227 protein-coding genes and 1 pseudogene (1 of these 228 only partly in view) are annotated in these 219,933 nt (G+C 72.3%); 114 read left to right on the forward strand and 114 right to left on the reverse strand.

Translation table 11 applies throughout. The annotated features are described in order from the left end of the window. Window positions 1-135 precede the first annotated feature (135 nt). Both ABFJ78_RS38275 and ABFJ78_RS38280 read right to left on the reverse strand, forming a co-directional pair. A complete protein-coding gene (locus ABFJ78_RS38275; protein ID WP_436392597.1) occupies window positions 136-1,179 on the reverse strand; it encodes a LacI family DNA-binding transcriptional regulator in 1,044 nt (347 codons plus the stop codon). An 80-nt stretch (window positions 1,180-1,259) separates the two neighbouring features. Further along, window positions 1,260-1,475: a hypothetical protein gene (locus ABFJ78_RS38280; protein ID WP_436392336.1), complete on the reverse strand. Its 216-nt coding sequence runs from the start codon at window positions 1,473-1,475 to the stop codon at window positions 1,260-1,262. A 105-nt stretch (window positions 1,476-1,580) separates the two neighbouring features. Here ABFJ78_RS38280 and ABFJ78_RS38285 point away from each other — a divergent pair, with 105 nt between their 5' ends. The 3 genes and pseudogenes from ABFJ78_RS38285 to ABFJ78_RS38295 form a co-directional block, all read left to right on the forward strand. After that, a complete protein-coding gene (locus ABFJ78_RS38285) occupies window positions 1,581-2,153 on the forward strand; it encodes an RNA polymerase sigma factor (RefSeq protein ID WP_436392337.1) in 573 nt (190 codons plus the stop codon). After that, window positions 2,146-3,249, forward strand: a complete 1,104-nt coding sequence (locus tag ABFJ78_RS38290; protein WP_436392338.1) for a CU044_5270 family protein — start codon at window positions 2,146-2,148, stop codon at window positions 3,247-3,249. The genes ABFJ78_RS38285 and ABFJ78_RS38290 overlap by 8 nt, the downstream gene beginning before the upstream one ends. 105 nt (window positions 3,250-3,354) lie before the next feature. Further along, window positions 3,355-4,101 (forward strand): annotated as a pseudogene (locus ABFJ78_RS38295) (TSUP family transporter); the annotation flags it as partial. 150 nt (window positions 4,102-4,251) lie between these two features. Here the strand turns inward: ABFJ78_RS38295 and ABFJ78_RS38300 are convergent. Then, entirely contained in the window at window positions 4,252-4,902 is a 651-nt protein-coding gene (locus tag ABFJ78_RS38300; RefSeq protein ID WP_436392339.1) for a helix-turn-helix transcriptional regulator, read from the reverse strand. 87 nt (window positions 4,903-4,989) lie between these two features. Between ABFJ78_RS38300 and folE the strand changes: the two genes are divergently transcribed. Together folE and ABFJ78_RS38310 are read left to right on the forward strand one after the other, a co-directional pair. Then, window positions 4,990-5,610, forward strand: coding sequence for a GTP cyclohydrolase I FolE (gene folE / locus ABFJ78_RS38305; RefSeq protein ID WP_436392340.1), 621 nt, complete (start codon window positions 4,990-4,992; stop codon window positions 5,608-5,610). Then, window positions 5,610-6,815, forward strand: coding sequence for an NAD(P)/FAD-dependent oxidoreductase (locus ABFJ78_RS38310; RefSeq protein WP_436392341.1), 1,206 nt, complete (start codon window positions 5,610-5,612; stop codon window positions 6,813-6,815). Before folE ends, ABFJ78_RS38310 begins: the two co-directional genes overlap by 1 nt. Before the next feature lie 63 nt (window positions 6,816-6,878). Here the strand turns inward: ABFJ78_RS38310 and ABFJ78_RS38315 are convergent, their stop codons facing one another. The 4 genes from ABFJ78_RS38315 to ABFJ78_RS38330 form a co-directional block, all read right to left on the reverse strand. Then, entirely contained in the window at window positions 6,879-7,313 is a 435-nt protein-coding gene (locus ABFJ78_RS38315; protein ID WP_436392342.1) for a hypothetical protein, read from the reverse strand. Window positions 7,314-7,421: 108 nt separating this feature from the next. Continuing rightward, window positions 7,422-8,081, reverse strand: a complete 660-nt coding sequence (locus ABFJ78_RS38320) for a response regulator (protein ID WP_372664719.1) — start codon at window positions 8,079-8,081, stop codon at window positions 7,422-7,424. Next, window positions 8,078-9,583, reverse strand: coding sequence for a GAF domain-containing sensor histidine kinase (locus ABFJ78_RS38325; RefSeq protein WP_436392598.1), 1,506 nt, complete (start codon window positions 9,581-9,583; stop codon window positions 8,078-8,080). The genes ABFJ78_RS38320 and ABFJ78_RS38325 overlap by 4 nt, the downstream gene beginning before the upstream one ends. Before the next feature lie 146 nt (window positions 9,584-9,729). Beyond that, window positions 9,730-10,134, reverse strand: a complete 405-nt coding sequence (locus tag ABFJ78_RS38330; protein WP_436392343.1) for a pyridoxamine 5'-phosphate oxidase family protein — start codon at window positions 10,132-10,134, stop codon at window positions 9,730-9,732. 235 nt (window positions 10,135-10,369) lie between these two features. On the opposite strand from ABFJ78_RS38330, the gene ABFJ78_RS38335 reads away from it, so the two are divergent. Continuing rightward, on the forward strand, window positions 10,370-10,978 hold the full coding sequence (locus ABFJ78_RS38335) for a sigma-70 family RNA polymerase sigma factor (RefSeq protein ID WP_372664717.1): 609 nt from the start codon (window positions 10,370-10,372) through the stop codon (window positions 10,976-10,978). A 92-nt stretch (window positions 10,979-11,070) separates the two neighbouring features. Next, window positions 11,071-11,586 (forward strand): AAA family ATPase, encoded by a 516-nt coding sequence (locus tag ABFJ78_RS38340; RefSeq protein WP_436392344.1) that lies wholly within the window; start codon window positions 11,071-11,073, stop codon window positions 11,584-11,586. Here the strand turns inward: ABFJ78_RS38340 and ABFJ78_RS38345 are convergent. Together ABFJ78_RS38345 and ABFJ78_RS38350 are read right to left on the reverse strand one after the other, a co-directional pair. Continuing rightward, window positions 11,555-12,949 (reverse strand): MFS transporter, encoded by a 1,395-nt coding sequence (locus ABFJ78_RS38345; protein WP_436392345.1) that lies wholly within the window; start codon window positions 12,947-12,949, stop codon window positions 11,555-11,557. The two genes, ABFJ78_RS38340 and ABFJ78_RS38345, sit on opposite strands and share 32 nt — an antisense overlap. A gap of 147 nt (window positions 12,950-13,096) precedes the next feature. Next, a complete protein-coding gene (locus tag ABFJ78_RS38350; protein WP_436392346.1) occupies window positions 13,097-13,891 on the reverse strand; it encodes an IclR family transcriptional regulator in 795 nt (264 codons plus the stop codon). Window positions 13,892-14,006: 115 nt separating this feature from the next. On the opposite strand from ABFJ78_RS38350, the gene ABFJ78_RS38355 reads away from it, so the two are divergent. Continuing rightward, the gene (locus tag ABFJ78_RS38355) at window positions 14,007-15,215 is read left to right on the forward strand and encodes a CaiB/BaiF CoA transferase family protein (RefSeq protein ID WP_436392347.1); all 1,209 of its coding nucleotides are present in this window, start codon (window positions 14,007-14,009) and stop codon (window positions 15,213-15,215) included. Further along, the gene (locus ABFJ78_RS38360; RefSeq protein ID WP_436392348.1) at window positions 15,215-16,114 is read left to right on the forward strand and encodes a hydroxymethylglutaryl-CoA lyase; all 900 of its coding nucleotides are present in this window, start codon (window positions 15,215-15,217) and stop codon (window positions 16,112-16,114) included. The genes ABFJ78_RS38355 and ABFJ78_RS38360 overlap by 1 nt, the downstream gene beginning before the upstream one ends. A 254-nt stretch (window positions 16,115-16,368) precedes the next feature. On the opposite strand, the gene speB is transcribed toward ABFJ78_RS38360, so the two are convergent. Next, window positions 16,369-17,397 (reverse strand): agmatinase, encoded by a 1,029-nt coding sequence (gene speB / locus ABFJ78_RS38365; protein ID WP_436392349.1) that lies wholly within the window; start codon window positions 17,395-17,397, stop codon window positions 16,369-16,371. Window positions 17,398-17,950: 553 nt separating this feature from the next. On the opposite strand from speB, the gene ABFJ78_RS38370 reads away from it, so the two are divergent. Both ABFJ78_RS38370 and ABFJ78_RS38375 read left to right on the forward strand, forming a co-directional pair. After that, a complete protein-coding gene (locus tag ABFJ78_RS38370; RefSeq protein WP_436392350.1) occupies window positions 17,951-19,384 on the forward strand; it encodes a DUF1996 domain-containing protein in 1,434 nt (477 codons plus the stop codon). Window positions 19,385-19,450: 66 nt separating this feature from the next. Next, complete coding sequence (locus tag ABFJ78_RS38375; protein WP_436392351.1) at window positions 19,451-19,801, forward strand: MmcQ/YjbR family DNA-binding protein; 351 nt, start codon at window positions 19,451-19,453, stop codon at window positions 19,799-19,801. Here the strand turns inward: ABFJ78_RS38375 and ABFJ78_RS38380 are convergent. Beyond that, the gene (locus tag ABFJ78_RS38380; protein ID WP_436392352.1) at window positions 19,777-20,985 is read right to left on the reverse strand and encodes an MFS transporter; all 1,209 of its coding nucleotides are present in this window, start codon (window positions 20,983-20,985) and stop codon (window positions 19,777-19,779) included. The genes ABFJ78_RS38375 and ABFJ78_RS38380 overlap by 25 nt on opposite strands. 75 nt (window positions 20,986-21,060) lie before the next feature. Here ABFJ78_RS38380 and ABFJ78_RS38385 point away from each other — a divergent pair, with 75 nt between their 5' ends. Next, window positions 21,061-21,591, forward strand: a complete 531-nt coding sequence (locus ABFJ78_RS38385) for an ArsR/SmtB family transcription factor (protein WP_436392353.1) — start codon at window positions 21,061-21,063, stop codon at window positions 21,589-21,591. A gap of 297 nt (window positions 21,592-21,888) precedes the next feature. Here ABFJ78_RS38385 and ABFJ78_RS38390 read toward each other — a convergent pair whose 3' ends face one another. The 8 genes from ABFJ78_RS38390 to ABFJ78_RS38425 all read right to left on the reverse strand — a co-directional run bounded on the left by ABFJ78_RS38390 (window position 21,889) and on the right by ABFJ78_RS38425 (window position 31,196). After that, the gene (locus tag ABFJ78_RS38390) at window positions 21,889-22,659 is read right to left on the reverse strand and encodes a hypothetical protein (RefSeq protein WP_436392354.1); all 771 of its coding nucleotides are present in this window, start codon (window positions 22,657-22,659) and stop codon (window positions 21,889-21,891) included. Between the two features lie 139 nt (window positions 22,660-22,798). Then, a complete protein-coding gene (locus ABFJ78_RS38395; RefSeq protein WP_436392355.1) occupies window positions 22,799-24,238 on the reverse strand; it encodes a glycoside hydrolase family 3 protein in 1,440 nt (479 codons plus the stop codon). 3 nt (window positions 24,239-24,241) lie between these two features. Next, window positions 24,242-25,072, reverse strand: coding sequence for a carbohydrate ABC transporter permease (locus ABFJ78_RS38400; RefSeq protein ID WP_436392356.1), 831 nt, complete (start codon window positions 25,070-25,072; stop codon window positions 24,242-24,244). Next, a complete protein-coding gene (locus ABFJ78_RS38405; RefSeq protein ID WP_436392357.1) occupies window positions 25,069-26,055 on the reverse strand; it encodes a carbohydrate ABC transporter permease in 987 nt (328 codons plus the stop codon). The genes ABFJ78_RS38400 and ABFJ78_RS38405 overlap by 4 nt, the downstream gene beginning before the upstream one ends. Beyond that, window positions 26,052-27,356 carry a sugar ABC transporter substrate-binding protein gene (locus tag ABFJ78_RS38410; protein WP_436392358.1) on the reverse strand — a complete coding sequence of 435 codons (1,305 nt, stop codon included), beginning with the start codon at window positions 27,354-27,356 and terminating at the stop codon, window positions 26,052-26,054. The genes ABFJ78_RS38405 and ABFJ78_RS38410 overlap by 4 nt, the downstream gene beginning before the upstream one ends. Window positions 27,357-27,688: 332 nt before the next feature. Continuing rightward, entirely contained in the window at window positions 27,689-29,488 is a 1,800-nt protein-coding gene (locus tag ABFJ78_RS38415; RefSeq protein WP_436392359.1) for a TIM barrel protein, read from the reverse strand. After that, on the reverse strand, window positions 29,478-30,326 hold the full coding sequence (locus ABFJ78_RS38420) for a shikimate dehydrogenase (protein WP_436392360.1): 849 nt from the start codon (window positions 30,324-30,326) through the stop codon (window positions 29,478-29,480). Before ABFJ78_RS38420 ends, ABFJ78_RS38415 begins: the two co-directional genes overlap by 11 nt. A gap of 291 nt (window positions 30,327-30,617) precedes the next feature. Beyond that, window positions 30,618-31,196: an FHA domain-containing protein gene (locus ABFJ78_RS38425; protein WP_436392361.1), complete on the reverse strand. Its 579-nt coding sequence runs from the start codon at window positions 31,194-31,196 to the stop codon at window positions 30,618-30,620. A gap of 151 nt (window positions 31,197-31,347) precedes the next feature. Here ABFJ78_RS38425 and ABFJ78_RS38430 point away from each other — a divergent pair, with 151 nt between their 5' ends. Further along, a complete protein-coding gene (locus tag ABFJ78_RS38430; RefSeq protein WP_436392362.1) occupies window positions 31,348-32,844 on the forward strand; it encodes a CBS domain-containing protein in 1,497 nt (498 codons plus the stop codon). Window positions 32,845-32,850: 6 nt separating this feature from the next. On the opposite strand, the gene ABFJ78_RS38435 is transcribed toward ABFJ78_RS38430, so the two are convergent. Both ABFJ78_RS38435 and ABFJ78_RS38440 read right to left on the reverse strand, forming a co-directional pair. Next, window positions 32,851-34,950 carry a (Fe-S)-binding protein gene (locus ABFJ78_RS38435; protein WP_436392363.1) on the reverse strand — a complete coding sequence of 700 codons (2,100 nt, stop codon included), beginning with the start codon at window positions 34,948-34,950 and terminating at the stop codon, window positions 32,851-32,853. A gap of 31 nt (window positions 34,951-34,981) precedes the next feature. After that, window positions 34,982-35,401: a hypothetical protein gene (locus ABFJ78_RS38440; protein ID WP_364458182.1), complete on the reverse strand. Its 420-nt coding sequence runs from the start codon at window positions 35,399-35,401 to the stop codon at window positions 34,982-34,984. A 218-nt stretch (window positions 35,402-35,619) separates the two neighbouring features. Between ABFJ78_RS38440 and ABFJ78_RS38445 the strand changes: the two genes are divergently transcribed. After that, entirely contained in the window at window positions 35,620-36,282 is a 663-nt protein-coding gene (locus ABFJ78_RS38445) for a nitroreductase family protein (protein ID WP_436392364.1), read from the forward strand. A gap of 4 nt (window positions 36,283-36,286) precedes the next feature. Here the strand turns inward: ABFJ78_RS38445 and ABFJ78_RS38450 are convergent, their stop codons facing one another. From ABFJ78_RS38450 to ABFJ78_RS38460, 3 genes are all read right to left on the reverse strand, one after another. Further along, on the reverse strand, window positions 36,287-38,386 hold the full coding sequence (locus tag ABFJ78_RS38450) for a putative bifunctional diguanylate cyclase/phosphodiesterase (RefSeq protein WP_436392365.1): 2,100 nt from the start codon (window positions 38,384-38,386) through the stop codon (window positions 36,287-36,289). An 89-nt stretch (window positions 38,387-38,475) separates the two neighbouring features. Further along, on the reverse strand, window positions 38,476-39,567 hold the full coding sequence (locus tag ABFJ78_RS38455; protein ID WP_436392366.1) for an alpha/beta hydrolase: 1,092 nt from the start codon (window positions 39,565-39,567) through the stop codon (window positions 38,476-38,478). Window positions 39,568-39,634: 67 nt separating this feature from the next. Further along, window positions 39,635-40,957, reverse strand: a complete 1,323-nt coding sequence (locus ABFJ78_RS38460; protein ID WP_436392367.1) for a cytochrome P450 — start codon at window positions 40,955-40,957, stop codon at window positions 39,635-39,637. A gap of 117 nt (window positions 40,958-41,074) precedes the next feature. Between ABFJ78_RS38460 and ABFJ78_RS38465 the strand changes: the two genes are divergently transcribed. After that, window positions 41,075-41,890, forward strand: coding sequence for an SAM-dependent methyltransferase (locus ABFJ78_RS38465; protein WP_436392368.1), 816 nt, complete (start codon window positions 41,075-41,077; stop codon window positions 41,888-41,890). Here the strand turns inward: ABFJ78_RS38465 and ABFJ78_RS38470 are convergent, their stop codons facing one another. Next, entirely contained in the window at window positions 41,891-44,809 is a 2,919-nt protein-coding gene (locus ABFJ78_RS38470) for a glycoside hydrolase family 3 C-terminal domain-containing protein (RefSeq protein WP_436392369.1), read from the reverse strand. A 348-nt stretch (window positions 44,810-45,157) separates the two neighbouring features. Here ABFJ78_RS38470 and ABFJ78_RS38475 point away from each other — a divergent pair, with 348 nt between their 5' ends. Genes ABFJ78_RS38475 through ABFJ78_RS38495 form a run of 5 tightly spaced genes read left to right on the forward strand, consistent with a single transcriptional unit; the run spans window position 45,158 to window position 51,189 of the window. Then, the gene (locus ABFJ78_RS38475) at window positions 45,158-46,165 is read left to right on the forward strand and encodes a LacI family DNA-binding transcriptional regulator (protein ID WP_436392370.1); all 1,008 of its coding nucleotides are present in this window, start codon (window positions 45,158-45,160) and stop codon (window positions 46,163-46,165) included. Window positions 46,166-46,199: 34 nt separating this feature from the next. Beyond that, window positions 46,200-47,429 carry a sugar ABC transporter substrate-binding protein gene (locus tag ABFJ78_RS38480; protein ID WP_436392371.1) on the forward strand — a complete coding sequence of 410 codons (1,230 nt, stop codon included), beginning with the start codon at window positions 46,200-46,202 and terminating at the stop codon, window positions 47,427-47,429. After that, on the forward strand, window positions 47,426-48,364 hold the full coding sequence (locus ABFJ78_RS38485; RefSeq protein ID WP_436392372.1) for a carbohydrate ABC transporter permease: 939 nt from the start codon (window positions 47,426-47,428) through the stop codon (window positions 48,362-48,364). Before ABFJ78_RS38480 ends, ABFJ78_RS38485 begins: the two co-directional genes overlap by 4 nt. Then, window positions 48,361-49,176, forward strand: a complete 816-nt coding sequence (locus ABFJ78_RS38490) for a carbohydrate ABC transporter permease (protein WP_436392373.1) — start codon at window positions 48,361-48,363, stop codon at window positions 49,174-49,176. The genes ABFJ78_RS38485 and ABFJ78_RS38490 overlap by 4 nt, the downstream gene beginning before the upstream one ends. A 9-nt stretch (window positions 49,177-49,185) precedes the next feature. Beyond that, window positions 49,186-51,189, forward strand: coding sequence for a glycoside hydrolase family 31 protein (locus ABFJ78_RS38495; protein WP_436392375.1), 2,004 nt, complete (start codon window positions 49,186-49,188; stop codon window positions 51,187-51,189). 39 nt (window positions 51,190-51,228) lie between these two features. On the opposite strand, the gene ABFJ78_RS38500 is transcribed toward ABFJ78_RS38495, so the two are convergent. Then, complete coding sequence (locus tag ABFJ78_RS38500; RefSeq protein WP_436392376.1) at window positions 51,229-52,170, reverse strand: pentapeptide repeat-containing protein; 942 nt, start codon at window positions 52,168-52,170, stop codon at window positions 51,229-51,231. Between the two features lie 54 nt (window positions 52,171-52,224). On the opposite strand from ABFJ78_RS38500, the gene ABFJ78_RS38505 reads away from it, so the two are divergent. Beyond that, window positions 52,225-52,830: a TetR/AcrR family transcriptional regulator gene (locus ABFJ78_RS38505; protein WP_436392377.1), complete on the forward strand. Its 606-nt coding sequence runs from the start codon at window positions 52,225-52,227 to the stop codon at window positions 52,828-52,830. Window positions 52,831-52,851: 21 nt separating this feature from the next. Here ABFJ78_RS38505 and ABFJ78_RS38510 read toward each other — a convergent pair whose 3' ends face one another. Continuing rightward, window positions 52,852-53,409, reverse strand: coding sequence for a YceI family protein (locus ABFJ78_RS38510; protein ID WP_436392378.1), 558 nt, complete (start codon window positions 53,407-53,409; stop codon window positions 52,852-52,854). A gap of 108 nt (window positions 53,410-53,517) precedes the next feature. Here ABFJ78_RS38510 and ABFJ78_RS38515 point away from each other — a divergent pair, with 108 nt between their 5' ends. The 3 genes from ABFJ78_RS38515 to ABFJ78_RS38525 are packed head-to-tail and all read left to right on the forward strand — an operon-like array spanning window position 53,518 to window position 55,791. Then, the gene (locus ABFJ78_RS38515; protein WP_436392379.1) at window positions 53,518-53,994 is read left to right on the forward strand and encodes a MarR family winged helix-turn-helix transcriptional regulator; all 477 of its coding nucleotides are present in this window, start codon (window positions 53,518-53,520) and stop codon (window positions 53,992-53,994) included. A gap of 8 nt (window positions 53,995-54,002) precedes the next feature. Then, window positions 54,003-54,986, forward strand: a complete 984-nt coding sequence (locus ABFJ78_RS38520; RefSeq protein WP_436392380.1) for a glutathione S-transferase family protein — start codon at window positions 54,003-54,005, stop codon at window positions 54,984-54,986. A 22-nt stretch (window positions 54,987-55,008) separates the two neighbouring features. Continuing rightward, a complete protein-coding gene (locus tag ABFJ78_RS38525) occupies window positions 55,009-55,791 on the forward strand; it encodes an SDR family NAD(P)-dependent oxidoreductase (RefSeq protein WP_436392381.1) in 783 nt (260 codons plus the stop codon). Here ABFJ78_RS38525 and ABFJ78_RS38530 read toward each other — a convergent pair. Continuing rightward, window positions 55,788-56,708 carry a helix-turn-helix transcriptional regulator gene (locus ABFJ78_RS38530; RefSeq protein WP_436392382.1) on the reverse strand — a complete coding sequence of 307 codons (921 nt, stop codon included), beginning with the start codon at window positions 56,706-56,708 and terminating at the stop codon, window positions 55,788-55,790. The genes ABFJ78_RS38525 and ABFJ78_RS38530 overlap by 4 nt on opposite strands. Before the next feature lie 61 nt (window positions 56,709-56,769). On the opposite strand from ABFJ78_RS38530, the gene ABFJ78_RS38535 reads away from it, so the two are divergent. Further along, window positions 56,770-57,912: an epoxide hydrolase family protein gene (locus tag ABFJ78_RS38535; RefSeq protein WP_436392383.1), complete on the forward strand. Its 1,143-nt coding sequence runs from the start codon at window positions 56,770-56,772 to the stop codon at window positions 57,910-57,912. On the opposite strand, the gene ABFJ78_RS38540 is transcribed toward ABFJ78_RS38535, so the two are convergent. Together ABFJ78_RS38540 and ABFJ78_RS38545 are read right to left on the reverse strand one after the other, a co-directional pair. Beyond that, the gene (locus ABFJ78_RS38540) at window positions 57,909-58,409 is read right to left on the reverse strand and encodes a TetR/AcrR family transcriptional regulator (protein ID WP_436392384.1); all 501 of its coding nucleotides are present in this window, start codon (window positions 58,407-58,409) and stop codon (window positions 57,909-57,911) included. The two genes, ABFJ78_RS38535 and ABFJ78_RS38540, sit on opposite strands and share 4 nt — an antisense overlap. After that, window positions 58,342-58,995 carry an N-acetyltransferase family protein gene (locus tag ABFJ78_RS38545; protein WP_436392385.1) on the reverse strand — a complete coding sequence of 218 codons (654 nt, stop codon included), beginning with the start codon at window positions 58,993-58,995 and terminating at the stop codon, window positions 58,342-58,344. The genes ABFJ78_RS38540 and ABFJ78_RS38545 overlap by 68 nt, the downstream gene beginning before the upstream one ends. A 257-nt stretch (window positions 58,996-59,252) precedes the next feature. Here ABFJ78_RS38545 and rox point away from each other — a divergent pair, with 257 nt between their 5' ends. The 3 genes from rox (at window position 59,253) to ABFJ78_RS38560 (ending at window position 64,092) form a co-directional block, all read left to right on the forward strand. Then, window positions 59,253-60,680: a rifampin monooxygenase gene (gene rox, locus ABFJ78_RS38550; RefSeq protein WP_436392386.1), complete on the forward strand. Its 1,428-nt coding sequence runs from the start codon at window positions 59,253-59,255 to the stop codon at window positions 60,678-60,680. 29 nt (window positions 60,681-60,709) lie between these two features. Continuing rightward, on the forward strand, window positions 60,710-62,866 hold the full coding sequence (gene helR, locus ABFJ78_RS38555; protein WP_436392387.1) for an RNA polymerase recycling motor ATPase HelR: 2,157 nt from the start codon (window positions 60,710-60,712) through the stop codon (window positions 62,864-62,866). 626 nt (window positions 62,867-63,492) lie between these two features. Next, entirely contained in the window at window positions 63,493-64,092 is a 600-nt protein-coding gene (locus ABFJ78_RS38560; protein ID WP_436392388.1) for a hypothetical protein, read from the forward strand. Between the two features lie 156 nt (window positions 64,093-64,248). On the opposite strand, the gene groL is transcribed toward ABFJ78_RS38560, so the two are convergent. The 9 genes from groL to ABFJ78_RS38605 form a co-directional block, all read right to left on the reverse strand. Beyond that, entirely contained in the window at window positions 64,249-65,940 is a 1,692-nt protein-coding gene (gene groL / locus ABFJ78_RS38565; RefSeq protein ID WP_086674768.1) for a chaperonin GroEL, read from the reverse strand. An 11-nt stretch (window positions 65,941-65,951) separates the two neighbouring features. After that, entirely contained in the window at window positions 65,952-66,977 is a 1,026-nt protein-coding gene (locus tag ABFJ78_RS38570; RefSeq protein ID WP_436392389.1) for an NAD(P)-dependent alcohol dehydrogenase, read from the reverse strand. Beyond that, window positions 66,974-67,672 (reverse strand): iron-sulfur cluster assembly protein, encoded by a 699-nt coding sequence (locus ABFJ78_RS38575; protein WP_436392390.1) that lies wholly within the window; start codon window positions 67,670-67,672, stop codon window positions 66,974-66,976. Before ABFJ78_RS38575 ends, ABFJ78_RS38570 begins: the two co-directional genes overlap by 4 nt. Next, window positions 67,669-68,706 (reverse strand): amidohydrolase family protein, encoded by a 1,038-nt coding sequence (locus tag ABFJ78_RS38580; protein WP_436392391.1) that lies wholly within the window; start codon window positions 68,704-68,706, stop codon window positions 67,669-67,671. Before ABFJ78_RS38580 ends, ABFJ78_RS38575 begins: the two co-directional genes overlap by 4 nt. Before the next feature lie 40 nt (window positions 68,707-68,746). Beyond that, window positions 68,747-69,118, reverse strand: coding sequence for a propane 2-monooxygenase effector subunit MimD (gene mimD / locus ABFJ78_RS38585; protein ID WP_436392392.1), 372 nt, complete (start codon window positions 69,116-69,118; stop codon window positions 68,747-68,749). Beyond that, entirely contained in the window at window positions 69,115-70,284 is a 1,170-nt protein-coding gene (locus ABFJ78_RS38590; RefSeq protein ID WP_372664670.1) for a toluene hydroxylase, read from the reverse strand. Before ABFJ78_RS38590 ends, mimD begins: the two co-directional genes overlap by 4 nt. 8 nt (window positions 70,285-70,292) lie before the next feature. Further along, window positions 70,293-71,321: an NADH:ubiquinone reductase (Na(+)-transporting) subunit F gene (locus ABFJ78_RS38595; RefSeq protein ID WP_436392393.1), complete on the reverse strand. Its 1,029-nt coding sequence runs from the start codon at window positions 71,319-71,321 to the stop codon at window positions 70,293-70,295. 280 nt (window positions 71,322-71,601) lie between these two features. Further along, the gene (locus ABFJ78_RS38600) at window positions 71,602-73,254 is read right to left on the reverse strand and encodes a methane monooxygenase (RefSeq protein ID WP_400906012.1); all 1,653 of its coding nucleotides are present in this window, start codon (window positions 73,252-73,254) and stop codon (window positions 71,602-71,604) included. Window positions 73,255-73,361: 107 nt separating this feature from the next. Then, window positions 73,362-73,610 (reverse strand): hypothetical protein, encoded by a 249-nt coding sequence (locus ABFJ78_RS38605; RefSeq protein ID WP_436392394.1) that lies wholly within the window; start codon window positions 73,608-73,610, stop codon window positions 73,362-73,364. Window positions 73,611-73,777: 167 nt separating this feature from the next. On the opposite strand from ABFJ78_RS38605, the gene ABFJ78_RS38610 reads away from it, so the two are divergent. Further along, window positions 73,778-75,580, forward strand: coding sequence for a sigma-54-dependent Fis family transcriptional regulator (locus ABFJ78_RS38610; protein WP_436392395.1), 1,803 nt, complete (start codon window positions 73,778-73,780; stop codon window positions 75,578-75,580). 10 nt (window positions 75,581-75,590) lie between these two features. Then, on the forward strand, window positions 75,591-76,106 hold the full coding sequence (locus tag ABFJ78_RS38615) for a GNAT family N-acetyltransferase (RefSeq protein WP_436392396.1): 516 nt from the start codon (window positions 75,591-75,593) through the stop codon (window positions 76,104-76,106). Here ABFJ78_RS38615 and ABFJ78_RS38620 read toward each other — a convergent pair. Next, complete coding sequence (locus ABFJ78_RS38620) at window positions 76,076-77,230, reverse strand: FAD-dependent monooxygenase (RefSeq protein WP_436392397.1); 1,155 nt, start codon at window positions 77,228-77,230, stop codon at window positions 76,076-76,078. The two genes, ABFJ78_RS38615 and ABFJ78_RS38620, sit on opposite strands and share 31 nt — an antisense overlap. A gap of 93 nt (window positions 77,231-77,323) precedes the next feature. On the opposite strand from ABFJ78_RS38620, the gene ABFJ78_RS38625 reads away from it, so the two are divergent. Next, window positions 77,324-77,887: a TetR family transcriptional regulator gene (locus tag ABFJ78_RS38625; RefSeq protein ID WP_436392398.1), complete on the forward strand. Its 564-nt coding sequence runs from the start codon at window positions 77,324-77,326 to the stop codon at window positions 77,885-77,887. On the opposite strand, the gene ABFJ78_RS38630 is transcribed toward ABFJ78_RS38625, so the two are convergent. Further along, a complete protein-coding gene (locus tag ABFJ78_RS38630; RefSeq protein WP_436392399.1) occupies window positions 77,869-78,270 on the reverse strand; it encodes an ectoine synthase in 402 nt (133 codons plus the stop codon). The genes ABFJ78_RS38625 and ABFJ78_RS38630 overlap by 19 nt on opposite strands. A 71-nt stretch (window positions 78,271-78,341) precedes the next feature. Here ABFJ78_RS38630 and ABFJ78_RS38635 point away from each other — a divergent pair, with 71 nt between their 5' ends. Next, the gene (locus tag ABFJ78_RS38635; protein ID WP_436392400.1) at window positions 78,342-79,262 is read left to right on the forward strand and encodes a GlxA family transcriptional regulator; all 921 of its coding nucleotides are present in this window, start codon (window positions 78,342-78,344) and stop codon (window positions 79,260-79,262) included. Window position 79,263: 1 nt separating this feature from the next. On the opposite strand, the gene ABFJ78_RS38640 is transcribed toward ABFJ78_RS38635, so the two are convergent. Further along, window positions 79,264-79,968 (reverse strand): DUF4142 domain-containing protein, encoded by a 705-nt coding sequence (locus ABFJ78_RS38640; RefSeq protein WP_436392401.1) that lies wholly within the window; start codon window positions 79,966-79,968, stop codon window positions 79,264-79,266. 185 nt (window positions 79,969-80,153) lie between these two features. Between ABFJ78_RS38640 and ABFJ78_RS38645 the strand changes: the two genes are divergently transcribed. Both ABFJ78_RS38645 and ABFJ78_RS38650 read left to right on the forward strand, forming a co-directional pair. Continuing rightward, complete coding sequence (locus ABFJ78_RS38645; protein ID WP_436392402.1) at window positions 80,154-80,630, forward strand: MarR family winged helix-turn-helix transcriptional regulator; 477 nt, start codon at window positions 80,154-80,156, stop codon at window positions 80,628-80,630. Between the two features lie 17 nt (window positions 80,631-80,647). After that, a complete protein-coding gene (locus tag ABFJ78_RS38650) occupies window positions 80,648-81,061 on the forward strand; it encodes a DUF5655 domain-containing protein (RefSeq protein ID WP_436392403.1) in 414 nt (137 codons plus the stop codon). A 6-nt stretch (window positions 81,062-81,067) separates the two neighbouring features. Here the strand turns inward: ABFJ78_RS38650 and ABFJ78_RS38655 are convergent, their stop codons facing one another. Then, the gene (locus ABFJ78_RS38655) at window positions 81,068-82,333 is read right to left on the reverse strand and encodes a YncE family protein (protein WP_436392404.1); all 1,266 of its coding nucleotides are present in this window, start codon (window positions 82,331-82,333) and stop codon (window positions 81,068-81,070) included. A gap of 173 nt (window positions 82,334-82,506) precedes the next feature. Between ABFJ78_RS38655 and ABFJ78_RS38660 the strand changes: the two genes are divergently transcribed. Beyond that, entirely contained in the window at window positions 82,507-83,637 is a 1,131-nt protein-coding gene (locus tag ABFJ78_RS38660; RefSeq protein WP_436392405.1) for a helix-turn-helix domain-containing protein, read from the forward strand. 355 nt (window positions 83,638-83,992) lie between these two features. On the opposite strand, the gene ABFJ78_RS38665 is transcribed toward ABFJ78_RS38660, so the two are convergent. After that, a complete protein-coding gene (locus tag ABFJ78_RS38665) occupies window positions 83,993-84,535 on the reverse strand; it encodes a TetR/AcrR family transcriptional regulator (RefSeq protein WP_436392406.1) in 543 nt (180 codons plus the stop codon). 101 nt (window positions 84,536-84,636) lie between these two features. Here ABFJ78_RS38665 and ABFJ78_RS38670 point away from each other — a divergent pair, with 101 nt between their 5' ends. After that, window positions 84,637-85,521: an NmrA family NAD(P)-binding protein gene (locus ABFJ78_RS38670; protein ID WP_436392407.1), complete on the forward strand. Its 885-nt coding sequence runs from the start codon at window positions 84,637-84,639 to the stop codon at window positions 85,519-85,521. 22 nt (window positions 85,522-85,543) lie between these two features. After that, a complete protein-coding gene (locus ABFJ78_RS38675) occupies window positions 85,544-85,993 on the forward strand; it encodes an HIT family protein (RefSeq protein ID WP_436392408.1) in 450 nt (149 codons plus the stop codon). Here the strand turns inward: ABFJ78_RS38675 and ABFJ78_RS38680 are convergent. Next, complete coding sequence (locus tag ABFJ78_RS38680; RefSeq protein ID WP_436392409.1) at window positions 85,990-86,199, reverse strand: DUF2945 domain-containing protein; 210 nt, start codon at window positions 86,197-86,199, stop codon at window positions 85,990-85,992. The genes ABFJ78_RS38675 and ABFJ78_RS38680 overlap by 4 nt on opposite strands. Window positions 86,200-86,254: 55 nt before the next feature. Here ABFJ78_RS38680 and ABFJ78_RS38685 point away from each other — a divergent pair, with 55 nt between their 5' ends. After that, complete coding sequence (locus ABFJ78_RS38685) at window positions 86,255-86,590, forward strand: DUF3140 domain-containing protein (RefSeq protein WP_436392410.1); 336 nt, start codon at window positions 86,255-86,257, stop codon at window positions 86,588-86,590. Between the two features lie 230 nt (window positions 86,591-86,820). Here the strand turns inward: ABFJ78_RS38685 and ABFJ78_RS38690 are convergent, their stop codons facing one another. Next, the gene (locus tag ABFJ78_RS38690) at window positions 86,821-87,885 is read right to left on the reverse strand and encodes a winged helix DNA-binding domain-containing protein (protein ID WP_436392411.1); all 1,065 of its coding nucleotides are present in this window, start codon (window positions 87,883-87,885) and stop codon (window positions 86,821-86,823) included. Further along, the gene (locus ABFJ78_RS38695) at window positions 87,882-89,006 is read right to left on the reverse strand and encodes an epoxide hydrolase family protein (protein WP_436392599.1); all 1,125 of its coding nucleotides are present in this window, start codon (window positions 89,004-89,006) and stop codon (window positions 87,882-87,884) included. Before ABFJ78_RS38695 ends, ABFJ78_RS38690 begins: the two co-directional genes overlap by 4 nt. 53 nt (window positions 89,007-89,059) lie before the next feature. Between ABFJ78_RS38695 and ABFJ78_RS38700 the strand changes: the two genes are divergently transcribed. Continuing rightward, entirely contained in the window at window positions 89,060-90,028 is a 969-nt protein-coding gene (locus ABFJ78_RS38700) for a helix-turn-helix transcriptional regulator (protein ID WP_436392412.1), read from the forward strand. On the opposite strand, the gene ABFJ78_RS38705 is transcribed toward ABFJ78_RS38700, so the two are convergent. Both ABFJ78_RS38705 and ABFJ78_RS38710 read right to left on the reverse strand, forming a co-directional pair. Beyond that, window positions 89,997-90,476, reverse strand: a complete 480-nt coding sequence (locus ABFJ78_RS38705) for an SRPBCC family protein (protein WP_436392413.1) — start codon at window positions 90,474-90,476, stop codon at window positions 89,997-89,999. The two genes, ABFJ78_RS38700 and ABFJ78_RS38705, sit on opposite strands and share 32 nt — an antisense overlap. A gap of 1 nt (window position 90,477) precedes the next feature. Next, on the reverse strand, window positions 90,478-90,813 hold the full coding sequence (locus ABFJ78_RS38710) for an ArsR/SmtB family transcription factor (protein ID WP_436392414.1): 336 nt from the start codon (window positions 90,811-90,813) through the stop codon (window positions 90,478-90,480). 91 nt (window positions 90,814-90,904) lie between these two features. On the opposite strand from ABFJ78_RS38710, the gene ABFJ78_RS38715 reads away from it, so the two are divergent. The 8 genes from ABFJ78_RS38715 to ABFJ78_RS38750 all read left to right on the forward strand — a co-directional run bounded on the left by ABFJ78_RS38715 (window position 90,905) and on the right by ABFJ78_RS38750 (window position 98,024). Continuing rightward, window positions 90,905-92,101: an ROK family protein gene (locus ABFJ78_RS38715; RefSeq protein WP_436392415.1), complete on the forward strand. Its 1,197-nt coding sequence runs from the start codon at window positions 90,905-90,907 to the stop codon at window positions 92,099-92,101. 101 nt (window positions 92,102-92,202) lie between these two features. Continuing rightward, window positions 92,203-93,222: an ABC transporter substrate-binding protein gene (locus ABFJ78_RS38720; RefSeq protein WP_436392416.1), complete on the forward strand. Its 1,020-nt coding sequence runs from the start codon at window positions 92,203-92,205 to the stop codon at window positions 93,220-93,222. After that, on the forward strand, window positions 93,219-93,992 hold the full coding sequence (locus ABFJ78_RS38725) for an ABC transporter ATP-binding protein (RefSeq protein ID WP_436392417.1): 774 nt from the start codon (window positions 93,219-93,221) through the stop codon (window positions 93,990-93,992). Before ABFJ78_RS38720 ends, ABFJ78_RS38725 begins: the two co-directional genes overlap by 4 nt. Beyond that, entirely contained in the window at window positions 93,989-94,831 is an 843-nt protein-coding gene (locus ABFJ78_RS38730) for an ABC transporter permease (RefSeq protein ID WP_436392418.1), read from the forward strand. Before ABFJ78_RS38725 ends, ABFJ78_RS38730 begins: the two co-directional genes overlap by 4 nt. After that, complete coding sequence (locus ABFJ78_RS38735; protein WP_436392419.1) at window positions 94,828-96,141, forward strand: LLM class flavin-dependent oxidoreductase; 1,314 nt, start codon at window positions 94,828-94,830, stop codon at window positions 96,139-96,141. Before ABFJ78_RS38730 ends, ABFJ78_RS38735 begins: the two co-directional genes overlap by 4 nt. After that, window positions 96,138-97,034 (forward strand): TauD/TfdA dioxygenase family protein, encoded by an 897-nt coding sequence (locus ABFJ78_RS38740; protein ID WP_436392420.1) that lies wholly within the window; start codon window positions 96,138-96,140, stop codon window positions 97,032-97,034. Before ABFJ78_RS38735 ends, ABFJ78_RS38740 begins: the two co-directional genes overlap by 4 nt. A gap of 52 nt (window positions 97,035-97,086) precedes the next feature. After that, entirely contained in the window at window positions 97,087-97,413 is a 327-nt protein-coding gene (locus ABFJ78_RS38745) for a hypothetical protein (protein ID WP_436392422.1), read from the forward strand. Further along, the gene (locus ABFJ78_RS38750; protein ID WP_436392423.1) at window positions 97,410-98,024 is read left to right on the forward strand and encodes an alpha/beta hydrolase fold domain-containing protein; all 615 of its coding nucleotides are present in this window, start codon (window positions 97,410-97,412) and stop codon (window positions 98,022-98,024) included. The genes ABFJ78_RS38745 and ABFJ78_RS38750 overlap by 4 nt, the downstream gene beginning before the upstream one ends. On the opposite strand, the gene ABFJ78_RS38755 is transcribed toward ABFJ78_RS38750, so the two are convergent. Next, entirely contained in the window at window positions 97,975-99,162 is a 1,188-nt protein-coding gene (locus ABFJ78_RS38755) for an amidohydrolase (RefSeq protein ID WP_436392424.1), read from the reverse strand. The genes ABFJ78_RS38750 and ABFJ78_RS38755 overlap by 50 nt on opposite strands. A gap of 79 nt (window positions 99,163-99,241) precedes the next feature. Between ABFJ78_RS38755 and ABFJ78_RS38760 the strand changes: the two genes are divergently transcribed. Beyond that, window positions 99,242-100,702 (forward strand): aminotransferase class I/II-fold pyridoxal phosphate-dependent enzyme, encoded by a 1,461-nt coding sequence (locus ABFJ78_RS38760; protein WP_436392425.1) that lies wholly within the window; start codon window positions 99,242-99,244, stop codon window positions 100,700-100,702. A gap of 48 nt (window positions 100,703-100,750) precedes the next feature. On the opposite strand, the gene ABFJ78_RS38765 is transcribed toward ABFJ78_RS38760, so the two are convergent. Then, window positions 100,751-101,230: a hemerythrin domain-containing protein gene (locus ABFJ78_RS38765; protein WP_436392427.1), complete on the reverse strand. Its 480-nt coding sequence runs from the start codon at window positions 101,228-101,230 to the stop codon at window positions 100,751-100,753. A gap of 8 nt (window positions 101,231-101,238) precedes the next feature. Further along, on the reverse strand, window positions 101,239-101,601 hold the full coding sequence (locus tag ABFJ78_RS38770) for a hypothetical protein (RefSeq protein WP_436392428.1): 363 nt from the start codon (window positions 101,599-101,601) through the stop codon (window positions 101,239-101,241). A gap of 97 nt (window positions 101,602-101,698) precedes the next feature. Here ABFJ78_RS38770 and ABFJ78_RS38775 point away from each other — a divergent pair, with 97 nt between their 5' ends. Beyond that, a complete protein-coding gene (locus ABFJ78_RS38775; protein WP_436392429.1) occupies window positions 101,699-102,787 on the forward strand; it encodes a carboxylate-amine ligase in 1,089 nt (362 codons plus the stop codon). Here the strand turns inward: ABFJ78_RS38775 and ABFJ78_RS38780 are convergent. Further along, window positions 102,784-103,179 carry an STAS domain-containing protein gene (locus ABFJ78_RS38780; protein WP_436392430.1) on the reverse strand — a complete coding sequence of 132 codons (396 nt, stop codon included), beginning with the start codon at window positions 103,177-103,179 and terminating at the stop codon, window positions 102,784-102,786. The genes ABFJ78_RS38775 and ABFJ78_RS38780 overlap by 4 nt on opposite strands. Before the next feature lie 113 nt (window positions 103,180-103,292). Between ABFJ78_RS38780 and ABFJ78_RS38785 the strand changes: the two genes are divergently transcribed. Both ABFJ78_RS38785 and ABFJ78_RS38790 read left to right on the forward strand, forming a co-directional pair. Further along, entirely contained in the window at window positions 103,293-104,426 is a 1,134-nt protein-coding gene (locus ABFJ78_RS38785) for a carboxylate-amine ligase (RefSeq protein WP_436392431.1), read from the forward strand. A gap of 9 nt (window positions 104,427-104,435) precedes the next feature. Further along, complete coding sequence (locus ABFJ78_RS38790) at window positions 104,436-105,437, forward strand: iron-containing redox enzyme family protein (protein WP_436392432.1); 1,002 nt, start codon at window positions 104,436-104,438, stop codon at window positions 105,435-105,437. On the opposite strand, the gene ABFJ78_RS38795 is transcribed toward ABFJ78_RS38790, so the two are convergent. Both ABFJ78_RS38795 and ABFJ78_RS38800 read right to left on the reverse strand, forming a co-directional pair. Further along, a complete protein-coding gene (locus ABFJ78_RS38795; protein ID WP_436392433.1) occupies window positions 105,419-105,631 on the reverse strand; it encodes a CDGSH iron-sulfur domain-containing protein in 213 nt (70 codons plus the stop codon). The genes ABFJ78_RS38790 and ABFJ78_RS38795 overlap by 19 nt on opposite strands. Further along, entirely contained in the window at window positions 105,618-106,328 is a 711-nt protein-coding gene (locus ABFJ78_RS38800; protein WP_436392434.1) for a methyltransferase, read from the reverse strand. The genes ABFJ78_RS38795 and ABFJ78_RS38800 overlap by 14 nt, the downstream gene beginning before the upstream one ends. Window positions 106,329-106,491: 163 nt before the next feature. Between ABFJ78_RS38800 and ABFJ78_RS38805 the strand changes: the two genes are divergently transcribed. Beyond that, on the forward strand, window positions 106,492-106,647 hold the full coding sequence (locus tag ABFJ78_RS38805; protein ID WP_436392435.1) for a hypothetical protein: 156 nt from the start codon (window positions 106,492-106,494) through the stop codon (window positions 106,645-106,647). Window positions 106,648-106,707: 60 nt separating this feature from the next. Here ABFJ78_RS38805 and ABFJ78_RS38810 read toward each other — a convergent pair whose 3' ends face one another. The 4 genes from ABFJ78_RS38810 to ABFJ78_RS38825 all read right to left on the reverse strand — a co-directional run bounded on the left by ABFJ78_RS38810 (window position 106,708) and on the right by ABFJ78_RS38825 (window position 111,703). Continuing rightward, window positions 106,708-108,561 carry a CheR family methyltransferase gene (locus ABFJ78_RS38810; protein ID WP_436392436.1) on the reverse strand — a complete coding sequence of 618 codons (1,854 nt, stop codon included), beginning with the start codon at window positions 108,559-108,561 and terminating at the stop codon, window positions 106,708-106,710. An 11-nt stretch (window positions 108,562-108,572) separates the two neighbouring features. Continuing rightward, window positions 108,573-109,343 carry an ATP-binding protein gene (locus ABFJ78_RS38815; protein ID WP_436392437.1) on the reverse strand — a complete coding sequence of 257 codons (771 nt, stop codon included), beginning with the start codon at window positions 109,341-109,343 and terminating at the stop codon, window positions 108,573-108,575. Next, window positions 109,340-110,347 (reverse strand): chemotaxis protein CheB, encoded by a 1,008-nt coding sequence (locus ABFJ78_RS38820; RefSeq protein WP_436392438.1) that lies wholly within the window; start codon window positions 110,345-110,347, stop codon window positions 109,340-109,342. The genes ABFJ78_RS38815 and ABFJ78_RS38820 overlap by 4 nt, the downstream gene beginning before the upstream one ends. Before the next feature lie 81 nt (window positions 110,348-110,428). Further along, a complete protein-coding gene (locus tag ABFJ78_RS38825) occupies window positions 110,429-111,703 on the reverse strand; it encodes an ATP-grasp domain-containing protein (protein WP_436392439.1) in 1,275 nt (424 codons plus the stop codon). An 83-nt stretch (window positions 111,704-111,786) separates the two neighbouring features. Between ABFJ78_RS38825 and ABFJ78_RS38830 the strand changes: the two genes are divergently transcribed. Continuing rightward, on the forward strand, window positions 111,787-113,289 hold the full coding sequence (locus ABFJ78_RS38830) for an FAD-dependent oxidoreductase (protein WP_436392440.1): 1,503 nt from the start codon (window positions 111,787-111,789) through the stop codon (window positions 113,287-113,289). Beyond that, window positions 113,286-114,131 carry an endonuclease/exonuclease/phosphatase family protein gene (locus ABFJ78_RS38835; RefSeq protein WP_436392441.1) on the forward strand — a complete coding sequence of 282 codons (846 nt, stop codon included), beginning with the start codon at window positions 113,286-113,288 and terminating at the stop codon, window positions 114,129-114,131. Before ABFJ78_RS38830 ends, ABFJ78_RS38835 begins: the two co-directional genes overlap by 4 nt. Here ABFJ78_RS38835 and ABFJ78_RS38840 read toward each other — a convergent pair. Beyond that, window positions 114,128-114,643, reverse strand: a complete 516-nt coding sequence (locus ABFJ78_RS38840) for a DUF1360 domain-containing protein (RefSeq protein ID WP_436392442.1) — start codon at window positions 114,641-114,643, stop codon at window positions 114,128-114,130. The two genes, ABFJ78_RS38835 and ABFJ78_RS38840, sit on opposite strands and share 4 nt — an antisense overlap. Further along, window positions 114,640-115,434, reverse strand: coding sequence for an SDR family NAD(P)-dependent oxidoreductase (locus ABFJ78_RS38845; protein WP_436392443.1), 795 nt, complete (start codon window positions 115,432-115,434; stop codon window positions 114,640-114,642). Before ABFJ78_RS38845 ends, ABFJ78_RS38840 begins: the two co-directional genes overlap by 4 nt. A 96-nt stretch (window positions 115,435-115,530) precedes the next feature. Between ABFJ78_RS38845 and ABFJ78_RS38850 the strand changes: the two genes are divergently transcribed. Beyond that, on the forward strand, window positions 115,531-116,544 hold the full coding sequence (locus tag ABFJ78_RS38850) for a DNA topoisomerase IB (RefSeq protein ID WP_436392444.1): 1,014 nt from the start codon (window positions 115,531-115,533) through the stop codon (window positions 116,542-116,544). A gap of 133 nt (window positions 116,545-116,677) precedes the next feature. Continuing rightward, complete coding sequence (locus ABFJ78_RS38855; protein WP_436392445.1) at window positions 116,678-117,019, forward strand: hypothetical protein; 342 nt, start codon at window positions 116,678-116,680, stop codon at window positions 117,017-117,019. A 589-nt stretch (window positions 117,020-117,608) separates the two neighbouring features. On the opposite strand, the gene ABFJ78_RS38860 is transcribed toward ABFJ78_RS38855, so the two are convergent. After that, window positions 117,609-117,989, reverse strand: a complete 381-nt coding sequence (locus tag ABFJ78_RS38860; RefSeq protein ID WP_436392446.1) for a VOC family protein — start codon at window positions 117,987-117,989, stop codon at window positions 117,609-117,611. Between the two features lie 4 nt (window positions 117,990-117,993). Beyond that, window positions 117,994-118,980 (reverse strand): YihY/virulence factor BrkB family protein, encoded by a 987-nt coding sequence (locus ABFJ78_RS38865; RefSeq protein ID WP_436392447.1) that lies wholly within the window; start codon window positions 118,978-118,980, stop codon window positions 117,994-117,996. An 81-nt stretch (window positions 118,981-119,061) separates the two neighbouring features. Between ABFJ78_RS38865 and ABFJ78_RS38870 the strand changes: the two genes are divergently transcribed. Then, window positions 119,062-119,529 (forward strand): SRPBCC family protein, encoded by a 468-nt coding sequence (locus ABFJ78_RS38870; RefSeq protein ID WP_436392448.1) that lies wholly within the window; start codon window positions 119,062-119,064, stop codon window positions 119,527-119,529. Here ABFJ78_RS38870 and ABFJ78_RS38875 read toward each other — a convergent pair whose 3' ends face one another. The 7 genes from ABFJ78_RS38875 to ABFJ78_RS38905 all read right to left on the reverse strand — a co-directional run bounded on the left by ABFJ78_RS38875 (window position 119,530) and on the right by ABFJ78_RS38905 (window position 128,871). Further along, window positions 119,530-120,945: an FAD-dependent oxidoreductase gene (locus tag ABFJ78_RS38875; RefSeq protein WP_436392449.1), complete on the reverse strand. Its 1,416-nt coding sequence runs from the start codon at window positions 120,943-120,945 to the stop codon at window positions 119,530-119,532. Window positions 120,946-121,133: 188 nt separating this feature from the next. Beyond that, complete coding sequence (locus tag ABFJ78_RS38880) at window positions 121,134-122,726, reverse strand: phytoene desaturase family protein (RefSeq protein WP_436392450.1); 1,593 nt, start codon at window positions 122,724-122,726, stop codon at window positions 121,134-121,136. A 14-nt stretch (window positions 122,727-122,740) separates the two neighbouring features. Further along, complete coding sequence (locus tag ABFJ78_RS38885) at window positions 122,741-123,814, reverse strand: NAD-dependent epimerase/dehydratase family protein (protein ID WP_436392451.1); 1,074 nt, start codon at window positions 123,812-123,814, stop codon at window positions 122,741-122,743. A gap of 33 nt (window positions 123,815-123,847) precedes the next feature. Next, window positions 123,848-125,872, reverse strand: a complete 2,025-nt coding sequence (locus ABFJ78_RS38890; RefSeq protein WP_436392452.1) for a CocE/NonD family hydrolase — start codon at window positions 125,870-125,872, stop codon at window positions 123,848-123,850. 19 nt (window positions 125,873-125,891) lie between these two features. Next, window positions 125,892-127,082 carry a zinc-dependent alcohol dehydrogenase gene (locus tag ABFJ78_RS38895; RefSeq protein WP_436392453.1) on the reverse strand — a complete coding sequence of 397 codons (1,191 nt, stop codon included), beginning with the start codon at window positions 127,080-127,082 and terminating at the stop codon, window positions 125,892-125,894. A 178-nt stretch (window positions 127,083-127,260) separates the two neighbouring features. Then, complete coding sequence (locus ABFJ78_RS38900; protein ID WP_436392454.1) at window positions 127,261-128,256, reverse strand: anion permease; 996 nt, start codon at window positions 128,254-128,256, stop codon at window positions 127,261-127,263. Beyond that, a complete protein-coding gene (locus tag ABFJ78_RS38905) occupies window positions 128,257-128,871 on the reverse strand; it encodes a DUF47 domain-containing protein (protein WP_436392455.1) in 615 nt (204 codons plus the stop codon). It abuts the gene before it with no gap. A gap of 93 nt (window positions 128,872-128,964) precedes the next feature. Between ABFJ78_RS38905 and ABFJ78_RS38910 the strand changes: the two genes are divergently transcribed. Then, a complete protein-coding gene (locus ABFJ78_RS38910; protein WP_436392456.1) occupies window positions 128,965-129,906 on the forward strand; it encodes a glycosyltransferase in 942 nt (313 codons plus the stop codon). A 22-nt stretch (window positions 129,907-129,928) separates the two neighbouring features. Then, entirely contained in the window at window positions 129,929-131,137 is a 1,209-nt protein-coding gene (locus ABFJ78_RS38915; RefSeq protein WP_436392457.1) for a glycosyltransferase family 4 protein, read from the forward strand. Between the two features lie 51 nt (window positions 131,138-131,188). Here the strand turns inward: ABFJ78_RS38915 and ABFJ78_RS38920 are convergent, their stop codons facing one another. Genes ABFJ78_RS38920 through ABFJ78_RS38930 form a run of 3 tightly spaced genes read right to left on the reverse strand, consistent with a single transcriptional unit; the run spans window position 131,189 to window position 133,769 of the window. Further along, window positions 131,189-132,079 (reverse strand): glycosyltransferase family 2 protein, encoded by an 891-nt coding sequence (locus tag ABFJ78_RS38920; protein ID WP_436392458.1) that lies wholly within the window; start codon window positions 132,077-132,079, stop codon window positions 131,189-131,191. After that, window positions 132,058-132,924: a glycosyltransferase family 2 protein gene (locus ABFJ78_RS38925; protein WP_436392459.1), complete on the reverse strand. Its 867-nt coding sequence runs from the start codon at window positions 132,922-132,924 to the stop codon at window positions 132,058-132,060. The genes ABFJ78_RS38920 and ABFJ78_RS38925 overlap by 22 nt, the downstream gene beginning before the upstream one ends. Then, entirely contained in the window at window positions 132,921-133,769 is an 849-nt protein-coding gene (locus tag ABFJ78_RS38930; protein WP_436392460.1) for a polysaccharide pyruvyl transferase family protein, read from the reverse strand. The genes ABFJ78_RS38925 and ABFJ78_RS38930 overlap by 4 nt, the downstream gene beginning before the upstream one ends. A gap of 71 nt (window positions 133,770-133,840) precedes the next feature. On the opposite strand from ABFJ78_RS38930, the gene ABFJ78_RS38935 reads away from it, so the two are divergent. From ABFJ78_RS38935 to ABFJ78_RS38975, 9 genes are all read left to right on the forward strand, one after another. Next, complete coding sequence (locus ABFJ78_RS38935) at window positions 133,841-134,806, forward strand: UDP-glucuronic acid decarboxylase family protein (protein ID WP_436392461.1); 966 nt, start codon at window positions 133,841-133,843, stop codon at window positions 134,804-134,806. 115 nt (window positions 134,807-134,921) lie between these two features. Then, complete coding sequence (locus tag ABFJ78_RS38940; RefSeq protein WP_436392462.1) at window positions 134,922-136,595, forward strand: carbamoyltransferase family protein; 1,674 nt, start codon at window positions 134,922-134,924, stop codon at window positions 136,593-136,595. Beyond that, the gene (locus ABFJ78_RS38945) at window positions 136,595-137,155 is read left to right on the forward strand and encodes a D-sedoheptulose-7-phosphate isomerase (protein ID WP_436392600.1); all 561 of its coding nucleotides are present in this window, start codon (window positions 136,595-136,597) and stop codon (window positions 137,153-137,155) included. Before ABFJ78_RS38940 ends, ABFJ78_RS38945 begins: the two co-directional genes overlap by 1 nt. Beyond that, complete coding sequence (locus ABFJ78_RS38950; protein ID WP_436392463.1) at window positions 137,152-138,519, forward strand: PfkB family carbohydrate kinase; 1,368 nt, start codon at window positions 137,152-137,154, stop codon at window positions 138,517-138,519. The genes ABFJ78_RS38945 and ABFJ78_RS38950 overlap by 4 nt, the downstream gene beginning before the upstream one ends. Before the next feature lie 25 nt (window positions 138,520-138,544). After that, a complete protein-coding gene (locus ABFJ78_RS38955; protein WP_436392464.1) occupies window positions 138,545-139,231 on the forward strand; it encodes an SDR family oxidoreductase in 687 nt (228 codons plus the stop codon). After that, window positions 139,222-140,172 (forward strand): glycosyltransferase family 9 protein, encoded by a 951-nt coding sequence (locus ABFJ78_RS38960; protein ID WP_436392465.1) that lies wholly within the window; start codon window positions 139,222-139,224, stop codon window positions 140,170-140,172. Before ABFJ78_RS38955 ends, ABFJ78_RS38960 begins: the two co-directional genes overlap by 10 nt. Continuing rightward, window positions 140,165-141,469, forward strand: coding sequence for a UDP-glucose dehydrogenase family protein (locus ABFJ78_RS38965; RefSeq protein WP_436392466.1), 1,305 nt, complete (start codon window positions 140,165-140,167; stop codon window positions 141,467-141,469). The genes ABFJ78_RS38960 and ABFJ78_RS38965 overlap by 8 nt, the downstream gene beginning before the upstream one ends. Continuing rightward, window positions 141,466-142,071 carry a flavodoxin family protein gene (locus tag ABFJ78_RS38970; protein ID WP_436392467.1) on the forward strand — a complete coding sequence of 202 codons (606 nt, stop codon included), beginning with the start codon at window positions 141,466-141,468 and terminating at the stop codon, window positions 142,069-142,071. The genes ABFJ78_RS38965 and ABFJ78_RS38970 overlap by 4 nt, the downstream gene beginning before the upstream one ends. A gap of 95 nt (window positions 142,072-142,166) precedes the next feature. Then, entirely contained in the window at window positions 142,167-142,346 is a 180-nt protein-coding gene (locus tag ABFJ78_RS38975; protein ID WP_372672827.1) for a hypothetical protein, read from the forward strand. 92 nt (window positions 142,347-142,438) lie between these two features. Here ABFJ78_RS38975 and ABFJ78_RS38980 read toward each other — a convergent pair whose 3' ends face one another. Continuing rightward, on the reverse strand, window positions 142,439-143,620 hold the full coding sequence (locus tag ABFJ78_RS38980; protein WP_436392468.1) for an FUSC family protein: 1,182 nt from the start codon (window positions 143,618-143,620) through the stop codon (window positions 142,439-142,441). Beyond that, a complete protein-coding gene (locus tag ABFJ78_RS38985) occupies window positions 143,617-144,966 on the reverse strand; it encodes an aldehyde dehydrogenase family protein (protein WP_436392469.1) in 1,350 nt (449 codons plus the stop codon). Before ABFJ78_RS38985 ends, ABFJ78_RS38980 begins: the two co-directional genes overlap by 4 nt. Window positions 144,967-145,055: 89 nt before the next feature. Between ABFJ78_RS38985 and ABFJ78_RS38990 the strand changes: the two genes are divergently transcribed. The 3 genes from ABFJ78_RS38990 (at window position 145,056) to ABFJ78_RS39000 (ending at window position 147,855) form a co-directional block, all read left to right on the forward strand. Beyond that, the gene (locus ABFJ78_RS38990; RefSeq protein WP_436392470.1) at window positions 145,056-146,534 is read left to right on the forward strand and encodes an HAD-IIIA family hydrolase; all 1,479 of its coding nucleotides are present in this window, start codon (window positions 145,056-145,058) and stop codon (window positions 146,532-146,534) included. Next, window positions 146,531-147,565 carry a glycosyltransferase family 9 protein gene (locus tag ABFJ78_RS38995; RefSeq protein WP_436392471.1) on the forward strand — a complete coding sequence of 345 codons (1,035 nt, stop codon included), beginning with the start codon at window positions 146,531-146,533 and terminating at the stop codon, window positions 147,563-147,565. The genes ABFJ78_RS38990 and ABFJ78_RS38995 overlap by 4 nt, the downstream gene beginning before the upstream one ends. Before the next feature lie 137 nt (window positions 147,566-147,702). Next, window positions 147,703-147,855, forward strand: a complete 153-nt coding sequence (locus ABFJ78_RS39000) for a hypothetical protein (RefSeq protein WP_436392472.1) — start codon at window positions 147,703-147,705, stop codon at window positions 147,853-147,855. A gap of 42 nt (window positions 147,856-147,897) precedes the next feature. Here the strand turns inward: ABFJ78_RS39000 and ABFJ78_RS39005 are convergent, their stop codons facing one another. From ABFJ78_RS39005 to ABFJ78_RS39020, 4 genes are all read right to left on the reverse strand, one after another. After that, the gene (locus ABFJ78_RS39005) at window positions 147,898-148,086 is read right to left on the reverse strand and encodes a DUF2795 domain-containing protein (protein ID WP_364614932.1); all 189 of its coding nucleotides are present in this window, start codon (window positions 148,084-148,086) and stop codon (window positions 147,898-147,900) included. 82 nt (window positions 148,087-148,168) lie between these two features. After that, window positions 148,169-148,486: an ArsR/SmtB family transcription factor gene (locus ABFJ78_RS39010; protein ID WP_436392473.1), complete on the reverse strand. Its 318-nt coding sequence runs from the start codon at window positions 148,484-148,486 to the stop codon at window positions 148,169-148,171. A 2-nt stretch (window positions 148,487-148,488) separates the two neighbouring features. Next, window positions 148,489-148,884 (reverse strand): SRPBCC domain-containing protein, encoded by a 396-nt coding sequence (locus tag ABFJ78_RS39015; protein WP_436392474.1) that lies wholly within the window; start codon window positions 148,882-148,884, stop codon window positions 148,489-148,491. A gap of 24 nt (window positions 148,885-148,908) precedes the next feature. Then, window positions 148,909-149,925, reverse strand: a complete 1,017-nt coding sequence (locus tag ABFJ78_RS39020; protein ID WP_436392475.1) for a Ppx/GppA phosphatase family protein — start codon at window positions 149,923-149,925, stop codon at window positions 148,909-148,911. 78 nt (window positions 149,926-150,003) lie between these two features. Between ABFJ78_RS39020 and ABFJ78_RS39025 the strand changes: the two genes are divergently transcribed. The 5 genes from ABFJ78_RS39025 to ABFJ78_RS39045 all read left to right on the forward strand — a co-directional run bounded on the left by ABFJ78_RS39025 (window position 150,004) and on the right by ABFJ78_RS39045 (window position 152,407). Further along, window positions 150,004-150,828, forward strand: a complete 825-nt coding sequence (locus tag ABFJ78_RS39025) for an SDR family oxidoreductase (RefSeq protein ID WP_436392476.1) — start codon at window positions 150,004-150,006, stop codon at window positions 150,826-150,828. 157 nt (window positions 150,829-150,985) lie between these two features. After that, window positions 150,986-151,447, forward strand: coding sequence for a DUF4383 domain-containing protein (locus ABFJ78_RS39030; protein WP_436392477.1), 462 nt, complete (start codon window positions 150,986-150,988; stop codon window positions 151,445-151,447). 11 nt (window positions 151,448-151,458) lie between these two features. Next, window positions 151,459-151,626, forward strand: a complete 168-nt coding sequence (locus ABFJ78_RS39035; protein ID WP_436392478.1) for a hypothetical protein — start codon at window positions 151,459-151,461, stop codon at window positions 151,624-151,626. After that, a complete protein-coding gene (locus ABFJ78_RS39040; protein ID WP_436392479.1) occupies window positions 151,623-152,054 on the forward strand; it encodes a hypothetical protein in 432 nt (143 codons plus the stop codon). The genes ABFJ78_RS39035 and ABFJ78_RS39040 overlap by 4 nt, the downstream gene beginning before the upstream one ends. After that, window positions 152,051-152,407 (forward strand): VOC family protein, encoded by a 357-nt coding sequence (locus ABFJ78_RS39045; RefSeq protein WP_436392480.1) that lies wholly within the window; start codon window positions 152,051-152,053, stop codon window positions 152,405-152,407. Before ABFJ78_RS39040 ends, ABFJ78_RS39045 begins: the two co-directional genes overlap by 4 nt. A 7-nt stretch (window positions 152,408-152,414) precedes the next feature. Here ABFJ78_RS39045 and ABFJ78_RS39050 read toward each other — a convergent pair whose 3' ends face one another. Genes ABFJ78_RS39050 through ABFJ78_RS39070 form a run of 5 tightly spaced genes read right to left on the reverse strand, consistent with a single transcriptional unit; the run spans window position 152,415 to window position 155,697 of the window. Further along, window positions 152,415-152,852, reverse strand: coding sequence for a DUF6292 family protein (locus tag ABFJ78_RS39050; RefSeq protein WP_436392481.1), 438 nt, complete (start codon window positions 152,850-152,852; stop codon window positions 152,415-152,417). Window positions 152,853-152,909: 57 nt separating this feature from the next. After that, on the reverse strand, window positions 152,910-153,569 hold the full coding sequence (locus ABFJ78_RS39055) for a phosphoribosyltransferase (protein WP_436392482.1): 660 nt from the start codon (window positions 153,567-153,569) through the stop codon (window positions 152,910-152,912). Further along, window positions 153,553-154,737: an erythromycin esterase family protein gene (locus ABFJ78_RS39060; RefSeq protein WP_436392483.1), complete on the reverse strand. Its 1,185-nt coding sequence runs from the start codon at window positions 154,735-154,737 to the stop codon at window positions 153,553-153,555. Before ABFJ78_RS39060 ends, ABFJ78_RS39055 begins: the two co-directional genes overlap by 17 nt. Window positions 154,738-154,775: 38 nt before the next feature. Beyond that, window positions 154,776-155,114, reverse strand: a complete 339-nt coding sequence (locus ABFJ78_RS39065) for a hypothetical protein (RefSeq protein WP_436392484.1) — start codon at window positions 155,112-155,114, stop codon at window positions 154,776-154,778. 46 nt (window positions 155,115-155,160) lie between these two features. Then, window positions 155,161-155,697, reverse strand: a complete 537-nt coding sequence (locus tag ABFJ78_RS39070; protein ID WP_436392485.1) for a copper resistance CopC family protein — start codon at window positions 155,695-155,697, stop codon at window positions 155,161-155,163. Window positions 155,698-156,089: 392 nt separating this feature from the next. On the opposite strand from ABFJ78_RS39070, the gene ABFJ78_RS39075 reads away from it, so the two are divergent. From ABFJ78_RS39075 to ABFJ78_RS39100, 6 genes are all read left to right on the forward strand, one after another. Continuing rightward, window positions 156,090-156,689 (forward strand): hypothetical protein, encoded by a 600-nt coding sequence (locus tag ABFJ78_RS39075; RefSeq protein ID WP_436392486.1) that lies wholly within the window; start codon window positions 156,090-156,092, stop codon window positions 156,687-156,689. Between the two features lie 3 nt (window positions 156,690-156,692). Then, window positions 156,693-157,601, forward strand: a complete 909-nt coding sequence (locus ABFJ78_RS39080) for a CopD family protein (protein ID WP_436392488.1) — start codon at window positions 156,693-156,695, stop codon at window positions 157,599-157,601. Window positions 157,602-157,626: 25 nt separating this feature from the next. Next, complete coding sequence (locus ABFJ78_RS39085) at window positions 157,627-158,598, forward strand: cupredoxin domain-containing protein (RefSeq protein ID WP_436392489.1); 972 nt, start codon at window positions 157,627-157,629, stop codon at window positions 158,596-158,598. 66 nt (window positions 158,599-158,664) lie between these two features. Further along, on the forward strand, window positions 158,665-159,072 hold the full coding sequence (locus ABFJ78_RS39090; protein ID WP_436392490.1) for a hypothetical protein: 408 nt from the start codon (window positions 158,665-158,667) through the stop codon (window positions 159,070-159,072). Further along, window positions 159,069-159,686 (forward strand): cupredoxin domain-containing protein, encoded by a 618-nt coding sequence (locus ABFJ78_RS39095; protein ID WP_436392491.1) that lies wholly within the window; start codon window positions 159,069-159,071, stop codon window positions 159,684-159,686. Before ABFJ78_RS39090 ends, ABFJ78_RS39095 begins: the two co-directional genes overlap by 4 nt. A 92-nt stretch (window positions 159,687-159,778) precedes the next feature. Further along, window positions 159,779-161,221, forward strand: coding sequence for a glycoside hydrolase family 76 protein (locus ABFJ78_RS39100; protein WP_436392492.1), 1,443 nt, complete (start codon window positions 159,779-159,781; stop codon window positions 161,219-161,221). A gap of 56 nt (window positions 161,222-161,277) precedes the next feature. Here the strand turns inward: ABFJ78_RS39100 and htpG are convergent, their stop codons facing one another. After that, entirely contained in the window at window positions 161,278-163,173 is a 1,896-nt protein-coding gene (gene htpG, locus ABFJ78_RS39105; RefSeq protein ID WP_436392493.1) for a molecular chaperone HtpG, read from the reverse strand. Between the two features lie 152 nt (window positions 163,174-163,325). On the opposite strand from htpG, the gene ABFJ78_RS39110 reads away from it, so the two are divergent. The 3 genes from ABFJ78_RS39110 (at window position 163,326) to ABFJ78_RS39120 (ending at window position 166,220) form a co-directional block, all read left to right on the forward strand. After that, the gene (locus tag ABFJ78_RS39110) at window positions 163,326-164,252 is read left to right on the forward strand and encodes an alpha/beta hydrolase family esterase (RefSeq protein WP_436392494.1); all 927 of its coding nucleotides are present in this window, start codon (window positions 163,326-163,328) and stop codon (window positions 164,250-164,252) included. Between the two features lie 62 nt (window positions 164,253-164,314). Further along, window positions 164,315-164,776, forward strand: coding sequence for an HNH endonuclease (locus ABFJ78_RS39115; protein WP_436392495.1), 462 nt, complete (start codon window positions 164,315-164,317; stop codon window positions 164,774-164,776). Between the two features lie 91 nt (window positions 164,777-164,867). Continuing rightward, the gene (locus ABFJ78_RS39120) at window positions 164,868-166,220 is read left to right on the forward strand and encodes a protein kinase domain-containing protein (RefSeq protein ID WP_436392496.1); all 1,353 of its coding nucleotides are present in this window, start codon (window positions 164,868-164,870) and stop codon (window positions 166,218-166,220) included. On the opposite strand, the gene ABFJ78_RS39125 is transcribed toward ABFJ78_RS39120, so the two are convergent. The 8 genes from ABFJ78_RS39125 to ABFJ78_RS39160 all read right to left on the reverse strand — a co-directional run bounded on the left by ABFJ78_RS39125 (window position 166,217) and on the right by ABFJ78_RS39160 (window position 178,243). Further along, window positions 166,217-168,040: a glycoside hydrolase family 5 protein gene (locus ABFJ78_RS39125; protein ID WP_436392497.1), complete on the reverse strand. Its 1,824-nt coding sequence runs from the start codon at window positions 168,038-168,040 to the stop codon at window positions 166,217-166,219. The two genes, ABFJ78_RS39120 and ABFJ78_RS39125, sit on opposite strands and share 4 nt — an antisense overlap. 88 nt (window positions 168,041-168,128) lie before the next feature. Continuing rightward, a complete protein-coding gene (locus tag ABFJ78_RS39130; RefSeq protein WP_436392498.1) occupies window positions 168,129-169,952 on the reverse strand; it encodes an exo-alpha-sialidase in 1,824 nt (607 codons plus the stop codon). A gap of 2 nt (window positions 169,953-169,954) precedes the next feature. Then, window positions 169,955-171,916 carry a beta-galactosidase gene (locus ABFJ78_RS39135; RefSeq protein ID WP_436392499.1) on the reverse strand — a complete coding sequence of 654 codons (1,962 nt, stop codon included), beginning with the start codon at window positions 171,914-171,916 and terminating at the stop codon, window positions 169,955-169,957. Further along, window positions 171,916-172,839, reverse strand: coding sequence for a dihydrodipicolinate synthase family protein (locus tag ABFJ78_RS39140; RefSeq protein WP_436392500.1), 924 nt, complete (start codon window positions 172,837-172,839; stop codon window positions 171,916-171,918). The genes ABFJ78_RS39135 and ABFJ78_RS39140 overlap by 1 nt, the downstream gene beginning before the upstream one ends. After that, entirely contained in the window at window positions 172,839-173,777 is a 939-nt protein-coding gene (locus tag ABFJ78_RS39145) for an oligopeptide/dipeptide ABC transporter ATP-binding protein (protein WP_436392501.1), read from the reverse strand. The genes ABFJ78_RS39140 and ABFJ78_RS39145 overlap by 1 nt, the downstream gene beginning before the upstream one ends. Further along, window positions 173,774-175,675: a dipeptide/oligopeptide/nickel ABC transporter permease/ATP-binding protein gene (locus tag ABFJ78_RS39150; RefSeq protein ID WP_436392502.1), complete on the reverse strand. Its 1,902-nt coding sequence runs from the start codon at window positions 175,673-175,675 to the stop codon at window positions 173,774-173,776. The genes ABFJ78_RS39145 and ABFJ78_RS39150 overlap by 4 nt, the downstream gene beginning before the upstream one ends. Continuing rightward, window positions 175,672-176,631 carry an ABC transporter permease gene (locus ABFJ78_RS39155; protein WP_436392503.1) on the reverse strand — a complete coding sequence of 320 codons (960 nt, stop codon included), beginning with the start codon at window positions 176,629-176,631 and terminating at the stop codon, window positions 175,672-175,674. The genes ABFJ78_RS39150 and ABFJ78_RS39155 overlap by 4 nt, the downstream gene beginning before the upstream one ends. A 13-nt stretch (window positions 176,632-176,644) precedes the next feature. Beyond that, a complete protein-coding gene (locus tag ABFJ78_RS39160) occupies window positions 176,645-178,243 on the reverse strand; it encodes an ABC transporter substrate-binding protein (protein ID WP_436392504.1) in 1,599 nt (532 codons plus the stop codon). Between the two features lie 142 nt (window positions 178,244-178,385). Between ABFJ78_RS39160 and ABFJ78_RS39165 the strand changes: the two genes are divergently transcribed. From ABFJ78_RS39165 to ABFJ78_RS39175, 3 genes are all read left to right on the forward strand, one after another. Continuing rightward, window positions 178,386-179,126 carry a FadR/GntR family transcriptional regulator gene (locus ABFJ78_RS39165; RefSeq protein WP_436392505.1) on the forward strand — a complete coding sequence of 247 codons (741 nt, stop codon included), beginning with the start codon at window positions 178,386-178,388 and terminating at the stop codon, window positions 179,124-179,126. A 98-nt stretch (window positions 179,127-179,224) separates the two neighbouring features. Further along, window positions 179,225-181,342, forward strand: coding sequence for a hypothetical protein (locus ABFJ78_RS39170; protein ID WP_436392506.1), 2,118 nt, complete (start codon window positions 179,225-179,227; stop codon window positions 181,340-181,342). 14 nt (window positions 181,343-181,356) lie between these two features. Next, complete coding sequence (locus ABFJ78_RS39175) at window positions 181,357-182,496, forward strand: S53 family peptidase (protein ID WP_436392508.1); 1,140 nt, start codon at window positions 181,357-181,359, stop codon at window positions 182,494-182,496. 43 nt (window positions 182,497-182,539) lie between these two features. On the opposite strand, the gene ABFJ78_RS39180 is transcribed toward ABFJ78_RS39175, so the two are convergent. The 5 genes from ABFJ78_RS39180 to ABFJ78_RS39200 all read right to left on the reverse strand — a co-directional run bounded on the left by ABFJ78_RS39180 (window position 182,540) and on the right by ABFJ78_RS39200 (window position 187,183). After that, complete coding sequence (locus ABFJ78_RS39180) at window positions 182,540-183,184, reverse strand: LuxR C-terminal-related transcriptional regulator (RefSeq protein ID WP_436392509.1); 645 nt, start codon at window positions 183,182-183,184, stop codon at window positions 182,540-182,542. A 2-nt stretch (window positions 183,185-183,186) separates the two neighbouring features. Continuing rightward, a complete protein-coding gene (locus ABFJ78_RS39185) occupies window positions 183,187-183,558 on the reverse strand; it encodes a hypothetical protein (RefSeq protein ID WP_436392510.1) in 372 nt (123 codons plus the stop codon). Window positions 183,559-183,592: 34 nt separating this feature from the next. Beyond that, window positions 183,593-184,801, reverse strand: a complete 1,209-nt coding sequence (locus ABFJ78_RS39190; protein ID WP_436392511.1) for a cytochrome P450 — start codon at window positions 184,799-184,801, stop codon at window positions 183,593-183,595. A 389-nt stretch (window positions 184,802-185,190) separates the two neighbouring features. After that, a complete protein-coding gene (locus ABFJ78_RS39195; RefSeq protein WP_436392512.1) occupies window positions 185,191-186,582 on the reverse strand; it encodes an aspartate aminotransferase family protein in 1,392 nt (463 codons plus the stop codon). A gap of 106 nt (window positions 186,583-186,688) precedes the next feature. Continuing rightward, window positions 186,689-187,183: an Lrp/AsnC family transcriptional regulator gene (locus ABFJ78_RS39200; RefSeq protein ID WP_372673043.1), complete on the reverse strand. Its 495-nt coding sequence runs from the start codon at window positions 187,181-187,183 to the stop codon at window positions 186,689-186,691. A gap of 170 nt (window positions 187,184-187,353) precedes the next feature. Here ABFJ78_RS39200 and ABFJ78_RS39205 point away from each other — a divergent pair, with 170 nt between their 5' ends. After that, a complete protein-coding gene (locus ABFJ78_RS39205) occupies window positions 187,354-188,721 on the forward strand; it encodes an APC family permease (RefSeq protein ID WP_436392513.1) in 1,368 nt (455 codons plus the stop codon). Window position 188,722: 1 nt separating this feature from the next. Here the strand turns inward: ABFJ78_RS39205 and ABFJ78_RS39210 are convergent, their stop codons facing one another. Then, window positions 188,723-189,271, reverse strand: a complete 549-nt coding sequence (locus ABFJ78_RS39210) for a copper resistance CopC family protein (protein ID WP_436392514.1) — start codon at window positions 189,269-189,271, stop codon at window positions 188,723-188,725. A 123-nt stretch (window positions 189,272-189,394) separates the two neighbouring features. Between ABFJ78_RS39210 and ABFJ78_RS39215 the strand changes: the two genes are divergently transcribed. The 5 genes from ABFJ78_RS39215 to ABFJ78_RS39235 all read left to right on the forward strand — a co-directional run bounded on the left by ABFJ78_RS39215 (window position 189,395) and on the right by ABFJ78_RS39235 (window position 192,638). Beyond that, complete coding sequence (locus ABFJ78_RS39215; protein ID WP_436392515.1) at window positions 189,395-189,817, forward strand: hypothetical protein; 423 nt, start codon at window positions 189,395-189,397, stop codon at window positions 189,815-189,817. Further along, a complete protein-coding gene (locus ABFJ78_RS39220) occupies window positions 189,810-190,982 on the forward strand; it encodes a PPE domain-containing protein (protein WP_436392516.1) in 1,173 nt (390 codons plus the stop codon). The genes ABFJ78_RS39215 and ABFJ78_RS39220 overlap by 8 nt, the downstream gene beginning before the upstream one ends. Then, window positions 190,979-191,269: a hypothetical protein gene (locus tag ABFJ78_RS39225; RefSeq protein WP_436392517.1), complete on the forward strand. Its 291-nt coding sequence runs from the start codon at window positions 190,979-190,981 to the stop codon at window positions 191,267-191,269. The genes ABFJ78_RS39220 and ABFJ78_RS39225 overlap by 4 nt, the downstream gene beginning before the upstream one ends. Before the next feature lie 83 nt (window positions 191,270-191,352). Then, the gene (locus ABFJ78_RS39230) at window positions 191,353-192,045 is read left to right on the forward strand and encodes a hypothetical protein (RefSeq protein ID WP_436392518.1); all 693 of its coding nucleotides are present in this window, start codon (window positions 191,353-191,355) and stop codon (window positions 192,043-192,045) included. Next, window positions 192,042-192,638, forward strand: coding sequence for a hypothetical protein (locus tag ABFJ78_RS39235; protein ID WP_436392519.1), 597 nt, complete (start codon window positions 192,042-192,044; stop codon window positions 192,636-192,638). Before ABFJ78_RS39230 ends, ABFJ78_RS39235 begins: the two co-directional genes overlap by 4 nt. Here ABFJ78_RS39235 and ABFJ78_RS39240 read toward each other — a convergent pair. Further along, window positions 192,550-193,335, reverse strand: coding sequence for a helix-turn-helix transcriptional regulator (locus ABFJ78_RS39240; protein WP_436392520.1), 786 nt, complete (start codon window positions 193,333-193,335; stop codon window positions 192,550-192,552). The two genes, ABFJ78_RS39235 and ABFJ78_RS39240, sit on opposite strands and share 89 nt — an antisense overlap. A 48-nt stretch (window positions 193,336-193,383) precedes the next feature. On the opposite strand from ABFJ78_RS39240, the gene ABFJ78_RS39245 reads away from it, so the two are divergent. Further along, window positions 193,384-194,157, forward strand: a complete 774-nt coding sequence (locus ABFJ78_RS39245; protein ID WP_436392521.1) for an ESX secretion-associated protein EspG — start codon at window positions 193,384-193,386, stop codon at window positions 194,155-194,157. 15 nt (window positions 194,158-194,172) lie between these two features. Here the strand turns inward: ABFJ78_RS39245 and ABFJ78_RS39250 are convergent, their stop codons facing one another. From ABFJ78_RS39250 to ABFJ78_RS39265, 4 genes are read right to left on the reverse strand one after another with little or no spacing between them, the layout of a single operon-like run. Next, window positions 194,173-194,568 (reverse strand): hypothetical protein, encoded by a 396-nt coding sequence (locus ABFJ78_RS39250; RefSeq protein WP_436392522.1) that lies wholly within the window; start codon window positions 194,566-194,568, stop codon window positions 194,173-194,175. Next, window positions 194,565-194,828: a YbaB/EbfC family DNA-binding protein gene (locus ABFJ78_RS39255; protein ID WP_436392523.1), complete on the reverse strand. Its 264-nt coding sequence runs from the start codon at window positions 194,826-194,828 to the stop codon at window positions 194,565-194,567. Before ABFJ78_RS39255 ends, ABFJ78_RS39250 begins: the two co-directional genes overlap by 4 nt. Continuing rightward, the gene (locus ABFJ78_RS39260; RefSeq protein WP_436392524.1) at window positions 194,825-195,823 is read right to left on the reverse strand and encodes a CHAP domain-containing protein; all 999 of its coding nucleotides are present in this window, start codon (window positions 195,821-195,823) and stop codon (window positions 194,825-194,827) included. The genes ABFJ78_RS39255 and ABFJ78_RS39260 overlap by 4 nt, the downstream gene beginning before the upstream one ends. Window position 195,824: 1 nt before the next feature. Next, on the reverse strand, window positions 195,825-196,544 hold the full coding sequence (locus ABFJ78_RS39265; RefSeq protein ID WP_436392525.1) for a transglycosylase SLT domain-containing protein: 720 nt from the start codon (window positions 196,542-196,544) through the stop codon (window positions 195,825-195,827). A gap of 138 nt (window positions 196,545-196,682) precedes the next feature. Here ABFJ78_RS39265 and ABFJ78_RS39270 point away from each other — a divergent pair, with 138 nt between their 5' ends. From ABFJ78_RS39270 to ABFJ78_RS39300, 7 genes are all read left to right on the forward strand, one after another. After that, entirely contained in the window at window positions 196,683-197,177 is a 495-nt protein-coding gene (locus tag ABFJ78_RS39270) for a L,D-transpeptidase (RefSeq protein WP_436392526.1), read from the forward strand. A gap of 12 nt (window positions 197,178-197,189) precedes the next feature. Then, window positions 197,190-197,954, forward strand: coding sequence for a putative protein N(5)-glutamine methyltransferase (locus ABFJ78_RS39275; RefSeq protein ID WP_436392527.1), 765 nt, complete (start codon window positions 197,190-197,192; stop codon window positions 197,952-197,954). Between the two features lie 35 nt (window positions 197,955-197,989). Then, entirely contained in the window at window positions 197,990-198,466 is a 477-nt protein-coding gene (locus tag ABFJ78_RS39280) for an RNA polymerase sigma factor (RefSeq protein WP_436392528.1), read from the forward strand. After that, window positions 198,463-199,056 (forward strand): methylated-DNA--[protein]-cysteine S-methyltransferase, encoded by a 594-nt coding sequence (locus tag ABFJ78_RS39285; RefSeq protein WP_436392529.1) that lies wholly within the window; start codon window positions 198,463-198,465, stop codon window positions 199,054-199,056. Before ABFJ78_RS39280 ends, ABFJ78_RS39285 begins: the two co-directional genes overlap by 4 nt. Window positions 199,057-199,382: 326 nt before the next feature. Further along, window positions 199,383-200,096, forward strand: a complete 714-nt coding sequence (locus ABFJ78_RS39290) for a 2OG-Fe(II) oxygenase (protein WP_436392530.1) — start codon at window positions 199,383-199,385, stop codon at window positions 200,094-200,096. After that, window positions 200,093-200,470 (forward strand): hypothetical protein, encoded by a 378-nt coding sequence (locus ABFJ78_RS39295; protein ID WP_436392531.1) that lies wholly within the window; start codon window positions 200,093-200,095, stop codon window positions 200,468-200,470. Before ABFJ78_RS39290 ends, ABFJ78_RS39295 begins: the two co-directional genes overlap by 4 nt. After that, complete coding sequence (locus tag ABFJ78_RS39300) at window positions 200,470-200,958, forward strand: methylated-DNA--[protein]-cysteine S-methyltransferase (protein ID WP_436392532.1); 489 nt, start codon at window positions 200,470-200,472, stop codon at window positions 200,956-200,958. The genes ABFJ78_RS39295 and ABFJ78_RS39300 overlap by 1 nt, the downstream gene beginning before the upstream one ends. Window position 200,959: 1 nt before the next feature. On the opposite strand, the gene ABFJ78_RS39305 is transcribed toward ABFJ78_RS39300, so the two are convergent. After that, complete coding sequence (locus tag ABFJ78_RS39305) at window positions 200,960-201,562, reverse strand: LysE/ArgO family amino acid transporter (protein WP_436392533.1); 603 nt, start codon at window positions 201,560-201,562, stop codon at window positions 200,960-200,962. A 69-nt stretch (window positions 201,563-201,631) separates the two neighbouring features. Here ABFJ78_RS39305 and ABFJ78_RS39310 point away from each other — a divergent pair, with 69 nt between their 5' ends. Beyond that, window positions 201,632-202,513, forward strand: coding sequence for a LysR family transcriptional regulator ArgP (locus ABFJ78_RS39310; RefSeq protein ID WP_436392601.1), 882 nt, complete (start codon window positions 201,632-201,634; stop codon window positions 202,511-202,513). Window positions 202,514-202,574: 61 nt separating this feature from the next. Here ABFJ78_RS39310 and ABFJ78_RS39315 read toward each other — a convergent pair whose 3' ends face one another. Then, entirely contained in the window at window positions 202,575-203,207 is a 633-nt protein-coding gene (locus ABFJ78_RS39315; protein WP_436392534.1) for a TetR/AcrR family transcriptional regulator, read from the reverse strand. Between the two features lie 65 nt (window positions 203,208-203,272). Here ABFJ78_RS39315 and ABFJ78_RS39320 point away from each other — a divergent pair, with 65 nt between their 5' ends. After that, window positions 203,273-204,790 (forward strand): FAD-dependent monooxygenase, encoded by a 1,518-nt coding sequence (locus tag ABFJ78_RS39320; protein WP_436392535.1) that lies wholly within the window; start codon window positions 203,273-203,275, stop codon window positions 204,788-204,790. A 44-nt stretch (window positions 204,791-204,834) separates the two neighbouring features. Here ABFJ78_RS39320 and ABFJ78_RS39325 read toward each other — a convergent pair whose 3' ends face one another. Then, window positions 204,835-205,854, reverse strand: coding sequence for a hypothetical protein (locus tag ABFJ78_RS39325; RefSeq protein WP_436392536.1), 1,020 nt, complete (start codon window positions 205,852-205,854; stop codon window positions 204,835-204,837). 108 nt (window positions 205,855-205,962) lie between these two features. Between ABFJ78_RS39325 and pip the strand changes: the two genes are divergently transcribed. Continuing rightward, complete coding sequence (gene pip / locus ABFJ78_RS39330; protein ID WP_436392537.1) at window positions 205,963-206,889, forward strand: prolyl aminopeptidase; 927 nt, start codon at window positions 205,963-205,965, stop codon at window positions 206,887-206,889. Here the strand turns inward: pip and dmpG are convergent. Further along, window positions 206,886-207,911, reverse strand: coding sequence for a 4-hydroxy-2-oxovalerate aldolase (gene dmpG / locus ABFJ78_RS39335; RefSeq protein ID WP_436392538.1), 1,026 nt, complete (start codon window positions 207,909-207,911; stop codon window positions 206,886-206,888). The two genes, pip and dmpG, sit on opposite strands and share 4 nt — an antisense overlap. Next, window positions 207,908-208,807, reverse strand: coding sequence for an acetaldehyde dehydrogenase (acetylating) (locus ABFJ78_RS39340; RefSeq protein WP_436392539.1), 900 nt, complete (start codon window positions 208,805-208,807; stop codon window positions 207,908-207,910). The genes dmpG and ABFJ78_RS39340 overlap by 4 nt, the downstream gene beginning before the upstream one ends. Before the next feature lie 129 nt (window positions 208,808-208,936). On the opposite strand from ABFJ78_RS39340, the gene ABFJ78_RS39345 reads away from it, so the two are divergent. Together ABFJ78_RS39345 and ABFJ78_RS39350 are read left to right on the forward strand one after the other, a co-directional pair. Continuing rightward, window positions 208,937-209,155, forward strand: coding sequence for a hypothetical protein (locus ABFJ78_RS39345; protein ID WP_400893066.1), 219 nt, complete (start codon window positions 208,937-208,939; stop codon window positions 209,153-209,155). A gap of 27 nt (window positions 209,156-209,182) precedes the next feature. Further along, entirely contained in the window at window positions 209,183-209,476 is a 294-nt protein-coding gene (locus ABFJ78_RS39350; protein ID WP_436392540.1) for a hypothetical protein, read from the forward strand. A 44-nt stretch (window positions 209,477-209,520) separates the two neighbouring features. Here ABFJ78_RS39350 and ABFJ78_RS39355 read toward each other — a convergent pair whose 3' ends face one another. Together ABFJ78_RS39355 and ABFJ78_RS39360 are read right to left on the reverse strand one after the other, a co-directional pair. Next, complete coding sequence (locus tag ABFJ78_RS39355) at window positions 209,521-211,014, reverse strand: rhamnogalacturonidase (protein WP_436392602.1); 1,494 nt, start codon at window positions 211,012-211,014, stop codon at window positions 209,521-209,523. Between the two features lie 137 nt (window positions 211,015-211,151). After that, on the reverse strand, window positions 211,152-211,736 hold the full coding sequence (locus tag ABFJ78_RS39360) for a helix-turn-helix domain-containing protein (protein ID WP_436392541.1): 585 nt from the start codon (window positions 211,734-211,736) through the stop codon (window positions 211,152-211,154). 18 nt (window positions 211,737-211,754) lie between these two features. Here ABFJ78_RS39360 and ABFJ78_RS39365 point away from each other — a divergent pair, with 18 nt between their 5' ends. Both ABFJ78_RS39365 and ABFJ78_RS39370 read left to right on the forward strand, forming a co-directional pair. Continuing rightward, a complete protein-coding gene (locus ABFJ78_RS39365) occupies window positions 211,755-212,234 on the forward strand; it encodes an N-acetyltransferase family protein (protein ID WP_436392542.1) in 480 nt (159 codons plus the stop codon). A gap of 20 nt (window positions 212,235-212,254) precedes the next feature. After that, on the forward strand, window positions 212,255-213,244 hold the full coding sequence (locus ABFJ78_RS39370) for a sigma-70 family RNA polymerase sigma factor (protein ID WP_436392543.1): 990 nt from the start codon (window positions 212,255-212,257) through the stop codon (window positions 213,242-213,244). Here ABFJ78_RS39370 and sigJ read toward each other — a convergent pair. Next, entirely contained in the window at window positions 213,241-214,110 is an 870-nt protein-coding gene (gene sigJ / locus ABFJ78_RS39375) for an RNA polymerase sigma factor SigJ (RefSeq protein ID WP_436392544.1), read from the reverse strand. The genes ABFJ78_RS39370 and sigJ overlap by 4 nt on opposite strands. 118 nt (window positions 214,111-214,228) lie before the next feature. Here sigJ and ABFJ78_RS39380 point away from each other — a divergent pair, with 118 nt between their 5' ends. Further along, window positions 214,229-214,840 carry an LUD domain-containing protein gene (locus ABFJ78_RS39380; protein WP_436392545.1) on the forward strand — a complete coding sequence of 204 codons (612 nt, stop codon included), beginning with the start codon at window positions 214,229-214,231 and terminating at the stop codon, window positions 214,838-214,840. Here ABFJ78_RS39380 and ABFJ78_RS39385 read toward each other — a convergent pair. Further along, entirely contained in the window at window positions 214,837-215,421 is a 585-nt protein-coding gene (locus ABFJ78_RS39385; protein ID WP_364615146.1) for a helix-turn-helix domain-containing protein, read from the reverse strand. The genes ABFJ78_RS39380 and ABFJ78_RS39385 overlap by 4 nt on opposite strands. Window positions 215,422-215,498: 77 nt before the next feature. Between ABFJ78_RS39385 and ABFJ78_RS39390 the strand changes: the two genes are divergently transcribed. The 3 genes from ABFJ78_RS39390 (at window position 215,499) to ABFJ78_RS39400 (ending at window position 217,693) form a co-directional block, all read left to right on the forward strand. Beyond that, entirely contained in the window at window positions 215,499-216,437 is a 939-nt protein-coding gene (locus ABFJ78_RS39390) for an NAD(P)/FAD-dependent oxidoreductase (protein ID WP_436392546.1), read from the forward strand. A gap of 40 nt (window positions 216,438-216,477) precedes the next feature. Beyond that, window positions 216,478-216,933, forward strand: a complete 456-nt coding sequence (locus tag ABFJ78_RS39395; RefSeq protein ID WP_436392547.1) for a group II truncated hemoglobin — start codon at window positions 216,478-216,480, stop codon at window positions 216,931-216,933. Between the two features lie 160 nt (window positions 216,934-217,093). Then, the gene (locus ABFJ78_RS39400) at window positions 217,094-217,693 is read left to right on the forward strand and encodes a TIGR03086 family metal-binding protein (protein WP_436392548.1); all 600 of its coding nucleotides are present in this window, start codon (window positions 217,094-217,096) and stop codon (window positions 217,691-217,693) included. Here ABFJ78_RS39400 and ABFJ78_RS39405 read toward each other — a convergent pair. Next, window positions 217,632-218,537: an NAD-dependent protein deacetylase gene (locus ABFJ78_RS39405; protein WP_436392549.1), complete on the reverse strand. Its 906-nt coding sequence runs from the start codon at window positions 218,535-218,537 to the stop codon at window positions 217,632-217,634. The two genes, ABFJ78_RS39400 and ABFJ78_RS39405, sit on opposite strands and share 62 nt — an antisense overlap. 92 nt (window positions 218,538-218,629) lie before the next feature. Here ABFJ78_RS39405 and ABFJ78_RS39410 point away from each other — a divergent pair, with 92 nt between their 5' ends. Further along, on the forward strand, window positions 218,630-219,933 hold the 5' portion of the coding sequence (locus tag ABFJ78_RS39410) for a protein kinase domain-containing protein (RefSeq protein WP_436392550.1). Its footprint extends 127 nt past the window's final position; only the first 1,304 of its 1,431 coding nucleotides appear in the window; the start codon lies at window positions 218,630-218,632; the stop codon falls past the right edge of the window.

Raw genomic sequence — 219,933 nt, forward strand, 5'->3', positions numbered from 1 at the left:
TGCCTCAAACGCTACATCGCCCGCGAGCTCTACCGGACCATCATCAAAAACGACCCCGAACCCACCACTTGACATCCATAGCAGCATCTCATTCATGTCACCAGACGACGTGAATGACTCATTCATGTCGTTTCGTCAGCGGGGGCCGGTGCTCTCCCGGACGATCAGCTCGGCCGGCACCAGGTGCCGCGCGCGGGTGTCGCCGCCCGCCATGCGGTCCTCCAGGAGCCCGAACGTCCGTCGGCCGACCTCGATGAAGTCCTGCCGGACCGTCGTCAGCGGCGGGGTGAAGTACGCCGCCTCGGGGACGTCGTCGAAGCCCGCCACCTGGACGTCCTCCGGCACCCGGATCCCGGCCTCGGTGAACGCGCGCAGCAGGCCCAGCGCCATCTGGTCGTTGGCCGAAAACACCGCCTTCAACCCGCGCTTGCCGACGAGCGCCCGGCCCGCCTCGTAGCCCGACCGCGGGCTCCAGTCGCCGCGCACGACCGCCGGGACCCGCAGGCCGCGCCGCTCGAGGGTTTCGCGCCAGCCGCGTTCGCGGTCGCGGGCCTCCAGCCAGTCCTCCGGGCCCGCGAGGTGCCAGACCGTCTTGTGCCCCAGGGCGAGCAGGTGCTCGGTGGCGCGGCGGGCGCCGTCGTACTGGTCGACCGAGATGACCGGCACCGGCGCCGACTCGCCGCCGCCGACCGCGACCACCGGGATGTCGCCCGGCACCGCCGCCAGCGCCCGCCCCGCCGTCACGTGCGGGGCGATCACGACGATCCCCTCGACCGCCTGGCGCCGCAGGCTTTCCACCGCGTCACCGATCGAGGTCCGGCCCGGCCGCGTGACGCTGCAGATCGCGACGCCGTAGCCGGCCTCGCGCGCGGCGTTCTCGATGCCGTACAGCGTGCTCGCCGGCCCGTAGAGGTTCGACTCCAGCGCGACCACGCCGAGCGTGCCCGACCGGCCGGTGACCAGTGTCCGCGCGGCCGTGTTGGGCCGGTACCCGAGCTTGTGCACGGCGGCGAGGACCCGCTCACGGGTCTCCGGGCGCACCGGCCCGCTCTCGTTGACCACCCGCGAGACGGTCATGTGCGAGACCCCGGCCATGCCGGCGACGTCGGCCAGGCTGGGCTGCCGCGGCCCAGGGGCCGACGTCCTGGCCTGTTCCCCCGGCTTCGCCCGGTCCACCACCCTGGCCCCCTTCACCTCGCGCGTCACCACCGGGGAGACCGTACCGCCGAACGGGCCGTCGACGGCGGACGCCGGGCGCGTCACGACCGGCCGAGCCGCACCCGGGTCGTCGGCGGGCGCTTCGACGTCGTCTCCGGCGGCGCGGACGTCGCCGTCGTCGCCACGCTCGTCGTGAGCGTCGGCGCGGCCGGCGGCACGGTGACCGCCGGCGGCCGGACCGCCGCGGCCACGACCAGCATCGCCACCACCACACCGGCGCTCGTCGCGGCCAGCAGCATCGCGCTTCCCCTGGGCATACCGGCTGTTGTCCGGAACCCCCGTCGCTGTTCGCGGATTGTGGCGTGGGTCTCATCCGTACGGGCACCCGGGGACGCGGGCGGCGGCTCGCGACAACCAGTAGCGTGACCAGAATCGTGGAACGGCTCGACCGGCCCGACCTTGCCGCGAAGGATCCGAAAGAGGTCTTCTCGCGGCTCTTCGACGAGTACGCCCATCCCCTGCGCGGGTACCTCGCGGGCCGGGTGGGCGCGCACGCCGCGGACGACCTCGTGGCCGAGACGTTCGTCGTCGCACTGCGAAGACGCGCCAGCTACGACCCGGACCAGGCGCCCATCCGCGGCTGGCTCTACGGGATCGCCACCAACCTGCTGCGCAACCACCTGCGCCAGGAGGTCCGCGGCTTCCAGCTGACGGCGAAAGCGGGCTCCGAAGAGCGTCCGGCCGAGAACCACGACACCGCCGTGGCCGGCCGGGTCGACGCGGCCGCCCGCCTGCGCGTCCTGGCCGGCGAGCTCGCCGCGCTGTCCGAACAGGACCGCGACGTCCTGCTGCTCACGTCCTGGGCCGGGCTCGAACCGGCCGAAGTCGCCGAAGCGCTCGGCGTGCCCGCCAGCACGGTGCGCTCGCGGCTGCACCGCGTCCGCCACCGCCTCCAGGCCCTGCTCGTCCCCACCGAGGAGAACCCCCATGCGTGAGCTCGACGAAACCCTCGAGCTGCTCCACCGCGACGCTCGCACGGCGCCGGCCGACCTGTCCGCCGCCCGGGCGCGGCTGCTGGCCGAGCTGGCCGCCGAATCCGCCGTCGTCCCGTTGCGACCGAAGCGGTCCCGCCGGTGGATCGCCGTGCCGGTCGCCGCCGCCGTCGCCGGAGCCGTCACGGTGGCCGTCGTGGTCCAGACCGGCCCGGCTCCGGCGCCGGACGTCCCGAGGGCCGCGTCGCCGAATGCGAACCCGACCGCGAACTGGCCCGACATCAAGCTGATGTCGGCGGCGCAGGTGCTCGACCGGGCGGCCGACCTCAGCGTCGGCGCGACCGACCAGCCCGTCGGCCCGGGGCAGTTCCGCTTCGTCGCGGAGCACACATGGGTGCAGCGCGGCGTCCAGACCGGCGACGCGACCGGGTACACCTACCTCTGGGAGCAGCAGGTCGACCGCTGGATCCCGGCCGACGCGCACGACGTCTGGCAGGAGAACCGCAAGATCCTCGACACCGGGAAGTTCCTGGGCGGCTCGGTGCCGCAGGCCCAGGCGCCGGTGCCCGAAGTCACCAACACCGACCAGGGCCGGTGGCAGGGCCGCTGCGGCGACTTCTTCCCGAAGTCCAAGCCGGCCAAGAAGTGCGACGACCCGGGCGACTGGGACAGCCCGGCGTTCTACGCGACGCTGCCGCACGACCCGGCGGCGCTGTACGCGAAGCTGAAGGCGCTGACGGCGGGCCGCGGCTCGACGCCCCGGGCGATGTTCCACTACGGCATCGAGATCCTCCGCGCCGGGATGATGCCGGCCGGGCTGCGCGCGCAGTGGTACCGGGCGCTGGCGAAGATCCCGGGCATGACGGTGCTGGCGGCGGAGACGAACCTCGACGGCCGCACCGGCGTCGCCCTCGGCCTCGACGACCGCCACGAGATCCGCCAGCTGATCGTCGACCCGGTGACCGGGCAGTTCATCGGCGAGCGCCAGGTCGCGGGCGCGGAACCGGACCAGCCGTGGATCAAGCCGGGCACGGAGATCGGCGCGAGCGCGATCACGACCGGTGTCGCCGGGCAGCTCGGCGTGGTGCCGGGCAAGTAGCTCGGGCGGACGCAGGTCGACGGTTGGCCGCGGCGCCGGGACAGTTTCAGCCGGGCGACTTCGCCGGAGCCCCGGACTCTTCGTCCGCGAACGTGGCGGCCACGGCGTGTTAGCGTCCGGGCCGTGGTGGCCGTCCTGCTGCTGGCCGTGCCGGTCGGCGTCTTCATCGGCGCGATCGGCATCGGCGGCGTCCTGCTGCCGCCCGCGCTGACCTGGCTCGCCGGGCTGGACGTCCACGCGGCGGCGGGCACCAGCAGCTGGTGCTTCCTGTTCACCGGGGTCGTCGGCACCGCCGCCTACGCCCGGCACCAGGCCATGCCGTGGCGCTTCGGCGGGTGGCTCACACTCGGCGCGGCCCCGGCCGCGGCGGCCGGCGCCCTGGTGAACGGCGTCGTCCCGGCGACGGCGCTCTGGCTCTTCCTCGCCGTGGTGACCGCCGGTTCCGGCGCGTTCAACCTCTGGGCGCGCCCGCGGGAGTCCCGCGAGCTGCCCGCACCCGCGGCCGTCGCGGTCGGCGCGGCGGTCGGCTTCGGCTCGGCGCTGACCGGCACGGGCGGGCCGGTCCTGCTCGTCCCGGTGCTGCTGGCCCTCGGCGTGCCCGCGTTGACGACGATCGCCGCCGGCCAGCTGATCCAGCTGCCGCTGGTGGGCTTCGCGACGCTCGGCTACGCGGCGCAGGGATCCGTCCACTTCGGACTCGGCAGCGTACTGGGGGTGCTGGCGGGCGCGGGAACGCTGCTGGGCACGTGGCTGGCGACAAGACTGCGCGGCCGAAGCCTCCACCGCGTCGCCTCGGCCGCCCTCGTCGGCTTCGGCGCGTTCCTGTTCGTGCTCGCGTTCCTCCCGCGCTAGGGTCGCGCGCCGGAAGGTTCGTTGCCAGGCCGTCCCAATGCGGCCTTGGTTGCGTCTGACGCACCGAAGGCCGCCTTGGGTGCGTCAGACGCACCGAAGGCCGCCTTGGGGCGCTCCTCCGGACGTCGAACGACTTCGGACCCGCGACGACTAGCGGAGTGAAAGGCGCACGCAGCAGAACCCGGGCTGCGGGTCGAGCCGGGCGCGCAGCCGACGGTCGCCCGCGCCCTCGAGCAGGCCCTCGACCAACCCCAGGTTCATCTCGCAGACCAGCCGCGTGTGCGTTCGCGCCAGCCGCTGGAACGGGCAGTTCCCGAGCAGCACGCCGTCGCCCTCGGCGCGCGGCTCGAACCCCTGCTCCTCCAGCGCGGCGACGACATCCGGCGCCGCCAGTCCCGCGCCGTGCTCGCGGGCGCGGCGCCCCAGGATCTCCCGTGCCGAACCGCCCGTCTCGTCGGCTTCCTCGATCGCCGACGCGAGGAGCTCGCCGGCCAGCTCGTAGTGCCGCTCCGGCAGCGAGACGCTCACCTGCCGGTCCGACCGGCGGTAGAGCTTGGCCGGCCGGCCCGCGCCCGGTCCGGTGCGGCCGCTGCGGCGCTCGTACTCGACGACCAGCAGCCCCTCCTCCACCAGGCGGTCCAGGTGGAAGGCGACCGTCGCGCGGGGCACGGCGAGCGCGGCGGCGACGTCGTCGCGGCTCACCGGAGCGGGGCACCGGGCGACGTACTCGTACAGCCGGCGACGCGTCGGCTCGTCGAGCGCCGCCACTGCGGCCAGCGCGCCGGCCTGGGACTTGTGCATCCGAGCACTCTAAAACAAACAACCGTTGACGAAAACCCCCGCGGGCTTCTAACGTCGGCTCGTCTTGGTTTTAGAAGGAGGCCTCCCGTGACCGTCGAACCCGTCAGCGAACCGGTGCCGCTGCGGCACCTGGGTGTCGTCCACGAGCGCGACGCGATGGACCTGCCCGCGGCGGAACGCGCGGTCGCCGACCTGTTGCGCGCCCTGGGCAAGGACCCGACGTCCGAGCACCTGGGCGACACCCCGCGGCGGGTCGCCAACGCCTACGCGGAAATGCTGAAGCCGCGCGACTTCCGGCTCACGACGTTCCCGAACGACGAGGGCTACGACGAGCTCGTGCTCGCGAAGAGCATCCCGGTGCAGTCGCTGTGCGAGCACCACCTGCTGCCCTTCCGCGGTGTCGCGCACGTCGGGTACCTGCCCGGCGAGCGGATCCTGGGGCTGTCGAAGCTCGCCCGCGTCGTCGAGATGTTCGCGCGCGACCTGCAGGTGCAGGAGCGGCTGACCAAGCAGGTCGCCGACTGGCTGCAGGAGCACCTCGCGCCCAAGGGCGTCGGCGTCGTGATCGAAGCCGAGCACCTGTGCATGTCGCTGCGCGGCGTGCGAGCCGCCGGCGCGCTCACCGTGACGTCGTCGCTGCACGGCCTGCTGCGGGAAGAACCCAAGACGCGGCAGGAATTCTTCGCACTGACCGGGGTGAATGCCTGATGGACGCGTTCGTCATCGTCGGCGCCGGGCTGACCGGCGCGAAGGCCGCGGAAACGCTGCGAGCGGAAGGGTTCGCCGGGCGCGTCGCGCTCGTCGGCGCGGAGCCGGACCTGCCCTACGAGCGGCCGCCGCTGTCGAAGGGGTACCTGCTCGGCCAGGACGACCGCGCGTCGGTCTTCGTCCACGACGAGAAGTGGTACGCCGAGCAGGGCATCGAGGTGCTGACCGGCCGGCGCGTCACGGCGCTGGACCGCGCCGCCCGCGAAATCGAGCTGGCGGGCGGCGAACGCCTCGGCTACACGAAGCTGCTGCTGGCGACCGGGGCGTCGCCGCGGCGGCTGCGGGTGCCGGGCAACGACCTCAAGGGCGTCCACTACCTGCGCCGGCTGGCCCACGCCGACCGGCTGCGCGACGCGCTGGCCGCGGGCGGCCGGGTCGTCGTGGCGGGCGCGGGCTGGATCGGCCTGGAAACCGCGGCGGCGGCCCGGACCTACGGCTGCGAGGTGACGATCGTCGAGCCCAGCCCGTCCCCGCTGCACGCCACGCTCGGGCCGGAGCTGGGCGGGTACTTCGCCGACCTGCACCGCCGCCACGGCGTCGATTTGCGGCTCGGCACCGGCGTGACGGGCTTCGCGGGCGACACCGCGGTCACGGCGGTGCGGACGGAGGCGGGCGACATCCCGGCCGACGTGGTGATCGTCGGCATCGGCGCGCGGCCCGAGACGCAGCTGGCCGAAGAAGCCGGGCTGGCGGTCGACGACGGTGTCCGCGTGGACGCCTCCCTGCGCACCGAAGACCCCGACGTGTTCGCCGCGGGCGACGTCGCGAGCGCGTGGCACCCGGGCTACGACCGCCGCATCCGCGTCGAGCACTGGGCGGCGGCCACGAACGGCGGCCCGGCGGCGGCGCGGGCGATGCTCGGCCGCGAGGTGGTCTACGACGACCTGCCGTACTTCTTCTCCGACCAGTACGACGTCGGCATGGAGTTCACCGGCTGGTTCCCGCCCGGCGGGTACGACCGCGTGGTGACCCGCGGGAGCGACGAGGCGTTCCACGCGTTCTGGCTGGCGGGCGGCCGGGTGGTCGCCGGCCTGCACGTCAACCAGTGGGACGACGGCCTCGACGCCGTCCGGGAGCTGATCCGCAGTGGCCGGACGGTCGACCCGGACGCCCTGGCCGATCCCGCCCGACCGCTCTCGAGCTAGCCGCGCCGGCTACGGGTCGTGAGTGAGAAACAGTGTTAGAACACTGTTTCTCACTCACGACCGTCAGTTGTCCCGGCGGTGCCTTCCGCCGCGCGTCCCGGCGATCGCCCGGACCCGCAGGGCCAGATCGCCGCGGCGGGCGCGGCGGGCGTACTCCAGCAACGCCTCCGCCTGCTCCTCCGGCAGCCACCCCTCTTCGGCCCCGACTTCGAGGCACAGCAGGTGCCCCACCAGCTCGCGCGACTCGACGTCGTTTTCGCCCGCCAGCTCGGCGAACCGGCGGGCCGCCTCGGCCTCGCCGTCGCACCACGCCGTCATCGCCAGGAGCGTCGCCGTCGCCGTCAGGATGTCGCCGCGGTGGACGCCTCCCTCCGCCGCCAGGTGCTCCGCCAGCTGGAAGCTGCGCGTGCCGACCCCGCCGGCCCCTTCGCTGCGCACGGCTCTCGCCAGCGCCCGGATCTGCTGCGTGACATAGTCCCCGCTCGACAACCCCGACATGCCGTCCCCTCTGTCGCGCACGCAATCCGTGCGTCACCCGACAGGTGTATCGCATCGGGGGCCAGATACGTCGGATGCCCCACGGGTTTGCGCCGAGTGGGCGTGCGATCAGCTTGAACGGCCGCCGTCGGCGTGTCGCTGCGACAGGTACACCGCCGCCGAGGTGCGCCGCTCGACCCCGAGCTTGTGCAGCACCGACGACACGTAGTTCTTGACCGTCTTCTCCGCCAGGAACAGCCGCTCGGCGATCTGCCGGTTGGTCAGGCCTTCGGCGACCAGGTCCAGCACCCGCCGCTCCTGCGGGCTGAGCTGCTCGTACCGCGGGTCCGGCGCCGCCACGTCCGCGCCGCGCAGCTTGTTCATCACCGACGCGGTCAGCGTGGCGTCCAGCAGCGAGCCGCCGACGGCGACCGTCCGGACGGCGTCCACAAGCGACCGGCCCGACACCTGCTTCAGCATGTACCCGGCCGCCCCCGCCATGATCGCGCCGAACAGCGCGTCGTCGTCCGAATAGGACGTCAGCATCAGGCACGCGGGCGGCGGCGCGACCGTCGAACGGATCTCGCGGCACACCTCGACGCCCTGGCCGTCGGGCAGCCGGACGTCGAGGATCGCCACGTCCGGGCGGGACTGCGGGATGCGGACCAGCGCCTCGGCCGCGGTCGCCGCCTCGCCGACCACTTCGATGTCCGATTCGGACTCGAAGACGGTCTTCAGCCCGGTGCGGACCAGCTCGTGGTCGTCCAGGAGGAACACCGAGATCGTCATCGCCCACTCCCCTGCTCGCCGGTCCGCGCCGGCAGCTCCGCGGTCCATTCCAAACGCGAGCCGCCACCCTCGGCGGCCGCCAGCACGCAGGCCCCGCCCCACCGTGCCGCACGCGCGGCCAGGTTTCCCAGCCCGCTCACCCGGCCCGGCCCGGACGGCGGGCCCGTCCCGTCGTCGCGCACCGCCAGGGTCAGCCGGCGGCCGGCGGCGTCCACAGTGACCTCGACCGAGCACGACGTCGCCCCGGCGTGCCGCGCCACGTTCGTGAGGGCCTCGCGCAGCGACGCGATCAGGTCGGACCGGACGGCGTCCGGCACCGCCGCGTCGAGCGGCCCGTCGAAACCGACGCGCGGCTCGAAGCCCAGCGTGTCCCGCGCGTCGACGGCCACCCGCAGCAGCTCCGCACGCAGGCTGCCCTGCGCCTGCGCGGGCGCCTGCAGCGAGAAGATGCTGTTGCGGATCTCGCGGATCGTGCCGTCGAGGTCCTGGGCGAACCCGGCGACGCGCCCGGCGACCGCCTGGTCCGCGATCAGCCTGCTGACGCCCTCCAGCCCGAGCCCGGTGGCGAACAGCCGCTGGATGACCAGGTCGTGCAGGTCGCGGGCGATCCGGTCGCGGTCCTCGAACACCGCCAGCTGCTGGCGCGCGTCCTGGGCCCGCGAGAACTCGACCGCGAGCGCGGCGTGGCCGGCGAAGGTCTCGGCGAGCTGGACTTCGGCTTCGGTGAACGGCGTCTTGTCGCGGAACTTCGCGACGACCAGCACGCCCAGTGTCTCCTCGCCGACGATCAGCGGCACCGAGATCGCCGAGTCCAGGTCCTTGATCACGGCCGGCAGGGGCTCGGCGCGATCGCGCTGCTGCTCCTGCACGCGGTCGCCGTAGTCGCGCACGACGACCGGGCGGCGGGTGGTGTACGCGACGCCGGTGGCCGTGCCCTCGGTCGGCACGGTCAGCCCGGTCAGCCGGTCGGCGTCCTCGCCCGGCGGTTCGACGACGTCGAACACGAGCTGCCCCGGCCCGTCCGGCAGCGCGATCGCGCCGGCCGTGCCGCCGGCCACGACGCGCGCGCGTTCGGCGATCAGCCGCAGCGTCGCGTGCAGGTCCTTCGTGGCGAGCAGGGCGCGCGTGACGTCGTAGGAGGCTTCGAGCCAGCGTTCGCGGCGGCGCATCTGGTCGACGAGGACGGCCTTGTCGACGGCCATCGCGGTCGCCGCGGCGAGCGCGCCCAGCACCTCCCGCTCGCGGGGGCCGAACTCGCGGCCGGCGGCCGGTTCGACCACGAAGGTGCCGAACGTCTTCGGCCCGGCCCGCACCGGCAGTTCGACCACGCCGTCGCCACCGGCCCGGCCGTACTCGGCGACGCCGCCCTCGGGGCCGGTCAGCTCGACCCGGCCGTGGCGGGCGCCGAGCAGGTCGCACACCACCGCCACGGCGGTGTCCAGCACCGCCGGCACCTCCAGCTCCCGCGCGATCCCGGCCACCGCGGCCAGGATCGCCGGCATGCCGATTTCGTCCGCCACGTCCCGCCGACCCCGTGTCACTCCGATCCCGAGGGTGTCCTCGGGCCGTCAAGGGTCCCACAGGCGACTGCCCGTGTCGGCCCAATCCGGTTCGTCCATCCGGTGGGTCGATCGGCGGTGTGGCTTTGTTACCCGGCGTGGCAGCCGATGCGGTGGCCGGTGATGGCCTCGACCGGGATCCGCAGGAACCGGCGGCCCGCCGGCGGCGGGCACGGGCACAGGCAGGCGAGACGGGCCTCGTCGGCCACCGATTCGGTGGCGCGCCCCAGCAGGCTGACGTACCACCCGGCGCCGAAGTCGGCCGTGAAGTCGTCGGCCTCGAAGGCCACGACGGCGTCCCGCGCGCCCGCGTAGAGGGGACTGCCGGTCGGGACGGCGAACACGACGGCCTCGCCGACGACCGCGAACCGCACCGGGCGGACCGCCGGCATGGCCCGGTGGGTGAAGATCACCCGGCCGAGGCTCGCCGTCCGGAGCAAGGCGAGGCACTGCTGCCGGTCGAGCAGCAGCCCGAAGCCCACGTCGTCCACCATCGCGTTCCCTGTGTTTCTCCTGTGAAAAATCCCCGGCCACCAGCGTGATCGCTGGGCCGGGGAGGCCGATAGGGCCGTTCGGCCCGGCCGCCGCCGCACCGCCCCGCCACGCACGCCGGCGGCTCGGGCGCCAGGGCCGGAAGACCCGGGTCGTGGCGGCCGCCCGGCCGGTGTCGCGACCACGCGGGGTCACCTAGCGTCGTGACGGTCCGTCGCCGACGAGAGGTGGGATCCGATGCCCCCGCAGTCCGCCGCGGGCGAGCCCGCGACGTTCGGCCTCGACCCGGCGCTGGTCCGGTCCGCGATGGCCGGCAACCGCGCCGCGGTCGCGGGGGTGCTGCGCGCGCTGCGGCCGATGGTGTTCCGCTACTGCCTGGGCCGGCTCGGCACGTGGCAGGACGGGTCGTCGGACGCCGAGGACTGCGCCCAGGACGTGCTGCTGGCGGTGGTCGGCGCGCTGCCGGGGTACCGCTACGAGGCCGACGGCTTCCTGCCGTTCGTGTTCGGCATCGCGGCGCACAAGGTGTCCGACTTCCACCGCCGCCGGGCACGCGACCGCACGAGCCCGATGGCCGAGCTGCCGGCCGACCGCTGGACCGGCCCGGACCCGACGGGCGAGGAGGTCGAGCGCGCCGCCGGCCTGGACTGGTCGGAGGGCCTGCTCGACACGCTCCCGGCGCGCCAGCGCGAAATCCTGGTGCTGCGCATCATCCTGGGCCTGTCGGCCGAGGAGACGGCGGCGGCGGTCGGGCTCAGCAGCGCGGGCGCGGTCCGGGTGGCCCAGCACCGCGCGCTGACGACGTTGCGGCGCGGACTGCTGGCCCAGAAGCCCGAAGCGTCCTGAGGAGCGGGTGGGGTCCGGGGCCGCCGGATCGAGGGACTCGGCCTCCTGGCGATCCGGCGTTCCCGCCCGCGCCGCCGTGCGATCATGCCCCGGTGCCTCCGCTGCTGATCGTCGTCGGCGGGCTGCCCGCCACCGGCAAGACCACCGTCGCCGCGGAAGCCGCCCGCCGCACCGGGTTCTCCTACCTGCGGGTCGACACGATCGAACAGGCCATCGTCCGCGCCACTCCCCTGACACAGCCACTCGGGCCGGTCGGGTACGTCGTCGCCCGGGAGGTCGCCGTCGACCTGCTGCGCACCGGGGTCAGCGTGATCGCCGAGTGCGTCAATCCCCTGGCCGTCACGCGCGACGCCTGGCGGGACACGGGACTCGGCCAGGGCGCGCACGTGCTGGAAGCCGAGATCGTCTGCTCCGACCCCGCCGAACACCGGCGTCGCGCGGAAACCCGCGACATCGACATCCCGGGCCTCGTCCCGCCCACGTGGGCCGAAATCACCGGCCGCGAGTACGAGGCGTGGACCCGCGACCGCCTCGTCGTCGACACCGCACGGCGGTCGATCGACGAGGCGGCGGCGGTCATCGTGGCAGCGGCGCGGCTTCGTCGTTGACGCTCTCCAGCCGCCGGCCGGTCGTGCGCGGGCCGAGCACCGCGACGTCCAGCGCGACCACCACCAGCGCCCCGGCGACGACCGCGAACAACGTCGTCGGGCCGTGCGAGTTCAGCAGCGGTACCAAGACGAACGGCATCGCGCCGCTGGCCAGCCGCGACAGCGAGTAGGTGCCGCTGGACGCCGTCGACCGCAGCGCCGTCGGGAAGATCTCGGCCTGGTAGATGTGGAAGGCGTTGGAGAACAGGTTGCTGGTCGCGGTGTAGAGGAAGCCGAACACGAGGATCAGCGTCATCGAACCCGCGTAGCCGAAGGCGATGCCGAACACCGCCATCGCCAGCACCGAGCCGACCACGAGGTACTTGCGTTCGACGCGTTCCACGATCGGCAGCGACAGCGCGGACCCGACCGGGTAGCCGAGGTAGGTCAGCGCGGCGAACAGCAGCGACTGCGAGACGGCGTACCCCTTGGCGGCCAGCACCAGCGGCACGAGCGTGCCGAAGCCGTAGTAGCCGAGCGTCTGCAGGATGTGGAAGACGACCATCATCCCGGTGCGGCGGCGCAGGCCGGCGCCGAACAGCTCGCGCACGGGCGCGCCGGCGCGCTTGCGGGTGGTGCCGCGCGGTGGGGCCGGCGTCGCGTCGGCGGTGCCACGGGCTTCGGCTTCCATGCCCGCCACCAGGTGCTCGGCCTCCTCGGTGCGGCCCACGGACTCCAGCCACCGCGGCGACTCGGGCAGGCCGCGCCGCAGCAGGAACACCGCGCCCGCGCCGAGCGCGCCGATCACGAACAGCCAGCGCCAGCCGGCGACGCCGAGGATCTCGTGCTCGGTCAGGCCGCGGGCGAGGAAGCCGACGACCGGGAAGCCGCAGAAGGCGAGCGTGTACGCCCAGGCGATGAACCGGCCGCGCTTGCGGGCCGGCAGCAGGTCGGTGAGGTAGGTGTCGGCCAGCGGCGGCTCCGCACCCAGGCCGATGCCCGCGAAGAACCGCGTCACCAGCAGCATCAGCGCGCTGCCGCTGAATGCGCCGAGCAGCGAGAAGACCGAGTAGAGCCCGAGGTTCAGCAGGAAGGCGCCGCGGCGGCCGAACCGGTCGGCGAGGCGGCCCAGCAGCAGGGCGCCGAAGAACATGCCGACGAAGGTCGACGCCAGCAGTGGCGGCAGTTCGGCCTTGCTGAGCGAGAACTCCTTGACGAGCACCGAGCTGAGCACGCCGGTCAGGAAGACCTCGTAGAAGTCGAAGAACAGGCCGAGGCCGACGGCGACGGTGGCCCGGCGGTGCGTGCGGGTGATGGGCAGCCGGTCGAGCCGGCCCGCGATCGTGCCGGTGTCCGGCGCGGCCGCGTCGGGGATGTTCGCCATCCGTCGTCTCCTTTGACTTCTCCACCATGTGGTTGGTCGACTCATAATGTGACGGCAATCGTGCGGAGTCAAGGACGGACGAGCCCGAGCCGGATCGCGTCAACGGGCAACAAGGCAGTCTTCCGTACAAATCGGGCGCCGGACGGATCAGAGCGCGGCGACGCGCTCCACGCCGGGCCGGTACCCGAGCCGCTCCGACGCGCGCCGGCCCGCCTCGACCACGATCGGCGCCAGCCGCGGCACCTCGGCCGGGGTGAACCGCTGCGTCGGCGCGCCGATCCCGATCGCGGCGCTGACCTCGCCGTTCAGCCCGAACACCGGGGCGCTCAGCGACGCCGCCCCGAGGTCGCGTTCCTCGAAGCTCACCGCGTAGCCGGCCTCGCGGATCTGCCCGAGCTGCTCCGACAGCAGGTCGATGTCGACGACCGTGCGCGGGGTGAACCGGGCCAGGCCGTGGCCGATCGCGTCCTTGATCGCCAGCTTGTCCCAGGCCAGGAACACCTTCCCGGCCGAGCCGGCGTGCAGCGGCATCACCATGCCGACCACGAACAGCCGGACCACCGCGTGCCGGGATTCCGCAAGTGAGATCACCGTGCGGTAAGCGCCGTCGCGTACGTAGAGGCACGCCGTCTCGCCGGTTTCGTCCCGCAGCTGCTGCAGCACCGGCCGGGTCAGCCGGACCAGGTCGAGGCCGAACGTCCCGGGCGCCGCCCAGCGGACCAGGCCGAGGCCGACGCGGTAGGTGTCGTCGTACCGGTCGAGGAAGCCTTCGCGCACCAGGTTGTGCACCAGCCGCTGGCAGGTGCTCGCCGGCAGCCCGGTCGACCGGGTGATCTGCTGCAGCGTCAGCTCGGGGTGGTCGATGGTGAACGACTCGAGGATCTGCTTGAACTTGCTCAGCACCAGCACCGGCGTCGTGCCGCTGCGTTCTTCCTCTGCCATCGCCCCGCCCCGTGCCGTGGTGTGCCGCACAGTCTATCCAGGCTCCGCGCTGTTGACTCCTCGACACTCGCCCGTATTCTGGGTTTGCAACTCACATAGTGATTTGGAGTCGGGCATGAGCGAGCAAACCGGACCCCTCGCCGGCATCCGGGTCGTCGAACTGGGCAACTTCATCGCGGCGCCGACCGCCGGCCGGCTCCTGGCGGACTTCGGCGCCGACGTCGTCAAGGTCGAGCGCCCCGGCACCGGTGACGAGCTCCGGCGCTGGCGGCTGCACGACGGCGACACGTCGCTGCTGTTCCGCACGCTCGGCCGCAACAAGCGCTCGGTGACCGTCGACCTGCGCCGGCCCGAAGGCCAGGACCTCGTCCGCGCGCTCGCCACCCGCAGCGACGTCCTGCTGGAGAACTTCCGCCCCGGCACCCTCGAACGCTGGGGCCTGGGCCCGGACGAGCTCCGCGCGCTCAACCCGCGGCTGGTGGTCGTCCGCGTCTCCGGCTACGGCCAGACCGGCCCCTACCGCGACCGGCCCGGCTTCGGCGGCGTCGCCGAGGCGATCGGCGGGCTGCGCGCGCTCACCGGCTACCCCGACCGGCCGCCGACGCGGGTCGGCGTCAGCCTCGCCGACTCCGTCGCCGGGCTCTACGCGGTGATCGGCGCGCTGATGGGCCTGCTCCGCCGCGAGCGCGAGCCGGGCGAAACCCCCGGCGAAGTGGTCGACGTCGCGCTGTACGAAGCGGTCTATTCGCTGATGGAGTCCCTGCTCCCGGACTACGACGCGTTCGGCGTCACGCGCGGGCCGGCCGGTTCCGCGCTGCCCGGCGTGGCACCGTCCAACACCTACCGCTGCGCCGACGGCAAGTACATCGTGGTCAGCGGCAACGGCGACGCGATCTTCCGCCGCCTGATGCGGGCCGTCGGCCGCGCCGACCTGGCGGCCGACCCGCGGTTCGCGGACAACGCCGGCCGGGTCGCCCACGCCGGCCTGCTCGACGACGCGATCGGCGCGTGGACGGCGACGCTCACCCAGGAGGCCGCCGAAGCGGTGCTGCGCGCGGCGTCCGTCCCGTGTGGACCGATCCTGACCGCCGCCGACATCGCGAAGGACCCGCACTTCACCGCGCGCGGCATGCACGAGCGGCACCGGGTGCCCGGTCTCGACACCGAAGTCACCTTCCCCGGCATCGTGCCGGCGCTGACCGAGCGGCCCGGCCGGACCCGCGCCCTCGGGCCGGAGCTGGGCGAACACACCGAGGCCGTGCTCGCCGAGCTCGGCGTCACCGGCGAGGCGGTCACCCGCCTCCGCGAGAGTGGAGTGATCTGATGACCGAAGTCCTCCTCACCGAGGTCGTGCTGCGCGACGGCCTGCAGGACGAGCCGATCACCGTGCCCACGCACGAAAAGGTGCGGCTCGCGCGCGGGCTCGTCGACGCCGGGGTGCGGTCCCTCGAGGTCGGGTCGTTCGTCTCCGCGCGCCGGGTGCCGCAGATGGCCGACACCGGTGAAGTGGTGAAGGCGCTGCTGGACGCTCCGGCGGTGCTGCACACCCTGGTCTTCACCGAACGCGGCGCGCGCCAGGCGATCGACGCGGGCGCGAAGGCGGTGCGGCTGGTCGTCTCGGCCAGCGACGGGCACAGTGTCGCCAACGCGGGCGTCCCGACGGACGCGGCGCTCGACCGGCTGGCCGCGTGCGCCGCACTGCTCGCGGAGGCGGGCGTGGCGATCGAAGCTTCGGTGGCGACGGCGTTCGTCTGCCCGTTCGACGGCGACACGGACCCGGACCGGACCGCCGACGTGGCAGCCCGCCTGGGCCGGCTCGGCGCCCGGGTCGTCCACCTCGCCGACACGATCGGCGCGGCGCGGCCGGGCCGGCTGCGCGCGACCGTCGCCGCGGTGCGCGACGAGCTGCCGGACGTCCCGCTGGGCCTGCACCTGCACAACACGTACGGCCGCGCGGCGGCCAACGCGTGGGAAGGGCTGTCGCTCGGCATCCGCCGCTTCGACTCGGCGCTGGGCGGCCTCGGCGGCTGCCCGTTCGCGCCGGGGGCGTCGGGCAACGTCGCGACGGACGACCTGGTCGACTTCTTCCACCGCGAAGGCATCGCGACGGGCATCGACGTCGACAAGCTGGCGGAACTGCGGGATCAGGTGGGGCACGCGGTCGGCCACCGCCTCGACTCGGCTCTGTCGGCCATCCCCGCGACTCCGGCCCCGCTGCGATGACGTGCCCGGCGTCGCGGCGATGTCATGAAAGGGTCGTTCATGTCGTCTGACGAGGTGAACGACCCGTTCATGACGTGCGGGCGACCGGATCGGCCGCGCTGCGATGACGTGCCCGGCGTCGCGGCGATGTCATGAAAGGGTCGTTCATGTCGTCTGACGAGGTGAACGACCCGTTCATGACGTGCGGGCGACCGGATCGGCCGCGCTGCGATGACGTGAATGACTCATTCATGTCGTCTGGTGACATGAATGAGTCATTCACGTCGGTCCGGGCGGTCGGCCAGCAGCGGCAGCTTCGGGTCCCAGGTGGTGCCGTCGGCGGCGTCGCGACGGCGGCGCGCGATGCCCGACAACGCCTCCAGGACCACCCGGTTCGCCAGGAACGACGTGATCTCGGCCTGGTCGTACGGTGGTGACACCTCCACGACGTCGATCCCGGCGACCGGCAGTTCGTACGCGATCCGCCGGACCGAGTCCAGCAGCTGGCGGGCCGTCAGGCCGCCCGGCTCCGGCGTCCCCGTGCCCGGTGCGTGGCCGGGGTCGCAGACGTCGATGTCCACCGACAGGAACACGCCGTCGCACTCGTCCAGCGCGATGCCGAACGCTTCGGTGAGGCACTCCTCGAGGCCGCGTGCCACGACTTCGGTCATCTCGTAGGACCGCATCCGCTGGGCCGCCATCCAGTCGAGCGTCGCCGGTTCCGGCCAGTAGCCGCGCAGGCCGATCTGCAGGAAGCGGTCGCCGCGGACCGCGCCGGACTCGATCAGCCGGCGCATCGGCTGGCCGTGGCCGACCAGCGAGCCGAACGCGATGTCGCCGGTGTCGGCGTGCGCGTCGAAGTGGATCATCGACACACGGCCCTGCCCCAGGTGCTGGGCGACGCCGGCGGCGTCCGGCCAGGCGATCGTGTGGTCGCCGCCGAGGACCAGCGGGATCGCGCCGTTCGCCGTGACCGCGTACACGGCTTCCTGCAACGAGCGGACCGAGCGCTCGGCGTCGCCCGAGTACATCTCGACGTCGCCGGCGTCGTAGACCGCGAGGTCCTTGAGCCCGTCGACGCGCAGCGCCAGCGACGGGCGAGAGCCGTCGTGCGGGAGGTAGCAGCTCTGGCGGATGTACTGCGGGCCGAACCGGGTCCCCGGGCGGTGCGAGGTCCCGCCGTCGAACGGCGCGCCGAGAATGACGACGTCGGCGCCGCGATAAGTGGCGGCGTCCGCCCAATCGCAGCGCTCGACGCCCAGGAATGTGATGTCCGGGCCGAACTGGGTTCCGTACCGTGCCATGGGCACGGATTCTGCCGCGCCGGGGCGCATTCGGCCAGCGGGCATTCGGCGGGTCTCACCCAGGGATACGGACGGGAGTTCGGATCGGTTCAAAGTTTTTCGCCACACCCGCCGAAGCTGGACAACACGCCGGTCAGCGGCCCAGGATGGCCGCACACCCGAGCAGGCCGGAGCGGGACACGCGCGGCGATCCAGCGTGATCCAGGTGCGGGCCGTCCTGCCCGCTTTTTTCGCGTCCGCCATTCTTCCTCGATTTCCGAGACGTTTTCGCGCACTCGCCCGACTACGCAGACGAGAACCCGGAACAACGGTTCGTGATTGCCGGAAATACCTTCTTGCCCGGTGTCAAACCCCGGTGTAGCTTCCATCACGGAACGATAACCAGCCGGTTGACGGCGTGGCCACGGGCAGGTGGCCGCGCACCCACCGATGTCGGGTCGGTGGCCGGCGCGGGCGTCGTTCCGTCCCGCCGACGCAGTACCTGGTGGGTACGAGCCTGGGCTCGCGCCGCCAGTGTCGCGCGTTCCCGCCAGCCCGACACCCCGGAGGATCCATGTCCCGCACCCAAGGGCGCCATCGCATTTCCCGCAGAACCAAGATCGCGACCGGCGGCCTCGCGCTCGCGATCGCGGTCGGCGGCATCGTCGTCGCGACGACCACCGGCAACACCGGTGAAGCGAGCGCCGACGAAGCGAACCCCGCGTTCTTCGTCGACATCCTGAAGGTCCAGCCGAACCAGTTCGACCCGCGCCCGGTCTACGGCGCGGCGACCGGCACCTTCACCGTCGACTGCGGCCGCAACGAGAACGGCCACTTCAACCCCGACAACTTCATCGCCCAGCCCGGCGTCCGCAACGGCGCCCAGCACCTGCACGACTACGTCGGCAACCTCTCCACCAACGCCGACTCGAACAACAAGAGCCTCGTGAAGGCCGGCACCACCTGCCGCAACGGCGACAAGTCCGCCTACTTCTGGCCGGTCGTGCGCATCGACACCGGCGAGGAGGAGAAGAACGAGCCCGCGAAGAAGCCCGACGGCGACCGCGTGCAGGCCGACCAGGAGGCCAAGAGCGTCCAGGTCGCCTGCCCGGACGTCGCCAGCAGGCTCGCCGACGTCCCCGACCAGGCCATGGCCGAGGTGGACAGCAACCTCGACCAGCTCGACACGCAGACCGACGAGGCCAACCAGCGCATCGCGGCGACGCAGGGCCAGGGCGGCGCCAACTTCGTGCAGAACGCGATCCTGAACCCGCTCAAGGACCGGCGCGCCGCGATCATCGACCGCATCGCCATCGCGATCGGCCGGTTCGCGCCGAAGCCGCGGGACCTCGGCGGCCTGGCGCCGTGCGCGCCGAAGCCGGGCAAGGACACCGGCACGCCGACCCCGCCGCCGAGCACCTCGGCCCCCGGCGGCGCGCTGCCCGGGCAGGACGAGAACAACGAGCTGCCGGGCAACGACGGCAAGATCCTGCGCCCGCAGAAGGTCCAGATCACCTTCCGCGGCAGCCCGGTGGGCAAGGTCGTGGCGATGCCGAAGTTCCTGCGCGTGCTCTACGGCGACGCGAAGGTGTCGACCAACGGGCCGGCCAACGCCCGGGCGAGCTGGACGTGCACCGGGTTCGAGAACCGCGTCACGGACAAGTACCCGATCTGCCCGCAGAACAGCAAGGTCAAGCGGGTCCACACGTTCCCGAGCTGCTGGGACGGGAAGAACACCGACAGCGCCAACCACCGCACGCACATCGTGTTCCCGGACCAGTTCGGCCGGTGCGCCAAGGGCTTCAAGGCCGTTCCGCAGCTGCAGATCTCGCTGACCTACGACATCCCGCACGACATCCAGGTCAAGAAGCAGTACAAAGTGGACGCTTTCCCGCAGGAGAAGCACAACCCGTTCTCCGATCACGACGACTTCGCGAACGTGATGTCGCAGCGGATCATGAACGGGCTGGTCAACTGCGTGAACCGCGGCAAGACCTGCCGGGCCTGACGCTCGGCGAAAGCCGGCGGCGCGGACGCACCCCGCGCCGCCGGCTTTTGCGGTTTACTGACGGGCATGGTCACCGGTGACGAGGTCCGCGCGTTCGCCCTGACGCTCCCCCGCGCGTACGAAGCCGTCGTGCGGGACCGGCCCAAGTTCCGGGTCGGGCAGATCGTGTTCGCGGCACTGTCGCGGGACGAGACCGTGCTGGGCTTCGGCTATCCGCGCGACCAGCGGGACGCGCTGGTCGCCGGCGAGCCGGAGAAGTTCCTCATGCCCGAGCCGTCGGACCTGCGCTACCAGTGGGTGCGGTGCCGGCTCGCGGCGATCGACGCCGAGGAGATGCGCGAACTCGTCCTCGACGCGTGGCGGATGTGCGTGCCGAAGAAGGTGTGGAACGCTTACGTGGAAACGCACCCGCTCTGAGCGAGGGCGTCCTCGGTCACGACGCGGAGGCCGGCCACGACGGCGAAGGCCAGCACCGCCATCACCACGAACACCGTGCGCAGACCCGATATTTGGGCGATCGCGCCGCCCGCGAGGGCGCCGAGGGACTTCGTCCCCCACGCCACCAGGCGGTGGCTGCTGTTGAGCCGGCCCAGGAGCCGGTCCGGGGTGAGGCGCTGGCGCAGTGACACCATGACCACATTGGACACCATGACGCCGGTGCCGCCTAGGAAGAAGCCCGCGCCGACAGCGTACGGGTTCGCGGTCACCGCGAGCGTGCCGACCGTGAGCCCGCCGGTGAGCCAGGAGATCCACAGCGCACGGATCCGGCCCAGGCGGCGTTCGACGGCTTCGGCGAGCAGCGACCCGGTCAGCCCGCCCGCGGCGCTCGTGGCCATCAGCAGGCCGAACGCCGGTGCGGACAGTCCCATCGCCGAGCCGGGCCCGACCGCGTAGAGGACGAGGACGGCGAAGGTCGCGCCGGTGGCGAAGTTGAACGTGCCGACCATGAGCGAGAACGTCCGCAACACCTTGTGCCGCAGCAGGAAACGCAGTCCTTCGGCGATGTCCGCGCGCAGGGTGGTGCGGCTCTCGCGCGGGATCCGGTACGCGCCGCGCACGAGCAGCAGGGCCGCGACGGCGACGGCCCACAGCGCCACGGGGGTCACGAGCGCGGCGGCTACGCCGGCGGCGGCCAGCACGCCGGCGAGCGGCGGGCCGGCGAACTCGTTGGCGGTCTGCTCGGCGGCGAACATCCGGCCGTTGGCGCGGGCCAGCTGCTCGCGCCCGACGACCTGCGGGACGATCGACTGCGCCGCGGTGTCGTAGACGGTTTCGGCACAGCCGACCCCGACGGCGACGACGTAGAACGCCCAGATCGAGCCCGCGCCGAAGACGGTCAGCAGGGTTACGGCGGCGAGGAGCCCACCGCGGACGAGGTTGGCGGCGAGCATCGCGCGGCGGCGGTCGAGCCGGTCGACCAGCGCGCCGGCGGGCAGCGCGAGGAGCAGCCACGGCAGGCTGAAGGCGAAGGCGAGCCCGGCGATGAGGGCCGGCTCGCGGGTGTAGCCGACCGCGATCAGCGGCAAGGCGACCTTCAGGACGCCGTCGGCAAGGCTCGACAAGCCGGCAGCGGTCCACAGCCGCCAGAACGCGGTGGTCATGAATGGAGGATCGCACATCGATGGAGTTTTCTCCATCGATGTGACTCGATTCCATCGATGGACTACGCTCCGCTCATGACGGAACCCCGCCGCCGGCGCCCGGCGACGCCGGAGGAGGCCAAGGCCCTCGGCCACCCGCTGCGGCTGCGCATCATGCGGTTGTGCCTGGTCGAAGAGCTGACGAACAAGCAGCTGGCCGACCGCCTGGACCGCGACCCGGGCACGGTCCTGCACCACGTCCGCCAGCTGGTGGCGGCGGGCTTGCTGGAGCCGGCCCCGGTCCGGACGGGCGCGAGCGGGGCGTTGGAGAAGCCGTACAAGTCGAACAACGAGACGTGGTGGCTCGACGGGCCGTTGTCCGAAGCCGACGCGGAGACGAGGTTCGCGCCGATCGAGATCTTCCAGGAGGAGATCCGGGCGGCGGGGCCGGAGTCGGTTGCGGTGCACGAGAAGTTCCTGCTGCACCTGTCCCCCGACGAGGTCGAGGAGCTGGACCGCCGGATCCTGGCGGTGCTGGACGAGTACGTCGCGACCGACCACGAGCGCCGCGACCGGCCGCCGATCGGCGGGATTTTCGTGCTGCACCACATGAAGCGCACGGAGTAGCCGAGTTCGAGCGCCAGGCGGCCCCTGCCCGGGGGAGGTGGGCAGGGGCCGATCGGGTTCAGTGCCGGCGGTGAGGGTGGCCGGTGTCCCGCGAAGCCGGTCGCATCCCCTTTCGCCGGCTCCCAGCGCTGCCCGGGGATGGTGAGCAGCGCCGGATTCCGCACCATGAGCCGCTCTGCGCCCGGCATCCGGGCCCGGCCCGAACGCCGGCGGCCGGCTCTCCGCCAAGCCGACGTCGCCGTGGGCGGGTCTCGCCGCCCCCAGTGCCGGCGAGACCCGCTCCCCCGCCTCAGCGGGTCAGTGGTTCACCTTGAACCACGGCTGCGACCAGCCGAGGTAGGTCTGGCCCCACTTGCTCTTGATCTGCGCGATCGTCGTCTCCGTGTACGTGCCCGCGCCGTTGATGTCGTTCGACAGGAACTTGCCGCCGCCGATGGAGATCATCGTGTGGCCCGCGCCGCCGTTGGAGAAGAACGCCAGGCCGCCCGCCGGGACGTCGAGGCTGCCCGGGTGCTTGTACTGGCTGGGGATCTGCGTCCAGTGCACGTACGCCGTGGTCGAGCCGCTCGCGGTGAAGCCGTAGTTCTGGGCGTTGATGCGGTCGCACCAGCCGTCGTAGGACGAGTCGTAGTTCGTGTGGACCCGCGACTTCGCCTTCGTGACCGCCTGGGCGCAGGTGTTCGGGTCGCCCAGCCCGGAGGTCGAACACACCTCGGTCGGCACGGTGGGCACGTCGGTGCAGTCCGGCGCGATCCGGCCGTCGGAGCCGGTGTAGACGTAGGTGTCGGTGATGTAGCCGCCCGGAACGTGGTCCCAGATGTTGCTGGTCCCGTACTTCCCGGTGACCGTCTCGCCGGTGGTCTGGCAGTCGATGTCCACGGCGGTGCCGTCGGCGACCGTGCCCGCCGAGGCCGCGCTCGTGCTCGGCGCCGAGCGCACGGTCAGCGGCGCGCCCGAGTCGGTGTGCACCGTGCCCGTCGCGGCCAGGGCCGGGGTGGCGCCGACCAGCACGATCGACGCGGCGATGCCGACGACGCCCGCCGCACGCTTCCCGATCCGAATTCTCATTTGTCCGTCCTCCAGTCGTGGTGTGCGGACAGAATGGCGCCCGGCGATACAAGCCCCGTACAAAAGCCGGGGCGGCGTCTGGAGATGCGGCAAAAAGGACGAAGCCCCGCCGGGAAGCGGGGCTTCGTCACGGACGAGCTCAGGCCAGGTACTCGGCCGCCGCGCGCAGGCTCACCCAGGAGCCGCTGAACGTGTCGATCCGCGGCCCGGCACCGTCGGCCGGCCCGGGCACCCCGGTCTCCACCCGGATGAAGTCCACAGTGGACAACGCGGCCAGCAGCTCGCGCACCCGCGGGTGCCGGTGCGCCTCGCGGGTGACCACGACGACGCTGCGGAAGTCCCGCGCCGCTTCGAGGACCGCGGCCGCGTCGTCCGGGGTCGCGGTGAGCGTCCGCGTGCCCGGCACCAGCTCGGCCAGGTGGGCGCCGAGGCCCCACGGCATCGGGCCGGCCGCGATCGTCGGCTCGGTCTGGACGTCGACCACCAGCGGCGGCCCGGCCAACCTCGGCGAGCCCTGGACGCGCAGGGCCTTGCGGGCCGCCTCGAGGCCGAGCCGCCGGTCCACCGGGCCCACCGCGGCCGGCGCCGGGTCGGTGCCCAGCGCGGCTGTCCGCGCAGCCGCCTCCGCCAGCCGCTCCAAGGGCAGCTCCCCTGCCGCGACCGCGGCCACGACCGCCGACACGCACGCGTCCAGGTGGTCGGCTTCGAACGCCGCGCCGCCGAGGCACAGCGCGTCCGCCCCCGCGGCCAACGCCCGGACGGCGGACCGGCCGAGGCCGTCGTGCTTGCCGTAAGCCCCGGACACCGCGCCCATCTCCAGGGCGTCCGTGATGACGGCCCCGGTGAAGCCGAGCTCGCCGCGCAGGACGTCGGTGAGCGCGACCCGGTTGAGCGTCGCCGGCTCCTCGCCCCAGGCCCGGACGACCAGGTGCCCCGACATCACCGATCGCACGCCGGCCCGGATCGCCGCGGCGAACGGGACCAGCTCGATCTCCCGCAGCTCTTCGACGGTCCGGGGCAGCACCGGCAGCGCCACGTGCGAGTCCTCGGTCGCCGCGCCGTGGCCCGGGAAGTGCTTGGCGCAGGCCGCGACGCCGTACTTCTGCAGCCCGGTTACGTACGCCGCGACGTGCGGCGACGCCTTCGCCGGGTCGGACCCGAACGCCCGGACGCCGATGATCGGGTCCTCGGCCGCCAGGGTCAGGTCCGCGCACGGCGCCAGGTTGAGCGTGACCCCGCAGGCCGCCAGCCGTTCGCCGAGCGCGGCGGCGACCGCCGTGGTCAGCTCCGGGTCGTCGGCCGCGCCGAGCGCCAGCGGCCCCGGCACGAACGAGCCCGTGTTGACGTCGAGGCGGGTGACGTCGCCACCCTCTTCGTCGATCCCGACCACGACGCCGTCCCGCTCACCCCGCAGCTGCGCGGTGAGCGCCGCGACCTGCTCGTCGTCGACGACGTTGCGGCCGAACAGCACCACCCCGCCCAGGCCTTCGGCGACGCGTCTGCGCAGCCAGTCCGGCGCGGTCGTCCCGGCGAACCCGGGCAGGAGGACGGCTTCGGCGAGCTTCTCGGCAGATGTCACCGGCTACCCCTTCACCGCGCCGGCGGCGACGCCGGCCACGAGCTTGCGCTGCACGATCAGGAAGAACACCAGCGCCGGGATCGCGTAGATGACCGACGCGGCCATCACCCCGCCCCAGTCGGTCGCGAACGCCGTGCGGAACGACGCCAGCCACACCGGCAGCGTCTCCTTCGGCTTGTCCCGGATGAACACGAGCGCGAACAGGTACTCGTTCCACGCCGTGATGAAGCTGAACACCGACGTGGTGACCAGCCCCGGGCCGAGCAGCGGCAGCGTCACCCGGCGGAACGCGCCGGTCTGGCTGCAGCCGTCGATCATCGCGGCCTCCTCCAGCTCGTACGGGATCCCGTTGACGAAGCCGTAGAGCATCCAGACCGTGAACGGCAGCGTGGTCGCGAAGTAGATCAGCAGCAGCGACGGCAGCGTGTTGAGCAGCCCGGCGTCCCGCATCAGCAGGAACAGCGGGATGAACAGCGCCGACACCGGGGCCAGCTGGGCCACCATGACCAGCACCAGGAAGCCCTTGCGGCCGGTGAAGCGCAGCCGCGAAAGCGGGATGGCCGCCAGCGTCCCGGCGATCAGCGCGCAGAGCACCGACCCGACCGTGACGATCAGGCTGTTCATCAGGTAGACCGGGAAGTTGTCCTTGCCGAGCGCGGTGGCGAAGTTGCCGAACGAGAACGACGTCGGGATCAGGTCGTACTTGGGCGAGAGGATCTCGCCGGGCGTGCGCAGCGACGTGACGAACATCCAGTACGTCGGGAAGACGATCAGCAGCGCCACGATGACGCCGACGACCGACAGCGCGATCCGCTGCGACAGCGGTTTCCTCACTTCAGATCACCTTCCGGGGTCCGGACCAGCAGCTGGATGTACCGGCCGGTGATGAGCGCCAGCACGATCAGCATCAGGGTCGCGATCGCGCCCGCCGCGCCGAAGTGGTTGCCCGCGATGCCCTTGAGGTAGAGCACGACGGCCAGCGTGGTGCTCCCGCCGTCCGGGCCGCCCTCGCGGATCGCCCAGATCTGGGCGAAGGCGTTGAAGTCCCACAGCACCGACAGGAAGGTCACCATCGTGGTGATCGGCCGGATCGCGGGCCAGGTGACCGCGCGGAACGTCTGCCACCCGCTGGCGCCGTCGATGCCGGCGGCCTCGTACTGCTCGCGCGGCACGCCGATCAGGCCCGCGTACAGCGAGAACGTCACGAACGGCACGGCCTGCCACACGATGAGCAGCCCGATCACCGTCAGCGTGCTGGCTCCGCTGGAGAACCAGGAGAACCCGATGAAGCCGTGGAACCCGAGCCGGTCGAGGGTCTTGTTGAGGATGCCGTACTGCTCGTCGAAGATCCACTGGAACACCGTGGTCGTCGCGATCACCGGGGTCGCCCAGGCGAGCACCAGCGTGACCTGCAGGATGATCCGGACGACCGGGTCGAGGTGGCGCATGAGCACCGACAGGAGCAGGCCGCCGAGGATGGTGGCGGCCACGATCGACGCCGTGAAGACGAGCGTCCGGACCGTGATCGTCCAGAACTCGGGGTCCGAGAGGATGTTCGTGTAGTTGTCGAAGCCGATCCAGATCGTCTTGCCGGAGATCAGCTGGCCGATGTCGAGCTTGCGGAAGCTGATCGCGAGCACCTGGACCAGCGGCCAGGCGAGCAGCACGAGGATCGCCGCGAGAGCGGGGAGGAGCAGCAGGTACGGGAGCACCCGGTCGCCGAACCGGCCCGGCCTGCGCTTCTTGGCCCGCGCGTCGCGCGGCGATGCCGGCGGGGTCGCCCCCGCCGGCATCGTCACATTCGCGGTCGCTGTCATCCGCCGATGAGCTTGTTCAGCGCTGCGTTGGCGTCGGCGGTCGCCTGGTCGAGCGTCTTCTTGCCGGTCAGGTACGCGGTCAGCATGTCCTTGACCGGGTTCTGGCCGGACTCCACGTCACCCCACTTCGGGCTGGCCGGCACGGCCTTGCCGTTGGCCGAAGCCTTCGCCATCACGCTGCCCAGCGGGTCCTTGTCCAGGCCGGTGAGGTCGGTCGACGTGCCGGGCACGACGCCGGCGGCGGCGAGCTGGCTCTGGTACTTCGGGCTGGAGAGCAGCTTGATGTACTCCTTGGCCGCGGCCGCGTTCTTGGCGTTGGCCGGGATGGCCAGGTTGGAGCCGCCCAGGAAGACCGGGGCGCTCTGGCCCGCGTTCTTGCTCGGGATCGCGAAGGCGCCGGTCTTGCCGGTCAGGCTCGCGTCGGTCTTGGCCGCGGTGGCCAGTTCCCACGGGAGGCCGATCATCATGGCCACCTTGCCGGCGCCGTAGACGGTCGCCTGCTGCGGCTTGGCCTCGTCGGCGTCCTTCGGCGCCTTGGTGCCGGAGGTGTCGACGAGCTTCTTGTAGAAGTCGAGGCCCGCCTTCGCGCCGGCGCCGTCCAGCGTCGCCTTGTAGTTCTTGCCGTCGGCCTGGGCGATGTCACCGCCGTTGTCCCAGATGAACGACAGCAGGGCGTACCAGTTCTGGCCCGGCATGTAGAGCGCCTGGAAGTCGGGGTCGGAGCCGAACTTCGTCTTCAGCTTGGTGATCGCGTCGAGCCACTCGTCGTTCGACGTCGGCGGCTTGGCGATGCCGGCCTGCTCGAACATGTCCTTGCGGTAGATGACCTCGCGGTTGGCCGCGTAGAACGGGACGCCGTAGACCTTGCCGTCGTAGGTGCCCGAGTCGGCAAGGCCCTTCAGCCACTGCCCGCCGTTGAAGCTGTCCTTGTCCCCGGTGAGGTCGGTCAGCGCGCCGTCCTGCGAGGCGAACGCCGCGGTCTGCGTGTTGCCGATCTCGATGACGTCCGGCGGCGCGCCGCTGGCCAGCGCGGTGGTCAGCTTCTGCTGGATGCCGTCCCACTGCTGGACTTCGTACTTGACCTTGACGCCCGGGTGGGCCGCCTCGAACTCCTTGTTCAGCGCGTCGGTCAGCGAAGCCGGCGCGGAACCCGTCATCAGCCAGACCGTGACGTCGCCGGTGATCTGCGCGGGAGCGCCACTCGACGACGCGGCCGTGTCGGTTCCGCCGGAGCCCGCGCAGCCTGCGGTCGCGAGCGTTACTGCGGCGGCGCCCGCCGCCAGCTTGAGCCAGCGTTTCACTCGATGCCGTCCTTCCCTGCCCGGCCACCGTGGCCGAGCGCCCCAAATGGTGTAGACCAATGTTGGGGTTAGAGTGGTACGTACCACAGGCGGTGTCAAGGCGGTTGCCGGAACGTTGTAAACGCACCGGGCAGTTGTACGCCGAGTAGCCGGGCGGTTACCGGGGACTGACGACCGGGCGGCGGAAGTCGTCCTGATAGGAAGGTGTCCAGGCCGTTTTTCACCGCAGGAAGCGGGAAAGCCGCGCGGCCCGGCGCGGGCGGCACGACGAAAACCGCCCCGGGAAAGGGTTCCCGGGGCGGCGGTCGCACGCGTCGCGTGGTTCTCGCTGATCACACGGCCGTTGTCGCGGGTGCCCCGGTCTCCCGGCGCGCGCGGTGCGCGGCCATCCGCACCGGCGCGTTGGCCACGCCGTACCCGCGGTACCCGCCGATCCGCTGCACGACCTCGAAGAACACCCGGGCCCCGGCCAGCGCCGTGTAGAAGTGCAGGAACTCGCCGTGGGCGTCCCGGTCGTACAGGACCGAGTGTTCCCGCAGCGCGGCCAGCCGCTCGGGCGGCAGGTCCAGGCGGGCTCCGAGGTCGTCGTAGTAGTTTGCGGGGATCGCCAGCAGCGGCGCACCCGCGGCCCGCATCGCCGCGGCCGCCGCGAGCGCGTCCGCGCAGGCGAACGCCACGTGCTGCGGTTCGGGGACCGCCGGCGCCCATTCGCCGCGGCGGACCAGGGCGCTGTCCAGCGTCAGCCGCACCTCCCCGGCCGCCACCGCGCGGCTGCGCACCAGCCCGAACGGCGCCGCGAACTCGGCCACCGGGGACGGCGTCAGCCCGAACACCGACCGGTAGAACAGCGCCGCCTCGTCGAAGTGGTCGAAGGGCTGGGTGAGCGCCACGTGGTCGATGCCGAGGATTCCCGCGCCGGCCGCCGTTTCGCCGGTGTGCACGAAGTCGTCGCGCCAGTCGTCGCCGCAGAGGAAGACCTGGGTGCCGTCCGGCGCCGCGACCGAGGCCAGATCCGCCTCGCGCGGGCCGCGCACCCGCGGCAGGACCGGCGCGAGCAGGGCCTCCGCCCGGCGGGCCGACCGGGCCGGATCGGTGCTGGCCAGCGCCACCGCGCCGACGGCGCCGTGCGCCGCGCCGCCCTCGTTGACCACCACCCGGGCCTCGCCCTGTTCCCACAGCTCGACCGGCTTGGTGCGGTGGACGCCGGTGCGCGCGAAGCCGAGCGACGCCAGGATCTTCCCCGCGCCCGGGTCGGTGACGACCTCGGCGAACGTGTGGCCCGTCAACGCGGGCGCGGGCGGGACGTCCAGGACGCCGAGCGAATCCTGCAGCGCCAGCAGCGACCGCATCGCGTCGACCGCGGCCGGGCGCGGGTCGGCCTGCCGGTACACGTCGTTGAAGACTTCGAGGGACAGCGGGCCGCGGTAGCCCGAGGCCAGGACGTGCCCGGTGAACGCCGTCAGGTCGAAGTCGCCCTGGCCGGGGAAGAGCCGGTGGTGCCGGCTCCACGGCAGGACGTCCATCGGCAGCTCGGGCGCGTCGGCGAGCTGCAGGAAGAAGATCTTGTCGCCGGGGATCGCGCGGATCGGTGCCGGGTCGTGGCCCTTCGACAGGATGTGGAAGCTGTCCAGGCACACGCCGAGGGCGGGGTGCGCGGCGCGGCGCACGATGCGCCACGCGTGTTCGTAGCCGCTGACGTGCCGGCCCCAGGCCAGCGCTTCGTACGCGATCCGCATCCCCCGCTCGTGGGCGGCGTCCGCCAGGGCGTGCAGCTGTTCGGCGGCGAGCTCGTCGTCGTCGATCGCGTCCGGCGAGACGGACGAGCAGACCAGCACCGTGTCGGTGCCCAGTTCGGCCATGACGTCGAACTTGTGCCGCGCCCGGCGCAGGTTGGCCGCGTGGACGGCCGGCGGGACGGCTTCGAAGTCGCGGAACGGCTGGTAGAGGTCGATCGAGAGGCCGAGGTCCGCGCAGCGGCGGCGGATTTCGGCCGGGCTGCTCGGGGAGACCACCAGGTCGTTCTCGAACAGCTCGACGCCGTCGAACCCGGCCGCGGCGGCCGCGGCGAGCTTGTCCTCGAGCGTCCCGGAGAGGCAGACGGTGGCGATCGCGGTACGCGGTTCAGGCGGCACGGGCGGCCTCCCCCTCGAGGGCGTCGAAGTGGCGCAGCATCCGCGCCGGATCCGGTTCGACGCCGGTGAACAGCCGGAACGACTCGGCGGCCTGCAGGACGACCATGCCGCCGCCGTGCAGCACGCGGCAGCCGCGGGCGCGGGCTTCGGCCAGCAGCGCGGTTTCCAGCGGGCGGTAGACGATGTCGGCGACCCACAGCTCCGGCCGCAGGTACTCGGCCGGGAGCGGCGAGCCGGGATGGGCGGCCATCCCGGTCGGGGTGGCGTGCACCAGGCCGTCGGCGCGGTGGACGGCGTCGAGGCCGCCGGTCTGCGCGCGGTTCGCACCGAAGCGGCGCTTGAGAGCCTCGACGAGCTTCGTGCCGCGCTCGCCGTCGACGTCGTGGACGGTGAGCCGGCCGGTGCCCAGCGACAGGAGCGCGTGCGCCACCGCGGCGCCCGCTCCCCCGGCGCCCAGCAGGACGACCTCGTCCATCCGGACGTCCGGCAGGCCGCGGGTGAGGCTGCGGGCGAAGCCGGTCGCGTCGGTGTTGTGCCCGATCGCGCGGCCTCCCTCGAAGACGACGGTGTTGACCGCGCCGAGCGCGGCGGCCTCGGGCGACAGCTCGTCGAGGTGCGCCACGACCAGCTGCTTCGCCGGGTGCGTGACGTTGAGGCCGTCGAAGCCGGCGAGCCGGGCCGCGGCCAGGACGTCGGCGACCGGGCGGCGCAGCGCGTCGAGGTCCAGCAGGCGGTAGACGTAGCGGAGGCCGAGCTCGTCGGCCTCGCGTTCGTGCAGCGCCGGGCTGGCGGACGGCCCGATGCCGGTGCCGACGAGTCCGATCAGGTAGCTGGTCACGCGTCGCCCTCCGGATTAATGTACGAACTAGTACGTTCACGGTAGCGCGGCGGAGGGTCCCAGGGGAAGGGCTGTGCCAGAGTGGGGTCGTCGACCTGCGGCGGAAGGAGCCCGGTGGCCGCACCATCGTCGGAGGCCGGACCCCGAGCGACGTGAATGACTCATTCATGTCGTCAGGCGACATGAATGAGTCATTCACGTCAGTCCGGCGCTTGACCCCCGGACTCTCGCGGCGACGGCGCGGGAGACGTACCGACGGCGGAGCTGGGCCACAGGGCACCGGCGCCGTCGTCAACGTCCACTGTGGACCCTTCCATTGTGGACGGATGACGGCCGCCGCGGGCGCGCCGTACGCCGGCGCGCCCGTGCCAGCCCGAGTGCCGAGACCGCCAAGCCGGCCACCAGCAGCCCGAGTCCGATCTCGGGCCCGGCGTCGAAGTGCCGGAGCACTCGCGCGGCCCCGATCCCGAACCCGGTGACGAACAGAACGGGCCCGGCGACGAGCGCGAGCGCCCCGGTGCGTGCGGCGGGAACGGTGGCGAACACCGGTTCGTCCCCGGCCGCGTGGAGGTCCGAGTAGACGGTGGTGATCGGCCCGAAGGAGACGCGGTCACCGTCGTGCAGCAGCCGTGCTTGCCGCGGCGCCAGGGCTTCGCCGTTGACGAAGGTGCCGGCGCGGGAACCTGCGTCGGACACCCAGGTACCCCGCGGGTCGCGCCTGAGCCAGGCATGCCGCGGGCTCACCCGTTCCGAATAGAGCTTCAGGTCCGCTTCGGGCGCGCGCCCGACGAGCCAGGCGCCGCGCCGTACGTCAAGCCGCGCGACGGCCCCTTCGAGAGTCTCGATCGTCGCGTGGTCCCGCTGCCCCATCGCCCCTCCTCCGTGGCCCGACTCGAGACGGAGCCGGACCACGGCGGGGAAATACGCGGCGAACGGGTGAACCGCCGCGGATCCGGGCGACGATCGGCGTTCCCGGACCGACTGGGTGCGTAAGCCAGTCGGTCCGGGAACCAGGAGAACGATGAAGTCAGCTTGGCAAGTCCGCGCGGGTAGGCAAGGCGAGCGCGACCGGGAGTCCCTCGCCGAAGGTCTGGCGATCGTCGGCTGGGGCGGGGTTCCCGCGCTCGGCCGGTTCGGCGACAAGGGAGCGCTCAAGGCGGGGCTGCGGGAGTGCTACCCGCAACGGTCGGCGTCCGTGATCGGGAACTGGGCCGGGCAGCTGTGGCGGTTCTACCGGGAGATGAGCGAGGGCGACCTCGTCGTCATGCCGCTCAAGAACATCCGGAAGTTCGCCATCGGCGAGGTCACGGGGCAGTACCACTACCGCCCCGGCGCGACGCCGGAGTGCCGGCACGCCCGGCCGGTGCGGTGGCTGCGGACGGACATCGACCCCGGTGAGTTCGGACCCGACCTGCGCGGCAGTCTCGGCTCCCTGCTCACCGTCTGCCGGCTGAGCCGCCACGACGCCGCCCGGCGGATCGCCGAAGTCGCCGCCGGCCGGCCGGATCCGGGCTGGCAGCACGCCTCGGCGAACCTCGATCCCGACGCGACCCGGGCCGACCTGTGGGAAGCCGTCGAGAACGGTGCGGCGCCCGTGACGCTGACCGTCCGGAACCTGCTGGGCATGTGGGGCTACCGGCGGCGCACCGCGACGTCGCTGGTGACCGTCCAGTCCGAGCTGGCCGAGCACGGGGTCACGACCAGGCCGCCGTTCACCACGGCCCGGATGGACACGGCCGTCGAGCTGGTCCCGGTCGCCGACGAGCCGGGCACGGCGGACCCGGAGGCACCCGACGTCGAGGTCCCGGACGAGCTGCCCACCAAGTGGATGGTGCGCGCGGTCCTGCCGGACGAGCCCGCCGTCGAGGCCGTCACGGCCGGGAGGCCGCTCGCCACCGCGGTGACGCTCATGCTGGCCAAGAACTACTCCCAGCTGGCGGTCACGGACGAGGACGGGTTCTGCGTCGGCGCGGTCAGCTGGGAATCCATCGGCCGGGCCCGCCTGGCGAACCCCGCGCCGACGTTGCGGGACGCCACCACCCAGGTCCGGGTCGTCGACTTCGACGACGAACTCTTCGAGCAGATCGACGAAATCTACCGGCGCGGCTTCGTCTTCGTCCGGGGAGAGGACCGCAAGAAGCTCATCGGCATCGTGACCGCCAACGATCTCGCCCGCCAGTTCGGCACGCTCGCCCGGCCGTTCTCCCTCCTGGAAGAAGCCGAGCTGCGGCTTCGCCGCCAGACCAAGCGCACCCTGCCCGAGGACCTGCTCGACCGGGTCACGCCCCCGTGGGCGAACGGGAACCCGACCTTCGGCAACTACGTGCGGCTCTTCGAGGACCGGCACCACTTCGACATGCTGAAGTGGCCACTCGACCACCAGGCGTTCCTCGACCTGCTCAAAGAAGCGCGCCGGATCCGGAACGACCTCATGCACTTCTCCGGCGACGAGGTCCCGAAGCAGGACCTCGCCGCCATCGAAGGGTTCTGCGCGACGATCAAAGCCGTCGACCAGTAAGCGCGCTCAGGGCTTGGGAGCCGCCTCCGGGGCTTTCACCCGCTCCAGCAGCAACTGCGCCACGTCGCGGACGTCCACGTTCTCCGCCTTCTGCTCGCTCTGCCGCTGGACCAGCCCGTCCGTCAGCATCACCCGGCAGAACGGGCACCCCGTCACGATCGTCTCCGCGTCGGTCGCGATGGCTTCGTCCACGCGCTCCAGGTTGATGCGCTTGCCGATCTGCTCCTCCATCCACATGCGCGCACCGCCGGCTCCGCAGCACAGGGCCCGGTCCGCGTGGCGGGGCATCTCCTCCAGCGTCGCGCCCGTCGCGCCCACCAGCTCGCGAGGTGGCGTGTACACCTTGTTGTGGCGGCCCAGGTAGCACGGGTCGTGGTACGTCACGCGCGGGCCGGCGTCCACGCTCGCGACCGGGGTCAACTGGCCGCCGCGGACCAGGCGGTTGAGCAGCTGCGTGTGGTGGACCACCTCGTAGTGCCCGTCCAGGTCCGGGTACTCGCGCCCGAGCGTGTTGAGGCAGTGCGGGCACGTCGTGACGATCTTGCGCAGCCTCGGCTCGCGGCCCTCGAACACGGCGTTGAGCGTCTCGGCCGTCTGCTGGGCCATCATCTGGAACAGGAACTCGTTGCCCGCCCGCCGCGCCGGGTCGCCGGTGCAGGACTCCTCCTTGCCCAGCACCACGTACTTGACGCCCGCGATGTGCAGCAGTTCCGCCGTGGCGCGGACCGTCTTGCGGGCCTGGTCGTCGAACGCTCCCGCGCAGCCGACCCAGTAGACGTATTCGACGTCCTCCGCGAGCTCACCGTCGAACACCGGGACGTCGAAGCCGAGGTCCTTCGTCCAGGCCAGCCGCTCCGAGTTGTTCTGGCCCCACGGGTTGCCCTTGGTCTCCAGGTTCTTGAACAGCCCGCCCAGCTCGGTCGGGAACGCCGACTCGATCATCACCTGGTAGCGGCGCATGTCGACGATGTGGTCGACGTGCTCGATGTCCACCGGGCACTGCTCGACGCACGCGCCGCAGGTGGTGCACGACCAGAGGACGTCCGGGTCGATGACGCCGCCGTCGTCCTCCGGGCCGACCAGCGGGCGCGCGCCCTCGTGTTCGGTGCCCGCGAGGATGTAGGGCGCCTCCTCGAACAGGTTGTCGCGCAGGTTCATGATGACGAGCTTGGGCGACAACGGCTTCCCGGTGTTCCACGCCGGGCACTGCGACTGGCAGCGGCCGCATTCGGTGCACGTGGCGAAGTCCAGCATGCCCTTCCACGTGAAGTCGCCGATCTTGCCGCGGCCGAACGTGTCGTCCTCGCCCGGGTCCTCGAAGTCGATCGGCTTGCCGCCGGACTCCATCGGCAGCAGCGGGCCGAGCCCGTCCGGCAGCCGCTTCGCCGAGACGTTGATCGGCGCCACGAAGATGTGCAGGTGCTTCGAGTACAGCACGATCGACAGGAACACCAGCATCACGCCGATGTGCAGCAGCAGGCCGACCGTCTCCAGCACCTCGGTCGTCGAGTGGCCGAGCGGCTCGAGCAGGTTCCCGACGCCGAGCGAGACGTACGCGCCGTTGTCGTACGGGAAGTTGCCGGACGCCGAAGACGCGCCGCGGAAGAAGAACATCGTCCAGACGACGTTGAAGATCATGACGAGGATCAGCCACGCGCCGCCGGTGTGCGAGCCGTAGAAGCGCGACGCGCGGTCCTTGCGCTCGGGGGCGTTGCGGATGCGGATCACCGTGAACACGCCCAGCGAGACGGCCACCGCGACGGCGATGAAGTCCTGCAGGAAGCCCAGCACCGCCCAGTGGCCGATCCACGGGATCGCGAACTTCTCGTCGAACAGCGCGCCGTACGCCTCGAGGTACACCGAAGCGAGGATCACGAAGCCCCAGAACGTGAAGAAGTGCGCCAGGCCGGGCACCGACCACTTCAGCAGCTTGCGCTGGCCGAACACTTCGCGCACCTGCGCGAAGAGCCGGGCACCCAGGTCGTCGGACCGCTTGGTGTCCGGCTGGCCGGCCTTGATCAGCCGGTACAGGAACGCCACCCGCTTGCCGGCGACGGCGAGGCCGACGACGGTCATGAGCAGGCCGAGGATGAGACGAACGAGCACGAGTCCTCCGTGACGTGCTGGAAGGAACGGCTCAGTGCGAGCCGGTGTAGTACCGGCACGCCTTGCACGCGTACCGCATCTTCGCGACCCGCCAGTGTTTCCGGTACAGATCGAGGTCGGCCGACCGGCGGACGCCGAGACGCTGGTAGCGCCCGGGACGGCGGCGGCCGGTTTCGTACTGCTCGGTCGCGCGGCCGAGGTGGGCGCGCCGCAGCACGCACCCCCGCGTCCCGCACCGGCCGAGCGCGCCGCGGCAGAACCGGTGCAGCAGCACCAGTTCCGCCCCGATTTCTTCGACCACGCCGTAACCGGGGTGCGCGCCCGGTCCGGTGAGCCGCACCGGCAGCCCGCAGTACCCGCACTTGAGGGTGCAGGACAGGCAGCCGGCGATGTGCCTGAGCCGCAGTTCGCGCCGGTCTTCGGAGCCGGGTCCTCGGACGCGCGACGCCATGGGGCCTCCTCCGGCGACTGTGATCGGCACCACTGACTACTGGAGGGTAATGAGGAGGTCACTGGACGCGACAGGGCTGAACAGCCTAGTTGTATTGCGCCGTTCGGCGTAAAAATCGAGGCAAGGATGACCTTACTGTCCGTATGTCGAACGGATAAACCCGCAAATCGTACGTCTGGCCCTGCTGGCGGATGCGTGTCCCCCGCCACAATCCGGACATGAGCTTCCACCCGGTCCCCTACCGCCCCGCCCGGCTGCCCGACGACGAAGCCCTCGCCCAGGCCGCCGCGCTGCGGCAGCGGATGGAGGCGCGGCGGTCGGTCCGGATGTTCTCGTCCGACCCGGTGCCCGAACGCGCGGTGCTGGACGCGATCGCGGTGGCCTCCACGGCACCCAGCGGCGCGCACCAGCAGCCGTGGACGTTCGTGCTCGTCACCGATCCCGAAGTGCGCCGGCGGCTCCGCGAGGCCGCCGAAGCGGAGGAGCGGATCTCGTACGACGGCCGGCTGGGCGAGGCGTGGCTCGACGCGCTGCGGCCGCTGGGCACGGACGCGGTGAAGCCCCACCTGACCGACGCGCCGTACCTGATCGTCGTGTTCCAGCAACGGTTCGCGCTCGACGACGACGGCGGCGTCCGCAAGCACTACTACGTCGACGAGTCGGTGGGCATCGCGGTCGGGATGCTGCTCACGGCGTTGCAGGTCGCCGGGCTGGCGGCGTTGACGCACACGCCGTCACCGATGCGGTTCCTCGGCGAGCTGCTGGGCCGGCCCCGCAACGAAAAGGCGTTCGCGGTGATCCCGGTCGGCTACCCGGCCGACGACTGCGTGGTACCGGACCTGCGGCGCAAGTCCCTCGACGAGGTGCTGGTCCGGATCTGACCCCTCAGGACGGCAGGCCGTCCGGCAAACCGGTGAACAGCGGCCCGGACAACCGGTCCGCGCCCCGGTCGCGCCACCACCGCGCCTGCTCCTCGGTCGCGATCCCGGTCACGCCGACTTCGGCGCCGGCCAGGTGGGCCGTGTCGATCAGGGCCGTCAGCGCGTGCGCCACCAGCGGGTGCTCGCGCCGCTCCACGATGTGCGCCGCCACGCGGACCGCGCGGGCCGGGAACTCCGTCAGGCACGTGACGTCGCCGAACTCGTGGATCTCCGCGCCCACGCCGATTTCGGCCAGCACCTTGAGGTTGTCCGCCGCGTCGCCGGTCGCCGCCGACAGCGAGGCCATCGGGAAGCCGGGACGCAGCCCGTCCGGTTCGAGGCCGGTCGACTCCAGCACCCCGCGGATCTCGCCGACCAGCTCGGGGTCGGCGGCCTGGTGCGCGGCCAGCTCGACGGTGAGCGGCACGGTGACGTCGGCGGCCACGACCCGCTCGGCCGCCGTGCGCAGGAGCCACGTGCTCAGCGGCAGCGCCAGTCCCGTCTCCGCCGCCAGCCGCACGCAGGTTTCGTGCGACAGGACGCCTTCGGCCGGGTGGTTCCAGCGCAGCCGCGCCTCGACGCCCCGGACCGCGCCGTCCCGGGCGTCCACCAGCGGTCGGTAGCCGACCTCGATTTCGCCGTTCTCCCAGGCACCCGCCAACGCCGCGGCGAGGCCGAAGTCGTGGCGGTCGCGGCGGTCCAGCTCGCGGTCGAACAAACCCCACTGGTTGCCGGCCCGCTGGACGCGGCGCAGCGTCAGGTCCGACGCGCGCAGCAGCTCGGCCGGCGTGACGTCGCGCGGCGGCCGGTGGACGACGCCGATGCTGGCCGACACCGCGACCCCGCGGTGCCCGTCCACGTACTCCGGCTCCGCGAGCTCGTGGGTGATCTTCCGGACGAGCGTCACCACGCCGGGCGTCTCGGCCGTGTTCTGCACCAGCACGCCGAACTCGTCGCCGCCGAGGCGCGCCACGAGCGCCTTCTCGCCGTCGAACACCGTCTTGAGCTTCGCCGCGACGCCGCGCAGCACCCGGTCGCCCAGGTCCTGGCCGAGGCCGCCGGTGATCTGCGAGAAGCCGTCCAGGTCGAGGTGGAACAGCGTGACCCCGCGGGACGCGTCGGCGTCACGCAGCAGGGTTTCCAGGCGGGTGCTGAAGAACTGGCGGTTGGGCAGCCCGGTCAGCACGTCGTGCAGGGCCTGGTGGGACAGCCGCCGCTGCAGCAGCGACACCTCGGTGTCGTCGTCGACGATCGTGATCAGCTGCCGGGGCGCGCCGAGCGCGTCGCGGACCACCGAAGCGGCGAAGGTCGCCCACATCGGCTCGCCGTCCTTGCCGACGAGCCGGCGTCCGACGCGCAGCCGGTGCAGCCGGCCGGCCACCAGCTCGGCGTAGGACTCCCGCAGCTGTTCGACCTCGTCCGGGTGGACCAGGTCGAACAGCGTCATCGACGTGATCTCCGCCGGGGTGCGGTTGAGCGTCTTGGCGAGCGCCGCGTTGGCGCGCAGCACCCGGCCGTCCAGCTCGGTGAGCGCGACGCCGCTGGCGGAGCCGGCGAAGACCTCCTCGAACTGGGCCCGCGTGATGACCTGCTTCTGCCGCGTCTCCTGCTCGACCTTCAGCAGCGCGCGGCTCAGGCCTTCCTGGCGCTTCTGGATGTCTTCGCGCTGCATCTCGCCGTAGCCCGAGCTGAGCGCGCCGAGCACCAGCACCACCCGCTCGGCGAGCCCGTCGACCTGGCGCAGCTCCGGTTCGCGCAGCAGCGCCTTGCCGAGCACCTCGAGGGTGCGGCGCAGGCTGTCCGCGCCCACGCAGCGCAGCTCGACGAGCCGCCCGCCCGCGGCGGCGGCCGCGTCGAGGTCCGGCGGCTCGCTCGCGACCGCTTCGAACACCTTGCCGACCAGCACCGCCAGTTCGCGCTCGATCTCTTCGGGCGTGTGCGGCAGGTACGCGGTGGTGGAGATCAGGTAGCCCCATTTGCGCGCGAGCGTGCCCAGCCGTCTCGCCGCGCGTTCGGCGGACGGCTTCTTCCGCGGGTCGTCACCGCGGGGTTGAGGAGCAGTCACCTCAGCCTGTCCTGGGTTTCAGTCAGCACTCCGGTCGGGGTAGCCGATATATCTTGGCGCGAAATTGTGTCCGGCACACGAAACAGCATTCATCCAATCGAGTGATAACCCTGCGGAGCGATCGCCAACCGGTCCCGCAGCCACGACCGGGTGGCGTCACGGTAGTCCGCCGCGTTTTCATGCAACGCAACGGAATGACCGGCACCCGGGAGGACGTACATCGACAGCTTCGACGGATCGGCGTAATACGGCGCCTCCTGCGCGCGCAGCACACCGGCGTCCGAACAGTCACGCAGGGCGAGCAGCCCGCAGAAAAGGACGTCCTTTTCCCCCACCACCTGGAAAACCGGTACGGTAATTCCCTTCGTCGCCGGGAGCACGATCCCGAACAACGCGACCGTGCCCATCCCGGGCACCGAAACCTGGTCCTTCGTCGCCTCGTCGGCGGCGATCACGGCCGGGTCGGCATCGCCCGCCGCGTAGAACAACCCGGCGCGCGCGCCCGGTTTCGTCGTGAAGTACAGCGGGTCGCTGCCCAGCCTACCGAGCTGACCGTCGAGCAGCGCCGGCTGCAGGCCCAGCGCCGCGCCGAGCGCCAGCACCGGCAGCGCGGGCAGGTGCGTGATGCCGGTGAGGACCACGCCGTCGACGTCGTGGTAGGTGGACGCCTCGACCGCGACCACCCCGGATCCGACCGAATGGCCGACGATGACGACCTTCGCGAACGGCACCCCGCCGACGCGGCCGGCGCGCAGGTGCCCGACCACCTCGTGCATCGACTCGGCCGCGGCCCAGACCGACAGCGGCAGGCTGAGCGGGTGGCTGCTGCTCCCGGCGCCGAGCTGGTCGGCGGCGAACGTCGCGTAGCCGTGCTTGGCCATGTCGCGCTGATACGAATAGCGGTCAGGCTCGTACGGCAGGTCCCAGTACGCGCTGTTGTACGTCCCGCCGTGCACCAACAACTGGACGGTGTCCGGAGCGTCCCCGGCCGGCAGGCACAGCCGGCCTTGCACCGTCGCCGGCGCGCCCGGTACCAGCGGCGGGAGGCCGGGGCCGGTGACCGGCAGATCCGTGTCGGTGCAGGAGATCGCGGCGGCCTCGGCCGGCATCGCGGCGGTCAGTGAAGCGAGCAGAACACCACAGGCGAACAAGGCCGACGTCACCTTGACGGGCAGCTTCACGCTGTTCTTCCTCTCGGACAGGTGAAGGAACTCGGGAACACTACACCTCGTAGCCGACCGCGTACCGTCAGGTCCCGCGCGGCACCACGGTCATCGGCAGCCGGTTCGGCTGCATGGTCGCCTTGAGCTGGGCGCGGACCTTCTTGCCCGGCACCGGGACCAGCCGCCAGCGCGCCCCGATCGTGGCGGCGACGATGCCGATCTCCGTCGGCGCGAACACGTGCCCCGGGCACAGCCGCGCGCCGGCACCGAACGGGATGTACGCGCCCTTCGGCAGTTCCGCGGTCTCGCCGGGAGCCCAGCGGTCCGGGTCGAAGCGGTCCGGGTCCGGGAACCAGCGCGGATCCCGGTGCAGCGTGTGCTGGCTGACGGCGACTTCGCTGCCGGCGCGGAGGGTGACACCGCCCAGTTCGACGTCCTCGCGGGCGCGGCGCATGAGGATGAGCGGCGGCGTGCGGCGGACGATCTCGTTGACGATCTGGTGCGTGTAAACGAGGTCCGGCAGATCTTCGAAGCGCGCGGGCCGGCCGCCCAGGACCGCGTCGACCTCCGCGTGGAAGCGCCGTTCGACCTCCGGGTGCTGCCCCAGCTCGTGGAAGAACCAGGCCAGCGCGACGGCGGTGGTCTCGGCGCCGGTGGTCAGGATGGTGATGACCTCGTCGTGCACCTGCCGGTCGGACATGCCCTCGCCGGTTTCCTCGTCGCGGGCCAGCAGCAGCATCGACAGCAGGTCACCGTGGTCGGCGCCTGCTTCCCGGGCGGTGATCACGGTTTCGCCGATCACTTCGCGCAACCGCTTGGCCGCGGCGTCGAACTTCCGGTTCGCGGGAATCGGCAGTTTTTCCACGAATTTCGGAGAGAACGCTCGGATGAGCACGTATTTCAGCATGATCGGGATCGAGCGCCGGATTTCCGCGAGTGCTTCGTCGCCGAGGGCGGTGGAAAAGAGCGTCTGGCCGGCGATCGTGAGCACGAGGTCCTGCATCCGCTTGTCGAACTGGACGACTTCGCCGGGCTGCCACGAACCCACCAGCTCGCCGGCCAGCTTCGTGATCGTGCTTTCGGCGTAGCCCGCGATGCGCGTCCGGCCGAACGCGGGCATCACCAGGCGGCGCTGGCGGCGGTTGAGCTCGCCGTTCGACGTGGCCAGGCCGTCGCCGAAGAGCGGGCGCATCTTGTCGAAGACCAGGCCCTTGTCGAACTTGTCGGCGTCGGTGGCCAGCACGCGCCAGGTCAGCTCGGGCGTCGTCACCACGTGCACCGGTAGCGGGCCGAGGCGGAGTTCGACGACATCTCCGTGCGCCGGAAGGGAGGTGAAGAGCTTCAGCGGATCGCGGAGCAGGGGCACGGTGTGCCCCAGCACGGGCCACCGGCCGGGCACGTTCGTCATGGCCTCGTCTCCTCGTGACCGCGTCACTTTAGCGGGCGGCGCCGGTCGGCGGGTCCGCACGAACGGGTGAGAGCGCTACACTCCCGCTCGCCAGAATGGGCGAGGGTGGGAGGTCCCGTGACCGGGGAGCTGAGCTGGGTACCGCCGGAGATCGACACCACGGTGCCGAACCCGGCGCGGGTGTACGACTTCTGGCTCGACGGCGACCACAACTTCGCCGCCGACCGCGCCCTCGGGGAGCAGATCCTCAAGATCATGCCGGGCGTGCGCGACGCGGCCCGCCTCAACCGCGCGTTCCTGCGCCGCGCGGCGCGGTACATGGTCGGCAGCGGCGTCCGGCAGTTCCTCGACATCGGCTCCGGCATCCCGACCGCCGGCAACCTGCACGAGATCGTCCAGCAGGCCGACCCGTCGTGCCGCGTGGTGTACGTCGACCGCGAGTCCGTGGCCGTCGCACACAGCAGGCTGCTGCTGCAGGGCAACGACCGCTGCACGGTCCTGCAGGCCGACCTGCGCGACGCCAACGAGATCTTCGAGGGAGCGGGCGAGCTGCTGGACCTCGACGAGCCGGTGGGCGTGTTCATGTTGCTGCTGCTGCACTTCGTCCCCGACTCGTGGGACCCGGTGGGCATCGTGGCCCGCTACCGCGACCGCCTGGCGCCGGGCAGCTTCCTGGCGGTCACGCACGTCGCGGCGGACTCCGAGTCGAAGCGGCTCGACGAGGCCGTCGAGGTGTACAAGAACAACCAGGACCAGCAGAACCAGCCGGTCCCCCGCACCCACGACGAGGTCCTCGCCTTCTTCGACGGCTTCGAGGTGGTCGACCCCGGCGTGGTCGGCTGCGCGATGTGGAAGCCCGAGGGCGTCGGCGACATGTCCGACGACCCCGCCATCAACACCCTGCCGTACGCCGGGGTCGGCCGGAAACCCTAGTCACCGCAGCGAGAACGTCGCCAGGTTCACCGGTCCGTCGAAGGTCAGGTAGACGTCGTGGCGGCCGGTCGCCTCCGCCAGCGCGGCCGTCACCGTCGTGTACGCGTACCGGTCCCCGGTCGACGGCACCGTTGCCGTGCCCAGGATCCGGCCGGTCGGCGAGTCCAACCGCACCGTGACGCGCGCCGGCTCCACTGTGGACACCGACGCCGTGAACCGCGCGGGTCCGTCCAGCGCGACATTCCGGTACGCCAGCCAGCTCCCGGCGACCGCCGCGACCGACGTACCCGACGTTTTCGACGTGTCCGTCAACGTCGTCCCGGAGTAGTCGTCGAAGTTCTGCGCCTGCGTCGGACGGCTCAGGTCGCGGGGCTCGGCCCGCTCCCCCGGCACGAACACCGGCTGCGCCGCCGACACCTCCGATGCGTTGCGGCCCACCGCGAAGTCGTACCAGCCCCGCGCCACCACCGACCGGTCGCGGGCGACGTCCCAGGAAGCCAGGTCCGCCACCGGTACGTCGAACCGGACCGTCCGCGTCTCGTGCGGCGACAGCGTCACGCGGGAGAAGTCCCGCAACCGCTGCACACCGGACGCCTTCGAGTACAGCTGCACGACGTCGGTCCCCGCGCGGCTTCCCGTGTTCGTCACGTCGACGCTGACCCGCACGGAAGAACCGGCCCGTGAAGCGTGCACCGCGCCGTACCGGAAGCTCGTGTAGCTGAGCCCGTACCCGAAGGGGTACAACGGCTTCCCCCGGTAGTACTGGTAGGTCATCCCCGTCTTCGCGATGTCGTAGTCGAGGATGCTCGGCAGCCCCGCGTCGGAGGCGTACCAGGTCTGGGTGAGCCGCCCGCTCGGGTTGACGTCGCCGAACAACACGTCCGCGACGGCGTGCCCGGTCTCCTGGCCGGCGTGGCTGGTCCAGACGATCCCGGGCACGGACAGCGTGTCCCAGCCGGTCGTCGGGTAGCTGTTCTCCACCACGACCACGGTGTGCGGGTTGACCTTCCGCACCGCCTCGATCAACGCGCGTTGCCCCGGCGCGAGCTCGGTGCTCGTGCGATCGTTCGCCTCGCGGCCGTTGATGAACGGCATGCTGCCGACCACGACGACCGCCGTGTCCACGCCCTTCGCGGCCGCGACCGCCGACGCGACGCCGCTGGTGAGCACCTCGCGGCCGAACTTCGTCGCGTGCGCCGCGTCCGGCGACGAGATCGTCAGGACCCCGTCCGCGCCGACGACGGCGAAGCGGTTCGGGCCGAACCACGGCTCGGTGACCTCGTTGCCCGCGTACTCGAGCACGTAGCTGCCGTCGGGCTGCGGGTCGAGTTTCAGCTGCTGCTGCACGAACCAACCTGCGGGCTGGTCGACGTCGTTCACCAGCGCACCGCCGGAGTAGCTCAGGAACTTGCCGTTCGCGGCCGCGCGCAGGGTGTTCTTGCCCGCGCCCCAGTCGAAGACGTCGAAGGACTCCGCCGTCCCCGCGGTGGTTCCGCCCGCGGTCACCTTGCCGGGCGCGGCGGGCGCCGTCAGGTAGCGGCCGGTGGCGAGGTCCTTCAGCGCGATCCGGTCGACGCCTTCGGACGAGGCGACCGGAGCCCCGAGCCGGTCCGCGATGCCCTGCTTCGGCGTGACGCGGTACTGCATCGCGCCGCTGTACCAGTCTTCGTACAGCGTGTCGGAGAGCGGACCGACGACGGCGACCTTCTTCTTCGCCGCGTCGAGCGGGAGCGCGTTCGCGTTGTTGCGCAGCAACACGACCTGCTCGCCGGCCACCTTGCGGGCGAGCGCCTGGTGCGCCGGGGAGTTGATGACCGCCGGCGTGATCTTCGCGTACGGGTTGCGGCCCGGCGGGTCGAACTCGCCGAGCCGGAACCGCAGCGACAGCAGGTGCCGGTCGGCCTTTTCGACGTCCGCCATCGTCAGCAGCCCGCGGGACAGCGCTTCCTTGACCGCCTCGACGGTGATCGAGCCGTTGGTGTCGTTGTCGGTGAAGCTGTCGAGCCCGGCCTTGATCGCCGCCGCGTCGGCTTCCGCCTTGGTGGCGTAGTACTTCTCCGAGTTGACCAGGTTGGACGGCGCACCGGCGTCGCTGACGACGGCGATGTCCTGCGGCGCCCACTTCCGCAGCAGGCCGCCGAGGTCGGGGCTGACGGTGTTGGGCCGCCCGTTGACCAGGTTGTACGACGGCATGACGGCGTTGGCCGCGCCGGCCTGGAGCGGGATCTTGAACGCCTGCTCGTCGTAGTCGTGCAGGATCTTGGGCGGCACCGAGGAGTTGCTGGTGTCGCGGCTGACTTCGTTGTTGTAGGCGAGGTAGTGCTTCAGCGTCGGTGCGGCCTGCAGGTAGCGCGGGTCGTCGCCCTGTATGCCGTGGCCGTAGGCGGTCGCGAGCTCACCGGTGAGGTACGCGTCTTCGGAGTAGCCCTCTTCGTTGCGGCCCCAGCGGGGGTCGCGCAGCAGGTTGACCACCGGCGCCCACAGGTTGAGGCCCCACAGCGTCGGATTGCGCGCGTTGAAGCCGCGCGCCTCCTGCCCGACGGCCGTGCCGACCTGCTGCACCAGCGCGGGGTCCCACGTCGAGGCCAGTCCGATCGCCTGCGGGAACACCGTGCCGTCGGCCTTCACGACGGCGCCGCCTGCGTTGTAGTCGGTCGACCAGGCGACGCCGTGCAGCGCTTCGGTGCCGGTCTTGAACACCCCGATGCCCAGCCGCGGGATGGCCGGCTCGTACTGGTGCAGCAGCGAGATCTTCTCGTCCGCGGTCAGCCGGGACAGCAGGTCGTCGATCCGCGCCGCGAGGGGCAGGGCGGGGTCGCGGAACGGCGGTGGCGGCGCCGCGAGCGCCGGCGCGGGGGCCAGCAGCAGGGTGGCGGCCACCACCGGGACGAGGGCGCGGCGGAGCGGGGACTGGCGCACGGACGGCCTCCCGGAATCGTCGAATCGTTTCGACAGTGCGGCGCGGAACATTCGCGTCGAAGGTGAGGATGGTGTCGACTATTACAGTCGTGTGAGCACCGGGTCAAGACTTTCTGGGCGCGCTCCCAGGAAGTCCGGACGTCCGCCAAAATCGCGTACTGAGCTGCGGGAAGAGCCATCATCAGCGGTGTTCGACAATTTCGACACGGCCGGTGATCGTCGAATGCGAATCGAATATCCGCGCACGGCAAATCGTGCTTGTGTTTCCGACCGGCGTCTTCTACCTTCGTGCCATCGTCGATGCGCTTCGACGGACCCACCGCCCCGCCCGTCCCCAGGAGGCTGCCCGTGGTCACGATCAACGACGTCGCGACGGCGGCGGGCGTGGCCCCCAGCACGGTGTCGTACGTGATCAGCGGCAAGCGCTCGATCTCGCCCAAGACCCGGCGGCTGGTGGAGGAGAGTATCCGCAAGCTCGGCTACCACCCGCACGCCGGGGCCCGGGCGCTGGCCAGCAGCAAGACGAACGTGCTGGCCCTGGTCGTGCCGCTGCGCACGGACCTCAACGTCGCCGTGGTGATGGAGTTCGTCGCCTCCGCGGTCACCGCGGCCCGCGCGCACGACCACGACCTGCTGCTGCTCACGAAGGACGAAGGCCCGGCGGCGCTGCAGCGGGTGGCGTCGTCGGCGATCGCCGACGCGCTGATGGTGATGGACGTCGAAGCCGCCGACCCGCGGGTGCCGATGCTCATCGCGCTCGACCTGCCGGTGGTGCTCATCGGCGTGCCCGACCACCCGGCCGGGCTGAGCTGCGTGGACCTGGACTTCACCGCCGCCGGCTCGGCGTGCGTCGCGCACCTGGCCGACCTCGGCCACCGCTCGATCGCGCTGATCGGCCCCTCCCCCGCCGTCTACCGGCGCGGCACGAGCTACGCGACGCGGTTCCTGCGCGGGTTCGACGACGCCGCGAAGACCCACGACGTGCGCGCGACCAACCGCCCGTGCGCCCACTCCTACGAGGCGGTGAGCGCCTGCCTCGACGAGCTGCTCGCCGCCGACCCGGACCTGACCGGCCTGGTCGTGCACAACGAGGCCGTGCTGCCCGGGCTGCTGTCGGACCTGCGCCACCGCGGGCTGCGCGTGCCCGAAGACATCTCCGTCGTCGCGGTCTGCCCGGACAGCATGGCCGAGCACCACGCGGTCGCGCTGACCACGGTCGCCATCCCGGCCGAGGAGGTCGGGGCCCAGGCCGTCGAGATGACCATGCGCCGGCTCGCCGGCCACACCACCCCGGAGGTCCGGCTGCTCGGCCCTCGCCTCACCCAGCGCGATTCCACCGCCGCGCCCCGCGCCTGACCCGGTTCTGCTCCAGCGTCGTAGGAGGATCACCATGTCCCTGCCCCGTCGCGCCCTGATCCTGGCCGCGAGCGCCGCTTTGGTCGCCGCGTGCAGCCCCAGTCCCACGCCACCCGCCGCGTCGAACGACGCGCCGCCCGCGTCCTCGATCACCGAGCTCGACTACTACGCCGACGAGCAGGGTTCGGCGGCTTGGCAGAAGATCCTCGACGCGTGCGCGGCGCGGACCGGGATCAAGATCGAGCGGCAGAAGGTGCCGACCGACCAGATGCTGCCGAAGGTGTTGCAGGGCGCGAGCTCGAAGACGCTGCCGAACCTGCTCTTCACCGACAACCCGACGCTGCAGCAGGTCGCCGCCACCGGCGCGCTGACCCCGCTGGACACCTACGGCATCACCACCGACGGCTACTACGACAGCATCGTCAAGGCCGGGACGTACCAGGGCAAGGTCTACGGCGTCGCCCCCGGCGTCAACGGCCTCGCGCTGATCTACAACAAGGATCTCCTCACCGCGGCCGGGGTGGCACCGCCGAAGACGTGGGACGAGCTGAAGGCCGCCGCGGCCAAGCTCACCAAGGACGGCAAGTACGGCCTCGCCTTCTCCGCGATCCCGTCCGAAGAGGGTACCTGGCAGTTCCTGCCCTTCTTCTGGAGCAACGGCGCGGAACTGTCCCGATTGGACTCGGCGCAGTCCGTGAAAGCGCTTCAGTTCGTGACGGACCTGGTGAACTCCGGGTCGGCGTCGAAGTCCGTGGTGACGTGGAACCAGAACGACGTCGCCGACCAGTTCGTCGCGGGCAACGCGGCGATGATGGTCAACGGGTCGTGGAACCTGGCCCGGCTCGACGAGGAGAAGTCGCTGCACTACGGCGTCGTGCCCATCCCGGTGCCGCAGGCGGGCGCGAAACCGGTCGTCGCGCTCGGCGGTGAGGTCGGCACCGTGCCCGTCACCAGCGGGCCGGCCCAGCAGGCCGCCGGCAAGGTGCTCTCCTGCATCCTCTCCGAGCCCACCATGCTCGAGTGGAGCAAGGCCCACGCCTACATCCCGTCGAAGACGGCCACCGCCGCGAAGTTCGGCGCGGAGCAGCCGGCGATGCAGGCGTTCGTCGACGAGGTCGGCAGCGCCCGGTCCCGTACCGCCGAACTCGGCGAGAAGTACCCGAAGGTCTCGCAGGCGCTCGCCGACGCGCTGCAGGCGGCGCTCACCGGCAAGCAGCCCGCGGACCAGGCCCTGAAGGCCGCCCAGCAAGCGAGCGGTTCGTGACCCTGGTCGCCCCGGCCGTCGCGGCACCGCCCCGCGCCGGCCGGAAACCCCGGCCCGGCACCCGGTTCGCCGCGTGGGCGTTCCTGCTGCCCGCGCTGGCCTACATCGTGGTGTTCTTCGGCTACCCGCTGGCCGCGAACGTCGTGATGAGCACGCAGAACTACACCGTGAAGTCGTTCTACACCGGCGAAGCACCTTTCGTCGGCATCAGCAATTACGCGGCCGTGTTCGACAACACGCTGTTCGGGACGGCGGCGCTCAACACGGTGCTGTTCACCGCCGGCTCGCTCGTGTTCCAGTTCGGGATCGGCTTGGCGCTGGCGGTGTTCTTCACCGGCCGCTTCCTCGGCAGCGCGCTGCTGCGGTCGCTGCTCCTGCTGCCGTGGCTGCTGCCGCTGGTGGTGAGCGGCGCGGTCTGGCGGTGGATGTTCGACCAGGACCACGGCGTGCTCAACGCCGCGCTGCGGTTCCTCGGCTTCGACTCGGTGCCGTGGCTGAGCAGCACGGGCTGGGCGCTGCCGGCGGTGATCCTGACCAACATCTGGATCGGCATCCCGTTCAACCTGGTGATCCTGCACGGCGGCCTGCGCGCGATCCCCGCGTCGCTCTACGAAGCCGCGGCGCTGGACGGCGCGGGCGCGTGGCAGCGGTTCCGGCACGTCACCTGGCCGCTGCTGCGGCCGGTCACCGGGATCGTGCTCATGCTCGGGCTGGTCTACACGATCAAGGTGTTCGACGTGATCATGGTCGTCACCGGCGGCGGCCCGGCCAACGCGACCCAGACGCTCACCACGTGGTCGTACCGCCTGTCCTTCCAGGACTTCGCGTTCGGCCAGGGCGCCGCGGTCGGCAACGTCCTCATCCTCGTGGCGACGGTGTTCGGGCTGCTGTACCTGCGCTCGGCGAAGGCCACGCTGGCCGAGGCGGTGGCATGAAGACCTCTTCGTGGCCGCGCACGGTCTTCGGCGTCCTGATCGTCGCGGTGCTGCTGTTCCCGCTGTACTGGATGGTCAACGCCTCCTTCCAGCCCAGCGGCGCGCTGCTGCGCCCGGACCCGGCGTTCTTCCCGGCCGGCGGCACGCTCGACGGCTACCGCAAGGCGTTGTCCTCGCAGGGACCGCACCTGCTCTCCAGCGTCGTCGTCGCGCTCGGCACGGTGCTCGTGTCAGTCGCGATCGCCGCGCCGGCGTCGTACGCGCTCGCGCAGCTCAAGGTCCGCGGCGGCCCGGTGCTGGTGTTCGTGCTGCTCATCGTGCAGATGATCCCCGGCATCGTGATGGCCAACGCGCTCTACACCGTCTTCAGCAACCTCGGGCTGATCGACAACTACCTCGGGCTGGTGCTCGCCGACTCGACCGCGACCATCCCGTTCGCCGTGCTCCTGCTGCGGGCGTTCATGATCTCCGTGCCGAAGGAGCTCACCGAAGCGTCCCGAGTGGACGGTGCCGGGTACTGGCGGACGTTCGTCTCGATCATCCTGCCGGTCAGCCGCAACGCGCTGGTCACCGCCGGCCTGTTCTCGTTCCTGTTCGCGTGGGCGGACTTCCTCTTCGCCGTCACCCTCACCACCGGCCAGTCGTTCGAGCCGATCACGGTCGGCATCTACCGGTTCGTCGGCAACCAGTCCGCCGACTGGAACGGGATCATGGCCACCGCCGTCCTCGCCGCGATCCCCGCGGCCGTCCTGCTCGTCGTCGCCCAGCGGTACGTCGTCGCCGGGCTGACCAGCGGCGCCGTCAAAGACTAAGGAGACCGCGTGATCACGTCCGAAGACGGCCGCTCGCTCGAGGTCACCGTGCGGCACGAGGTGCTGCGCGTCGAGCCGTGGGGCGACGGCAGCCTGCGCGTGCGCGCGGGACGGCACCGGATCCTCGACGACGTCCCGGGCGCGCTGCTGCCCGCGAAGCCGTCCGCCGCGACCGCGACGGTGGAAGAGCGCACCGGCCGGGTCGTCAACGGCGCGCTCACCGCGATCGTCGAGATCGCCGACACCGACACGGGGATCGACGCGCAGCTGAAGTTCGTCCGCACCGGCACCGGCGAGGAGCTGCTGGCCGAGCAGCGCGCCCACTTCTGGTGGCCCGGCGCGCGGCTGTTCATGCCGTCCCGCAACGGGTACGGCCGCCTGGAGCAGCGGTTCACCGCCTACGAGGACGAGCGGATCTTCGGCCTCGGCCAGCACACGCACGGCCGGCTCGACCAGAAGGGCCTGGTCCTCGACCTGGTGCAGCGCAACGCCGAGGTGTCGGTGCCGTTCCTGCTCTCCAGCCGCGGCTACGGCTTCCTCTGGAACAACCCGGCGGTCGGCCGGGTCGAGCTGGCCGCCAACGGCACCCGCTGGGTCGCCGACGACGCCCGCCAGCTCGACTACTGGGTCACCACCGGGGACGGCCCCCGAGAGATCCTCGGGCACTACGCCGACGCGACCGGGTACGCGCCGATGCTGCCGGAGTGGGCGGCCGGGTTCTGGCAGTCGAAACTGCGCTACCGCACCCAAGACGAGCTTCTCGCCGTGGCTCGGGAGTACCACGAGCGTGGGTTGCCGCTGTCGGTGATCGTGGCGGACTTCTTCCACTGGACCCACCTCGGCGACTGGCGGTTCGACCCGGCCGAGTGGCCGGACCCGGCCGGGATGGTGCGGGAGCTGGCCTCTTTGGGTACCAAGCTGATGGTGTCGGTGTGGCCGTCGGTGAGCCCGCTCTCGTCGAACTACCGTGCCCTGCACGAACAGGGTCTCCTGGTCGCCGCCGAGAACGGCGTCCCGGCGCACGCGCCCTGGAAGGACAAGGGGTTCGACGTCGAGATGCCGGTGGCGTTCTACGACGCGACCAACCCGGCGGCGCGGAGGTTCGTCTGGGGCAAGGTCAAGGAGAACTACTACGACCTGGGCGTGCGCGCGTGGTGGCTGGACGGCGACGAGCCCGAGATCCAGCCCGGCCACCCGCACAACCTCGGCTTCCACGCCGGCCCGGGGGCGGAGGTGTTCAACCTCTACCCGCAGGCGAACGCGCAGGCGTTCCACGACGGCATCCGCGCCGAAGGCGACGACGAAGTCGTGCTGCTGTCCCGGTCGGCGTGGGCCGGCAGCCAGCGATTCGGGGCGGCGCTGTGGTCGGGCGACGTCGGGGCGACGTGGGAGTCGCTGCGGGCCCAGGTACGCGCGGGGCTGAACGTGGCGCTGGCCGGGATCCCCTGGTGGACCACGGACATCGGCGGGTTCCACGGCGGCGACCCCTCGTCGCCGGAGTACCGCGAGCTGATGGTGCGGTGGTTCCAGTACGGGGTGTTCTGCCCCCTGTTCCGCCTGCACGGCTTCCGCGACCCGCGGTCGCCGTTCGGCCCGGCGATGACCGGCGGCCCCAACGAGGTGTGGTCCTACGGCGATTCGGCCTATTCGTCGATCGTGGGGTCGCTGAGGCTGCGGGAAAGGCTGCGGCCGTACTTGATGGAGCAGATGCGGGTGGCGCACGAGCAGGGCGTCCCCCCGATGCGGCCGCTGTTCGTCGACTTTCCCGGGGACGCCGGTTCCTGGGACGTCTCCGACCAGTTCCTGCTGGGGCCGGATGTGCTGGTGGCGCCGGTTCTCGGGCCCGGGGTGACGTCCCGCAGGGTGTACCTGCCGGCCGGTGCTTTCTGGACCGACGCGGTCACGGGCTCCCGGCATGACGGCGGTGGCTGGGTCGAGGCGGATGCTCCGGCCGAGCGGATCCCGGTCTTCCTGCGGGATGGTGCGGAGGTGCCGGTCCGGGAAACGACGTGAATGACTCATTCCTGTCGCCTGACGACAGGAATGAGTCATTCACGTCACTTGCACCTCGGCCCAGTGGCCCGGCTTGCGCGGGGACGGCGGCCCGAGCGTCCAGCCCGGCGGCCAGGTGCGGCGCGCGTACACGTCGGTGCGGGCGCGCGCCCGCGGGAAGCGGAACCGCTCGGCCGTGGCCCCGGTGAAGTCGGCGTGCCCGCTGAACCGCGCTCCACCGAAGAAGGCGTCACGGAACCGGGCGTCGCGAAAGGACGTCCGGCCCGCGAAGCCCACATCGGCGAACGACGTGTCGGCGAGCGCGCTCTCGGAGAAGTCGGTGTGCGCCGAGAACCGGGCCCCGTCGAACCACACTTCGCCGCCGGCTGTGACTCCGGTGAACGAGGCCGTGCCGGTGAAAACGACGTTCTCGAAATCGGCGCCCGCCTCGAAGGTGGCACCGCGGAACAGCGCGTGGCGCGTGAAGCGTGCTCCTTCGAAGCTCACCAGGCCGGTGACGACCGCGCCGCCGAACCGGGCGGTGCCCGCGAACCGGACGTCGCGAAACGTCGCGTCGCCGAGTTCGCAGCCCCGCAGGTCCACGTCGTGGAGCACCATCGACGGCACGTGCAGGTCCATCCCGGGCCAGAAGCGCGGTGAGCCGCGACGCAGGCGCGCCAGCAGCACCGGCCAGAGCCGGGCCTGCCAGGCAGCGAGTTCATGCCACCCGTACCCGAGCTGGACCACGAAGTGGTCGACGAAGTCCTGGCGCAGCGAAGGGTCCCGGTCCGCCAAGCGGGCGAACTCGTGCACGCCGGCCAGGCGGACTTCGCGCTCGTCGGCGAAGATCTTCCACTCGGTGGCGGGGTCCAGCCCCTCCCGTCGGGCCGCCGGGGTGAGCACCTGCGCGGGCCGGTCGCGGCGGAGGAGCACCCACGCCGTGACCGCGCCGGACCCGGCACCGATGAGCGCGAGGACCGCGAACGGCGTGACCGTGGACATGACCGGATTGTCGCGTGGTGGCGGGCCCGTCCGACACCGGTTTAAAATGGACCCGTGAGTCCAACCCTGACCCGGAAGGGCGCCGCGACGCGGCAGCGGATCGTCGAAGGCGCCGCGGCGGAGATCCGCGAGCGCGGGGTCGCCGTCACGACGCTCGACGACATCCGCGCGCGGACGGCCACCAGCAAGAGCCAGCTCTTCCACTACTTCCCCGAGGGCAAGGAAGAGCTGCTGCTGGCGGTGGCGCGCTTCGAGGCGGACCAGGTCCTGGCGGTCCAGCAGCCGCAACTGGGCCGGCTGACGTCGTGGGCGGGCTGGCAGCGCTGGCGCGACACCGTCGTTTCGCACTACGACAGCCGGGGGCAGCACTGCCCGCTCAACGTGCTGATCTCCCAGCTGGGCCGCGCGACGCCGGGCGCGCAGGCGGTGGTCACCGAGCTGATGCGGCGCTGGCAGGACGAGCTCGAGGCGGGCATTCGCCACCTGCAGACGGCAGGCGAGGTGAGCCCCGACCTGGACACCGAACGCACGGCGGCCGCCCTGCTGGCGGGCCTGCAGGGTGGCGTGGTGGTGATGCTGTCGACCGGCCGCATCGACCACCTGGAAGCGGCGCTCGACGTCGGGATCGAAAACCTGCGGGCGAGCGGGAACCGGCCCTGAAGGCCGGCCCCGCTCCCGGGGTCAGGCGTTCTTGATCGCGGAGATCTCGAACTCGAGCGTGACCTTGTCGCTCACCAGGACGCCACCGGTCTCGAGGGCGGCGTTCCAGGTGATGCCGTAGTCCTTGCGGCTGATCGTGGTCGAGCCCTCGAAGCCGATCCGGTCGTTGCCGAACGGGTCCTTGGCCGAGCCCTCGAACTCGAACGGGATGGTGACCGAACGGGTGACATCCTTGATGGTCAGGTCACCGGTCACCTCGAAGCTGGTCTCGCCGGTCTGCTTGATCTCGGTCGAGGTGAAGGTGATCTGCGGGTACTCGTCCATCGACAGGAAGTCGTTGCTCTTCAGGTGACCGTCGCGGTCGGCATTGCGCGTGTCGATGCTGTGTGCCTGGATGGTCACCTGGGCGGACGACTTCTCCGGGGCGTCGCCGTCGATCGTGGCGGTGCCGGTGAACTCGTTGAAGCTGCCGCGCACCTTGGTCACCATCGCGTGCCGGGCGACGAACCCGATCCGCGAGTGGGCGGCGTCCAGGGTGTACTCACCGGTCAGCTGGGGGTAGGTGGTCGCGCTGGTCATGGCTCTACGTCATCTCCTCGTGGTGGCGCCCCCAGGTGATTGAGGGTTCAACGACACTGTACTCACTTTCACTGGTTGCGCAAGCAAGCTTTGTCTAGACTCGCCGGTATGGGTGAACAGTCCGCGCTCGACCTCGACGAAGCCCCGTTCTGGCGGGCCCTGATGCGCATCACGACGGCGCTGCCGCGGGCGCTTGAAGACCAGTTCCTGCCCGAGACCGGCCTCGCGATCACCGACTACGGTGTGCTCGTCGCGCTGTCGGAGGCGCCGGACCGCCTGCTCCGCATCTCGGCGCTGGCCACGACCACCGGGCTCTCGCTGAGCCGGATCAGCCGGGTCGTCGACGACCTCACCCGCCGCGGCCTGGTCGAGAAGCGCAAGTGCGCCGAGGACGGCCGCGCGTCCAACGCCGTGCTGACCGGCGCGGGATTGGCCAAACTGGAGGCGGCCTACCCGAGCCACCTCGCCCGCGTGCGGGCTTCGGTGTTCGACCACCTGAGCGCCGAGGACGTCCGCACGGCCGGGCCGGTGCTGGCCCGGCTGGCCGCGGCGCTGGACACCGCTCCCCCGACCGACGACTGCTGAGGACGCCGATGACCGACAAGGGCGAGTACAAGCGGGATCTGAACTACATCCCGGACCGCATCACCGCCGACGGCCGCGACGGCTGGCCGGTCGAGCCCGGCCGCTACCGGCTGGTGGTCGCGCGCGCGTGCCCGTGGGCCAACCGCGCGGTGATCGTGCGGCGGCTGCTCGGCCTCGAGCCGGTGCTGTCGATGGGCATCGCCGGGCCGGTGCACGACGAGCGAAGCTGGAGCTTCGACCTCGACCCCGACGGCCGCGACCCGGTGCTCGGGATCGAGCGGCTGCAGGAGGCGTTCTTCAAGCGCGACCCGGAGTACCCGCGCGGCATCACGGTGCCGGCGTTCGTCGACGTCCCGAGCGGCCAGGTCGTCACCAACGACTTCGCGCGGATGACGCTGGACATGTCGACCGAGTGGACCGCCTACCACCGTTCCGGCGCGCCGGAGCTGTACCCGGAGAAGCTGCGCGACGAGATCGACGACGTCGCCGAGAAGGTGTTCACCGACGTCAACAACGCGGTCTACCAGTGCGGCTTCGCGCGCTCCCAGGAGGCGTACGAGCACTCGTACCGCAAGCTGTTCGCGCGGCTCGACTGGCTGTCCGAGCGCCTGGCGGACCAGCGGTACCTGGTCGGCGACACGATCACCGAGGCCGACGTCCGGCTGTTCACGACGCTCGTCCGGTTCGACGCCGTCTACCACGGCCACTTCAAGTGCAACCGGCAGAAGCTCACCGAGCTGCCGGTGCTGTGGGCCTACACGCGCGACCTGTTCCAGACGCCCGGCTTCGGCGACACGATCGACTTCGCGCAGATCAAGGAGCACTACTACGTGGTGCACAAGAACGTGAACCCGACCGGCATCGTGCCGCTGGGGCCGGACACGTCCGGGTGGCTGACGCCGCACGGCCGCGAGGAGCTGGGCGGCCGCCCGTTCGGCGACGGAACGCCGCCGGGGCCGCCGCCTGCCTCCGAGAGGGTGCCCGAGCTGTAGTTCCTTGGCTACGGTGATCGCCATGGAACGCCTGCGCGATCGCCGGGTCCTGGTCACCGGAGCCGGCTCCGGCATCGGCCGGGCCACCACGTACCGCCTGCTGGAGGAAGGTGCCCAGGTCGTCGGCACCGACGTCTCCGAAGCGGGCCTGATCGAGACCCAGAAGGCCGCGCCACCCGGCGGCCTGACGACGTACGTAATGGACGTGGCCGACGAGGCATCGGTGGAGTCCGGCGTGACGTCGGCGGTGAACGCGCTCGGCGGGCTCGACGTGGTGGTCAACGCGGCGGGGATCCTGCTGGCGTCGCACACGCACGAGACGTCGCTGGAGCTGTGGAACCGGGTGCTGGCGGTGAACCTGACGGGCACGTTCCTGGTGACGCGCGCGGCCCTGCCGACGCTGCTCGAATCCGAGCACGGCGTGGTGGTCAACTTCAGTTCCACGTCGGCGTCGTTCGCGCACCCGTACATGGCGGCGTACTGCGCGAGCAAGGGCGGGATCCAGGCGTTCACGCACTCGCTGGCGCTGGAGTACGGCAAGCGGGGTCTGCGGGCGGTCGCCATCGCGCCGGGGAGCGTGAAGAGCGGCATCACGGACTCGGCGGCGAGCTGGCTGCCGTCGGACGTCGATTTCTCGCTGTTCGGGCGGTTGCTGCCGATCCTACCGACCGACCACACGACGGAGGTGGGCAACGCGGTGGCGGGCCCGGAGACGGTGGCGGGCGTGGTGGCGATGCTGGCCTCGGCGGACGGGAAGTTCATCACGGGCACGGAAATCCGCATCGACGGCGGCACGCACACCTAGGTCGCCGCGGCGTACCTCGCCGACAGCACGCGCAGCCGTTCGGCCAGTTCCGGCGGGGTCTCCACCTCGAACGCCACATCCAGCATCCCCGCCACGAACGCCACGACGTCCCACGAATCCGACGCCAGCTCGAGCCGGCAAGTGGCGGAGTCGATCGGGGTCACCTCCCCCTCCACCCGCCCCTCCAGCTCCGACGCCGGTGCGAACACCCGCAGCGAGCAGCGCAACGGCCACATCTCGCGGCCCATCGTCCGCGTCAAGTACGCCATCAGATCACCGTCCGGGGGTGGGCGGTGCGTGAACCGCGGCCCGTTCGGCGTCCGCAACGACAGCCGGTCCGCGCGGAACGTCCGCCAGTCCTCGCGCGACACGTCCCAGCCGACCACGTACCAACGCCGGCCCCACGAAACCAAGCGGTGCGGCTCCACCGACCGGCGGGACGAACCACCGAAGTGGTCCACGTAGTCGAAACGCACCGTCGAAGCGTCGCGGATCGCCGCCGACACCGCCGTCAGCACCGCGGGGTCCACGGAGGACCCCCGCACCGGGAGCGCCAGCGTGCTCGCCTCCAACGCCGCAACGCGGTGGCGCAGCCGTGACGGCAGCACTCGCGACAGCTTGCTCAACGCGCGCTGCGCCGCCTCCGACCCCGACGTACGCAAGCTGAGGGTGACCGCGACCGCTTCGTCGTCGTCCAGCAGCAACGGCGGCAGCTCCGCGCCCGCGCCGAGGCGGTAGCCGCCGATCGGGCCCATCGCCGCGCGCACCGGGTAGCCCAGCTCACGCAGGCGGTCGACGTCCCGGCGCACGGTCCGCGTGGTCACGCCCAGCCGCGAAGCCAGTTCGGTTCCGGACCACTCGCGCGGCAACTGCAACAGGGCCAGCAACCGCAGCAGCCGGCCGGAGGTTTCACGCATGCCCACAGCTTCGCACCCGTCTAGGACCGATCCTGTCCTACATGAGCGGAACGGTGGCCCCATGGATCCCTTCCGCATCGACGTCCCGCAGGCCGACCTCGACGAGCTGCGCCACCGCCTCGCCCGCACGCGGTGGCCGGGCGAACTGCCCGGCGCCGGCTGGGACTACGGCGTCAGCGAGCCCTACCTCGCCGAGCTCGTCGAGTACTGGCAGACCGGCTACGACTGGCGCGTCCACGAGGCCCGGCTCAACGCGTTCCCGCAGTTCACCACCACCATCGACGGCCAGCGCGTGCACTTCCTGCACGTCCGCTCCCCCGAACCGGACGCCACGCCGCTGATCCTCACCCACGGCTGGCCGAGCACCGTCGCCGACTTCGCCGGCGTGATCGGCCCGCTCACCGATCCGCGCGCACACGGCGGTGACCCCGCCGACGCGTTCCACGTCGTCGCCCCCTCGGTGCCCGGCTTCGCCTTCTCCGGTCCGACGCGTGACCGCGGCTGGAACACCCGGCGGACGGCCCGGGCGTGGGCCGAACTGATGCGACGGCTCGGCTACGAGCGCTACGGCGCCCAGGGCGGCGACTTCGGCAGCATCGTCTCGCCCGAGCTGGGCCGGACCGCGCCGGAGGCGGTGCTCGGCGTGCACGTGAACGCTGTCGCCAACGCCGGCGTCCCGACCGCGCCCGGTGACCTCGAGCGACTGTCCGAAGAGGACCGGAAACGCGCGGTCGAGAACCAGGCCTGGTGGTACGGCCATTCCGGCTACGCCACCCAGATGGCCACCCGGCCGCAGACGCTCGCCTACGCCCTCAACGACTCCCCCGCCGGCCAGCTGGCGTGGAACCTCGAATGGTTCGTCGGCTGGGACCCCGCCGCGACGACCCAGACGCCGGTGGACCGCGACGCCGTTCTCACCGACGTGACGATCTTCTGGCTCACCGGTACCGCCGGCTCGGCGGCGCGCCTCTACCTGGAGGCGGGCCAGGACGGCTGGGGCGAGCGGCCGGCGCCGTCGGGCGTGCCGACGGCGGTGGCGAACTTCCGCGGCGACCACGCGATCCGCGGGCTCGCGGCGCTGTCGAACACCATCACGCGCTGGACCGAGTACGACACCGGCGGGCACTTCGCGTCCCTGCAGGCGCCCGACGTCCTGGTCGCGGACATCCGGGAGTTCTTCCGCGACCTCCAGGACGGTCGCTAGGACACGGCCCCGTCGAGCAGCGGCCGCAGCTCGGCGACCACCGTGTCGAGCGGCGCGACGTCCTGGTGCGCCCGCGCCAGGACGATCGCGCCCTCCAGCGCGCTGAGCATCAGCACCGCCAGCGACGTGCTGCGGGCCGCCGGCACACCGAGTTCCTGCAGCGTCGACGCGACCGGGCGCTGCCAGCCCTCGAACGCCTTGCCGACCGCTTCGCGCAGGCTGTCGCTGGTGGCCGCGGTGTCGGCGACCGTCGCGACCAGCGGGCAGCCGCCGTCGAACCCCTGCGCCGCGAACTCGTCGCGCCACTGCGCGGCCATCGCCTCGAAGAGCTTGCCCGGCGTCGGCTCCGCGATCTTCGCCGCGACGCGCGCGACGCGCCGGGCCGCGTAGTCCCCCGCCCACGCGACGGCTTCGGCGATCAGCTGCTCCTTACCGCCCGGGAAGTAGTGCTGCAGGGACCCCCGCGGGGCCTCGGCGTGCGCGACCACGTCCCGCATGCCGGTCGCCCCGACGCCCTGGATCCGCACCAGCTGAGCGGCGCTCAGCACCATCCGCTCGCGGGGTGTCCGCGTCATCCGCCGCCTCCTTCATGACGTCCGTCATGGTAGCCCAGTCCGGGACGACGAGCGCGAAGTCCCGCTCGCCGCGTTCGTAGGACGGCACCGGCCGGAACCCTTGGCGCAGCAGCAAAGCCTCGGCGCCGGCATTGCCCGCGCGCACGGTGGCCCGCACGGTCCAGCCCGGCCACCGCCCGGACGCCCACAGCCACCGGGCGAGCGCGCTGCCGATCCCCTGCCGCTGCCAGGGATCGGCGACGAGGATCCCGATCTCGGCTTCGCCCGGGGTCTCCGCGGCGAAGTTGAGCAGCCCCACGGGCACCCCGTCGCGCAGGGCCAGCAGCGCGGGCGTCCCGGCGAGCAGGAAGCGCCGGTAGCGCCGGAAGACCTCGGCCGGTCGCGCCGGGCCGCCCATCAGGAACCGCAGCCGGAGGCTTTCCGGCGAGCAGGCCGCGACGAGCGCGGCGACGCGGTCCCGGTCCGCCGGGTGGTCACCCAGCTCCCGGATTTCTATGACAGCTGTCATAGTCCCATGAGAGCACAATGCGACCGGAAGCACACTATGACCGCCGTCATAGATCAGCCGGCCGCACGGAAACGGAACCTGGTATCAAGGCTTGGATCTGGGAAGTCGTCCCGGAGACGGGAGGGAGGAAAACCACTCCCCTCCATGTCTAACGTATAGCGCACCCCCGGGCTTGCGGCAAGACCCCCGTTGTGCCGCACAATTCTCAGCCGTTGCCACAACCTGCGGAAACGCGGGTGATCCAAGGGGGTCTTTTTTTGTTCGACGTGATCATCGCCGGCGGCGGCCCGACCGGCGTGATGCTGGCGGCGGAGCTGCGGCTGCACGGCGTCGGCGTGCTGGTGCTGGAGCGGGACGCCGAGCCGACGAAGGCCGTCCGCTCGCTCGGGCTGCACGCGCGCAGCATCGAAGTGATGGACCAGCGGGGGCTGCTGGAACGGTTCCTCGAGCTGGGCACGAAGTACCCGGTCGGGGGTTTCTTCGCCGGTATCCCGAAGCCGTCGCCGGAGAAGCTGGACACAGCGCACGGCTACACGCTCGGCATCCACCAGCCGGTCATCGACCGTCTGCTGACCGAGCACGCTCTCGAGCTCGGCGCCGAGATCCGGCGCTGCCGCGAGGTGACCGGGCTGAGCCAGGACGACGACGGCGTGACGGTCGAGCTGGCCGACGGCACCCGGGAACGCGGCCGGTTCCTCGTCGGCTGCGACGGCGGGCGCAGCACCGTCCGCAAGCTGCTCGGCGTCGGTTTCCCCGGCGAGCCCAGCCGGATCGAGACACTGCTGGGCGAGGTGGAGGTGGGCGTCTCGCGGGAAGAGATCGACACCGCGAACGTCGAGGTCCGCAAGACCGAGAAGCGGTTCGGCTTCATGCCGGTGGAAGGCGGCACCTACCGGGTCGGCGTCCCCGCCGACGGCGTCGCGGAGGACCGCCGGACGCCGCCGACGCTGGACGAGCTGAAGGAGCAGCTGCGCAAGACCGCCGGCACCGACTTCGGCGTCCACTCGCCGCGCTGGCTCTCGCGCTTCGGCGACGCGACCCGGCAGGCGGAGCGCTACCGGGTGGGCCGGGTGCTGCTGGCGGGCGACGCGGCGCACGTCCACCCGCCGGTCGGCGGGCAGGGGCTCAACCTCGGCGTCCAGGACGCGTTCAACCTCGGCTGGAAGCTGGCGGCCGAAGTGAACGGCTGGGCGCCGAAGGGCTTGCTGGACACCTACGAAGCCGAGCGGCACCCGGTGGCCGAGGAGGTGCTGAACAACACCCGCGCCCAGATGGAGCTGCTCCTGCTGGAGCCCGGGCCGCAGGCGGCGCGGCGGCTGCTGACCGAGCTGATGGACTTCGACGAGGTCAACCGGTACCTCACCGAGAAGATCATCGCCATCGGCATCCGCTACGACTTCGGTCCCGGGCCCGCCCTGCTGGGCCGGCGGCTGCGGGACGTCGGCCTGAAGCAGGGCCGGCTGTACGGGCTGATGCACGCGGGCCGCGGGCTGCTGCTCGACCAGACCGGCCGGCTTTCGGCGGCCGGCTGGGAGGACCGCGTCGACCACGTCGTCGACGTCAGCGAGGAACTGGACGTGCCGGCGGTGCTGCTGCGGCCCGACGGCCACGTCGTCTGGGCCGGCGAGGACGAGGACGGGCTGCCCGGCGCGCTGCGGAAGTGGTTCGGCACGCCCACCGCCTGAAAGCCGTCGCGGGACAACGAAGAGGGAATGTGACACAGGGGTACGAAGAAGAACTGCGGTCCGAACGCGACCACGTCGCCGGGCTGTACGCGCGGCTCGACGCCGAGCGCGCGCGGGTCAAGGCCGAGTACGAGGCCGCCCTGGGCGGCAACGGCGTCGGCGCCATGGAACGGGACGTCAGCGTGCGCGCGCTCGGCCGGCAGGTGAAGCGGCTGGACGTCGTCGACAACGGGCTCTGCTTCGGGCGGCTGGACGCCGTCTCGGGCGAGCGGACTTACATCGGGCGCGTCGGCCTGTTCGACGAAGAGGACGAGTACCGGCCGGTGCTGCTCGACTGGCGGGCGCCCGCGGCGCGCCCGTTCTACACGGCCACCGGCGCGAACCCGGAGGACATGCGGCGGCGGCGCCAGTTCCACACGCGCGGCCGGCGGGTACTGGGCTTCACCGACGAGGATCTCGGCCGGCCCGGCGGGGACGCGCAGGGGGACGCGGCCCTGCTCGCGGCGGTCAACGCGCCGCGCGGCGAGGGCATGCGCGACATCGTCGCGACGATCCAGGCCGAGCAGGACGAGATCATCCGGCTCGACCACCCGGGCGTGCTGGTGATCGAGGGCGGGCCGGGCACCGGGAAGACGGTCGTGGCGCTGCACCGGGTCGCGTACCTGCTGTACACGCAGCGGGAGCGGATGGAACGCCACGGCGCGCTGGTCGTCGGGCCGAACCCGGCGTTCCTGAACCACATCGGCCGCGTCCTCCCGTCGCTGGGCGAGACCGACGTCGTGTTCACGACCACCGGCGACCTCGTCCCGGGCCTGCACGTCACCGCCGAAGACACCCCGGAAGCCGCGCGGCTGAAAGGATCCCTGGAAATCCTCGACGTGCTGAAGGCGGCGGTCGCCGACCGGCAGCGGCTGCCCGCCGAACCGCTGCCGATCGTGCTCAAGGACGTCACCGTGCGGATCGACGCCGAGACCGCGGAGTGGGCCCGGCAGGAGGCGCGCGACAGCGGGCTGCCGCACAACGAGGCCCGGGCGGTGTTCACCGAGATCGTCACGTACGTGCTCACCGAACGCGCGATCGGCCGGATCGGCCGCGGCTGGCTCAGCCGCGACGACAAGGACGAGTGGGAAAGTATGCGGAAGGGGCTGCTGGCCGACCTCGCCGGCGACGCGAAGTTCGGCGCGGCGATCGACTCGCTGTGGCCGATCCTGACGCCGGCGGAGCTGCTGTCCTCGCTGTACACCTCGGTTCCCGCGGACTCGCCGCTGTTCCGCGTCGAGGGTTCCTCGTGGACGGTTTCGGACGTGCCGCTGCTCGACGAGCTGGTCGACCTGCTGGGCCACGACAAGACGGCGGAGAAGACGGCCGCCGCGGCGGAAGCGCGACGACGGAAGGCCGAGGCCGAATACGCCGAAGGCGTCTTCCAGACGATGAAGCTGGACCGGGAGGAGATGGACGAGGACGTCATGCTGTCGGCGGAAAACCTGCTCTACGCCGAGGATCTGGCCGAGCGGTTCGTCGAGGCCGACACGCGCACACTGGTCGAGCGGGCGTCGGCGGACCGGGACTGGACCTACCGGCACGTCGTCGTCGACGAGGCGCAGGAACTGTCCGAAATGGACTGGCGGGTGCTGATGCGGCGCTGCCCGGGCCGGTCGTTCACGGTGGTGGGCGACCTTGCCCAGCGCCGTTCGGCGGCCGGCGCGCGGTCGTGGGGTCCGATGCTGGCGCCGTACGTGGCCGACCGCTGGGTCTACCGCTCGCTGACGGTCAACTACCGCACGCCGGCGGAGATCATGGCGGTCGCGGCGGCGGTGCTGGCGGACTTCGCCCCGGACGTCCGGCCGCCGGAGTCGGTCCGGGCGTGCGGGGTCCCGCCGTGGTCCCGGCGGGTGACCGCGGACGAGCTCCCGGCGGCGGTCGAGGAGTTCGTCCGCGAGGAAGCCGGCCGTCCCGGGACGAGCGTGGTGATCGGGCCGCCGGGGGTGCCGGGCGCGGTGCTCGCGTCGGAGACGAAGGGGCTGGAGTTCGACGCGGTCCTGGTGGTGGACCCGGCGGCGATCCTCGCCGACAGCGCGGCGGACCTGTACGTGGCGTTGACCCGGGCGACGCAGCGGCTGGGCGTGCTGCACGAAGGAGCGTTGCCGCCGGCGCTGAGCGGGCTCGCGGAGGTCGTGCGGAGCTAGCCACGGTTCGCCGGCAGGGAGCGCGGGTACGTCACGGGCGCCCGCGCTCCCCCACCGCGAAAGGCGTTCCGAGCCGACCGGCCACCGCCGCCGCCGAACGGAGGCCGTCCGGAGCCGGCCCACGGCTCCGAGCCGAAGCTGTCCTTCCCGAGCCGAGCGGGCTCGCGGAGGTCGTGCGGAGCTAGCCACGGTTCGCCGGCAGGGAGCGCGGGTACGTCACGGGCGCCCGCGCTCCCCCACCGCGAAAGGCGTTCCGAGCCGACCGGCCACCGCCGCCGCCGAACGGAGGCCGTCCGGAGCCGGCCCACGGCTCCGAGCCGAAGCTGTCCTTCCCGAGCCGAGCGGGCTCGCGGAGGTCGTGCGGAGCTAGCCACGGTTCGCCGGCAGGGAGCGCGGGTACGTCACGGGCGCCCGCGCTCCCCCACCGCGAAAGGCGTTCCGAGCCGACCGGCCACCGCCGCCGCCGAACGGAGGCCGTCCGGAGCCGGCCCACGGCTCCGAGCCGAAGCTGTCCTTCCCGAGCCGAGCGGGCTCGCGGAGGTCGTGCGGAGCTAGCCACGGTTCGCCGGCAGGGAGCGCGGGTACGTCACGGGCGCCCGCGCTCCCCCACCGCGAAAGGCGTTCCGATGCAGTTCTACGCCGAACGGCCGATCCGCCGCACCGCCCAGCTCGTCAGCGATCTTCTCGCCCTGCTGCTCGTGATCTTCGCGGTCTGGCTGGCGACGTCGGTGTACGACGAGGTGATGAAGCTGCGCGCCCCCGGGGACGGGCTCGTCGACGCCGGCACCGGGCTGCGGGGGACGTTCGACTCGGCGGCGAACTCGGCGGGCGGGCTCCCGCTCGTCGGCGACGCGCTGGCGAAAGCGCTCCACGGTGGTTCGGACGCCGGCACCAAGCTGGTGAACGCCGGCCACTGGCAGATCGAGGCCGTGGAGAGCCTCGCGTGGTGGATGGCGGCGATCATCGTCGCGCTGCCGGTGGTGACGTTGGTGGCGACGTGGCTGCCGCTGCGCTGGCAGTTCACGCGCCGCGCTTCGGCGGCCGCCCGGTTGCGCGCGCTCGGGGACGAGGGGATGGACCTGCTGGCGCTGCGGGCGCTGACGACCCAGCCCTTGCGGCGGCTGACGTCGGCCGGCGACGTCGCGACGGGCTGGCGGCAGCGGGACCGGGACGTCATCGAGGAGCTGGCCGGGCGGGAGCTGGCCCGCCACGGCCTGGTGACGTGACCGGCGAAACGACGTGAATGACTCATTCCTGTCGCCTGGTGACAGGAATGAGTCATTCACGTCATGGGCCCACCGCGCCGGTGGGACCGCGCGACGGCGAAGGTCCCCTCACCGGAGCTCAGGACACCGGCGAGAGGACCTCCCATCCCCGTGGGCTCAGCCCACGGAGGGGCCCATCCCGAGGGACTGCGGCGTGCTCGCGTCGGGCGAGGGCTGGTGCAGCCCTTCGTCCAGCGGGCCGAACTCCGTCATCAGCGCCGCGCTGCCGCCCCACGGGGTCTGCTCCTCGGCGATCAGCGAGTTGGTCGTCAGCAGCAGGCCCGCCACCGACGCCCCGTTCTGCACCGCCGACCGGCACACCCGCAGCGGGTCGACCACGCCGAGCGCGATCATGTCGCCGTAGCGGTCGTGCAGGGCGTCGAAGCCCTCGTCGTCGCCCAGCTCCCTGGTCCGCGCGACGATCTCGTGCGCCGGGTGGCCCGCGTTGTGGGCGATGAGGAACGCCGGTTCGGCCAGCGCCCGCCGGACGATCTCGACGCCGATCGCCTGGTCGCCTTCGAGTCCCAAGCCCTCCAAGGCCTTTTCCGCGTGTAGGAGCGCCGCTCCCCCGCCGGCCACGATGCCCTCGGCCATCGCCGCCCGGGTCGCCGACAGCGCGTCCTCGACCCGGTGCTGCAGCTCCTTCAGCTCCGCCGGGGTGGCCGCGCCGACCCGGACCACCGCGACCTTGCCGGTGAGCGCGCCGATCCGCTCGGTGAGGACGTCCTCGTCGACGCCGAACTGCGCGCGCTCCAGCTCCGCCCGCAGCTGGCCCACCCGGAAGTCCACGGCGGAGGACGACCCCGCGCCGCCGACGATCGTCGTGCGGTTCTCGGTGACCCGGACCTGCTTGGCCCGGCCGAGGTGCTCCAGCGTCATCGTCTCCATCGTGAACCCGGACTGCCGCGAGAGCACCGCGCCGCCGACGATCGCGGCGAGGTCCTCCAGCTTGTGCAGCCGCCGGTCGCCGAAGCCGGGCGCGCGGATCGCGACCGACTGGAACGTGCCGTTCATGTGGTTGTGCACCAGCATGGACAGCGCCGTGCCCTCGACCGTCTCGCCGATGACGACCAGCGGCCTCGGCGCGCGCATCACCTTGTCCAGCAACGGCATCAGCTGCTGCACCTTGGTGATCTTCTCCGCGCACATCAGGATGTAGGGGTCGTCGAGCACCGCCTCCAGCCGGCCCGGGTCGGTGACCAGGTACGGCGAGAGGTAGCCGTTGTCGAACTCGAACCCTTCGACGAAGTCGACGCTCATCCCGATCGACGGCGACTCCTCGACCGTCACCACGCCGCCGTCGCCGACGGTGTGCAGGGCCTTGGCGATGACGGCGCCGACCGTGTCGTCGTCGTTCGCGGAGATCGCCGCGACCCGCGCGTAGTCCTGTTCGGACACCACCGGGTGCGCCTGCTTCTCCAGGTGCGCCACCAGCAGCCCGACGGCGTGGTCGATCCCGCGCTTCACCAGCACCGGGTTGCCGCCGCCCGCGATCGCCCGCATGCCTTCGTGGACGATCGCCTGAGCCAGCACGGTGGCCGTGGTGGTGCCGTCGCCGACGACGTCGTTGGTCTTGATCGCCGCTTCCTTGACCAGCTGCGCGCCCATGTTCTCGAACTGGTTCTTCAGGTGGATCTCGCGCGCGATGGTGACGCCGTCGTTGGTGACCACCGGCGAACCGGTGATCTTTTCGATGATCACGTTGCGGCCCTTGGGGCCGAGGGTGGACTTGACCGCTTCGGCCAGCTTGTCGACGCCCGCCAGCAGCAGGTCGCGGGCGTCCGAGCCGAACCGCAGTTCCTTCGCCATGTTTCCTGCTCCTAGGGGGTGAGGATGGCCCGACCGCGCACGCGACCGGCGTCGAGGTCGGCCAGTGCGTCGAGAGCCGCGTCCAGCGGGTACTTCTTCGTGTGGAGCGTGACCTTCCCGGCCTGGGCGAGCACCATCAGCTCCACCAGGTCGTTGTACGTGCCGACCAGGTTGCCGATCACGTTGCGCTCGGTGGAGATGAGGTCGATGGTCGGGATGTCGATGTTGCTGCCGTAGCCGATCACGAAGTGCGACCCGGCCCGCCGGGTCATCGCGAACGCGTCCTGCTGGGCGCCCTGCTCGGCGACGAAGTCGAGCACGACCTCCGCGCCGTTGCCGCCGGTCAGGTCGAGCACGGCGTCGACCTGCTTGCCGTCGGCCAGCACCGTGTCGTCGGCGCCCAAGGTCGACGCCAGATCGAGCGCGTCGGCGTTGCGGTCGACCACGATCACGCGAGCGGCCGTCAACGCGCGAAGCGACTGGATGCCGATGTGCCCGAGGCCGCCGGCGCCGTTGACGACGCAGGTGGTGCCCGGGTACAGCAGCGGGACGGCCTTGCGCACCGCGTGGTAGGCGGTGATGCCGGCGTCGGCGAGCGCCGCCACGTCCTGCGGCTGGGTCGCCGGGTCGAGCTTGATGCACGCCCGCGCCGACGTCAGCAGGTACTCCGCCATCCCGCCGTCGGAATCGATGCCCGGGAAGCTCCCGTTCGGACAGTGCATGTCGTCGCCGGCACGGCAGGCGTGGCACAGCCCGCACGTCGGCGTCGGGTGCAGGATCACCGTGTCGCCGACCTCGACGTTGGTCACCGCCGGGCCGACCTCGTGCACCCAGCCCGCGTTCTCGTGGCCGATCGTGTACGGCAGCGCGACGCCGGACTTCTCGGCCCACTGCTCCTCGATGATGTGCAGGTCGGTGCGGCACACGCCGGCGCCGCCGATCTTGACCACGACGTCGAAGGGCCCGGTGGCGCGCGGCTCCGGCACCTCTTCGATCACCGGTTGCTGGTGGTACTTCTGCAGCCGCACGGCCTTCATCCCGTGCCCTCCTCTTCCGGTGTCAGCGCGTACCGCGCGCGCAGCATGCCGCGGCACACGCCGGAGTTGGCCTCCATGCTCGTGCGGGTCAGCCGGGCGAACGCCAGGTGGCGCTTCGCGTCGGCCGGGGCCACCGCTCGCCCGGTCGCCGGGTCGAGCAGCAGCGGGTCGCCGTCCTCGGCGGGCAGGCCGAGCTCGCGGCGGCGGGCGCGTAGCCGGTCGAGGTCCGGGCTCGGCGGGACTTCACCGAGGATCATCGACGTCGGATCACGTCCGGCCAGGGACCGGCAGACGCGGTCGGTACCGGCCAGGACGGCCTTGCGGACGAAGTCGTACCGCAGCGTGTCGAGCTCGTCGGCGGCTTCGCCCTCGAACGAGGCGACGAACCCCTGCCGCGCCGCCACCCCGCGGTTGATGACGTCGGACGCGAAGTGGTCGTCGAGCCGGATGTCGAGCCCGGTCAGGCCCGGCACGCCCGCCACGGCGTCGTAGGCGTCGGCGACCATCAGGAACGCGAAGTTGGGCGCGCAGAAGTACGTCGGCAACCGCAGCCGGATGACGGCGTCGCCCGCGTCGTCCACTTCGCAGCGGGCGACGAACCCGAGGTCGGTGAGGGGTTCGTCCAGTTCGGGATCGCGGACGGTGCCCAGCGCCGCCCACACGGCGGCGCGGGCACCGAGCACCAGGGTGGTCATGAGTTCGGCACGCCGACCGGCTCGACGTTCTCCGGGTTCGCGAGCTTCAGCTCCTCCGGGACGTCGATGTCGTACAGGCGCGCGGCGTTCAACCCGAGGATCTTCTTCTTCTGGTCGACGGTCAGCGGCGCGAAGTCCGACAGCTCCTCGTCACCCGGCATGTTCCAGTCGACGAAACCTTCGACCTGCCACTTGGGTTCCCAGATAGCGTAGTCCGCGCCGAAGATCAGCTTGTCCTCGCCGAGCCAGAACATCAGCTCGCCCATGACCTTCGCGAAGAACTTCGGCCGGGCGTGCATCAGGCCGCCGACCACGACGGCCAGCCCCGCGTAGACGTTCCGCTCCTGGGTGGCCATGAAGCAGAAGTCCTCGATGCGCGGCAGGCCGACGTGCTCGACGATGAAGTTGAGGCCCTGGAAGTTCGTCGCCACGTGGTCCACATCGGACACGTCGAAGGCGTCCTTGTCGAGCGGCCAGATCGTCGGTCCCTTGTGGATGTGGATGTTCTTGACGCCCAGCTCCTCGCACTTTTCCAGGTACCGCGCGGCTTCCGGGTCCTTCAGGCTCCAGCCGCGGGAGTCCCCGCGCCATTCGGCCGTGTAGAGCTTGACGCCCTTGCAGCCGTAGCGCTTGACGCGGTCTTCGAACGCCTTCATGCCTTCGTCGCCTTCACGCGGGTCGAAGGTGGTGTTGACGAGGAACTTGCCGGGGTGCTTCTCGGCCAGCGCCGCGTCGGCTTCGGTCGTGTTGAATCCGTTCTTGTACCACTGCCGCAGGTTGGTCGGCTGGAAGATGGCCGTGTCGACGTGCCCGACCTCGAACAGGTCGTGCATCATCAGTTCCTCGGAGTACTTCTGGAACCGGTCGATCGGCCAGTGCGTCTCCTGCGGGCCGAGCCCCTGGTAGGCGTGGAAGCACTCGATCCAGCCCTTGGCGTATTCCTCCTGGCCCTTGACCCAGTTGTCCGGGCTCGCGTCCCAGAAGTGGGTGTGGGCGTCCACCACGAAATACTTTTCGCCGTCTTTTTCGTACATGGTTGATCCTCCTGAGCGGGATCGAGTGCTTCCTGGGGAATTACTTGAGGGGCTTCAGGTCGAAGTCGAGGTACTCGGCCGCGTCCTCGGGGTTGGCGAACATGATCGTGCGGTCGTCTTCGTGGATCATCCGCCCGTAGTGGGTGGACATGCTCTCCTCGAACTCGGCCGCGTTGAACCAGCCCTCCTCCTCGCCGGCGGCCTCGTCGACCTCGGCGTAGACGACGTCGGTCCGGCCGACCGCGTCGACCCGGATCATCGAGGGCAGCGGCGTCACCGTCACGTTGTCCTTGGTGGCCATGACCTCCGCGATGATCGCGCCGACCTGGTTGTTCATCAGGGTGAACCCGCACATGTTGGACGCGGTGTTGTCCGCCTTGAACGGGCTTTCCGCGGTTTTGAAGACAGTCACTGGCCCAGCTCCTCGGGTGCCTTGAGGCCCAATTCGGACAGGATTCCGGCGAACCGGCTCTTCACGCGGTCGAGACCGTCCTCGAACCGGATCGGCTTGGCGTCGGGCTGCGACCACAGCGGCTGCAGCGCCCGGGCGGCGGCGATGCTCTTCGGCACCCACTCCTGGAGCCACTTCTGCAGCAGCCCGCGGTTGTGGTCGGCGAACTCCTTGTCGTTGACCAGCAGGTCGAACATCGGCTTCGTGTAGCGGAGGTCGCGTTCGGAGAAGTCGAACTCCTCGGCGCCGATCAGCGTCGGGGTGACGAAGTCGCCGTTGGCCGGCGCGGCCTGCTGCACGAGGTTGCTGCGGAACAGCTCGCCGACGAGGGGCTCGAAGACGATGTTGGCGGCGAAGATCGCCTCGCCCCAGTCCCAGATCCCGGTCAGCTGCTCGGCGGTCTCCCGCACGCCCTGCCAGGCCGGGTCCTCGTTCCAGGTCGAGAGGTGCGCCGTGCCGTCGAAGCCCTCGATCTCCTCGGTCAGCGTGAGGTTGTACAGCGCCAGGTCCTGGGCCGCGCGGATCCGGTGCATGCTGTTCACCGAGATCGCGTTGTTGTGCATGTTCGTCGGCGCGCGGCGGTTGGCGTTGGCGAACAGGTAGAGGCCGAGGCCGTGGTCGACGTGCATCCACGCGCCGACGTGCTTGGCGACGAACTCGACCCAGTTGCGGTTCCACTGCTCGAACGCCTTGGCCTGGCGCGCGGCGTCGATGTTCTGGTTGAGCTGGCGCACGACGTTCGCGTTGTACCGGTAGAGCGTGAGCTCCCACTCCTCGTTGGGGTCGCGGAACTCGTGCCAGCCGTGGGCCGGCCAGTCGTAGCCCTTGCCGCCGGAGCCGGGGCCGCGTTCGGGCACCGGGCGGTCCGAGCCCCACGCCTTCAGCGCGGTCCACTCCAGCGGGTACCCGGCCTTGCCGTCGGCGAAGGCGTAGAGCCAGCCCTGGGACAGGTAGTGCCGCGGGTCGGGCTGCACCTCGACGGTGACGTCTTCGTAGTGGCTCTGCTTGCGCTTGGCCGGGGTGAAGTAGTTGTACTGGCGGGCAGTGGAGTCCGGGAAGACCTTCGCGCCCGCTTCGGCGTCGGTGAACGCCGGCTTCGGCACGCTGCGTTCGGAGGTGGCTGTCATGGGTTTCCTTACCCTTCGCCCGTGGTGGTGAACTTGTCGTAGAAGACGCGCTTGTCGGCGACGCCGAGCGCGGGCAGCAGTTCCAGCGCGGCTTCCACCATCGGCGGCGGCCCGCAGACGTAGGCGTCGGCTCCGGTCAGGTTCAGGCCGGCCCGGCGCAGGACGTCGGTGATCAGGCCGGTCTCGCCGTCCCAGCCGTCGTCGCCCGGCTCGGAAAGCGCTGGTACGTAACGGAAGCTCGGAAGCTTCTCCTCCAGCTCCCGCAGCTCCGCCTCGAAGCAGAGGTCGTGGCGGCGGCGGGCGCCGTAGTAGAAGACCGCCTTCCGGTCGAGGCCGCGCTCGGCCATGGACCGCAGCAGCGCCAGGATGGGCGCCATCCCGGCGCCGCCGCCGACGAAGACCAGGTCCGCGCCCGGGTTGTCCCGGAGGGTGAACACCCCGAACGGGCCGGTCACCCGGAGCCGGTCGCCGACCGCGACTTGCGCGTCCAGGAACCGGGAGAACAACCCGTCGGGGTAGATCTTGATGACGAACTCCAGCAGCCCGTCGCGCGCCGAGGTGTTGGCCATCGAGAACGACCGCGTCTCCTCGGTGCCCGGGATCGCGAAGTCCAGGTACTGCCCGGGGAAGAACTTCAGTTCCTCGTCGAGCCGCACCACCAGGTGCCGGAGGTCGTGCGTGACGTTCTCGTTCGAGACGACCTCGACGGTCGCCTCCTGGATCGGCAGCCCGGACTGGATCATCTCCTCGTCGTAGTTGAGCAGCTCGATCGTGAGGTCCTCGTAGGCGTGGGCCCGGCACAGCAGCGTGAAGCCTTCCTCCTTTTCGTAGTCGGGGAGCGCGAAGGTCGAGTAGCGGTCGTGTTCGACGTCGTCGCCGTCGAGGATGAACGACTTGCACGCCGCGCACTGCCCCTCCTTGCAACCGTGCATGAGCATGACGCCCTGCTCGGCGGCGGCGCGCAGGATCGTGGTGTCCTCGTCGACGTCGATTTCGATCCCGACCGGCTCGAACCGGACGCGGTGCTTTTCCGCCATGCCAGCCCCAATCCGGCACTTTCACGTGAAAGTGCCCACCTGGGGGCCGCACTTTCACCTGAAAGTGCGGCCCGTCCCGTCTCGTCCGGCCGGCGGGGGCGCCGGGCGCCCGGCCCCGCAGCAGGCCTGACGAGACGGGAAGGGCCGCACTTTCGCGGGAAAGGGCGGCCCTTCCCGGCTCGTCAGGCCTGCGGCGGCGCCGGGCGCCCGGCCCCGCAGCAGGCCTGACGAGACGGGAAGGGCCGCACTTTCACGTGAAAGTGCGGCCCTTCCCGTCTCGTCAGGCCTGCTGCGGCGCCGGGCGCCCGGCCGGGCCCTGGCGGTTGTAGTCGGCCACGAAGGCGGCGCGCTGCTCGTCGGTCATCTGGTTCAGCAGCACGTTCGGCGACTGCACCTCGGGCATCCGGCGCAGGTGGTCGAGCGTCCACATCTTCTTCGGGTCGAGGTTCAGGTGCGGCTGCGCGACCATGGTCTTGCCGTCGTCGCGGACGAAGCCCATGTCGGAGACGACGTCGGCCCAGTTCCAGCCGTGGTAGAGCGTCTCCCACTCGCGGGCGCCGACCAGCTGGCCCATGTTCGGGGTGTTGCGGCCCTGGTAGGTGGGCCGGAACGCCTCGGCGTCGGTCCAGCGGCACGTTTCCGAGCAGTACGTGCGGTGCTGGCCGTCGACCTCGTCGACCACCATGTCCTCGCGGATGAGGCACGGCACCATGCAGGTCCAGCAGCGGTGCGGGTACACGTAGTCGACGTCTTCGGCGACGATCGGGTGGTGCCCGTTCGGCGTCGCGAGGCGGGCGTAGTTCTCCCACCACTTGCCGTACTTGTCGTACCAGCCCGGGTACTTGTACTCGAACCACTCGAAGTCTTCGTCGGTCATCGGGTCGATGCGCCAGTAGTTGGCGAGCCACCCGGTGGCGAAGAACTGCGCGACCTCGTGGACGTAGCCCTTGTTCCAGATCCGGTTCCAGGCTTCTTCGATGAGGTCGTGCGGGATGACGAGCCCGTACTTCTCGAGCGGGACCAAATACGAACGGTAGTAGTCGTCGTAGATCCAGCGGCGCCACATCTCCGCGTAGCTTTCGCGGTCCTTGCGGCGGTCCTTGGTGCCGTACTCGATGAACGTGCCGATCGCGGCGTCGACGACGGCGTGGTTGTTCCACCACGCGTACCGCAGGTCGCGTTCGAGCAGCTGGTGGTTGCTCTCGTCCGACAACGCCATCAGCAGCGTCGCGTACCCGTTGCTGATGTGGCGGGACTCGTCGGACTGCACCGAGTGGAACACCGTGGGCAGCAGGTAGTCGCCGTTCGCGGCGGCCTCCGCCGGCATGGCGACGAACAGCGTGTTCGTGAACGCCGTTTCGGCGACGATGGTGAGGTAGATGCTCGCCGCGGTGATGGCGTCCCCGGTGATGAAGCCTTCGGCGAACTGGCGGCCGATGGTGCCGCAGTAGTCGTTCTGGAAGTTGCGCAGGCTCGAGTTGAAGCCCGCCGGGTCGATGTAGTTCTGCATGTACAGGCGCTTGAGGTTCTGCTGGATCGTCGAGTGCCGGACCTCGTCGATCATCTGGATCGCCTGGCCGTTGTGCAGTTCCGGGTTCGGGACCGTGCGGAACAGCAGCGGCATCGCCCGCGCGGCCGAGATCTCGGGCAGCGGGATGATCGACAGGAACAGCTTCTGCCACTCCAGCCAGCGCTCCTGCACCTGGCGGAACATGTTGCCGCGGATCGCGCCGTCCTCGGCGCCGTAGACCCGGTGGTCCTTCTCCTCCTGCATCGGGAAGTACGAGCGGAGGACCTGCTTCAACGGGTCCTTCTTCTTGGCCTTCTGGAACGTGTAGTCGGTCCCGTAGTGCGAAACCGGGGTGTGGTACGCCGGCTCCCACGACAGTTCCTGGATCTTCTGGTGGGCTTTCGCCACACTCTGGCGACTCATGGATCAACTCCTTGTCGGTCGCTCGCCGTCGGGGCGGACGTCCTGCGTTGACCATTGAAGGGGCGTGGCGGAGTGACGCGGGTCTCAATCTGAGACAGAACCGCTGCTCAGGGCGTTCCGCCCGGGCCGAGCATCCGGGCGCGCAGCTCGGCGAGCTCGCTGTGGACGCTCGTGCGCACGCGCGCGTCCCCCTCGACGGTCGGGGTGATCCCGAGCGCGCGCAGCAACGCCGCGGCCGGCTCGCCCGGGTGACCCTCTTCACCGAACGTCGGGTGCAGCCCCTGTTCGGCCAGATGCGTGAAAACCAGGTTGACGATCGTCCACGGGTTGTACGTCTCCGCGGCATCGGCGGCCATGGGCACTCCTCCTGGTCAGCGGTGGGTCGTGCCTCCATCGGACCGCCGGGGGCGCCGCCCGGCCGTCTCAATTTGAGACACCGCGCGCCGCGCGCCGGATCTAGGCTGAACGGGCGGCACAACGGGTGTGCCCGCACCCACGTGGACCGCGGGAAGCTGGAGGTCACGTGGACGAGATGGCGCCCGGAACCCTGCTCGCCGACGACGAGCTCGCCCGGACCCGGGTGCGTTTCCTGACGGCCGAACCGGTGCCGCCGGGCACGGTCCGGCAGACGATCCTGGCCTCCTGGCGGCGTTCGCGGGAGTTCCGGGTGGAGGCCGACCGGATCGACCCCCGCTACTTCGGCGACCAGAACCTCGACATCCCGCTCATGCGCGGTGCCGAACCGGTGCTGGACAAGCTGGGCGAGCAGTTCGACGGCCAGCCGATCAGCCTGATCCTCACCGACGCCAGCGGGGTCGTGCTCACCCAGCGGACCGGCGACGCCGACCTGAAGCGGCACCTCGAACGCGTCGAGCTGGTGCCCGGGTTCAGCTACGGCGAGCAGTCCGTCGGGACCAACGGCATCGGCACCGCGCTCGAGGACGGCCGCGCGACCACGGTGTTCGGGCACGAGCACTACGCCGAGCACCTGGAGAACCTGGCCTGCGCGGGCGTGCCGATCCACCACCCGATCTCCGGCAAGAAGATCGGGGCCGTCGACCTCACCTGCTGGTACAAGGACGCGGGCGGCCTGCTGATCGCGCTGGCGCGGTCGACGGCCGAGCAGATCCGGCAAGCGCTGCTGCGCCACAGCGACCTGCGGGAGATGATCCTCTTCCAGGCCTACCTGCAGACCTGCCGCCGGTGGACGGGCATCGTGCTGGCGTTCAACGAGGACATCGTGATGATGAACGACCGGGCGCGGCAGCTGCTCGACCCGGCCGACCAGTCGGTGCTGCTGAGCCACGGCACCGCTGCGCTCACCGACGGGCGCCGGACCTCGGCGACGCTCGCGCTGTCCAGCGGCCTGCGCGTCCGCGTGTTCTGCCGCCGCGTCCCGGGCCAGCGGGAGACCGACACCGCGGGCGGCGTGCTGTCGGTGAAGCTGATCGAGGCCGAAGAGGCCCTCGCGGTGCCGTCGACGCCGATGCTGCCGATGTACCTGCCGGGCGTGGTCGGCTCGGCGCCGCTGTGGCTGCGCTGCGGGCACGAGCTCGACACGGGCCACCAGCGCGACGAGTGGGTCGCGCTCGAAGGCGAGGCGGGGACCGGCAAGCTGACCCTGGCGAAGGGCCTGCACCAGCGGCACCACCCGGCGGCGAGGCTGCTGACCGTGGACGCCGCAGTGGCGAGCGGCACGGACTGGGCCGCTCTGCTGCGTGAACACGCCGAAGCCCCGATCCGCACGCTGGTCGTCCGCCACGCCGACCGGCTCGCGACGCCGGCGGCGAACGCGCTGGCCACGACGTTGCGGGAGCTGCGCGAGCGGGCCGACGCGCCGTGGGTGGTGCTCACGCTCGTGCCGGAGGCGGAGACGAAGCCGGCGCTGGCCGAGCTGCTGAAGTCGTTCCCGCGGACGGTGCGGGTGCCGCCGCTGCGCCACCACGTCGAGGACCTGGCGGAGCTGGTCCCGCTGGTGCTGAGCAAGCTCGGCTACGGCGGGCGGCTGACGTGCTCGGCCGCGGCGCTGCACCTGCTGATGCGGGCGGAGTGGCCGGGCAACACCGGGCAGCTCTACCAGGTGCTGCGGGCGGTGGCCCAGCGCCGCCGAGCGGGCACGATCCGCCCGGGCGACCTCCCGGCGGAGTTCCACACCGTCGGGCGGCGGCCGCTGAACCGGTTCGAGTCGATCGAGCGCGACGCGATCGTGAAGTGCCTCGAAGACGCGGACGGCAACAAGGTCCGGGCGGCGAAGCTGCTGGGCATCTCCCGGGCGACGATCTACCGCAAGATCCACGAGTACGGGATCGTGCCGCCGGCCCGCTAGGTTGACGGGTGTGAGTTGGCCACCTGCCCCGATCGAGACCGAGCGGCTCGTGCTGCGCGAGTCCGAAGCCCGTGACCGGCCGGCGTACGTCGAACTGTTCGCCTCGCCGGAGGTGGGTACGTACATCGGCGGGTCCCGGCCACGCGCCGAGGTCGAGGCCGCGGTGCCCGAGCTGCCAGGACGGCGGTTCGGGTCCTTCGTGGTGGACCTCGACGGCGCGATGATCGGCATGGTCACCCTCGACCCCCGTGCGGACGGGGAGACCGAGATCGGTTACCTGTTCCTTCCCTCGGCGTGGGGGCACGGGTACGCCGCCGAGGCGTGCGCGGCGGCCCTCGCGTGGTTCGCTTCGGCACGGCCTGGGGAGCCGGTGGCGCTGCGCACCCAGACCGCCAACGTCGCCTCGATGCGGCTCGCGGCGAAGCTGGGGTTCACCGAGGTGAAGCGGTACGAGGACTACGGCGCGGAGCAGTGGCTCGGCCGGTGGTCGCCCGGTCAGCGGGCGGCCAGCTCGGCCAGCTGGTAAGCCAGCTTCGCGCGCATCGGCGGCAACGAGAACACCGTCTTCAGCACCGTGTTGCGCAGCAGCCGCGCCGGGCGGGGCCGCAGCGTCGCCATCCGGGTCATCCGATCGGTGAACGCCACCACCTCCGTCGCCACCGGGCGCCTCGTCGCTTCGTAGGTGTCCAGCACCGCGTCCGGCTCGCCGGCGGCCACCCGGACCAGCAGCCGGCCGAGCGCGACGGCGTCCTGGATACCCGTGTTCATGCCCTGCCCGCCGGCCGGGCTGTGCACGTGCGCCGCGTCGCCGGCCAGCAGGACGCGGCCCGCGCGGTAGTGGTCGGCCACCCGGTGGTGGACGCGGAACCGCGAGCTCCACACCACTTCGGTGACCCGCGAGCGCGCGCCCTCCGGGCCTCGCGTGTCCACAATGGACTGGATCTCGGCGACGCCGGGGTGCTCGGGCGCCTCGGCGACCGTCGCGACGACGCGGTAGTGGTCATCACCGCCGGGCAGCGGGGCCACCACCGTCACGCCCTCCGGGGACAGGTGCAGGCTGACCTCCTCGCGGTCCAGCGGCCAGTTCATCCGGACGTCGGCCAGCACGAACGACTCGGCGTACGTGGCGCCGGTGAACCCGATGCCCGCCTGCTCGCGCACGGTGCTGTGCATGCCGTCGGCGCCGACCACGTACTTCGCGCGCACGGTGCCGCCGGTCGTCTCGACCGTGACGCCCGTGTCGTCCCCGGCGATCGACGTGACCTCGTACGGGCGGTGCACGTCGGCGCCCGCTTCGCGCAGCCGCGCCAGCAACACGGCTTCGGTCCGGTCCTGCGGGACCATCAGCGTGTACGGGTAGGCGGTCGGCAGCCCGCCGAAGGGCACCTTGGCCAGCACCGTCGCGCCGTCGCGGACGGTGAACGTCGGGACGACGACGCCCAGGTCCTTCAGCCGCCCGGTGACGCCGAGCTCGGCCAGCACCTCCAGGGTCCGGGCGTGCACCACGCAGGCCCGGGAGGTGTTCGCGCCCTCGGCCTGGCAGTCGAGCAGCAGGAAGTCGACGCCGGCTTCGGCGAGGACGATCGCGGTGGCGAGGCCGGCGGGACCGGCGCCGGCGATCAGGACGTCGGTACGGGCGGGCAGGGTCATGACGGCTCCTCCAAGTTTGCCAACAACTGTTGGCATCCACGGTAGGCACGGCCGCGCTGGCTTGTCAACAAGTGTTGGCCTACACTTGTTGACATGACCGAGCCACTCCGCCGATCCGACGCCACCCGGGCGGCCATCCTCGACGCCGCGCGCCGCCGGTTCGCCGCCGACGGTTTCCGCCGCGCGACGATCCGCTCGATCGCCGCCGACGCGGACATCGACCCGTCGATGGTGATGCGCTACTACGGCAGCAAGGACGGCCTGTTCGCGGCGGCGGTGGACGTCGAGCTCGACCTCCCGGACCTGGCCGCGGCCGATCCGGGCACCGTCGGCGCCCTGCTGACCCGGCAGTTCCTCGCGCTGTGGGAGCGGCCGCCGACCGACGAGATCCTGCTGACGCTGCTGCGCACGGCGGTCGCCGACGACGCCGTGGTCGAGAAGATGCGCGAGGTGTTCGCCGGCCAGGTCACCCCCGCCGTCCTGCGGTTCGGCGACCCGGCCGACGCGCCCCGGCGCGCCGGGCTGGTGGTGAGCCAGCTGCTCGGGCTGGCGCTGACGCGGTACGTCCTGCGCCTGCCGCCGGTGGTCGCGCTGACCCCGGCGGAGGTCGTCGAGGAGGTCGGCCCGACCGTCCAGCGCTACCTCGCGGGATCCTGAGCGGCCGGCGGCGGGAAGGCGCCGCGCTCGTCGTGGACCTCCCGGCCGGTGAGGGGCGGGTCGAACACGCAGACCGCGCGGAACTCGGTGTGGGTGCGCAGGGTGTGCCGCTGGTGGGCGTCGGCTAGATACAGCACGCCGGGTTCGAGGCGGTGCACCGCGCCGGTCTCGTGGTCCGTCACTTCGCCCCGGCCCTCGAGGACGTAGACGGCTTCCACGTGGTGGGCGTACCACATCTCGATCTCGGCGCCCGCCCGCACGACCGTGTCGTTCACCGAAAAGCCGGCCCCGTCCGCCGCGAGCACCAGGCGGCGGCTGGCCCACTCCGGTCCCGTCACCTCGCGGCCGGTGCCGATGACATCGTTCAGCGCATGGATGATCATGGATCCGATCCTGTCCGCGGGGCCGCGTTCGCGGAACCGGCGTGACCGCCCCGGACCGCTAAGATCGCGCCATGCCGTCCGCGTCCCCCGGCAGCCGCCACACCGTCGCGGCGCCGGCGTTCGACGGGATCGCTTCCTTCGAGCTCGGCGCGGTGGTCGAGGTGTTCGGGTCGCCGGCCGCCGCGCCCCGGTACGACCTGCGGGTCTGCTCGCCGTCGCACCAGGACGTCCTGGCGGCCGCCGACACCGTGGTCGTCACCGCCGTGCCGGACGCCCGGGCCGAAGTGCCTCCCGAACTCGTGGCCGCGCTGCGGGACGCCCACGCGCGGGGCGCCCGGGTCGTGTCGATCTGCTCGGGCGTCTTCGCGCTCGCCGCGGCCGGGCTCCTCGACGGCCGCGAAGCGACGACCCATTGGCAGTACACGGACCTCCTGCGGGAGTCGTATCCGCGGATCCGCGTCCGGCCCGGCGTGCTGTACGTCGACGGCGGCGACGTCCTCACCGGCGCCGGCAACGCCGCCGCGCTCGACCTGTGCCTGCACCTGGTGCGCCGGGACCACGGCGCCCGGGTCGCCGGTGCGATCGCCCGGCACCTCGTCGGCCCGCCGCACCGGGAGGGCGACCAGGCCCAGGTCGTGGCCGCCGCCGTGCCCGAGGCGGCCGGCGGCGACGGCGTGTCCCGCGCGATGGCCTGGGCCCTGGCGCACCTGGCCGAGCCGATCACCGTCGCCGGCCTGGCCGCCCAGGCCCACCTCGCCCCGCGCACCTTCCTGCGGCACTTCCACCGGCGGACCGGGACCAGCCCGCTGCGCTGGGTCGTCGCCCAGCGGATCACGGCCAGCCTGCCGCTGCTCGAGCGCGGCGCGCAGTCGGTCGAGCAGGTCGGCGCGGCCGTCGGCCTGGACCACCCCGCGACCTTCCGGTACCACTTCACCCGCGTCATGGGGACGTCGCCGTCGGCCTACCGCCGCACGTTCCGCACGACCGCCTGAGTCACTTGGGCGGGTTCACCGCGGCGGCGACCTCGGCGATGGTCTCCGGGTCGACCAGCCCGGTGTCCTCCAGGACGTTCATGTGGTCGAGGACGGTCTGGTTCGCCTGCGTCGCGTGCCGCCGGATGACGTCGTTCTGCGTGCCCGCGCGGACTTCCGCGATGGTCGCGAAGATCTTGCCGTGCGACGCGCGCAGCAGGTTGACGAACAGCTTGTCGAACTGGAGGCCCTGAGCGGCGATCAGCTGGCGGACCCAGCCCTGCTGCTCGGCGCTGGCCTGGTCGGGCAGCGTCACGCCGAGCATCTTCGCGTCCTCGCGGACGAGCTGGTCCAGGTGCGAGTGCCCGTCGAGCAGGTGCAGCCCGGCGCGCTTCACGGCGTCGCTGCTGGCGTGCGTCTGGGCGAGCGTGCCCGCGGGCATCTCCCACAGCCCGGCCTGGCGGACCTTCACCAGGAACGTCTTGTCCAGCTCGGTGACCGGCCCGGCGCCGGCGATTTCGGCCGCGGCTTGAGCGGCAGAGCCCATTTGCATGCCCGCCATGTCGTGCCCGTACGCCGGGACCTGCGCCTGCGTCGAACCGGGTGCGGTCTGGGCGCTCGCTTTCAGCACCATGACCGAGCCCACGGCGACCACGGCGAGCGTGGCCACGACGACCAGCACGGTCCGAGCCCTGGCCTTGGCCGTCATGCCACGGTGATCCGGCATCGTTCCTCCTCCTGGCGACAAGTGCCTGCACGGGGTACTACGGCTCCCGTCGCGAAGGGGTTCAAACCGATTTCTTTTGCGCCACAAGGGTTTTCTGCGGTCTCAAAGGGACGCGCCAAAGAGAGCCGGGCGAGTGCCGGTCCCCCATCTTGACCGATGCTCTTGTCGTTGGCAAGTATTGCTTCATGCAAACCCTCGAAGACGCGGCCCCGGGCGCCGACCCGGACGTGGTGGCCCTGGACGGCCTCACCCTGGTCCTGGTCGGGATCGCGTGGGAGTGCGCGCACGCGGCGCCGCCCGAGGTCTCGTTCCCCCAGACGCGGCTGCTGCTCATCCTCGACCGCCTCGGCCGGGTCCCGAGCTCGCAGCTGGCGGCGGCGATGGGCGTCAACGCGTCGTCGGTGACGCGGCTGGCCGACCGGCTGGAGTCCCTCGGCTACGTGGCGCGCGGGCGCGACGCGCGCAACCGGAGCGTGGTGACCCTCGAGGTCACCGACACGGGCCACGAGCTGGTCGCGCGGATCCTGGAGCAGCGCCACGCGGCGCTGGGCGCGCTGCTGGACCGGCTGCCACCGGCGCAGCGGAAGTCCGCGGCCACGGCGGCGCGGCGGCTGGTGAACGCGGCCGCCACGATCCCCGCGCTCGGCCCGGCGCCGCTGTGAGTGCCATCCTGGACGGCATGGCGACCCGCTGGACGTGCCCGCGCTGCGACCGCGAGTTCGCGCGCGCCGGCCAGGGCCACACGTGCGTCCCGGGCTGCACGGTCGAGGAGACGTTCGCCGGGCGCGACCCGAAGTTCCGCGCGATCTACGACGCCGTCCTCGACCACCTGCGGACGCTGGGCGACGTCCACGAGGACGCCGTCAAGGTCGGGGTGTTCCTCAAGCGGGACCGGAAGCTCGCCGAGCTCCGGCCCCGCTCGCGGGACGTCCTGGTGTACCTGTTCCTGCCGCGGCCGGTCGAGACGGCCCGGATCGCCCCGGCGCGGTGGGCGTCGGGGCCCCGGGTGGGACACCAGCTGAAGCTGCGCGAAGTGTCCGATGTGGACGACGAAGTCCGCGGCTGGTTCACGATGGCCTACGACTTCTCCTGACGGTTTTCAGGCGGCCGGGCCGGTCCAGCCGTCGGGGACGTGGCCGATGCGGACCCGCTGCGGGTGGTCGCCCACCGGCACCGAGACCAGCTTCTGCCCAGTCGCGAAGTCGATCGCTGTGACGCGGTCCGCGCCGGCTTCGGAGATGACGCACGCGCTGCCGTCGCCGCTCACCGTGGCCCAGTACGGCTTCACCGCCGGCACCAGCGTGCCCTGCTGCAGGGTCGCGCGGTCGACGACCGTGGCGTAGTCGTCCATCGTCCCGGCGACGCAGAGCTTGGTGCCGGCCGGGTTCATCGACATGCCGTGGTGGCGGGAGTCGTTGACGAACGTGGTGCGGTCGTCGCTCGTGGCCGGGTTCTTCGGCAGCTCCTTGACCCGGGTGATCTTGTCGGTTGCGACGTCGTACTCCAGGAAGCCGTTGAAGAACGACACCTGGAAGTACAGTTTGGACTCGTCGGGGGTGAACGCGACCGGCCGCACGGCGTCCGAGAGGTCCCGGCGCCCGAAGGCGTCGAGCCGGTCGCGCATGTCGATCACCTTGACCTGCTGGAAGGTCGTGGCGTCGACGACCGTGATGCGCCGGTCCCCCTTGGTGAAGTCCCAGCCGGGGTCGTCGAGGTTCGTGTCGACGTTGCCGATCGACATGTTCCACAGGTACCGGCCGCCGGCGGTGAAGACGTTCTCGTGCGGCTTGTCGCCGGTCGCGAACGAGCCGGCCTGCTGCCCGGTCACGATGTCCAGCACGTGCACGGTGTTCGACGTCGAGGCCGAGACGGCGACGCGGCGGCCGTCCGGCGAGACCGCCATGTGGTCGGCGCGGAAGCCGGAAACCGGGAAGCGCCAGTTGATCCGGCCGGTGCTCAGGCTGATCGAGACGACGTCGGCGAAGCTGGGCCGCGACGCCACCACCGATGCCCCGTCCGGGGTCGTGTACATGTCGTCGACGAACTGGTCGTGCCCCTCCCCCGGCCCGTTGCGGATGCCGAGGAAGAACGCCAGCTTGATCGGGTTCAGGTAGATCTCCCGCAGCCGGTCGTCCTTGTCGGGGATGATGTTGATCCGCCCGATCTTCGTGAAGGAGCCGCGGGATTGGATGACGTCGGCCGTCCCCTCCCAGTTGTTGCCGACGAACATCACCTCCCGCAGCGCCGCGGGCGCGCCGGTCGCGGGCACCGCCGCGCCGGTCGCCAGCACGGCGACGGCGGAGGTCAGGTACGCCAGGCGCGAGAGGTAGGACCGCCGTCGGCGGGTTCTCGGGGAAGTGCGCACGACAGGACACCTTTCGACGCTGAAGAGGTGCGGCGGTGGTTTTTGCCCCGGACAGGGGTTACTGTCCGGTATTGCCACGATAACCGGGCACCGGAGCCCGTCCGGTAGGGTCGGCCGCCCAACGTCGGCGGTGCCGGTTGTGGCGGTGCCACAACGGTTTCGGGAGGTGCCCGGTGAGGCCGCTGCTCCGCCGGATCCTCGACGACCTGGCCGCGGACGAGTCCGTGCTGGACGAGCTGGTCAAAGCGGCACGCAGCGAGTCGCCCGAGGTCGCGCGGCTGCCGGAGGCCGAGAACCGGCGGCACATCCAGGTGCTGCTCTCGGCCGCGCTCCGGGCGACGGCGAGCCCGGACGGCCCCGCGCGAGAGGACTACACCACCGCCGAGGCGCTCGGCGCGGACCGCGCGGCGCAGGGTGTCCCGCTCACCGAGCTGCTGCGCGGGGTCCAGGCCGGCCGCACGCACGCGGCCCGCGTCGCCGTCGAGCGCGCCCGGGCGGCGGGCGTGCCGGACGACGTCATCCTCGAAACCGTGCTCGACGCCGACCGCTACACCGGGGCGCTGGAGCACCACATCGTCAAGGGCTACCACGCGGCCGAGCTCCAGCTGTCGCGCACGGTGCGCGACGCGCGGACCCAGCTGCTGCGGACGTTGCTGCTCTCGGGGCACCCGCCGACGCCCGAAGAGCTCCGGCGGGCCGGGCTGCACCCGGACGTCCGGTACTGCTGCGTGGTGTCGGACGTCAGCGACCCGGCCCAGGCGCGGACGCTGGAGCAGGCGCTGCTGGAGTTCGGCGGGGTGTACGGCCTGGTCGAGGGCAGGCTGACCGGCTTGGCCGTGCGGTCACCCGCCGGGGTCGCGCTCGCCGAGGACGTCCTGCTGGTGGTGGCGCCCCCGGCGGCGTTGCCGGCGTTGCAGGAGGTGCACCGGCTGTGCACGGCGGCGGCGCGCCTCGCCGGCCCCGGCTACCACGACTTGACGGCGCTGGCGGGCGAGATCGCGTTGACGGCCCAGCCGCTGCTGGCGGGTCTGCTGACGACGGCCCTGCTCGGCTCGCTGGACCCGGCGAACCCGTTCCACCGCGAGCTGGCGGCGACGGCGCTGGCGTACCTGGACCACGGCCAGCGCCTGCGCCCGACGGCGGAGGCGTTGCACCTGCACCCGAACACGGTCCGGTACCGGCTGGACCGGCTGGCGGAGCTGACACCGTTGCCGTTGGCGGAGAACACGGGCGGCCGGGTGCTCGACGCCGTGCGGTCGTGGTGGGCGCTGCACCATTGGCTCACCGCCGCCGAACGCCCGTGAGGGGCACCTCTCTGGACGGCTCCGCACGACATGAATGAGTCATTCACGTCATCTGGCGACAGGGTCTCGGCAAAGTCAGGTCAGCGCGGCCGATCCGGTCGCCCGCACGTCATGAACGGGTCGTTCACCTCGTCAGACGACATGAACGACCCTTTCATGACATCTGGCGACAGGAATGAGTCATTCACGTCATCTGGCGACAGGGTCTCGGCAAAGTCAGGTCAGCGCGGCCGATCCGGTCGCCCGCACGTCATGAACGGGTCGTTCACCTCGTCAGACGACATGAACGACCCTTTCATGACATCTGGCGACAGGAATGAGTCATTCATGTCACCTGGCGACATGAATGAGTCACTCATGACGGGCTGATGCCGCGCACCGCCAGCTCCAGCAACCGCTGCGCCTCGGCCGCCGGGTCGCGGTGGTGCTCGGTCGCCAGCACGATCCCCGTCACGACCGCGATCAGGTCCGCCGCCGTGACGTCCGCGCCGACCGCGCCCGCCTCGATCGCCCGGCGTACCAACGGCTCGCCGGCTTCGGTCATCTTCGTCGAGCACGCGTGGGCCATCGACTCGTCGGCGCGGACCAACGCCGTTGCCAACCCCCGGGCCGTCGCCGCGTACGTCGTCACCGCGCGCAGCCAGTCCAGCAGCGCCGTGCGGGCGTCCGATTCCTCGGCCAGCGCGCGGGCTTGCCCGGCCAGCGCGTCCACCTGCCGCCGGAACACCGCCTCCAGCAGCGCCGGCCGGCTCGGGAAGTGGCGGCGGACCGTCGCCGAGCCGACGCCCGCCGTCCGGGCGATCTGCTCCAGGGACGCGTCGGCGCCACGCGCCGCGACCTCCTCTTCGGCGACGGCGAGGATGCGCGCGTAGTTGCGGCGGGCGTCGGACCGCGGCACGGACCACCTCCGGAACAGGAAGTGGCGGGGGCCGCCACTTAGTGACTAGTGTAGCGACCAGGAAGTGGCGGGCCCCGCCACTTATCGGCCCGAGGAGTCCCATGTCCCCCGTCCTGGTCACCGGCGCCACCGGCAAGCAAGGCGGCGCCACCGCCCGCGCGCTCCTGAAGGCCGGTGTGCCCGTCCGCGCGCTGGTGCGGAATCCCGAAAAGGCGCAGGCTCTCCGCGCGTCAGGCGCCGAAATCGTGCAAGGCGACCTCTACGACCCCGGCTCCCTGGCGCCCGCCATGAAGGGCGTGCGCGGCGTGTTCTCGGTCCAGATGCCGGACCTGACGAACCTCGAAGGCGACTCCGAGTGGGTCCAGGGCCGCAACCTCGTCGACGCGGCCCGCGAAGCCGGCGTGCCGCAGTTCGTGCACGCGTCCGTCTCCGGCGCCGGGCAGCACCGGACCGTGCCCGGCTGGGCCGAGGGCCGCTGGACGTCGATGGAGCACTACCTGGAGACCAAGACGGCGATCCAGGACCGCGTCCGCGACGCCGGCTTCGCGCACTGGACGTTGCTCAAACCGGGCTTCTTCATGGAGAACTTCCTGCCGCCGTCGTTCCTGCTGCCCCACGGCCGGCTCGTCACGACCATCAAGCCCGCGACCGAACTCGCCCTCGTCGCGGTGGACGACATCGGTGCCGCGGCCGCCGCGGCGTTCGCGGACCCGGCGCGCTTCGACGGCGTCGAGCTGGAGCTGGCGAGCGAACTGATGACGATGACGCGGGTCGCCGAGATCCTGTCGCGCGCGCTCGGCGTCGAGCTGACGGCGCCGGACATGACCGCCGAAGAGGCGATCGCCGCCGGAGCGCCCGCGTTCGCGGTCCGGCACGAGTGGCAGAACGAGGTCGGCCACCCCGCGCGCCCCGAGTTCGCCCGGGCGCTCGGCATCCCGCTGACGACCTTCGCGGAGTGGACGGAAAAGCACCTGACAGCGGCGTAACCACCTCGCTACGGTCGGCGCCATGGCCCGGCCACCCGCGCTGCCCGCGACCACCGCCGACGGCGAGTGCGTCTTCTGCGCCATCTTCGCCGGCCGGGCGCCGGCGGCGTTCGTGCACGAGGACGACGAGTTCGTCGCGATCGTCGACCTGCGCCCGGTGACGACCGGCCACCTCCTGGTGCTTCCCCGCACGCACCACGAGGACCTCGCTTCCCTGCCGCCCGCGGTGGGTGTGCGGATGTTCGGGATCGCGCACGAGCTGGCCGCCGCGCTGCGCCGCCCGGATCTGCGCTGCGAGGGGATCAACCTGTTCCTGGCCGACGGTGAGGCCGCCGGCCAGGAGATCCCGCACGTCCACCTGCACGTGATCCCCCGCCACACCGGCGACGGCTTCACCCTGGCCGCCGACTGGCGGGTACGCGACCGCGGCGAGCTGGCCGAAGTGGCCGCGAAGGTCCGCGCCGCGCGCTAAGCCTTGTGGAGCCTGTCCGGGTGGTGCACCGCGGTCTTCCCGGACTTCTCGCTCTTCACCAGGTACTGCGGCTCCTCCGGCGACGCCTTGACGTCCCGCTTGCCCGCGTGGGTGTCCTTGGTGATCTTCTCCTCGACCGTCCCGACGGAACTCTGGTTGCCCGCGTCCCAGCGGACGCGGTCGCCCTTCCTGAAGTCCTTGCTCACGAGAACCACCTCCTCGGGTGCGGCTACCCGTGATCGAAGCGGGTATGCGTCCCGAATGGACGACGAAGAGACGCGCCGCGAGTTCGGCGAGAACGTCAACATGACCGCCAAGCAGCTCGAAGACTGGCTCAGGACCGACGAGTCCAAGGACGCGGGGCAGCACAAGAACGGCGGCGAGTCCGTCGGGCACGAGTCCGGCCGGCGGATCATCGGCATCCTGAACAAGAAGAAGAACGACGTATCCGCCGACGACCTCGCCCACATGCGCAAGGTCGTCGGCTACGTCCACCGGCACCTCGCGCAGCGGCCGTCCGGCGACGTCGACGAGACGACCTGGCGGTACTCGCTCATGAACTGGGGGCACGATCCGCTGAAGAAGCGAAGTCCTTGAGCACCAAGGCGTTCGCCGCCTCCCGGACCGGGCGGGCATCTGCTCCAGCACGCGGTTGCGGGCCGGGAGGTAGGGCATCAGCGCCCGGCGTCGAGGGCGAGGAGCGCAAGCAGCCCCCGCAGCTGCGGACCGCCGAGGGCGACGACGGTCCCGTCGGGACGACGGGCTTCGACCGGCCCGAGGATCGCGAACTGCACGCGCCGATTCTGGCCCACCGCGCGGTCCGGCGGTCAGCTTTCGGTGAACCGGAGCGCCATCTCCCCCGCGGCGAGGAACTCCAGCAGGCGCCCGGCTTCCGTCTCGATCTCCGCCCGCTCCGCCGCCGTGAGCCGGTCGTGCGCGGAGATCTCCAGTGCTTCGGGCCGCAGCCGCCAGTCCGCGCGGTAGAAGCCGTCCACCAGCACGGTTCCGCGCGAAGCGCCGTTGCCCGGCGGCAACGGGACCCGCCGTCCGGGCGGGAGCACCCGGGCGCGGTTCGCGTGCGAAAGCAGGACGTTGTCGTATTCCGGCAGGAACCTCGCCGGCGCCGGGGTGTCCGGGTCCGGCAGCACGCCGTCTTCGACGTCGTACAGCACTTCGCCGGACTCCGCGCGGAACGTGCGCAGGCCCATCGGCGCCACGACCTCCCGCAGCTTCGTCAGCCCCGACCACGCCTGGACGTCGGCGACCGAAGCCGGGCCGTACGCCCTGAGGTACCGGCGGATCACGGCCTCGAGCGACGGACGGCAGGCCAGCGGACGGCCCAGCCAGCCTTCGAGCGTGGTCAGGACAGCCGGGCCGGTCGAGCCCCAGACGCCGCGGGGCGTGACCTGCGCGGTCGGCACCAGGTAACTCACCGCGTAAGACAGCGCTTCGGCGTCGTGCTCGGGCCAGCGCGCGGACAGGGCGTCCTGCACCTGCCGCCGGGTGCGCGGCCGCTCGTCCAGCAGCGCACGGCCGAAGTGCGCCACCGCGTCGAGGTCGGCGTCGCCGACGCGGCGGCCGAAGTGCCCGGTGTAGCCGTTCGCCACCACGTGCTGCACCAGCGGCCGCAGCGTCCGCGCGTCTTCGGCGGTAACGAGGTGGACGGTCCCCCGCATCAGCAGCCCGCGCACGGCGTCCCGCCCGGTGACCAGGGACGCCAGCTCGTCCGGCCGGAACCGGGCGAGCCGCGTCCACAACCCGACGTACGGCGCGAGCGGTGCCTGCGCCTGCATCCCGACCAGGTGCTCGATCGTCGCGGCAGCGGACCCGGAAGACCGGTCGAGGAGGTGCTGCCGCGCGAGCAGCGCTCGGTTGAGCGCGCGGACGTTCACGGCCGCAGCCCGCGGAAGAACGCGCGGATGTCGGCGACGAGCAGCTCCGGCTCCTCCATCGCGGCGAAGTGACCGCCCTCGGCGAAGTCCGACCAGTGCGCGATCTTCTCCTCCGGATCCATGATCCGCCGCACCACCGGCGAGCTGTTGAACACCGCCCAGCCGGCCGGCACGTCCGACGGCGCCAGCCAGCCGTGGCCGGAATGCGCGGCCTCGTACAGGAACCGGGCCGCGGTCGCGCCGCTGCGGGTGAACCAGTACAGGCTCACGGTCGTCAGCAGCCGGTCGCGGTCGACGCCGTCGCCGGTCCACGCCTGGAACTTCTCGGCGATCCACGCCAGCTGCCCGACCGGGGAGTCGGTGAGCGCGGCCGCGATGGTCTCCGGCTTGTGCGACTGGAGATCGAGGTAGCCGCGGCCGGCCCGCCACGCCGTGCGCGCAGCGTCCAATTCGGACTGTTCGGCCTCGGACAGGTTCCCGGGCAACGGAAGCTGTTCGCCGGCGAGCGCGATCGTGCCGCGGTCGCTGTTGACGTGGGTGCCGATCACGCGGTCCGGGTACAGCGCGGCGAGCCGCCCGGTGACGCCGGCGCCGATGTCGCCGCCCTGCGCGGCGAAGCGCTCGTACCCGAGCCGCGTCATCAGCTCGGCGAACGCGTCCGTCGTCCGGGCGAGCTCCCAGCCCGGGCCGCTCAGCGGCGTCGAGAACCCGAAGCCCGGCACCGACGGGACGACGACGTGGAACGCGTCCGGTCCCGCCTCGGTGAGCGGGCCGATCACGTCGAGGAACTCGGCGAAGGAGCCGGGATAGCCGTGGGTGAGCAGCAGCGGCAGCGCGTCGGCCCGCGGCGACCGGACGTGCAGGTAGTGAACGGTCTGGCCGTCGATCACGGTCGTGTACTGCGGGAACGCGTTGAGCGCCGCCTCCTGCGCGCGCCAGTCGAAACCGTCGCGCCAGTACTCGGCCAGCTCGCGCACGGCGGCGGTGGGGATGCCGCGGGACCAGTCCGGCTCGTCGCCGGGCACGGGGTCGGCGAACCGGGCCCCGGCGAGGCGGCGGTGCAGGTCGTCCAGCTCGGTCTGCGGGATCTCGATGCGGAAGGGGTTCGTCATGAGCAGCACGTTACGAACCATTGCGGAAGACTTCCTTCCGCGATTCGTGCGATCCTCGAGAAATGTTGCAGACCTCCGCCCGCCTGCTGCGGCTGCTGTCGCTGCTCGAGACGCGGCGCGACTGGACCGGCGCCGACCTCGCCGAGCGGCTGGGCGTCACCGCGCGCACCGTCCGCACCGACGTCGGGAAGCTGCGCGACCTCGGCTACCCGGTCGAGGCCTCCCCCGGCGTCCAGGGCGGTTACCGGCTCGGCGCGGGCGCGCAGTTGCCGCCGCTGCTGCTGGACGACGACGAAGCGGTGGCCGTCGCGGTCGGGCTGCGGACGGCCACCGGGGTCGCCGGGATCGCCGAGACGTCGGTGCGCGCGCTGGCGAAGCTGGAGCAGGTGCTGCCGTCGCGGCTGCGGCACCGGGTCCACGCGCTGCAGGCCGCGACGGTCGCGGTGCCGGGCGGCGGCCCGGCCGTCGACGCCGACGTGCTGAGCGCGATCGCGGCGACGATCCGGGCCGGCGAGCGGCTGCGGTTCGACTACACGAGCCATACCCGGACGGCGAGCCGCCGCGACGTCGAGCCGCACCGGCTGGTCAGCTGGGGCCGGCGGTGGTACCTCGTCGCGTGGGACACCGCGCGGGACGACTGGCGCACGTTCCGCGTCGACCGGATGACGCCGAAGGTGCCGAACGGGCCGCGCTTCACCCCGCGCGAGCCGCCGGAGGGCGATGTCGCGCAGTTCGTCCAGCGCAGCGTCGGCGCGGCGACGTGGCGGTTCCACGCGAAGGTGCGCCTGCACGCTTCCGAGGCCTACGTCCGGGCCCGGCTGCCGCTCGCGGTCGACGTGACGCCCGAAGGCGCGGACCGCTGCGTCGCGGAAGTGGGCTCCGACAACGCGCAGATGCTCGGCCTGTACCTCGGGCTCCTGGACGTCGACTTCGAGGTGCTCGACGCGCCGGACCTGGCCGCCGAGCTGGCCAAGACGGGCGAACGGTTCCTGCGCGCGGCTACCGCAGGGAGTCCGCCAGTTCCTGGATGAGCACCATCTGTTCCCGAACGCCGACCTCCATGCCGGACTGCAGGATCGTGTCGCGCAGTTCCTTGCTGCCGGTCACGGTCAGCAGTTCGAGCCGCGTGCGGTCCCCGTCCAGGGCGGTGAAGGTGACGGTGTTGAGCGGCCCGTCCACGGAGTCGAGGTCGACGCCCGGCAGCTCGAACACCTCGGTGTAGACGATCCGCTCGTCCGGCACGACTTCGCGGTACTCGCCGTGGAAGCCGACCTCGGCGCCGTCGTTCGTCTTCAGCACGTACCGCCAGCGGCCGCCGGGCCGCAGGTCCAGCTCGACTTCGGTGGTGGTCCCACGGTGCCCGCTCCACCAGCGCCGCACCAGCTCCGGCGTGGTCCACACGCGGTAGACGAGGTGCTTCGGCGCGTCGAATTCGCGCGTGATGAGGATCCGGTCGTCGGCGGGGGTGGTGATCTCCACGTCACTGCTCCTGTTCCTTGAGTTCTTCGAGGACTTCGTCCATCAGGTCGAACCGCTCGGCCCACGTCCGCTCGTAGCGCTTGACCCAGTCGTGGATGGGTTTCAGCGCGGGCCCGTTGAGCCGGTAGAGCCGCTGCCGGCCGTCGCCGCGCACGTCCACGGCACCCACCTCGCGCAGCACGCGCAGGTGCTTGGACACCTGCGGCTGGGCGAGGCCGAGCAGGTCGACGAGGTCGCCGACCGAGCGTTCGCCGTCCATGAGGACGTCGAGGATCTGCCGCCGCCGGGGTTCGGCGACGGCGTTGAAGGTGTCGGCGGTCGTCGCTGCTCGTGCCACGCGAGCCATCATATGCCCATATGGGTATGCGTCAAGAGCCCGCATCCTGGGCACGCTGGGCTCCCGCGCCGCCGTCTGCCACGATCTGGCCATGGCCTCCCCGGTCGGCAGTCCACAGAGGACGGACGCGCGCGGCGCCCGGCGGAGTGCCGGTGCCGGCGCCGTCCTGCGGGCGATCCTCGACGACGGCCCGATCGCGCGCAGCACCGTCGCGCGGCGGACCGGGCTGTCGGCCGCCGCCGTGACCGGGCACACCGCCGAGCTGATGCGGCGAGGGCTGCTGCGGGAACTCCCGGAGGCCGAAAAACGGGGCGTCGGGCGGCCGCACGTGCCCGTCGACCTCGACACCGGGCGGCACGTCGCCGGCGCGCTGCACCTCGCCGTGCACCACGCCACCGTCGCGCTGCTCGACGTGCGCGGGAACGTCCTGGTGCAGCACGAAGAACCCCACGACGGACTGGCCGCCGAAGAGCTGCTCGCCCGCGCCGCCGAGATCCTCGACGACCTGCTGCTCGGGCACGCCCCGGACCGCGAGCCGCTCGGGCTCGGCGTCGCCACGGGCGGCTGGGTCGACCGCGAATCCGGCACCGTCGTCGAACACCCGCTGCTGCGCTGGAAGAACGTGCCGGTGCGCGACCTGCTCACGGCGAGCACCGGGCTGACCGTCGAGGTCGACGGCCACGCGCGAGCCCTCGTCCATGCCGAGCGCCTCTTCGGTCACCCGAAAGCACGCGACAGCGTGGTGCAGCTCTTCGCGGGCAACGTCGTCGACGCCGCGTTCGCCACCGGCGCCACCGTGCACCACGGACCACGCTCGGCCGCGGGGGCCGTCGCGCACCTGCCGGTGGACGACAGCGCGGAGCCGTGCCGGTGCGGGCGCACGGGCTGCCTCGAAGCCACCGTTTCGGAAGCGACCCTCGCGCGCAAGGCGGGCATGCCCTTTCCGGAACTGCTCGCGCTCGCGACGGCCGGGGAAACCGCGGCGGTGCGGATGTTCCACGATCGCGCCCGGCTGATCGGGCAGGCGGCGGCATTGCTACTCGACGTGCTCAACCCGGCCGTGCTCGTCGTGGTCGACCGGAGTGTAGCCCAGGTGCCCGGCTGCCTTCCCGCCATCCGGGACGAGGTCGGCGAACGTTCGCGGACGTGCGCGGATCCGGCGGAAACCGTTGTGCCGACGAGCTTCCCGGGTACGGAGCTGGCCACCGCCGGTGGCGCGGTCCTGCTCGACCTCCTCTACGACGACCCGCTCGGTCCGCTCCTCACCGGACTCTCGCACGCCTCGTGAACCAGCGGAGTTATTTCACGAACTCGCAAAATTGACCGTCCGCCCGGCGGCCCCGAACAATCGAGGCAACCCCGCCGACTCCCGGAACGGACGAAACCACCGTGAAGAAAACCTTGCCCCTGCTCGCCTTCGCCGCCGCGCTGCTGGCCGGCTGCGCTTCGGCGACGGCGACCGGGACCCCCGGGCAACCCGAGAAGCTGGAACTGCGCTACCAGGGCAGCGCGAACGCCGTGACCCTGCCCGAACTCGCCGAAGACCTGGGCTACTTCGGTCCGGTCAAGCTGAAGTGGGTCGGCAACACGATCAGCGGCCCGCAGGACATCCAGTCCGCCGCCACCGACCAGACCGACTTCGGCGGCGCCTTCACCGGCGCGGTCGTCAAGCTCGTCGAAGCGGGCGCGCCGGTCAAGGCGGTCGTCAACTACTACGGCTCCGACGACAAGGCGTTCATCGGCTACTACACCAAAGAGGACAGTCCGATCCGGACCGCCCGCGATCTGATCGGCAAGAAGGTCGGCGTCAACACCGCGGGCGCCAACCTCGAAGCCGCGCTGGACACCTGGCTGCAGAAGCAGGGGCTGTCCGACGACGAGATCAAGCAGGTCCAGCTGGTCGTCATCCCGCCGGTGAACGCCGAGCAGGCCCTGCGCAACGGCCAGCTCGACGTCGTCGCGCTGCAGGGGATCCTGCAGGACCACGCCCTCGCCGTCGGCGGCATCCGGCCGCTCTTCAGCGACGTCCAGGCGTTCGGCCCGTACAACGGCGGCCCGTACGTGCTGCGCACCGACTTCATCAGGAAGTACCCGGAGACCACGAAGATCTTCGTCTTCGCCGTCGCGAAGGCGATCGAGTGGGAGCGCACCACCCCGCGCGAGCAGGTGATCGCCCGCTTCACGAAGATCATCCAGGCCCGCGGGCGCAACGAAAACACCGACACGCTCAAGTACTGGAAGAGCGTCGGCGTCACCCACGGCGGCCTCATCGCCGACCGGGACTACACGCTCTGGGAGCCGTGGCTGAAGCAGCAGGGCTACATCAAGGGCGACAAGATCGACACGTCGAAGCTCTACACCAACGAGTTCAACCCCTACCGCGACGGCGCCCCGGCGGTGACCAAGTGATCAGCATCCGGTCCGTCACCAAGACTTTCGGCGCGCTCACCGCGCTCGACGAGGTCTCCCTCGACGTCGCCGACGGCACCTTCCTCTCGCTGGTCGGGCCGAGCGGCTCGGGCAAGTCGACGCTGCTCGACCTGCTCGGCGGGCTCACCACCCCGACGTCCGGTGAAGTGCTCATCGACGGCGAGCCGGTGCGCGGCCCCGGGCTCGACCGCGGGGTCGTCTTCCAGCAGTACGCGCTGTTCCCGTGGCGCACCGCCCGCGCCAACGTCGAGTTCGGCCTCGAAGGCGGCCCGCTCGGCAAGCGGGAGCGGGCCGAGCGGGCGCGCGAATACCTTTCCCTGGTCGGGCTTTCCGGCTTCGAAGACCGCTACCCGCACGAGCTGTCCGGCGGGATGAAGCAGCGGGTCGCGATCGCGCGCAGCCTCGCCTACGACCCCGCCGTGCTGCTGATGGACGAGCCGTTCGCCGCCCTGGACGCCCAGACCCGCGAGCAGCTGCAGGACGAGCTGCTGCGGATCTGGCGCCGCACCGGCAAGACGATCGTCTTCATCACCCACGGCATCGACGAAGCCGTCTACCTGGGACAACGGGTGGCCGTGCTGACGTCCCGGCCCGGGCGCCTCAAGGCCGTCGTCGACGTCGAGCTCGGCGACCGCTCGGGTGACGTCCGCTCCGACCCGACGTTCGGGCGGCAGCGGCACCGGCTCTGGGAACTGCTGCACGACGAGGTCCGCAAGGCGGCCGAACACGAACGGAGCGCGGCCGGATGACCACCACCCTCGAGAAGCCGGCCGTCCACATCGGACCCGATCCCCGGCCGCCGAAGCCGCGGTGGTTCCGGAAGAAGCTCGCCCGCGCGGTGCACGCGTCCGCCGCGGTCGTCCTGTTCGTCCTGCTGTGGGAGCTGGTCCCCCGGTTCGTCCTCGACGAGGGCACCCGGACGTTCCTGCCGCCGCTGTCCGAGGACCTGCAGGCGCTCTGGGACCTCGCGCTCGACGGCGAACTGGCCGACCACCTCCTGGCCAGCGTCGGCCGGTCGGCCGCCGGGTTCGCGGTGGCCGTCGCCGTCGCGGTGCCGCTCGGGCTGCTGATCGGCTGGTACCGGCCGGTCGCGCGGTTCCTGCAGCCCCTGCTGGAACTGGCCCGCAACACCGCCGCGCTCGCGCTGCTCCCGGTGTTCACGCTGCTGCTGGGCATCGGCGAGCTGTCCAAGGTGACGCTCGTGGTCTACGCCTGCGTGTGGCCGGTGCTGCTCAACACGATCGCCGGCGTCAACACCGTCGACCCGCTGCTGGTGAAGGCGGCCCGCTCGCTCGGGGTGGCCGGCCCGCGGCTGTTCCGGAAGGTGATCCTGCCCTCGGCCGTGCCGACCGTCTTCACCGGCATCCGGATGGCGGCGTCCTACTCGATCCTGGTGCTCGTGGCGGCCGAGATGGTCGGCGCGAAGGCCGGGCTCGGCTACCTCATCAACACCAGCCAGGTGAACTTCCAGATCCAGCGGATGTACGCCGGGATCATCGCGGTCTCGGTGCTCGGCGTGCTCGTCAACGCCGGCTTCGTCGCCCTCGAACGGCGGTTCTCGACCTGGCGTCCCAAGGAGAAAGCATGATGCACCTCAACGCGTTCGTGATGCCGAACGGCCACCACGAGGCCGCGTGGCGGCACCCGTCGACCGACCCGCGCCGCGCGCGGACGCTGCAGCACTACGTCGACATCGCCCGCACGGCCGAACGCGGCAAGCTCGACTCGCTCTTCCTCGCCGACGGGGTCGCGTTGTGGGGCAACGTCAAGCACAACTCGCACAGCCACTTCGAGCCGTTGACGCTACTGTCGGCCCTCGCGGCACACACGGTCCACATCGGACTCATCGCGACGGCGTCCACGACCTACAACGAGCCCTACCACCTGGCCCGGAAGTTCGCCTCGCTCGACCACCTCTCCGGCGGCCGGGCGGGCTGGAACATCGTCACCTCGGCGGGCATCGACGAGGCCCGCAACTTCAACCTGGCCAAGCGCCCGTCGCACGACGCGCGGTACGACCGGGCCGAGGAGTTCGTCGAGGTCGTCAAGAAGCTGTGGGACAGCTGGGACGACGACGCCGCACTCGTCGACCGCGAGACCGGGGTCTACGCCGACACCGACCGGATCCGGGCCATCGCGCACGACGGCCCGCACTTCCAGGTGCAGGGACCGCTCAACATCGAACGGCCGGTCCAGGGACATCCACTGCTCGTGCAGGCCGGGTCGTCGGAAACCGGCAAGGAGTACGCGGCGAAACACGCCGAAGCCGTGTTCACGGCTCAGCAGACCTTCGCCGAGGGCAAGGCCTTCTACGACGACGTCAAGGCCCGGCTCGCGAAGTACGGCCGGACGCCGGACGAGATCAAGATCCTGCCCGGCATCTCGCCCATCCTCGGCCGCACCGAAGCCGAAGCCCGCGAACGCGAGGCCGAGCTGAACGCGCTGATCACGCCGGACTACGGGCTGCGGCAGCTGTCGAAGATGCTCGACCACGACGTCACCGGCTACCCGCTGGACGGCCCGCTGCCGGACGTCGGCAGCTTCACCGAAGGCGGGCAGAGCCGCTTCGACCTCGTCGTCGGCCTGGCCCGGCGCGAAGACCTGACCATCCGGCAGCTCCTCGAACGGCTGGCCGGCGGACGCGGGCACCGCGTCTTCGCCGGGACGCCGGTCCAGGTCGCCGACGAGCTGGAGGCCTGGTTCACCGGCGGCGCCGCCGACGGCTTCAACGTCATGCCGCCCACCCTGCCCGGCGGGCTCGACGACTTCGTCGACCTCGTCGTCCCGGAGCTGCGGCGGCGCGGGCTTTTCCGCACCGAGTACGCCGGCACCACTTTGCGTGAGCACTACGGCCTCGCGCGTCCCGTCAACCGCAACCGAGTGAAGGAGCCCGTATGACCGCGATCAGCACCGACGTCCGCAAGATCACCGGGAACATCGGCGCCGAGATCATCGGCCTCGACCCGGCCGGGGACCTCGACGCGTCCCAGGTGGCGTTCCTGGCCGACGCCCTGCACGAGCACAAGGCGCTGGTGTTCCGGAACACCGAGCTCGACGACGAGGGCCAGCAGCGCTTCGCCGCCCGCTTCGGCGAGCTGACGAAGGCGCACCCGACCGTGCCCGCCGTCGACGGCGCCCCGACGATCCTGCCGGTGGACAGCGAGCTGGGCCGGGCCAACCACTGGCACACCGACGTCACGTTCGTGCTCAACCCGCCGAAGGCCAGCACGCTGCGCAGCCTCGTGGTGCCGCCCTACGGCGGGGAGACGCTGATCGCGAACGCGGCCGCGGCCTACCGCGACCTGCCCGAGCCGCTGCGGGCGTTCGCCGACACGCTGCGGGCCGTGCACACCAACGACTACGACTACGTCCAGCCGCCGGAGACGGTGGACGAGAAGGAGCAGGCACGCCGCGCCCAGTTCGTCTCGCGCAAGTACCGGACGGTGCACCCGGTTGTGCGGGTGCACCCGGTGACCGGCGAACGCGGCCTGTTCATCGGCGGGTTCGCACAGCGGATCGAAGGCCTGTCGGTGAGCGAGTCGCGGGACCTCCTGCGGCTGCTGCAGTCCTACGTGACGCGGCCGGAGAACGTCGTGCGCGTCGCGTGGGAGCCGAACCAGCTGGTGCTGTTCGACAACCGGATCACGCAGCACTACGCGATCGACAACTACGACGGTCTCCCCCGGCGCCTCAACCGCGTCACGGTGGCCGGCGACGTCCCGGTGGGCATCGACGGGCGGCCGAGCGAGTCGCTCGAAGGTGACGCGTCGCACTACACCTCCGTCGCCTAGTTGGGCGCCGTCCGGGCTCGGGTACCCGGGCCCGGACGGGAAGGAGTACGTGGTGGTCAGTGTGCAGGCGAAGGTCAGGATGGGGTTGCTGCGGGCGTCGGGCCAGAAACGGTTCTACGACAACGCCTCGGCGCTGCACCACCTGCTCCCCCGGCACCAGAAGCCGTCGATGGCCCGGCCTCCGCGCAAGATCCGGCGGCGCTGCGAGGTCGAGCAGCACGAGGTCGACGGCTTTCCCTGCTACACGTTCCGGCCGCGCGATGGTGCGGCGAGCGACCTGCACGTCCTGCACCTGCACGGCGGCGGGTACGTCGAACAGGTCGAGAAGCACCACTGGAAGTCGCCGCCGACCTGGTCGCGCGGCTCGGCTGCGCGGTGACGCTGCCGGTGTACCCGCTGGTGCCGCACCACGACCACACGGCGACGATCCCGATGGTCCAGGCGGCCTACGACGGGATCGAGGCCGGGCGCGTCGTGGTCTCCGGCGACTCCGCGGGCGGCGAAGCGCTGCTGGCGATCGCGCAGAACCTGCGTGCCGGCGGCCGGCCGCAGCCCGAGCGGCTGATCCTGTACTCGCCGTGGCTGGACGTCCTGCTCGAGGACCCGGTCTCGGAGCTGCTCGACGAAACCGACCCCATGCTCGGCATCGCCGGGCTGCGCGAAGCGGGCCGGATGTACGCCGAAGGCACGGATCCGCGCGACCCGCTGGTCAGCCCGATCCACGCCGACCCCACCGGGCTGGCGCCGATCACGCTGTTCATCGGGACGCGGGACGTCCTGCTGCCGGACTGCCGCCGGTTCCGGGCCCGGGCGCGCGAGGCCGGGACCGAAGTGGACTACCGCGAGTACAGCGGGATGTTCCACAACTGGCTGATGCAGGCGATCCCGGAGGGCGTGGAGGCGATGAACCACGTCGAGCGGCTCCTGCGCCGCCGGCCGGTCAACGGCCGTTCCGCTCCAGGTCCCGGAAGCAGTCCCACGCCCGGCTGACCAGCGCCGGGTGCGTGCGCAGGTCGATCGCCGTCCGGGCCAGCGCCGCCGCCGAGGCCAGCATCGCCGACCGGCCGCGCGGGCTCGCCGCCGCCGCCGCGAACTCCGCCGTGTGGTCGGAGTACTCCTCCGCCGTGATCGCCACGAACGGGTGGATCGCCGGGACCCGGACGCTCACGTCGCCGATGTCCGACGACCCCAGGAACACCCCCGGCGCCGGCGGGGTCGCGTGGATCCCGCACGCCGCCAGGTGCTCGGTGAACCGCTCCGACAGCACCGGGTTGTCGCGGAAGTGCGCGTAACCGCGCCCGAGGCGTTCGACGTCGACCTTCGCGCCCGTCGCCAGTGCCGCGCCCTGCGCGCACGTCGCGACGTCCTCGGCCAGGCGGTCCAGCGCGTCGGTCGTCAGCGCGCGGAGACCGAAGCGGCCTTCGGCGCGGTCGGGGACGATGTTCGTGGCGTCGCCGCCGTGGGTGATGATGCCCTGGACGTGCGAACCGGCCGGGAGCCGCTGGCGCAGGGCCGAGACCGCGCCGAACGCCTGGATCAGCGCGGCCAGGGCGTCGATGCCCGCCTCCGGGTCGCCGGTCGGGTGCGCCGCGCGGCCGTGGAAGGTCACCTTGAGCTCGACCTGCGCGGTCAGCGGCGCCCACGACCACGAGTGCACGCCCGGGTGGACCATCAGGGCCGCATCGACGTCGTCGAAGACGCCCGCCTCGGCCAGCGCCACCTTGCCGCCGCCGCGTTCCTCGGCCGGGCAGCCCACGGCGAGCAGCGATCCCGGGCCGTCCGCCAGCACCTCGCGCGCCGCCAGCGCGGCACCGAGCCCGGCCGCGGCGATCAGGTTGTGCCCGCACGCGTGCCCCAGCCCCGGCAGCGCGTCGTACTCCATCAGCAGCGCCACGCACGGCCGCCCGCTCCCCGCCCGGGCGGCGAACGCCGTGGGCAGGCCGGCGACGCCGGTCTCCACCTCGAACCCGTCCGCGGCCAGCTCCCCGGTCAGCCGCTCGGCGGCCGCGTGCTCCTCATAGGACAGTTCCGGCCGCTCGTGCAGCGCGGTCGCGACCGCCCACAGCCGGTCCGCCAGCGCGCCGACCCGCTCGTCGGCCCGCTCGTGCAGCTCTTCGTGCCATTCCATGCCCACCGGGATACCCCTACCACGAACGGTCACACCACGGGGGTGTTTCACCCGGCCGGCTTCCGGCTACCCGCGCGGAATGGACCACAGCAAGGCACCGGTGCTCGAAGCCCTGCGCGACTACCACCGCACCGGGTACGTCCCGTTCAACGCGCCCGGCCACAAGCAGGGCCGGGGCATCGACCCGCGGGTGCTCGAGGTCGTCGGCGCCGACGTGTTCACGTCCGACGTCATCGCGCTCAACGGCCTCGACGACCGGCTGATGCGCCAAGGCGTCCTGGCCGAAGCCCAGCAGCTGATGGCCGACGCGGTCGGCGCCGAGCACACGTTCTTCTCCACCTGCGGCAGCTCGTTGTCGGTGAAGAGCGCGATGCTCGCGGTCGCCGGCCCGCACGAGAAGCTGCTGGTGCCGCGGCACGTCCACAAGTCGGTCATCTCCGGCCTGATCGTCAGCGGCGTGCACCCCGTGTGGGTGCGGCCGCACTGGGACGCCGAGCAGCGGATGACCCACCCGCCGGGCGTCCGGGAGTTCGCCGAAGCGTACGAGCGCGACCCCGAGGTCAAGGGCGCCCTGATGGTGACCCCCACCGACTACGGCACGTGCGGCGACATCCGCGCCGTCGCCGAGTGGTGCCACGAACACGGGATTCCCCTGATCGTGGACGAGGCGTGGGGCGCGCACCTGCCCTTCCACGACGGCCTGCCGCCGTGGGGCATGGACGCGGGCGCCGACGTGTGCGTCACGAGCGTGCACAAGATGGGTGCCGCGGTCGAGCAGAGCTCGGTGTTCCACCTGCAGGGCGACCGCGTCGACCCGGACGTGCTGAAGGCGCGCGAAGACCTGCTCGGCACGACCAGCCCCAGTTCCCTGGTGTACGCGGCCCTCGACGGGTGGCGGCGGCAGATGGCCGAGCAGGGCAAGCAGCTGCTCGACGGGGCGCTGCAGCTGGTGACCTCGGTGCGCGGCCGGCTGGGCGAGCTGGGGTTCACCGTGCTGCACGACGAGTTCCTCGGCCCGGACCTCGCGGACTCCGTCGACCCGCTCAAGGTCGTGCTCGACCTGGACCCGCTGCGCATCAGCGGCTACCAGGCCGCCGACTGGCTGCGCGAGCAACAGCGCGTCACCGTCGGCCTGTCCGACCACCGCCGGATCGTGGCCCAGTTCACCCATTCCGACGACGACGCGACGGCGGGCACGCTGATCGACGCGCTGGGCGCGCTGCTCGAGGCGGCGCCTTCGTTCGAGAAGCCGCCGAAGGTCGAGATCCCGCCGCCCCACGAGTTCGAGCTCGAGACGGCGATGCTGCCGCGCGACGCGTTCTTCGGCCGCACCGAGCAGGTACCGGTGGGCGAGGCCGCGGGCCGGATCGCGGCGGAGATGATCACGCCGTACCCGCCGGGTGCGCCCGGGGTGCTGCCGGGCGAGGTGATCACCCGGCCGATCCTGGACTACCTGCGCAGCGGGCTGAAAGCGGGCATGGAGCTGCCCGACCCGGCCGACTCCGATCTGAAGTCGGTCCGGGTGGTCGCCCAGCAGTGACGGCGAAGGCGGCACTTTCCCGGGGAAGTGCCGCCTTCGCCGGTCACCTCAGGCCTTGGCGCTCTTGAGTTCCAAGGGGTTCTTGGGTGCGTCGCCGCGGGCGTCGATCATCCGCTGCCCCAGTTCCTGCAGCTGCTTGCGGCCCATCGCCGAACGGACCTCCGGGAACCACTCGTCTTCTTCCTCTTCGACGTGGTGGCGGACGTTTTCCGTCAGCACCGTCACCTTCGCGTCGAAGGTCTCGTCCTTCGGGTCCATGCCGAGCAGCTCGGACAGCATCCACACGACGACGTGGTGCTCCTCCACGCTTTCCAGGACGTGGTCCTTCGTCTCCGGCACGGCTTCGCGCGCGGCCGGGTAGAAGATCTCCTCCTCGATGTACGCGTGGACGGTCAGCTCTTCGATGATCGAGTCGGCGATCCGGCGTTTCTCGCCGTACGCCTCGTCACCCGCCTTCTCGAACTCCTTGAACAGCTTCTCCACGGTCTTGTGGTCGTTCTTGAGCAGCACGATCGCGTCGGTCGACATCGGTGTCCTCACGGTGCGGCCAGGTCCCGCAGGGTGACCTGGGCGTTCTCCAGTTCCTTCGTCATCAGCAGGGCCACGGTCCGGGCGTGGGTCAGTGCCCGGCCGACGTCCCCCACCGCGTCCCACGTCGCCGCGACGGCGTCGCCGCCGCCGTGGCCGGCGGTCACCCGGCCCGACAGCAGGCCTTCCTCCAGCCGGCCCTGCAGGGCGGGCAGCAGGTGGGTCAGGTCGTCCGCGAGCAGCCGCAGGGCGCCCAGCACGCGGTACATCTCGGCGGGTGAGTCGAGCTCGCCGTCGCCGACGCAGCGGGCCAGCCGGCGCACGGTGGCCCCGGCGTCGGCGGCCAGCAGCGACGGTGTGGAGGCGTTCATGACCGTCCGGTTACCCGCTCGCGGCCCGCGAAAACGCCGTTTGCGCGGCACCCCGCCCGGGTATCCCACCGGCTCCCCGACCAGCAGGAGATCATCGGTGAAACCGGACGTGCTGACCTTCGGCATCGAAGAGGAGTTCTTCGTCGTCGACCGGCGTGGTCACCTTTCCCAGGCCGGCGACGACGTCGTCGACGCCGCGGAAGCCGCCGAGGACGTCCAAGGCGAGCTGCAACACGAGCTGAACCTGTCGCAGGCCGAGGCCGCGACCGGCGTCTGCAGCACGCACGCCGAAGCACTGCGCCAGCTGGGCGGGCTGCGCGAAGACCTGGCCAAGGCGGCCCGGGCCCGCGGCTACCGGCTGCTGCCCGCCGGCGCGCCCCCACTGTCCGAAGCGGAGCCGCCGCGGATTACGCCGAACCCGCGCTACCAGCGGATGGCCGAGCACTTCGGCGCCACCGCGCGGACTTCGCTGACCTGCGGCTGCCACGTGCACGTCGCGATTCCCGACCAGGCGCGCGGGATCGACGTGCTCAACCACGTCCGGCCGTGGCTGCCCGCACTGCTGACGATCACCGCGAATTCGGCGATCGCCGACGGCTTTGACACCGGCTACGCCAGCTGGCGCTACCACCAGTGGAGCCGGTGGCCCTCGGCCGGGCCGCCGCCGCGGTTCGCGTCCCTCGACGAGTACGAGAGCATCGTCGACGGCTGGCTGCGCTCCGGCGCGATCCTCGACCGCGGGATGATCTACTGGGACGTCCGGCTGTCGGAGAAGCAGCCGACGCTGGAGTTCCGCATCTCCGACGTCGCCGCGACGCCGACGGAAGCGGTCCTGCTGGGAGTGCTGGCCCGCGGGCTCGTCGCGACCGCGCTGGCCGAGGACGGGCCGGCGCCGGAACTGTCGAACGAGGTGCTGCGCGGCCGGCTCTGGCGGGCGTCGAAGGAAGGCGTGACCGGCTGCTGCCCGCATCCCGGGACCGGGGACCTGGAACCGGCCAAGGCGGTGCTGGACGACCTGATCGCGCTGACCGCACCTGCTTTGGAGGCGGCGGGAGACTTGGACTTCGCGCGGGAGGCAACGGCCCGCTTGGCGGCCGAGGGTGGCGGCGCGGACCGGCAGCGGCGCGCCTTCGCGGAAAAGAACCGGGCGGAAGACGTAGTCGACCTGCTGACCGGCAGCGGCTAGCGCAGGAGCGGTTCGAGTTCGTCGAGCAGTTCGAGAGCGCGGACGGCGGCGCGGGAGCGGCCGGGGTCGACGACGAGGTGGACGCCGGCGGCTTCGGCGTGCCGATGGGCGCGCACCAGGACCCGCAGGCCCGCGGCGCCGAAGAACCGGACCTCGCCCAGGTCGACCCTGAGGACGCCGGGGCAGGCGCGGACGTGCTCGGCCAGCGTCGCTTCGAGCGTCCCGGCGGTGCACAGGTCGATCTCGCCACCGACCTGCACGACGATCGCGTCGGGCGACTTCCACCGGAGCCTGCTCCGGAGGTCGCCGTCGGCCGGGGCGCGGGGCGACGGCAGCCGGTGCGTCAGCGGCGGATCGGCTCCGGCCACGCGCGGGCGCTCGTGAGTTGTCATGGGTCAGAAGTACCCCTCGCGCGTCGACGGCCAAACAAAGGCCGGGCACAGGCGCATTTCCGGCCGCCGAGCGGGTATCCGCCGCCGAGCGCCCGCGCGGAAGGAGCCCGCCCATGTCCGACGGCCCGCCCACGATGGGCGTCGAAGAGGAGTTCCTCCTCGTCAACCCCCGCACCGGGCACGCTTCGGCGTGCGCGGAGCCGGTCCTGGCGCGGTACCGCCACCACGGCCCGCTGCCGGACGGCGTCCGGGTGCACCGCGAGCTGCGGCTCACGCAGATCGAGGCCGCCAGCGGCGTCTGCACCACCGCCGTCGAGCTGCGTGACCAGCTGACCGCCGCCCGGCGCGTGCTGGCCGGCGCGGCCGCGGCCGAAGACTGCGCCCTGCTGGCCACCGGGACGCCGGTCGGGCCCGGGCCGGCCACCCCGCCGCCCGCGGCCACCGGCCGCTACGCCGACATCGACGCCGCCTACGGCGCGCTGGTCGCCGACTACGAAGCCTGCGGCTGCCACGTCCACGTCGGGGTCGCCGATCCCGACACCGCGGTCGCGGTCGTCAACCACCTCGGCCGCTGGCTGCCCACGCTGCTCGCGCTGTCGGCCAACGCGCCGTTCGACCACGGGCGCGACACCGGCTATCACAGCTGGCGGATGGTCCTGCAGTCCCGCTTCCCCGGCTCCGGCGTCGCACCGCACCTGCGGGACCACACCGAGTACCGGCGGACCGTCGACACGCTCGTCGGCTGCGGCGCGCTGGTTGACCCGGACCAGACGTTCTGGCTGGCGCGGGTCTCCGGCCGGTTCCCGACCGTGGAGTTCCGCGTCGCCGACACCGCGCTGACCGTCGACCACGCCGTGCTGCAGGCCCTGCTGAGCCGGGCGCTGGTGCGGCGGGCGCTGGCCGACCTCGCCGCCGGACGCGAAGCCGCGCCGCTCTCCCCGCAGGTCGCCGCGGCGGCGGTGTGGGCCGCCGCGCGCCACGGGCTGACCGGCCCGCTGGTCGATCCGCTCGAAGAGACGCGCCGCCCGGCGTGGTCGCGGGTCGAGGCGCTGCTGGACCACGTCCGGACGGCGCTCGAGGACAGCGGGGACCTGGCCGAGGTCCAGGCGCTCGTCGCGGCCCTGCGTGCCGACGGGACCGGATCGGTGCAGCAGCGCGCGGTCGCCGGGCGCGGGACGGCGGAGGCGGTGCGGTGGCTCACCGCGCGGACCGTGCCGGTCGGGCATGGAACGCGGCTGACCGGGTAAACCCCGGCCATGACGACCTTCACCGCCGCGGCCGCTTTGCCGGCGTCCCGCGGTCCGCTTTCGGAGACCGTGCTGCACACGCTGCTCCGCGAACAGCCGCGCGCGGACCTGAGCTTCGACGGCCTGGCGGACGCCGACCCGCTCGGCGACGACCTCCAGCTCGCCCTGCACCTCTGCTACGAGCTGCACTACCAGGGCCTGCCGGGCGTCTCGGCCGACTGGGAATGGGACCCGGAGCTGCTCCGGCTGCGCGGGGCGCTGGAGGCGCGGTTCCTGGCCGCGCTGCGGGAAAACGTGCCGGGCGGCGACGACGTCACCGCCGAGCTCGACGCGCTGCTGGTCGAGCCGATCGACGCCGAAGGGGTGTCGCACTTCCTGCGCGACCACGGCGACTGGGACCAGGTGCGCGAGTACTTCACGCACCGCTCGATCTACCACCACAAGGAAGCCGACCCGCACGCGTGGGTGATCCCGCGGCTGCGCGGCCGGGCCAAGGCGGCGCTGGTGGCGGTGGAGTTCGACGAGTTCGGCGGCGGCCGCGCGGAGCTCGCGCACTCCCGCCTCTACGCGGACCTGCTGCGCGCGGCGGGCCTGCCGGACGGCTACCTCGAGCTGATCGACCGGGTGCCGGGCACGATGCTCGCGGTGGTCAACATGATGTCGATGTTCGGCCTGCACCGATCGCTGCGGGGCGCGCTGTGCGGCCACTTCGCGGCGGCGGAGATCACGACGGCGCCGTCCGCGACGCGGCTGGACCAGGCGCTGCGGCGGCTGGACGCGCCCGAGGCGTGCCGGTTCTTCTACACCGAGCACATCGAGGCGGACGCGGTCCACGAACAGGTGATGCGCCATGACGTGCTCGGCGACCTGCTCGAGCGGGAGCCCGGGCTGGCCGCCGACGTCGTGTTCGGGATCCAGGCTACGGAGTTCCTGGAGGGCCGCTTCGGCGCCCGGCTGCTGGAGAGCTGGCGCGCCGGGCGGTCGTCGCTGCGTCAACCGCCGGAAGACTGAGTCCGGACGCGTTTGCGGTGGCTCGTGTCGCAGAAGGGGAACCGCTTGCTCCGGCGGCACGCGCACACCGCGACGACGAACCGGTCGGACGTGACGACCTCGCCGTCCGGCGTGCACAGCTCGACCGGTCCTTCGACGAGGACCGGTCCACCCGGGACGACGGTGACGCGACGGGGACGGTCAGCGGACGGCACGCAGCACCACCAGCTCCTCCATCCGCTGCCCCGGCTCGATCAGGCCGGCGGCCTCCAGGAACTCCGTCCGTCCGGAAAGGACCGGACCGAACGGGATGCGCGCGGTCCGGTCCACCTCGGCCCGAAGTCCCCGCGCGGTGAGCATCCGCAGCGATTTGTCTACATCGGACAGTGTGGAGTGGACGATCAGCAGCGCGCCGCCGGGCCGCAGGAGCGTGCGTGCCTGGGCGCAGAGCGGGTCGAGGACGGCGCGGCCGTCCGGGCCCGCGTCCCAGCCGCGGGTGGCGCGGACCGTCGCGGCCGGGGACGGCACGTACGGCGGGTTCGCGACGACGACGTCGAACGGCCCCTCCCCCAGCGCGGTCGTGAGGTCGCCGCGGCGGGGCCGGATCCGCAAGCCCCGGGTGAGGGCGTTGAGGCGGACCGACGCGAGCGCGCGGCGGGAAAGGTCCAGCGCCAGCACGGTTTCCGCGCCGCGGCGGGCGAGGGTGAGCGCCTGGGCGCCGGTGCCCGTGCAGAGGTCGAGGGCCCGCGCGCCGGGCGGGATCGCCAGGTCGTCGATCGCCGCGGCGAGCAAAGCGGTGTCCTCCTGGGGGCGGTAGACGCCCGGGAGCCGCAGCAGCCGCGGGGCGGGCCGGAGGACGACGGGCCGGGCGGCCAAGGGGCCCGGGCGGACGGGTTCCGCCGACGTGGTCATCTCGGTCTCCTTCACCTCGCCGCGGCCCGGCGCATTCGCCGGCGGACAACCGCGTCGCACCCGGCTACCCGGCGAAGATCCGCGCAAACGGATCAGCCGCGGGTGGTTGAACGGGAGCCGCCGGGGTAACCGTCTCCGGAAACGACTCCAGGGAGGATCCGAGATGACGTCGCAGGACCGCACGCAGCACCCGACGGACCCGGCCGAGGGCGAGGACCCGCACGGCGACACCCCCGAAGCCCAGCGCGAGACCCTGCGCGGCGAGCAGGGCACGTCGAGCGGCGACCAGCACGACGACAGCGACCCGCAGTCCGGCTGACGCGGGCACGCTCCGGGCGCGGGGCGCCGGCACGATCACGGGAGCCCCGCGGCCCGGAACCTAGGGCGCCGCCGGGGTTTCCTCCATCATCAGCAGCGCGCCCTGGCTCTCGCCGTTCGCCCCGCGCAGTGCGCCGCAGCGCAGGTGCACCACCGTCGCCCGGCCGCGGCGGTTGATCGCCTCCAGCACGATCTCCGTGTGGAAGCCCGCGTCCGCCAGCGCGTCGCGGACCGCCGGTCGCAGCTCCGCCAGCGGGAGCCCGATGTCCAGGTTGAGCAGGTGCGTCCCCTCCGCCTCCTCCCGGCGCACGCCCCACAGGTCCTCGGCGCCGCGGTTCCAGGCCTTGACCAACATCTCGCGGTCGACCACCACGATGCCCACCTGGACCGACGTGAGCACCGACTCGAAGAACTCGTCGACCTCGTCGAGGTCCAGGCTGCGCTCGCGCAGGGCGTCGTTGATCGTCTGGAGCTCGTCGTTGGTCGACTGGAGCTCCTCGTTCATCGTCTCCAGCTCTTCGTTGGTGGACTGGAGCTCTTCGTTCGTGGTTTCCAGCTCCTCCACCGTGGACTGGAGCTCCTCGTTGGTGGTCTCCAGTTCCTCGTTGGTCGACTGCAGCTCTTCGTAGGCCGATTCCAGCTGGCGGTTCGTGTGTTCCAGCTCGGTGAGCAGCTGCCGCGCCGAGCTGACGTCGTGGAACACCACCGACACGCCGACGAGCTTCTTCTCCTTGCCCACCAGCGGGTTGACGTGCACCTCGTACCAGACGACCTCACCGGCCCGGCGCCACTCGACGTCCTTGATCCGCAGCGAGCGCCGCTCCAGGCGCGCCTGCTCGACGTACGCGCGCAGCGCCACCGGGCGGTAGGACACGTCGAGGTCGCGCAGCGGGCGGCCGATGTCGCGTTCGGACAGTCCGAACGCGACCTCCGCCTGCGCGTTGACGAGCGCGGTGACCTCGTCCTCGGTCACCACGATCTGCGCCACCGGGCTCGCCGAGAACGCGTGCTCGCGCAGCTCGTCGAGCCCGGAGATGTCGCGGTTCCGGCGCTGCGGGAACCCCGGCGAGACGAAGTGGTTGTAGCTGACCGGAGCGTTGACGGCCTTGCGGAACACGCGGCGCTTGAGGTCGAGGGGTTCGAAGATCCGGGCGTGCGAAAGCAGCATCTCGGCCTTGCCGAGGAACAGCATGCCCTTGGGCGCCAGCGCGAAGTGGAACCGCTCGAGGATCTTCGTCTGCATCTCGGCGTTGAAGTACATCAGCGTGTTGCGGCAGACCAGCAGGTCGATGCGCGAGATCGGCGCGTCCTGCACCAGGTCGTTGCGGCCGAAGATCACCGAGCGGCGCAGGTCCTTGCGGAAGCAGTAGCGGCTGCCCTGCAGCTCGAAGTACTGCTCCAGCTGGCCCTCGGTCAGGCCCTCGACCTCGACGGGGGTGTAGGCCGCGTGCCGCGCCTGTGCCAGCGCCTCCTCGTCGACGTCGGTGGCGTAGATCTTGACCCGCTGGCGGAACGCGTCGACGCCGATGGCGTCGGCGAAGAGCATGACGAGGCTGTAGGCCTCTTGGCCGCCCGCGCAGCCGGCGCTCCACACCCGGATCGGCTCCTCCGGACGGCGCTCGGCCAGCAGACCGGGCAGCACGTGGTCACGCAGGTACTCCCAGGCATCCGGATCGCGGAAGAACCCGGTGACGTTGATCAGGATCGTGTTGAACAACGACACGAACTCCTCGGAGTTCACCTGGAGCTGGTCGATGTAGTCCGGGTAGTTGTCGACGCCGATCTGGCTCATCCGCCGGCGGACCCGCCGCATCAGGCTGCTGCGCTTGTACCCGGTGAAGTCGAAGCCCCGCGACTCCTTCAGGTACGCGAGCACCGACTCGAATTCGCCGTTCGGCTCGGTGGGCTCGGTCACGGTCCGACACGCTACCGGCCGTCGCGGTCACCGGACGGAGCGGTACGCGTGGGGAGCACCGCCCAGACGACCTTGCCGCCGGACCACGAGCGGCTGCAGCCCCAGACCTTCGCCACCTCGGCGACCATCCGCAGGCCGAGCCCCGGCTCGAGCGCGCCGAGCCGCTCCCGCAGGACCGCCGGCCGCGGTTCGTCGTCGGTCACCGCGACGCTCAGCAGGTCGCGCCGCAGCTCCAGCCGCACCCGCGGCGCCGACTCGGTGTGCCGGATGACGTTCTCGACGAGCTCCGTCACCACCAGCAGGGCGTCCTCGGCCAGGTCCGGCACGGTCCACTCCGCGCAGACGCGCCGGACGAAGTCGCGGGCGAGGGCCGACGAGTTCGCCGAGCGGGCCAGCAGCTGCGCGGCCCGGCGGCGCGGCGGCCGCTGGAGCCGCTGCTCGGCGGTATCCCGGTCGTCGTGCACCGGCACGAACCGGTCGACGGTCCGGGCGCCGAGCATCGCACGGTGCTCCGGCCGGTCGGTGACCACGGCGAACGGGATGCCCGGCCAGTCGCCGATCCGCATGGCGACCAGCGAAAACACGGTCACCAGCGCGGGATCGTGGATGGTGAGGCCCCCGATGTCCGCGATGAGGCCGTCGGGGGCTTCCGCGGAAAGCTTGAGCAGTCCGTCGCGCAGCTGGGGGTAGGAGTCGATGGCGAGGACCCCGGTGACGAACGCGGTCGTCGCCCCGGTCCCGTGACTCGGCTCCACGTGCACTTCGCCGGCCGCGAGGCTCATGGCGAGGCCCCGGCCTCCGCGCCGAGCGAAAACAAGAACCTGCGCAGGGTCTCCGCGGCCGCGGCGCACTCCTTCGCGGTGCCGGCGTACCGGTCCGCGAGCATGCCGTGCCGGCGCTCGGAATCCTTGCGCAGGCGCTCGGCCAGCGCGGCCTTCTCGTCCAGCGTGCGCAGGGCCATCCACAGTGCCCGCTGCAGTTCGGTGTCGTGGGCGCCGAGCAGGGCTTCCGCCGACCACGCGTGCCCGATCCGGCACCGGTACTGACCCGCCGCGTCGACTTCCATCAGCGCTCCCTGGCAGTCCGGGCAGGTGAACCCGGACGGCGGGAGCGCGGCGTCCGGCGCCACCGACCCCAGCCGCACCCCGTCGCGGGCGATCCGGTCCTCGATGAGCAGTGCGGGCGACGGCGGCGGAACGTCCGCTCCGTCCACCGGGACCCGGACGATCTTGTCCAGCGCCGGGCCGAGCTCGCCCGCCGGCAGGACGCATTCGGCGTCCACCAGGGCCAGCGCGCTCTCCGGCATCCCGGCGTACAGGGCATCGGCCGGGTCCTGCACCACCGCCGCCCCACCGCGGTCGACGATCGAGCGCAGTCCCAGCGCCCCGTCGTCGAGCGCGCCCGAAAGGACCACGCCGACCACCCGCGGCCCGGCCGTCACGGCGGCGGACCGGAACATGGCGTTGATCGCCGGCCGGTGCCTGCTCTCCGTCGGGCCCTTGGTCAGGATCACCGAATCGCCGTCGACCAGCAGGTGGTGGTCGGGCGGCGCCACGTAGATCCGGCCCGGCCGCAGCGGGGCGCCGTGCGTGGCGGCCATCGCGGGGACCGGGCCGGCCCGGTCGAGGATCATCGGCAGCGCGCTGCGCGAACCCGGCGCCAGGTGCATGGTCACCAAGAGGGTGGCCGGGAAGTCGGCGGGCAGCGACCGGACGAGCGCGCGCAGCGCCTCGACCCCGCCGGCCGACGCACCGGCGACCACGACGTCCCGCCGGACTGCGGGCACGGCGACCACCTCCTGCGGACCCACGGTAGACCTCGCGCGTGGTCCCGGATAGCCCGCCCGGTGCTGGTCGAAACCCGGTCGTCACCCTTCGCCGAACTCGAACCGCAGGGCGTCCACGCACGCCTGGTACTTCTGCGTCATCTCGTGCTCGGTGTGCGCCGCCACGAACAGCTGCGCCAGCTCGAAGCTGTAGCTGTCCTGTTCCGGCAGCTCGGAAAGGCGCTGCCCGGCCGCCGGCACGATCTCGATCTGCGTGCCGTCGATCCGGTCCTCGATCGCCGCGATCTCTTCCGGGCTCGGCACGCGCGTGACGACGCCGTCTTCGAAGCGGCGCAGGTACCACTTCCCGGCGATCTGGTACTTGCCCTTGCTGGGCCGGCGCCCGGGATCCTGGCCGAGGCCGAGGCGCACCATGATCTCGTGGTTGGCGACGCCGTCGACGAACTCGAACAGCTCGGCGTGCGACTGCGAGTGCCGCGGGTTGATCTCCAGCAGGGCGACCTGCCCCGATTCGGGGTCGCAGAAGAACTCGATGCTGAAGGTGCCGTTGTCGTAGCCGATCTGCCGCATCACCCGCTCGGCCACCTCGCGCATCCGCCGCACGGGCTCCTCGCCGAGCTGGGACGGGTACTGGTGGCGCAGGAACGACGAGCTGTCCGGGTAGTTGATCGAGTCGAGGGCGCCGTAGACGACGACCTCGCCGTGGTAGACGTAGCCCTCCACGGCGGCCTGGACGCCGTGCAGGGCCTCTTCGGCCAGGCAGGCCGCCCCGCCGACCCGGGCGATCTCCGGCGGCAGCTGCACCTGGTCGAGCACGTACCCGAACGGCTCGCCCACCCGGCCGACGCCGGCGCGGATCTCGGCGACCGCGTCGGCGAACTCGGCCTCGTTCCCGGCCTTGAACGCGAGTTCGGAGGAGAACGACTTGACCGGCTTGAGCCACATCGGGAAGCCGACCCCGCGGGGCGGGGCCGGGTGCTCGTCGTCGAGGTCCACGATGCCGAAGTTCGGCAGCTCGTCGATCACCTTGCGCTGCTCCAGCCGGCTCCAGTACTTGTGTTCGCACTTGAGCACCGCCTCCAGCGAGAGGCTGGGGAGGCCGTACCGGGCGCACAGGATCGGGACGAGCGTCGCCGCCGGGAAGTCCCAGTAGGTGACGATGGCGCCGACATCGCCGTCGAAGGCGTCCAGCTGGTGCTGCGCGGTCTTCAGCAGCGCTTCGAAGTCGATGTCGCCGTGTTGCAGGTCTTCGGGGGTCAGCAGGCCGTGGAATTCGTACGTCCCCGCCCACGGCAAGCGGTCCAGTACGCGCTGGTTCTCCTCGTCCAGGCCGATCACGAAAATGTTGGTACTCATGTCCGAGACCTACCCGGGCCCCACCGGCCGAAACGGGCCGGACGGCCGAGTTTCGGGACGGCGGGAACGGGCAACCCGCGCGCATGACCGCATTGCCCGAACCGCTTTCCCTCTGGGTCGAGACCGCGCCCGCGCCGGACCGCACCGGCGTGCCGGTCCCCGAGTCGGCCGACGTCGCCGTGCTGGGCGCGGGCATCGCCGGGCTCACCACCGCCCTGCTGCTCGCCCGCGGCGGCCGCTCGGTCGTCGTGCTGGAAGCGGAACGGGTCGCCGCCGGGGTGTCCGGCCACACCACCGCGAAGGTCAGCGCCCAGCACGGGGCGAAGTACGCGGACCTGACCTCGCGGCACGGCGAGAAGGCGGCGCAGACCTACGCCAAGACGCAGACCGCGGCCCTCGAATGGATCGCCGCCACCGCGGCCGACCTGGGCATCGACTGCGGCTTCACGCGCGCGGACAGCTACGTCTACACAACGCGGGAAAACACCGTCGACTCGCTGAAGCGCGAGGCGGAAGCCGCCGCCGCGGCCGGCCTGTCCGCCTCGTTCACCACGGACGTCGCCCTCGACGTGCCCACGCTCGGCGCCGTCCGGACCACCGGGCAGGCGCACTTCCACCCGCGCCGGTGGCTGCTCGGGCTGGCCGCCGACGTCGAGCGCGCGGGCGGCACCGTCGTCGAGAACGCCCGCGCGACCGCGCTGAACGGCCAGACCGTCCGCACCTCGCGCGGCGACGTCGTGGCGGGCGAGGTCGTCGTCGCGACCCACTACCCCGTCCTCGACCGCGGCCTGTACTTCGCGCGGCTCGAGCCGGTCCGCGACCTGGTCGTGGCGGGTCCGGCGGCCGGGAACGCGCCGCCCTCGGGGATGTTCCTCGACGCCGACACCCACCACTCCGTGCGCGGCTACACCGAGTCGGGCACGCCGATGGTGATCGCCGGCGGCGAGCACTACCGCGTCGGGGCGCACGTCCACGTCGAGCGCCGGTACCAGCGGCTCGCGGACTGGGCGGACGCGCACGCGGGCCTGCACCGGGTGACCCACCGCTGGTCCGCGCACGACATGTCCACTGTGGACCTCCTGCCGTACGTCGGCCGGTACCTGCCGGGGACGAAGAACCTGTGGGTGGCCACCGGGTTCGGCCAGTGGGGCATGACCGGCGGCACCGCCGCGGGCCACGTGCTCGCCGCGCGGATCCTCGGCGAGCCGCACCCGGCCGCGGACCTGTTCGACCCCAACCGCTTCGACGCCCGCTCGGTGCTCGGCGTGGCCGAGGACAACCTGACCGTCGCGAAGTACCTGATCGGCGACCACGTGGCGGCGCTGTGGCGGTCGGAGAAGCTCGACGACCTAGCGCCCGGCGACGCCGAGGTCGTCCGCGTCGGCGGCGAGCTCGTCGCCGCGCACCGCGACGAAGCCGGGCAGCTGCACACCGTCGGCGCGCACTGCACGCACCTGGGCTGCCTCGTCTCGTTCAACGACGCCGAGAAGACCTGGGACTGCCCCTGCCACGGCTCGCGGTTCGGCGTCGACGGCGAAGTCGTGCAGGGGCCCGCGGTCCGCCCGCTGCGGCGCGGACCCGGATGAGCCGCTTGCGCGTCCTCACGATGAACGTGCTGGCGCCGGAGTACGCGTGCTGGCCGGACCGGCGGAGGTTGCTCGCCGGGCGCCTGCGGGCCTTGGAGCCGGACGTCGTCGCGCTGCAGGAGATCGCTCCGGACGGCGTAGCCGACCTGCTGGGCGAGGGCTGGCACGTCGTCGCGCACTCCGGCGTCGACGGCGGGGTCGGAGCGGCCCTGGCGAGCCGGTGGCCGATCGGCGAGACCCACGAGATCGACCAGCGGCCCGCCGGACGGCCGATCCGGCCGGCGTGGTGCGCCACCGTCGTCGCGCAGGTGCTGGCGCCGCCGCCGTGGGGTCCACTGTGGATGGTCCACCACAAGCCGAGCTGGCCCTACGGGTACGAAGCCGAACGCGAAGTGCAGGCGCTGCGCACGGCCCGGTTCGTCGAGGAGCTGCTCCCCCGGCCCGAAGAGCACGTGGTGCTGCTCGGCGACCTGGACGCGCCACCGGACTCGGCGAGCATCCGGTTCCTCACCGGCAAACAGGCGCTGAACGGCGCCAGCGTCTGCTATACCGACGCGTGGGCGAGCCTGTACCCCGAGGAGGCCGGGCACACGTTCACCCCGGCGAACGCGCTGGTCCGAGCCGGGGACATGCCGCTGGAGACCGGCCGCCGGATCGACTACGTGCTGGTCCGCGGCGGCCCGTGGGGACCACCGCTGGCGGTCGCCGCGTGCCGGCGGGTGCTGGTGGACCCGATCGACGGCGTCCAGGCGAGCAACCACTACGGCGTCTTCGCCGAGCTGGCCCTCCCGCCGCACCCGCCGGGCGCGTGGCCGGCACTTTCACGTGAAAGTGCCGGTTAGCCGGAGGCGAGCTTCTTGCCTGCGTCGTAGAGCAAGTGGAGCGCGTCGGCGACACCCACGGCGGTCAGGACCGTCGCCGCCAGGCGGGTGGGCCGGGGCGCGATGACCAGGCCCGCCGCCAGCCCGGTGCCGATCCACACGTTCAAGCAGAACGGGCACGACAGGAGCTCGCCCAGCGCGTGCTCGACGTGCCCCTTCCCGGGCACGGACTCGTTGAGCTCGTCGTCGCCGGCCGGCTCTTCGTACCGCGTGAACGGCGCGCGCAGCGGGCTCGTCACCGCGTCCTTGGCCAGCAGCCTGCTGGCCTTGAACGTCGCCGTGCCCAGCAGCACCGTGTCGCCGAGGCCGAACCGGCGGGGCAGCCGCTTGCCGAGGACGCGGCCCAGGGCCGTGAGCCCGCCGACGAGGGTGCCGTACGCTCCCATCACCCCGACGTACCCGGCCAGCGGGCGGTCGGCGTCGCCGGCGTAACCGCGCTGCACCTGCTTGGCTTTTTCCTTGACGACGCTCATTCGTCCGCCGATCCGGGCTTCATCATCTTGCCCTGCTGCTTCGCCTTGGCCTCGTCCGGCAGCACGCGGGACGCGGCCGACTGGAGCTTGTTCTTCGCCGCGCCGGGCACGATCTTGTCCTCGCCGTTCATCAGGGCTTCGTAGCCGGCTTCGGCGATCTCCGCCGGCGAGTCCTTGTCGCCGGCGGCGAGCTTCGTGTCCTCCATGTCCGCGCGCTCGAAGAACTCGGTGTCGACCGGGCCGGGCAGCATCGCCGTCACGGTGACGCCCTTGTCCTTCACCTCGGCGCGCAGGCCTTCGGAGAACGACGTCAGGAACGCCTTCGAAGCGGCGTAGACCGCCTGGTAGGGCGCCGGGGACGTGCCGGCGATCGACGAGGTGAACAGCACCCGGCCGTGGCCCCGGCCGACCATGCCGGGCACGACCCGCTTGGTGAGGTGCACGGCCGAGCGGACGTTGAGGTCGACCACGGTCAGCTGGTCTTCGAGCCGGGTGTCGCCGGCGAACTCGCCGTTGATGCCGACGCCGGCGTTGACGGCGAGCGCCTCGACCGGGCGGCCGTCGAGGTGCCGGACGAGCTCCTCGACCCCGTCGGCGGCGGCGAGGTCGGTCCGGACCGTCTCGACCTCCGCCCCGCAGGCGCGGACCTCGTCGGCGGCCGCGGCCAGCTCGGCGTCCTCGGCGGCGAGCACGACGTCGAAGTCGTGCCGCGCGAACTGCTTCGCCAGCTCGAGCCCGATCCCGCTGGACGCGCCGGTGACGACGGCCAGCGGCTTGGTGGCGGTGCTCATGCGAACCGCTCCCTTCCGGTTGACTTCCCCCGGCTTACCCGGCCCGCCGTCGGGCAATCATGGTTTCCCGGTACGCCGGGTGGGTATTTCGCGGCGATGGGACGCACCCGACTCCGCCGCAGCGACCTGCGCGGCCCCGGCATCCGGCGGATCCGCCGCGGCCGGGGCTTCTCCTACGCCATGCCCGATGGCTCGCCGGTCACCGACCCGGAGCTGCTCGACCGGATCAAGGGCCTGGTCATCCCGCCCGCCTGGCGGAACGTGTGGATCTGCCCCTACCCGAACGGGCACGTCCAGGCCGTCGGCACCGACGACGCCGGGCGGCGGCAGTACCTCTACCACGAGCAGTGGCGCCGGGACCGCGACGAGGAGAAGCACGACCGCGTGCTGGCGATGGCGCGCCGGCTGCCGGCGTGGCGAGAGGCGGTCGAGGAGGACCTCGCCGGGTCCGGGCTCACCCGGAAGCGGGTGCTCGCGGCGGCGCTGCGGATGCTCGACCGCGGGATCTTCCGCACCGGCGGCGAGGAGTACGCGGAGGAGAACGGCACCCACGGCGTCGCGACGCTCCTGCGTTCCCACGCGTCGGTCCGCGGCGACGAATGCCGGTTCTGCTACGTCGCCAAGGGTGGTCTCGACCGCGAAGTGGCGATCCGGGACGCCGCGCTCGCCTCGGTGGTGAAGTCGCTGCTGCGCAGCAAGTCCGGCAGCGACCGGCTGCTCGTCTACCGCGAGGGCCGGACGTGGCACGAGGTGCACGCGGCCGACATCAACGAGCGGTTCAAGGAGCTGGCCGGCGACGACTGCACGGCGAAGGACCTGCGGACGTGGAACGCGACGGTGCTGGCGGCGGCCGCGTTCGCCGCGGCCGAGGCGCCGGCGTCGAAAGCCGCGGCCAAGCGCGCGGAGTCCGGGGTGATGAAGGAGGTCTCGAAGGCGCTCGGCAACACCCCGGCGGTGTGCCGGTCGTCCTATGTGGACCCCCGGCTGGTGGAGGCCTACCGCGCCGAGCGCACGATCTCGGCGGCGACGAAGCGGGCCGCGCGGCTCGAGGGCGACGAAGCGCGGGCGGTGCTGGAGAAGGCGTGCGCGCGGCTGCTCAGCCGCGCGTGATTGAAGATCACCCGGGCGGGGAACTCCCGGGTGGCTCTTACCCTGGCGAGTGACAGGAGACACGGTGAGTGAGCGTCGATCCACCCGTCCGTGTACTGGCCCGCGGACCCGCTCGTCCGGGAACCTGGGACCGATGAACTCCGACGCTTCCCCCGTGCGCTGGCGCGCGTCGATCGGCCTGACGGTCGGCGGCGACGGCCCGGTGTCGAGCATCGTCGAGTCCGAGCACGGCAGCGAGGGATCGGCGCGGGAGTGGGTCGAGCGGAAGCTGCCGCGGACGAGGTTCCCGGCGTGGATTCCGGCGGCCCGGCGCGCCGACGGGGTCGAGTTGTTCGGCCAGGTGGCCCGGGGGCGGGTCGTGACCGGGCGGTTGGTGCCCACTTGGGAGTCCGAAGGGACTGCTGTCTGGCACGCCGATCCGGCCGGGGATCAGGTTCGGTGGCGTCGCTGTGCCGTGGAGCCCGCGGAAAGCTGAGGGTTCCCGAGGGGCAGGGGAAGGGTGCTGCCACGCGAGTGGGCATGCCGGCTGGCTGATGTCATGAACGGGTCTTTCAGCGCGCCGGACGTCATGAACGAGTCGTTCACCACGCCCCGCACGTCCTGACCAACCCAGCACCGCGAGGCCGCCCGCCACCAACCCCACGTCATGAACGAGTCGTTCACCGCGCGCCGGACGTCAGGGCTCCGGCAAAGTCGTGGCCGCGCGGTCTGCCCGGCGTCGCGGCGATGTCATGAAAGGGTCGTTCATGTCGTCTGACGAAGTGAGCGACCCGTTCATGACGTGCGGGCGACCGGATCGGCCGCGCTGACCTGACTTTGCTGGGCCCCTTGCGCGCCGCGTCATGAACGAGTCGTTCACCGCGCGCCGGACGTCAGGGCTCCGGCAAAGTCGTGGCCGCGCGGTCTGCCCGGCGTCGCGGCGATGTCATGAAAGGGTCGTTCATGTCGTCTGACGAAGTGAGCGACCCGTTCATGACGTGCGGGCGACCGGATCGGCCGCGCTGACCTGACTTTGCTGGGCCCCTTGCGCGCCGCGTCATGAACGAGTCGTTCATGACGTCGCTTCAGGCCTCCCCCACGTCCTTGCGCAGCAAGCAGAACTCGTTGCCCTCCGGGTCCTGCAGCACCTCCCAGGACTCGCTCCCGTCCTGGCCCACATCCGCCCGGCGGGCCCCCAGCGCCAGCAACCTCGCCAGCTCCGTGTCCTGGTCCGTCCCCGCCGGGCTCACGTCCAGGTGCAACGGCAGCTTGCCGCGCTTCGGGTTCTCCGTCCGCGCCAGGACCAGTGTCGGCGGGCCGGAACCGAACCGGCCGCCCGGTGGGCCCAGCTCGAGGCCGTCCGGCTCGTGGCCGATCACCTCGTAGCCGAGCACCGCGCACCAGAACTCGGCCAGCCGGTCCGGGTCGTGGCAGTCCAGCACCAGCTCCGTGATCCGGCAGGCCATCCGCTCAGCTCCGTTCGGTTTCCCTCGCCACGTCCGCGGCTTCGTCCTCGTCCATCGCCTTCGTGTCGCGCGGGGGCAGGAACGGCTCCGCCTGGTCGTCCTCGCGGCCCGCCTCGATCGCGCGCCCGCGGGCCACCTCGGCGTCCAGCTCGGCCCCCAGCAACACCGCGATGTTCGAGATCCACAACCATACAAGGAACACGATCACCCCGGCCAGCGAACCGTAGGTCTTGTTGTACGACCCGAAGTTCGCCACGTACAACGCGAACCCGGCCGACGCCAGCACCCACAGCACCACGGCCAGCAGCCCGCCCGGCGTCAGCCACTTGAACCCCGGCAGCCGCACGTTCGGCCCCACCCAGTACAGCAGGGCGAACGCCAGGCTGACGAGCAGCGCGATCACCGGCCACTTCGCGATCTCCCACACCAGGACACCGGTCGAGCCGAGCCCGATCGCGTCGCCGATCCGGCGGGCCACCGAGCCGGTCGCCACCACGCCCAGCGCGCACGCCGCCAGCAGCACCACGATGCCGACCGTCAGCGCGATCCGCAGCGGGATCGTCTTCCAGACCGGCCGGCCCTCCGGCATGCCGTAGATCGCGTTCGACGCGCGCATGAACGCCCCGATGTAGCCCGACGCCGACCACAGCGCGCCGAGCAGGCCGATGATCGCCAGCGGCCCGGCCAGGCCGCGCGAGCCGGCCAGCTCCTTGATCGCGCCGACGAGGATGTCCTTGCCCTGCCCCGGGACCAGCTGGTTGATGTTGTCGATCACGGTCTGGATCGCGTTCGGGCCCAGCAGGCCGAGGATCGCCGTGAGCACGATGATGCCCGGGAACAGCGACAGCACGCCGTAGTACGTGAGCGCCGCGGCCCAGTCGGTCAGGTTGTCGCGGTTGAACTGCTTGAAGGTGCGTTTGAGCACCCCGCCCCACGTCCGCTTGTCGAGCTCGCCCGGTCCTTCGGGCGCTTTCCGTCCGTTGGCTGCCATCGCCACCTCCTGCTCCGGCGCGGGGCATACCCCGTCCCGGACGGGGTACTCCTCGTTCGTCCCGACCAGCAGGAGGAAGCCGTGACCGAGGTCAGCCGCGTGATCGACGTACCGCCCGAAGCCGTGTTCGAGGTGCTGGCCGACGGCTGGCTCTATGCCGGCTGGGTGGTCGGGAGCTCGCACATCCGCGGCGTCGACGGGGACTGGCCCGCCGTGGGCTCGCGGATCCACCACAGCGTCGGCCCGTGGCCGGTGCACATCCAGGACCAGACGGTCGTGACGGCCGTCGAGCCGGGCCGGTCGCTGTCGCTGGAAGCACGTGGCTGGCCGCTGGGCGCGGCGGCGGTCGGGTTGACGCTCGTGCCGCACGGCGAGGGCGAGACGCTGGTCCGGATGACCGAGCACATCGTGCGCGGCCCGGGCAAGGTGCTTCCGGCGGCCCTCCAGTCGCTGCTGGTGAAGCCACGGAACACGGAGTCGCTGGCCCGGCTGGCGGACTTGGCGACCGGCAAGTACGCCCGGTCGAAGAGCGGCCACCCGCGTCCGTGATCAGCCGGCGGGCTCGCCGAACCAGCGGGCCAGGTGGGCGTCCAGCTCCTGCTGGTGCTCGCCGATCCAGGCGACGTACCCGTCGGGGCGGAGCAGCAGCGCCGGCGCGTCCACGGCCGCCGTGGGATCCGCGATGACGTCGACCCGGTCCGCCCAGCCCCCGGCGCTCAGCCGCTCGGTGCGGTCGAGCACCAGACCGCGGCCTGCGCGCAACCGGTCATAAAGACTCCCCTGCTTCAGTTCGACGTCACGCAGGCGGCGGCCGACCAGGTCCGGGGCCGCCCCGAAGTCGTAGCGGATGCCGAGCGCGGTGATCTTCTCGATCAGGTACCGGTTCACCTCGGGGAAGTCCATCAGCTCGGCGAGCAGCCCGCGCACGGCCCGCGGGCCCGGCCCGGGGGAGTGCAGTTCCACCTGGGCCCGGGTGTTGTCCAGCACGTCCTGGGCCACCGGATGGCGTTCGGCGTGGTAGGTGTCCAACAGGGTTTCCGGCGCCCAGCCGCGAATCCGCGCGGCGAGCTTCCAGCCGAGGTTGACCGCGTCCTGGACGCCCAGGTTCAGGCCCTGCCCGCCGGCCGGCGGGTGGATGTGCGCCGCGTCGCCGGCCAGCAGCACGCGCCCGACCCGATACTGCTCGACCAGCCGGGTGGCATCACCGAAGCGAGACAGCCAACGCGGGGAATGCACGCCGAAGTCGGTGCCGGCGACGGCGTGCAACGCCTGCCGGAAGTCCTCGATGCCGGGCGGTTCCGCGCCGGCTTTCGATTCGGCGACCACAACGCGGTAGACGTCCTCTCCGAAGGGCCGGAAGTCGAAGGCCTTGTTCGTCTCGCGGACCTCGGTCACCTTCGCCGTGATCTCCTCCGGCGGCGCGGCTGCTGCCAGCTCGCCCATCAGCGTGAACGTCCGCGCGGGTTCACCGGGGAAGCCGACCCCGAGCAGCTTGCGGACGGTGCTGCGCGCGCCGTCGCAGCCGACGACGTACCGCGACCGCAGCCGCTCGCCGTCGGCCAGTTCGACGGTCACCCCTTCGTCGTCCTGTTCCAGGTTGGTCACCGGGCACCCGCGCCGGATCTCCGCGCCCAGGTCGGCCGCGTGGTCGCCGAGCAGCCGGTCGACGACGGGCTGCGGGATGCCCAGCTGGTACGCGGAGCCGAGCCCTTCGGGTGCCGGTTTGGGGATGGCGGCGAAGACCCCGCCGACCGGGCGCCGGCGGCCGCGTTCGAGGAGGCGGTCCAGCAGGCCGCGCATCGCCATGAGCTCGAGGCTGCGGACGTGCAGGCTCACGACGCGCGCGAACGACGACGCGGGCTCGGGTTCCTTTTCCAGCACGAGGACCCGCACGTCGTGCAGCCGCAGTTCGGCGGCCAGCATCGCGCCGGTCGGCCCGCCCCCGGCGATGATCACATCGAACACGAACCACCCGTTTCCGCAGGTCCCGGCATCGGCGGCCGAGTATGCGGCAGGCGGCGTGCGGCCGCAAGCGAAATAAGGCAGGGAAAGAACGCCGGGCTCGGCGGTGGATCCCGGGTGGCGGCCGGAGGCACCGGCGCTCAGCCGCGGATCGCACGGCGAGCCGCCCGGATCACCGCCACACCCCGCGCTCAGCCGTAGATCGCGCGGTGAGCCGCCCGGATCACCGCCGCATATCCCCCACCCAAAACACCAGCCCGCGCGAGCGCCGCGCGAGCCGCGTTGGATCCGGGCCCACCGTGCACCGCGCCGCCCGGGTGTGCCGACGCGCCCGCCAGGAACAAGCGGTCGACCGGCGTGTCCGCGCGGCCCGTCCCCGGGACCGGGCGGAAGAACAGCTGCTGGTGGATCGCCGTCGTGCCCGCGTTGATCGCGCCGCCCACCAGGCCCGGGTTGTGGTCCGCCAGCTCGGCCGGCCCCTGCACGTAGCGGGCCTTGATCAGGTCGGTGAACCCCGGCGCGTTCGCCTCGACCGTCTCCTCGATGCGCTTCACCCGCCGCTCCAGCGCGGTGCGGTTCTCCATCGTCCCGCGCGGCACGTGCGTGTACGCCCACGCCGCCTCCGTGCCCGCCGGCGAGCGCGTCGGGTCGGTCGTGGTCATCTGGCCCAGCAACAGGAACGGGCGGCGCGGGGTGCGGCCGCGGGCGAGTTCGCCGCCGAACGCCGACAGCCCGTCCAGGTCCGTCCCCAAGTGGATCGTGCCGGCGCCGCGCGCCTCCGAGGCCGTCCACGGGATCGGGCCGGACAACGCCCAGTCCACCTTCACCGTCGCACTGTCCCATTCGAACTTGCCGAGGTCTTCCAGCAGCCGCGACGGCAGCCACTCCGCCCCCACCAGCTTGCGGTACAGCACCGGCGCCGGCACGTCGGCGAGGACGGCCTTGTTCGCCCGCACCGCGACGCCGGAATCGTCCCGGACGCCGAGCGCCCGGCCGTCGCCGACGAGCACCTCGCGCACCGGACGTCCACAGTGGACCTGCCCGCCGCGGGACTCCAGCCGGCGCACCAAGGCCGCGACCAGCTCCCCCGCCCCGCCTTCGGGGACCGGGAAGCCCACGTCCTGGCCGATCATCGCGAGCAGCCAGCCGAAGACCGCGCTGCCCGCGTTGTCCACGGACAGGTCGCTGTGCGCGGAGTTCCCCGCCACGAGCAGCTTCGCGCCCTCGCCGGTGAACAGCTCGTCGCCGAACCGGCGCGCCGGCAGCGTCAGCATCCGCGCCAGGCGCAGCGCGTCCCCGGTTCCGGTGCGCCGCAGCAGCTTCAGCGCCGGGCGGACCGGCGGGAACGGCGTGAACAACGCGTTCAGCAGCGGCTCGCGGAGCTCGCGCCACTGCTCGAACAGCCGGCGCCACGCGTCGCCGTCGCCCGGGGCGAACTCGTCGGCCGAGGCCGCCGTGCGGTCGACGTCCCGCGACAGCACCGCGCACCGGTCGTCGGGCAGCACGTGCGCGAGGACGTCGGGCGCGTGCCGCCAGCGCAGGCCGTGTTCCTCCAGCTTCAGGCCCCGGATCACCGGCGACACCGCCGAGAGCGGGTAGAAGGCGCTGAACAGGTCGTTGCGGAAGCCCGGCTCGGTGACCTCGGCCGTGCGGACCGCGCCGCCCACGTGCTCGGTCGCCTCCAGCACGAGCACCGACCAGCCCGCGTCGGCCAGCAGGTTCGCCGCCACCAGTCCGTTGTGGCCGGCGCCGATCACCACGGCGTCGGCGGCTTCGGTGCTCACTGGCGGCCTCCCGTTCAGGCTTGCGACTGGTGGCTCGGCCCCACCCGCGTGAGCGAGCGCAGCCTGGACACGACCCCACCGCGGCGCGGCGGGGCCAGGGGCGGGCTCGCCGCCCCCTCGCCCGACCGGAACCCGGCGACCAGCTCGGCGACCGCGGACGCGGCGTCGTACCGAGGTTGCCAGCCCAGCGCGGTCTCCGCCAGCGTGGGGTCGGCGAGTGCCGCGCGGTCGGCGAGCTCCAGCCAGCCCGGGTGCACCGGCAGCGCGCCGCCCGCCCAGGCCGCCCGGACGGCGACCAGCGCCAACGGCTTCGGAACCGGGATCCGCCGGCCGCCGAGGACCGCGGCCAGCGCGTCGGAGTCGAGGACCTCGGGCGCGGCGAGGTTGACCGCGCCGGCGAAACCGCGGTCGAGGATCAGCCGGATCGCTTCGGCGACGTCGGCGGTGTGCACCGCCTGGGCGCGCAGGCCGGTCCACAGCGGAACCGGCAGCCGCCGGCCGCCGACGATCCGGGCGGGCACCACCGGGTCGAGCAGCCAGCGCGCGAACTGCCCGGCCGCGCGCCGGTGGACGATCGCGCACGGCCGGATCCGCGCCACCGACACCTCGGGGTGCCGCTCCGCGAACCGGTCGAGCAGGGTCTCCAGCGCGGCCTTGCCCCGGCTGTAGGCGCTGTGCGGGATCCCGGTGCACGCGTGGGTTTCCGGCACTTTCTCCCAGCGCGGCGCGGGCCCGTACGCGGCGACCGACGACGCGACGACCACGTGCGGCACCCCGGCCGCCGCGGCCGCGGCGAGGACGTGCCGGGTGCCGTGGTCGTTGGTGCGCCACATCGGCGGGTCGCCGCGCACCGGCGAGATGGCCCACGCGAGGTGGACGACGGCGTCCGCGCCGTCGAACAGCCGGGTCAGCTCCTGCTCGGCGCCCCGGACCCCGATGTCGGCGGCGCGCCAGCCCGCCCGGCGGTACGGCTCGGCCGTGGTGTCGGGGAGCCGCCGCGCCAGGCCGACGACGTCGCAGGCAGGGTCGAGGGCGTCCAGCAGCGCCGTCCCGACGTTGCCGGTGGCCCCGGTGATCACGATCCGCACACGGAGTGCTTACCCCGTCACGCGGTCGTGAAACTAGACCAGGTCACGCGGGATCCGCCGGTGCCAGTTCCGGGACACGATCCGGCGGGCGCCGTCGTAGCCGTCGAGCCGGGCGTCGATCACGAACTCGGTGTCCGTGCAGGACACCCGCGTCCGGGTCTCGCTGCGCGCCAGCCACTCACCGCGGGAGAAGGTCACGATCCACTCGGTTTCGGCGACCGGCGAGCAGAAGTCGTCGGCCTCCCAGGTGTAGCGCTCCCGGACGTCGCGGCTCACCTCGAGGTCGAGCTCGTCGAAGCGCACGGTGCCGGCGTTCTTCACGATGTCGAGCGCGGAGTGGTAGTCGACGAGGTCGCGCGAGACGGTCCAGCGCTGCTCCCCCGGCGTCAGCGCGGTCACCGGCATCGGCGGCGCGCCTTCGGGCTTGCCGAACGGCCGGGCGGGCAGCTCGTCCGGTTCGGCGACCGGCCGCACCGGCAGCTCCAGCGCGCTGTGTCCGGTGTGGACACTCAACAGCACCGGCTTCGGCGGCGGCCACGCCAGCGGCCAGTACGAAGTGGACAGTGACAGCCGGATCCGGTGCCCCGCCGGGAAAGCCTGCGCGACGGCGTTCAGTTCGATCTCGACGGCGCACCGCTCCCCCGGCTCCATCGGCGCCGGCTCGTCGTGGCCGTCCCGGTGGGTCAGGTTGAGCAGGCCGTACGTGACGCGGGTGGCGCGCCCGTCCGGGGCGACGTCGGACAGCCGGGCCGCGATCATCGCCACCGGCTGGTCGGCCGACACCTCCAGCCGCACCTTGGGCGAGCCGAGGATTTCGCAGCGCTCGGTGAGCACGTCGGTGTCGAAGACCAGCGAACCGCCGTCCTCCTCGCGCTGGTCGTAGGGCAGGTCCGGCGGGGCGCTGTAGGACGCCCACTTGCCGGAGAACTGCCCCACCGACAGCGGCGAGGACACCGTGAGCGCTTCGTCTTCGACGGTCTCCTCCGGCCGCGCGAGCCGGTGCCGCGCCAGCGGAAGCTCTTGCGGCTTCACGTGCGGCGACGGCCAGGTGGCCTCACCGACCCAGCGGCCGGGGCGGTCCTCGTAGGACGTCGACGGCGGGACGCTCTCCTGCATCCACGTCCGCAGCATCGGCCCGTCCATGGCCTCGTTCTCGACGCCGCGCAGCCAGTGGTCCCACCACGTCACGACTTCCTGGAGGTACCCGATCGCCGGCCCCGGCTCGCCGAGGTGCGGGTACTTGTGCGACCACGGCCCGATCAGCCCGCGCCGCGGGACGTCGAGGTGGGCGAGCAGCCGGATGACGGCGTTGGAGTAGCCGTCGGCCCAGCCGCTGGAGGCCAGCACCGGGACCTGGACGTCGCTGTAGTTCTCCGACACCGAGGCGTGCCGCCAGTAGTCGTCACGGCGCTGGTGGCCGAGCCAGTTCTCGATCCACAGGCTGCAGTTCTCCAGCCGCTCCAGCCACATCTCGCGCCACCGCTCGCCGACGACCGCCGGGTCGGGCGGCAGCGTGGCGTAGCCGAACATGGTGCCCGACTCGGCGACGTTGTCCGACAGCAGGCAGCCGCCCATGTAGTGCATGTCGTCGGCGAAGCGGTCGTCGGTGAACGACGAGATCACGATCGCGCGCAGGCTCGGCGGTTTCCGCGCCGCGACCTGAAGGGCGGCGAACGCGCCCCAGGAGATCCCCATCATCCCGGTGTCGCCGGTGCACCACGGCTGCGCGGCGATCCACTCGAGGACGTCCTCGGCGTCGAGCTGCTCGCGTTCGAGGTACTCGTCGGCCAGGACGCCCTCGGACTCGCCGGTGCCCCGGATGTCCACGCGCACGCACGCGTAGCCGTGGCCGGCGAGGTAGGGGTGGTGGATCGAGTCGCGCGGGGCGGTCAGGTCGCGCTTGCGGTACGGGATGTACTCGAGGATCGCGGGCACCGGCTCGGTGTCCGACGAGACCGGCCGCCAGATGCGGGCGGACAGCACGGTCCCGTCGGACGCCGGGATCCGGACGTGGTCGGAGACGGTGATTTCGTACGGCAGCGAGGTGACGGCTCGCAAGAGTCAGTTCCCTCCCGGGTTACGCGTTGGGCTGCAACAGGATCTTCTGGGCGCCGTCGAGCTTCTTCTGGAAGATCTCGTACGCGCGCGGCGCGTCGGCCAAGGGCAGCTTGTGGGTGGCGAAGCCCTCGACGCCGAGCGGGTCGCCGTCGCCGGTGAGCACCGGCATGATGTCGTCGAGCCAGTGCCGGACGTTGGCCTGGCCCATCCGCAGCTGCACCTGCTTGTCGAACAGCTCCATCATCGGCATCGGGTCGACCATGCCGCCGTAGACGCCGGACAGCGAGATGGTGCCGCCGCGGCGGACGGCGTCGATCGCGGCGTAGAGCACGCTGAGGCGGTCGATGCCGGCCTTCTCGGTGATCTTCTCGCCCAGCGGCTGCGGCAGCAGGCCGACGAGCGTGTGCGCGAGCTTCCCGACCGGAGCGCCGTGGGCCTCCATGCCGACGGCGTCGATGACGGAGTCCGCGCCGCGGCCGGTGGTCAGCTGCCGGATGCTGTCGCCGATGTCCTTGTGGTCGCGCGTGTCGAGGGCGGTCGCGCCGTGTTCGCGGGCCCGGGCGAGCCGCTCGGGCACGAGGTCGACGCCGATCACCTGAGCGGCCCCGCGGTGCCGCGCGATCCGGGCGCACATCTGGCCGATCGGCCCGAGCCCGAAGACGACGACGGTGCCGTCCTCCGGGACGTTCGCGTACTCGACGGCCTGCCACGCGGTCGGGACGACGTCGGAGAGGTAGACGAACCGCTCGTCCGGCGGGCCGTCCGGCACCTTGATCGGGCCGTACTGCGCCTGCGGGACGCGCAGGTACTCGGCCTGGCCGCCGGGGACCTGGCCGTAGAGCTTGGTGTAGCCGAGCAGCGAGGCGCCCTTGCCGTGTTCTTTCACCTGGGTGGTCTCGCACTGCGACTGCAGGCCGCGTTGGCACATCCAGCAGTGGCCGCACGAGATGTTGAAGGGGATGACGACGCGGTCCCCGGGCTTGATGCCGGTGACCGCGTCCCCGACCTCCTCGACGACGCCCATCGGCTCGTGGCCGAGGATGTCGCCTTCGGTCATGAACGCGCCCAGCACTTCGTAGAGGTGCAGGTCGGAGCCGCAGATCCCGGTCGAGGTGACGCGGATGACGGCGTCGGTGGACTCCTCGATCTTGGGGTCCGGTACGTCCTCGACGCGGACGTCGCGCTTGCCGTGCCAGGTCACTGCCTTCATGGCTCTCCCTTTCCGGGTACGGGTCTCGGAGGCCGGTTTCCCGCGGGAGGAAGAGGCAAACGCGGTTCAGGTCAGCGACCTCGGCGCGGCCGGATGACGTGAATGACTCATTCATGTCACCAGACGACGTGAATGACTCATTCCTGTCATCGCCCCTGCCCACACCGACCCACGCCGCTCAGGTCAGCGCGTCCGCCACCAGGTACACCGCCGCGGCCACGGCGGCCGCCGCCGGGAAGGTCAGCACCCACCCCAGCACGATGTCGCGCGCGATCCCCCACCGCACCGCCGACAGCCGGCGCGTCGCGCCCACCCCCATGATCGCCGCCGTGATCACGTGGGTCGTCGAGATCGGGGCCTTCACCGCGAACGCCGTCACGTACAGCACCGACGAGGCCACCGACTCCGCCACGAACCCGTGCGGCGGGTCCAGCGGGAACACCCGGCGCCCCAGGGTGCGCATGATCCGGAGACCGCCCGAATAGGTGCCCAGGGACAAGGCCACCGCGCACAGCAGGGTCACCCACAACGGGACCGCGAACGTCGACTGCTCCCCCGCCGCCACCAGGGCCAGGACGATCACGCCCATGCCCTTCTGGGCGTCCTGCAACCCGTGGCCCAGCGCGAGCGCCGACGCCGACAGGATCTGGAACCGGCGGAACACCCGGCCGCTGCGGTGCGGGTTGGCGCGGCGCAGCAGCCACAGCGCCGCCACCATCGCGACGTAGCCCAGCCCCAGCCCGAGCAGCGGCGAAGCCACCATCGGGATCAGCACCTTCTCGGTGATCCCCGCCCAGTGCACGGTGCTCGCCGCGGCCAGCGCCGCGCCCACCATGCCGCCGATCAGCGAGTGCGAGGACGACGACGGCAGCCCGAAGTACCAGGTGACCAGGTTCCAGGTGATCGCCCCGGTGAGCGCGGCGAACACCACCGTCAGCGCGTCCGGGCCGGCCGGGACGTCGATGATGCCCTTCGCCACCGTCGCGGCGATGCCCGTCGACAGCAGCGCGCCCGCCAGGTTCATCACCGCCGCCAGGAGCAGCGCCGCGCGCAGGGTCAGCGCCCGCGTCGACACCGCGCTCGCGATCGCGTTCGCGGCGTCGTGGAACCCGTTGGTGTAGTCGAAGAAGAGCGTCAGGACGATCACGACGACCAGGGCGGCCGTGCCCGTCACTCAGGACTCCTTCACCGCGATGGTCTGCACCACGTCGGCGACGTGCTCGAAGGCGTCGGCCGCCAGCTCGAACTGCTCGACGACCTCCTTGGTCTTCAGCACTTCGAGGGCGTCCCCGCCGGGTTCGAACAGGTGGGCCAGCACGCGCCGGTAGACGCGGTCGGCCTCGTTCTCCAGCTCGTTGATCTCGATCCAGTACGGCTCGAGCTCGCCCACCTTCGCCAGCCCGGGCATCGAGTTCGCGGTCAGCTCGGCGCACCGGCACAGCACCCGGACCAGCAGGTCCGTGCCCGGCGGGAACGCCTCGATGCGGTACAGCACGGCCAGGTCCGCCGCGGTGTCCATGAAGTCGAGCACGTCGTCGATCTTCCCGGCCAGCGCCTGGATGTCCTCGCGGTCGAACGGCGTCACGAACGAGCTGTTGAGCTCGACCATGATCGTGTGCATCAGCTCGTCGCCCTGGTGCTCGACCTCGTGCAGGCGCTTGGCGAGCGGCTCCCGCTCGCCGGGCTCGGCGGCGACGAGGTCGCGCAGCACCGCGGTGGCGGTCACCAGGTTTCTCGCCGCGTCCGTGAGCAGGTCGAAGAACCGGGTACCCCGTGGGGTGAACCGCATCGATGGCCGTCCCTTCGCCGACGCAAGCGCCGTGAGCCGGGTACCCCCGCGGGGGGCACGTTTAACAGGCGTTCTCCGGGAAACCAGGTGGCCATGACCGAACCCGGATCCCGGCGCCTGAGAGTACTGCTCTGGCACGTGCACGGCTCGTGGACCGACGCCTTCGTCCGCGGCCGCCACCAGTACCTCCTGCCGGTGTCCCCGGAGGGCGCACCGTGGGGACTCGGGAAGGCCGGCCGCGACTGGCCGTCCGTCACCGAAGTTCCGCTCGACCGCCTGGCCGACGCCGAGCCGGACGTCGTGGTCGTGCAGCGCCCGGAGGAACTCGACCTCGTGGCGAGGCTCGGCGCGCCGGCCGTCTACGTCGAACACAACGCGCCGCGGCCGTACGCCGCTTCGAGCGAGCACCCCCTGGCGGCGCGGCCGGACATCACCGTCACGCACGTGACCCACTTCAACGAGGCGATGTGGGACTGCGGCCGCGCGCCCACGACCGTCGTCCCGCACGGCATCCCCGACCCGGGCGCGCGCTACACCGGCGAGCTCGCCGCCGGCGTGTCGATGATCAACGAGCCGGTGCGCCGCCGCCGCGTGACCGGCGCCGACCTGCTGGACGCCCTCGCCGGGGCCGCCCCGGTCGACCTGTTCGGCATGGGCACCGAGGAGCTGTCCGGGCCGGTGCGCGGCCAGGGCGACGTCCCCGCGCCCGCCCTGCACGACGAGATCGCCCGCCGCCGCGTCTACCTGCACACCGCCCGCTGGACGTCGCTGGGACTGTCCCTTCTGGAGGCGATGCACCTGGCCATGCCGGTCGTCGTCTTCGCCGCCACCGAGGCGATCGAGGCCGTGCCGCCCGACGCGGGCGTGCTGTCCACCGACGTCTCCGTGCTGGCCCGGGGCTTCCGGGAGCTGGTCAACGAGCCCGACTTCGCCGCGCTGGCCGGCAAGAACGCCCGCGAACACGCCCTGAAGAACCACGGGCTGGACGCCTTCCTGACCGCTTGGGACCACCTCCTCGCCGAGACGGCCCGCTGACCCCGAAGGGAACGCCTCACCGATGAAGATCGCGATGGTGTCCGAGCACGCCAACCCACTCGCCGCGCTGGGCGAAGCCGACGCCGGCGGGCAGAACGTCCACGTGGCGGAGCTGTCGGCGGCCCTGACGCGCGCCGGCCACGACGTCACCGTCTACACGCGCCGGGAGAGCCTCGACGAGCCGCCCGAGGTCCGGACCCCGCAGGGGTACGACGTCGTGCACGTGCCCGCCGGGCCGCCGCGGAAGGAGCCGAAGGACCACCTCCTGCCGTACATGGGCGAGTTCGGGAGCTTCCTGCGCGACCGGTGGGCCGCCGACCGGCCGGACGTGGCGCACGCCCACTTCTGGATGTCCGGCCTCGCGACCGTCCTCGCGGCGAGCGCGACCGCGACGCCGGTCGCGCAGACGTTCCACGCCCTCGGCGTCGTCAAGAAGCGGTACCAGGGGAACCAGGACACCAGCCCCGCGGACCGGATCCGGCTGGAGCGGATCATCGGCAGGCAGGCCGGGCGCGTCGTCGCCACCTGCTCCGACGAGGTGTTCGAGCTGTCGCGCCTCGGCGTGCCGCGGTCGCGGATCTCGATCGTGCCCTGCGGCGTCGACCTCGGGCGCTTCTCCCCCGACGGGCCGACCGCCCGCCGCCGCGAACGCCACCGCCTGGTGGCCGTCGGCCGGCTGGTGCCGCGCAAGGGCTTCGACATCGCGATCACCGCGCTCGCCCAGCTGCCGGACACCGAGCTGGTGATCGCGGGCGGTCCCGAGCGCGGGCGGCTGTCGCAGGACCCGGAGGCGAAGCGGCTGCGGGAGCTGGCCGACCGGCTGGGGGTCGGCGACCGCGTCCGGTGGCCCGGCCAGGTGTCCCGTGAGGACATGCCGGCCCTGCTGCGCTCGGCCGACGCCGTCGTGTGCACGCCGTGGTACGAGCCGTTCGGGATCGTGCCGCTGGAGGCGATGGCCTGCGGTGTCCCGGTGGTCGCGGCCGCGGTGGGCGGGCTGACCGACACCGTCGTCGACGGCGTCACCGGGCTGCTGGTCCGGCCGCAGCAGCCGAAGGAGCTCGCGTCCCGGGTCCGGCGGCTGCTGGACGACCCGGCGCTCTGCCACGCCTACGGCACCGCCGGGCACGACCGCGCGGTGGCCCGCTACTCGTGGGACCGCGTCGCGGCCGACACGCTCAGGGCGTACCACAAGCTCGTGCCCCAGACCGCGGCCACCGCCGAGGCTCGCTGACCCCTCGTGAGTGTTCAGGGCGGTTGACCGCCCTGAACACTCACGACCGCGTCAGCCCACGTAGCGGCGGGCCTTCGAGGTGCGCTGGGGTTCTTCCAGCAGATACAGGCCGTGCTCGACGTGCGAGGGGACGACGCGGCGGTCGCGCAGCACCCACGGCAGGCCGCGGAGCACGTCCAGCAGGGCCGCCGCCGTCGCGCGATCGCGCGGGGCCGTGCGCAGCACCTCGCGGCCGCGGCGGAAGACCGCCGGCCAGGGACGGCGCAGCAGGAGTGTCCACAGTGTGTTGCGGATGCCGAGGCGGCGGCGGTGGCGCGGGTCGCGCAGCTTCGACGGCGCGTGGTGGATCACGACGTCCTCGGCCCAGCACATCCACCAGCCGCGCGCGGCGAGGTCCAACGCGAACAGCTCTTCCTCACCGCCCAGCCACATCCGCGTCGAGAAGCCGCCCACCTCGCGGAACGCGCTGACGCGCACGGCGGTCAGCCCGGCCATGATGCCCAGCAGCGCCGGCCCCGGCAGCCACGACGGGCCCGGCACCGGCGATTCGCGCAGCTCCGGCGTGATCGGGTCCTCGGCCAGGCCCGGCTCGACCAGGCAGCGGCCGGTCACCGAGCCGAGTCCGGGGTGGGCGTCCAAAATGTCCGCAGCCCGGGTCAAAGCGCCCGGTTGCCACGTCGTGTCGTCGTCGCAGAACGCCACGTACGGCGTCGTCACCTCCTCGACGGCGATGTTGCGCGCCACCGCGCCGAGGTTCTCCCGCAACGGGAACAGCCGGACGCCGGGGAACTCGCGGGCGACCATGTCGGCCGTGCCGTCGGCGGACCCGTTGTCCGCGACGAAGATCGGCGGATCGTCCGGTAAGGACGTCATGTGCGCCAGGGTCTCCCGCAGCTGCTCACGCCGGTTGCAGGTGATGATCACGACCGAGATGCGCGCCATTCGGCGGTCCTTTCCAGAGTCCGGGCCTGGTGTTCGACGTGGGCGGGCAGGACGCGGCGGGAGCCCAGCGCCCGGGGCAGCCGGGCCACCGCGCCGAGCACGGCGCCGGGCGCGGTGACGAGCGTCCGGGCCACCTCCCGGCGGCAGACCCGCGGCGGCCGGCGCAGCACCGCGATGAGCAGCCGGTTGCGCAGTTCGGCGCGGCGGCGCCAGGACGACGGCGGCCGCGACCGCGAAGGGTGGTGGTGGGCCCGCAGGTGCCCGACATAGCAGACGTCCCAGCCGCGCGCGGCCAGGTCGTAGGCGAGCAACTGCTCCTCCGCGCCGAAGTGCAGCAGTGGGCTGAAGCCGCCGACCTGGAGGTACGCCGTCCTCCGGACGATCGCGGAGCAGGCGAGGAACCCGAGCACCAGCGGCCCGGGGGCGCCGTCGGGGCGGCCGAGCGGGCTGCGTTCCATGTCGGGTGTCACGGGGTCGTCCCGGCATTCCGGGCCGACGAGGGTGCGCGCGGCGAGGAGGCCGGTCCGCGGGTGCTCGTCGAAGATCCGTTCGGCTTCCGGCAGCGCGCCGGGCGCCCACCACGAGTCATCGTCGCTGAAGGCCACGTACGGCGTCTCGGCGACGAGCACCCCGAGCGTGCGGGCGGCGGCACCGAGGTTGTGCGGCAGCCGGATCAGCCGGACGCCGGGGAAGCCCGCGGCAACCTCGGCGGTGTCGTCCTCGGAAGCGTTGTCCAGCACCACGACCGGCGGCCGCGGGTCCAAAGAGGACAGCTGGGCGAGGGTGCGGGCGAGCTCGCCGGCGCGGTTGTGGGTGGCGATGACGACGGTCGTGCGCGCGCTCACCGCGAGCCCGCCAGCTCGTCCACGAGCCCCGCCAGCGACGGCGTCGGCGGTGGCGCGACCGCAGTGGACAGACACCACTTCAGGCGGGCGTCGAGCAGCGCGGTGTCCCCGGCATCCTCGGCCGCGACGACCGGCCAGCCGAGCGCTTTCGCCTGCGCGGTCACCTTTCCGCCGCCGGCCACCGGATCGACGGCGACCACCGGGACCCCGGCCTTCAGCCCGAGCACCAGCCCGTGCAGCCGCGTGGTCACGAGAACGTCCATTTTGGACACCAGCGAGACGAACTGGTCCGGCGTCGCGCACCGCTGCCAGTCCTCGTGCGCCAGCCGCGTGTCCAGCGGTACCCGCGCGCAGTCCAGGCCGGCGGCCCAGCCGGTCAGCGCGTCGTGGACGTCGTCGTGCCGCCCCGCGCCGCCGTACTCGGGCTGGTGCGGAGCGAGGACCACGCCGAGTACCGGGGTCGTCGAGACCGACGCGGCCAGGGAGAGGTCCGGGGTGACTCCGTCGTCGCGCGGGAAGACCTGGTGGAACCCGGTCACCGCCGGGTCATCCGGGTCGGGCACGGACACGCCGATCGCGATCCGGCGGCAGGACGCGTACCGCTCGTGCAGCGAACGCACCTGCGGCCCGTGCACCGGGCCGCAGGCGAACACCACGTGCGTGTAGTCCTCGGGTGGCGCGTCGGGCAGGTGCCGGGTACCGGGGCGGAAGCCGGGGCTCCACACGACGTCGTGGTCGATCCCCGCCCGCTCGAGCGCGGCCCCCACCGCGCGCAAGCTGAGGACGTCGCCCGCGGTCGCTTCGCCGTGCAGGAAACTGGCCCATCCGGTGAGCAGAACTCGCATGCCTCCGGCGTACCCGCCAGCCATGGGCTTACACGGGTTTGCGGCCGGAGCCGCCGGGTAGCCGCAACGGCATGACGAATCCGGGAGTGACCAGGCGGTTCGAACGTGCGGTGGTGACCGGGGGTGCCGGCTTCGTCGGCGCCCACCTGTGCGAGCTGCTGCTCGAAGACGACGTCGAAGTGATCGCCGTGGACAACCTCGCGACGTCCTCGGCGGACACCCTCGACGAGCTGCGCCGCCACGAGAAGTTCCGGTTCGTGCGCCACGACGTCACGCAGCCGATGCCGCTGGGCTGCCGCGCCGACGTCGTCTTCCACCTGGCTTCGGCCGCGTCGCCCCGCGACTACCTCGCCTTGCCGCTGGAGACGCTGCGCGCCGGCTCGCACGGCACCGAGCACGCGCTCGACCTCGCCCGCCGCGACGGCGCCCGGTTCGTCCTCGCCTCCACCAGCGAGGTCTACGGCGATCCGCTGGAGCACCCGCAGCGCGAGGAGTACTGGGGCAACGTCAACCCCATCGGCCCCCGCAGCGTCTACGACGAGGCCAAGCGCTTCGCCGAAGCACTCACTTTCGCCTACCGGCGCGAACACGGCGTCGACACCGGGATCGCGCGGATCTTCAACACCTACGGCCCCGGCATGCGCGCCCACGACGGCCGGATGATCCCCGCGTTCGTAGACCAGGCCCTCAAGGGCGAACCGATCACCGTCACCGGTACCGGCGAGCAGACGCGGTCCATCTGCTACGTCGAGGACACCGTCCGCGGCCTCCTGGCCCTCGCGCGGTCGGACCACCCGGGACCGGTCAACATCGGCAACCCGCACGAGCTGACCGTCCGCCAGGTCGCCGAGCGGATCAAGGAAATCACCGGGTCCGACTCGCCCATCGAGGAGATCGACGCCGTCGTCGACGACCCGAAGCGCCGCTGCCCCGACATCTCCCTCGCGCGGGACGTCCTGGGGTGGGAACCGAAGATCGACGCCGACGACGGTCTCCGTCGCACTGCGGCGTGGTTCCGCCGAGCACCGCTGCGGTGAGTAGCGACGCCCAGGGGTTTTGCGCGCATTCGTTTATGGGTGACTTCGCCGGGTAGCGCTATAGGCGAGAGCGGACCGGCGAAGGAGTCCGCACCGGAACGCCAGAGGCAGGTCGATGCGCATCCTCGGGATCAACGCCGTCTTCCACGACCCGGCCGCCGCGCTGGTGGTGGACGGCGAGATCGTCGCCGCGGCCGAAGAAGAACGCTTCAGCCGCCGCAAGCACGGCAAGCAGGCCGTCCCGTTCTCCACGTGGGAGCAGCCCGCGCAGGCTGCGGCCTGGTGCCTGGAACGGGCCGGACTGTCCGCGAAGGACCTCGACGCCGTCGGCTACTCCTACGATCCCGCGCTGGTCGAACCCGGTCTGCCCGGCCACGACCCGAGCGGCGAGGAACTGCGGACCGAGTTCGCGAAACGGGCCCCGCTGTTCCTCAGGTCCGCTTTGCCCGGTCTCGACCCGGGCATCGTCCGGTTCGTCCGCCACCACGTCGCGCACGCCGCGTCGGCCGCGCTGGCCGCGCCGTTCGGCGACTGCGCCGTGCTGGTGGCCGACGGCCGCGGCGAAAGCACGTCCTACCTGGCCGGTGAGTACCGCGACGGCCGCTTCAAGGAACTGGCGGCGCAACGGCTTCCCCACTCGCTCGGCCTGCTCTACGAAGACCTGACCGAGCACCTCGGCTTCGCCCGCTCCAGCGACGAGTACAAGGTCATGGCGCTGGCCTCCTACGGCAAGCCGGTGTACCTCGACGAACTCTGCGAGCACGTCCACGTCACCGGCGACGGCGGCTTCCACGCCGACGGGGTGAGCCTCGGGGAGCTGGCCCCACGCCGGGGACCGGGCGAAGAGCTCACGCGCCGGCACGCCGATCTCGCGGCGAGTGTCCAGAAAGTCCTCGAAGACATCCTGCTGGAGCTGACGGACTGGCTGCACGACCGGACGGGCCACCGCGACCTCGCCCTAGCCGGCGGGATCGCGCTGAACTGCGTCGCCAACAGCAGGCTGCACGCCGAAGGCCCGTTCGACCGGGTGTGGGTGCAGCCCGCGGCGGGCGACGCCGGCACGGCGCTGGGCGCGGCCCTGCAGCTGGCCGCCGACGCCGGGGAACGCGGCGCGCCGATGGGCGACGCCGGCCTGGGTCGCGAATGGACCGACGAACAGCTCGAAGAAATCCTCGTCAAGGCGAAGCTGCCCTACGAACGTCCCGACGACGTCGCCGAAACCGTCGCCGAAGCGCTCGCCGACGACGCCGTCGTGGCCTGGTTCCAGGGCCGCGCCGAGTTCGGCCCGCGGGCGCTGGGCCACCGGTCGCTGCTGGCCCATCCGGGCCGCAAGGCGAACCTCGAACGCCTCAACGACGTCAAGGGCCGCGAGCAGTTCCGCCCGGTCGCGCCGATGGTGCGGGCCGAGCGGGCGGCCGGGATCTTCACCCGCGGCCCGCTGCCGAGCCCGTACATGCTGTTCGTGCACGACGTCGCCGAAGACTGGCGGGACAAGATCCCCGCCGTCACGCACGTCGACGGCACCGCCCGCGTCCAGACCGTCGAAGACCGGGAAAACCCCGTGCTGGCCCGGATGCTCGCCGGGTTCGAGCGGCGCACCGGGCTGCCGGTCGTGATCAACACCAGCCTCAACACCGCGGGCCGGCCGATGGTCGACTCGCCGCGCGACGCGCTCGAGTGCTTCGGCTCGGCGCCGATCGACCTGCTGGCGCTCGGGCCGTTCGTGCTCCGGCGTCCCCGTCCGACACGAGCCGGCGCGGCGTCGCCGGAGGAGAAGGAGGTGCCGTGATGGAAGACCATCTCGCCGCTCTCGCCGAGGCCGCCCGGCGGACCCGCGAATCCGCGCCGAAGATCACCGGCTGGGGCCGGCACCTGGCCGGTGTCTTCGAAGGCGGCGGCCGGCTGCTCGCCTGCGGCAACGGCGGCAGCGCGGCCGAGGCCCAGCACCTGACCGGCGAGCTCGTCGGGCGGTTCCGCCACGAGCGGCAGCCGCTGTCGGCGATCGCGCTGCACGCGGACACCTCCGCGACCACGGCCATCGTCAACGACTACGGCGACCACGAGGTCTTCGCCCGCCAGGTGCGCGCGCACGGGCGGCCGGGTGACGTGCTGGTCTGCCTGTCCACCAGCGGAACCAGCCAGAACGTCGTCGCCGCGGCGAAGGCCGCGCACGAGTTGGGCGTCACCACGTGGGCGCTGACCGGGCCCGCGCCGAACCCGCTCGCCGCGCTGTGCGACGACGCCGTGACGGTCGAAGCGCCGACCGTCGCGACCGTCCAGGAGATGCACCTGGCCCTGGTGCACGGCCTGTGCGCGGCGCTCGACGACGCGCTCGGAGTGACCGCGTGAGGCCGCTGGTCGTCCTCGGCGACACGCTGCTCGACGTCGACGTCGAAGGCACCGCCGAGCGGCTGTGCCCGGAGGCGCCGGTGCCGGTGGTCGACCTGACCGCGCGGCGGCGCCGCCCCGGTGGCGCCGGCCTCGCCGCCCTGCTGGCGGCGCGGTCCGCGGCCGAGGTCGTGCTGGTGACGCCGCTGGGCGACGACGAAGGCGGGCACACGCTCACCGGCCTGCTCGAACCCGACGTCACCGTGCTGCCGCTGCCGCTGCGCGGCACGACGGTGTGCAAGACCCGCGTCCGCGCGGGCGGGCAGTCGTTGCTGCGCCTGGATTCCGGCGACGGCACGGCCACCGCCGGCCCGCTGCCCGCCGCGGTGCGCGAGGCCCTCGAAGACGCCGGCGCGATCCTCGTCGCCGACTACGGGCGCGGCCTGACGCGCAACCCGCACGTCCGACGGCTCCTGCGGGAGCGGGCCGAGCGGATCCCGGTGGTCTGGGACCCGCACCCGCGCGGCGCGCAGCCGGTGCCGGGCACCGCGCTGGTCACCCCGAACCTCGCCGAGGCGCAGGCGGTGCTCGCCGGGCACGAAGAACCGGCCGAGCTGGCCAAGCTGCTGCGCGGGCACTGGCACGCCGGCGCGGTCGCGGTGACCGTCGGCTCGCGCGGCGCCGTGCTGTCCGACGGCCTCGGCGAAACGGCCGTGCCGATCCCCGCCGCGGCACGGGTGCCGGGGCACGCCGCGCCCGACACGTGTGGTGCGGGCGACCGGTTCGCCGCGGCCGCCACCGCGGCCCTGCTCGACGGGGCCGACGCGGGGGAAGCCGTCACGACCGCGGTCGAGGCGGCCGCCCGGTTCGTCGCCGACGGCGGGGCCACCGCGCTGTCCACGAACGACGGCCCGGTGGCGGACCCGCAGCCGGCCACCGACGCCTTCGGGCTCGCCGAGCGCGTCCGGGACCGCGGGGGCCGCCTCGTCGCCACCGGCGGCTGCTTCGACCTGCTGCACCCCGGGCACGTGAGCCTGCTGCGACAGGCCCGCGCGCTCGGCGACGCCCTCGTCGTCTGCCTCAATTCCGACGCGTCGGTGCGGGCCCTCAAGGGCCCCGGCCGCCCGCTGGTGCGGGACCGCGACCGGGCCCGGCTGCTGACGGCGTTGTCCTTTGTGGACGCCGTGGCCGTGTTCGACGAAGACTCCCCCGCCGCTCTGCTGGAGCGGCTGCGCCCGCATGTGTGGGTGAAGGGCGGGGACTACGCGGCGGCCGACCTGCCCGAACGCGAGGTCGTCGAACGCCACGGCGGCGAGGTCGTGCTCGTCCCGACCGTCCCCGGCTATTCGACGTCCCGGCTGGTCGCCGCGGCGGCCAGTGCCTGAAACCCCCGATCCCCGAAGGAGTGCGATGCGACCCCTCGGCAACGTCCTGATCACCGGTGGCGCCTCCGGCCTCGGCGCCGCCACCGTCGACGCCGTCCGCAAGGCGGGCGGCACCCCGTACGTCCTCGACCGCGTCCGCCCCGAGGACCCGGCCGAATACGTCGAAGCCGACCTGACCGACACCGCCGCGACCGAGGCCGCGGTGCGCGAGCTGGCCGACCGCGCGGGAGGACTGGACGGTGTCTTCACCGCCGCCGGCACCGATGCCTGCGGCCCGCTCGGCGAAGTGTCCACTGAGGACTGGGAGCGGGTGGTGAAGGTGAACCTGCTCGGGACCGCCGCCGTCGTCCGCGCCGCGCTGCCCCACCTGGAGCGGTCGCACGGGACGGTCGTCACCGTGGCGTCCACTTTGGGCATCAAGGCGGTGAGCGACGCAACCGCCTACTGTGCCTCGAAGTTCGGCGTCGTCGGGTTCACCCGGGCGCTGGCCGCGGAGCTGGCCGGGCGCGTCGGCGTCACGCTGCTGATCCCCGGCGGGATGTGGACGCACTTCTTCGACGGCCGCACCGACCAGTACAAGCCGCCGCCGGACGCGAAGCTCAACCAGCCCGAGAACGTCGCGGACACCGTCGTGTTCGCCCTCCGGCAGCCGCCCGGCTCCGAGGTGCGCGAACTCGTCGTGTGCGCGTCGGAGGAGGGGTCGTGGCCGTGAGCTCCGCGGTCCTCGTGCTGCGCGCGCTCGGGCTGGGCGACCTGCTGACCGGGGTCCCCGCGCTGCGGGCGCTGCGGGCCGCGTACCCGGACGACCGCCTGGTCCTGGCCGCGCCGGAGGGGCTGCGCGACCTCGTCGAGCTGATCGACGCGGTGGACGAGCTGCTGCCGACCGCGGGCCTGGGCGACCTCGCGTGGCCCGGGCCGCCGCCGCGGCTCGCCGTCAACCTGCACGGCAGCGGCCCCGAGAGCCTGCACGACCTGCTGGCCACCGACCCCGCCGAGGTGCTGACCCACCACCACCCCGACTTCCCCGACGTCCCGGGCCTCGAGTGGCGCGACGACGTCCACGAAGTCGACCGCTGGTGCCGGCTCGTCGAGTACGCCCACCTGGAAGCGGACCGCACGGCGCTGCGGCTGCCGGTGCCGCCGGGCCCGAGCCCCGCGCCGGACGCCGTCGTGGTGCACCCCGGGGCCGCGTTCCCCGCACGCCGCTGGCCGCCGGAGCGCTTCGCCGGCGTGGTGCGGGCGCTCGCCGCGGCCGGGCACCGCGTGGTGCTCACCGGCAGCGCCGCCGAACGCGAGCTGGCGTCGTCGATCGCCGACCGCGCCGGGCTCGGCGACGACGCCGTGCTGGCCGGGCGGACGGACCTGGCGGAACTGGCCGCGCTGGTGGCCGGGGCCGCGCTGGTCGTCTGCGGCGACACCGGCGTCGGGCACCTCGCGACCGCGTTCGGCACACCGTCGGTGCTCCTGTTCGGCCCGACCCCGCCCCGGCTGTGGGGCCCGCCGCCGGCCGCGCGGCAGCACGTCGTGCTGTGGGCGGGCAACGTCGGCGACCCGCACGGCGAAGAGCCCGACGGCGGTCTGCTGCTCCTCGGCGAGGAACGCGTGCTGGCCGCGACGCGCTCGGCGCTGGAAGCGCGGGTGGCGCATGGCTGAGCACATCGGGATCGTCGGCGCGGGCTACGTCGGCCTGACCAGCGCCGCCTGCTTCGCGCGGCTGGGGCACCGGGTGACCTGCGTGGACACCGACGAGTCCAAAGTGGACGCCCTGGGCCGGGGCGAGGTGGGCATCGCCGAGCCCGGCCTGGCCGAGCTGGTCGCCCAGGGCATCGAGGACGAGACGCTCACCTTCACCGACGCCCAGGCCGAGCTGTACGGCGCCGGTGTCGTCTTCCTCTGCCTGCCGACCCCGCCCGCGGAGGACGGGCGGCCCGACCTCGGGGTTCTCGAGCAGGTCGTGCCGCAGCTGGGGCGCCTGCTGCGGCCCGGCTGCGTGGTGGTCACGAAGTCGACCGTCCCGGTCGGCACCGCGGTCCGGCTGCCCGGGCTGCTGGGGCGGGACGACCTGCCGGTCGTGGCCAACCCCGAGTTCCTGCGGGAAGGGCACGCCGTCGAGGACTTCCTGCACCCGGACCGGGTCGTGGTGGGGGCCGACCCGCCGGGGTCGGCTGCGGCTTCGCGCGTGGCGCGGCTGTACGAGCCGACCGGCGCGCCGGTCGTGGCGACCGACTCGGCCAGTGCCGAACTCGCGAAGTACGCGAGCAACGCGTTCCTCGCGGTGAAGCTGTCGTATGTGAACGTCCTCGCCGAACTGTGCGAGCGGTTCGGCGCCGACGTCCGCGAGGTCGCCCGCACCATGGGCCTGGACGCGCGGATCGGCCCGGAGTTCCTCGCCCCCGGCCCCGGCTGGGGCGGGTCGTGCCTGCCGAAGGACACCTCGGCGCTGCTGCACGCGGCCGAGTCCGCGGGTGTCGAGTTCGGCATCCTGCGCGACGCGGTCCGCGTCAACGCCCGGCAGCGCGCGCGGGTCGTGCGGGCCGTCCGCCAGGCCGTCACCGGGTCGCCGGCCGGGTCCCTCGCCGGCGCGCGGATCGGCTTGCTGGGCTTGGCGTTCAAGGCCGGCACCGGCGACCTGCGCGACTCGCCCGCGCTCGCGGTGGCGGCCGATCTCGCGCGGGCGGGCGCGGAGCTGGCCGCCCACGACCCGGCCGTGGGAGCCGTGCCCGGCCTGGACGCCGTCCAGGTCGTCGACGACCCGTACCTGGTGGCCAAGGACGCCGCCGCGCTGGTCGTGCTCACCGAATGGCCGGAGTTCCGGGACCTCGACTGGGCCCGGCTGGCCGCGTCGGCCGCGCAGCCGATCGTCGTCGACACGCGCAACCTGCTCGATCCCGACGCCGTCGCGGGCTTCACGCACGTCGGCGTCGGAACCCAACCCAGGAGGCAGTCATGACCCTGCGCGTCCTCGCGCTGACCTGCACGCTCAAGCCGTCGCCCGCCAAGTCGAGCAGCGACCTCATCGCGCGCCAGCTGCTCGACCTCTTCGCCGAGCGCGGCGCGACCGGCGAGCTGGTCCGCGTCGTCGACCACGACGTCCGCCCGGGCGTCGAGGCCGACATGGGCGCCGGCGACGAATGGCCGGAGATCCGCCGCAAGATCGCGGCCGCGGACATCCTGCTGATCGCCACCCCGACGTGGGTCGGCCACATGTCGAGCGTCGCGCAGCGTGTCCTCGAACGGCTGGACGCGGAGCTGTCCGAAACCGACGACGAGGGCCGCCCGGCGATGTTCGGCAAGGTCGCGGTGGCCGCCGTCGTCGGCAACGAAGACGGCGCGCACAAGATCATCGCGGACCTGTTCCAGGCGCTGAACGACACCGGCTTCACGGTGCCCGCGCAGGGCGCGACGTACTGGAACGGCGAAGCCATGCAGGGCGGCGACTACCAGGACCTCGACGAGACGCCCAAGGCCGTGGCCTCGACGAACGCGACGCTGGTCCGCAACGCCGTCCACCTGGCGACCGTGCTCGGAGCGCAGCAGTACCCGGCGTCCTGACTACTCCTTTCGAGTGAGGTCCTTGCTCCAGACGAGTGTGGCGCACGCCACGGGGTAGCCGGGCAGGACCTTCGATCCCGCCAAGGGGCCCCACGATGCCGAACCGAGTCATGATCAGCCGCGACAGCAAGCCGATCCCCTGCGAGGAATGCGGCCTGCCCACGCTGCACGTCGCCCGGCTGGTCGCCGGGGACGGCTCGCTGCTGGGCCAGACGATGGTCTGCACGGCCTGCCGCCGCCACCGCTCGGAAGCCGAGGCCATCGCGGTCCCGTGACGACCCGGCCCGCCCCACCGACGTAGTGAATGACTCATTCATGTCGCCACACGACATGAATGAGTCATTCACGTCATGCCGGCCACGCCCGGTCAGCGGTTCTCCAGCTTCTCCACCAGCAACCGAGCCGGGAGGATCATCGTGCCCAGGCCCAGCCGGGCCGGCACGCCGTCCTCGTCCGCCGTCACCAGCCGCTCCTCCAGCTTTTCGAGCAACGCGCGGCACCCGTCCAGGTCGACCGGCTCCCCCGCGACGGCCACCGCCTGCACGGCGCCCGCCAGCAGGTGCACCAGGTCGGCCAGGGTGTCCCGCGCGTCCGCCCAGGGGTAGTCGAACGGGTGCCGGTCGCTCGCCTCCGCGGTGGTGCGCACCGCCGCGATCAGCTGGGCCACCGCGGGCCACAGCGCGACGAGTGTCCGAAGTGGACGTTCGTGGTGCGCGCCGGACGTGGGCCGGCCGCGGCGCAGGTTCAGCATCCGCCCTTCGCGCGTCAGGCCGACGGCCTCCTCCGCCGCCAGCACCTGGCTCCGCGTGTCCTGGGCTCGCGCCAGCAGGTCGTCGACCTCGCCCGGTTCGTCGTGGCGCACCAGGTCCGACAGCGACTCCAGCAGGCCCGCCAGCGCCTTCGCGAGGCGGCCGGTCGCCGTGGCCACGCGTTCGCCGTACAGCGGCGGGAAGATCAGCGTGTTGACGGCGACGCCGATGGCCGCGCCCAGCGCCGTCTCCAGGAGGCGGTCGCCCAGCAGCGCCGGGTCGCGGGCCGTGCCGTAGGAGATCAGCAGCATGCCGGTGACGCCGACCCAGACCCCCGAGTCCCCGAACCGCCGCCAGTTCCCCAGGAGCAGGCCCACGAACACGACGACGGCCAGCGCGACCGCCTGCGAGGGGATGACCTGGCCGGCCACGGCGGCGAGGAGCACGCCGGTGGCCACCGAGCCGACCTGCTGGAGCCACCCGCGCAGCGACCGGTACACGGTCGCTTCCACCAGGAAGATGGCCGCGTACGGCGCGAGGAACGGCTGCGGCAGCTCCAGCACCAGCGTCGCCAGCAGCCACGCCGCCGTCGCCGCGAGCGTGGCCTTGGCCGTCTGGACGAGGATCCGCCGTTCGCGGCCGGGCACCCGCAGGGCGCGGGCGAACCAGGCCACCGGCGTCCGGTCGGATCCGTCGACGTCCGTGCCGCCCGTGCCGACCGCGGCGGCGAGGCCCCGCCGGACCTCGTCCCCCGCCTTCAGCCGGACCGGACGCCGGTTTCTCTCGTGCCGGTCGGTCATCCGGGCGGCGCCACGTGCACGAGCTTCGTCTGGGTCAGCTCGTCGAGCAGTTCCGGCCCGTAGCCGTAGCCGTTGCCGCTCCGGCCACGGGGATGCGCCGCCCCGCCGGGGGCGCCGCCGAAGACGTTGTTGATCTTCACCGTCCCGGCCGGCAGCTCCCGCCACGCGCGCTGGGCGTTCGCCATCGACGCCGTGAGGACGGTCGCCGCGAGCCCGTAGTCGCCCTTCGCCGCTTCGGCGAGCCCCTCGTCGAAGCTGGGCACGACCTGCACCGGGGCCACCGGGCCGAACGTCTCCTCGGTCATCACCCGCAGGTCGGAGGCGCATCCCGTGAGCACCGTCGCCGGGTAGTGCGCGCCGGGTCCGCCGGGCACTTCTCCCCCGGTCAGCACCCGGGCCCCGCGCTCGACCGCGTCGGCGACGTGCGAGTGCACGTGGTCGCGGTGGCGCCGGTCGACCAGCGGCGCGAGGTTCCGCGCTTCGGCCTCCTTGACCAGTGCGGCGAGGAACGCGTCCGCGATGGCTTCGTGGACGTAGATCCGTTCGACGGCGACGCAGATCTGGCCGGAGTTGGCGAACGCGCCCAGCGCCGCCTGGCCCGCCGCCCACACGGGGTCGACGTCCGCGTCGATCACCAGCGGGTCGTTGCCGCCGTTCTCGAGCAGCGTCTTCGCGCCGGTCGCGGCCGCGCTCGCGGCGATCGACCGGCCGGTCGCGGTGCTGCCGACGTGGGCGAGGACGTCGACGTCGTCGCGCATCGCGAGGATCGCGCCGACCCCGCCGTCGCCCTGCAGGGTCTGCAGCACACCACCGGGGAACACACCGACGAGGATTTCACCGAGCAGCTGCCCGGTGCGCGGCGCGCGCTCGCTCGGCTTGTGCACCACGGTGTTCCCGGTGACCAGGGCCGCGCCGAGCAGGCCGCAGGCCACCGCGACCGGGTCGTTCCACGGCGTCAGCGCGACGACCACGCCACGCGGTTCGGGCACCATCAGGTCGGTCGCGCCCGGGTCGCCGAGCAGGCTGCGCCCGCGGTGGACCGGGCCGAGCTCGGCGTACTGGTCGAGCGTGCCGGCCCCGGCGAGCACACCTTCGCGGGCTTCGTCGCGCGGCCGCCCCGTTTCCGACTCGTTGGCGGCGGCGAGTTCGTCCGCCTGGGCCCGCAGCCGTTCGGCCGCGGTGTGCAGCAGCGCGCCGCGCTCGGCGGCCGGTGTCCGCGCCCACGCGGCCCGCGTCTCGTTCGCCAGCAACAGGGCGGCGTCGATCTCGTCTTCGCCCGCGGTCGGCACACTGCCCACCACGCTGCCGTCGGCCGGGTTCCGGATTTCGATCGTCCCCGCGGTCATCCGCACCTCCGTCGTCTCCCTGCCCGGTTACCCGCGCGCCCGCGATCGACACGCCGTTTGACCGGGCGCCACGCGGGTAGCCCGGTCCGGTGACTGCTTCGCTCGACTACACCGTGGTGATCCCCACGACGGGCCGGGAGACGCTTCGGCCACTGCTCGAAACCGTGCTCGGCGGCGACGGCCCGCGACCGGCGGAGATCCTCGTCGTGGACGACCGCCCCGGCGGGTCCGAACTGGACGTTCCCGGCGGCGTCCGCGTGCTCCGTTCGGGCGGGCGCGGCCCGGCCGCCGCGCGGAACCTCGGCTGGCGGACGGCGGAGAGCGAGTGGATCGCCTTCGTCGACGACGACGTCGTGCTCGCCCCGGACTGGCACCGGCAGCTCGCCGAAGACCTGTTGTGGCTGCCGCCGGAGGTCGCCGCGTCCCAGGGCCGGATCACCGTCCCGCTGCCGGCGGACCGCCGTCCCACCGACGACGAGCGCAGCACCGCGGGTCTGGAAACCGCGCGGTGGATCACCGCGGACATGGCGTACCGGCGCGCCGCGCTCGTCGAGGCGGGCGGCTTCGACGAGCGGTTCCCGCGCGCGTTCCGCGAGGACTCCGACCTCGCCCTGCGCGTCGCCGAAGCCGGGCACCGGATCGACCAGGGCGAGCGGCTGACGACGCACCCCGCCCGCCGGGCCGGGTTCTTCTACAGTCTGAAAGCCCAGCGTGGCAACGCCGACAACGCGCTCATGCGCGCCAAGCACGGCGTCCTCTGGCGGCAGCGCACCGGCGCGGGCCAGGGGCGGCTCGGGCTGCACGCACTGTCCACAGTGGCCGGTCTCGCCGCGCTGGCGCTCCCGGTGTTCCGGCAGCGCGGGAAAGCCGTGCTGGCGGCCGGGATCTGGGCCGGGCTGACGGCGGAGTTCGCCACCCGCCGGATCCTGCCCGGCCCCCGCACGCCGGGCGAGGTCGCCCGGATGGCCGTGACGAGCGCGCTGATCCCGCCGGCCGCGTGCTACCACCGCGTCCGCGGGGAAATCGCGGCGCGGCGCCCGAAGCCGCCGGTCGCGGTGCTGTTCGACCGCGACGACACGCTGATCGTCGACGTCCCGTACCTCAACGACCCGGCCGGGGTCCGCCCGGTGCCCGGCGCCGTCGAGCTGGTGCGCGGGCTGCGGGACCGGGGCGTGCCGGTCGGCGTGGTCAGCAACCAGTCGGGTGTCGCGAAAGGACTGATCAGCCCGGACCAGCTCGCGGCGGTCAACGCGCGCGTCAAGGAGCTGTTCGGCCCGTTCGGCACGTGGCAGGTCTGCGTCCACGACGACGGCGACGGCTGCGACTGCCGCAAACCCCGGCCCGGCATGGTGTTCCGCGCGGCGGACGAGCTGGGCGTCGATCCCGCGTCCTGCGTGGTGATCGGCGACACCGGCGCCGACGTCGACGCCGCGCTGGCCGCCGGGGCGCGCGCGGTGCTGGTGCCGACGGCCCGCACCCTGGAGCCCGAGATCGCCCGCGCGCGCCGGCACGCGGCCGTCGCGCGGGACCTGTCCGAAGCGCTGCGCGTCGCCGGGGTCGCTGGATGAGCCGGGTGCTCGTCGCCCGCCAGGACAACCTCGGGGACGTCCTGCTCGCCGGGCCGTGCCTCCGCGCCGTCGCCGCGAAGGCGTCTCAGGTGACTCTCCTGGCCGGGCCGCACGGGCGCGCCGCGGGTGAGCTGCTGCCGGGCGTCGACGAGGTGCTCACGTGGACGGCGCCGTGGATCGACCCCGCGCCGCCGCCGGTGACCGCCGAGGACACCGGCGAGTTCGTCGCGCTGATCCGGGCCAAGTCGTTCGACCGGGCACTGATCCTGACGTCGTTCCACCAGTCGCCGCTGCCGCTGGCGCTGCTGCTGCGGCAGGCCGGCGTCCCGTGGATCGGCGCGATTTCCGAGGACTACCCGGGCAGCCTGCTCGACCTGCGCCACCGCGTCGACGGCGACCCGCCGGAGCCGGTCCGGATGCTTTCGCTCGCCGAGGCGGCCGGGTACGAGCTCCCCCCGGACGACCACGGCGCGCTGGCCCTGCGGCGTCCGTTGCCGCCCGTCACGCGCTTGACGGGCGGCGGCGCGTACGTCGTGGTGCACCCGGCCGCGTCGGTACCGGCGCGGCAGCCGTCGCCGGCGTGGAGCCATCGGGTGGTGCAGGCGCTGGCGGCCGAGGGGCATCGCGTGCTCGTGACGGGCGCGCCGGGCGAAGCGCACCTGACGGCTTGCGTGGCGGGGACATCGGCGGTGAACCTCGGCGGCCGGACGTCCCTGGCCGAGCTGGCGGCGGTGCTGTCGGGAGCGCAGGTGGTGGTCGCGCCCAACACGGGTCCGGCGCACCTGGCGGCGGCGGCGGGCACCTCGGTGGTGTCGCTGTTCGCCCCGGTGGTCCCGGCCGAGCGCTGGGCCCCGTACGGCGTCCCGGTGGTACTGCTGGGCGATCAGAGCGCGCCGTGCCGCGCCAGCCGGGCCCGGGTGTGCCCGGTGCCGGGCCACCCGTGCCTGGAGCGGATCGCCCCGGCGGACGTGTGCCGCGCGGTCGCCGAACTCGGCGCGGTCGTCCCACCACGGGTCAGTTCCCTGCTGTAGGAGTTCCTCCTGCTTTCGGGCGGTGACTTCATGTCCACATCGGACACCGAACCGGTGACCACGGTGTACAGCCGGCGCGCCAAACCGAGGACAGCCGCGACTTCCACTTCGCCACGCGCGCTCGCCGGCCGCGACCAATGAAACCCCCGCCGCGCTGGAAGATGTGGCTGATCTCGCTGGTGGCGGTCCACCCACTGGTGCTGGGGTTCCAGGCGTGCGTGGTTCCGCTGACGACGATGACGTCCGTGGTGATGTCGGCAGTGACGCGGTTGTTGCGTCCGCGGCTGTGACGGCCCGGGCGAGCGGCACCCCGCCCGGGCCGCGTCCGGGGATCAGCCGCCGATCTCCTTGCTCACCCCGCTCGGGCCGTCGTAGGTCCGGTCGGGCAGGCCCCGCACGACGTCGAGGGTGCCGTCATCGGCCCCGTTCCGCTCGGCCGCGCGCACGAGATCGTCGCGCTGGGCGGGGTAATCGACACCGGAGAGGTACTTCTGCAGTTCGATCGGATTCGGCTTGCTCACGGGGGTCTCCTTCCGCTCGGGGAACGGCGCGGTTACCCGGTCGAAGCCCGGACACACGCCCGGCTCGCGGCGAGTTGGCGGCTCAGTCGATCGAGTCGAGGTGGCGTTCGAGGGCGTCGAGACGGTCGCGCCAGTGCTCGCGGTACGGGGTGAGCCAGGCGTCGACCTCGGCGAGCGGGGCCGGGCGGAGCCGGTAGACGCGGCGCTGGGCGTCTTGGCGGACCTCGACCAGGCCGGCCTCGCGCAGGAGCTTCAGGTGCTTGGACACCGTCGGCTGGGCGAGGGGCAGGTGCTCGGCGAACTCGCCGGCACTGCGCTCGCCCGCGCGCAGCAGGTCGAGGATGCGGCGCCGATGGGGCTCGGCGAGCATGTCGAACACCGACGGGGTGGCGGTTCGCATCCTCAGCCGTCCAGGTGGCTCGACAGCCGGTCGAGGCCGGTCTGCCAGCCGGTGGTGACCGCGGCGGCGGTGTCCGGATCGTCGACGACGTTGGTGAACGTGAGCCGGCAGCCTTCGCGGTCGGACGCCAGTTCCCACCGAAGGACCTCGCCGGCCCAGGTGTACTCGAGCAGCGCGGGTGGGTCGTAGGCGGTGACCGTGCCGTGGCCGGTCGGCATCCCGTCGGCCACGAAGGCCAGCTCGGCGCCCGGCGCGAAGTCCAGCCGGCAGCGGTCGTAGTCGAGGACCTCGACGAACCACACGCGCAACTGAGCGGTCTCGGTCAGCGCGCGCCACACCTTCTCCCGCGGGTGCGCGAGGCGGCGTTCGAACCGGAGGGCGACGCGGCCGCCCGGCAAAGGCTGCTGAAAGCCGGCAGACGCTCAGCTCGGCGCCGGCTGTTCCTCCACGGACCGCAACTGCCGCACGACGGCGCCCGGGTGCCGGGTCAACGGCTGCAACGGCAGCTCCGGTTTGTCCACCACCCGCTCCAGATGCCGCAGCAGGATCCCCTCCCGCAGCGCCCACGGGCAGATCTCGACGCGAGGCACGTCCAGCGCCGACAGCGTCGCCTCCGCCGCGAGCGCCCCGGCCACCACCTGACGCGCGCGCGGGCGGGAAATCCCGCGCAACCCCGCGCGCTCGGCCGCCGGGACGCGGGCCAGCCTCGGGAGCCACTTCCGCAGGTCCGCCACCGCCAGCTCGCGTGTCACGAACGGGCCTTTGCGCTGCGGCGACGTGCCCGTCAAGCGGGCCGGCTGCTTGAACGTCTTCGACGTCGCGACCACGCGCCGCGGCGGGCCCTCCCAGCGCAGGCGGTCCAGCACCTCGGACAACGTGTCGCGGACGTGGCGGCGCACCGCCTTCAGCTGCGCGCGCGTCGGCGGGTCGGCCGTCAGGAACTCGCGCGTGAGGCGGCCCGCGCCCAGCGGGAGGGAGATCGCCAGCTCGGGTTGCTCGTCGCGGCCGAGCACCAGCTCCATCGAGCCGCCGCCGATGTCGATCAGCAGCAGCCGCCCGGCCGACCAGCCGTACCAGCGGCGCGCCGCGAAGTACGTCAGGCGGGCCTCTTCCTCGCCGGACAGGAACTGGGGCCGGATCCCGGAGTCCGCCTGGATCCGGTCGATGACGTCCTCGCGGATCGCCGCGTCGCGCACCGCCGCGGTGACGAACGGGTACAGGTGGTCGACGCCGAGCCGGACCGCCGCGTCGACCGACCGGGTCACCGCCGCCGCCACGCGCTCGACGCCGGTCTCGCTCAGCGTCCCGTCGGGCAGCTCCTCGGCCAGCAGCGTCGGCTCCTTCACCGCGTGCGCCGGGAGCGGTGGTGCCCCGGCGGACACGTCCACGACCTGCAGCTGAGCGGAGTTCGACCCGATGTCCAGCACGGCCAATCTCATCCGGACGGGTTACCCCGCGGCGGCCGGGTTTAGTCCCGGATGGACGTGGTAGCCGACCGGGAACGAAAGGAGCCGCCCGTGTCCCTCCCGGCGCCACTGCCCGCCGACGCCGCTTCGCCGCGACGCGCCGTCGTGACCGGCGCGGACTCCGGCATCGGCCGCGCGGTCGCCGTCGCTCTCGCCGGCGGCGGCTTGGACGTGGGCATCACCTACCACTCGGACGCCGACGGCGCCGAGGAAACCGCCACCGAAGTCCGCTCGCACGGCGTGACGGCGCACGTCCGGCAGCTCGACCTCACGCGGCTGCCCGAAGCCGCCGACGTCGTCGACGCGTTCGCCGCCGACCTCGGCGGGATCGACGTCCTGGTCAACTGCTCCGGCACCGGCAGCAGCCAGCGGGTGCTCGACCTCGGCTACGAAAAGTGGCGCGAAGTCCTCGACGTCGACCTCGACGGGGTCTTCCTGCTGTCCCAGCGCGCGGCGCGGCACATGATCGACGCCGGCCACGGCGGCCGGATCATCACCATCACCAGCGTGCACGAGCACATCCCCCGCGTCGGTGCCGCGCCCTACTGCGCCGCCAAGGCCGGGGCGGGCGCGCTGACGCAGGTGCTCGCCATGGAGCTGGCCGAGCACGCCATCACCGTGAACTCCGTGGCGCCGGGCGAGATCTCGACGCCGATGACCGGGCAGGCCGACGCCGACCCGCGCGAGCAGCGGCGGCCCGGCATCCCGCTCGGGCGCACCGGGCACGCCGCCGAAGTGGCGGCCGCCGTCGCGTTCCTCGCGACCCCGGCGGCCGGCTACATCACCGGCACGTCGCTGGTCGTCGACGGCGGGCTGGTCCTGATGGGCGCCCAGCACGGCACCGCCCACGACGGGAACGACTGGCGTTCCCCCTGAGACCAGGGGCCCGCGCCGTGGCTGCAGGGACACCGGCGCGGGTCCCGGCCGGTGGCCGGACGGCGGCCCCCCAGCCCGCCGTCCTGCCCCTTCCACCCCTCCCGTTTCCCGTCCGGTTCGCCGGGTATCCGGCCCGCAAGGGAAAAGGAGGCTTTTCATGACGTCCGCCGAGACCCGCTCCCGGACCGGCCCCGCCTGGCTCCGCCCGGTCGTCGCCGTGCTCGGGCTGCTCTACCTCGCACTGGGGATCGCCGGATGGCTGACGCCGGAGACGGCGACGGTCGGCCACGTGACGAGCAGCCAGGTGGTCGGGCTGTTCAGCGCGAGCGTGCTGCTGAACCTCGTCCACACCGCGGTCGGCGTGCTCGGGCTGCTCGCCGCGACGCGCGGCGCCGGCGCGATCATCTACTGCTGGGTGCTGTTCGTGGGCTTCGCCGGCATGACCGCGTACGGCGTGCTCGCCACGGCGTTCAGCACGCCGGAGGACCCGATCAACGTCAACTGGGCGGACAACGTGCTGCACGGGCTCACCGCGGTCGCCGGGCTGGTGCTCGGGATCGCCGGCGCCCGCTCGGTTTCGGCACGGGGGCGCCGGGTAGCCGGAGAGGACGCCGCGTGAAGGAGGTTGCCATGCACCGGGAAAGCGACCAGCACTCGCCGCGTGAGGACGACGGGCTGAAGGCCGAGCTGCGAGGGACGTTGCAGGGCAACGGCCCATCCCGCGCCGAAGAGTGGCGTGACCCCGAAGGCCCCGCCGACGACGACCCGGACATCCCGCCGATGGGCGGCGGCGCATGACCACGAGTCACCCGGCGGCGGTGGCGGAACCCACCGTCGTCGTGCACTACCGCCTGCACGCGGACTTCTGCGTCCGGTTCCCCCGGCTGCGCCGGGCGCTGGGCGCCCACAGCGGGCTGGACCTGGACGCCGACGGCTTGCGCGTGCGCTTCGGGCCGTGGCTCGTCACGACCCCGCTGGGCAACATCGCCGGCGCCGAGGTCAGCGGGCCGTTGAGCCCGGTGCGCGCGCTGGGCGTCCGGCTGTCGCTCGCCGACCGCGGCCTGACGTTCGGCACGACCACCGAAGGCGGTGTGTGCCTGCGGTTCCGCGAGCCGGTCCGCGGCATCGACCCGTGGGGTCTGGTCCGCCACCGCGGCCTGACGGTCACGGTCTGCGAACCGGACCTGGTGGCCGAGGCGATCAACCGGGTGGTGGCGGAGGCGTGACGCGGATCTTGGCCATCGCCGTCGACTGCCGGCAGCCCGACCTGCTGGCGGAGTTCTGGGAGAAGGCGCTGCGGCAAGGGAAAAGCCGCACCTGGACCGACTCGCACGGCCTGACGTACCGGCAACTGGACTTCGAAGACGGTCCCGCGCTGCTGTTCCAGCCGGTGCCCGAGGAGAAGTCGGTGAAGAACCGGCTGCACCTCGATCTGGCGCCGTCGGAAGGTGACCAGCGCGCCGAGGTCGAACGGCTGGTGATGCTGGGCGCGAAGGTCCTCGACGACCCGCCCGACGATCCGTGGATCGTGCTCGCGGACCCGGAGGGCAACGAGTTCTGCGTCCTCCCGCCGCGCTAGTTCCAGTTCAGGCTTGGCCCTCGGGCAGGCAGACGGTCTCGCCACTCGCGTAAGCGGCGAGGCGCTCGTCGAAGCCGTCCGGGGCCCCGGGTCTGCGGAAGTCCGGGGGATCCGGCTGGCCCGGGTAGTCGTCTTCGTAGAGGCCGCGCACGAACGCCACCACCGCTTCCGGCGCCGGCAGCACGTCCGAACCGAGGTAGGAAAGCACGACCACGTCCTCGCCGGTGGCCGACTCGACGGCGGCCGCCCAGCCGTCGCGTTCGTCCCACAGCAGCGCCGTTTCGTGGTCGGGGAACCGCGCGAGCCGCCGCTCCAGCGCCAGGTACGCCGTCGCGGGCGCGTCCACCTCGCAGAACCAGGCGGGCGCGTCCAGCTCGGCCGCGACGGCCAGCAGGTACTGCCTCAGCCCGCGCGCCGCGGCGCCGAGCCCGTCCCGTTCGATCATCCCGCGCCTGCCCATCCGGTCGGTACCCCGTCGGGTGATACCCCGTCACCCATCCGGTCAACCCCGGTGTTCGCCCAGGTGGAGCAGCACGTCCTCGTCACTCGTCTGGTGGAAGTCGGCATACCACTGACCCACCGCGCGAAAGTCCGGCGGTTCGGTCACGCAGACGACGTCGTCGGCTTCGCGCAGCAATGCCGCCGCCGCGCCCGGGGCACCGACCGGCGCCGCGAACACGACCGTCCGCGGGTTCGCGGCCCGTACGTCGCGCAGGGCCGCCGTCGCGGTGACGCCGGTGGCGAGCCCGTCGTCGACGAGGATGACGTCCCGGCCGTCGAGCCGGGCCGGCGGCCGGCCGGCCCGGTAGCGCTCGAGCCGGCGGCGTGCCTCCGCGCGTTCGCGGTGCTCGGCCCGCGCCAGCCGGGCCGCGGTGAGCTTCAGCCCGCGCAGGATCGCTTCGTCGTAGATCGCCGGGCCGTCCGGGGTGACCGCGCCGACGCCGAACTCGCGCCGTCCGGGCGCGCCGATCTTGCGCGCCACCGCGACGTCCAGCTCGGCGCCGAGCCGGCGCGCGACGACCGCGGCCACCGGCACGCCGCCGCGGGCGAGGCCGAGCACGAGCGGGGAGACCCAGCGCCGGCGCAGCAGTTCGCCGGCGAGGCGCCGGCCGCCGTCCTCGCGGTCGGCGAAGACGAGCCGTCCGTCATCCACCACGCGCATGGGTCTGCGCCGGAACGAACAGGGGGTCCTCCGCCGGCTCCCAGCGGTGCAGCGGGGTGATCGCGGTGGTCTCGTCACAGTGGACGAACGCGTCGTAGCGGGCCGCCGGCACGGTCGGGACGTACCCGCCGCCGCGGTGGACGACGCCGATCGCGCGCTGCCCGCGCGGTTCGCGCGCCCAGACGTCGTCGGCACGGAAGACGAACAGGCTGTCCTCGCCGGGCACGGCGTCGTGCAGCACGCCCTCGAAGCTGTCGGGGCGCGCGGGCTCGACCGTCATCCGGCGCGCCGGACCGCCCCAGTGGCCGGCCGCGATCACCGATCCGCGGTGGGTGCCGAGCCCGACCGTGACGACGCCGTCGGCCTCGTGCCGTTCCCGCGTCAGCCGGCCGAGGGTGCCGCCGACGTGCGTGTTGTGCGCCCACACCACGGCTTTCGACCGCGGGCCGTACGCCCGCAGCAGCCGGTCGAGGGTGTCGCTCAGGTGGGTGGCGCGGGCGCTCCGGGCGCGCGCTCCGCCGCGGACGAACTCGCGGTAGTAGCCCTCGGCGCCCGGCACCCCGGCGCGGGCCGACGTCAGCAGGCGCACGACCTCGTCGCGGCAGTTCTCCGGCACCAGTTCGGCAAGGTCTTCGCCGTCGGGCTCGAAGCAGCGGAACGCGCGGATCGTCGCCTCGACCTGGTCGGGCGCGTGCTCGCGGACGAAACCCAGCACGCGACGCAGGGAGTCCCACAGGCTGTAGACGTCGAGACCGTGGAAGCCGCACGGGACGCCGTCGCCGGTGGTGTTGAACGCCCGCAGCCAGCCGGCGAACCCGGCGACCTCTTCGTTGGCCCACCGCCAGGTCGGCCAGTGGCGGAGGCCCCACAGCGCCTGGCCGGCGTCGTTCGGCGCGCCGGGGGCACCGGCGACGCAGGAGTGCACCCGGTGGCACTCCGCCCAGTCCCCTTCGACGGCGACGAACGAGAAGTCCCGTTCGGCCAGCAGCCGTTGCGTGAGTTCGGCTCGCCACTGGTAGAACTCGGCCGTGCCGTGGGTCGCCTCGCCCAGCAGGACGATCCGGGCGCGCCCGATGCGCCGGACGAGCGGGTCGAGGTCCTGCGGGCTCCGCAGGGTCGTCGCCGCTGCGCGGATCGCCGTCACGTCGGTGAGCACGGTTCCGGACATACTTCGCACGTTCCCGTTCCGGCGGGCCGCGAAACCCGTCAGGGCCGCCAGCCGTCCTGCCAGTCCGGGTGGGCTTCGTACACCGAGGCGATCAGTTTCACCGAGGCATCGTCGTGGGCGCCGGAGATCTCGCGGCGCAGGAACTCGGCCTTTTCGGCGAACGGCACCGGATGCCGGTCCTCCATCGCTTCGACCGGCCCGCCGGCGAGGATGAGACCGTCGCGATCGTCGGCGTACATGATCCGCAGCCTGCCCCGCCGTTCGGCCTCGTCGAGCAGCGGCAGTTCGCCGTCGCGGACGCGCTCTTCGTCCTCCGCGAGCCGGGCGAGCACGAACTCGTCCAGCTTCGCGACCGGGGTGTCGTCGAGGTTCGTCATGGGCGGGGGTTACCCGCGCCGGCGCGGACGCACACACGCCCACGGCTCAGGCGTCGGCGCGGGCCAGCCGCCGGGCGACCGCGAAACCGGTGCCGAGCAGGATCGCGCCACCGGTGATCCACGGCCAGAGCGGCACCGCGGCGTCGCCGGCCGGGCTCGCCGCCGTCGCGGCGGCCGGCACCGCCGACCCGGGGCCCGCGACGGTGAGCCGGAAGGGCACGGTCCCGGAGACCGGGTGGCCGTCGGCGGAGGTGACGCGGTACCGGATCGCGTAGGCGCCGACCGGGCCCAGCGGGCGCAGCGGCACCGACACCCGTCCGTCCACAACGGACACGGGCCCCGCTTCCCAGTGCGACGTGCCGTCCGGGCCGAGCACCGCGAGCTCGGTGAACCGGTTCTCGACGGGCTCGTTGAACACGAGCACCGCGTCGGCCGGCGAGGTGGCGATCGCCGCTCCCTCGGCGGGCGAGCTGGACACCAGGACGCTGTGCGCGGCCGCCGCGGGCGCGCCGAGCAGCACCGCGCAGCCCGCGGCGGCCAGCGCGGCGGCGATCCGGACGGGAAAAGACAAGCGGACGGCCATGTTTTCCTCGCGTTCTCGCGAATTCGGGGACTGCGCGAACCGTAGCGAGCACGACGGGAAACCCGAGAGGCCGTTCGGAAACGGCTGCGTTAAGCAATTCTCACCGACCACGGGACCCGGACCCCACAAACCGGTCATATCGGGCAGCTACTCCGACAGTCCGCCATCCGAGCCACCCGAATGGCGTAGCCGAACCGGCGTCCGGCGGACTGTCTCACCGTACGGCGGCGTCGACCGGTCGCCTGACTTAACACGGCCTTCATGTGAGGATCACGCCCGGTAACGCGGCAGCTGGTTTTCTGCTCCCCGCATCCCGTTGTTTCCCCGCCACTCCCGCCATTCCGGGCCATTCCCTTCCCGGGCGGAGAACGCTTTCCTTGGAGGACCACACCGTGCGAGGACCCGCACTGCGCCGAGACCACGTCATCGCCGCGAGCCTGGCCGGCGCGGTCGTGGTCGTCGTCGGCTACGCGTCCGGCATCGGCCTGCGGCCCGGCGGCGCCGCGGACGCGGCCACCCCGCCCGCGGTCGCGGACGGCGGGCACTCCGCCGCGCCGGAAACGCCGGGTGCGCAGCCCGTTCCGTCCGCGCTGCCGCCGTCGGACGTCCCGGTTTCCCCGCTGCCCGCGGTACCGGTCGGCGACCGGCCGGCCGAGCCGATGCCGCCGATACCCGGCGGCGTCGACGTGACGCCGGCTCCGGCTCCCGACCCGGAGCTGCCCGCCCCGACGTCCCCGCCGGAACCGGCACCCCCGCCACCGGGAACCGAAGTGCCCGCCTGCCAACCCGGTGCGGCGCAACAGGTCCTGGACACCGTGGGCGCGTTGCCGCTCCTCGGCGCCGTGACCACCGGCCTGGGCGTCACCGGCCCGGACGGGCTCGGCGCGCTCGTCCTCGGATACTGCCGCACCGCGGACGGCGGCCTCGAACCCGCGATGGTCCCGGCGGACTCGGTGGGCATCCCGGCCGCCACCGTCGCGAATGGACGGTGACGGGTGGACGACGTCAAGGCGTGGTACGTGTTCGCGCGCACCGTCGACTACACCGGCCTGACCCTGTTCGCCGGCGGGCTGCTGTTCCTCGCCGTGCTCTGGCCGGCGGGCGCCGGCCACCGCGGCGCCCGGTCGGTGGTGGTGACGGGCTGGCTGCTGGGCCTGCTCGGCACGCTTGCCGGGCTCGGCCTGCAGGCGGCGTGGGCCGCCCAGCGCCCGGCCGGTGACTTCCTGGCCTGGGACCTCCTCGGCCAGGCGCTGGACAGCCAGTTCGGCCGGATCTGGTTCGCCAGGGCGCTGTTGTGGCTGCTCGGCGGGGTGGTGCTCGCCTGGCTGCTGCAACGCGGCCCCGCCGCCGCGACCGCGTTGCCCTGGCGGGCCGGGACCGGGGCGATCCTGCTCGGGCTGCTGCGCACCACCGGCCTCACCGGCCACGCGGTGGAGAGCACCTCGCCGTGGTTGACGCAGCTCGCGGACTTCGCCCACCTCGCCGGGGCGTGCGCGTGGATCGGCGGCCTGGCCGTGCTCCTCTTCGGCGTCCTGGCCCGCCGCGACCCCGGCGAGCTCGCGTCGGTGATCCCGCGGTATTCGAAACTCGCCATGACGTCGGTCGCCGTCGTGGTCGCCGCGGGCGTCGTGCTCGCCTGGCAGACCGTCGGCAGCGTCGGCCGGGTCTTCGGCACCGCCTACGGCCGCACCCTGCTGGTCAAGCTCGCGGTGCTCGCCGTCGTGCTGCTCGCCGCGCAGGCGAGCCGCGGCTGGGTCGGCCGCCGGCTCGACTTCGCCGTCGTCCTGCGCGGGGACGCCGGCACCGTCCGCCCGTTCGTCTACTCCGTCGCCGCCGAGACCACGCTCGTCATCGTGGTCCTCCTGGCGGCGAGCTTCCTCGTCACGGCCAGTCCCGGCCGCTGATCGCACCCCGCGAAAGGAGTCCTCAGTGGACAACCCCAACCCCGCCACCCCCGAGCAGCCGGAGGCGGTGCGGCGACGACGGAACTGGCCCGTCGCCGTCGCGATCCTCGCGCTGGCCGCCGCGCTGTTCAGCCTCGCCACGCTGCGCGGCGGGCAGAGCGAGCAGGCCGCGCCGGCCGCGTCGGCGAACGTGGACCTCGCCGCGCTCGCGAAGCAGGGCCCGCTGGCCGTCCCGCTCTACCAAGGCCTGGCGCAGGAACAGGCCGGTGGCGCGGCCGCGGCCGCCGCGCCGTCGACGAAGTCCGTCGAGGCGATGGGCTACAAGTTCAGCCCGGCGAGCCTGACCATCTCGGTCGGCGACACGGTGACGTGGACCAACCACGACACCGCGCCGCACAACATCGTCGTCACCGACGGGCCGGAGAAGTTCACGTCCCCGACGCTGCAGACCGGGCAGACCTTCAGCCACACCTTCACGAAGGCCGGGACCTACTCCTACTACTGCTCGATCCACCCGGACATGAAGGCGACGGTCACGGTCACCGGCTCGGCGCCGACCAGCGCCCCGCCGACCTCGGCCCCGACGTCCGCGCCGACGTCGGACCCGACCCACTCGGTGCCGGCGCCCACCACCCCGGCCGGCGGCGGCTCCTGCGTGCCGAAGTCGGTCCTGCAGCCGATCATCGACCACATCAAGAGCGCCCACCTCGAGACCTCACCGGGTCAGCAGGTGCAGGACATCCTCAACCTCGACCAGTACATCAAGACCCACACGGTCTGGCTGGAAACCGTGCTCGCGCCGGCCTTCGACGGGTCGGCGGACAAGGTCGTCACCGACACGCTCGCGCCGATCATCGCCCACATCAAGAGCGCGCACCTCGAGACGTCGCTGGGCCAGCAGGTGACCGACCTGCTGAACCTCGACCAGTACATCAAGACGCACACCGTGTGGCTCGAAACGGTCCTCACCCCGCTGCTGGACCAGGCGAGCTGCTGACCCGCCGCGGGTGGCCCGGTTCCCCTGCCGGGCCACCCGCCCCCCTTCCCCGGAGGTCTTCCCGACATGCCCGACACCGCCGTCCTGCCGCGGACCGGTTACACCCTGCGCCGCGACCGGTGCGTCATCGAGCTCTCCCTGCGCGTGCTGGGAATCCCGCTGCTGCGCCGCCGGCTCACCGCGACGGACGGGCACTGGACGCCCGGTGCCGCGCTCGCCGTCACCCTGCGGAGCCCCGAGGTCGTCTGCACCGCCGAAGAGGTCGCCGAGCACCCGTTGGTGATCGACGGCCGCGTCGCCGGACGGGCGGTGCGGCTGCGCGGCGACGTCCGGCACCGCGACGAGCACAGCCTGGTCGTCTGGGCCGCCGGTCCGGTCCTCCCGGCTCGGCGCAAGCCCCGGCGAGGCCGGGTCGCGCGGTTCGTGGCGGGGCGCCGGCTGCACGCCGAGATCGCGATCGAGTTCGTCCGATGAGGCGAGCCGCGCTGGCCATCGCCGCGCTGCTGCTGGCCCTGACCGTGCCGTTCGCCGCGCCGGCGGCCGCGGCGACGCAGGTGGTCATGATGCAGGACTACGCCTACTCCCCTGCCGCGCTGACCGTCCGGGTCGGCGACACCGTCACCTGGATGCAGCACGACGAGGCGCCCCACGACGTCGTCACGACGAGCGCGCCGGTCGCGTTCCGGAGCCCGCGGCTGTCGGCCGGCCAGACCTGGAGCTACACGTTCCGGCAGCCCGGCACGTACTCGTACTACTGCTCGGTGCACCCCGACATGCGGGCGTCGGTGACGGTCCTGCCCGCGCCCACGACGGCGGCCCCGAAACCGGCGACCACCCCGGCGGCGGCCCGGCCCACGCCGGCGCGGACGACGACCGCCGCGGCCGCGGCGCCGCCGGCAGCGACTTCGTCGGCCGCCACTCCGCCGGTCGCGAGCACGCCGGCCGCGGCGCCCGCCACCGAGGCGCCGGCCGTGCAGCAGGCGACGGCTTCGACCCCGCCGACGTTGAGCCCGATGCTGCTGGTCGCCGGGCTCGTCACCGGGGTCGCCGTGCTGTGCCTGCTGCTCCTCAGCTCGCGCCGGGAGTGAATTCCTGTCCGAAACCTGTCCCGGTGAGGACTGGACCAATATTATTAGCTCCCGAGAATGGAGTCATCGCCCTTCAGCGCGGAAGGTGACCGATGAACCTCCTGACTCCCCTGCTCGCCGTCGTCATGGCGGCCACCCCCACCCCGACGCCGGCCCCGGCACCCACCGCCACGCTCGCGGTGATCTGCGACAAGTACTGCGACGCCAGGGATCCCGCCCTCTCCCCCGGTGACCGCGAAGGCGCGTCGGCGACCGTCAGCGGCCGCCGGCTCTCCCTGCACCTCGACGACGGCGACGACATGGGCTGGGCAGCGATCACCGGCGGGGCGGCCGGCGACCACGTCTGGCTGGACCGCTCGTTCGACGCCGGGCGCACGTGGGCGTCGGGCAGCAAGCTCGGTGACACGGCGACGCCGTCGGGCGGGACCGGCTGGCGGACCTTGATGTACAACGTCGACGACTGGAACGCCAAGGGCGTCGGCCTGCTGCGGGCGTGCGGGCAGCCCGCCGGTTCGGGCACCATCGCCTGCACCGGCTGGGCCCGCACGACGTGGAACGCGTGGGACCGCCGGACCGCGGCCGCGACGGCGTTGATGGAGCGGTACAACCTCGGCACCGGCCTGTTCGACACCACCGGCTGGTGGAACTCGGCCAACGCGCTGACCGCGATCATCGACAACGTCCGGATCAGCGGCATGAGCAGCTACCGGTACGCGATCGACACGACGTACACGAAGAACCTCGCGGCCCAGGGCGGCCAGTTCCGCAACGACTACATCGACGACACGGGCTGGTGGGGCCTGGCGTGGGTGGACGCCTACGACCTGACGGGCGACAGCAAGTACCTGAACACGGCCCGGGCGGACGCGGACCACATGTACGCGTACTGGGACGGCGTCTGCGGCGGCGGGGTCTGGTGGAGCACGAGCCGCACCTACAAGAACGCCATCCCGAACTCGCTGTACATCCAGCTCAACGCGGCCCTGCACAACCGCATCCCGGGCGACACGGTGTACCTCGCGCGGGCCCGGGCGGGCTGGACCTGGTTCGCCGGCAGCGGCATGATCAACGGCTCGAACCTCGTCAACGACGGCCTGACCACGTCGACGTGCGCGAACAACGGCCAGGCGGTGTGGTCGTACAATCAGGGCGTGCCGTTGACGGCGCTGACCGAGCTGTACCGGGCCACGGGCGACGCGAGCTTGCTGACGAAGGCCCGCGCGATGGCGAACGCGTCGACGACGAACGGCTCGTTGAACCCGGGCGGCATCCTCCGCGACCCGGGCGAGAGCGCCGGTGGCGGCGGCGCGGACGGCCCGACGTTCAAGGGCGTGTACGCACGGGACCTGGCGGTGCTGAACGCGGCGCTGTCGGACCACCCGTACACGGGGTACCTGCAGCGCCAGGCGAACTCGGCGTACGCGAACGACCGCAACAGCGCCGAGGCGTACGGCCTGCTGTGGGCGGGGCCGTTCGACCAGGCCGACGCGGCCCGGCAGCAGAGCGCGCTGGACTTGATGAACGCGGCCCCCTGACCGTGTCGTGAGTGGTCATTCGGGTCAGCACCCGAATGACCACTCACGTCTGCGGCTCAGAGGGTCTTCTCCAGGCGGCCCGCCAGCAGCTTGATGAACCGCGACGGGTCGGCCAGCTCGCCGCCCTCGGCCAGCAGCGCCATGCCGTAGAGCAGTTCGGCCGTCTCGGCCAGTCCCTCGTCGTCCGGGCGCGCCGCGTGGGCTTCCCGGAGACCGGTGACCAGCCCGTGGTCCGGGTTCAGCTCCAGGATCCGCTTGATCGGCGGCAGCTCCTGCCCCATCGCGCGGTACATCTTCTCCAGCGTCGGCGTGAGGTCGTGGGTGTCCCCGACGATGCACGCCGGCGACGTCGTCAGCCGCGACGAGAGCCGGACCTCCTTGACGTCCTCGCCCAGCGCCGTGCCCATCCACGTCAGCAGGCTTTCGAAGTCCTTCTTCTGCTGCTCGCGCGCGACCTCGGTGGCCTTCTTGTCCTCGTCCGACTCCAGGTCGACCTGGCCCTTGGCGATCGACTGGAACTGCTTGCCGTCGAAGCCCGGCACCGCGTCGACCCACATCTCGTCGATCGGGTCGGTCAGGACCAGCACCTCGTAGCCCTTGGCCCGGAACGCCTCCATGTGCGGCGAGTTCTCGATGGCCGAGCGCGACTCGCCGGTCATGAAGTAGATGTGCTCCTGGCCCTCCTTCATCCGCGAGACGTAGTCGCGTAGCGAAGTCGGCTTCTCCGCGTCGTGCGTCGAGGCGAACGACGAGATCTCGAGGATGGCTTCGCGGTTCTCGAAGTCGTCGAGCAGGCCCTCCTTGACCGCCCGGCCGAACTCGCGCCAGAACGTCGCGTACTTCTCCGCGTCGGCGGTCATCATCGTCTTGACCGTCGAGAGGACCTTCTTCACCAGGCGACGGCGGATCAGCTGGATTTGCCGGTCCTGCTGCAGGATCTCCCGCGACACGTTCAGCGAGAGGTCCTGCGCGTCGACGACGCCCTTGACGAACCGCAGGTACTCGGGGACGAGCGACTCGCAGTCGTCCATGATGAAGACGCGCTTCACGTACAGCTGCACACCGCGCTTGCGCTCGCGCAGGAACAGGTCCATCGGCGCGTGCGACGGCAGGAACAGCAGCGCCTGGTACTCGAAGGTGCCCTCGGCCTGCAGCCGGATCGTCTCGAGGGGGTCCTGCCAGTCGTGGCTGACGTGCTTGTAGAACTCGTGGTACTCGTCCTCGGTGACCTCGCTCGACGAGCGCGCCCACAGCGCCTTCATCGAGTTGACGGTCTCGACCTCCGCGTCGTCGCCCTCGCCCTTCATCCGGATGGGCCAGGTGATGAAGTCGGAGTACTTCTTCACGATCTCCCGGATCTTCGCCGGGGACGTGTAGTCGTAGAGGTGGTCCTCGGCGTCCTCGGGCTTGAGGTGCAGGGTCACCGCGGTGCCCTGCGGCGCGTCCTCGACCGGCTCGATCGTGTACGTGCCTTCGCCGGTGGACTCCCAGCGCACGCCCTCGCCGGTGCCGGCCTTGCGGGTCACGAGCGTGACCTTGTCCGCGACCATGAAGCTGGCGTAGAACCCGACGCCGAACTGGCCGATGAGGTCCTGCGACGCCGCCGCGTCCTTGGCCTCCTTCAGCTTGGTCAGGAAGTCGGCGGTGCCGGACTTGGCGATGGTGCCGATGAGCGCGACCACCTCGTCGCGCGTCATGCCGATGCCGTTGTCGCGCACGGTCAGGGTCCGCGCCGCCGCGTCCGCCTCGAGCGCGATGTGCAGGTCGGAGGTGTCCGCGCCGAGGTCCTTGTCGCGGTACGACTCCAGCCGCAGCTTGTCGAGCGCGTCGGAGGCGTTGGACACGAGTTCGCGCAGGAAGGTGTCCTTGTTCGAGTAGATCGAATGGATCATCAGCTGCAGGAGCTGACGCGCTTCCGACTGGAACTCCAGCGTCTCGATCGGGGTGGTCACTTCCGTTCCTTTCCGGGTGCGTCGGCCTTGGTTGGGTCGATCCTACCGAGGGGGTCCGACAGTCCGGCCGCGCACTTTATGAACGCAATGCAGACTCCCCCGGCCGCCGGGGTGATGCTGACCACGCCCCGCTGCCGATCAAGGAGGATCGAGTGCCCGGACGCCTTCCCCGGTGGGCCGCCGCGTTCGCCGCGACCGCTGCCCTGACCACCGCCTTCGCCGCTCCCGCCGCCGCGGCGGGCGCCGTCGACCACCCGGTCCGCACCACCGGCTGCGGCCGCGCGGCCGGAGTCCCGGCCGGGGTGACGACGACGCGGCACGTCGTCTCCGGCGGCCTCGACCGCGAGTACACGGTCCACCTGCCGGCGCACTACAACCCGCACCGGGCCTACCCGCTGGTGCTGTCGTTCCACGGGCACAAGCGCACGTCGCAGTACCAGGAGGAGCTGTCGGGCTTCTCGGCGCTCGACGCGATCTCGGTGTACCCGCAGGGCCTGATCGGCACCGACGGCGAGTCGGCCTGGACCGGCGCGCCCTACTCGGCGGCCGCGGACGACGTCCTGTTCACCAGCGACCTGCTGAACTCGCTGCAGCGCACGCTCTGCGTCGACAACACCCGCATCTTCGCGGCCGGCAAGTCCAACGGCGGCGGGTTCGTGGGCGTGCTGGCCTGCCGGCTGGCCGGCCGGATCGCGGCGTTCGCCCCGGTGTCGGGCGCGTTCTACCCGCAGGGCGGCGCGTGCGACCCGAGCCGCCGCGTGCCGATCCTCGACTTCCACGGCACCGCCGACACGACGATCCCGTACACGGGCAACCCGGCCAAGGGCCTCCCGGCGATCCCGGACTGGCTGGCGGCGTGGTCCACAAGGGACGGTTGCTTCGCCGGGCCGGTGTCGTGGTCGCCGGTCGACGGCGTGGTCGTCCAGAAGTGGCTCGGTTGCGCGCTCGAGCACTACCGCGTCGAGGGCGCCGGGCACGTCTGGCCGAGCACTCAGCCGAACAACGACTCGGCCACCCCGACGGTCATCGACGCCACCCCGGTCATCTGGCGCTTCTTCCGCGCGCATCCGCTGCGCTGAAACCGATTGACGCACCTCTTTCCTCTCGGCGACGATTTTCGCCGAGAGGAAAGAGGTGCGTTGTGAAGGTTCTCGTCCTGAACGCCGGTTACGAGCCGCTGCAGACCGTGTCCGTGCCGCACGCCATCCGGATGCTGGTGCGGCACGTCGCGGAGATCCACGAGGCCGAGGACGGTCTCGCGTACGGGCTGTTCCCGCGCCCGAAGATCGTGCGGTTGCTGCGGTATGTCGTGATGAAGTGGCGATATACGCAGCCGCCCCGCTGGTCCCGCCGAGGAGTGCTGACGCGTGACGGTCACCGCTGCGCGTACTGCGGCGGCCGCGCCACGACGATCGACCACGTGACGCCGCTGAGCCGCGGCGGCGCCCGGACGTCGTGGCTGAACACGGTCGCCGCGTGCGGTGGGACGTCCCGCAGCTGCAACGCCCGCAAGGCGGACAAGCTGCCGTCGGAGGCGGGGATGAAGCTGCGGTTCACCCCGTACGTCCCGACGTGGGACCAGTTGCACGCACTCACCGCGTGAGGCGCCCGTCGGCGAGCCGGGCCGCCCGTCGTTAAGCTCGAACCGATCGTCCCCCGCGTCCGTGTGTTCCGGGGGAGGCCGGGAGGTCGTCGTGACCGACGAAGGACAGCTGATCGCCGGGCGGTACCGCCTTGCCGAACGGGTCGGCCAGGGCGCCATGGGTGTCGTCTGGCGGGCGCGCGACGAGCGGCTCGACCGCGTCGTCGCCGTCAAGCAGCTCGGGTACGACCCCGCCCTCGGGCAGGCCGCCGGTGAGCAGGCCGCCCAGCGCGCCCTGCGCGAGGCCCGGCTGACCGCGCGGCTGCGGCACCCGCACGCCGTCACCGTGCACGACGTCGTCGAGGAAGCCGGCGAGCCGTACCTCGTCATGGAGTACCTGCCCTCGCGCAGCCTCGCCGACGTCCTGCTCGACCGCGAGCGCCTGCCCGCCGACGAGGTCGCGCGCATCGGCGTGCAGGTCTCCTCCGCGCTGGCCGCCGCGCACGCCGAAGGCATCGTGCACCGGGACGTCACCCCCGCCAACGTCCTGCTCGCCGACGGCGGTCTCGCCAAGATCGCCGACTTCGGCATCTCGCGCGCCACCGGCGAAGGCACCGTGACCGGCGGCGGCTTCATCGCGGGCACCCCCGCCTACCTGTCCCCCGAAGTCGCCGGCGGCGGCGAAGCGGGCTTCCCGGCCGACGTGTTCTCCTTCGGCGCGACGCTCTACCGCGCCCTCGAAGGTCAGCCCCCGTTCGGCAACGACGACAACCCGATCGCCCTTCTGCTGCGGGTCGCCCGTGAGGAGCCGATCCCGCCGCAGCACAGCGGCCCCCTCGCCGAGGTGCTCGGCCGGCTCCTGCAGCGCGATCCCGCCCGGCGCCCGTCGATGGCCGAGGTCCAGGAACTGTTCGAAGCCGTCACCGAAGGCCGTGCGCTGCCGCCGCCCCGCCCCCGGCCCCGCACCGAGACCCGCTTGCTGCGCGTGCACCGCCCCCGCCGGCGGGTCGTGCTGGCCGGCGTCGCCGGAGCTGTCCTGCTCGCCGCCGGCGTGCTGATCGGGACCGCGCTCGTCCCGGACGCCACGCCGGTCGCCGCCCCGGCGACGACCTCGGCGGCCCCGCCGCCGACCACCGGCAGCAGCGCTCCGCCGGACCTGGGCTGCGCCGCCAATTACCAGGTGACGAACTCCTGGCCGGGCGGCTACCAGGTCGAGGTGACGGTCCGCAACGACCGCACGGACGACCTCACCGGCTGGAGCGTCCGCTGGTCCCTGCCGGGCGGCCACCGCATCACCGGCCTGTGGAACGGCAATTTCACGGTCGAGGGCGACACCGTCACGGTCGACAACGCGGCCTGGAACGCGAAGCTCGACGCGGGCGGCGCGACGACGTTCGGCTTCATCGCCCTCACCGGCAGCGGCAACGCCTTGAGCCGCCCGGAACTGACCTGCCGGACCGTCTAGGACCGGCAGAGCAGCGCGTCCGGCGTCCGGCTCGAACCGATCCGGCCGGTGTAGGCGACACCGGCGACGTACTCCCCCAGCGCGCACTGGCCCTTGTAGTTCCCCGTCGCGAAGTCGCCACCGAGGTCGCCGGCCGGCCGGTTGTCGCCGCGGTCGAACCACACTGTGCGGCCCGCGCGGCCCAGCGGCGTCGGAGACCGCCCGCACAGCACCGCCGAGAAGGCCGCGCCCTGGACGCTGTACCCGACGACCGCGTGGTCGGGCGGGCACTGCGTCTTCGTGTAGCCGGACGCCCAGTCGGTGTCGACGTACATCTCGTCCCGGACGACCACGTACCCGGCCGGAGCGGCGAGCGTCCCGGTGCACAGGCCCCGGTTCCCGGTGTGGGCCAGGCCGGCGAGCCGCTGGCCGTCGGGACAGACTCCCTTGCGAGCACCGGGGTTCCAGTCCGGTAGCGCGCGGACCTGGCGCGACTCCCGGAAGTCGGCGTAGTCGAGGTTCAGCATCGACCAGTGCTCGGCGGCCGGGATCTGCCCGGTCCGGGACGGCGCGGAGATCAGCCGCCGCCAGGCGGGGCCGCGCCAGTCCGTGCCGTCGAGCACGTCGATGCGCCGGCCCGCGGAGTCGTACCCGAGCAGAGCCCAGCCGTCGGTCCGGAAGCCCACCGCGGGCCAGTAGGCGAAGTCCGTGTCGGTCTCGGCCAGGTAGTTCACGAAGTTCTCGAAGAACGCGCGCGACGCCGGGTCGGTGGTGTTGCGGCCTTCGCCGAATTCGCTGATCCACAGCGGCGCGGTGTAGTGCTTGCCGGTGTCGGCCGAGACGAAGAACGCCTGCCGGTACAGGGTGTCCCGCAGTTCCTGGGTTGAGAGGTCGCGGTAGCGCGGGTCGTGCGTCTCGCCGATGCCGGTGGCGCCGGAGTGGTTGGGCCCGGTGTAGCCGTAGAAGTGCGCCGAATAGACGAGCTTGCCGGAGTCGACGAGCGTGTGCGACAGCGTCCGGGCGGGTTCCAGCGTGGGCCGGCCGTGCGGGAAGCCGTCGATCGGCAATCCGGTCCAGTTGATGCCCTCGACGAAGATGAGCAGGTCGCGGTTGGCCTCGGTGAGGATGCGGTCGGCGACCTGCTGGCTCGCGCGCTGCCAGTCGGTGCCGTTGCCCCAGCCCCAGTTCGGGTCGTCGAAGGTGTTGCGGCGGACTTCGTTGTACAGGTCGGCGCCGACGACCCGCTTGTTCGCGGCGTAGCGGCGCGCCATGAACAGCCAGTCGTCCTGCCACTGCTGCTCGGTCTGCGCGGTGTTCCAGCGCTCGTTGCCGTCGAGCCCGCAGCACCAGCGCGAGGTCGTGGTGTGGTTGTTGAGGATGACGGCGAACCCGCGCGCGGTCAGCCGGTCGACGACACGGTCGTAGACCTGCAGCGGCGTCAGGCCGCGCAGGTCCGGGTTGGCGGCCAGGTCCGGGACGGGCCGGGTGTCGTGGAGCATCGCGTTGGAGAACTGCAGCCGGACGCTGTTGAGGCCCAGCTGCGCGAGCCCGTCGATGACGGTGTCGATCGACGCGCGGTCCAGCCCGAGCGGGGTCTGGTAGGCGATCTCGCCGGCGTGGTGGTTCGCCGGATCGTTCACATCGCCGGAGCCGGTCCACGTGCCGCTCGCGCCGTGCCAGTTGGCGGCCTTCAGCTTGAACCGGTCGCCGTGCGCGTCGACGATGTACCGGCCGCGGGTGCTGAGCGGCCCGGTCCAGGACGGCGGATCCGCCGCGGCCACCGGAACCGCCAAGCCGGCGGTGGCGAGCAGGACGGTGAGCAGCGCACCGAAGATCCTCACGCGAGGAGTCAACCAACTCGCGGGCCGCCCGATAAGGGCCATAAGGAGGTCGTGAGTGGTAGTTCGGGAACTACCACTCACGACATCTTCACCCGTGCATACGGTCGAAGGGCAGCCGCAGCACCTGCCCCGCGGTCACCGGCGCGTTCCGCAGCCGGATCGCGTCGAGTTCCGACGTCGTCAAGGCCCGGCGGTAGAAGCGGACTTCGTCGAACGAGCCGTTCCAGCGGAACTGGTTGTCCAGCCGCTGCCCCAGCTGCAGCTGGAACGACACGATCCGGCTCACCGACCCCGCCGCCGCGGCCCCGGACGCGACCTGGACGCCGTCGACCCACAGCAGCAGCTTCCCGCCGGTCCGCTCCAGCGCCACGTGGTGCCAGGCCTGGTCGTCGTACGCCTGCGCGGAAGTGATCGACGCACTCCCCGCCGCCGTGGTCATCATCGCGATCAGCCGGTGGTTGGCCGGTTCGCCGCGCAGCCACAGCTGTGGCGCGGTCGTGCCCATCCCGCCCAGCCAGAACAGCACCTGGTTGCCCTTCGTGGCGCCGTACCGGAACCACCCCGTCCACGCGAGGTCGCCGTCACCCGGGGGCTGGGCCGGGTCGTACGGCACGCGGACGTAGTCGTCGACGCCGTCCAGCGTCACCGCCCCACCGAAGCGGCCGGCAGCAAGAGACGCTCCGCCGAGCACCCGCGCGTCGGCGTGCCCCGAAACGTCCGGTGTGGACGGTCCCGCGGAGTTGTGCCAGCCCAGATAGGACTCGTCGAAGCGCGCGAAGCGGATCTCGTCCCGCGCGTCGACCGCGCCGCCTTCGTACATCAGCCCGATCTTCGAGCCGCTGATCTGCACCAGGTCCGAGTATCCCGACCAGTCCGTCGTGATCAAAGTGCCCTCCTCGGCGTTTTCCCACGTCCGGCCGTTGTCGTAGGACGAGCGGATCATCATCCAGCGCCGCCGGTCGGTGTCCGACGGCGAGGAGAACAGCAGGCGGTTGCCGACGCGCAGCACCGCGCCCTGCACCATCGGCGTCACCAGGTCGGGGATGGTGGTGAAGGACCTGGTGAACGTCTCGCCGCCGTCGCGGCTGAGGGCGTAGTCGCGGTTGCCGATGTCGGTGCCGCCCTGCTCGCGACCGCCGGCGTAGATCGAACCGTCGGGCAATTCGACGACGGTGACTTCGGACGGCTTCTGCGTGTATGTCCCGCCGACCGGGTGCGGGTAGCTGTTCACCGCGCCGACGTGCCAGCTGCGCCCGCCGTCGTCGCTGTACACGAGCCCGGCGTGGTTCTCGATCGAGTGCGTGCCGTCACTGGTCTCCGCGTTGAAGCCGAACACGAGCCGTCCCGCATGGCGGCCGTGGGTCAGCTGGATGCCGTGCACCGGACCGGACGCGTACCAGGAGTCCCAGTCCGGCAGTTTCGCCTGCGCGCTGATGTCGACGGGCGCCGACCAGGTCAGGCCGTCGTCGTCGCTGTACTGCGAATGCGGCGTGCGCGGGCACGGGACGTCGCACGCCTTGTCGTCGGCACGCCCCTTGTTGTACGTCGTGATCAGCACGATCCGGCCGGTGCGGCTGTCCACGATGGGCACCGGGTTGCCGTGGGTGTCCCCGCCACCGCGGTTGACCACCTGCAGCGGCGACCACGTCTTCCCGCCGTCGGTGGAGCGCTTGAGCACGAGGTCGATGTCGCCGGTGTCGCCGCAGTTGTCGATGCGGCCTTCGGCGAAGGCCAGGAGGGTGCCGTGGGTGGACTTGACGATCGCCGGGATCCGGAAGCAGCTGTACCCGGGATCCTGCGCGGCTTTGAACAGGACTTGCTGGTCGAGCTGCGGCGCGGCCTGTGCCGGGCTCACCGCGAGCAGCGAGCCGGCCAGGGCCACGAGCGCGGCCCATCTCCCCAGTGTTCTCATTCTCATCCCTTCAGGACGGCGACACCTCGCGGGGCGAGCCGCACCTCGCGCACCGGCCGCGACGGGTCGGTCAGCAGGTCCGGCACGGCGCGGCGCAGGTCGACGGTGACCGGCTCGGTGCCGTGGTTGAGCAGGATCAGGTAAGCGCTTTCCCCGCCGTGCCGGACGACGGCCTGGACGCCGGGCGGGGTGGCCAGCACCGGCGCCACCCCGGCTTCGGCGGTGATGCGGCCGAACAGCGGCGCGAGATCGGGCCGGGTGCCGAGGTACCAGGCGACACCGTCGCCGAAGGCGTGCCGTGTGATCGCCGGACGCCCGGCCAGCTCCCCGGAAGCGAACGAAGCGACGGCTTCGGCACCCTCGGGTTCGATCCACTCCGCCCAGATGGTCCCGGAACCCGTTGTGCCGTCTGCGAAATCGAGATCGACCGGCCCATCCAGGGGCCAGAACTCGTCGACCCGCAGGCCGAGGATGTCCCGCAGCGGCGCGGGATGGCCGCCCAGGTACGCGCGGTCACAGCCGTCGACGATGCCGGAGAAGTACGACACCACGAGGTGCCCGCCACCCGCGACGTACGCGCGCAGGTTGTCGGCGGCCGCCGGCTCCAGGAGGTACAGGTTCGGGACGACCACCAGCTTGTACGGCGTGAGGTCCCGCGAAGGGTGGACGACGTCGCAGGTGACGTTGGCGTCGAACAGCGGGGCGTAGTGCGCGAGCTGCGTCTCCAGGTACTCCAGCTGAGCCGGGTGCGAGTCCAGTTCGAGACCCCACCAGCTCGGCCAGTCGTGCAGCAGGGCGACGTCGGCGCGCACGCGCGTCCCGGCCAGCTCCGGCACGCGAGCCAGCTCCTGCCCCAACGCGGCGGTCTCGCGGAACGTCCGGGTGTCGCGGCCGCCGTGCGGCACCATCGCCGAGTGGAACTTCTCGGCGCCGCCGCTGGTCTGGCGCCACTGGAAGAACAGGACGGCGTCCGCGCCCTGCGCGATGGCCTGCCAGCTGCCGAGCCGCATCGCCCCGGGTGGCTTGGGACTGTTGCGCGGCCGCCAGTTCACCGCGCTCGGCGCCTGTTCGAGCAGCAGCCACGGCTGGTCCTTCGTGGACCTGACCAGGTCGTAGGCGAACGCCGCCTCGACGTGGGCACGCGGGTCGTAGGGATCGGGGTAGGAGTCCAGGCTGACGACGTCCTCGTGCGGCGTCCACTGGTGCCAGTCGAGGGCTTTCTGGACCAGGCCGACGAAGTTGGTCGTGATCGGGACGTCCGGCGTGACGCGGCGCAGCACCCGCTCTTCGGTCAGGAAGCAACCGAGCGCGGCGTCGGAGGAGAACCGGTGGAAGTCCAGCTGCTGCGCCGGGTTCGGGAACGTCGGCGCCACCCGGGGTGGCAGGACTTCGTCCCAAGTGGAGTAGCGCTGGGACCAGAAGGTGGTCGTCCACGCCGCGTTGAGCGCCTCGATCGTGCCGTACCGGTCCTGCAGCCAGACACGGAAGTCCGACGCGGACTCGTCGCAGTAGCACGCCCGGATGTGACAGCCGAACTCGTTGCCGACGTGCCACATCGCCAAGGCAGGATGCCCGGCGTAGCGCGTCGCCAGCTCCGTGACCAGCCGGGCGGCGTGCGCGAGGTAGACGGGGCTCGACGGGCAGAACTGCTGCCGCGCCCCGGGCGAGAGCCGGACGCCGTCGGCGCGCACCGGCAGGATCTCCGGGTGCGCGTGGGTCAGCCACGGCGGCGGGGACGCGGTCATCGTCGCCAGGCACACCTTGATCCCGGCACCGGCGAGGCCGTCCATGACGGTGTCGAACCAGCCGAAGTCGTACTCCCCCGGCCGCGGTTCGACGCCGGCCCACGAGTAGATCCCCGCGGTCACCATCGTGACGCCCGCTTCGGCCATCAGCTTCAGGTCTTCCCGGCGGACGTCTTCGGGCCAGTGCTCGGGGTTGTAGTCGGCGCCGTAGTGGAGCATCAGAGCAGCCCCGCTTCGGCGAGCTTCTCCTTGATCCGCAGCAGTTCCTCGTCGTCGAGCGGGAGCTGCGGCGGGGCCATGACAGCGTTGTCGATGAACCCGCGCAGCTTCATCGCGGCCTTGAAGGCGCCGAGCCCGGCCGAGCCCCGGCCCATCCGGCTCGGCGGCGCCACGGCCGTGATCGAGAACAGCTTCAGCAGGCGTTCCTGCTCGCGCCGGGCCGCGGCGAGGTTGCCGGACTTGAAGTGGTCGTGGATGAGCACGTACCCGACCGGGTCGACGTTGCCGAGGCCCGGGACGGCGCCGTCGGCGCCCATCGCCAGGGCCGCGTCCACGACGAGTTCGGACCCGGTGAACACCGCGAAGGAGTCGAGGCCGCGGTCGCGCTTGCCGAGCAGCACCGCGCGGAAGGACGCCTCGTCGCCGCTGGAGTCCTTGAGCCCGGCGAGGACGCCGTCGGCGGCCAGGTCGAGCACCATCGGCCCGTCGAGCTTCGTGTGCACCGCGACCGGGATGTCGTAGGCGACGATCGGCAACGCCGTCCGTTCGTGCAGCAGCCGGAAGTGCCGGTCGACCTCGGCGACGTGGGTGCGCGTGTAGTACGGCGCGGTCACGACGACGGCGTCGGCCCCGGCGGCCTCGGCGACCTTGATGTGCTCGGCGACCCGCAGGGTCGTCATGTCGATACAGCCGACGAGCACCGGGACGCGGCCGGCGACCTGGTCGACCGTCGTCTCGACGACGACGCGGCGCTGGGCGTCAGGCAGGAAGGCGACCTCGCTGGAGGAGCCGAGGACGAAGACGCCGTGCACGCCGGCGTCGAGCTGGAACTCGACGTGGCGCCGCAGCGAGTCGGTGTCCACGGCGAAGTCGTCGGTCAACGGCGTGCACAACGGCGGGACGATTCCGGCGAACTTCGGCATCAGGCGCTCACTCCGGTCGGGATCTCGGGATGGATGCAGCGGTAGGTGTGCCCGCCCTCGGCCGCGGCGAGCGGCGGCAGCTCGGCCGCGCACTCGTCGGTGGCCTTCGGGCAGCGGGTGCGGAACGGGCAGCCGCTCGGCGGGTTCGTCGCCGACGGCACCGGGCCGGTCAGGACGATCGGCTCGACCGGGTGGAGCAGGCTGGGCGTCGCGGAGAACAGCGCCCGCGTGTACGGGTGGCGGGCCTGCGCCCCCACCGGCGCCTCCTCGACGATCCGGCCCAGGTACATCGTGACGATCCGGTCGCTCATCTTCGACACCGTCTGGATGTCGTGGGAGACGAACACCATCGCCAGCTCCAGCTGTTCGCGCAGGTCGAGCAGCAGGTTGAGGATCTGGGCGCGGACCGAGACGTCGAGGGCGGACGTCGGCTCGTCGGCGACCAGCAGCGCGGGCCGCAGCGCCAGCGCCCGAGCGATGGCGACGCGCTGGCGCTGGCCGCCCGACAGCTGGCCCGGCACGGCGTCGGCGACACTCGTCGGCAACCCGACCAGGGACATCAGCTCGCGGACGCGGTCGTCGCGCTCGGCCGGCGTCCCCGCTTTGTGCACGTCGAGGGGGTCGCGGATGATCTTGGCGACGGCGAGCCGCCGGTTCAGCGCGGTCGACGGGTCCTGGAAGACCATGCCGACCTCGCGCCCGGAGACGAGCGGCTCCCCGCGGAAGCGCACCGCTCCCGCGGTCGGCCGCTGCAGCCCGACGATCACCTTGGCCAGGGTCGACTTGCCGCAGCCGGACTCGCCGACGACGCCGATCGTCTCGCCCGGGTTCACCACGAGGTGGGCGTCGGTGAGGGCGTACACGCTCTGGTGGCCGAACAGGCCGCGGCCGCGGATCCTGTGGACGACGTGGACGCCGTCGACCTCGAGGAGGTTCACGCCGTCGCCTCCTTCTCGCGCGCGATGTCGACCGCCGGGAAGTGGCAGGCGACGAGGTGGTCGACCGGCTCGCCGAAGCGGACCGGCGTCTCTTCGTGGCACTTGGCGCGGGCCGCCGGGCAGCGGTCGGCGAACCGGCAGCCGGCCGGGAACTCGGCCGGGGCCGGGACGACGCCCTTGATCTGTGTGAGGCGGGCCTCGTTCTCCTCCAGCGACAGCACGGCGCTGAGCAGGCCGCGCGTGTAGTGGTGCCGGGGCGAGCCGACGACCTCGGCGGTCGCGCCCAGCTCGGCGACCTGGCCGCCGTACATGACGACGACCCGGTCGGCGATCTCGGACACCAGCGCGAGGTCGTGCGAGACGAGGACGAGCGCGAAGCCGAGTTCCTCCTGCAGTCGCAGCAGCAGCGCCATGATCTGGGCCTGCACGGTGACGTCGAGGGCCGTGGTGGGCTCGTCGGCGACGATCAGCTTCGGGTCCCGCGAGAGCGCCATCGCGATCAGCACGCGCTGGCGCTGACCGCCGGACAGCTCGTGCGGGTACGCGCGCAGCGTCCGCTCGGGGTCGAGGTTGACCAGTTCCAGGAGCTCGGCCGGGGTGCGGGTGCCGCCGCGGCGGGTGAACTGCTTGAGCTGGGCGCGGATGGTCATCGCCGGGTTGAGCGAGCTCAACGCGTCCTGGTAGATCATCGCGATGTCGTGGCCGAGGTGCCGGCGGCGTTCGCCCGGCCGCAGGGCCAGGAGGTCCCGCTGGGCGAACCGGATCTGCCCGGACACCCGGGCGGTCGGCGGCAGGCCGAGGATCGACAACGCCGTGAGCGTCTTGCCGCAGCCGGACTCGCCGATGAGCCCCAGGACCTCCCCGGCGCGGACGCTGAAGGACACGCCGTCGACGACGTCGACGCCTTCGTGGCGCCCGGGGAAGGCGATCCTCAGCCGGTCGACTTCCAGGACGGTTTCGCGGTGGTCGAGAGAACGGGCGGTGCGGGCGAGGCGTTCCCCCGCCTCCCGCAGCCCGGCGATCGGCAGGACGGGCGCGGTGTCGGCGTCGTCGCGGGCTTCGACGGCCTTCGCCACTTCGGCCGCCTTCACCGCGCGGGCCGACGGCGCCGCCCAGGCGTCGGAGATCCGCTCGGACAGGATGTTCAGCGCCAGCACCGTGACCAGGATCAGCAGGCCGGGGAACAGCGTCGCCCACCAGCCGCCGGTCAGGACCAGGTCCTTGCCGTCGGCGAGCACCGAGCCCCACGACGGGTCCGGCGGCTGGATGCCGGCGCCGATGAACGACAGCGACGCCTCGAACACGATCGCGTCGGCCACCGTGACCGTGCAGTAGACCAGCACCGGCGCGGCGCAGTTGACGGCGACGTGCCGGGTCAGCACGAAGAACCGTTTCGCTCCGATGACGTGCTCGGCCGCGACGTAGTCCTCGCCGTACTGGGCCAGCACGTTCGCCCGGATCACCCGCGCCACCGGGGGCATGTTGAGGAACCCGATGGCCAGGATCAGCACCAGGATGCCGTGGCCGAACACCGCGACCAGCACCGCCGCCAGGGCGATGCCCGGGAACGCCATGATGACGTCCAGGACGCGCATGATCACCGCGTCCACCCGGCGGTGCGAGGTCGCGGCGAACGCCCCGATCACCGCCCCCGACACGAGCGCGAGCGCCACCGCCCCCAGGCCGATGGCGAGCGACCAGCGCGTGCCGGCGACGAGCCGGGAGAAGATGTCCCGGCCCGAGGTGTCCGTGCCGAACCAGTGCGAGCCGCTGGGCCCGCCGGTGTCGGTGCTGAGCGCGTCCGGGCTGTGGGTCGCCACGAGCGTGCCGAGCACGGCGACCAGCACCAGGACGCCGAGGATCGCGAGAGCGGGCCAGGACCCGCGCAGCCGCCTCACGCGTGGCTCCGCAGGCGCGGGTTGGCGATCAGATAGAGGACGTCGACGATCAGGTTGACCAGGACGAACCCGAGGGCGATCGTGATGACGAACCCCTGCACCTTGGCGGTGTCGCCGTCCTTGACGGCCTGGATCATGTTCTGCCCCATCCCCGGCAGCGCGAACATCGTCTCGATCACGACCGCGCCGCCGAGCAGGTAGCCGACCCGCAGGCCGAGCACGGTCAGCGGGGTGACGAGCGCGTTGCGCAGCACGTTGCGCCCGACCACTACCACCGGCGGCAGGCCACCGCCGCGCGCGGTGCGGACGTAGTCCTTGTCCAGCTCCTCGACCATCGACGTCCGGATCACCCGGGTCAGCTGGGCGGCCACCGGGAGCGCCAGGGAGACCGCGGGCAGCGTCAGGGAGTTCAGCCAGCCGCCGAAGGAGTCCGCCGGGCTGACGTAGCCGCTGGTCGGGAACAGGCCCTGGTCCACGGCCAGCCACTGCACCAGCAGCAGCGCCACCCAGAACGCCGGCGCGGCGACCCCGGCCAGGGTGACCACGCGGATCACCTTGTCCGGCCAGCGATCGCGGAACAACGCCGACGTCACGCCCAGCACGAGCGATGTCACCAGCGCGATGGCCAGGCCGAGCAGGGTCAGCTGGACGGTCAGCGGCAGCGCGGTGGCGATGGTCTCGCCGACCGGCTGCTTGGTGATCACGCTGGTGCCGAAGTCGCCCTGCACCAGGTGCCAGACGAAGTGGACGTACTGCAGCGGCAGCGGGTCCAGCAGCCCGTTCTCGAGCCGGAACTGCTGGAGCTGCTCGGCGGTGGCGTTCGCGCCGTCGAACGCGGCCAGCGCCGGGTCGGTCGGCGCGAACCGCATCACGATGAACACGAACAGGATCACGCCGAGCAGCAGCGGGATCAGGGCGAGGATGCGGCTGAGCAGCATCCGGGCGACGACGGCCACGGGTGTTCTCCTCCTAGACCGGCTTGGCCTGGTTCAGGTAGATGCCCGGGTAGCCCTGGGCGCGCACGCCGGTGATCGCCTTCGGGTCCCAGGCCGTGCCGAGCTGGGTGAAGACCACCGGGTAGATGACGGCCTGCTCGGAGATCCGGTCCAGCAGCTGCTTGTTCAGCGCGGTCCGCTTGGCTTCGTCGGTCTCGGCCGCGGCCTGGTCCTGCAGGGCGAGCAGCGACTGGGCCTCGGCGCCGGTGAACCGGGCGTACTTGCTCGTGAGGATGGACTTGGCGTCGTAGTAGTACCGGATCATCAGGTCGGGGTCGTTGCCGAACTGCAGCGGGTTGTTCGTCGTCGCGACGACCTGGAAGTCCGCGCCCGCGTCCAGCTTCGAGAACAGCGCCTTGGTGTCCTGGGAGTCCAAAGTGGTCTGGACGCCGATCGCGTCCCAGCCCTCCTTGATCACCTTGACGCAGTCGGCGACCAGCGAGGTGTTCGTCGTGGACAGCGTAACCTTGAGGTTGCTCACGCCGGCCTCTTGCAGCAGCTGCTTGGCCTTCTCGGGGTTGTACACGAAGTCCTGCGAGGCGGGCTGCGACGACGGGAGCTTCGGGTTGATGAACGAGGTCCCGGGCGAGCCGGCGCCCTTCAGCCCGATGTCGATCATCTTCTGCTTGTCGATGGCGTAGTGCAGCGCCTGGCGCACGAGGTTCTTGTCGAACGGCGCGTGCGCGGTGTTGAAGAGCAGGAAGAGGTTGTTGCCGCCGTCGGCGAACTCGACCGTGCGGCCGGCCTTGCGGAGCTGGTCGGCGTTGGCGGCCGGGATGTTTTCGGCGATCTGCGCGTCCGGCTTGGCGCCGGAGATCGCGGCGACGCGCGGGGCGGAATCCACGATGGACTTCCACAGCATCTTGTCGTACGCGGCCGGGCGCGGGCCGTTGTAGTCGGCGAACTTCTCGAAGCTGGTGTGGCTCAGCGGCGCCTGCTCGACGACCTTGTACGGGCCGGAGCCGACGACCTTGCCGCCCTTGGCGTCGTCCCACTTGCCGTCGTAGACGTGCTTCGGGACGATCTTGCAGCACTGGATCCGCTGCAGCGCGTACGGGAAGGGGAACTTGAGGACGAACTCGACCGCGCGGTCGCCGGTCTTGCGGACCTCTTGGAGCCAATGCGAGAAGAAGCTGTGGATCAGCACGTTCTCCTTCTCGTCGAGCGCCCGGGCGTAGGTGAAGACGACGTCGTCGGCGGTGACAGGCTGCCCGTCGTGCCACTTGGCGCCGTCGCGCAGCTCGAACTTCAAACTGGTGCCGCTCGTGTCGGCGGGCAGCGCTTTCGCCAGGCCGGGGAAGGGCGCGCGGGTGATCGGGTCACCCTCCACGAGGGACTCGTAGCAGTGCAGGATCGCGGCCATCGAGAACGCGGACGCCGTCTGCAGCGGGTCCCACGTCTGATTGTTGCCGTAGCCGATCACGGCGGTCAGCGAGCCCGCCGAGCTGCCGGTCTTGTTGGTGGACGCCGGCCCGCCGCACGCGGCGAGGACGGTGGGGAACGCCAAGGCCGCCCCGGCGAAGGTGGTGTAGCGCAGCAACTGGCGGCGGCTGAGCGACGGGCTCTGGGACATCGCTGTCTCCTGCGGGCCTCGAACGGTAGGACATGGGACGTCCTATGACCGGCGTGAGCCTAGGATGGCTTCGCGTGCCGGTCAACCCTTCTGGACGTATGACGTAGGATGTCCTCTCACGACGCATCCGGGGAGGACAGCAGTGGCCCGTCCGCAGCGCAGCGAAGAGATCACCAAGCGCATCATCGACCTGATCGTCGAGCGGGAGCTCCCGCCGGGCGCGCCCATGCCCACCGAGCTCAGCCTGATGGAGGACATCGGCGTCAGCCGCAACTCCATCCGGGAGGCGATCAAGGCCCTGCAGGCCCTCGGCATCGTCGAGATCCGCCACGGCTACGGCACGTTCGTCGGCTCCGCCGGGTCGGAGTCGCTGCAGACGTGGCTGCTGTTCCGCACCCGCGCCCGCGGCGCCACCGACGTCGGGCGCCTGCGCGACCTCCTGGAGGTGCGGGAGATGCTCGAGACCGAGCTGACCCGCCGGGTCGCCACCGACCACCGGCCCGGCCTGGTCGAGGAGCTGCAGGCCTGCGTCACGCGGATGAAGCGCAAGGGCCCCGACGCGGCCGAGGCCGACCGCGAGTTCCACGACCTCATCTGCGCCGAGGCCGGGTTCGACCTCGCCCGCGAGCTCACCGGGTTGTTCTGGGACGTCTACCGGATCGCCGAGAGCGAGCTGGGCGGGCCGGCGTCGTCCCCGACGGCCACGGCGAAGCGGCACCAGGCCATCGTCGACGCGCTCCTGCTGCGCGACGCGGATGCCGCGGCCGAAGCCGTGCACCGGCACTTCGACGAGGTCCGCAAGCGCGCGAAAGCCGGTCCGTACGGGGGTTTCGGCGTCGCGCGGCCGGTTCCGGCCACGCACTCGGAGACTGTGCGTCGTTGAGCCGTTCGAGGTAATTCGGGGAAGATCGCGGCCCGGCCTCAACGGCCCGGGTGCCTGGCCCGTCGGTAGTGGTGATCAACCACCACACGGAGGTGCCAGTGCGAAGAACTTTGTCCGTCCTGGGGGTCGCGCTCGCCGGGCTCGTGGGACTCGCTCCCCCACCGGCCGGCGCCGCGGCGCCCCCGACGTCCGCCACCCTGATCACCGGCGAGCGCGTCAGCGTCCGGACCACCGCCGACGGCCGGTCCCTGTTCGACGTCCGGCCGGCCGCCGAGAAGGGCATGGCGCGGGCGCTGGTGCACCTGCGGCTCGGCGACCGCGACTACGAGGTCCCCGGCACCGCCCTGCCCTACCTCGGGCGCGGGCTGGACCTGAACCTGTTCGACGTCGGCGCGCTGCTGGCCGGCGCGCCGCTGCCCGCCGACCCGGCGACGTTCGGGCCCGCGCTGGCGAAGCAGTTCAAAGAGGACAACGCGCGCGGGCACTTCGGCGGGCAAGGGCTCTTCGCCGGCGGCGCTCGCTTCGCGCTCCCCGGAGCGCGTCCGGCCGTCCGGCCGCGTTCGGTGATGCGCACGGTGTCGGTCGACGCCACCGACATCGCCGGCCAGCCCGCAGACACCGGCGTCGCGTTCCTCTACAACACCGACGACGGGAACCTCCTCGACCCGAACGAGAGCCTCAACTACTTCTCGGGCGGCACGGCGAAGTTCAGCGTCCCCGACGGGAACTACAGCGCGCTCGGCTTGTTCTGGACCGCCGACACCGACGGCAACCCGACGGAAGTGCGCTTCAGCGCGCAGCCCGAGTTCGCGGTCAAGGCGGACAAGACCGTCCGCGTCGACGCTTCCCGCGCTTCGAGCACGCTGACCTGGGTGACGCCGCGGCCGGCGCTGCTCGACGACACCGGGTTCCTGTTCCGCCGGGCGGCCAAGACGGGGCCCGCGCTGCTCGTCGACTTCGACGCCGGGCCCGGCGTGCCGATCGCGGTGTCGCCGACGGCTGTCCCGGTGAAGACGGGCGCGCTGCAGACGTACCCGTACAGCAGGCTCGTGTCCCCGCCGGGTCCGGGCACGCCGTACGAATACGTGCTGCAGAAGGCGAGCACCGGCACGATTCCGCGGCAGCGGTACGTGATCACGGCGAAGGACGTCGCCGCGGTCGACTCGACCTACTTCAGCGAGTACTCGTCGCTGGGGTTGCGGCAGCGCAGCGGGATGTTCTCGTTCGAGGACGTCAGCGGCCGTGTCTCGCACCCGATCCAGCTGCCGCGCAAGCAGGTCGAGTACGTCTCGGCGGCGCCGGACCTGCGCTGGTTCGGCGGGTTCTCGAAGTACGTCCTGCCCGGGCCGTTCCCCGGCTGGGCCGGCGGCCAGTACGAGCCGTTCCACGCCTACCAGGGCGGTTCGGCGGTCACCGAGGAGTGGAACAAGTTTCCGCTCCACCCCTCGGGTGGCGTGGCGCTGCTGCCGCTGAACGACGGCACCGCGCCGGAGCAACCGGCTGCCACCCGCGCCGGTGACCTGCTGCGGCTGTCGGTCACGCCGTTCAGCGACAACCAGCCAGGGCACGCCGGCTTTGGCTTCTACGGCGAGGCTCGCGACACCGTCACCGGGCACTACGCGCTGACGCAGGACGGCACCACGATCGCCGAGGGCAACCCCGCCGGGATCACCGAACTCACGCTGGAGCAGCCGGTGGCGCCCGGGCCGTCGACCCTGGGGCTGACGGTCGACGCCGGGCGCACCGGGCCGATGTACCGCCAGAGCACCGCGACCCACACCGAGTGGACGTGGAAGTCGCAGCACGTCGAGGGCGCGGAGCTGCCGGCGGCGCTGGTCTGCGTGCGCCAAAAGGGCGGGGTCGACCGGTCGTGCGCCGTCGAGCCGATGCTGACCCTCGGGTACGCCGTCGGCGGGCTGCGGCCGGACGGCTCCACGGTGTCCGGGCCGCAGAGCCTCGACTTGAGCGTGGGGCACCTGCAGCAGAGCGTCGCCTCGCCCGTCACCGGCGCGACGGTCCAGTACTCGACCGACGGCACCACCTGGCTCGACGCGGCGGTCACCGCCCGCGGCGGCGGGGTCTTCCACGCGGACTTCACCGCGGTCACGGAGGCCTTCCGCGGCACGGACGTCTCGCTGCGCGTGACGGCGTCCGACGCGGCCGGGGCGACCGTGGCCGAGACGATCACCGCCGCCTACCACGTCTACCCGGCCTGAGGGGAGTGTCCACAGTGAACAGAAGATGGATCGGCGTGCTGGCCGCGGTGGTGGCGGTGGCCGGGTTCGCTCCGGCCGCGACCGCCGCACCGGCACCGCGCGCGGCGTGTCCCGAGCAGCCTGGGGCGGTGCGCTGCCTCACCACGTACACCCCGGGTGCGGTGCGCGCGCCGGCCGACGGCCCGGCCGGTTGGGGTGCCGACGACCTGGCGTCGGCGTACGGGCTGCCGGCCACGCCGGGTCCGGACACGGTCGTCGGCATCTCGATCGCCTACGACGCCCCGAACCTGGAGGCCGACCTGGCGGCGTACCGGGCGCAGTACGGCCTGCCGCCGTGCACGACGGCGAACGGCTGCTTCCGCAAGGTCAACCAGCAGGGTCTTTCCGCGCCGCTGCCGGAGCCGAGCTTCGGCTGGGCCCTGGAGTCCACTTTGGACGTCTCGATGGTGTCGGCGGCGTGCCCGTCGTGCCGGCTGCTGGTCGTCGAAGGGAACACGCCGAAATTCGCCGACTTGGCGGAGACGGAGGACACGGCGGTCCGCCTGGGCGCGACGGTGGTGTCGAACAGCTACGGCGCGCGTGAAGGCGGCGCGCCGCTGGCGTTCGCGAGCCACTACCAGCACCCGGGCGTGGCGGTGGTGGCCGCCTCCGGCGACTCGGGCTTCACCGCGGCGAGCTACCCGGCGGTCCTGGCGACGACGATCGCGGTCGGCGGGACGTCGCTGGCCCGCGACCCGTCGTCGGCTCGCGGCTGGACGGAGTCGGCGTGGCTGTACGGCGGCAGCGGTTGCTCGGCGTACATCGCGAAGCCGTCGTGGCAGAAGGACACCCACTGCGGCAAGCGAACGGTGGCGGACGTGGCCGCGGCGGCCGAGGACATCGCGATCCACTACGCGGACGCGGGCGGCTGGCTGCCGGTGAACGGCACGAGCGCGTCGGCGCCGTTCGTCGCGGGGCTGATCGGCCGGTCAGGGCGTGTCCCGGCACCGTCGGGCTGGTACGCGAACGCGTCCCGGTTCACGGACATCACGACGGGCCACAACGACCCGGCGGGCGCGGGCAAGAAGTGCGGCGGCGACTACCTGTGCGTCGCGGGACCGGGCTATGACGCCCCGACCGGGGTGGGAGTCCCCAACGGCCTGGCAGGCTTCTGACGTTGTCGTGAGTGGTAATTCGGGTTCTAACCCGAATTACCACTCACGACCCCGGCCGGCACAGTCCTCGCTCGTACGCCAGCAGCCCCGCTTCGGTCCGGTGCGTGCACCCCAGCTTCCGCACCACCTGGTCCACCAGGCCGCGCACCACCGGTTCCGCCACGCCCAGCCGCGTCGCGATCTCCGCGTTCGACAGCGCCGAGCCGATGCCGACCAGCACTTCCCGCTCCCGCGCGGACAGCCGGTCGACTCCCGCCAGCCGCTCGTCGCGCGGGCCGGACAGCCGGGTCGCGGCCGAGACCAGCCGGCGGGAGGCGTCCGGGGACAGCACCGCGTGCCCGTCGGCCGCCAGGCGGACCACCTTGATCAGCTCGTTGCGCCGGGCCGAGCGCAGCACGTACCCCGATGCCCCGTCGCGCAGCGCGCGCAGGATTCCGGCGTCGGAGTCGAACGTCACCAGCGCCAGCACCGCCGGGCGGCGGAACACCGGCCCCAGCGGGCCCAGCCGCAGGTCCAGCAGCACCACGTCCGGCAGCCGGCGGCGCAGCGCCGTCCGGGCCGACGGCGCGTCGGCGGCCGAGCCGATCAGCTCGATGCCGTCCACCTCGGCCAGCAGGGTGCCCAGCCGGGCCCGCACCGCCGGGTCGCGTTCGGCGAGCAGGACCCGGACCGGTGGCGGGGGCAGCACCGTCAGTCCTGGTCCTTGGGCCGCAGGCGGATCAGCGGCAGGTCGGTGCGCGACGCGCCCACCAGGTCACGCCCACCCGGGCCGCGCAGCCGCAGCTCGCGGAACCGCACCGAAGACAGCTGCGCCGCTTCGATCGGGTACACGTCGCCGTAGCGCTTGATCTTGTCGACCAGTTCCTTGCCCAGCAGCTCGACCAGCCCCGCGTGGCGCGTCGAGCCACCGCCGAGGGGCACGTCGAGCTGCTTGCGGACTTCGGGGAACCGCTGGTCCAGCTCGACCGCCAGCTGGTGGAGGGTCACGTAGGCCGGGCCGAACTCCGGCGCGTCGGGTCCCGGTGGGATCTCCTTCAGCACCTTGATGAGCTTGTCATCCATCCCGAGCCTGTCCCACAGCGTCACCGCCGCAGGTCTACCAGAGGACCGGCACGCGGTCCACTCCCCCGGTGACCCGGTTCGTCCGCACTTCCAGCTCGTCGACCGGTACCGCGAGCCGCAGCCCGGGGAACCGGCGGAACAGCGAGCCGAACACGACGCGCAGCTCCGTGCGGGCCAGGCTGGCGCCGATGCAGAACCAGCCGCCGTAGGCGAAGGCGACGTGCGAGTTCGGCTTGCGCCCGGCATCGAACTCCGCGGCGTGCGGGAAAACAGCGGGGTCCCGGTTCGCGGCGCCCAGCGCCAGGACGACCGCGTCGCCACGAGCGACGGTGATTCCGCCGATCTCGACGTCGTCGTGCGCGTACCGCAGGACACCGAGGCCGCTCGGCGCGGACAGCCGCAGGATCTCCTCGACCACGCCGTGCACGAGACCGTCGGGGTCGGCGACCAGCGCGTCGCGCCGCGCGAGGTCGGTGAGCAGGTAGAGGACGCCGAGGTCGATCCGGTTGGAGGTGGTCTCGTGACCGGCGAACAGCAGGCCGGCCGCGAGCCGGGCGAGGTCGTCGTCGGTGAACGCGGGGTCGTCGGCCTGCGCCCGGACCAGGTCCGAGACGACGTCCTGCCCCGGGTCACGCCGCTTCGCCGCCGCGAGCCGGCCCATGTAGGCGGCGAACTCGTCGAGAGCGGCTTCCGCGCCGGAACCGATGTCCATCCGGCCCATCCGCTCGGACAGCACGCGGAAGGTGTCGCGGTCTTCGTACGGGACGCCGAGCAGCTCGCAGATCACCAGCACCGGCAGCGGGAACGAGAGGTGTTCGTGCAGGTCGACGGGCTCGTCCCCGCGCCGAGCGCGGTCCATCGCGGCGAAGCAGCCGTCGGCCAGCTCCTGCACGTGGCCGGCCAGCCGCCGGATCCGGTTGGCGGAGAAGGCGGGCACGAGCATCCGCCGCATCCGCGCGTGCTCGACGTGCTCGGTTTCGTGGTCGCCCTGCGGCCGGCTGAGGATGGCGGCCGCCGACAGCGCGGACGCCTCTTCGGGCGCGGGGTGCGAGCGGCCGAAGCGCGGATCGGTGAAGACGGTCCGGACCTCTTCGAACCCGGTGACGAGCCAGGCCGGATCCCCGGCGGGCGTGGTCACGGGCACGACCGGCCCCTGCCGACGCAGCACCTCGAACAGCGGCGCGATCTCCAGGACGTTCGGCCGATCGAACGGCAGGCGCGGGGTGTCCGTGGTCGCGGTCATCGGGTCTCCTCCCGGGCGCGCGGCCGGTCGAGGCTCGGGCGGGCCGGTCACCGGCCGCTCCCCCGGTCCCCCGCGGTCCACGGTACTCAGGAAGCCCGGCGAGGGCGGGGAACACGCGATTCCCCGCCCCTTTCGGGCCAATCCGCCCCCGGCCTCGCGAGCCGCCTTGAATGAGTCATTCAGGTTCTCGGACCTGGTGAAGGACCCCTTCCTCTCATCACATGCGAGGAAGGGCACCTTCAGCACTCGCTGCTCGGTGGATCGACGTCCCAAGACCTGAATGAGTCATTCAAGACGTCGGCGACCGCGCGACTCCGCCCTTTCGGGCCGACGCACCGAAACTGTCGGTACCCTCCGCTAACGTGGAAACCGGGGGCCGGAGGCGCGACCTACAGCATCTTCCACGCCCGGGTGAGCGTGTCCCGCAGGATCTGCTCCATCTCGTCGAACTCCGCCTGACCGCAGACCAACGGCGGCGACAACTGCACCACCGGCTCGGCCCGGTCGTCGGCCCGGCAGTACAACCCCGCCTCGAACAACGCCTCCGACAGGAACCCGCGCAGCACCCGCTCCGACTCCGCGGCGCTGAAGGTTTCCTTGGTCGCCTTGTCCTTCACCAGTTCGATGCCGTAGAAGAACCCGGCGCCCCGGACGTCCCCGACGATCGGCAGATCCGTCAACTTGTCCAAAGTGGACCTGAACATGCCTTCGTGCGAAAGCACGTGGTCGTAAAGCCCTTCACGAGCCATCAGATCCAAGTTCGCCAACGCCACCGCGCACGACACCGGGTGCCCACCGTAGGTGGACCCGTGCATGAACGTCGTCTCGCCGCGGGTGAACGGCTCCATCAACCGCTCCGAAGCCAGCACGGCCCCCAGCGGCGCGTACCCGGACGTGAGCCCCTTCGCCGTCGTGATGATGTCCGGCTGGTACCCGTAGCGCTTCGCGGCGAAGTCGTACCCGACGCGGCCGAACGCGCAGATCACCTCGTCGGACACCAGCAGTACGTCGTGCTTGTCGCAGATCTCGCGCACCCGCTCGAAGTACCCGGGCGGCGGCACGAAACACCCGCCCGTGTTCTGCACCGGCTCGAGGAACACCGCGGCGACCGTGTCCGCGCCCTCGAACTCGATGGCCTGCTCGATCTGGTCGGCGGCCCAGCGCCCGTACGCGACGTAGTCGTCGGCGTGCTCGGGCGCGCGGTAGAAGTTCGTGTTGGGCACGCGCAGGGTGCTCGGCACCAACGGCTCGAAGTCGGCCTTCGCGCCCGGGATGCCGGTGATCGACAGCGCACCCTGCGACGTGCCGTGGTATGCCAGCGCGCGGCTGATCACCTTGTGCTTGCCCGGTTTCCCGACGAGCTTGAAGTACTGCTTGGCCAGCTTCCACGCCGTCTCGACGGATTCGCCGCCGCTCACGGTGAAGAACACGCGGTTGAGATCCCCGGGAGCCGCGGAAGCCAGCCGGGAAGCCAATTCGATCGCCGTCGGGTGCGCGTGACCCCAGAGCGGGAAGTACGCGAGCTGCTTCGTCTGCCGCGCGGCGGCTTCGGCGAGTTCCTCGCGGCCGTGGCCGACCTGGACCGCGAACAGGCCCGCGAGCCCGTCCAGATAGCGCTTCCCGCGGGCATCCCAGATGTACGGGCCTTCGCCGCGCACGATCACCGGGACGTCGGTCTCGTCGTAGGCGGAGTGGCGGGTGAAGTGCATCCAGAGGTTGCTGCGGGCCGCCTGGGCGAGGCCGGCGGCGTCGGCGGAGGCGAGGTCGGCGGTAGTGGTCATGGCTCGGTTATCGCACGCCCTGAGCCACCAAGGCAAGCGATTCAGTCGTCCAGCCGAACTTGTGCGACTAATTCCGAGCACCTACCTTCGGATTTCGTCGTCACCCTCAGCGAGTACCCCACTGGTAGGTCTGCTTCCGCAGCTTGAGGTACACCATCGCCTCCGCGTGCCGGACGCCCGGCAGCGCGCGGATCCGCGTCGAGATCAGCTGCAGCAGCGCCTCGTCGTCCGCGCAGACGGCCTCGCACAGCAGGTCGTAGCGCCCGGCGCAGAGGATCACGTACGCGATTTCGTCCATTTCGGCCAGCGCGTCGCCGACCGGCTCGAGGGGTCCCTCGACGGTGATCGCGATCATCGCCTGCCGGAACAGCCCGACCTGCAAGGGATCCGAGACGGCGACGATCTGGATGACGCCGGAGTCGGACAGCCGCTGCACCCGCTGCCGGACGGCGGCCTCGGACAGGCCGACCGCCTTGCCGATCGTCGCGTACGCGCGCCGGCCGTCCTCCTGGAGCTGCGCGATGATCTGCCGCGAGATGTCGTCGAGCACCGGCGGCGCGGGCCGGCTCGGGGTGTCCTGGCTGCTCACGCCCCGGATCATCCCCGACACGGGTGACACAGGGCAATCCCGGCACGCCGTCACGCCCAGTGACTAAATCCGAAGGCCCACGTCCAGGCAGACGACGATTTCAGTCGTCTTTGCCGCGTTGACAACAACGAATCGGTGCTGTTCCATCCGTCGCACCTTGCCCCCGGCCGGAGGGAACGCCCATGCCCCGCACTCCCGCCCCGCCCGACGTCACCGCGCCCGCCGAAGCGAAGAAGACCCTCACCCGCTCGATCGGCGTCGGCGGCGGCACCCTGCTCACGCTCAGCTGCGTGACGCCGGCGTCGTCGCTGTTCGTCCTCGTGCCCCCGCTGTTCGCCGACCTCGGCACCGGCACCGCGCTCGCCATCGCCCTCGCGGTGCTGCTCTGCGTCGGGATCGCCTTCTGCTACTCGGAACTCGGCACGCTGGTGCCGAGCGCGGGCGGCGAATACGCGATGGTGACGACGGTGGCGAACCGCTTCGCCGGCTGGCTGACGTTCATGCTCTCGTTCATCGTCATCCTCGTCGTGCCGCCGATCATCGCGATCGGCGTCGCGGACTACGTGGCCGCGGTCGCCGAGATCGACCCGTCCGTCGCCGGCGCGTTCGTCATGCTCGCGTCCACCGTGATGGGCCTGCTGAACCTGCGCGCCAACGCCTGGATCACCGGGATCTTCCTGGTCATCGAGGTCGTCGCGATCTTCGCCGTGTCGCTGCTCGGGTTCACGCACACGACGCAAAGCCCGGCCGTGCTGCTGAAGCCGAGCCTCGGGACGAGCCCGATCGGGCTGATCGCCGTCGTCGCCGGGCTCGCCGTCGCGTTGTTCGTCGTCCAGGGCTTCAGCACCGCCGTCTACCTCGCCGAGGAGATGCGGGAGCCGCGCAGGACCGTCGCCCGCACGGTGTTCTGGACGCTCGGGATCAGCGCGCTGGTCATCCTCGTCCCGGTCGTCGCGGTGACCCTCGCGGTGCCGGACGCCGCCGCGCTCGCCGGCGTCGACCTCACCGCGCTGGTGACCGGCTGGAGCAACGCGGGCGTGGGCGCCGCGATCAGCCTGTGCATCGCGGCGGCGATCGTCAACGCGGTGATCGTCATGGTCATCCAGAATTCGCGCGTGCTCTACGCCTCCGCGCGCGACCAGGCGTGGCCGACGCCGGTCAACCGCGCGATGAGCGTGGTGAGCCGGCGGTTCGGCGCGCCCTGGGTCGCGACGCTCGTGGTCGGGCTGTCCGAAGCCGTCCTCTGCTTCGTGCCGGTGGACACGCTCAGCGGCGTCACCGGGGTCGCCGTCGTGGCGCTCTACTTGAGCGTCGCGGCCGCCGCGTTGCGGGGCCGCCGGGCCGCGCACCGCAAGCCACACGTGTGGCGGATGCCGGCGTGGCCGGTGGTGCCGGTGCTCGCCGTCGGGGCGCTCGCCTACGTCCTGGTGGAACAGAGCGCGCTGGACCTCGGGATCACCGCCGGCGTGCTGGTCGTGTCGGCGCTGTACTGGTGGGGTTACCTGCGCCGCCGTCCCGAACGCTGGGTCGTGACGGTCCCGCAGGAGTAGCTCAGTCCTTCCGGCGGCCCATCAGCTGGCGCAGCCCGACGACGATGACGGCGAGCAGGCCGGCGATCGCGACCACGGCCCAGATCCAGCCGGGGATGCCGGTGTCCACCGCGGCCGGGGCGGGCGCCTGGGCCTGCGCGGCCACCGTCGACGCGGTCGTCGGGGCCGCCGTCGTCGCCGGGGCGGCCGCGAGGGTGAAGTGCACGGTACCGGTGAGGTTGTCGCCGTCCTTCGCGATGACCTTCCAGGTCAGCGTGTAGGCCTGGGCCGGTCCGGCGGCCGTCACCGGCGCGGTCACGACCGCCCCGGTCACCGACGGCGTGCCGACCGTCCAGGCGGTGCCGTCGCGGCCGGTGACCTTGAGGGCCTCCGGCGGCAGCGTCACCGGCTCCCCGAAGGTCAGCTTGACCTCCGTCGGCGCGGTCGTGAGCGAGGCGCCTTCGGCGGGTGAGCTGGACTCCAGTTCGGTGTGGGCGGCAGCCGGTCCCGCCAGCACCACGAGACCGACGAGGGCGGCGAGAACGGCTCCGAACGCACGACGCGGGATCATCCGGACATCCTGCCCTATCCGCCCGTGCAGTCTTCATGTCCACCCGTGCACCCGGGTGGGTCGCCCTTCTCAACGCGGCGGGCATTGGCCAGGATGGACGCCTGGGTGGCGAGGAGGACCTCCATGGCGACGGTGCGCGACGAGGCCGACGCGCGGCGGCAGCTGCGCGCGGAACAGCAGCGCGAGAAGAACGAACTGGTCAGCGCGGGGCCGGTGGACGCCGGTGGCATCGAGCTGCGGTACGGCGGGGTCGACGACGCCAAGACGGCGATCGACGCCCACTACGACGAGCTGTCCCGCCACCTCGAAACGGCCCGCGGCCTCGACACCGAGCTGGCCGACGGCAAGGGCCCGGTCGCCCACTGGATGCGCCGCTCGTTCGCGGTGCGCGGCGGCGCCGAGGCCGGCGGGGTCCAGGCCGCGCTGCGGTCGTACCTGGCCGAGCTGGCGACGCTGCGGCAGACGCTGGACACCGTCGTGGCGATGCACCAGAGCAACGACGAAGAAGCCGCCGCGGCCCTGCCGGCGGGGGACGCCGATGCCTGAGTTCCACTCGACCCACCACGCGCCGACCGCGCGGCAGCGGGCCAAGGCCCGGCGGGTCCGCCGGGAGAAGGCCGTCAACAACCGCGAAGCCACGTTCGGCCGGATCAACTGGGACAGCTACGAGCACCGCGAACTGTGGGACATGGTGCAGTCGGCCGTCCCGGCCAAGCTCGGCGTGCACGCGGCCTGGTGGCAGGAGGTGGCCGCCGGCGTCAGTGCCGCGACCGAAGAGGTGTCGGCACTGGTCCGGAAGCTGCGGGAGTCGTGGCAGGGGCCGTCGGCGGACCAGGCGGCGGCCTCGGTGGACCGGCTGACCGGCTGGGCGGCGACGGTGGGCGAGAACGCCCAGCGCGTCGGCGCCGGCCTCGACACGTACACGTCGGTGGTCAGCGAAGCCAAGCACCGGATGCCCGAACCGGTGCACTACTGGGCCGAGCGGTGGTTCCGGCAGGGGTACGCGGTGAAGCGGCTCGACGGCCCCGAGGGCACGTACATGCTGGACCAGCTGCTCGACGACAAGCTGCCGACGAAGAAGGAAGCGGACGACGCCAAGGCCGCGGCGGTCCGGGTGATGGAACAGTACGAGAGCGCGAGCCACGACGTCCGCCACCGCCTGCCCCCGGAGTTCGACACGGCCCCGCCGGTGACCGCCGGCTTGGGTCCGGAGCCGCGGCCGCCGGTGGTCCGGACCCCGCCCGCGCCGCCGGTCCCCCGCGATCCGGTCCCGCCGCCGGACGAGGGATCCCACGACGAGCCGGACGACTCGACGTCGACGGCGTCCGCGTTGCCGCCTGCCTTCACCGGAGTCGGAGTCCCGGCCGCGCTCGACGGGGTCATCGGCGCCACCGGGCCGGGCTCGCCGGCGGCCGGCTACGGCCCTGGCTTCGCGGGAATCCCCGTGGCCGGCACACCGGGTTCCGGAACGCCGGGTTCCGGCGCGCTCGGCGAAGGTGGCCGAGCCGGCGCGGGCCGTTTCGGAAGCGGGACAACGGGTTTCGGACCGGGCGGGACGAGCGGCCGCGGCACGGCGGGCGGGTACGGGATGTACCCGCCGGGCCAGGGAACGCGACGCGAGGAGGACACCGAGCACCGCGACAAGTACGCGAAGGGCTACGACCTGCTCGACGACCTCCCACCGGCGTACCCACCGGTGTTCGGCGAATGACGGGCTTCCACGCCGACCCGGCGGCCCTCGACGCGCTGGCGCTGCGCTTAGAGGACACGGCCGAGGAGTACGCGGCCGCGGCGGCCCAGATCGAAGCGCCACCCGGCGATCTCGGACCAGCAGTGGTGCCGGGCGCGCTCGCGGCGTTGACCGGCGAGTGGTCCGGCCGGATCCGAGCGGCGGAGAGGGACTTCTTCGCAGCGGCAACCGGAGTCCGGACGGCCGCGAAGGCGTACCGGGCAACGGATGCTACGGCCGCCGAGGAGTTGGACCGCGCAGATGGCTGACCGAAATCGCGAGCCCGGCCGCCCTGCCCTCGGCGAACTGTCCGAGCCCCGCCACCCCGCCCCCGGCCAACCGGACCGTGCCGATGCCTGAATTCCGCGGCCTCGGCTTCGACCCGGTCCCCGGCAGCCCCGACACGGTCGCCGAAGCCGCCCGTCGCTGCACCGCCACCGCGACCCGGCTCGCCCACATCCCGTCCCCCGGCGAAATCCCCGAGTGGGCCGGCCGGTCCGCCCGCGCACTCGCGGACCGCGCCGAACGAGCCGCCGCCGGCCTCGCCGCGACCACCGAAGCCCTCCACGCCGCCGCCGGCGTTCTCGAAGACTGGGCCGGCACCCTCCTGGCGAACCATCGCCTGGCCGAGAACCTCGACCGCCGCGCCACCGCGGCGCGCCAAGCCCTGACGACCGCGCACGACGACGTCGAACAAGCCGAAACCGAAGCCCAGTTCTCCCCCGCCACCCAGCCGGACCTCGCCGCCGCCCGCGCGCGGCTCGCGGCCCGCCGAGACGATCTCGACCGCGTCCTCGCCGAAGCCCGCGACCTCGAAGGCGCCCACCACGCCGAAGCGACCCGCGTCGCCGAGCGGCTGAGCGCCCTCGGCGACGGCGCCCCCTTGCCGCAACCACCCGACTTCGCCGACGTCGGCACCCACCTGGAGACCTTCTCGGCCGTCGGGCGCGAGCTGGGCGGCACCGTCGCGAAGACCCCCGTCGTGCCGGTCACGCCGCCGGCGGGTGCCGTCAGCGCGTTCGCCGCGGCGCTGGGTGGCCGGTGAAACTCCCCGCCGTTCCGGGGATCACCCCGGTGAGCCTGGACTCGGTCGAGCGCACCACCGCCGAGCTGCACGCGCTGATGGCCCGGCTGCGCGGCCCCGACGCCGCCCGCGACCTCGGCCTCGAAGCCGCCGCCGTGCAGTGCGCGGAGATCGCCCACGAGCAACGGGCCGGGCTGCTGGCCCTCGTCGAACACCGCGACGCCGATCCCGCCGTGCTCATCGCCGGCGTCGTCCCGGTCGACGGCCCCCTGGCACAAGCCGCCGACCTGGGCTACTTCCTCGCCGACACCACCCCCGGCATCCGCGAAGTCAGCGAAGCGCACACCAGCCGCGGCTACCCGGTGGTGATCGTCGAGCGGATCGGCCTGTCCGGCGCGCAGCTGCAGGCCGTCGTGCTCGACCCGGACCGGCCGCGCGCCGCCGTGTTCACCCTGCACTCCCCCGGCGGCCGCGGCTGGCTGGAGGTCGCCGGCCTGGCCGGGACGCTCGTCGCCGGCGTCGACCTCACCCCCGCAGCGTCCGCTCCCGGAACTCGCGCGGGGTCCGGCCGGTCGCCTGGCGGAACGTCCGCGAGAAGTGCGGGGCGCTGGTGAATCCGCAGTCTCGCGCGATCTCCGCGATCCCCCGCCCCGCCTTCGCCGGGTCGGCCAGCAACGCCTTCGCGCGCTCGATCCGCAGGCCCTTCAGCCGTTCCGACACACCTTGGCCGTCGTCGAACAGCTGGTACAGCCGCCGACGCGAGATGTACAGCGCCTCGGCGATCTTGTCCGCGCTGAGCGACTGCTCACCGAGGTGGGCGCGCATGTACTCCAGGGCTTCGCGCCGGCGGGCCGCGAGCGCGTCGACGCGGTCGAGTTCGACGCGCAGCGCGCTCCGCAGCACCAGTTCGGCCAGGCCCAGCAGGTGGTGCGCGAGGCCGTGCGGGTCGAGCCGCGGACCGGCCGCCACGACGTGCGCCACGGCGCCGGCGAACAGCGAACGCAGCGGCGCGTCGACCTCGACCGGCCGGAACATCAGCGGCCGCAGCTCGGCGAAGGAGATCGACAGCTTCGCCGCCGCGACGGTCAGCATCACGACGCCGGACGGCTGCAGGTGCAGCGTCGCGTCGGCGAACGTCAGCTTCGCGCCGGACTCGGCGACCGCCCGCGGGACCGGACAGCGCAGCAGCAGCTGGACGTCCTCGGGGTCCCGGCGGCCGCCGACGATCGCCGCCCGCGCGGCCGCGGCGCCGGAAGCGCGGACGACGAGGTACCCGCTCGCGGGGACGTCCATCGACTGCGGCTCGGCCATCGGCACCATCGTGCCGGACGCCGGCCGCTCGGCACGGGAAGGGGGACCATGGCGCGGCGCACCGCGACGGCGGCGGGAGTGATCCTGTCGCATCTGGAATTCGATCTCCTCTGGGAGGACCTGGGACCGGGCGGGCCGCCGCCGTACCCGTTCGACGTGCCGTCGCACGGCGCGACGCACGCCGAGCGCGACGACCTGGGCGTCCAGGTGTTCGCCGGCCTTGCCGAAGCGGGTCTCACGGACGGCGACGACGTCGACCCCGAGTTGGCGGACTTGGTCGTGTTGCTGGGTTCGCCGACGCTGAGCGTCGACGCGCTGGTGCTGGGCGAAGCGCCCTGGCGGCTGCTCGCGGCGGCGCGGGACGGCGCCGGCGTGCTCGCCGTGCTGGACGACCGCGACCTGGTGCTGGAGCCGGTGCGCCCGGACGGCCTGGTCCCCGCGGTGGCCCGGATGGTGGGCGACCTCGAAGCCGGCCCGGGTGACCAGCTGCGGCTGCCACGGGCGGCGTATTCGGCGGCGATGGACGCGTACGCGCGCAGCGGGTACGACGCGTTCGAGCGGGCGTTGAGCACGGCCGGGATCACCGGCCGCGCGGTCCGTCCGCTGGCGACGCTGGTGACGGCGGAGCGGTACGCGGCCGGCCAGCTGGCGGCGACGGGCCCGGCCGGCCGAAGCCCGGTCCTGGCCTGGTTCGACACGGCGGCGGGCCGGTACGCGGTGACCCCGGAGGACGTGGGCGGCGAGCCGTGGGTGACGGTCACCCCCGCCGACGGCGCCTGGCTCGCCGACCGCCTGGCGCGCATGGTCGACGACGTCCACTGAGCAGTCTCCCGCGACTCAGGTTGCCCAGGTATCGGGCAGGAACTCGCCGGGTTCGGGGTCCCGCCGGGGCCGGATCCTCGGCCCGGCATCGGTCACGCTCGCGGGCCGCTCCGCGATCTTCGGGCCTTCCGACCCCTCAGGTAGCAGGTCGCCCAGCAGCTCGCGGCCCTGCCGCAAGGCATCCGCGCCAGCCTCCGACGCCAGCCGCCGGATCAGCCCGGCCAGCTCCCCCGGCGATTTGTTCAGTGCCCAGCGGTCGAACCGCAGGTCCACCAGGCCGCCGTGCAGGTCGACCACCAAGGCGACCCCGTCGTCCGCGGCCGTGGCGCGGATCGCCGCCAGCCGTGCCCCGTAGCCGGGTTCCGGGGCCGCGAAAGCGTCGTCAGCCAGCTCCTCGGCCGTCCTGGTCACTGCGCCCGCCAGCTGTCCGGTGTGGTCTCTTCCGCGGCTTCCCCCGGCTCCGGCAACCCGAGGGCCTCGACACCGTCCTGGTTGTGCCACAAGGAAGCCGTGGCCCGCGCCGACGCGGCCGCCGTCAGCAGCAGGATCCGGCGCGCCAGCTCGTCCGGTTCCAGCCGCAGCGCCGCGGCTTCCAGGGTCAGCTCCTGCAGCGCCCCGCCGGGCGCGACCTCGACGGCGACCGTCCGGTCGGCGGCTTTTCCGGTGATCACGGGTGCACCCCTCCGTAGAACGTCGACGCCGACAGCGTGTGCGTGTTCCGGCGGACGGCGTCCCCGGAGTTGCCTTCGATCATCGTGACCCGGTTCCCGTCGACCTTCTCGACGATGCCGATGTGGGTGCTCGTCGACGTGTTCTGCGGCCCGGTGCCGAAGATCAGCACGTCCCCCGGCTTCGCTTCGTGCAGCGAGTTCTTGCCGTAGGCGTGGCCGTTGCGTTCGCCCCAGTGGTAGACGTCGCCGCTGAAGGGCAGGACCGGGATCTTCACACCGGCCTTGCGCCACATCGCCGTCGCGAACGACGAACACCACGCCGCGGTCGGCCCGTACGGGTTCCGGTTGCTGCCCGGCGGGTTCTCGCGCGTGCCCAGTTCCTTCCGCGCCGCGTGGACGATCTCCGTGCCCCGCCCCGAAGCCGCCTTCGTCGGCGCGGTCTTGTCGACGACTCCGTCGTGGGTCAGTTCCTTCCGCAGCTCGCGCAGTTTCTTCGCCGCCGCCTTGAGTTCCGCGTCGACGTGCCGCAGGGTCGACGCCGACTGCCGCGTGTACCGCGGGGCCAGATCGGCGGCGTGCCCGACCGCCCGCATCAGCGCCGCCTGCGTCCCGGCCGCGACCCCCGCGTCGAGAACCTGCTGGGCCTGGGCGGTGTATTCGTCGACCAGCCGTTGCACGGCCGTGTGCCCGCTGTCCACTGTGGACGCCACGTGCGCGACGATCTTCTCCGCCGCCGCGCCGGCCGCACCGGTGACCCGGAGCTCCTTCGTCAGCTTCGCGCTGTTGTGGCGGAAGCCGTCGGCGCCGCGGCCGTGCCAGTGTTCCAGGACCGTGGTGCTTTCCTTGTGGTAGGCGTCGTGCTGGGCGTCCAGTGCCCCGGTCACCTGGTGCAGTGCGTATTCGGCGCGGACGGCGTCCTCGGCCTTGCCGGCGAGCTTGTTGCGGTGCGCGACGAGGTCCTTCGCGAAGGAACGCGCGAGCGCGGCGGTGTCCATGTCAGCCCTTCCCGGTCAACGCGGCGGCGGTGGCCGTCTCGTGCTCGCGATAGGACTTCGCGGCCTTCCCGGCCGCCGACGCGAGCCCGTCGGCGTGCGCACCGACCCCCTTGACCTGCCGCTGCAGCGCCAGCCCGAACCCGGCCAGCGCGTCGGCGAAGCCCGACTCCTCGCCGATCTTGCCGAAGCTGTCGCGCGCGATCTCGCGGACGTCGCGCAGCTGCCCGGTCGCGGTGCCCAGGGCGTCTGCGACGTGCCGGGTCCGGTGTACGTAGGAGTGCAGCACCGCGTCGTCCACCCGCAGCGGGCTGCCACCCGCGCTCGGCCCACCGCCGGTCTTCCCGTGGTACTTCGCGACGTCTTGGGCGGCCTTGCGCGCGGCCGTCAGGTGGTGTTTGTAGGCGCCGTTCGTGTACGTCGACCAGGGCGTGAAGTCGTGACCGTCGCCCGAGATGCTGTGGGCGACCCGCGCGTTGGTGTCGGGGTCGAACAGCCGGTCGTCGGACTTCAGGTGGTACTGGCGGCGCCGCTGCGGGCCGAGCGCGCCCAGCATGTTGATCTGCCAGAGGCCGTAGGAGTCGTCCGGCGGGGTGGCGTTGTGCGCGGTCGTCCGCCCGCCGGACTCGGCCAGCGCGACCGCGACCGCGGTGGTCAGGCCCTGGCCGCGGAACCCGGCCGCGTAGGCGTGCCGGGCGATCTGCTCGGCGCTCAGCTTCGTCATGGTTCGACCTTGTCCGCCCGGGTACCCGTTCCGGTAGGCGCGGTGCACGCAGGGACAACCCGTGTGCACGCGCGGCTCAACCTCCGGGGCCGCTCACCCGTACTGACCACGGGAGAACTTTCGGCGAGGGGACGACGGATGCGCGGAACCGGGGTGCTGACCCTGCTGGGGTTGACGCTGGTCACGGCGTCGTGCGCGGCACCACGCACGACGACGCCGAGCCCGATCGCGGAACCCGCGCCGCTGACCCGGACGTCCACTTCGGCCACCACCACTCCGCCGCCCGCGCCGCCCTGCGCGCTCACGACCGGCGCGTGCGTGAGCCTGGCGCGGCACCTGGCCTGGCTGCTGCGCGACGGCCGGGTCGTGCGCGGCCCGGTCCCGGCCGGCTTCGGGCCGCCGGACCAGGCGACGCCGGCCGGGTCGTTCCACGTCGTCTGGAAGGACCGCGAGCACACCAGCAGCGTGTACGGCACGGACATGCCCAACTCGGTGTTCTTCGCCGCCGGCGGCATCGCCTTCCACGCCGGGCCGCTCGACGCGCCGTCGCACGGCTGCGTCCACCTCACCGACGCCGATTCGGCCGCGTTCTTCGACGGCCTGAACGTCGGGGACGCGGTACAGGTCCAGTAGGCTCGGTCCCTGTTGGACACTTCAGTTGTGGTTTCCCGGCTGCGCGCGGCGGGCTGTGTGTTCGCCGAGGACGAGGCGGACCTGCTCGTCGCGGCCGCGTCGACGCCCGCCGAACTCGAGTCGCTGGTGGCGCGCCGGGTCGCCGGGCTGCCGCTGGAGCACCTGCTGGGCTGGGCGGAGTTCCACGGGCTGCGGATCGCCGTGCGGCCCGGGGTGTTCGTGCCGCGCCACCGCACCGAGTTCCTGGTCGACGTCGCCGTCTCGTTCGCGCCGCCGGACCCGGTGGTGCTGGACCTGTGCTGCGGCTCCGGTGCGCTGGGTGCCGCGTTCGCCGCTGTGGTGGAGCCCCGTGAGCTGCACGCGGCCGACGTCGACCCCGCGGCTGTCTCCTGTGCGCGGGTGAACCTGCCCGGCGCTCGGGTCTATCTGGGAAATCTTTACGACGCGCTGCCGGCGTCCCTGCGCGGCCGGATCGACGTGCTGCTGGCGAACGTGCCGTACGTCCCGTCGGAGGCCGTCGCGACCATGCCGCCGGAGGCGCGCCTGCACGAACCGCGCGTCGCGCTCGACGGTGGTTCTGACGGCCTCGACCTCGCCCGCCGCGTCGCGGACGGCGCCCCGCGCTGGCTCGCGCCGGGTGGGACCCTGCTGGTGGAGACGAGCTCGGGACAGGCACCGGTGTTGAGCGGGATCTTCGCCGCGGCCGGGCTCACGCCGCGGGTGCACGAGTCGGAGGAGCTGGGCGCCACCGTCGTCACGGGTACCACGAAGGTGTGACCTCACATTCGCGCGGCTCCGGACGTCTACAGGGTGTGATCGTGAAACCGTTCGAGCAGATCGTGGCCGAGCACGGGCCGATGGTCCTGCGCGTCTGCCGGGCCGTCCTCGGCCGAGCGGACGCCGAAGACGCCTGGTCGGAGACCTTCCTGGCGGCCCTGAAGGCTTACCCCGAGCTGCCGGCCGACGCCAACGTCCAGGCGTGGCTCGTCACGATCGCGCACCGCAAGGCCATCGACGTCACCCGCGCGCAGGCCCGCCGCCCCCTGCCGGTGGGCGAGATCCCGGACCGCGCCGGCCGCGCCGACGCGTGGAACGGCGACCTGTGGGACGCGCTCGCGAAGCTGCCGGACAAGCAGCGCACGGCCGTCGCCTACCACTACCTGGCCGGGCTGCCCTACCGCGAGATCGCGGAGATCACCGGCGGCACGGCGGACGCCGCCCGCCGCGCCGCCGCCGACGGCGTCAAGGCCTTGCGGGCCGTCTACCCCCTGGAAGGAGCGCACTCATGATCGACGCAATCTGGTCGTTCCCGTTCGAGGCCCAGGTCCTGCCGCACCACATGCACGAACGGCTCACCACCGAAGCCGAGCGCGAAGGCCTGCTGGACGTCGCCTACGACACGGTCGACAGCCCGGTCGGCCCGCTACTGCTGGCCGCGACGGAGGAAGGCCTGGTCAAGGTGGCGTTCGACCGCCAGGACCACGACGCGGTCCTGGCCGCGCTGGCCGAGGCGATCAGCCCCCGGATCCTGCGCGCCCCGGCCCGCCTCGCCGCGGTGGCCCGCCAGCTGGAGGAGTACTTCACCGGCCGCCGCCGCACCTTCGACGTGCCCCTCGACTTCCGCTTGGCGCGCGGGTTCCGCCTGTCGGTACTGGAGCACTTGCCGGAGATCGACTACGGCCACACGGAGAGCTACGCCCAGGTGGCAGCGGCGGCGGGGAGCCCAAGGGCGGTCCGCGCGGTCGGCACGGCGTGCGCGCTCAACCCGTTGCCGGTGGTGGTGCCTTGCCATCGGGTCGTCAGGTCGGACGGGTCGTACGGGCAGTACGCGGGGGGCGAGGAAGCCAAGCGCACGCTGTTGACCTTGGAGGCCGCTTGAGGTTGCGGAGTAGGTGAGGGCCTCCTGCCGGGGGGCCGGGGCCGTGGCGGGGGCCGGAGCGGGCCGGGCCGGAGGCAGGGCGGCCGAATGGCGGGGTGTGCGCTGGGCCTCCTACCTTCCCCTGCCCGCACCTTCCTCCGCTCGCACCGCCCCTGCCCGCGCCTCCCCCTCCCCAGCACCTCTCCCTCCCCGTCTTCCCCTTTCCTCGTCCACCTCGCCTTCCCGTCGCCTTCACTGCCGCACCTTTTGCCGCCGGCGGACAACGCCCGGTCAAATTCCCGGCCCGCCCGATCTCACGTTTCGCTCCGCCAGAGCGTCTACCCAATATGAGCACCTTCGAGAAACGAGTCGCCGCGGCCGACTGGGGCGCGGTGGCCGCCGAGGTCGACGATTACGGCTGCGCGCTCCTTCCCCCGCTGCTCACACCCACCGAGTGCGCGCAGCTCGTCGCCCTCTGGGACCGGCCCGACCAGTTCCGCGCGACCGTCAACCTGCGGCGCCACCGCTTCGGCGACCACGGCGATTACCACTACTTCGCCGAGCCCTTCCCGGAACCCGTACAACGACTGCGACAAGCGCTCTACCCACGCCTGCTGCCCATCGCCCAGGACTGGTACACCCGGCTCGGCCGCGAACCCGAGTGGCCGTCCACTTTGGACGAGTGGCTGCGGGTCTGCCACGACGCCGGGCAACGCAGGCCCACCCCGATCCTCCTCCGCTACGAAACCGGCGGCTGGAACGCCCTGCACCGCGACCTCTACGGCGACAAGGTGTTCCCGCTGCAAGTCGTGATCAACCTCAACGAACCGGGCGTCGACCACACCGGCGGCGAGTTCCTGCTGGTCGAGCAACGCCCACGAGCCCAGTCCCGAGGGACCGCGACGCTCATCCCGCAAGGCCGCGGCCTGGTCTTCACCACCCGCGACCGCCCGGTCCGCTCGGCTCGCGGCTGGTCCGCGTCGCCGGTGCGGCACGGCGTCTCGGCCGTGCGGTCGGGCCGGCGGCACACCCTGGGCCTGGTCTTCCACGATGCCGCATGACCGCCGCGGAACTCGAGGCACTCGTGAAGCTGATCGGCCCGGCCCGGCACGTCGTGCTCGGGACGGCCGCCGATCCGGCCTCGCGAGCCGACGGCGAACGGATCGCCGAAGCCTGGGGCGGCCTGGTCCTGGCGACCGTGACGTGGCCGGAAACGGCGGCGTCGTGGCTGCGCCAGGCCCGGCGGTTCGTGGCGCCGGACCCGGACGTCTGGGTGGTCTGCGCCACCCCGGCCGGCTGGGCGGGCATGACCCGGCGGCTGCTGCGGTCGACGTCGTGGCGTCCTCATCGGACGGTCGTGACCTCGAAAGCGGCCGATGTCCGGGTGCCCGGCCTGCGCGGCACCCGAATCGACGGCACCACTTGGGAGAACTGATGCACCACACGATCATCGACTCGCCGATCGGCGAGCTCACCCTGGTCGGCGACGACGACGTCGTGTCCGGCCTCTACTTCCCGCACCACTGGACCCGGCCGGCCCGAACCGCCTTCGGCCCGCGCGAAGACTCGGCGTTCCCGGCCGCGGCAGCGCAGCTGAAGGAGTACTTCGCCGGCCAGCGCACGGAGTTCGACGTGCCCACCCGCGCCGACGGGCCGGCCTTCGACCGCGCGGTCTGGGCCGAGATCGCGAAGATCCCTTACGGTGCAACAGCGACGTACGGCGACCTCGCCCGGGCCGTCGGGGCGTTGCCGCACGAAGTCGGGGCGGCCGTCGGGCGGAACCCGCTCAGCATCCTCGTCGCGTGCCACCGGGTCGTCGGGAAGAACGGGAAACTCACCGGGTACGCGGGCGGCGTGAAACGCAAGGAGTTCCTGCTGGAGCTGGAACGACCGCCGGCCGACGAGCGCGGGCAGCTCTGGTGAGTCACACGTGGCTCAGCAGCATCGTCGCGCCCAGGCCCGTCATCGTCACGGCGATGAGGACGTCGAGGACGCGCCAAGCCGCGGGCCGGGCGAAAAGGCCGGCGAGGCGCCGGGCGCCGAAGCCGAGGGCGCTGAACCACACGGCGCTGGCGATTCCGGCGCCGAGGCCGAACAGCCAGCGTCCGTCGCCGTGGGCGACCGCGACCGAGCCGAGGAGCAGCACCGTGTCGAGGTAGACGTGCGGGTTGAGCCACGTGAACGCCACGCAGGCGAGCACGGCCTTGCGCAACGGCGTCCGTTCCTCGCCGACGGCCATGACCGACGGCCGGAAGACCCGCCGCGCGGCGAGGGCGCCGTAGCCGAGCAGGAAGAGCCCGCCCCCGACGGCGATCACCCCGATCGCCGTCGGCCACTGCTCCAGCACCGCCCCGATCCCGCTCACGCCGAGCCCGATCAGCACGAGGTCCGACACGGCACAGATGACGACGAGCGGGGCGACGGCACCGCCGCGCAGGCCCTGTTGCAGCAGGAAGGCGTTCTGCGAACCGATGGCGACGATGAGGGAGAGACCGGTCCCGAACCCGGCGAGGAGCAGTGGCAGCACCACCCCACGGTACGACCGTCCTGCGGGATTACTCCAGCTAAAGATTCTTACGTAACATTAGCGCTCGTGATGTCAGATCTCCCGCTCGACCAGGTCAGGACGCTGCTGGCCGTAGTGGACGAACAAAGTTTCGACGCCGCGGCGGCGGTGCTGCACGTGACGCCGTCGGCGGTCAGCCAGCGGGTGAAGGCCCTGGAGCAGCGCACGGGCCGCGTGCTCCTGCTGCGGACGAAGCCGGTCACGCTCACCGAGTCCGGTCAGGTCTTGATCCGCTTCGCGCGCTCACTGGCCCAGCTGGAGCAGGACGCGCTGGCCGAGCTGGGCCTCGGCTCGTCGACCCGGACGCTGTCGATCGCGGTGAACGCGGACTCCCTGGCCACGTGGTTCCTCCCCAGCCTGGCGCACGTCCCGGAGTCGCTGGGCATCTGCTTCGACCTGCAACGCGAGGACCAGGACCACACGGCGGCGCTCCTGCGCGAAGGCCTGGTGATGGCGGCGGTGACGGCCTCGCCGCAACCGGTCCAGGGCTGCACATCGAGCCGCTTGGGCCGCATGCGCTACCGGGCGATGGCTTCCCCCGGATTCGTCGAACGATGGCTCTCGAAAGACCCGCTGCCGGCGTCCCTGCCACAGGCACCAGTGGTCCTGTTCGACCGCAAGGACGACTTGCAGGACCGCTTCCTGCGCGCCCTGACCCGCCGCCGCACGTTCACGCTGGTCCGCCACTACATCCCGGCATCGGAGTCGTTCGCGGACGCGGTGGCGGCCGGCCTGGGCTGGGGCATGGTCCCGGAAATCCAGGCGGCACCCCGTGGAGACGCCCTGGTGGACCTGGCCCCGGACCGGCCATTGGACGTCCCGCTGCACTGGCAGCAGTGGAAGCTGGACTCCCCCGCGCTGGCAGCGGTGGCCGCGGCGGTCGCCGAGGGCGCGAACCAAGCACTCCGCTGACGCCGGCCGGCCGCGACGTCGTGGCCGGCCGGTGAACTCCGGATCCGCGCCGCGGCCTGGCTCAGCCCGACGAGGCCGGGAAGTCGCCCACACCTTGCTCCACCAGATCAAAAGCCTGATCGATCACCGCAACCTGCTCTCGCCGGACCACCTCCGCATCCTCCCCCGCCACAATCCGCCCCATGGCGTACGAAAACACCGTCGTGATCGCCGTCGTCAGCAAGCCCGCCACCATCCGGGACCGGAACACCTCCCCTGTCTCCGACACGAGCACCTCCGCGAACGCCGAAGCGATCTCCCGCTCCTGCTCGTACCACCGCGCCAACAACGCCGGACTCGACGTCAGCACCCACCAGAACCCCGGCCCACCGGTGATGGCCCCCGACAACGGATGCCCCGAAGCCAGCAGCGCGTGCTGGTGCGCGCGCAGCGCAGCCACCGGGGACACCCCCTTCGCGCGGGAACGGACCACGTCGGTCAACTCCGCCAACCGGTCCGCGTGGCGGTCGAGGAACAGGTCCTCCTTGCGGGGGAAGTAGTTGAACACCGTCATTTTGGAGACGCCGGCCGCCTCGGCGATCTCGGCCACCGTCACCTCTTCGAAGCCGCGCTGGATGAACAGGCCCGTGGCCACGTTCGAGATCAGCTCGCGCGTGGCCCGCTTCTTGCGCTCGCGCAGTCCGTGATCCGCCATGAGCCGAGAGTATAGACCTGACATAAAGTTTGACTCGGTAAAATTTTCGCGGCATCATCGGATCCATGAACAGGGATGTGGTGATCTCCGGGGGCGGACCGGTCGGGTTGATGCTCGCCTGCGAACTCCGGCTGAAGAACGTGGACGTGCTGGTCGTCGAGCGGCTGAGCGAGCCGGACCTGACGATCAAGGCCGGGTCGGTCAACCTGACGACCGCCGAGGCCTTCTACCGCCGAGGCCTGCTGCCCGCGGTGGACGAAGTCGTGCAGCAGAACGCCGAACAGATCAAGAAGTTCCTCGAATCACGCGGCGGGGGCGGCCCGAAGCCCGCGCTGCCGGTCGGGCACTTCGCCGGGATCATGGTCGCCTCGAACGGCGTCGACTTCGACGATCCCGCCTTCCGGGACGTCGGGCCGGCCTCGCGGGTGGTCGTGATCCAGCAGCAGGCCGTCGAGGCGATCCTCGGCGCCCGCGCCCTCGAACTGGGGGCCGAGATCCGGCGGGGCGTCGAGGTGACCGGGTTCGACGCCGGCGACGACGGCGTGACCGTGCGGCTCGACGACGGAAGTGAAATCGGCGCCGGCTGGCTCGCCGGGGCCGACGGCGGCCGCAGCTTCGTGCGCAAGCACGCCGGGTTCGAGTTCCCCGGGACCGATCCCGCCATCACCGGGCGCCAGGCGCTCGCCGAGCTGACCGGCGCCGAGGCGCTCCCCGCCGGCTGGCAGCACGGCAATGGCGGCCTCTACGTCCACGGGCCGATGCCCGGCCGGATGCTGACCGTCGAGTTCGACGGGCCGCCCGAGGACCGGCACACCCCGATCACCGCCGAAGAGCTGGAAGAGAGCTTCCGGCGCGTGTCCGGCGCCGACATCCGGGTGACCAAGGTCCACAGCGCGACGCGGTTCACCGACAACGCGCGGCAGGCGACCACCTACCGCAAGGGCCGCGTGCTGCTGGCCGGGGACGCCGCGCACGTGCACTCCCCCTTCGGCGGCCAGGGCCTCAACCTGGGCATCGGCGACGCCGTCAACCTCGGCTGGAAGCTCGCCGCGACCATCCACGGCACCGCGCCGGACGGCCTGCTCGACACCTACACGACCGAACGCCACCCGATCGGCGAATGGGTCCTCGAGTGGACCCGCGCACAGGTCGCGCTGATGCGCAGCGACGTCCGGACGAAGGCGCTGCGCCAGGTCGTCACCGACCTGCTCCTCACCGACGACGGCGCGACCTACCTGGCCAAGAAGCTCTCCGGGGTCCTGCACCGGTACCCGATCGACGGCGAGCACGACCTCACCGGCCGCGGCGCGCCCGACTTCGCGTTCGCCGACGGCACCCGGCTCGGCGAGCACCTCCAGGACGGCAAGGCGCTCCTGCTCGACCTCGCCGAGAACGCCGAACTACGCGAAACCGCGAGCGGCTGGGCCGAACACGTCACCACGCTGACGGCGAAGTGCGTCAGCGAGCCGTCGCTCACCGGCGTGCTGATCCGCCCGGACGGCTACATCGCCTGGGCGTGCGAAGACGGCACAACGACCGGCCTGGCGGATTCGCTGCACCGCTGGTTCGGCGAGCCCGCCTGACACCGGAAAGGGGCGCGCCGGGAAACCGGCGCGCCCCCCTGACTTCAGTAAGCGACCGCGAAAGCGTGGCTCATCGCGTCGTAGTGCTTCGCCGTCGAGCCGATGGCGTCGGGCAGACCGCCCGACGCCATCTGAACCGCGCCGGTCGAACCGCTCACCCAGTCCGTCTTCACGTAGAAATTGAACTTCGGCACGCAGCCGTTGCCCGTCGCCGCCGTGAAGTGCGTGTTGAGCGGGACCACGTAGTGGTGGACGTCGCGACGGACCAACGCCGTCACGCTCGACGACGCGTCCGACTTGCAGAGCGTGCCGTCGGCCTTCCACTGGTTGACGAACAGCGTCACCCGGGCGGTCATGCTGTTCACCGGGCAGCCGCCCGTCGGCTCGGGGTAGCACGCCATCAGTTCCATGTCGCCGAACACGCTCAGCCCGGTCACGGGCGCCATCTCGAAGACGTCCGAGGCGGGTTCGCGCACGGTCGGGGCCGCGGAGCTGAGGCCGATGACGCGGCCGGGAGGCGTGTCGCCGTCGTCGGCCTGCGGCGGCGTGCCGGCCGTCGTGTTCGCGACGCTGGTGTCCGCGAACTTCAGCTCACCGCTGACCAGGCTGACCGTCGAGTTGCCCAGCCCGAGGTTCGCGCTGCGCAGGTACGTCGTGCACGTGACGGTGCCCGCCGCGCCCGGGTGCACCAGGAACCGGGTGGTGACGCTGATGTCCCGCAACGACGCCGGGGTGCTGGTGGCGCTCGCGATGATGACGTTCTGCCCGAGCACCTCGTTCTTCGTCCAGCCGCTCGTGCTCGAACAGCGGACCTCGTTGTCGATCAGCGTCGTGTTCGACGCGTTGTTAACGCGCAGCGTCGAGTAGACGTACGCGGTCTGCGTGGCCGTCATCGGCAGCTGCACCGAGCCCAGCGCCGCGACGTACTGGGTCTCGTGCGGCGAGGTCACCGTGCGCGGGGTGAACGTCACCGCCGTCGCCGCCTGGGCCGCCGGAGCGGCCCCGAGCAGCCCGGCGAACGTGGCCGCGCAGGCGACGGCCGCGGTGAAGATCCTGCGTTTCATCGAAGTCCCCTCAGCTGAAGTGGAATGATCAACGGGACCGATTCTGTCGGCCGGAGGCGCGGCGCGGACCGGGCAATACCGGACGTTGACCGAAGGAGGACACCCGCCATGGCCGAGTTGTACCCGCCGATCGAGCCCTACGACCAGGGCTTCCTCGACGTCGGTGCCGGGCACCGGATCTACTGGGAGACCAGCGGCAACCCGGCCGGCAAGCCCGCGGTCGTGCTACACGGCGGCCCGGGGCAGGGCAGCACGCCGGGCATGCGGCGGGCGTTCGACCCGGCCCGCTACCGGGTCGTGCTGCTCGACCAGCGCGGCTGCGGCCGGAGCACGCCGCACGCCCTGGATTCGGTGCGGGACAACACGACCGGCCATCTCGTCGCCGACCTCGAGAAGCTGCGCGAGCACCTCGGCATCGAGCGCTGGCTGGTGACGGGCGGGTCGTGGGGCACGACCCTGGCGCTCGTGTACGCCGAGCAGTTTCCCGAGCGCGTCACCGAGATCGTCGTGAGCGCGATCAGCACCACGCGCCGCCGCGAGATCGACTGGCTCTACCGCGGCCTGCGGCGGTTCTTCCCCGAGGAATGGGCGCGGTTCACCTTGGGCGCCGACGACGACGTCGCCGCGTACGCGCGGCTGATGGCCGACCCCGACCCGGCGGTCCGGCAGCGCGCGGCGGCCGCATGGTGCCGGTGGGAAGACGTGGTGCTGTCCCTGGAGCCCGGCGCGCCGCCGGTGAGCGACGCGCCGGTGGACGAGGCCGCGCTGGCGTTCGTCCGCCTCACGACGCACTACTACGCGAACGCCGGCTGGCTCGAGGAAGGCGCGGTGATCCGCGACGCGGGACGCCTCGCCGGCATCCCGGGCGTGCTGATCCACGGCCGGCAAGACCTCAGCTGCCCGGTGGCGACGGCGTGGGAGCTGGCCGAAGCGTGGCCCGGTGCGGAGCTGCTGGTCGACGACCACTCCGGGCACCGGGCCAGCGACGTCAAGCGCGGCTGGAAACTCGCGGCGCTCGACCGGTTCGCGGGTTAGCCCTCCGCCGCCAGCGTCACCGCCACGTCGATGATCATGTCCTCCTGGCCGCCGACGAGCGCGAGTTCGCCGCAGCGGCGCAGGATCGCCTGCGCCGGCACCCCGTACCGTTCCGCCGCGCGCTCCGCGTGCAGCAGGAAGCTCGAATAGACCCCGGCCCAGCCCTGGACGATCGCGTTGCGGTCCATCTTCGGCCAGCGGTTCAGGTACGGGCGGACGACCTCTTCGGCCGCGTCGAGGAGACCGCCGACGTCGAGGCCCGTGTCGATCTCCAGGCGGTCGAACACCGCCGCGAGCACCTCGGTCGGCGAGTTCCCGGCGCCCGCGCCGAGCGCGCAGAGCGACCCGTCGATGTAGCGGACCCCGGCCTCGTACGCCAGGACGGAGTTCGCGACGCCGAGCGAGAGGTTCTGGTGGCCGTGGTAGCCGACCCACGCCGTGTCGCCGACCTCGGCGACCAGCGCCTCGAACCGTTCCCTGGCTTCGTGCATCAGCAACGCGCCGGCCGAGTCCGTCACGTACGCCGCCTGGCAGCCCGCGTCGACCATGATCCGCGCCTGCTTCGCGAGGTCCTCCGGCGGCGTCCGGTGCGCCATCATCAGGAACCCGGCCGTCTCCATGCCGAGCTCGCGCGCGAGCCCGAAGTGCTGCGGCGAAACGTCGGCCTCCGTGCAGTGCGTCGCCACCCGCACCATCTCCGCGCCCGCGTCGAACGCGCGCTGGAGGTCTTCCGCCGTCCCGATCCCCGGCACGAGCAGCACGGCAATCTTCGCCTGCTTCGCCTCTTCGCGCGCCGCCGAGATCAGCTTCAGCTCGTCGACGGCGGAGAAGCCGTAGGTGAACGACGAGCCGCCGAGGCCGTCGCCGTGGGTCACCTCGATCACCTCGACGCCGGCGCGGTCCAGCGCGCGCACGGTGTCGCGCACATGCTGTTCGGTGAAGCGGTGGGCCATCGCGTGGCTGCCGTCGCGCAGCGTCGTGTCGACGATCCGGACGTCGTGCTTCAGTACTGGACGGGTCACGCTGGCACCTCCTGCTTCGCGCGCGCCATGAGCTCACCGACGCGGGCGGCCGCGGCGGTCATGATGTCGAGGTTCCCGGCGTACTCCGGCAGGTAGTCGCCGTTGCCGCGGACCTCGAGGAAGATCCCGACCCGCGCGTTGCCGTCCCACTCCTCGCGCGCGTCGTCGAACTGCGGGTCCGCGCGCAGCGTGTAACCCGGCACGTATTTCCGTACTTCTTCGGCCATTTCGTGGATGGACGCGGTGATCGCGTCGCGGTCGGCGTCGAGCCCGATCGCGCAGAACACGGTGTCACGCATGATCATCGGCGGCTCGACCGGGTTGAGGATGATGATCGCCTTGCCGCGCCCGGCACCGCCGACTTCGGCGACCGCGCTGGACGTCGTGCGCGTGAACTCGTCGATGTTCGCGCGGGTGCCGGGTCCGGCTCCGCGCGAAGCCACCGACGCGACGATCTCCGCGTAGGGCACCGGCGTCACCCGGGAAACCGCGTGCACCATGGGGATCGTGGCCTGGCCGCCGCAGGTGATCATCGAGACGTTCGGCGCGTCGAGGTGCGCGCCGAGGTTCACCGGCGGGCACACCATCGGGCCGAGGTGCGCCGGGGTGAGGTCGATCGCCTGGATGCCGGCTTCTTCGTAGCGCGGCGCGTTGGCGGCGTGCGCCTTCGCCGACGTCGCCTCGAACACCAGCTCCGGCAACGGGTCCTGCCGCAGCAGCCAGTCGACGCCCTCGGCGGACGCTTCGATCCCTTGCGCGCGGGCGCGCCGGAGCCCGTCGGACTCGACCACGCCGACCATGTATCCGACTTCGATCACTTCACTGCGTCGCAGCTTCGCCAGCAAATCGGTGCCGATGTTGCCGGGGCCGACGATCGCCGCTTTCACGGGTGCCATGCTGTCGACCGTCGCACCGGGCCGGGCGGGCAGGACAGTCTGGTGTTCCGGCCAGTGGAACGTCGCCGTCCGGTTTGATCGACACGCGATCGGGGCAGCTTCGGGAAGGCAACCGAACGAGGAGGCGCGATGGCCGGGCAGACCCGTTGGCACGTGATCCCGAGGACGGCCCCGCTGTGCTGGCTCAGCCTGGCGGCGGGCGTGCTGCTGTTGGTGTCGAGCATCATCACGTTGACGACGACCGCGGCCCGGGTGCCGGTCCTGGAGGTGATCGTCGCGGTGGTGGCGGTGGCGCTGATCGCCTTGGCGGGCATCGGTCTGGCCCGCCCGGACCTGCGGGGCCGCTGAGGTCAGCGTGGCCGGCGGCGGGTCGTCGTGTGGCGGGGAGTCGTCGGCTTCTGCGCCGTGGCCGTCGGCGTGTGGGCCCGCGTCTGCGTAGTCGTCGTGGTCGCCGAAGTCGTGGTCCCCGGGGTCGTGGTCCCCGGGGTCGTGGTCGTCGGCAACCCGGTCGTGACCGGGGTGTCCGTCGTGGACGGTGGGGGCGGGATCAGCCGCCCGGTCCCCGATCCGCCGCCGGCACATGCCGCCGACAGCACGACCGTGCTCACGGCCAGCCCGCACCACCACACCTTCACCCACCGGACGTTAGCAGCGGCAAGCCGCCGGTAAGGCCAAAACGGCCGGGTCCCGCGCCGGGGCCCGGCCGGACGGCGCTACAGCTCCTCGTGGTCCGCGTGCTCCACCTTCGCCTCCGGGATCGGGCGGCCGTCGCTCACCCGGAAGTCGTCCACGCCGTCCAAGACGAACGTCGGCGTGCCCGCCACCTTGTCCGCGCGGCAGTGGTGCACGTCCAGGTCGGCCACGTCCCGCGCCACGAACGCCGGGCGCGTGTCCGGGGCTCCGAATCGGACGTCCACATTGTCCATGCTGATTCCGCGCGCGTGCCGGATGAAGAACCCGTATGCCGGCAGCGTGCCGAACATCGACGGCTCCGGGTACGCCGTCTCCAGCTCCGGCGGGTTCTGGACCGCGTCGCCCGGGGTGAGGCCGCCCGCCAGGTGGTGGCGGATGTTGCTCAGCTTGACGTCCTCGATCGGGTGGCCCGGGATCCCCGCGACGCACGACGGGTACCTCGGGTCCGCGGCGAAAGTCGTGACGTCGCTGATGCTCACCCGGCGCAGGAAGCCGACCGGGATGCCCGCCGGCCCGCGCATCCGCGCGCCCAGCCGCAGGAACAGCGGCATCTGGACGTTGCGCATCGTCAGGTTGCCGATCGTCACGTCCTCCAGCCACCCGCCGTCGACCGTCTCCAGCGCCAGGCCGCGGCAGTACTCGAAGACCACGTTCGAGATCGCGATGTTGCGGAACCCGCCGTTGGACTCGGTCCCGAACTTGACGCGGCCGGTCCGCCCGTACGACGAGGTCTTGAACGTGCCGTCGACCAGTGTCCCGAGGTCGTAGCCGCTGACGAAGCAGTTGTCGATCGTGACGTTCTCCGTGTCGCGCACCCGGTTCAGCGCGTACGAGCTCTTCAGCACGATCGCGTCGTCGTTCGGCGAGTTCACCGTCGTGCCGGAGATCCGGACGTTCTTGCAGCAGTCGATGTTGATGCCGTCGCGGTTGGTGTCGATCACGAGGCCTTCGATGCGGAAGTTGTCGACGCCGGTCGGCAGGATGCCGAAGTGGCCGCCGTTGACGATCGTGATGTCGCGGATCGCGACGTTGCGGCACAGCTTCAGCGCGATCGCCTTGTTGCCGTTGAGCGGCGCGGACTCCGCGCTGCCGCCCGCGACGAGGCCCTTGCCGTCGATCTTGCCCGGCCCCTCGATGGTGATGTTCTCCAGGTTCTCGCCCCAGATCAGGCTGTTGTGCCAGTGACTGTGCCCGAAGTCCTGGTACGGGTTGCCCGCGCCCGGCTCGGCGGGGTCGTACCCCTTGCCGCCGGCGGGGGTGGCCGCGAGGATCGTCGCGTTCGCCGCCAGGTACAGCGCCACGTTGCTCTTGAGGTGGATCGAATAGCTCGCGTACGTCCCGGCCGGGAAGTACACGGTCCCGCCGCGAACCGCGGCCGCGTCGATCGCGCGGTTGATCGCTGCGGTGTCGATGGTGCGGCCGTCGCCCTTGGCGCCGGACTTCGTGACGTCGAAGACGCGGCCGTCCGCAGCCGACTCCTCGGCACCGGCGGCCGGAGATCCGATGAATGGCAGCGCGGCGCCCGCCGCCGCTCCCCAGGTGACGGCCCGACGACGACTCAACGGTCTGCTCACGAAAATCTCCCTTTCCTGGCCACGGCGGAAACACCATGCGGTGCTCCGACGGCGGATCGGGAATGCGCGAAATCAGGCTAGGAGGAAGTGATCGGATGAGTCAAGCGCGAGCGCATGACCAGTGCCGCGACGTGGTACGAGCACGGCTCCTCGCCGCGATTGGCGTACGAGTGCGTCTCGTCCGCCGGGAAGTAGACCGAGTCCCCCGCCGCCAGGACGTACTCGGCCGAGCCGACGCCCAGCCACAACGTCCCCGACTCGACGGTGACGAACTCGTGCGAACCCGCCGCGTACGCCGGAAAACTGCCCGCGTCGCACCCCGGCGGCAACGTGGTGCGGATCCATTCGAAGTTGACGCCGGGGACGACCGGCGTCAGGACCGTGCGGTGCCAGCCACCCGGCTCCGCGATGTGGTCCTGCTCCGCCGCGCGGCGGACGATCACCCGGTCCGACTCCAGATCGGCGAGCAGCCGCGACAAGGACAGCCCCAGGCCGTCGGCGACACGGGACAGCACCACGACCGTCGGCGCCTTCTCGCCGCGCTCGATCGCCGACAACATGCTCACGCTCACGGCCGCCCGTGCGGCCAGCGCGGTCAAGGCCAGGCCGCGGTCGGCCCGCAGGTCGTGCAGGCGGCGGCCGAGGACAACCGGATCGATCATTCCTCTATAATACCTGTCATGTCCACTATTGAGGAAGCCGTCGAGGCCGACGCCGAAGGCATCGCGGCGGTCTTCGCGCCCTACGTCACCGACTCGGTCTACACGTTCGAGACCACGCCGCCGACCCCGGATCACTGGCGCGCGAAGATCAGCGAGCTGCCGTTCCTCGTGCTGCGCGGGACGAAGGTCGACGGCTTCGCGTACGCCGCGCCGTGGCGGCCCAAGCCCGCCTACCGGCACACGGTGGAGACCACGATCTACCTCGCGCCCGAAGCCGCCGGGCACGGCCACGGCCGGCGGCTGCTGGACGAACTGCTCGAGCGGTGCGCGAAAGCCGGCGCCCGGCAGGCGATCGCGGTCGTCGTCGACTCCGGCAATCCCGCGTCGCGGAACCTGCACCACGCCGCCGGTTTCACCGACGCGGGCGTGCTGCGGCGCGTCGGGTTCAAGCACGGCCGCTGGCTCGACACCCTCCTGATGCAGCGCGAACTCGGCTGACCATCGGGCAGGATGCGCGCATGGACACCGAAGCCGACCTCCTCGAAGCGGCGCGGCGCGCGGACCGCGGCGCGTTCGACCGGCTCGTGCGGCCCTACCAGAGCGAGCTGCGCGCCCACTGCTACCGGATGCTCGGTGCCCTGCACGACGCCGAAGACGCGCTGCAGGAGGCGTTGCTCGGCGCGTGGCGCGGCCTGGCCGGGTTCGAGGGGCGCAGCTCGGTGCGCGCGTGGCTCTACCGGATCGCCACCAACGCCTGCCTGAGGCTGATCAAGCAGCGCCCGAAACGCCTGCTGCCGCGCGACTTCCACCCGGCGGCCAATCCCGGCGACCCGCTCGCCGACCCGATCGACGGCGAAGTGTTCGTCGAGCCCTACCCCGAGGAAGACTGGGACCCGCAACGCCGTTTCGAACTCCGCGAAAGCGTCGAGCTGGCGTTCATCGCCGCGCTGCAGCACCTGCCCGGCACCCAGCGGGCCGTGCTGATCCTGCGCGAAGTGCTCGCGTTCTCGGCCGCGGAAGTCGCCGACGCACTCGGCACGTCGGTCGCTTCGGTGAACAGCGCGCTGCAGCGGGCCCGCAAGACCCTCGACGAGCACGCGCCGTCGCAAAGCCAGCAAGCGACGCTGCGCGCACTGGGCGAGGAAGCGGAACGCGCGCTGGTGGCGGACTTCGTCGCGGCGTGGGAACGCGCGGACGTCCCGGCGCTGCTGGACCTGCTCGCCGAGGACGCCCGCTTCACGATGCCGCCGCTGCCCGCCTGGTTCGACGGCCGCGACGACGTCGCCCGCTTCCTCGCCGGCAACGTGTTCGCCACGCCGTGGCGGCTGGTGCCGGTCCGGGCCGCCGGCCAGCTCGCGTTCGCGTGCTACCAGCGCCACCCGGACGGCGTCTTCCGCATCGGCTGCGTGAACGTGCTGACGCTGCGCGGCAAGCGCATCGCCGAGATCATCGGCTTCCTCGACCCGAAGATGTACGCGGGCTTCGGCCTGCCGGAGACACTCCCCTAGCTCGTCCAGCGGCGGAGCTTCTCCGGGTTCCGGACGACCCAGATGTGCCGGATCCGGTCGGCGGCGACGTCGAACGCGAACACCGTCACCGTGACACCGTCCTCCACCGCCACCAGCCCGGGCCGCCCGTTCACCGTGCGCTCGGCGAACGCCGTGGAGGGCGGCCGGCGCCGGGCCAGCTCGACCCAGGCGGTCGCGATCCGCTCGCCCCCTCGCAGCGGGTGCAGGAAGGTGGTGGCCAGGCCGCCGCCGTCGGCGGTCGCGGTGGCGGCGGGATCGAGCAGGCCGATCAGGGCGTCGATGTCCTTGGCCTCCCACGCCTGCTTGAAGTCCCGGACGATCCCCGCCTGCCGGGCGGCCGGAGTCGCCGGACCGCGGGACGCGCGAATCCGGCGGCGGGCCGAGGACGCCAGCTGGCGGCAGGCCCCCGGCGTCCGCCCGACGATCTCGGCGACCTCCGCGAACGAGTGGCAGAAGACGTCGTGCAGGACGAACGCGACGCGCTCGGCCGGCGTCATCGCCTCGAGCACGACGAGGAAGGCCATGCTGACCGACTCGTCGAGGGTGATCCGGTCGGCCGGGTCGCCGCCCTGGTCCTCGGGCACCGGCTCGGGAATCCAGTCGCCCACGTAGGTTTCGCGCCGGGCCCGGGCCGAGCCGAGGACGTTCAGGCAGATGCGGCCGGTCACCGTCGTCAGCCAGGCGCCCGGGGACGCGATCGCGTCCCGCTGGGCCGGGGACAGCGCACACCAGCGGGCGTAGGCCTCCTGGACGGCGTCCTCGGCCTCGGCGAGGCTGCCCAGGAGCCGGTACGCGACGTCGATCAGCGGGCGTCGCTCGCCCATGACCGCGGCCACTGTGGTCATCGCGCTCCCTTCGTCGTCACCGGTACGACCGGACAGCGCCCCGGAATGTCAGGCCTGACGTTTCGGGTGGCCGCGCGGTCGAACCGGGAAAGCGATCCGACCACGTTCTGGAGCCAGCATGACCACGTTCGCCGAGCCGGCCACCGCCGGCCGCCTGGAGCGCGCCGCCGCCGCGTTGACCGCCCACGGGTTCGCCGTGGAGATCCTCGACGACGCCGCGGCCGCGCGCATCCGCGTCAAAGAGCTGATCCCGGCCGGAGCCGCCGTGTTCACCGGGGCCAGCGAGACCCTCCGCCGGTCCGGCATCGACGGCGACCTCAACGCGACCGGGAGCTACCAGGCCGTCAAGCCGCGGGTGCTGGCCATCGACCGCGAAACCGGCGCCGACGAGATCCGGCGGCTGCTCGCGAGCCCGGACGTCGTCGTGGGCAGCGTCGCGGCGGTCACCGAGACCGGTTCGCTCGTGGCCGCCTCGGGCAGCGGCAGCCAGCTGCCCGCCTACGCCGGGGGCGCGGCCCAGGCGATCTGGGTCGTCGGCGCGCAGAAGATCGTCCCCGACCTGGAAACGGCGCTGCGCCGCGTCGAGGAGCACTGCCTGCCGCTGGAAAGCGTCCGCACGCAGGAGGTCCACGGGTGGCCCAGCGCCGTCAACCGCCTGCTGATCCTCAACGCCGAGCCACGCCCCGGCCGCGCCACCGTCCTGTTGCTGCGCGAAGCGATCGGGTTCTAACGGGACTTGGCCCGCAGGTGGAGCCGCTCGCCCTGCTTCCCGAACAGGCTGAGGATCTCCGCCGGGCGGCCGACCGCGCCGAACCAGTGCGGCAGCCGCGTGTCGAACTCCGCCGCCTCCCCCGGGCCCAGCGTCATGTCCCGGTCGGCCAGGATCAGGCGGAGCCGGCCCGACAGGACGTAGAGCCACTCGTAGCCCTCGTGGACCTGCGGGTCGGGCTCGCCGGTCTCCGGTTCCAGGATCATCTTGAACGCCTGGGGCGCGCCGGGCTGGCGGGTCAGCGGCAGGACGGTCATCGTCGCGCCGTTGCTGCGCGGGAGGCGGCGGGCGGTCAGCCGGACGCGCGGGTCGCCGACCTCCGGGGCGCCGACCAGCTCGTCGAGGGGCACCTGGTGGGCCTGCGCGATCGGCAGGAGCAGCTCGAGGCTCGGTTTGCGCTGGCCGGACTCCAACCGGGACAACGTGCTCTTCGAGATGCCCGTCGCGGCCGAGAGGTCGGCCAGCGTGACCCGCCGCTGCGTGCGGACCCGCTTGAGGCGTGGGCCGACCTCGGACAGGGCCTGGGTGATCGCGTCGGTCATGCCTCCAGGAAACGCCCTCGTTGCGGAAACGGCAACATTTGTTGTCGGATTCGCGAAGCCGGGCTCATGGTGGCGGCATGAGCGAAAACAGCTATGACGTCCTGGTGGTGGGTGGCGGCGCGGCGGGTCTGAGCGCCGCCCTGATGCTGGGCCGGGCGCGGCGGCGCGTCGCGGTCGTCGACGGCGGCTCGCCGCGCAACGCGCCCGCCCGGCACATGCACGGGTTCCTCTCCCGCGACGGCCTGCCACCGTCCGAACTGCTCAAGATCGGCCGCGAGGAGCTCGCCGGCTACGGCGTCGAGGTCCTCGACGACCGGGTGACCCGGCTCGAAGCCGGCTTCACGGCCGAGCTGGCGAGCGGCCGGGAGCTGACCGCCCGCCGCGTCCTGGTCGCCACCGGCGTCCACGACGACCTGCCCGACATCCCCGGCCTCCGCGAAAGCTGGGGCACCGACGCGGTGACCTGCCCGTACTGCCACGGCTACGAGGTCCGCGACCGGCCGCTCGGCGTCCTCGGCACCGAACCGCTGAGCGTCGAGCACGCCCTGCTGGTGCGCCAGTGGTCGCCGGACGTCGTGTACTTCCCGCACACCACGCCACTGTCCGAAGAGGACCGGACCCGCCTCGACGCGCGGGGCATCCGGGTCGTCGAGGGAACCGTCACGGCGGTACGGCGTTCCGGCGGGCACCTCGACGGGGTCGAGCTGGGAGCGCGGTTCGTGCCGCGGGCGGCCCTGTTCATCCGCACCCGGACCGTCCCGCACGACGAGCTGCTGCGCGGGCTCGGCTACGAAGAGGGGTCCACCGACCCGATGGGCAAGACGAACGTGCCGGGTGTGTGGGCGGCCGGGAACGTCGTCGACGCGCGGGCGACGGTGATCATCGCCGCGGCCCAGGGCGCGGCCGCCGCGGGCGCGCTGAACCACGACCTCGTGGCCGAAGACGTCCAGCGCGCGGTGGATGCTTACGGCGGGTTCACCCCGGCCGCCGAGCGCGCGGCCGCGGCGGCGCGCTGACGTCCTGGCGTCCGGCGGCCCCGCGTGCCAGGCTCGACGGGTGCGTCCGACGCTGTACGACTTCGCCGGCGGCGACCCCGCGTTCCTCGCGCTGGCCGCCGCCCACCACGAGCGCTGCCTGGCCGACCCCGAGCTGAACCACCCGTTCTCGCACCCGGGGCAGCATCCCCGGCACGTGGAGCGGCTGGCCTGGTACTGGGCCGAGGTCATGGGCGGCCCGCCGCGCTTCTCGGCCGAGTGCAACGACCACTCGGCGGTACTGCGGATGCACGCGGGCAACGGCGACATGAGCGACCTCGGCCGCCGGTTCGTCGCTTGCTTCATGGGGGCCGCGGACGACGCCGGCCTGCCCGCCGACCCCGAGTTCCGCGCCGCGCTGCGGTCCTACATGGAGTGGGCGGTGGCCGAAGTGCTCACCTACCCCGGGCCGGCCGAAGAAGTGCCCGGTGGGCTGGCGATGCCGCGCTGGTCGTGGACGGGGCTGCAACCGGTGTAACGCGCGGGGTGGCCACGGCGTCTTGCAGGCAACGACCGGCTGTGGAGGTCCGTCGCAGAGCCGGCCCAGGGCGCGTTTCCCCCAGCCCGCCCGGGCCGGCTCGTCCACGGCGTCGGAAACCCGCCTGCGCGGCGCCCGGCACCGGGCCAGACTGGCGGGCATGCTCCTCGATCGCTTTCTCCTGGCCGGCCAGGGTTTCGAACGCCATCTCCGCGCGGTCCCGCCCGACGGCTGGCACGCGCCGACACCGTGCACCGATTGGGACGTGCGGGCGCTGGTGAACCACATGACCCGGGGCAACCTCAACTACGTCGGGCTCCTGCGCGGCGCCACCCGCGAGGACTTCCTGGCCGCCCGCGACGCCGACGCCCTCGGCGACGACCCCGTCACCGCGTTCACCGAATCGGTGCGGATCTGCGCCGAGGCCTTCGCCGAAGACGGCGCGCTGGACCGGGTCGTCGACTACCCGCTGGGCAAGCTGACCGGCCGGCGCGCACTCGCCGTCCGCACCACCGACAGCACCGTGCACACCTGGGACCTCGCCCGCGCCCTCGGCGCCGACGACACCCTCGACCCCGGCCTCGTCGCGTGGATCGACGAGAGCTACGACGACATCTTCGCGGGGCTGGCGCTGAACTCCCGCGTCTTCGCCGAGCCACCGGCCGCCGCGCCCGGCGCGTCCCGGCAGGACCGGCTGCTCACGCGCTTCGGTCGCGATCCCCGGGCACCGCGCACCCCAGCCGCGCCGCCAGCTCGGTGAGCGCCTGCCCCAGCGGCAGGTCGACGCGGAGCGAGGCATGGCGGTCGCCGCGTGTCTCGCCGCGGTTGACGATCACCACCGGCTTGCCCGCGGCCGCCGCGTGGCGGACGAACCGCAGGCCCGACATCACCGTCAGGGACGAGCCCAGCACCAGCAGCGCGCCGGCCTCGTCGACCAGGCGGTAGCACTGCTCTACGCGGGGCCGCGGCACGTTCTCGCCGAAGAACACCACATCCGGCTTGAGCACGCCGTCGCACTCGGTGCACGGCACCGGCGTGAACCGGCGCACGACGTCCTCGGGCAGCTCGACGTCGCCGTCCGGGTTGATCCGGGTCGCGGCGCCCCCGAAGTCCGGGTTCGCCGCCCGCAGCCGCCGGTCCAGCTCGGCGCGCGGGCTGGTGCGGCGGCAGTCCAGGCAGATCACCCGGTCGAGGCTGCCGTGCAGCTCGACGGCGTCCGCGGTGCCGGCCGCCTGGTGCAGGCCGTCGACGTTCTGCGTGATGACGCCGCCGAGGTACCCGCCGTCGCGCAGGGCGGCGACCGCGCGGTGGCCGTCGTTCGGAGCGGCGCGGGCGATGGTGCGCCAGCCGAGGTGGCTGCGCGCCCAGTACCGCTGCCGCCCCTCGGCGCTGGTGACGAACTCGTCGTAGGTCATCGGCGTGTGCTTGCGCAGGCTGCCGGACTCGCCGCGGTAGTCGGGGATCCCGGACTCGGTGGAGAGCCCGGCCCCGCTGAGCACGGCGACCCCGCGCCGCGTCACGACGTCGGCGAGCTCGTCGAGGCTCGAGGTCCGGGGCAGCGGCGCGTCCGGGGACGTCCAGGTCAGGGTGGGGCGGGTCCGCACCAGCCCAGGGTACGTGGGCTGCGGTGTCTGTAACGCCGCGCCGCGTAGGGCAGACTTCCCGGTGTCCGGGGTGCCTTGCGGAAAGGGTGCGCGTGAGCTGGCAGTTCGGCCCGTACCGCGTCGAGTCGTCGATCGCGCGCGGTGGCATGGGCGAGGTCCTGCGCGCCTACGACTCGCGCCACGACCGCGTCGTGGCCCTCAAGCTGCTCGCCCCGGAGTTCGCGGCCGACCGCGAGTTCCAGGAGCGGTTCCGGCGGGAGGCGCACGCGGTGGCGCGGCTGCGCGAGCCGCACGTGATCCCGATCCACGCCTACGGTGAGATCGACGGGCGCCTCTACCTCGACATGCGCCTGGTCGACGGCGACGACTTGGGCAGCCGGCTGGCCGCGGGCGGCCCGCTGGCCCCGGCGGAGGCGGTCGACGTCGTCGGGCAGGTCGCGCAGGCCCTGGCGGCCGCGCACGCCGAAGGCCTGGTGCACCGGGACGTCAAACCGTCGAACGTGCTGGTCGGCGCCACCGGGTTCGCCTACCTCGTCGACTTCGGCATCGCCCGCGCGGCCGGGCCCGCCACCGGCATCACCGCGACCGGCGGCGCCGTCGGCACCCTCGACTACATGGCGCCCGAGCGCTTCACCGACGGGCCGGCCGACCACCGCGTCGACGTCTACTCGCTCGCCTGCGTGCTGCACCAGTGCCTGACCGGCAGCAAGCCGTTCGCGGCGACGACGGCCGCGTCGCTGATCGGCGCGCACCTGCACCAGCCGCCGCCGCTGCCGAGCGCGCTGCGGCCCGGGCTGCCCGCCGCGTTCGACGCGGTGATCGCGCGGGGCATGGCGAAGGACCCCGCGGCGCGCTTCGGCAGCGTGACGGAGCTGGCGGACGCCGCCCGGGCCGCGCTCGGCGGCACCAGCCCGGTCCACGTCGCCTCGCCCCCGACCCGGCAGGCCACCCGGATGGCCCCGACGGCGGAGCCGAGGCGGCCGTCGAAGGCGCCGTGGCTGGTCGCCGCGGTGGCCCTGCTCGCGCTCGTGGCCGTCGTCGGGTGGTTCACCGTTCTCAAGCCGTCGTCGCGGGCCGCGACCACGCCCACCTCCGCGCCGCCCGCGTCGACGTCGTCCGCGGCGCCGCCGGTCACCGCCCCGCCGGTCACGACGACGCAGGTCAGCGTCCGGACGTCCGTCGCCACCAGCGTCGCGAGCGGCGCCGACCTCGGCCTGGCGACGGCGATGAGCACCCCCGCGTGCGACGGCTCGTTCGTCGTGATCCTCGGTTCGGCCATCACCCCGGCCCGCTACCGCGCCGACGTCCAACGGTTCCTCGACGCCCACCCGGGTTCGGCGTACCTGCACGCGCCGAGCACGGGATGCGGCTCCCTGCGGCAGCAGGTGAACGGCGC

The organism is Amycolatopsis sp. MEPSY49, assembly GCF_051337345.1.
Taxonomy (GTDB): domain Bacteria; phylum Actinomycetota; class Actinomycetes; order Mycobacteriales; family Pseudonocardiaceae; genus Amycolatopsis.

Bases quoted from the DNA above. Each gene is read 5' to 3' on its own strand.
- ABFJ78_RS38375 (WP_436392351.1), top strand. From the start codon at position 19,451: ATGGTCACCGGTGACGAGGTCCGCGCGTTCGCCCTGACGCTCCCCCGC.
- ABFJ78_RS39095 (WP_436392491.1), top strand. From the start codon at position 159,069: ATGAGGCGAGCCGCGCTGGCCATCGCCGCGCTGCTGCTGGCCCTGACC.
- ABFJ78_RS38895 (WP_436392453.1), bottom strand. From the start codon at position 127,082: ATGAAGGCAGTGACCTGGCACGGCAAGCGCGACGTCCGCGTCGAGGAC.
- ABFJ78_RS38980 (WP_436392468.1), bottom strand. From the start codon at position 143,620: ATGACCGACCGGCACGAGAGAAACCGGCGTCCGGTCCGGCTGAAGGCG.
- ABFJ78_RS38490 (WP_436392373.1), top strand. From the start codon at position 48,361: ATGAAGACCTCTTCGTGGCCGCGCACGGTCTTCGGCGTCCTGATCGTC.
- ABFJ78_RS38530 (WP_436392382.1), bottom strand. From the start codon at position 56,708: ATGCGTGAAACCTCCGGCCGGCTGCTGCGGTTGCTGGCCCTGTTGCAG.
- ABFJ78_RS39220 (WP_436392516.1), top strand. From the start codon at position 189,810: ATGCCTGAGTTCCACTCGACCCACCACGCGCCGACCGCGCGGCAGCGG.
- speB (WP_436392349.1), bottom strand. From the start codon at position 17,397: ATGGCACGGTACGGAACCCAGTTCGGCCCGGACATCACATTCCTGGGC.
- ABFJ78_RS39315 (WP_436392534.1), bottom strand. From the start codon at position 203,207: ATGGCGGATCACGGACTGCGCGAGCGCAAGAAGCGGGCCACGCGCGAG.
- ABFJ78_RS39190 (WP_436392511.1), bottom strand. From the start codon at position 184,801: ATGACCGCGACCACGGACACCCCGCGCCTGCCGTTCGATCGGCCGAAC.
- ABFJ78_RS39240 (WP_436392520.1), bottom strand. From the start codon at position 193,335: ATGGCCGAGCCGCAGTCGATGGACGTCCCCGCGAGCGGGTACCTCGTC.
- ABFJ78_RS38845 (WP_436392443.1), bottom strand. From the start codon at position 115,434: ATGAGCACCGCCACCAAGCCGCTGGCCGTCGTCACCGGCGCGTCCAGC.
- ABFJ78_RS39130 (WP_436392498.1), bottom strand. From the start codon at position 169,952: ATGAGAACACTGGGGAGATGGGCCGCGCTCGTGGCCCTGGCCGGCTCG.
- ABFJ78_RS38865 (WP_436392447.1), bottom strand. From the start codon at position 118,980: ATGGCAGCCAACGGACGGAAAGCGCCCGAAGGACCGGGCGAGCTCGAC.
- ABFJ78_RS38425 (WP_436392361.1), bottom strand. From the start codon at position 31,196: ATGGGGCAGCGGGACCACGCGACGATCGAGACTCTCGAAGGGGCCGTC.
- ABFJ78_RS39230 (WP_436392518.1), top strand. From the start codon at position 191,353: ATGCCTGAATTCCGCGGCCTCGGCTTCGACCCGGTCCCCGGCAGCCCC.
- ABFJ78_RS38735 (WP_436392419.1), top strand. From the start codon at position 94,828: ATGATGCACCTCAACGCGTTCGTGATGCCGAACGGCCACCACGAGGCC.
- ABFJ78_RS38300 (WP_436392339.1), bottom strand. From the start codon at position 4,902: ATGCACAAGTCCCAGGCCGGCGCGCTGGCCGCAGTGGCGGCGCTCGAC.
- ABFJ78_RS39205 (WP_436392513.1), top strand. From the start codon at position 187,354: ATGCCCCGCACTCCCGCCCCGCCCGACGTCACCGCGCCCGCCGAAGCG.
- ABFJ78_RS39100 (WP_436392492.1), top strand. From the start codon at position 159,779: ATGAACCTCCTGACTCCCCTGCTCGCCGTCGTCATGGCGGCCACCCCC.
- ABFJ78_RS39290 (WP_436392530.1), top strand. From the start codon at position 199,383: ATGAGCACCTTCGAGAAACGAGTCGCCGCGGCCGACTGGGGCGCGGTG.
- ABFJ78_RS39320 (WP_436392535.1), top strand. From the start codon at position 203,273: ATGAACAGGGATGTGGTGATCTCCGGGGGCGGACCGGTCGGGTTGATG.
- ABFJ78_RS38520 (WP_436392380.1), top strand. From the start codon at position 54,003: ATGACCGACAAGGGCGAGTACAAGCGGGATCTGAACTACATCCCGGAC.
- ABFJ78_RS38945 (WP_436392600.1), top strand. From the start codon at position 136,595: ATGGAAGACCATCTCGCCGCTCTCGCCGAGGCCGCCCGGCGGACCCGC.
- ABFJ78_RS39365 (WP_436392542.1), top strand. From the start codon at position 211,755: ATGTCCACTATTGAGGAAGCCGTCGAGGCCGACGCCGAAGGCATCGCG.
- ABFJ78_RS39385 (WP_364615146.1), bottom strand. From the start codon at position 215,421: ATGACCGACGCGATCACCCAGGCCCTGTCCGAGGTCGGCCCACGCCTC.
- ABFJ78_RS38855 (WP_436392445.1), top strand. From the start codon at position 116,678: ATGAACTCCGACGCTTCCCCCGTGCGCTGGCGCGCGTCGATCGGCCTG.
- ABFJ78_RS38360 (WP_436392348.1), top strand. From the start codon at position 15,215: ATGACCGAAGTCCTCCTCACCGAGGTCGTGCTGCGCGACGGCCTGCAG.
- ABFJ78_RS38525 (WP_436392381.1), top strand. From the start codon at position 55,009: ATGGAACGCCTGCGCGATCGCCGGGTCCTGGTCACCGGAGCCGGCTCC.
- ABFJ78_RS38590 (WP_372664670.1), bottom strand. From the start codon at position 70,284: ATGACAGCCACCTCCGAACGCAGCGTGCCGAAGCCGGCGTTCACCGAC.
- ABFJ78_RS38965 (WP_436392466.1), top strand. From the start codon at position 140,165: ATGGCTGAGCACATCGGGATCGTCGGCGCGGGCTACGTCGGCCTGACC.
- ABFJ78_RS38790 (WP_436392432.1), top strand. From the start codon at position 104,436: ATGACGACCTTCACCGCCGCGGCCGCTTTGCCGGCGTCCCGCGGTCCG.
- ABFJ78_RS38740 (WP_436392420.1), top strand. From the start codon at position 96,138: ATGACCGCGATCAGCACCGACGTCCGCAAGATCACCGGGAACATCGGC.
- ABFJ78_RS39380 (WP_436392545.1), top strand. From the start codon at position 214,229: ATGACCACGTTCGCCGAGCCGGCCACCGCCGGCCGCCTGGAGCGCGCC.
- ABFJ78_RS38325 (WP_436392598.1), bottom strand. From the start codon at position 9,583: ATGCCGGCGATCCTGGCCGCGGTGGCCGGGATCGCGCGGGAGCTGGAG.
- ABFJ78_RS39260 (WP_436392524.1), bottom strand. From the start codon at position 195,823: ATGGACACCGCCGCGCTCGCGCGTTCCTTCGCGAAGGACCTCGTCGCG.
- ABFJ78_RS38755 (WP_436392424.1), bottom strand. From the start codon at position 99,162: ATGGAATGGCACGAAGAGCTGCACGAGCGGGCCGACGAGCGGGTCGGC.
- ABFJ78_RS38500 (WP_436392376.1), bottom strand. From the start codon at position 52,170: ATGTCCACGGTCACGCCGTTCGCGGTCCTCGCGCTCATCGGTGCCGGG.
- ABFJ78_RS38730 (WP_436392418.1), top strand. From the start codon at position 93,989: ATGACCACCACCCTCGAGAAGCCGGCCGTCCACATCGGACCCGATCCC.
- ABFJ78_RS38515 (WP_436392379.1), top strand. From the start codon at position 53,518: ATGGGTGAACAGTCCGCGCTCGACCTCGACGAAGCCCCGTTCTGGCGG.
- ABFJ78_RS38280 (WP_436392336.1), bottom strand. From the start codon at position 1,475: ATGCCCAGGGGAAGCGCGATGCTGCTGGCCGCGACGAGCGCCGGTGTG.
- ABFJ78_RS38405 (WP_436392357.1), bottom strand. From the start codon at position 26,055: ATGACAGCGACCGCGAATGTGACGATGCCGGCGGGGGCGACCCCGCCG.
- ABFJ78_RS38995 (WP_436392471.1), top strand. From the start codon at position 146,531: ATGAGCCGGGTGCTCGTCGCCCGCCAGGACAACCTCGGGGACGTCCTG.
- ABFJ78_RS38645 (WP_436392402.1), top strand. From the start codon at position 80,154: ATGCAAACCCTCGAAGACGCGGCCCCGGGCGCCGACCCGGACGTGGTG.
- ABFJ78_RS39160 (WP_436392504.1), bottom strand. From the start codon at position 178,243: ATGTCCCAGAGCCCGTCGCTCAGCCGCCGCCAGTTGCTGCGCTACACC.
- ABFJ78_RS38840 (WP_436392442.1), bottom strand. From the start codon at position 114,643: ATGAGCGTCGTCAAGGAAAAAGCCAAGCAGGTGCAGCGCGGTTACGCC.
- ABFJ78_RS39200 (WP_372673043.1), bottom strand. From the start codon at position 187,183: ATGATCCGGGGCGTGAGCAGCCAGGACACCCCGAGCCGGCCCGCGCCG.
- ABFJ78_RS38355 (WP_436392347.1), top strand. From the start codon at position 14,007: ATGAGCGAGCAAACCGGACCCCTCGCCGGCATCCGGGTCGTCGAACTG.
- ABFJ78_RS39140 (WP_436392500.1), bottom strand. From the start codon at position 172,839: ATGCCGAAGTTCGCCGGAATCGTCCCGCCGTTGTGCACGCCGTTGACC.
- ABFJ78_RS38430 (WP_436392362.1), top strand. From the start codon at position 31,348: ATGAAGTCAGCTTGGCAAGTCCGCGCGGGTAGGCAAGGCGAGCGCGAC.
- ABFJ78_RS39300 (WP_436392532.1), top strand. From the start codon at position 200,470: ATGCACCACACGATCATCGACTCGCCGATCGGCGAGCTCACCCTGGTC.
- ABFJ78_RS38805 (WP_436392435.1), top strand. From the start codon at position 106,492: ATGACGTCGCAGGACCGCACGCAGCACCCGACGGACCCGGCCGAGGGC.
- ABFJ78_RS38830 (WP_436392440.1), top strand. From the start codon at position 111,787: ATGACCGCATTGCCCGAACCGCTTTCCCTCTGGGTCGAGACCGCGCCC.
- ABFJ78_RS38350 (WP_436392346.1), bottom strand. From the start codon at position 13,891: ATGGCAGAGGAAGAACGCAGCGGCACGACGCCGGTGCTGGTGCTGAGC.
- ABFJ78_RS38850 (WP_436392444.1), top strand. From the start codon at position 115,531: ATGGGACGCACCCGACTCCGCCGCAGCGACCTGCGCGGCCCCGGCATC.
- ABFJ78_RS38800 (WP_436392434.1), bottom strand. From the start codon at position 106,328: ATGACCACGTCGGCGGAACCCGTCCGCCCGGGCCCCTTGGCCGCCCGG.
- ABFJ78_RS38785 (WP_436392431.1), top strand. From the start codon at position 103,293: ATGTCCGACGGCCCGCCCACGATGGGCGTCGAAGAGGAGTTCCTCCTC.
- ABFJ78_RS38670 (WP_436392407.1), top strand. From the start codon at position 84,637: ATGTCCCCCGTCCTGGTCACCGGCGCCACCGGCAAGCAAGGCGGCGCC.
- ABFJ78_RS38780 (WP_436392430.1), bottom strand. From the start codon at position 103,179: ATGACAACTCACGAGCGCCCGCGCGTGGCCGGAGCCGATCCGCCGCTG.
- ABFJ78_RS39135 (WP_436392499.1), bottom strand. From the start codon at position 171,916: ATGCTCCACTACGGCGCCGACTACAACCCCGAGCACTGGCCCGAAGAC.
- ABFJ78_RS38510 (WP_436392378.1), bottom strand. From the start codon at position 53,409: ATGACCAGCGCGACCACCTACCCCCAGCTGACCGGTGAGTACACCCTG.
- ABFJ78_RS38320 (WP_372664719.1), bottom strand. From the start codon at position 8,081: ATGACGATCTCGGTGTTCCTCCTGGACGACCACGAGCTGGTCCGCACC.
- ABFJ78_RS39400 (WP_436392548.1), top strand. From the start codon at position 217,094: ATGCTCCTCGATCGCTTTCTCCTGGCCGGCCAGGGTTTCGAACGCCAT.
- ABFJ78_RS39340 (WP_436392539.1), bottom strand. From the start codon at position 208,807: ATGGCACCCGTGAAAGCGGCGATCGTCGGCCCCGGCAACATCGGCACC.
- ABFJ78_RS38760 (WP_436392425.1), top strand. From the start codon at position 99,242: ATGGACCACAGCAAGGCACCGGTGCTCGAAGCCCTGCGCGACTACCAC.
- ABFJ78_RS38920 (WP_436392458.1), bottom strand. From the start codon at position 132,079: ATGGCGCGCATCTCGGTCGTGATCATCACCTGCAACCGGCGTGAGCAG.
- ABFJ78_RS38770 (WP_436392428.1), bottom strand. From the start codon at position 101,601: ATGAACGCCTCCACACCGTCGCTGCTGGCCGCCGACGCCGGGGCCACC.
- ABFJ78_RS39035 (WP_436392478.1), top strand. From the start codon at position 151,459: ATGCACCGGGAAAGCGACCAGCACTCGCCGCGTGAGGACGACGGGCTG.
- ABFJ78_RS39270 (WP_436392526.1), top strand. From the start codon at position 196,683: ATGCGCGGAACCGGGGTGCTGACCCTGCTGGGGTTGACGCTGGTCACG.
- ABFJ78_RS38625 (WP_436392398.1), top strand. From the start codon at position 77,324: ATGACCGAGCCACTCCGCCGATCCGACGCCACCCGGGCGGCCATCCTC.
- groL (WP_086674768.1), bottom strand. From the start codon at position 65,940: ATGGCGAAGGAACTGCGGTTCGGCTCGGACGCCCGCGACCTGCTGCTG.
- ABFJ78_RS38480 (WP_436392371.1), top strand. From the start codon at position 46,200: ATGTCCCTGCCCCGTCGCGCCCTGATCCTGGCCGCGAGCGCCGCTTTG.
- ABFJ78_RS38560 (WP_436392388.1), top strand. From the start codon at position 63,493: ATGCAGTTCTACGCCGAACGGCCGATCCGCCGCACCGCCCAGCTCGTC.
- ABFJ78_RS38445 (WP_436392364.1), top strand. From the start codon at position 35,620: ATGAGCTTCCACCCGGTCCCCTACCGCCCCGCCCGGCTGCCCGACGAC.
- ABFJ78_RS38635 (WP_436392400.1), top strand. From the start codon at position 78,342: ATGCCGTCCGCGTCCCCCGGCAGCCGCCACACCGTCGCGGCGCCGGCG.
- ABFJ78_RS38715 (WP_436392415.1), top strand. From the start codon at position 90,905: ATGGCCTCCCCGGTCGGCAGTCCACAGAGGACGGACGCGCGCGGCGCC.
- ABFJ78_RS39185 (WP_436392510.1), bottom strand. From the start codon at position 183,558: ATGGATGACAAGCTCATCAAGGTGCTGAAGGAGATCCCACCGGGACCC.
- ABFJ78_RS38345 (WP_436392345.1), bottom strand. From the start codon at position 12,949: ATGGCGAACATCCCCGACGCGGCCGCGCCGGACACCGGCACGATCGCG.
- ABFJ78_RS39030 (WP_436392477.1), top strand. From the start codon at position 150,986: ATGACGTCCGCCGAGACCCGCTCCCGGACCGGCCCCGCCTGGCTCCGC.
- ABFJ78_RS39020 (WP_436392475.1), bottom strand. From the start codon at position 149,925: ATGAGATTGGCCGTGCTGGACATCGGGTCGAACTCCGCTCAGCTGCAG.
- ABFJ78_RS38595 (WP_436392393.1), bottom strand. From the start codon at position 71,321: ATGGCGGAAAAGCACCGCGTCCGGTTCGAGCCGGTCGGGATCGAAATC.
- ABFJ78_RS39360 (WP_436392541.1), bottom strand. From the start codon at position 211,736: ATGATCGATCCGGTTGTCCTCGGCCGCCGCCTGCACGACCTGCGGGCC.
- ABFJ78_RS38970 (WP_436392467.1), top strand. From the start codon at position 141,466: ATGACCCTGCGCGTCCTCGCGCTGACCTGCACGCTCAAGCCGTCGCCC.
- ABFJ78_RS38825 (WP_436392439.1), bottom strand. From the start codon at position 111,703: ATGAGTACCAACATTTTCGTGATCGGCCTGGACGAGGAGAACCAGCGC.
- ABFJ78_RS38540 (WP_436392384.1), bottom strand. From the start codon at position 58,409: ATGCGGGACGTGGTCGCGCACGCCGAGGCCCCGCGGGGGTCCCTGCAG.
- pip (WP_436392537.1), top strand. From the start codon at position 205,963: ATGGCCGAGTTGTACCCGCCGATCGAGCCCTACGACCAGGGCTTCCTC.
- ABFJ78_RS39390 (WP_436392546.1), top strand. From the start codon at position 215,499: ATGAGCGAAAACAGCTATGACGTCCTGGTGGTGGGTGGCGGCGCGGCG.
- ABFJ78_RS38315 (WP_436392342.1), bottom strand. From the start codon at position 7,313: ATGTCGGGGTTGTCGAGCGGGGACTATGTCACGCAGCAGATCCGGGCG.
- ABFJ78_RS38835 (WP_436392441.1), top strand. From the start codon at position 113,286: ATGAGCCGCTTGCGCGTCCTCACGATGAACGTGCTGGCGCCGGAGTAC.
- ABFJ78_RS38765 (WP_436392427.1), bottom strand. From the start codon at position 101,230: ATGTCGACCGACGCGATCGTGCTGCTCAAGAACGACCACAAGACCGTG.
- ABFJ78_RS38975 (WP_372672827.1), top strand. From the start codon at position 142,167: ATGCCGAACCGAGTCATGATCAGCCGCGACAGCAAGCCGATCCCCTGC.
- ABFJ78_RS38575 (WP_436392390.1), bottom strand. From the start codon at position 67,672: ATGACCACCCTGGTGCTCGGTGCCCGCGCCGCCGTGTGGGCGGCGCTG.
- ABFJ78_RS38675 (WP_436392408.1), top strand. From the start codon at position 85,544: ATGGCCCGGCCACCCGCGCTGCCCGCGACCACCGCCGACGGCGAGTGC.
- ABFJ78_RS39060 (WP_436392483.1), bottom strand. From the start codon at position 154,737: ATGTCCGGAACCGTGCTCACCGACGTGACGGCGATCCGCGCAGCGGCG.
- ABFJ78_RS39310 (WP_436392601.1), top strand. From the start codon at position 201,632: ATGTCAGATCTCCCGCTCGACCAGGTCAGGACGCTGCTGGCCGTAGTG.
- ABFJ78_RS38580 (WP_436392391.1), bottom strand. From the start codon at position 68,706: ATGTACGAAAAAGACGGCGAAAAGTATTTCGTGGTGGACGCCCACACC.
- ABFJ78_RS38860 (WP_436392446.1), bottom strand. From the start codon at position 117,989: ATGGCCTGCCGGATCACGGAGCTGGTGCTGGACTGCCACGACCCGGAC.
- ABFJ78_RS38600 (WP_400906012.1), bottom strand. From the start codon at position 73,254: ATGAGTCGCCAGAGTGTGGCGAAAGCCCACCAGAAGATCCAGGAACTG.
- ABFJ78_RS38335 (WP_372664717.1), top strand. From the start codon at position 10,370: ATGCCCCCGCAGTCCGCCGCGGGCGAGCCCGCGACGTTCGGCCTCGAC.
- ABFJ78_RS38570 (WP_436392389.1), bottom strand. From the start codon at position 66,977: ATGAAGGCCGTGCGGCTGCAGAAGTACCACCAGCAACCGGTGATCGAA.
- ABFJ78_RS38460 (WP_436392367.1), bottom strand. From the start codon at position 40,957: ATGACGAACGTGCCCGGCCGGTGGCCCGTGCTGGGGCACACCGTGCCC.
- ABFJ78_RS38290 (WP_436392338.1), top strand. From the start codon at position 2,146: ATGCGTGAGCTCGACGAAACCCTCGAGCTGCTCCACCGCGACGCTCGC.
- ABFJ78_RS39265 (WP_436392525.1), bottom strand. From the start codon at position 196,544: ATGACGAAGCTGAGCGCCGAGCAGATCGCCCGGCACGCCTACGCGGCC.
- ABFJ78_RS38985 (WP_436392469.1), bottom strand. From the start codon at position 144,966: ATGACCGCGGGGACGATCGAAATCCGGAACCCGGCCGACGGCAGCGTG.
- ABFJ78_RS39050 (WP_436392481.1), bottom strand. From the start codon at position 152,852: ATGATCGAACGGGACGGGCTCGGCGCCGCGGCGCGCGGGCTGAGGCAG.
- ABFJ78_RS38935 (WP_436392461.1), top strand. From the start codon at position 133,841: ATGACGAATCCGGGAGTGACCAGGCGGTTCGAACGTGCGGTGGTGACC.
- ABFJ78_RS38380 (WP_436392352.1), bottom strand. From the start codon at position 20,985: ATGACCACCGCGTTCTGGCGGCTGTGGACCGCTGCCGGCTTGTCGAGC.
- ABFJ78_RS38620 (WP_436392397.1), bottom strand. From the start codon at position 77,230: ATGACCCTGCCCGCCCGTACCGACGTCCTGATCGCCGGCGCCGGTCCC.
- ABFJ78_RS38910 (WP_436392456.1), top strand. From the start codon at position 128,965: ATGACCGAACCCGGATCCCGGCGCCTGAGAGTACTGCTCTGGCACGTG.
- ABFJ78_RS39065 (WP_436392484.1), bottom strand. From the start codon at position 155,114: ATGACGAACCTCGACGACACCCCGGTCGCGAAGCTGGACGAGTTCGTG.
- ABFJ78_RS38440 (WP_364458182.1), bottom strand. From the start codon at position 35,401: ATGGCGTCGCGCGTCCGAGGACCCGGCTCCGAAGACCGGCGCGAACTG.
- ABFJ78_RS38605 (WP_436392394.1), bottom strand. From the start codon at position 73,610: ATGGCCGCCGATGCCGCGGAGACGTACAACCCGTGGACGATCGTCAAC.
- ABFJ78_RS39070 (WP_436392485.1), bottom strand. From the start codon at position 155,697: ATGGCCGTCCGCTTGTCTTTTCCCGTCCGGATCGCCGCCGCGCTGGCC.
- ABFJ78_RS39010 (WP_436392473.1), bottom strand. From the start codon at position 148,486: ATGCGAACCGCCACCCCGTCGGTGTTCGACATGCTCGCCGAGCCCCAT.
- ABFJ78_RS39090 (WP_436392490.1), top strand. From the start codon at position 158,665: ATGCCCGACACCGCCGTCCTGCCGCGGACCGGTTACACCCTGCGCCGC.
- ABFJ78_RS39245 (WP_436392521.1), top strand. From the start codon at position 193,384: ATGGCGCGGCGCACCGCGACGGCGGCGGGAGTGATCCTGTCGCATCTG.
- ABFJ78_RS38630 (WP_436392399.1), bottom strand. From the start codon at position 78,270: ATGATCATCCATGCGCTGAACGATGTCATCGGCACCGGCCGCGAGGTG.
- ABFJ78_RS38310 (WP_436392341.1), top strand. From the start codon at position 5,610: ATGGACGCGTTCGTCATCGTCGGCGCCGGGCTGACCGGCGCGAAGGCC.
- ABFJ78_RS38905 (WP_436392455.1), bottom strand. From the start codon at position 128,871: ATGCGGTTCACCCCACGGGGTACCCGGTTCTTCGACCTGCTCACGGAC.
- ABFJ78_RS38700 (WP_436392412.1), top strand. From the start codon at position 89,060: ATGTTGCAGACCTCCGCCCGCCTGCTGCGGCTGCTGTCGCTGCTCGAG.
- ABFJ78_RS38930 (WP_436392460.1), bottom strand. From the start codon at position 133,769: ATGCGAGTTCTGCTCACCGGATGGGCCAGTTTCCTGCACGGCGAAGCG.
- ABFJ78_RS38685 (WP_436392410.1), top strand. From the start codon at position 86,255: ATGGACGACGAAGAGACGCGCCGCGAGTTCGGCGAGAACGTCAACATG.
- ABFJ78_RS39215 (WP_436392515.1), top strand. From the start codon at position 189,395: ATGGCGACGGTGCGCGACGAGGCCGACGCGCGGCGGCAGCTGCGCGCG.
- ABFJ78_RS38815 (WP_436392437.1), bottom strand. From the start codon at position 109,343: ATGAGCCTCGCGGCCGGCGAAGTGCACGTGGAGCCGAGTCACGGGACC.
- ABFJ78_RS39040 (WP_436392479.1), top strand. From the start codon at position 151,623: ATGACCACGAGTCACCCGGCGGCGGTGGCGGAACCCACCGTCGTCGTG.
- ABFJ78_RS38535 (WP_436392383.1), top strand. From the start codon at position 56,770: ATGGATCCCTTCCGCATCGACGTCCCGCAGGCCGACCTCGACGAGCTG.
- ABFJ78_RS39325 (WP_436392536.1), bottom strand. From the start codon at position 205,854: ATGAAACGCAGGATCTTCACCGCGGCCGTCGCCTGCGCGGCCACGTTC.
- ABFJ78_RS39195 (WP_436392512.1), bottom strand. From the start codon at position 186,582: ATGACCACTACCGCCGACCTCGCCTCCGCCGACGCCGCCGGCCTCGCC.
- ABFJ78_RS38385 (WP_436392353.1), top strand. From the start codon at position 21,061: ATGACGGAACCCCGCCGCCGGCGCCCGGCGACGCCGGAGGAGGCCAAG.
- ABFJ78_RS39000 (WP_436392472.1), top strand. From the start codon at position 147,703: ATGAAACCCCCGCCGCGCTGGAAGATGTGGCTGATCTCGCTGGTGGCG.
- ABFJ78_RS38370 (WP_436392350.1), top strand. From the start codon at position 17,951: ATGTCCCGCACCCAAGGGCGCCATCGCATTTCCCGCAGAACCAAGATC.
- sigJ (WP_436392544.1), bottom strand. From the start codon at position 214,110: ATGACCACAGTGGCCGCGGTCATGGGCGAGCGACGCCCGCTGATCGAC.
- ABFJ78_RS39370 (WP_436392543.1), top strand. From the start codon at position 212,255: ATGGACACCGAAGCCGACCTCCTCGAAGCGGCGCGGCGCGCGGACCGC.
- ABFJ78_RS38390 (WP_436392354.1), bottom strand. From the start codon at position 22,659: ATGAGAATTCGGATCGGGAAGCGTGCGGCGGGCGTCGTCGGCATCGCC.
- ABFJ78_RS39210 (WP_436392514.1), bottom strand. From the start codon at position 189,271: ATGATCCCGCGTCGTGCGTTCGGAGCCGTTCTCGCCGCCCTCGTCGGT.
- ABFJ78_RS38640 (WP_436392401.1), bottom strand. From the start codon at position 79,968: ATGCCGGATCACCGTGGCATGACGGCCAAGGCCAGGGCTCGGACCGTG.
- ABFJ78_RS38955 (WP_436392464.1), top strand. From the start codon at position 138,545: ATGCGACCCCTCGGCAACGTCCTGATCACCGGTGGCGCCTCCGGCCTC.
- ABFJ78_RS39285 (WP_436392529.1), top strand. From the start codon at position 198,463: ATGATCGACGCAATCTGGTCGTTCCCGTTCGAGGCCCAGGTCCTGCCG.
- ABFJ78_RS39055 (WP_436392482.1), bottom strand. From the start codon at position 153,569: ATGCGCGTGGTGGATGACGGACGGCTCGTCTTCGCCGACCGCGAGGAC.
- ABFJ78_RS38330 (WP_436392343.1), bottom strand. From the start codon at position 10,134: ATGGTGGACGACGTGGGCTTCGGGCTGCTGCTCGACCGGCAGCAGTGC.
- ABFJ78_RS38940 (WP_436392462.1), top strand. From the start codon at position 134,922: ATGCGCATCCTCGGGATCAACGCCGTCTTCCACGACCCGGCCGCCGCG.
- ABFJ78_RS39295 (WP_436392531.1), top strand. From the start codon at position 200,093: ATGACCGCCGCGGAACTCGAGGCACTCGTGAAGCTGATCGGCCCGGCC.
- ABFJ78_RS39225 (WP_436392517.1), top strand. From the start codon at position 190,979: ATGACGGGCTTCCACGCCGACCCGGCGGCCCTCGACGCGCTGGCGCTG.
- ABFJ78_RS38545 (WP_436392385.1), bottom strand. From the start codon at position 58,995: ATGACAGCTGTCATAGAAATCCGGGAGCTGGGTGACCACCCGGCGGAC.
- ABFJ78_RS38650 (WP_436392403.1), top strand. From the start codon at position 80,648: ATGGCGACCCGCTGGACGTGCCCGCGCTGCGACCGCGAGTTCGCGCGC.
- ABFJ78_RS38915 (WP_436392457.1), top strand. From the start codon at position 129,929: ATGAAGATCGCGATGGTGTCCGAGCACGCCAACCCACTCGCCGCGCTG.
- ABFJ78_RS39345 (WP_400893066.1), top strand. From the start codon at position 208,937: ATGGCCGGGCAGACCCGTTGGCACGTGATCCCGAGGACGGCCCCGCTG.